Source organism: Streptomyces sp. NPDC002994, assembly GCF_040611155.1.
GTDB lineage: Bacteria > Actinomycetota > Actinomycetes > Streptomycetales > Streptomycetaceae > Streptomyces.
This window is the reverse complement of the sequence record NZ_JBEXNQ010000017.1, coordinates 1-187,492: the sequence shown is the minus strand read 5'-3', so window position 1 is coordinate 187,492 and position 187,492 is coordinate 1. Positions and strand designations below refer to the sequence as shown.

Here is a 187,492-nt window from a genome sequence, read left to right as displayed (position 1 = left end):
GGGGGGGGTGTTTGTTGGGGAGAGACCTCTCCCCTGCTGCCCCGCCCGAGTCACTCGACCGGCACCACGCTCCGTTGACGCTGCGCTCCTTCGCTCAAGGCGCACCCACAAATCCGGACAGCCTCACGGCGTGACGACTGCCCACGGTCGCCGGCATGCGACAACAACGGCTTGGTTCAACTCCGAACTACGTGTGGGCTCTTGTCCGTATAGAGATGGGCGGTAAGCGAGGAAGCCCTGGGAGGCCGCTACTTCTGGGTCGCGGACGGCCTCATCGTCCGCGATGCCGGTATCAGCAACATGAGCCAGGTTCTCGTCGGCTTGGTCGAGAACGATGAGTTCACCCAGGTCCTTCAGCGGCTCGACGGCTGACAGGTTCCGGCGGTCACGAAACCTGATTGTCAACTGCCCGGGAATGAAGCCCCCTGGCTTGCTGCTCGGGTCAACACTGGTGGTGATGGGTCCCGGCTGCGTCCAGCCCTACGCGAGAAGCGTGAGGGCAGGGGCCTGTGACTCGGCCCCGCGGACCCACGTCGAGGGTCGGGCCGCCGGTTCTTCCAGTCGGTGTGAAGTTCGCCCAGGCGTACTCGGATCCGCGGACACCGCGGCGCTGACGTATGTCGAGCAGCAGGCGGACGTCTGCGTGTCGCACTTGTTGCAGGAAGGACTCGCCGCGAGGCCATAGACGCCGATTGCCACCTTTCCGAGCACAGGTAATCACCCATCTGCCTGCGAATAGCAGGTGCGGCGAGGTCGCATTACGCGACGGCGGTCCCCTCAAGCTCAACCATCTGGCCGGGGATCGCCAGTCGCGTCACCCCGAGCATCGTGGAGGTCGGCGCCACCCCGGCGGCACCCAACCGCGCCGCCAGCACGCCGTAGTGCTGGAAAAGCAGATCGACGTCGGTCGTGTAGACGTTGAGCCGGACGAGGTTCGCGAGAGACATGCCGGCCTCGCCGAGCACGGCCTCCAGGTTGTCGATGCTCAGCGCCAACTGCGCCGCCATGTCACCGTCATGCTGGGGCTTGCCGTCGCCGCTCATCGCGGTCTGCCCCGAGATGTACAGGGTCTGTGTGTGCCCGGAAACGACCTCACCCTGGTTGAATCCCATCTCCTCCGACCACGTCACCGGGTTGACCGCCGTTCGTTCCACTGCCACATCAGCTCCATTCGATTCATCGCGAGTACGTACGTCCATCGGCTCGGTAGCCGCCAGCTTTGACGCCGCGTCAACGAGCCTCCCAACAAATCACGACACCCACAGTCATGTATTCCGTTAATGTTTCCGTATGCGTGCCGACCGATTGGTCTCACTGGTGCTACTGCTGCGCCAGCGCGGTCGGCTGACAGCGGACACGCTGGCCCGCGAGCTGGAGGTATCCACCCGCACCGTGCTGCGCGACATCGAGGCGCTGTCCGCGGCCGGCGTCCCGGTCTACGCCGAACGCGGCCGGCACGGCGGTTTCGCGCTGTTGCCCGGTTTCCGGACCGAGCTCACCGGTCTGAACCACGACGAGGCCCTCGCCTTGCTGACCGCCGGATCGGGGCGCGGCGAGCAGGTGTTCGGCCTCGGCTCGGCGCTCGCTTCGGCCATGCGGAAGGTGGTCGACGCGCTGCCCGAAAGCCACCAGGCCTCCGCGAGCGACGCGGCCCAGAGATTTCTCGTCGACCCGGAGACCGACCTGCTCTCACGCCGGCTGGTCATTGAGGAGGTACCCGACACCACAATGATCGAGGTCAGGCGCGCGGTGCTCGCCGGACACAAGCTGCGCATCCACTACGCGGCCACAGGCCGGACACCACAGTGGCGCACGGTGGACCCGATCGGCCTGGTCACCGTACGCGACCGCGGCTACTTGCTGGCCACGAGGTCTGGCGCGGACCGCACCTACCGGCTGTCGCGGGTGTTGGCCGCCCAGGAACTCCCCGAAACGGCACAGCGACCAAACCGGGTTGATCTGGACCGGATCTGGCGGGAACGCTCCGCGCAGTTTCTCTCCGGTGGCGACCACCTCACCGTGCTGGTACGGGTGAACCCGGCGCGGCGGGAGGACCTGCTGGACACCGCGCTGGCTGTCCGCGCAGAAGAACCCGACGCGGACGGCTGGCTGCGGCTGGAGGTGACCTTCCAAGATTCACGACACGCCGAATGGGCGCTGTGGCAGCTCAGCACGGACGCGGAAGCCCTGTCCCCGCAGTCGTTGCGCACCTCCCTACACAACCGCGCCGCCGCGATTGCCACCCGCTACAGAGACTCATCCTGAAAGAGCGTCTTGTCCCGGCGAAGGTGTTTGGTAAGCCCGTCGAGGATGATGGCGAGGTGTTGGTAAAAGTAGAGGCAGTGCAGCCCGCCCTGTCGAGGCCGATGGTGGTCCGAGTGCACTCGGCAGTGGGCACTGCTGTGATGCTGTGGCGGGGGGCTCCTGAGGCAGTGGGGCGAGAACACCATGTCGAGTGGACTGTGGATGAGGACATCGCCTGGGCGGTGAATGCCTGGCCCAGTGCCTCTGGCGCCCCTGAGCTGCGGGAAGACGGCGACCGCATTGTCTTTCGTGGCCGGCTGAGCCTCACTGAAGACGGAGGGGCTGTCCTGGAAGTGGGTGGCGCGCCGATCCTGTTCGATCTTGCCGACCGACCGCTGCCGGAAGCTGTCGATGGGTCGTGGGTCGAGGTCCGTGTGGCACAGGACCACGTCGCTGTCTGGCCTCACCAGGTCTGACTGCTGGCGGATGGTCAGGTGTCGCGCCAGTTCGGAGGGGACTCGCGGGTGAGTCGGCGGCTTATCAAGTCGACCATCGCCAACTTGATCATGGCTTCCGAGCGGTGTGGGTGGGTTTCGCAATCGCCGGCAAGGCGTCGGTGGTGCATGAGCCAGCCGAAGGTTCGCTCGACGACCCAACGCCGCGGGATGACCTTGAACCCCTTCTCGGCGGGATCTCTGCGGACGACTTCGACGTCGATGCCCAGCGTGCTCCGTGGTCGATGGCCTTGATGCGACAGCCGGTATCAGCCCAGGCCGTGGTGACGTGCGAGTGGGCCTTCGATGTCTGCGAGAGCAACTGGATGGCGTCGGCGTCGGAACGACGGCTGCGCCAACGCCTGGAAACTGTGGGAGGAGATCATCCGCTCGGCTACAAGCGCAGCTACCAGCGCGTCCGTGCCTACATGCACCAGAAGCGCACCTCACCACGTCCGGTGACCGCAAGGCCGCCCTCGCCCCGTGCCGCCGCCGGGGGGATCCCCCGCCGCCCGGAAACCCTCGCCGGACCGAACAGCTCCAGCTCAAGACCGTCCGGACCCACTGCCCCGAATTGGACGCGCTCACCCGGCACGTCCGCTCCTTCGCGACCATGCTTACCGAGCGCCAGGGCGAGCGCCTGCCCGAATGGCTCGACGCCGTCCGGCAGGACGACCTCCCGAGCCTCCACCCCCTCGCAGCCGGCCTCACCCTGCCCTGGAACTCGGGCCCGTCGAAGGACACATCAACCGGATCAGGATGCTCAAGCGCCAGATGTTCGGCCGCGCAGGCTTCCAACTCCTTCGAAAGCGCGGTCCATTGGCGTGACGCAGAGTGGCTGCTCCAAAACTCCTGAGCCTCCCGCTTCCATGCGTGGCTCTGATAAGAGTTGATCATGGACACTGAAACTCTTGACCCGATGGAGCGTCTGATCGCCGAGCGGGCCTGTGAGCGGCTGATCGTCGAGTTCGTCCGTCGGCTCGACCTCGGGGACCCGAGCTCTGTGGCGGACCTGTTCACGCCGTACGGGACATGGGAATGGCCAGCTGGCGATCGCCGCATAGCGGGCCGCGATGCTCTTCGTGACTACTTTGGCGCCCGGCCCGCTGACCGGCTGTCGCGTCGTATGTGCACCAACATCCTGGTCACCGTGACCTCTGCGGAGTCGGCCGACGCCACCACCTACTTCGCCACGTACCGGGTCGACGGCTACTCCGAGGGCATGGTGTCGCCCCGGCCGCCGGCCCAAGTGGGGCACTACGAAGACACGTTCCGCAAGGTGGACGGCACCTGGCTGTTCTCCACCCGGACCACGTTCCTACCCTTCGCCGGTCCTACGGAACGCCTCGACAACACAGGCCGGTCGTGACGTTGAAGTAGTCAGCTCCGAGTTCCCAGGACTCATCTGATCGAGGGCCCCAATCCCCAGAGATTCACGGAACCGCGGAAGACTCGATTCCAACGAGTCTCAACAAGGGACAGTGACGGCCCCACAGAACCTGAGCCAGAACCACTACTCGCGAATAAGCCACATAGCAGACTTCGCGCAGCACAGGTACATCAGGGCGGTACACCGGCGGCGGAACTGCCCAGCGCACGAACTAAACACCCCCGGCGGGACAAAAGGCTCTTCGACGAGCCTCACGGCGACGCGAGAGGCACCAGGGCCGGCCGGCCCTCAGTGCAGAACCGCGGCCAGCGGCTTGACCTCATGCCTCGCGCCCGCCGCTTCGCCGTCGCCGCCCTGATTCGAGATCGCCGCGGTGCCGAACTCAGATTGGCCAATACATGACTCAACAGGCTGACTCGTCGTCAGTTAGCGTCTCTGGCGCTGGATACCCCGGCAGACCATGTCAAAGAGGGGGAACTTCACCATGCGTACGCGAGCCAAGGTCTTAACAACGATCGCGGCAGGGATGCTGGCCGCCGCGGGAATGTCTGCGCCGGCTGTCGCGGCGACAGCACCCGTCGACCGGCCGGAGACCCAGAGAACGACGACCGATGTGGGTATCAATCAGGTTGTCACCACCTGGACCTCCGCGAACATCCGCAGCTGTGCGTCCACCAACTGCGGCGTCGTTTACTCGGTGGGCGCCAACACCGGCCTCAACGCCTCGTGCTGGAGCTACGGCCAGTGGGTGAACCAGAATGGCGTCGCTCACGACAAGTGGGTCAGGCTCTACTCCGGCAACTGGATCTGGGGCGGCCTGCTGAAGGGCGACCAGACGGGCGGCGTATCCACGCGCTGCTGAACTCCGCTTGAGCGAGGGGTTCTCGCGCTGCTCGGGAGCCGAACCAGCAGGCGCTGAATAGGCACTTTCCACCCAGAGCACGCGACTCACCGCACCGCAGAGGCCACCAGCTTTGCCCGCACCCGACCGGGGCTCCCGCTGGTGGCCTTCTGCGCGCCCAGCGCGAATTCTCAGCGGCTTGGCGTGCGGGCACTCGCCCTTCCCGACGGGCGACATCACCTCTGCCGCACAGCGGGCCGTCGCCTTCCTCCACCGCGACGCTGACCGGAACCGACTACGGCTCCCCCGTCACCGACCCGGAGTTCATGGCCGGCAGCACCTACTGGGAGCAGTTGCTTCCGTCCGAGAACGCCGAGTTCTACCGGGCGGAGTACCTCGCTGCGCGGCTGCTGGCCGAGCACGGCGCACAGGCCCTTCGCGGAGCCGAATTGCCGGTCCTGGTGCGTCGTGCCGCCGAGGCCGCGTACGACGAGGGGCACGACACCCGCCGAGCAGGACGCCTGGACGCGCGATGCCAGGTCGCTCGTACGGGCACGCAACACGTTCGGGACGGCCCCGGCGCTCGATGCGCTGCGGACTGAACTGAGCGAACACATCGCGCGGTTCACATCCGCTGTCGTCCCCGATTCACGAGCGGCTGATCACGAGCTCGGCGCCGAGCACCTTGTCGAGGAACTGGCCGCCGGCGGCTCCTTCGTAACGAGCCCGGCGGCCCGGACGCTGCTCGAAAAGTTCCACCGGGCGTTGGGTTCCTCGCCGTACGCCGCCGACGTACGCGCTCAACTCGAAGCCGGCCGGCTTGCCGCCGCGCACCGGATCGTCGAAGGCTGGCTGGTCTCGTACGCCGCCGCCTGCGGCGAGGACGTCGACGCCGGAGACCTCGCCGAGGCCGTCGCTATCGAGGTCTGCCCAGACCTCGGGCACTACATTTGGACGCGTCCCTCACCGCCACCGTCGAGGGACTCCTCGGCAGCCACCCGCGCGTCGTCCGAAGGACCTTGACCCTGCGGCTGGACGAGTTCCTGACCAGGACGACCGACTTCGCCGGCCGGCTGGTCCCGGGTTTCCGCTCCTACCAGCAGAAGAGAAGCGTCCTCATCGCCTCCGAGCGGTCCCGCTTGCGCCTGGACGAGTACCGCCCGCGGGTCATGTCCTCGTTCGTACGCAACCGTCTCGTCGACGAGGTCTACCTGCCCCTGATCGGCGACAACCTCGCCAAGCAGCTGGGGACCACCGGTGACGGCAAGCGGACCGACAACAGCGGCCTGCTGCTCCTCGTCTCGCCGCCCGGCTACGGCAGGACGCCCCCCATGGAGTACGTCGCCGACCGTCTCGGTCTGCTGCTGGTGAAGGTCGACGGACCGGCCCTCGGCCATGGCTGGCCGCCGGCAACAACGTCCTTCTCTACCTGGACGACATCCAGCACACGTCACCGGAACTGCTCCAGAAGTTCATCCCGCTCTGCGATGCCACCCGCACTGTGAACGGGCACGACCTGCGCGGCAAGCGCTTCGCCGTCTGCATGGCCGGCAACCCCTATACCGAGTCCGGGCAACGCTTCCGCATCCCCGACATGCTCGCCAACCGCGCCGACGTATGGAACCTCGGTGACGTCCTGACCGGCAAGGAAGACGCCTTCGCGCTCAGCTTCATCGAGAACGCCCTCACTTCCCACCCGGTACTCGCTCCCCTGGCGGGGCGCGAACGTTCCGACGTGGAGCTGCTGATGCGGCTGGCCGCCGACGACCCCCACCGCCCGCCGCGACCGGCTCACGCATCCCTACGCCCCGGCCGAGCTCGACCGTATCCTCGCGGTACTGCGCCACCTGATCACCGCCCGCGCCACGGTCCTCGCGGTCAACGAGGCATACATCGCCTCCGCAGCCCCATCCGACGCCACCCGTACCGAACCGCCGTTCCAGCTCCAGGGCTCGTACCGCAACATGAACAAGATCACCGCCCGCGTCTCTCCAGCCATGAACAAGACGGAGCTGGCCGCCGTGATCGACGACCACTACACCGGTGAAGCCCAGACCCTCACCACCGGAGCCGAAGCCAACCTGCTCAAGCTGGGCACGCTGCGCGGCACCCTCACCACAGCGCAGGCCGACCGGTGGGCCGGCATCACTTCCTCATACGTCCGCGCCCAAGCTCTCGGCGGCTCCGTCGACGATCCGCTCGACCGAGCGGTAGCCGCGCCGTGGACCCGCGCCACCTGCTCAGCCGGCCGGCAGGCCGACACGCAGCTCGCGCCGAAGGTGGCCGGGCCGGATGACGCAAAGGTGAGCGGACCCGTACACACCAAGGCGCGAGGAGGTGTGTACGGGTCCGCTCAGGATCCGGTGCCGCAGGGCGGGTCAGACGGTGGTCTTCACCGGCTCCTGGTCTTCTTCGTCGTCGTCGCTGATCTCGCCGGCCTTACGGGCGCGGACGAACTCCAGGAAGGAGTTCAGTTCGCGCTTGACGACCGGGGCGAGCAGGTACAGGCCGATGATGTTGATGACCGCGAGCATGAACAGCACCGCGTCGGCCATGTCGATCAGGGTCTGCAGCGTCAGCAGGGAACCGGCTACGGCGAACAGGGTGTAGATCACCTTGTAGGTGAGTTCGCTGGCCTTGCTGCGGCCGAAGAGGTACGTCCAGGCCTTGAGGCCGTAGTAGCCCCAGGTGAGCACGGTGGAGATGGCGAAGAGCATCACCGCGACGGTGAGGACGTACGGGAACCAGGGCATCACCGTGCCGAAGGCGTCGGAGGTGATGGTGACGCCTTCGATGGACGCACCCGGCTTGCGGGCCTCGGCCCAGCTGGCCGGGTCGGCGATGACGATCGTCAGCGCGGTCATTGTGCAGATGACGACGGTGTCGATGAACGGCTCCAGCAGGGCGACCAGGCCCTCGCTGGCGGGGTGCTTGGTCTTGACCGCGGAGTGGGCGATCGGCGCGGAGCCGAGACCGGCCTCGTTGGAGAACGCCGCCCGCTTGAAGCCGACGATCAGGGCGCCGAGCACACCACCGGCCACACCCTGAGGGTTGAGGCGCCTTCGATGATGGTGCTGATGGCGGCGGGCAGCGCGGTGACGTTGACCAGGATGACGACCAGGCAGGCGGCGATGTAGAGGCCGGCCATGGCGGGGACGAGCCTGCTGGTGACCGAGGCGATGGATCGGATGCCGCCGAGGAGCACGATGCCGACGAGCGCGGCGACCAGAATGCCGAAGAACAGCGCGCCCGCGGACGAGCCCATGAGGCCCTCATCGCCGCCGGTGACGGAGACGAGCTGCGCGTAGCTCTGGTTGACCTGGAAGAGGTTGCCGCCGAAGAGGCCGAAGAACAGGATCATGAAGGAGGCGAGGACCGCGAGGACCTTGCCGAGGGTCTTGCCGTTCTTGCCGAAGCGCTCGGCGAGGCCCTTGGGCAGGTAGTGCATGGGGCCGCCGGAGACAGTTCCGTCGGCGTGCACCTCGCGGTACTTCACACCGAGGGTGACCTCGACGAACTTGGTGGCCATGCCGAGCAGGCCGCACAGGATCATCCAGAAGGTGGCGCCGGCGCCGCCGATGGACACGGCGACGGCGACACCGGCGATGTTGCCGAGACCGACCGTGCCGGAGACGGCGGCGGTCAGGGCCTGGAAGTGGTTGACCTCACCGGCGGAGCCCTTCTCGTCGTACTTCCCGCGCACCACATCCAAGGCGAGGCGGAACTTGCGCACCTGGACGAACCCGAACCAGCCGGTGAAGACCAGACCGGCGACCACGAGCCAGGCGACGATGAGGGGCAGATCAGTGCCGCCGATCAGGGGCGGCGTAGAAGACGACTTCCACGAGCCAGTTGGCTATGGGCTCGAAAAAGCCGCTGACGGCTTCGTCGACGGACTTGGTGATGGAGTCGAGTGACACAGTGGCTACCTCGATGGCGCAGGGCCGGAGCACGGGAGGAGTGCACCGGTTGGTGCTGGCTTGAGCGAACGCCGTTGTCCGATCGGCGACCCTGGATGAGACGTCCGCGGACCCGGACGGTGATCACCCTGGATCATGCTGCCGGTGCGTGCCGGCACTCCGCAGCGCGGCGAGGGGGTTGCCACCTGCGGAGTTGCGCAGTTTTACCACGCCTTTACAAGAAGTGACTCACATCACATAACGGTGGGTAGTGTTCGAAAGTCCCAGCGAACGAAACAAGACCGTTATCTGGAATGAAGCCTCCGCTGAACGAACAGGACGCTTCCACGCCGACGCGGCAGGTCGATGACGATCGGCCGGTCTGGCCGAAAACCGATGCCTGCGGTTAGGGTGCCGACGACGCGTTCAACATGACGCGGGGTGTGCCGGGAAGTCTGGTCGGCGATTAGGGGCCCTATGCCCAAAAGCCGATGCACCGGAGGCCCCTTTCCCATGGCTGATGCCCCGCGCGACCGTTCCCCCTTCCTCGGCCTGCTCCCCCTGCCGGAGCGCATGGCCGTCACCGCGGCCCTGCGGACAGAGACCGTGGGCGGGCTCGTCCTGCTCGCCGCCGCCCTGGTAGCGCTCGTCTGGGCGAACACGCCGTGGAGCGACGCCTACGAGCACATACGCCATCTCCACTTCGGCATCCCCGCCCTCGGGCTGGACCTGTCCATCCAGCACTGGACCGCTGACGGACTGCTCACCATCTTCTTCCTGGTCGCCGGGATCGAGCTCAAGCGCGAGCTCGTGGTGGGCGAGCTCAAGAAACCGGCGACCGCGATCCTTCCCGTGGTCGCCGCCGCGTGCGGCATGGCAGTACCCGCCGCTTTCTACGCCGTCACCGCCGCCGCCGGCGGCGGCAGCCTCAACGGCTGGGCGGTGCCCATGGCCACCGACATCGCCTTCGCCCTCGCCGTGCTCGCCGTACTCAGCACCCACCTGCCCGCGTCGCTGAGGGCGTTCCTGCTGACCCTGGCCGTCGTCGACGACCTCGGCGCCATCCTGATCATCGCCGTCTTCTTCACCAGCGACCTCAACCTGACCGCACTCGCCGGTGCCTTCGCGGGACTGCTGGTCTTCTACCTGCTCCAGCGCAACCGCATCACGGGCTGGTGGTGGTACGTACCGCTCGGCATCGTCATCTGGGCACTGATGTACAACGGTGGCGTGCACGCCACCGTCGCCGGCGTCGCCATGGGCCTCATCCTGCGAGCCACCCACGACCCCGAGCAGCGGGAGAAGACCTCCCCCGGAGAACGCACCGCCCATCTCCTGCGCCCCGTTTCCGCAGGTGTCGCCGTCCCCCTGTTCGCGCTGTTCGCCGCGGGGGTGGGCCTGTCGGCCGCATCGGTCGGCGAGGTCTTCACTCAGCCGGAACCACTCGGTGTCGTGCTGGGCCTGGTCGTCGGGAAGACCGTCGGCGTCTTCGCCGGTACCTACCTGGCCGCACGCTTCACCAGGGCCCGCCTCAATCCAGACCTTGCCTGGGCGGATGTCTTCGCGGTCGCCGTGCTGGCAGGGATCGGCTTCACCGTCGCCCTGCTCGTCGGCGAACTGGCCTTCCCGAACCCTGCCGAAGCCGAGCACATCAAGGCCGCCGTCCTCATCGGCTCACTGATAGCAGCCGGCCTCGCCGCTGTCCTCGTCATACGCCGCAACACCCTCTACCGGCGCCTGTACGAAGAAGAGAACCGCGACGACGACCACGACGGCATCCCGGACATCTACCAAAAGGCCCATGCAACCACCGAGCAAGGCTGAGGGAGCCCCCTCCATGGGCCCGTCACTGTCAGGTTGCCGCTCCCCGCTGCCGCGCGCGCCACTCAACTCATTCGGCGGTTCCCTCAACAGCCGGACCGAGACCGGCGGGGAGGTGCGCCACAGCCAGGGCAACAGCCTCATCGGCTGTGGCGGCGGCCTCGCCGATGATGTCGGCGTGACGATGCTTCAGCACGCGGTAGCGGCTGCCGTCGTAAGACGGGGCGATGGCCACCTCATGAGCTGTCGCAGCTGCCACGCGGCATGAGCTGCTTCCACGAGTTCACCGAACTCAGGGAATCCGGCGCCTCGGCCGCCTGTTCCCGCATCACGCGCCACTGCAGTTCCACTACTGCGGCTGGCCCATCATCGTGAGCCTTGGGGCGCGCTCACTGGAGTGCAGAAACGGCACCTGTGCCCCCAGCTCACTCAGGCTCCTGCTCTGACCCCACGCCACCCCGGCCGTGACGACATCCGCCAAGTCGGGCGTGGCTCCGGTGATGAGGGTGACCTCTCGACTCCAGCCGGAGACACCGAACCAGCGGCTTGCGCTCAGGGACCGACGAGGCGATACCAGCCGAAACCAGTGAGCCCCAGTCGCCGGGTACCACCGTGAGATCGACACCAAGGTCGGCCGCCAACTGTTCCAGCACGGCGGCCAGGTCGGGACAGAGACCGGAGTTTCACCTCCGTAGTCTGCCGTCGCAACGCCACAAAGAGAACGGTCATCAGGCGCAGCGCCGGCAGGACCGGCGCCGCGTCAACGGGAATGGGAGTCGCATCGACTTCGCGTATCGGCTGTGGGCCTTCGGATACATCGACTGGCAGGCCGCCGACAATCCACATGCACCGCCTCCTCACCAGCTCCCCTGCGATCACAGATGCTCGAACGCTTGATTACAGATAATCACGTTGCGGTCACGTTAGTCGGACGCATCTTGACGCTTCCTCAACCACAGAGTTGGATTTCGGCCACCTTGGCCGCAATTGATGCGGCCTGCCAGGGAGCTTGGATTCAACGAATGAACGCACTTCTGCGTCGTGCCGCCGTCGCAGCCGCCGCCCCCGCGATGGCCATGTCCCTCTTCGGTTGCGGGACGACCGAGGAACCGCCGAGTGTGAGGCTGAGTGACGACATCGTTGTTGGCCTGCTGCTCCCGGAGAACCAGGCCGCTCGCTACGAGCAGTTCGACAAGCCGGTCATCGAGGAGCGCATCGCGCTGCTCACCAACAGCAAGGGCACGGTCCGCTACGCCAACGCGAACAACGACGCCGATCGTCAGACGCAACAGCTCGAGTCCATGATCGAGGAAAAGGTCGACGTGCTGATCGTGGACGCGGTGGACTCCAAGGCCATAGCCGGCGCGATAGAGAAGGCGGACGACGCCAACATCCCGGTCGTCGCCTTCGACCGCCTCGCCGAGGGCCCCATCGACGGATACGTCTCCTTCGACAACGAACAGGTCGGCCACATCCAGGGCAAGTCCCTGCTGGAGGCCCTCAAGGGCGAGGCCGGTTCCGGTACGGGGCCCGGGTCCGCGTCGGGCAAGGTCGTGATGATGAACGGCGCCCTCACCGACCCGAACGCCGCCATGTTCAAGAAGGGCGCCCACACCGAGCTCGACGGCAAGGTCGAGATCGGCCTCGAGTACGACACCAAGGACTGGAAGCCGGAGAACGCCAAGGCGAACATGGAGGCCGCGATCGCCTCCCTCGGCAAGGACGCCATCACCGGTGTCTACTCCGCCAACGACGGCATGGCGGGCGGCATCATCGCCGCGCTGAAGGCCGCCGGTGTCACCGACCTCCCGCCGGTCACCGGCCAGGACGCCGAACTGGCGGCCGTGCAGCGCATCGTTGCCGGTGATCAGTACATGACCGTCTACAAGCAGTACGCACCGGAGGCAGAGGCCGCCGCGGAGATGGCCATCCTGCTGGCCAGGAACATGTCGCTCGGCTCCGCCGCGCACACGGACATCGACACCCCGACCGAGAAATCCGTCCCGACGGTGCGCATCCCGGTCATCGCACTGACGAAGGACAACATCAAAGAGACCCTCGTCACTGACGGCCTCTACACGGTGGAGCAGATCTGCGTCCCCAAGGTCCGGGCCGAGTGCGAGGAGCTCGGCCTCAAGTAGTCCCGCGTGGCCGGCCCCGTAACCCCGTACCCCTTTACTCACCGGGGCCGTACAGCGGCCAACCGCGCCCACACCACCAGCCGGTACTTCGAGCTGAACCCGGGCGTACACGTCCTCATCGTCAGGCCGTGGCCCGCCGCGCGGTACCCGCGGGGGGCCACGGCGTGCGGTGTCGGTGGCGGCGTGAACGCTCACCGCCACCTGGCAGTTCGCCCGCTTGGTCGTGGTTGCCGTGTATCCCGGCTCGCCGTAGAAGCCTTCTAACGATCACGGCGCCGCCGAGGGACGACGCGAGATGCCTGGCGTGGGAACTCCAGCTTGCAGCCAGGGGGCCGATCGGCAGGAGGGAGCGCTCCTTGTCCGGTCAGCCGCCCACCGGGAGACCACCCGGGAGGCCACCCGGCAGACCGCCAGGCACGGCCCCCGTTACGGCGTCCGTGGGCAGCCCACCCTTTGCGGCATCTCCCGCGACAGGCAGCCCGCCCAAGAGGTCGCCTCCCGGAAGAGCCGACCCCGTCCCGGGAAGCTCCGCAAGTGTCCTGTCCGCCGTCGCCGGCAGCGTGGCCGCGCCGGAAACCAGGGCGTTCCGACCCGCGGCCAGAGATTCCGCAGTACCCGCCGGCAGCGTCTTTGCCACCTGGTCCAGGGGGAGGTTCGACACCGCGCCGGTGACGGTACCTGTGGCACTCCCGATGGGTGAGACTGAGTCGGCAGCAGCCGCCTCTGCTGCGGACAGCACAGCGGTTCCGGCCAGCAGCACGGCAGCGGTCATGGTCTTGGAGTGCATCGGCATCTACCCAACTTCGTTGATTCAACGGCGCCTTGATGGAGGCGTGATCGATTCAACGGTTGAATGGGTGAATGGTCACGGGAGTCACACCGAGACACCTCGGCGTCGTGGCCTCTGCCGCCGGAGCAGGAGTGCCCACGAAGCCATGCGACCCTGGCGCAGTACAAGGCGCGTACAGGCTTCCTGCCGGCCGCACCCAACGCCCCCCGCCCCCGGCCTTGTTGGACATGGAACGCGGGCACCGTGGATCATCGAACGGTACGGCACGCACAAGGCACAGTCGAAGGCACAATGGGGCGGGAACGACATGACCGACAAGAGCGCTGAGCGGGCACGGATCGCGGTCGGAGCACTGCGGGCGCTGGCGGCACGGCGGCCGGACGGCATCGCTCTGCTCGACGGCTTCACGGACGCCGAGCTGGACGCGTGGCCGGTCCCGGTGCCGGAAGCGGTACGCGTCGTGCTGCGCGAGGCCGGTGGCCTGGAGGCCGGCGGCTTTCCGTACGTATTCGGGCCCCGCGGCAGCTCCCACGGTCGCCGCCCCTTCGCGGACGGCCACTGGACGCTCGGAGAACTGAACCGGGGCCAGGGTTCGCTCCTCGTGGGCGTGGACGGAGAGCAGCGCTCCGACTGGGGCCCGGTCGTAGCCGTCCAGCCGTACGACGAACCAGAAGTCACCGTCGAAGCCCCGGCCTTCACCGGTTGGCTCCTCGGTCTCGCCGAACGCCTCGCCGACGGCGGCACGGTGGAGGATCGCCCCCTCCCCACGGTCTTCACCGAGGCCGTCCCGTCCGTAGAGATCGCCGAGAGCGCAGATGCGGACGCCGAGCTGGTGGCCCTGGTGGGCCGCGGGGATTCGCTCACCGACCTGGTCGATCTGCGCTCGCTCCCGGCCTATCCATGCGGAGTCAGCTGGGAGCCGTACCACTCGACCGACTACAACACCGCCGACACCGGCAGCAGTGAAGTCGAGTTCCGGCTGGCCGGAGACGGCAAGGTGCTGCTCATCCGCAGCATGGTGAGCGGCGACTTCCTGCGGGGCGGCGTACGCCGCCACCGGGTCCCCGACGATGCCGGCCCGCGGGCCGTCGCCGAGCTGCGCGCGCTGGCCGCCGAACTCCCCGACCTCATATCCCTTCAGGCCGGTTGCGAGGACGAGGAGATGGACACCTGGCCGGTGCCAGTCCCCGCCGACGTCCGCGACGTACTGCGTGACATCGGCGGTGTGCGCATAGCTGGACTGCCCGACCTGAAGCTGCTGCCCGGGGCGCCCGAGCACGTCGTGGACCCCGAGGTGCACCGGATGATGGGCGGTGACGGGACGTACTGGCCCGTCGCCCGGGTCGTGTACGCCCGCCACACCGCCCTCGCACAGATCCGCATCGACCCGGACACCGGTCAGTGGGGTTACGCCGTGTCGGTACCCACCGATCCGAGCAGCCTCCGGGAGTACCCCGAGGTCACCGTGCTGGCCGAGTCGCTTCCTCACCTGCTGCTGACCGTCGCCCGTCTTGCCCGCGACGCCGCCGGCAGCCCCGCCTTCGCGCGCTCTCTCGCCGGGGCCACCACCTGGTTCTTCCCGAACACCGGTGAGCCGTGGACCCGTCCGGCCCCCATCGGGGAGTGGGCGTCTTCCACCGACCCGCTGCGGGCCGCGGCCGCGGGCCTCCCCGCCGGAACCCACGTCGCGGACCTGCGCCAAGCGCCGATCCCCACCGACCTGTGCTTCCACCGGGCGGAGGACTGGCCGTACGGTGACGGCCTCGACCGTCTCCACTTCGGCGCCGGGGGACGCATCGCCGCAGCGGTCCCGCTCGCGGTTGGTCCGACGTAGACACAAGTCCTCACGACGCAACTCCACCCAAGTTCGGTCCGTCCAAGCGGCAGGGCTGCCCGCCGCCTCGTGGTGGCAGCCCCAGGGGCAAGAGTTGGAGCGCATCTCGCGGTGTTCGCCTGCGCTGGGCCAAGCTGTCCCTGTCAGCGAAACAAGCGGTTCCATGGCGACGCCCCGTGGGGGCAAGCCCGCATGCGCCGCCAAGAGTTGGCCCTTCGTGCTTGAGCCATCGAACACCTCGTCCCCCAACGCCACCGCCGCGCACGCTGATCCGGATTGGAACCCCGAAGCCCTGGCCAATGACACTCTCGCTTGAGCCTCGCCAGGCCGAATCGACCGCGGAAGACTGGCGACACCTCCCCACCGGGCCCACCGAGCCCCGCTCGAAGGCCCGGAAGTACGTGGCCTTGCGTTCGTAGCGGCGGTGGCCGCGACGAAACCCGGCCGACCAGGGGTCTTGCCGCAACGCGACCAGTCCAGCTCCCGCGGGCACCGAGTTCGACGACATACGCGTGCCGACCTTCAGCACGCCCAGCACTGACCACTGGGTGGATTGCTGCGAGGTCGTCATCGACGTCCTGCGCAGCCCCCGCTTCACACGGACGAACAAACCCACAGAAGCATGCGGCTGGGGCCGGGCCCCGGGAGTGAGATTCCAGAGTCACTCGGCCGGCGCCTCGCTCCGTAGACGCTGCGCTCCTTCGCTCAAGGCTCACCTACAAATCCGGACAGCCTCCGGGCGTGACGACTGCCACGGTTACCGGCAGGCGACAACAAATCCTTCACACCTTTCCTACATTCTCCGCAAAATCTTCGGATCAACCTCAATGCAACGAGCAGCACAGGAAGATCGACTTGGTTCAACTCCGCACTATGTGTGGGCTCTTGTCCGTATAGCAACCAACGACTGCGCCGCGACTTCGCCCTGCCGGACATAAGGCTGTAGTCATATTCCCGACGGCCCGCCGGGGCCCGGACGGCCTGACCAGCCGCACGTTCTTCGGTGAGGGGTCGTCAATTTGCTGCCCAGCGCCGAAACAGAGGTCCCGGGCGCATCAACTCGCATCGACTCGCACCAACCAGGGGGAACACCCATGTCTCAACTAAGCCGACGCCGCGCCCTGAGCGCCTCCGCCACGGCTCTGGCCGGCCTCGCTCTGACGGGCTTCGCGCGAAGGGCCGAGCCGTCCGACGCTCCGGCCGCCGGTCACCGTAACCGGGAAGCCCACTCCCCGGAAGGCTCTGGGCACATACCCACACAGCCGAAGGCGTTCGACGAGTCCTTCAAAGGGCGTCACATACAAGGCGCGCCGTCACATCACGGAGGACACCACGGCGCCGGTTACTCCGTGCGCATCGACGGCGAGGAACTGCACGTGATGCAGAACGCCGACGGCACGTGGATCAGCGTTGTCAATCACTACGAGACGTTCGCCAGCCCGCGGGCCGTGGCTCGCGCCGCCGTGGTCGAACTTCAGGGATCGCAGCTCGAGCCCCTGCTCTGACGTCACCGCCGTCCAGCAACGCCGTCCAGCAACGCCGTCCGACCCTGAGCCCGAAGGCATTCCCATGACCGTACGCAAGAACCAGGCGAACCTCACCTCCGCCGAGAAGCGCCGCTTCGTCGACGCGCTGCTCGAGCTCAAGCGCAGCGGACGTTACGACACGTTTGTCACTACCCACAACGCGTTCATCATGAGCGACACCGACAACGGAGACCGTGTGGGCCACCGTTCGCCGTCCTTCCTGCCCTGGCACCGCAGGTTCCTCATACAGTTCGAGCAGGCTCTCCAGGCAGTGAACCCGGACGTGGCACTGCCCTACTGGGACTGGACTGTGGACCGCTCCCCCACGTCCTCTCTGTGGGCGGCCGATTTCCTGGGCGGTACTGGCCGAAGCAGGGACGGGCAAGTGAGCGACGGCGCCTTCGCAGTCACCGCCGGCAAGTGGCCGGTGTCCGTACGGGTCGACGGACGTGGTTTTCTCCGCCGGGCCCTCGGCTCCGGCGGACAGCAGCTGCCCACTCGTGCGGAGGTCGACTCCGTGCTCGCGATGCCCACGTACGACACCTCGCCCTGGAACAGCGCGTCCGACGGGTTCCGCAACCACCTGGAAGGCTGGCGCGGCGTCAACCTGCACAACCGCGTACATGTGTGGGTGGGCGGACAGATGGCCACCGGTGTCTCCCCCAACGACCCGGTGTTCTGGCTGCATCATGCGTTCATAGACCGGCTCTGGGCCCAGTGGCAGGCCCGGCATCCGGGATCGACGTACCTGCCTGCCACCGGAACACCCAGCGTAGTGAGCCTCAATGACGTCATGCGTCCCTGGAACGACGTGACGCCCGCCGACATGCTGGATCACACCAGGCATTACACGTACGACACCGCGGCGTAGCCCGAGCCCCGCCCCTCATCAATGAAAGGACTGCGCCTCCTCCGCTGCGCCCAGCGCCGCTTTCCGGGAAGGGGCGCCATCATCTGTTGTCGAAACCTGGCAGGCGATGGTGACGTGCGCAGCGAGGCAGGCCGCGTTTGGGACCGCAACCGGCGACGCCATCGGCCGGCAGTGCGCCCGCGGTGCGACGCGGTTGCGCGGGGGCCGTCCCTCCGATCACCAACGGAGCCAGATGAGGAGTGCGGCGGCGGTGACGGTGCCGAGGTAGACGTATCCGCGCTTGTCATAGCGGGTGGCCACGGCTCTGAATTTGTTCAGCTTGCCGATGGCCCGCTCCACTGTGTTGCGATCTTTGCACCGCCCTTTGTCGAATCCCGAGGTCCGTCCGCCGTGTGAACCCCGGCGCAGGCGGGCGGCCTTGTGGTCCTGCTTCCCAGAATCGCTTGTCAGATGCCGGGTTTGCGTGCGGCGAGGACGGCCGCGTGCCGCGCGTGGGACATGGATCTTGTCCGTGACCGGCTCGAACTGTGTGCAGTCCGCCGTTGTCCCGGCGTGATCAGTAAAGGTGGTCAGTCCGCCGCGGGACCGGCCGAGGGCTTCGCCCGGGGCACCGCCCCCTCCAGGAGGCGGTGCGGCATCACGATGGCCGACAGCCGCCGCGCAGGCCTTCGGCGGCCGTCTTTCGGGCGGAACGAGCCTGGGTGCAGTTGCGGTCAGCTCCGCGCCCAGCTCAGGCTCTATGGGCAGGGCGGCCCGGATTGCTGCCGCACCGGACCGGCGAAGCCCGGACTCTGGGCCCCCCGCCCCTGCCGCTCACTGTCGTCCCACTCCTACTCCGGCCCCTGGGCCAGAAGCGGCGGAAGCGGCGGAAGCATCTGAAGGATCCAGCGGTCCGTCCAGGTCACCGCCCTCGCACGAATGAAGGTGCGGACCGCACGCGCAGTCCGGGACGGGTCCAAGGCAGCCTGATTCCGGGCCGGCCACCAGCGCCGCCCCGGCGCGGTCCACCACCGCGGAATGAGGACTGCCAGACGTAAGAGAGCTGGGCCCGCGGCACCTTCGCACGTACGCGGGCCCGGCAGTCTGCCTCGCATGGCCAGACCTGCTGTCAGCTGCCCCAGTGCTTGCGACGTGCCGTAGGGGCTGGATGAGCGACGTAAGACAGGACAAGGCTGGACAAGGCAAGCAATGCGCCCTGGACGCTGGATCCTCAGGGGCGGCGAATTATCACGCCGTGATGATCCGCTCGCCGTGTCACTGTCGGTGCGACGGCAGCATCGCGAGTCTCCCTCGCCGGAACCGAATTTGGCTCCGCAGACGGCTGGAGCGAATCCGAGGTCGGGAGCACGTGCTCAGCAGCCGGCGCTCATCGGACACCGATCGCGAAGTACGAACTGTTCCTCGCCCGTCAGCCAGCCGGGTGAACAGCTCAGCACCTTCGCTGAGCGGGCGTAGCTGCTGGACCGGCTCAGTCAACGGGACCGCTCGCCCGTCCATCGCCCCCACGTCGCCCGAACAGGTAACCGTCGAACCTCATCGCGCCACGTGAAGCAGCCCGAGCGATTGCGACCCGTCACGTCCGTGACGACCCCGCTCGCCGGCCGCCGGTCATGCGCGGCTTCTGCCACCCTCCCTCGCGGAACGTGCGCTGCCGACGGGGATCACGCCATTGCGTGCTCATCGCCATGATCCGCACCGCCCTGGCCGACCAGTACGCCGGCATGGCCGGCCTCGAGCCCAGCGTCCTCGACCTCGCCGAAAAGCCCCTCACCGCCGGCCACTGCGATGATCCGCCGGCGTTTCGCCCCGGTGCGCGATCCGTCCGGCGCCGGGGCCGTGGGGAGCCCAAGCGTAACTGCCCGCCGGTTCAGGCGTTCAGCAACCGGACGGGCCAGTTCCTGGCCGGGTACAGATGTATGGAGGAGAGCCCATGGATGTCGGCATGGATGCCGCGCAGCACGTCCGGGACGTACTGACCGGGAACTTTGGCATCGATCCACAGTCGGTGCCTGCGGACACTGCTCTGCATGAGCTGCGTCTGGACTCCCTGGCACTCGAGGAGCTGCGGGTGATCCTGGAGGAGCGGATGGCTGTCGACCTGGACGACGTGCATCTGACCTCTCGGCACACCGTCGCGCAGCTTGTCGACCTCGTGAGCATCAAGGCGGCCATGTGAAGGCCGCCCACGGTGCGCCATTCGCGGCTGCGGTGACCGGCATCGGGCTGGTCACGGCGGCCGGTATCGGTGCCGATCGGACTTGGGACGAGATCACGCGGTCCACCACACCATCGGGGGTAGGCCCGCTTCCTGCCCTGGCGGGTATGCCCTGCGACTTCGCGTACACCGTCGGCGGGTTCGACTCCGACGCGCTCCTCGGGGTGGCATCTTCCCGGCTGATGGACCGTTTCTCCCAGATGGCGGTGGTCGCGGCGCGCGAGGCGGTCGCGGCTGCGGGACTGGACCAGAACGTGTGGGACGGCGACCGGGTCGCGGTGGTCATCGGCTCGGGCCATGGAGGTCTGCCCTTCTACGACGAGCAGAGCGCCGTACTCGGCGAGCGGGGGCCGCGGCGGATTTCCCCCAAGGTGGGACTGCTCACGCCCGTCAGTGGCGCTGCCGACAGCGTGTGCCGGGATCTCGGTGCCGGTGGTCCCAGCTTCGCGGTGTCAACAGCCTGCGCCTCGGGCACGCATGCGATCGGGACAGCGCTCCAGCTGCTGCGAGCCGGGGCCTGCGACATCGCGGTCGCAGGCGGGGCGGAGTCCGCCGCCAGCCGGCTGCTGGTAGCCGGCGCCAACCAGTTGAAGGCACTGTCCACGCGCCGGGACGACCCGGCCGCGGCTTGTCGCCCCTTTGACGCCGACCGCGACGGTTTCGTCCTCGGGGAGGGCGCCGGACTGCTGGTGCTCGAACGACTCGAGCACGCCCGTGCGCGCGACGCGACGGTCCTGGCCGAGGTGGCCGGTTACGGTGCGGCCACCGACCCCGACGCGACCGTCGCGCCCGACCCCGACGGAGCGGGGCTGGAACGGGCGTTGCGAGCCGCCCTGGCGGACGCCGGGCTCCAGGGCACCGACGTCGACCACGTCAACGCCCACGGCACCGCGACCATCCTCAACGACCTCGTGGAGAGTGCCGTCATCGCCCGGGTGTGCGGACAGCACCCCCTGGTCACGTCCACCAAGGCGATGACCGGGCACACCCTCGGCGCCTCCGGAGGGATCGAGACCGCACTGACCGTGCTGGCGTTGCACCACCAACTCGTCCCGCCCACCGCCAACCTCACGTGCCTGGATCCCGGTGTCCTGGTCGAGGTCGTCGCCAAGGAGGCCCGGCCGGCCCCCCTGGAGTGTGCGGTGAAGACATCGATGGGGTTCGGCGGGTTCGCCGCCGCCCTGGTGCTCACGCGCGCGTGATCCACCCACAGGCGACGACCCGCCCGGCGGGCACAATGATGCGAGGAAGTCATGACCGAGGAAATCGTCCGTTCCCTGACCGTGGACGGACTGTCCTACTGCTACCGGCTGGTACCCGGTCCGGACGCGCAAGCTGAGCCGGTCCTCGTCCTGGGCGGCGCGTTGCAGGGCATGTACGGGTGGCCCCAGATAGAGGACCAGCTGGGGCGGGTAACGAGCGTGATCACCGCCGACCTCCCCGGCACGGGCGCTGCCGATCCGCTGACCGCGCACGACGCGCTCCCGCTGCTCTGCCGGGCGACCGAGCAGATCATCGACGACCTCGGCCTGGACCGCGTCAATCTGTTCGGCTACTCCTTCGGATCAGTCGTCGCGTTCCTGTGCGCGCAGCGGCAGCCCCGGCGGATCGCGCGGCTGGTCCTTGGCGGCGTGCCGACCACAGTCTCCGACGCGCAGTACGCCCGGCTCCAGGAGCTGGCCCGGGAGCTGGCGGCGGGTCGGCTGCAGGAATTCGCCGCACTGTTCGCCGAGTCCATGCTGTGCATGGACCCCGCCCTGCCAGTGCTCCACCGCCGCCTGGTCTACCGGTATGTGAAACGGGCCGTGTTCCAGACCTACTCCCAAACGCCACACGCCCGGGCCTCGCTGATCCGCGCCCTCAGCTCTGGCATCCCCCGCATGGACGGCGGGCTCACCGGAGTACCCACACTGGTGTTCAGCGGCGAGCACGACAACCTCACCCCCGTGGACGCCCAGCAGTCCTTCGCCACGACGATCGAGGACAGCACATTCGTCACGATGCGCGAATCAGACCACTGGGTCGTACTGGAACGAGCCCATGACGTGGCAGACCTCGCACTGCGACATTTCACCGGGCGGTCGCTGACCGATGCGCAGTACGTCGTTCCTCACAGCGGAGGACCGGCACCCGACACCGCGTCAGAAGTACCGGCGCAGGGCCTGATGAGGCAGGAGCAAAGGGTCAGTGGTGACGTAGTGGGGGCGACGTCACCACGGTAAGGACGAGGCATGTGCGGCGACAGTCCAGATCGGGTTCACACCCGGCGCGGACGCGCCCCAACGCCGCAACGCGGTGCTGCCGAGCGGGCGGGACACGGCAAGGGCTCCGGACAGCCTGTCCGACGGTGGGGGGCGGCCGTCATGCTCGCGTTCGGCTGGGGGGTGCCGACAGTGCGTCGTTGGCGGCGTCGAGAATGCTGCCGAAAGAACGGGTGATCATGGGCCGCACGAGGACCCGGGTGAGGAAAGCACCGAGCAACGGCATGCGCATCTCGGCGCGGGTGGTCCAGCACACCCGAGTGCCGCCGTCGACCTCGCTGAACGTCATGCGGCCGAGTTCGTGCCGGGACGGCGGCAGGCTGCGCTCGACGACGTACTCGGTGGCGTACGGCGCGTCGTAGTGGGTGATGCGTTCCCTGAGCCAACCGATGAGCCAGAGGTGACTGCGGACGGCACCGGCGCCGTAGGGCGCGTCGGTGCCGCGCCGGGTGAGGCGGCAGCGCAGCACCAGCGGCGAAGCCGTGTAGTTGGTGGTCGTGGTGAGCCAGGTGAACACATCGTCGATAGGTGCGTCGATGACGCGTTCGACGGTCATGGTTTCCATGGCAGATGTCCTCCTCGGTCGAGCACGCGTAGCCCTTGACTTCCTGCCGTGCACACCATCGAGACAGCCCACACCAGCGAAGCGTGACAAGCCGCTACTGTGATACGCACCACACCGCGGCGCCATCTCCTGAACCAGCGGCTCGCCCTCATGAAAGATCGGCCCAAACGCGCCAAGCGCCCAACCGCAAACGCTCCCGAGGACTCCCGCACCGCCACCCTCCACACCCCGGGACCGAGAACGCACAGCCTCCGAGCAGGGCATCGAGGCGGACGATCCCCCATAGCCGGGTGCCCGCGGCGCCCAAGCGGCAACCCCCTTCATACTCACCTTGGGTGTCGGAAAGTGATCACCACTCACTGGCCCCTGTGCCGGCCAGACGGGCGCGGAGGGCGATCCGTCAGCCGCTGGAGGACTCAGCGCCTTCTTCGAACAGCGGCAGTCAACCACCGTGACATCCAGGGTCAACCGTACGAAGCGCAGCGAATGACGCCAGGTGACTTCGGCGATCAGCTCGGGGACGACCAGGGTCGGGTCGGTCGTAACGCCCGAGGACGAACAGCTGCGGGCGTCGCAGCATTCCGGCGACGGGCGCCGATCACAGCTTCGGTCGTCTGCCGCCGGCGAACCTTGAACCTTCTCTGCACCAAGCCTTGAGCGAGGTGCCGTGGTGATGGATTGCCGACCCAGCTCAACCCGAAGCTCGATGAGTCTCAGCGGAGTTCGACCATCCCCAGCGGGCCGTTGTCGGGGCTGGTGGCTAGGGTGCGCTGCTATGGACGCTGCTGATCTTGACTACCGGGCCCGGACGTTGTCCGGCTGCATTCCTCCGTTGCTGGTCTCCCGGCTTCCTGAGCTGGGTCACGACAAGGAGGTGGAGTTCCAGGCCGGCCGTGGGGAGTGGTTCTGCGCGCGGGAGTGGGCGCGGCTGCTCGGTGACCAGGGTCGACAGGCACAGGCGTTGGAGGTGCTCGCTCCGTTCATTGCCACGGGCTGGTGGCCGGCTGCCCGGACCCAGGCGGAACTGCTGGAGAGCTGGGGGCGGGCAGAGGAGGCGATCGCGCTGGCCCGGCCGTACGCAGACACCGGAGGGCTCGCTCTGGAGTTCTTCGCGCGCCTGCTGGACCGGTACGGACGCAAGGACGAGGCGGTCATGTTGCTGAGCGCCGGGGTCGAGGACTGGTTCCTTGCCTCCGCTCTTGTCGACGTTGTCGAGGGGGCAGGCCGAGACGAGGACATCGCTGCGCTGCTGGCCGCCCGGATCCCGGCCCAGCACCGGTGCGACGCCCCGTGGTGCTGCCGCGGCCTCGACCCCGACATGGCAATCGGCCTGCTCGCCGCGATCCGTGAACGTCAAGACCGCGTCGACGAAGCGATCGCCCTTCTTAACACCCGGCAAACCACCTCCGTCAACGCCCGCGACCAGCTGGCCGACCTGCTCGCGAGGCACGACCGGATCGAGGAACTGCGCGTGTACGCGGCGTCCGAGTACCACGGGCACGCCGCGCAGCGTCTCGCCGAGGTGCTGGAGGAGCGCGGTGATGTGGAAGGCGCGATCGCCGTGTACCAGCAGCCGGGCGACTCGCCCGCCCGCCAGTGCCACGGTGCGGTGCAACTGGCGCAGCTCCTGGCTCGGCATGGCCGGGGTGACGAGGCGATACGCATGCTCGCGGACTCACCCGGCGGCGCGGAGGACTGGATCGTCGACATGCTGTGCACCCTGTATGCCGACCACGGGCGCGCCAGGGACGGCCTGGCCTACCTCGACGCCCTCAAGGCACGCCGCGACGGCGAGGAGGAATGGGACTTCTTCAGGATGCGGCTTCGGCTCATGGCCGACTGCGGCCTGCTCGATGAACCGATCGAGCAGGCGAGGGCGCACCCCGAGAGCGGCGCCTCGTACGCGGCCTGGACCGTCTCCGACCTGCTCGCCGAGAGGGGCAGAACCGAGGAGGCCGTCGCGGTTCTCGAACCACACGCCCCCGCCAACGCCAGCTCTCTGGCCGGCCATCTCATCGACCTCGGCCGAGTCAAGGACGCTGTGGCACTCCTTCAGCAGCGCCAGTCCGAGCCGGTCACACCTGTCTGGACCGGCACATTTTCCACCGAACCCCCGTTCTAAAACCTCGCACTCCGGGCCGACTCGTACATCCCCGTATGCTTACGAATCACGGCCCCGGGGCGTGAAGCAACCCGATGGTGCAGTTAACAAGCCAGCCACGGGCGCCTCTCATGTACCTCTGGCCCAAGCCCCTTGACCACCAGCCCCTCCACGCCCAGGATTTCCGTCCAGGACTCCAGCCTCTTGGGCGATGGCCGGGTTCGTCGTCATCGGGTACAGCGTCCCCGGCGGCGTCAGACCCTGCTTGGTGAACAGGTCCTCGAGGACGGCGCGTCGTCGTCCGTAGGGCTCGCTCGTTCAGGAACTCCTGACCGTCCTTCCGCAGGACGTCGAAGGCGATGAAGTCCGCGGACATCGCGGCGGCCAGCTGTTGGACGGTGCGGCTGCCGGAGGAGGCGCGCGGCGCTGCAACGCCTCGAACGACAGCCTGTTCCCTCACCACACCACCACTTCGCCATCGAGGACCAAGCCTTCGGCCAGCGACCCACGCCGCGACTGCAACCGCGTCGGCCCGCCCATGGGAGCCGACGTGAACAACAAGCACCGGTAACCGTCGTTCTCCAGACTTCGCCATGTCTCAGGAGACAGGTTGGTTTTGTAAACGAGAAAGGGAGTCTTTCGCAAAGTCCCACCGGGCCGGAGATGCGGCGGCAGGCCGGACCTGGGGCCTGGTCGTCTGTCCCGGGACGCAATCGCCTTTCGCGCTGAGCCGCCGAGGGCTAGGGTGCGGGTGCAGCGAGTGACCCACGAGGAGCTAAGACATGCCCGGTCGTCCGAGCGCGCGTTGACCTTGTAGGCCGTGATCGGCCTGTCATCGCGTGCTGCCCTTGACGTTGCGGCACAGCGAGCCTTCCCCTGCCTGAATCGCAGGCGCACCTGGTGTGCGCCGGGTGATGGTCCTCGTCGTCGGCAATCCAAGGGATCTTCGTGCCGTCCACGTCCTCCGCTGTATCCGATTCCAGTCGATCTGTTCCGCCAAGTCTGTGGCGGGATCGCGACTTCCGCAGACTCTGGGTGGGTCAGACGGCCTCCCAACTCGGCGAACACACCACTCTGATCGTTCTCCCGCTCTTCGCCGTCCTGACGCTCAACGCCGACGCCGGCGAGTTGGGCGTCCTCCGCGCGGTGGGGCAGGCGCCGCTCCTGTTGCTCTCGCTCTTCGTCGGCGCGTGGGTGGACCGGTGGCGGGCCCACACGGTGATGGTGGTGACGGACGCCGGCCGGACCCTGCTACTGGGCGCCGCCGCCGTGGCCGGTCTCCTCGGTTGGCTCAATCTGCCCGCACTGCTCGTGGTCGCCCTCGGCGTTGGGGCGCTGTCCGTGTTCTTCGACGTGGCCTATCAGGCGTCTCTCGTACGACTGGTGAAACGCGATCAGTTGCTACAGGGCAACAGCGCGCTCGAGGGCAGCCGGTCCGCGGCTCAGATCGGCGGGCCCGCCCTCGGCGGCGCATTGGTGTCACTGCTGTCGGCGCCGATCGCTGCTGCCTCCAGCGCGGTGTTTTTCGCGCTGTCGTTCTTGTCGATCCGGCGGATCCGTCGGATCGAATCGATCCCGGAACGCTCGGAACGTCCCCCTCGGGTATGGCGACGGATCTATGAGGGCCTCCGCTTTGTCGTCCGCGATACCTCGCTGCGGACCGCGTGCCTCGCCTCGGCCGCCTTCCAGTTCTCCTTCGCGTCCATGATGACCGTCTATCTGCTCTTCCTGCCGCGGGAACTGCACCTCTCAGGCACCACCGTTGGGCTGGCACTTGCGGCGATGGGGCCGGGCGCGCTGCTGGGCTCGATGCTGGCCTCTCGCCTGCCGCCCCGGTTCGGTTACGGAACGGTGCTCGTGTCCGCGGCGGCACTCGGCGACGGCGTGTTCCTGTGTGTGCCCGCGCTGCACGGCTCCTCTGCGGTGACGGTTTCCGCGCTCCTGGCGATCAACTTCGTGTTCGGGACCGCTGGCCAGTTGGTGAATGTCACGGTCATGGCCGTGCGGCAGGCCGTCACTCCGGACGGGATGCACGGCCGCGCGGCCGCGACGATCACGTTTGTCGGCATGGGGACGGCCCCGCTCGGCTCCCTGCTCGGCGGGTTTCTCGCGATGGAGTGGGGGCTGCTCACCAGCCTCCTGGTGACGGCCGCAGGCATGATGCTGTCCCCTGTGGTGATGGTTTTGTCCCCGCTCGCACGCCTGGGACGGGTGCTTCCGGCCGTGCAGGACGCGCCGCCGACGGTCGCCCGTTCTGAAGCCCACGAGACGGCCGCCCCAGAGACCAGCAGCCGCCCTCCAGGTGACGTCGAACCTCGTTCACATTGATCACGGATACGGCCTTCACGTGACTCCCGTTACGACTGGGGCTGGTGGTACAACATCTGGACCGCCCCCCGGCGTTGATCGGGACAAGCTCGGCGCCCACGGCACCGTAGAAGGGCTGCGTATTCATCGAGACCATCCCGCGGATGGTGTACTCGCGCGCCGCAGACTCCTCCCACAAGGGTGTTGCCGACCACATCTACAAGGCGCAAAACCAGCCCGACTCGACGTACCCGACGAGCGCCGCTTTGGAGAGCATCCCCGGTAAGTACGTAGCCGGCGACTACTATGCGGCCGTCCTGCACCGTCTGCACGAGAACTTCCATCTGACGACGATGAACGCCAACACCTCCCACAAGGACCAGGCGTGCACCTCGACCGGCGAGTACTCCACCACCGGCCTGCCGCTCTCCCTGCGGCTGAAGCAGGCGGCAAGGACTGCGACGAGTACCCGTTCCGTTCCGCGCTCAAGGGCGCTTCAAGCCCGGACTGGGACTTCTCCGTGTGTCCCGTCAACCTCGGCCAGAACCGGTCTAGCCACAGGACTGTCACACCCGGAAATTATGATGAGCAGCGCTCCTCGAACATCGAGGAGCGCCGTTCCCCTTTCTCGCCGGAGGCCTCGTGGACCTGATGCAGACCCTCGACAGCTACTTCGGCGGCTGGTCCTTCACCTTCACCACGCTGCCCCCGCTCGAGGCGCTGCAGGCTATGGAAGCCGTCTCCATCCGCCCCATCGAGAGCCCGCTCGATGCGCTCCGCGAGGAAGAAGACGCAGGCCTTGCTGAAGACGGTGTTCTTCTCGTCGCCGGCCGCGTGCACCCTGGCTGGAGCATCATCATCGAGACCAGCGGCTACAGAGGACTCGTGGGAGCCGAACGGTCCGTTCTCCTCGAGCTGTGCAGCGCCGAGTATCCCGCGATGACCGTCTTCAAGAATCCCAACTGTCTCGAGCTGCTGTACGCGGACCTCGACGACAGGTGGGGCGGCATGGCGATCGACAGCGGGATCCGATGGGGCGAGATGAGCCCGCCCGTCTCGGCTGTACTCACCGCGGCCGGGTTCCTCCCCGATGGCCAAGGCATCTCCACGGAGATCGCCGACCGTGCGTACAACGATCTCGTGCAGCGCGCTGTCGCCGTAGCGACGGGAGTATCCCTGGACGACGTCGGGACTGCCGGCGGCTGGGCCTCGGGGATCGTCCTGGCGGAGACAACAGCGACGCAGGTCTCGCGGAGCAGATCGCTTCGTTGACCGCCGCGTAGCGACACCGGCTGTGCTCCGGCCTCAACGATCTCCAGCGCGGCCTTGGCCTTCTTGATCTTCGTGGCCACCCGCTTGCAGAACATCGTCGCCAGGTCGTCGCGGACCCGCATCCTCGCCTTGTGCAGGATACGGATCCAGCGCGGGCGCGTTGGCTCTCCAGCGCGAAGAAGCGTCGTTCACCGATGTTCATCAGGACGTCATGCACCTGATCCCCGACGTGGCAGAGCCGGATCCTGGACGTCGGAACGGGCACGGGACTGGGGCCGGCTGATCGAGCAACAGTGGGCAGTACGGCAATACTCCCCCAAACTCGGATACGACTGGCCCTGGGCGAGTGGCGGTCGATCAGCCGGAGTGGCCCTTCGGGAGCGGATGCCTCTGGCAAGGGGAAGGTGCGCCCAAGACGTATCGGCACCTACTTGGTGAGCACCGCCTGCATGACCTGCTTGGCGATCGGGGAGCCCAGCTTGCCACCGGAGATGTCGTCGCGCGAGATGTCCATGTCCGTCGGGTCGATGAAGACGGCCACAGCCACCGAGGCGCCGTCGGCGTTCTTGCCGTACGAGACGAACCAGCCGTACGGCACCTCATCGTCGACGTTGACGCCACGCTGCGCCGTTCCGGTCTTTCCGCCGACGGTGATGCCGTCGATCAGCGCTCCCTTGGCGCTGCCTTCGCGGGCAGTGAATTCCATCATCTCGCGCACGCTGCCTGCGGTCTCCTCGGAGATCGCCTGGCTCTTGAGCTTCGGCTCGTGCTCCTCGACCGGCGACAGGTCGGGACCGATCAGCTTCTCGACGATGTACGGCTGCATCAGCTTGCCGCCGTTGGCGATGGCGGCCGTCACCATGGCCATCTGCATCGGCGTGCTCGTGAGGCTTCCCTGGCCCATGCCGGTCAGCGCCGTTCCCGGCTTGTCGAGGCGCTCCGGGTAGAGGCTCTTGCTCGCCAGCAGGTCACCGAAGTCCTCGGAGTAGACGTCCTCGTTGAAGCCGAACTTCTGCGCCGTCTCCCTCATCTTGTCCGGGCCCAGCTTGGACGCGGCATCCAGGAACACGTTGTTGCAGGAGTGCTGCATGGCCGTCTTCAGCGACGCCTTGTCGCATACGCCGTCACCGGCCTCACTGCCGATCCGGTTCGTGGAGAGCGGCAGGGGGTACGGTGACGGAGCGTCAGACGCGGCGTCAATATCCGTGACGACACCGTGTTCCAGGGCGGCGGCCGCCGTAAGGATCTTGAAGGTCGAGCCGGGCGGGAAGGTCTCGCGCAGTGCCCGGTTCGCCAGCGGCTTGCTCTTGTCGGAATCGAGCGCCTTGAACCGGTCGCCCTCCTTGAACGTCATCCCGGCGAACACCGACGGGTCGTACGACGGCGCGGAGGCCAGCGCGAGCACCTTTCCGGTATCCGGTTCGAGTGCGACGACGGCGCCGCGCGCGCCGAGGTCGGTCAGCCCCTTGTACGCGGCCTTCTGCGCCTTGGGGTCGATGGTGGTGACCACGGAGCCGCCGCGCAGCGGCTTCCCGGTGACGACGTCCCTCGCACGCTGGAACGCGAACCTGTCGTCCTGGCCGCTGAGCACCGAGTCGTACGTCTGCTCCAGCAGGGACATCCCCATGGCCTGGGAGGCGTAGCCGGTGACGGGAGCGTACATGGGCCCGTCCGTGAAGGTCCGCTTGAACTTGAAGTCCTGCCCCGGCACTTCCTTCGAGCCCGTCACCGGGCGGCCCCCGACGATGATGTCCCCGCGTGCCTGCGCGAACTGGGAGATCTTCACCCGCCGGTTGTCCTTGTGCTGCGCGAGGTTCTCCCCCTGTACGAACTGCACCCAGTTGACCCGCAGCAGCAGAGCCATGATCAGGATTCCACAGAAAATCGCCACGCGTCTCAGCGGCCTGTTCATTGATGCCCCGCCCCTCCACGCCCGCTCTACCGCACGCGTGTCCGAAAAGATCTTCTAGGGAAAGACGATGAACAGGAAGGTCTGGTTGCGTGCAGAGGCGGCCCAGCAAACGAGGTCCCCCGGCAGACGCCGACTGCTGCTCGCGTGGCTCGGTCTTGGTCGCCAGGTCGTGCGCAAGCACCTCGCCGCCCTGCGCGCCGGCAACGCCGAACCTGCCTCACACCGAACGAACGACGAATCTCCGGCTCAGCGCACTAGGTTGAGCGGATGCCTCATCGCATTCGTGTCGCCGTGTGTTCCGTCGTTACCGTCGCCGCCGTGTTCGGCGCCGGTACGAGCCCGACGCAAGCCCAGCCGCGCACCCCGTATGAGGCGCCCGCCCGGCCGGTACTGGAACCGCTGGTCGGGCTGGCCGCCGAGCGCGTGCTGCTCGCGAACCAGGTCGCTGCGGCCAAGTACGGGACTGACTCGCCGATCGACGATCCCTCCCGGGAACAGCAGGTACTGGACGCCGTGGCCGCGGAGGCACGCGGCCTGGGGCTGGATCCGGCCGAGGCGACGGCGGTCTTCAAGGACCAGATCGAGGCGAACAAGCTGGTCCAGCGGGAGCTCTTCCGGACGTGGGACAGCGGCACCGCCCGTCCGCCCGAGCACCGGCCGACACTCGCCGAGATCCGGCCGTTGATCGACAGCATCAACCACCGGCTGCTCGCCGAGCTGTCCGCCACCGATGCCGTGCGCCACGGAGCCCGCTGCGCGGTCCGGCTCGTCACAGCCGAACGGACGGTGACCGGACGGCTGCGTTTGAGCCCCCTGTACGAGACGGGGTTACTCAGAGCGCTGCCTTCGGTGTGCCGGGCACACTGAACCCATCCCGCCCGCGCCGTGCCGCCCGCCAAGAGGCGCGGGCTACTCTCTGGCGTTTGCCCTCGGGGTGGCGCGCTCCCTGACCGGCTCCTCAAACGCGGAGCGCCTCGCGGTCATCCCGGCTGCTGTCGCGGCGGCGTGCGGTAGGGGGCGTTGCGCCAAGCGCCGGCTGCGCAGTGTCAACTCAGCAGCGCGGCCCGCCTTGCAGGGGGGCGCGGCGGACAGCACGCTCGGCCCGCCCGGCACCGAGCAAGCAGCCTGGGCCAGCGCCCATGGAGCGGCGGCCCGCTGCGGCGCCGCCAGCGTGCCCGAGCATCGGTACACACCACGGCGTTCCGGTGCACGGTGCCGTGAGAGCCCGGCCGGGTCCGTGCAGATCCATCCCAGGCGCGACGTTACCGGCACGAACAGCGGCTGCGATCCCATCAGTTGCCGGGCGGAACGTACCCCGCCACGCGGGGTTCCTGTTCGCCTCCGCCGCGGTGGGCATACCAGCAGGGAACGCCTGATGTCCCTGATCCCGAGCGAGCCGAGGGGCCACGCTTTGGGCGGCGTCGCGCAGCTCACCTCACCCGTGACCACCATGACCGTGATGGCCGCCGCCTCTGTCGCGGGCACCCTCGCCCTCGCACCCGGCCTCCGGCGCCTGGGCCCGGCGGCCACCGGCGTGCCGAACGATGCTGGCGCCGGCCGACGGCTCACCAACACTGGAAAGGACCTCAGACCGACGGACACGGTCTGACATAGCCGTCGATGTCGCGGAAGTAGAACATGCGCTGACCAGTGTGGCAGGGCTGATGTCCTTGACAATTTCGGTGTGCTGGGCGGTGCCGTCGCGGACTCCATGCAAGTCGTCCACGCCCATGTACAACACGGGCCCGGTTGCCCTGTGGGCAAGTCCCGCACCCGGCCGTCACGCTGGTTCTGGAGTTCGGTGAAGGCTGGCTCGTGACGGATGACGCCACCAGACGGCAGCGGACTGAGGATCTGGCACGCGCGGTCGGATGGAGCCGGAAGCGCCTGTGGCCCAGGGATGGCGGTGGACGACATCGCGTGGGCCAGTCACGGACATTCGTACAAGACCAGCGGCCGTAATGCATGTCAGGGTGGGGCAAACGCGGTCACGACCCCATTGCCATCGCCAGGAATCTCTCACCGTTCGATGTACGGGAGCTCGCGCCGTTCGACGGCGCCGCGTTCTGCGAGTTACGACCCCCGCGGATGCATGAGGTCGGTATTCAGGGCAGCCAAGACAGGAGTACATGACATGGATCTGCGCGGCGCGAAGGTGCTGTTGACGGGCGCCACCGGCGGGATCGGGCAGGCACTGGCGGTGGATCTGGCCGCCCGGGGCGGTGAGATGGTGCTCACCGGGCGCCGTACCGACCTGCTTGAGCCGCTGGCCGAGAAACTGGGAGGCCGGGCCATCCCCACCGACCTGGCCGACCGGGACGCGATCGAGGAACTGCTGGCGGCGGCAGGCGAGATCGACGTTCTCGTGGCCAATGCCGCGCTGCCGGCGAACGGTCTGCTGGCCGACTACTCCATCGGCGACATCGACCGCGCGCTCGACGTCAACCTCCGCGCGCCCATCGTGATGGCGAAGCTGGCCGGGCAACACATGGCCGCCCGCCGCCGCGGTCACCTGGTCTTCATCTCCTCGCTCTCCGGCAAGACCGCGTCCGGGCAGTCCTCCCTCTACAACGCCACCAAGTTCGGGATACGCGGCTTCGCCCTCGCCCTGCGCGAGGACATGCGGCCCCACAACGTCGGCGTCTCGACCGTCTTCCCCGGCTTCATCAGCGACGCGGGCATGTTCGCCGACTCCGGCGCAACCCTGCCCCGCGGGATCGGAACCCGTTCGCCGCAGGACGTGGCGCGCGCGACCATACGCGCCATCGAGAAGAACCTCACCGAGGTCGACGTGGCACCGCTGAACCTGCGCCTGATCGCCCTGCTCGGCGGCGCCGCGCCAAGCCTGACCGCCGCCGTCCAACGCAGCATCGGCGCGGACAAGACCACCGAACAACTCGTCAAAGGCCAGCGCCACAAACGCTGACACCACGGCTCACTGTCCGGCACACTCGCCGCCGTGCCACGCCATGCGAGCCGGGAGCGGGCAGGGACCAGTGCGGCGGATGGGCCGCACCGGTCCCTGCGCTGTTGCTCTGTTACTTCGTCTGCTCAGCCACACCCACAGCGCGGATGTTTTACTGCCTGACCGAGCCGCCCCGGTCATCGGCCGCCGAAGCTCGCAGCGAGATGTACTGCAGGTCCTTCGGCACCCGGACCGAACCTTTCCAGGCTGCCGACTTCACACGTACGCCGCCTGGTTCGACGGACCTCCACGTCTTGCCGTCGTCGTACGAGATCTCCAGCATGCCACCGTTGATCTTCCCGGTGCCCGCCACTCCCCCGACGTACTCGGAGAAGATGCCGCGCTCCAGCCGCTTTCCGGCCCGCACATCACCGGTCAGTTCGGTGTGCGCGTCGAAGCCGAGGTTGAGCATCGGCGGGAAGGTCGCCCGGCCCGCCGGGGTCTCCTTGGAGCGGAAGGTCCACTCCGAGTGGCCCTGGGGCCCCGCCGTACAACGCGCCTTCCGATCGGCGGTGATGCACGACGCCAGGACCGAGTTGCGACAACTTCGACGGCTGCCGGCCGGCCCGGAAGACGGAGCCGGCGTCGCTTTCCCCCCACCGTGCCGAGCACATCGGGAGCACGGTTACTGTCCGGGCCCTTGACCGGCCTTCTTCGGCTCATGCTGCAATGTGGCGGCTTCCGTGGCCGGATCTGACAGAGAATGGTCATTGCGGCCGCACGCATATGCCTGAACCATTGGCGGCATGCCCGAAGCACGCAGAGTCGTCATCGTCGCCTTTCCCGGCGTGGAACTCCTGGACGTCACCGGTCCGGCCGAGGTCTTCGCCGTCGCCTCCGGCATTGCCGGGGCAGGCCGTCCCGGCTACCGGGTGGAGATCGCGGCGGCCCGCACCGGCGAACTGCGCACCTCCAGTGGGGTCCGAGTGGTGGCCGACGTCGCCTTGGAGGAGGTGCGCGGGGAGGTGGACACCCTGCTCGTGTCGGGGGCGATCAAGCTGGCCGAAGAGGGCGTCGAGCCGGTGATCGACGCCACTGTCGTCGAGTGGCTGCGTACTGCCGCGCCCCGGGCCCGCAGGACCGCCTCGGTGTGCGCGGGTGCACACCTGCTGGCCGCGGCGGGGATCCTGGACGGAATGGCCGCCACAACCCACTGGCTGACAGCGGACCGGCTCGCCGCCGACCATCCGCGGATCGTCGTCGATCCGGACCCGATTTTCATCCGGTCCGGGCAGGTGTGGACCTGTGCGGGTGTCACCTCCGGAATGGACATGGCCCTGGCTATGGTTGCCGAGGACCATGGCCAGGCGCTGGCGCTCGCCACTGCCCGCATGATGGTCATGTACGTCAAGCGGCCCGGTGGGCAGAGCCAGTTCAGCGTGCCGCTGTCGATCCACTCACCCGCGGACGACCGGATCGATGGGCTGCGCCTGTGGATCGCCGACCATCTCGCGGACGACCTGTCCATCGACGTACTCGCCGAGCGGATGCACCTGAGCGTGCGCCATGCCGCGCGACTGTTCCGGCAGCGTACCGGCAGCACGCCTGCCTCCTACATCGAAGCCGCCCGGGTGGAGGCCGCACGACGCCTCCTGGAAGAGACCGACCGCAGCCTGCCCGAAGTAGCAGCCGCCAGCGGCCTCGGCTCCGTGGAGACCCTGCACCGGGCATTCCGGCGCCGACTCGTCACCACTCCGGCCGAATACCGGCGCCGCTTCCGGTCGCCATCCGCCGCCGAGACCGACGACGCGTTCCCTCTCGGCTCTCCCAGCACGCCCGACGGCATCCCCGCGCACTGACCGCGAAGAGAGTCCCGCCGCTCGCGGCCCCCGGCGAGGACAGAGCCGATGTACGCGCGACGCGCCTGCGGGCTGCGGCGCGCCCCGAAGAGCATGAGCCGCGCTCAAGACGAGGCGGAAACACACACTATGGAGGACCACTCATGTCCGATACGAAGATCATCCCCATGCCCGTCCTGGGAAAGCACGCGATCAACACCTACCTGGTGCTCGGCCGACGCCCGGTGATCGTCGACGCGGGAACGCCCGGCAGCGGCCGCAAGATCTATGACCAGGTCGCCCAGCACGGAGTGGATCCCCAGGACATCGCCCTCATCGTCCTGACGCACGGCCACATCGACCACTTCGGCTCCGCCGCCGAACTGCGCCGGCTCACCGGTGCTCCGGTCGCAGGCCATGCCGCCGACCTGGGCCCGTACCGCACGGGTCGTTCCCGCCAGCCGTACCTGCCGACCGGCGCGACAGGACGACTCATGAAGCGGAGCAAGGCCATGCACGTCACCGTGGAGCGGGTCGAACCCGATGTGCTCCTCACGGGCGAGACGAGCCTGTCGGACTACGGAGTCGACGCTCGCATCATGCCCACCCCGGGGCACACCGCCGGCTCGGTGTCCGTCCTCACCGACACGGGGGATCTCGTCGCCGGCGACCTGGTGGCCAACTCCTTCATGGGCCTCATCACCGGCAGGCCGGCCAATCCTCCCTTCCACGACGACCCACTGCGCAACCTGGCCAGCCTCCGCGAGATGCTGGCGCTGAACCCGGCCAGGCTGCATGTGGGCCACGGCACCGCGCTCGACCCCGAGCGCGTGCGCCGCTGGGCGAACAGGGAAGAACACCGACTGCACACATTGGCAGCGAAGGGCCGATTGCTACAACGAACGGAGCCTGCGAGCTCGTAGACGGCACCCCGCCCGATGCCGCTCTCGGGTCGAGGGTGTCGCGGTTGCCCCAGGTAGCGGTCAACCGTACGCCGGCCCCCATATGGACGCGCTGGAGTGCCCGGGTGGGGTGGTCCGCCTAACGTCGTCGTCGTGCGAAGCCGCGTGTCAGCCGACCGCGCCGCGTACAGGCGATCGAGAGGGATTCCCATGGCTGTCGTGATGACCTTTTCCTGGCCCGAGATCACCCCCGACATCTACGACACGGTGCGCCAGCGGGTGCGATGGGAGGAGGACTCCCCGGACGGGTGCGTGCTGCACGCCGCGTGGTTCGTCTCCGACGGCCTCAACGTGCTCGACATCTGGGAGTCGGAGGACCACTTCAACCGGTTCATCGCCGAAAGGATCGCGCCCGTACTCAAGGGTGAACTGGGCGTGCAGAGCGAACCCCAGCCGAATTTCTTCCCGCTGCACCGGCGCTTCGTCGCCCCAGGGGTCACCGGCGGCGGCGCCTGACGTCGTCCGCGATCCAGGTGCTCAGTGCCCGCATGATCTACACCTGGCGTTCCGTGGGCGGGGGGTGCGGTGAGGGCTCGGTACGTGGTGTTCCCGTCGCGCTGGGCCTGGAACACCAGCCGTCGGGGAAGGTGAGGACGCCCCTGCGAGTCCATGCCACCGAAGGCTGAGCAGCGCCGCCACGTACGTCGTGACATCGTGGTGCCATGACCATCGAAGTTCGCCCGGCTTCGGTCTTCGAGGATGTCCGTGAGGTACTCGGTCCGAAGTCACCGGGAGCCAACGTCTGCTGGTGCCTGAGCTACCGGATCCCGTCCAAGCTCAACAACGAGCTGCGCGGACCGGCCCGCGGTGAGTACGTCGCCGAGCTGTGCCGTACACAACCCCCTCCGGGCGTGCTCGCCTACGACAACGACGAGCCGGTCGGCTGGGCCGCCGTGGCACCGCGCTCGGACACCTCCTTCGCGCGCAACCGTAAAATCCCGCACATCGACGACCTGCCAGTCTGGTCGCTGTGGTGCATCCGCGTACGCCCCGGTCATCGAAAGAGGGGCGTCTCGCACGCCCTCATCGCCGGCGCGGTCGAGTTCGCCCGCGCCCACGGCGCACCGGCGGTCGAGGCGTACCCCCTCGACAACGGTGACGCCAAGGTCGACATGACGATGGCGTACGCCGGGCTCCGGAAGAACTTCGAGCGCGCCGGGTTCACCCACGCAGCCGACACCACCTCGGTACTGGCCGGTCACCCCAGGGTCCTGATGCGGCTCGACCTGCGCTGAAGACCGGCTGGCAACAGCAACTGGTGATCTCGACAGTCCGCGCACGAACAAACGCCGGAAGTGGAACCGCGACATCCCGAGTCCATCCTGACGGGTCCCAGCGAACCGGTGCGTGGAGATGCCACCAGCGCATCCGGGCGGACGGCGTCACACCGATGCTCCGGTCAGCAGGCGTCAGCAGGCGTCAGCCGGTGCGGTGGGAGCGGGCCAGAGCCAGCCCGCCCAGGGCTATGCCGGTCAGCCCCACCACGGCGGCCACGATGGCCCCGGCTCGCCCGTTGCCGGTGCCGAAACCACCGGTGGACGTGGCCAGATGCAGCCCAGCGAGGGCCATGGCGATCAGCCCCACCACCATGGCCACCATGGCCCCGTTTCTCCCTGAGCCGGTGCCGATACGACCGGCGGAGCGGGCCAGAGCCAGCCCACCGATGACCATGCCGATCAGGCCCACCACGGCGGCCACGATGGCCCCGAGCCGCCCAGAGCCGGTGCCGATACCACCGGCGGCGACGGAGACTTGCGCGGCCGCCGGTGCGGCAAGCCCGAACACCCCGAGCAGGGCGGCTCCGGCCACGGCAAGCGCAAGTCGGACTGACGTCAGGACTCCTGATGAGCTCATGTGCCTCTCCTCATATCTTCGTGCGTCTCGTTTCCGAGGTTTGGATGTCGCCTGATCTTGTCTCCGGGCGCACCGCCCGTCGTCCAGCAGACGGAGGCACTTCGCGCTGCCGCCGATGGCGCACCTGGTTGCTGCGGACGCCGCAGGCGCCGCGAAAGTACTGCGTGCGCGGTAGGCCGCCGCTCATCCGCGAGCGGGACTCGCCCTCAGCGACATCCGGCTAGGGTGCGCGCATGAGCAAAGGACGGTTCGGTGTTCGGGCCGATGTCAGAGACTGGGTGATCTCCGTCGGCGTGGCGGCGACCTTGCTGGTCGCCGGGCTGTCCGGGCAGCACACCGCCACGAACCTCGGGCTGCTCGGCTACGCGCTGCTGGCGGGCGGCGGCCTGGCCCTGGCTGCCGGCCGCCGGGCTCCGGTTCCCGTCCTGGCGGTCACCGGGCTGTGCGCGGTGGGTTACCAGGCGGCCGGTTTCGACGTGCCTGCCGTCGCGTTCCTGTTCGCGGTGTACGCCGCCATGCGTGCCGGACACCGCACCATCACGGTGGCGGCGTCCGTGACCATGCTGGCCACTCTCCCGCTCGCGGCCCTGGCCTCCTCCCTGTACGACACGCGCAACACGGGAGACACGGCCGAGGCGTTCGCGCAGGCCCGAGGCGCCCTCGAGCTGGCCTGGTTGATCGCGGCCGGCGCCGCGGGGGAAGCGCTGCGGCAGGCCGAGCAGCGGGCGGACGAGGCCGAGCGTACCCGGGAAGAGACCGCGCGGCGCCGCGCCGACGAGGAGCGGCTGCACATCGCGCGGGAGCTGCACGATTCGCTCACCCACCAGATCTCGGTCATCAAGGTGCAGGCCGAGGCTGCCGTCCACGTGGCCCGCAAGCGGGGCGAACCGGTGCCGGAGGCCCTACTCGCCATCCGGGAGGCAGGTCGTGAGGCAACCCGGGAACTGCGAGCGACCCTGGAGGCGCTGCGCGACGACGAGAGCACCCCGCCCCAAGGGCTCGGCCACCTCCCGGAGCTGGTGGAACGTGCCCGTACGACCGGACTGGACGCGACACTGACGATCGAAGGACAACGACACGACGTGCCGGCCGCGGTGGACCGGACCGCCTACCGGATCGTTCAGGAGTCGCTCACGAACATCGCCCGTCACGCCGCCGCCGCTACCGCGTCGGTCCGCATCGACTACCGTCCGAACGCCCTGACCATACGAATCGATGACGACGGCAAGGCCACCCCGGACACCGCCCCGGTGCCCGGCGTCGGGCTGCTCGGCATGCGGGAACGAGTCACCATCCTCGGCGGTCGCCTGCGCGCGGAACCGCGCAGCGAGGGCGGCTTCACCGTCCAGGCTGAACTGCCCGTGGAGCGCACGCCGTGATCCGTGTCCTGCTGGTCGACGACCAGCCGCTCCTGCGCAGCGGATTCCGCGCACTCCTCGACCTCGAAGACGACATCGAGGTGGTGGCCGAGGCCGCGGACGGGAAGGAAGGCGTGGCTCTGGCCAAGGAGCACCTGCCCGACGTCGCTCTCATCGACATCTCGATGCCGGTCATCGACGGCATCGAGGCGACCCGGCTCATTGCCGCGGACCCGGCTCTCGCCCAGGTGCACGTCGTCATCCTCACCAACTACGGCTTGGACGAGTACGTCTTCAACGCGCTGCGGGCCGGTGCCGCCGGATTCCTCGTCAAGGACATCGTGCCGGAAGACTTCCTGCACGCCGTACGCGTCGCCGCGCGCGGCGACGCCCTGCTCGCACCGTCGATCACCCGCAAGCTGATCAACCGGTACGTCACCCAGCCGCTCCACACGGGCGCCGAAACGGGGCTGAAAGAGCTGACCACCCGCGAACGCGAGGCCGTCGCCCTGGTCGCGCAGGGCCTGTCCAACGACCAGATCGCCGCCCGCATGGTGATCAGTCCCCTGACCGCGAAGACCCACATCAACCGGGCCATGGCCAAGCTCTACGCCCGTGACCGCGCGCAACTCGTGGTCCTCGCCTACGAATCCGGCCTGGTAACCCCACGCAACCGCTGACATCGACGTACCGGTTAGGCAGGCTTTGCGCTGCGAAACGAGCGCCGGTAGCTGTCCGGTGGGACCCCTACGATCCGTTTGAACTGGCGCCGAAGTGTCGTGGCGGTACCCATGCCGGTGGCGAGGGCAACCGCCTCGATGCTCTCGTCGGTGGCCTCCAGCAGCTCCTGCGCGCGACGTACGCGCTGAGTCAGGAGCCACTGAATCGGCGTCTGCCCCATCACTGACCGGAACTGCCGTCCGAGATGGCGCGGGCTCGTGTTCGCCTTCCGCGCCATGTCGGTCACTGTCAGCGGCCGGTCCAGTCGTTCCTGGACCCAGGCGAGCAGGTGGGCAAGCGTGTGGTCGCCCGTGACCTGCAGCGGCGTAGCCACGAACTGGGCCTGACCACCGGGGCGATGTGGCGGCATGACGAGGCGACGGGCGACGGAGTTGGCGATGGTGGCGCCGTGGTCGAGGTGGATCAGATGGAGGCAGAGGTCTACGGCGGCGGCCTTGCCGGCGGCCGTGAGCACACTGCCATTGTCCGTGTACAGCACATCCGGGTCGACCACGGCATGCGGATGGCGTGCACTCAACTCCGCGGCATGAGCCCAGTGGGTGGTGGCCCTGCGACCGTCCAGCAGGCCCGCGGCGCCGAGCACGAACGCTCCGGTACAGAGGGAGGCGACCCGGGCCCCCGACTCATGGGCCGCACGCACGGCTTCGATCAGCTCCGTCGGCGGCGGATCGTCGATGTCGGCGCACGCAGGCACGATCACAGTGTCGGCGTCGACCACGCTCTCCAGCCCGTGGTCAGGCTCAACCATGAACGGGCCGACCTGCACCGGCCCTGGCCCGCAGAGCAGTACGTCGTACCAGCCCTCCGTGGCTTCGCGCGGGGGATTGCCGAAGATCTCGTAGGCCACCGCCAGCTCGAAGTGCAACAGGCGACCGGCGGCCAGCAGCGCGACAGTTGGCATGTCCGAAAGTGTACGTGTGATGTCCTTCCGGACCATCACAGTCGGGTCCCGCCTGCGACGAGACTGGCACTCATCCGCACATCATGATCGGGATCAGGATCGGGGAACGATGAACAAGACGGCCGCAGTGGTGGTTTACGGGGCGACAGGGCACACCGGTCGCTTCATCGTCGCCGAACTACGAAGGCGTGGCTTCGCTACTGTCATCTCCGGTCGTGACGCAGCTCAGCTGGAGGTGCTGGCGGCCGAGTGGCCAGATGTGCTCGTACGGCCGGCCACCGTTGACGACGCGAGCTCACTGGACCGGGCCCTCGCCGGCGCAGCGGCTGTCGTCAACTGCGCAGGTCCGTTCGCGGTGACCGGGGGCCCTGTCGTCGAGGCAGCGTTGCGCGCCGGGATTCCGTACGTCGACGTCGCGGCGGAGATCGAGGCGAATGCCGCGATGTTCGCCGACTATGGGGAGGCGGCCCGTAAGGCAGACACACTCGTGGTGCCGGCGATGGCTTTCTACGGTGGACTGGGCGACCTGTTGGTGACCGCGGCGATGGGAGAGTGGACTGCCGCGGACGTGGCGCACGTCGCGTACGGGTTGAGCAGCTGGCACCCCACAGCGGGCACTCGGGCAGCCGGTCAGGTGTCTCATCAGCGTCGCGCGGGCCGTCGGGTCCGGTTCACGGACGGCGCGCTGCAGTACCACGACGACAAGGCATCACAGCAGGACTGGCTTTTCCCGGAGCCACTGGGCCGACGAGCGGTGATCTCGGAGTTCACCATGGCCGATGTCGTCACCGTTCCCAGCCACTTGGCCGTGCCGGAAGTCCGCACCCACATGGCCGTCGAAGCCGCCAGAGACTTGGCCGAAGAGGACACGCCGGCGCCGGAGCCGGTCGACGCTCTGGGGCGGTCGAACCAGATTTTCGTCGTCGACGTCCTGGTCCGGTCAGGTGGCATCGAGCGGCGCGCCACGGCCCATGGCCAGGACATCTACGCGGTCACCGCACCACTGGTGGTGGAGGCCGTCCATCGAATCCTGGCCGGGCACACGCGGACAACGGGCGTAGCGTCGGCCGGCGCGGTGTTCGACGCGGCGGACTTCCTCCGGGCGCTGAGCCCGCACCTGTCGGTTGAGCTTCCGCACTGACCGGCCACGCGCTCGTGCAGTTGGCCCGGCGCCACGAATGCCATCTGCTCTGGGGATCGATTCGATGCGCGCCTCTTGGGGGTGAACCCAGTACGCGTCGTCGGATTGCTGACCTGCCGGCGGCGCCCGTGAAAGCCTCCAACAGGCGCACCACATCAAGGTCCTGAACGCCGTCGAAGAGGCAATGACGGGATGAGGTTCAGGGAGGTGAAATCCGCGAGCGGGTTACGGGATTACGGGCCAGTCGGGAATTACGTTCGACAGGCGAGCCCGCGATGCACTGCGATGGCCCTGGCTGCCCGCCGCACGGACGGGCCGACACCAGGAGCTGTTCTTGGCAACCGAGGAAACGGCGAACACCCGCCCCGCGATCGATGCCGCACTGGTCAGGCGCCTGGTCGATACGCAGTTCCCTCAGTGGGCCCAGCTGCCCCTGGACTTGCTCGACCCGGCCGGCTCCGACCATGTGATCTACCGGCTGGGCGAGAAGCTGTCCGTCCGGCTGCCCCACCACGCTGGTGCCATCGGGCAGGCCAGGAAGGAGTCCGAGTGGCTGCCCCGGCTCGCCCCACACCTGCCACTGGCCATCCCCATACCAGTGGGATTGGGTGAGCCCGACTTCGACTATCCATGGCCTTGGTCGGTGTCCCGCTGGCTGGACGGCGAGGTGGCGACCGCCGAGGCATTGGCCGACTCGTCCGAGCCGACCGTCAAGCTGGCGGAGTTCCTGACCGCGCTTCAGCAGTTCGCGCCCGAGGACGCCCGCGAGGATCTCACCGGCCGGCCGCTGGCCGACCGGGACGGCGCGACGCGGGCCGCTATCGCGGAGGTCGACGGTGCGTTCGACGCAGTAGCCATGACCGAGCTCTGGGACGCGGCACTGCGCGCCCCGGGTGGGAACGCCCGGCGGTCTGGTTCCACGGTGACTTCCACACCGGCAACCTGCTGACCGTCGACGGCAAACTCAGCGCGGTCATCGACTTCGGGGGGCTCGGCGTCGGTGACCCTGCGTGCGACCTGACCATCGCCTTCACCCTGATGTCGGTCGAAAACCGGGCCGCCTTCCGCTCCGCGCTCGGCGTGGACGACGCCACGTGGGCCCGGGGCCGCGGCTGGGCGCTGGCCACCGGCCTGAACGCCTACACGGCCTACGCCGCCGTCAGCCCCCGGGTCGCCACGCAGACCACCCGCCAGATCACCCAGGCCCTCATCGGTTAGCCGAATGCGGCGAGCCCTGCTCGCAGCTGAGTCGCCGCCCTCGGCCGCTGGTGTCAGTCCCGGGGAACCAGCTCTTGAGCTCGGCCGTCTTCGTCTCGCACGATTTCCATCAGTCCGACCACCGCGTCACGGTTGACGGGCCCCAGGACACGCGGAAACAAGGCTCCGGGCGCCTGAGCCAGAGGCGAGCCCGGAGCAGGGGTCACCCACTTCACGGGGGCATCGAGTCTCGTCTCATCGATGAGCAGGGCGACGAGCGGACCGGCCACCCCGCCGTGGAAGCGGGTGGCGACTGCCAAAACCGCTTCCTCGTTGGGAGAGCAGTGCACGGACCCGTCCTTCACCAAAGAGGCGGGCGCGTAGGGCAGCTGCGCGTCGGCAAGCCAGTCACCGAGAGCGACTACGTGATAGAGCATGGGCCTGTTATAGCGGATTCGGCCGCCATGCTTCCGGTACGCCGACACCGCCTCACCCCGGGGACGACTCGATCGGGGGGATTTTGGTGACGCCGTACGTGCCTGATGCGAGCCCGTGTTGAGCTGATCTCCGCGACTCCGACCGAGTCCACAGTTCTCGAAAGGAACCCTTATGGATGCCATCGCCGCTAAGAGGGACATCTTCACCATGTTGGATGCGGACGGTGACGGTGTCATCTCCCGCCAAGAGTACCTCGCACGCCCCGAACGTGCGGCGGCGGCGACGGGACGTGACAGGGATGACCCTCTTGTCTCCCTCGCTCGCACGGCTCATGAGCGGGTGTACGCGTCGATGGACGCGAACGACGACGGGAAGGTGACCTTCGAGGAGTACGCGGCTTGGGCGGGCGCCGATGCCTTCGACGAGGTTTGCAGGCAGGCACTGGGGTCGCTGTTCGATCTCGCCGACACCGACTCGGACGGAGCTCTGAGCCAGGCGGAGTTCACACGGCTGCGTGAAGCGCTGGGAAACCCGCTCGACCATGCCAATACGGCGTTCGAGGCACTGGACGCCGACGGCGACGGACGCATCGACCGGGCCGCGTATCTGGCCTCGATCCGCGCCTACGTCACTGACGGCGCATCTCCCATGGCCGAAGCCCTTCACAACAGTACGAGCCGCCGCTGAGCGAAACGCCGACGCCCCTGCCCGGCCTTGACCGCGGACCTGCTGACCGCCCGCAACGCATTCCAGTCACAACTCTGTTGTGTGGCTGAAAGCAGTGCAATGCTGTGACGGCGGTGATCCTCTTCCCCCCTAGGCAGAGATCCCTCAACCCGGCCCCGCCTGCGTGCCGCCACGTGGGCGGAGCCACGCCGTCCCTCCCGGCCTCCCCCCGGGAGGGCCGACGTGTGCGCTCGTGGCCGTTCCTGATCGTCGGTGGCCGTCCGAGTGGGCACTTCGGGTTGCGGTGAGCGGCCCCGTCGTGCCGGGTCAGACGATACGTGCGTGCCTACCGGCCAACTCACCTCTCACATGCGGCTGTGCCGCCCGGACAACCACGGCACCGCCAAGGGGCAGCGCGTACAGCCGAAGCCTCTTCGCGGCCCGGCGCGGTCTCCAGCACTCCTCTGATCGCCCGCCGCAGCATGCCGAGCCCCCTTCCGGTCATCGGCACGGCAGCCGTGGTAGCAAGCGCCGGCGCGGACACTGGCACGAACACGGCAATGAGATGCGCGATCCGCAGCGCTCATCCAGCCGCACAAAGCCAGGACCACCACCCACAGCACGCCACAAGCCAGAGCCGCACCACCGGCCACCAGGGCCTGCGCCCGCTCCCCCCCGGCTGCAGCTCCCCCGCGCAGAGCAACGCGACCAGCCACGCCCCCCACCCCTACCAGCCCCACGCCCGCCCTTGGGCCTCACCCCAGGCACGATCCCAACGTCGCGGCTGCTGCCGACAGCTTCGGCGCAGAGCCCAGCAGACTTCGGGCCTCACCACCGTCCGCCAGCGCGTGTCCTCCTCACCGCCATCCGCCCCTTCAGCCGCCAATGTCTCCGATGTCGTCGAAGATCCCGTCAAGAATGTTGTCGAAGTCGAAGTCGAGGTCGTCTTCGTCCTCGTCGGGGGCAGCGATTTGTGTGTGCTGCCCGTCCTTCGGGATGAGGGGCTGGGCTGTGGCCACGTTGGACAGGCTGAGCACCGCAGCCGCTGCCAAAGCCGCAGCTACAGTCGCTCCCACGATGTGCTTGAACATCTGGTTCTCCAGTGCGTGCTGGAACAGGATCTCCCGGCCAGCCGATCACCTGCCCCTGGATGCGGCCACCTCAGCGAAGCAGAAGAGTGAACGGCTTCGTCTGCAGCAGCCAGGTGCCGACCGGCTGACCTCCGCCAGCCCCCACACCCCCCGGCCGCCGCCCACCCGATCCATCGCCCGGTGGTGGGACCAGCTCCCCAACGGCCCGTTCGCAGGCCCGTCCCACCACCACCGGCACGCTGGGAGCAGCGGTGCCCCCGTCCGAAGGTCAGCGCGTCTTCCGGTGGTCGTAGGACATCGTGAGCCAAGGCACCACCAGTCCCGTCCAGAACAGGATCTGCGGCAGGAGCGGTCGGTCCAGGGCACCTGGGTGATCAGCAGGGAGCAGAGCATGGTCCAGGCCGCCTGGCCGAGGACGATACGGGCCCACAGTTCGCGGCGGATCAGCGAACGCACATTCAGCCGCACTCCCGTGCGGAGCCTGCGGTAGCGCAGCCAGGCCCCGAACCCCCAGATTGCCCCCATGACCACCAGCAGCCAGAGCCGATTGCCCCACGGCACGGGCAGCTCCCGCAGGACCGGGTCCTTCGCCGTGGCGACCTGCGGGCGGCGGGCGGCGGGCTTCAGGTCGTCACCGTCACGGCGTCGGCTGCGGCTGCGGCTGCGGCTCCACCTTGAACTCCGCGTGCAGCCGCCGGTGATGGTCCACTTCCCGTACGGGCCCGGTCAGCATGGCCCGTGCCGTCAGCCGCGGATCGGTGCTCGACGCGCTGAAGCGCAGCTCCAACTCCCCCGGCTCCACGAGGCGTCGCCCTTCGCGGCCGGTGAACGACGCCACGTCGGCGGGGATCGTCGCGTGGATCCGTACGGCCTGGCCGGCGGCGAGGTCCAGGCGGACGTAGCCGATGAGCCGCTGGAGGGGCTGCACCACCGAGGCGACGGGGTCGTGCAGATACAGCTGTACGAGCTCGGTGCCCTCGCGCGTACCGGTGTTGCGGACGGTGCAGGAAAACCGGAACTCGCCGTCCGTGGCCGCCACATCGCCGTCCATGCCGAGATCGGTCCACTCGAACGTGGTGTACGTCAGCCCGTGCCCGAAGCCGAAGGCCGGTGTCGGGTCGATGCTGGAGACCTCGCTCGAATGGCCCAGTCGTGCCGCCAGGTACGTGGACGGCTGGGCACCCGGGTGCCGGGGGACGCTGACGGGGAGACGCCCGGCCGGGGCGGTGCGTCCGCTGAGTACGGAGGCGATGGCCGTCGTACCCTCCTCGCCGGGGAAGAAGGACTGGACGACAGCGGCGGATTCCGTCGCCGCCCGCCCCAGCGCGTACGGCCGTCCGGCCAGCAGCGTCACGACAACCGGTGTGCCGGTGTCGAGCAGCGTGTCGAGCAGCTGCTGTTGTACGCCGGGCAGGGCGAGGGACTCGGCGTCGCACCCCTCGCCGCTGGTGCCGCGGCCGAAGAGGCCGGCACGGTCGCCCAGCGCGGCCACCACGAGGTCCGCGCCCCGGGCCAGTTCGGCGGTCTCGGCGAGCCCGCCGGTGTCGGTGCCGTCGACACTCGCACCGGCCGCCACCACGATCTCGCTGCCGGGGAACTCCGCCGCCAGTGCCTCGCGCAGGGTCGGCAGTTCGATCCCCAGGGGAACCTCGGGGTGCTGGCCCCCGACGTGGACGGGGAAGGCGTAGCAGCCCAGGACCGCTGTCGGGGCCTCGGCGTTGGGGCCGATCAGCGCGATCCGGCGCGGGGGCGCGGACCGGTCCAGCGGCAGCGTGCCGTCGTTGTGGAGCAGGACGACAGCCTGTTCGGCGACGCGCCGGGCCAGGGCCCGGTTGTCGTCCGTGTCCAGGTGGATCGTCCCGCGCAGAGCGCCCGAGTCGGCGCTCGTGCCTCCATCAGTCCCGGTCAGTGCCTCCGGCACCGCGCTCCAGTCCGGGTCGAGGAGGCCGAGCTGGGCCTTCTGGACCAGTACCCGCCGTACCGCGCGGTCCACCAGCGCCTCGTCCACCCGGCCTTCGGCGACCGCGTTCAGCAAGGGCTCGCCGAACGTCTTGACCGTGGGCAGTTCCACGTCGACACCCGCGCCGAGCGCGGCGCCCGCCGCCTCCCCGAAGGTCCCGGCCACACCGTGCAGCGTCTTGAGGAAGGCGATCCCGAAGTAGTCCGCGACGACGGTGCCGGTGAAGCCCCAGGTGTCCCTGAGCAGCCCGGTCAGCAGGCGTTCGTCGGCGGCGGACGGGATGCCGTCGGTGTCGGTGTAGGCGTGCATGACCGACCGTACGCCGCTCTCCCGTACGGCCATCTCGAACGGCGGCAGGATGACGTCGGCCCGCTCCCGCGCACCCATGCCGACGGGGGCGAGGTTGCGTCCGGCGCGGGAGGCGGAGTAACCGGCGAAGTGCTTGAGGGTGGCGATGACGCCGGCGGACTCCAGGCCCTGGACATAGGCGGTGGCGATGGTTCCGACGAGGTACGGGTCCTCGCCGATGGTCTCCTCGACGCGGCCCCAGCGTGCGTCACGTACGACGTCGAGGACCGGGGCGAGCCCCTGGTGCACGCCGACCGAGCGCAGGTCCCGGCCGATGGCGGCGGCCATCTCGCGGATCAGAGCGGGGTTGAAGGTGGCGCCCCACGACAGGGGCACGGGGTAGGCGGTGGCGCCCCAGGTGGCGAAGCCCGCGAGGCACTCCTCGTGGGCCAGCGCCGGGATGCCGAAGCGATTCGCCTCGGCGATGCGGCTCTGCGTACGCAGCAGGGAGAGCGCGCCGAGCGCCGGGTCGACCGGGGCCGTACCGAAGGGCCGGGTCAGCTGGCCGAGGCCGTACGGCAGCAGGTCGTCGAGGGCTACCGGTTCTTCCATGTCGTGCTGGAACGGTGCGACTTCGGCGCCCTCGTCGGAGGCCCCCACCCAGACCCCGAAGAGCTGAGCGATCTTCTCCCGGAGGGTCATCGCGGCGATCAGGGCGTCCGCGCGGGTCGCCGCGTCGAGGCCCGGGTCACGCCAGGGGGCTTTGGTCTCTACGGACACGTTGTCGGTCACTTTCCTCCGACTCCCATCAGGCCCTGGACCAGGGCGCGACGGGCGAACAGGTAGACAAGCAGGATGGGGAGCATGGACAGCACGACGGCGGCGAGCAGGCCGGGGATGTCGACGCCGTGTTCCGTCTGGAACTCGTACAGCCCCATGGTGAGCACCTTGGTCTCGGCGGACTGCGTCAGAACCAGCGGGAAGAGGAAGCCGTTCCACGCCTGGAGGGCGGAGAACACGACGATCGTCGACAAGCCGCTCTTGGAGAGCGGGACCACCAGCTGGAAGAAGATCCGGCGCGGCGAGGCGCCGTCCACGGTCATCGCTTCGTACAGCTCCGGAGTGATGTCGCGCATCACCCCGGTGAGGATCAGCGCGCACACCGGCATGGCGAAGGCGGCGGTCGGCAGGATGACGGCGATGAGGTTGTCGTACAGACCGGCCTTGCTGATCACGTAGAACATGGGGACGATCACGGCCTGCGAGGGCACCGCGAGGCCGAGCAGGAACAGCCGGAAGACCGTGGTGGTGGGTCGGCTCCGGCTTCTGACGATGGCGTACGCCAGGGGCGGCACCAGGAGCACGACGATGCCGACCACGGACACGGTGACGATCACGGTGTTGAGGAAGTACTGCCCGAAGCCACTGTTCAGGTCGTTGATGTAGTTGTCGAGGGTGAAGTGCTCGGGAAAGGCGAGCGGGCCGTTCGCCGCGTAGTCGGCGCGGGTCTGGAACGTGGCGATCAGCATGACGTACAGCGGCAGGCCGACCAGGAAGAGCCAGACGAGCGAGCCGAATCCCGCGAGGTAGTTGGGACGGCTCTTCATCGCACACCTCATCACACGCCCTCCATGGTGCTGCGCATCTTGTCGTAGCCCGACAGCCGGACCATGACCAGTGAGACGACCGAGGCGACGAGGACGAGCAGGAGGGCGATGGCGGAACCTGTTCCGAAGTCGAAGCTCTTGAACGCCTTTTGGTACATGTAGTAGGCGCTGATGGTGGTGTCGGTGCCGGGGCCGCCCTGGGTGAGGATCAGCACGGTGTCGAAGGTCGTGAGGCCGCCCACCACCATGAGGATCACCGAGGTGATGATGCTGTTGCGCAGCTGCGGCAGGGTGATGTGGAAGAACTGGCGGACCGTGCCCGCGCCGTCGATCTGGGCCGCCTGGTAGAGGACCTGCGGGATCGCGCGTGCCGCGCCCTGGTAGAGGAGTGTGTGCAGCGGGGTGAACTGCCAGGTGCTGACGAACACGAGGACGCCGATGGCGCCGCTCTGCACGCCGAGCAGATTGCCGTCGCCGAACAGCCACTTGGCCTGCGACGGCACGCCGAAGTTGGGGTCGAGCACGGCGCGCCACAGCACGGATACGGCGGTGATGGAGAGCAGCAGCGGGACGAAGTAGATGGCGGACAGGACCGCCCGGTTGCGCTGGTGGCCCGCGGCCCAGACGCCGAGCAGCATGCTGATCGGTGTCTGGACGACGACACCGAGCACGGTGAGGAGGAGGCTCAGCCAGAGGCTGTTGAGCATGACGGGGTCGTCGAGCAGCTTCTTCCAGTTGTCGAGTCCGGCGAACTGCGGGGAGCCGAGACCGTTCCAGGTGGTGAAGGCCAGCACGAAGACCATGAGGAGCGGGAGTATGGCGAACAGTGTGAAGAACACAGCGGCGGGCGCCGCCCAGGCGAATCCCGGGCGGCCCACCCCTGTGCCGGAGGCATTGGGCATTTTCAGGTGATCCCAGAGGGTCAGGCGACCGGCAGAGCCTGCATGGCCTCGATGAAGCCGTCCGCGTCGATCTGTCCGTTGAAGAACTGCTGGATGGCGGTGTGGAGGGTGGTGGTCGCCGCGGGCGGGAATGCCTGGTCCCACGAGAGCTGGAACGCGGGGGCCTCCTTGACCAGGTCGTACTGGAACTTCGAGTAGTCCGGGTTGGCGGAGTCGTCCAGGAATTCAGGGGTGTTGGACGTCGTGGGCAGGTTGCCGACCTCGAGCTGTGCCTTGACGAACTCGTCCGAGTACATGAGCTTCAAGAAGTCCGCCACGGCTTCCGGGTGCTCGGTGTTCTTCAGCACCGAGTAGAAGTTGTTCGTGTTGCCGGCGAGGTTGTCCGGGTCGCCCTTGCCGCCTTCGACGGTCGGGAAAGTGCCGTAGCCGAGGTCCTTCTTGACGAAGTCCGGGTACGCGTCCTGGAGGGTCGCGTACTCCCAGGAGCCCATCAGCTCGAATGCGGCCTTCCCGGTGGCCACCAGGGCCGGCGAGCCGCCGTCGGTGAACTTCACGGAGTCGTAGTTGGTGCCGAACGCGCCGGCGTCGATCAGCTCCTTGAGCATGCCGAGCGCCTTCTTGCTCTCCGCGCTCTCCCAGGCACTCTTGTCACCGTCCAGGACCTTCTGGAAATGCTCGGGTCCGGCCACGCGGTCGTATGCGTACTGGAACCACATCTGCGTCGGCCACTTGTCGCCGCCGCCGAGCGCGATCGGGGTTTTGCCCTTGGCCTTGACGGTCTTCACAGCGGCGAGCAGGTCGTCCCAGGTCTTCGGCGCGGAGATGCCGGCTTCCTTGAGGACCTTCTGGTTGTTGAACAGCATGACCGGCTGGGTGCCGCGCATGGGTATGCCGTACGGCTTGCCGTCGACCACGGCCGTGTTGAAGACGGACGGCAGGAAGTTGGACTTCAGGCCGGGATCTTTGGCGATGAAGTCGTCCAGGGGCATCAGCAGGCCTGCGTCGACGTACGGCTTGATGCTTCCGCCGCCCCAGTTGAAGAAGACGTCGGGGGCCTGCTTGCTGTTGATGATGGTCTGCAGCTTGGCCTGGTAGTCGGCGCCGGGGATCGTGTCGAGTGCGACCTTCACCTTGGACGTCTTGTTGAAGCTCTCGACGAGCCGCTCCTCCACCTTGTTCGTCGCGTCCCCGTAGACGAGGACGTGGATCTCATCGGACCCTCCGCCGGCCGAGTCACCGGAGCCTTGGCCGCACGCGGACAGAGAGAGCACCATGGTCAGTGCCACGCTGCCGACGGCAGCGGTCCGCAAAAACCGCGCGCGTTGCTTCATCGCCTCACCTCTCGAAACGTTTCGGTACTATTACCGAAACTTCACGAGTCGGGACGCTAGGTTCACCCCGCCAGAGCGGTCAACCCTCGTACCCCGAGTTATCAAAGCGTTACGCTGTCACGGCAGTTGAACGTGCCTTATGCTCCTCACCATGCGCGATGACGAGGAGACAGGTCGAATCACCCTGGCACAGGTGGCCCAGCAGGCGGGCGTATCCATTTCGACAGTTTCGAAGGTCCTCAACGGCCGCCAGGATGTGGCCGCACCCACCCGGATCAAGGTGGAGCGCCTCCTGGAGACCCACGCCTACCGGCGGACGACGCGGTCGAGCAGGGAGGCGCCGCTCATCGAAATCGTCTTCCACGAGCTGGAAAGCATCTGGGCGATGGAGCTGATCCGTGGGGTGGAGAACGTCGCCAAGGCCAACCAGGCCGGCGTGATCCTGACCGAGAGCGGCACCCGCCACTCACCGAGTCCCGACTGGATCGAAGGGGTTCTGCAGCGTCGGCCGATCGGTGTGGTGCTGGTCTTCTCGGCCCTTCCGCAGACAGTCAAAGAGCAGCTCAGGGCCCGTTCCATCCCCTTCGTCATCATCGACCCGGCCGGCGACCCGGACCCGGACGTGCCGTCCGTGGGGTCGGCGAACTGGAACGGCGGGCTGGCGGCGACGCGCCATCTCGTCGAGCTGGGACACCGGCGGATCGGCATCATCACCGGCCCCGAGGACATGCTGTGCTCCCTGGCCCGCCTCGACGGCTACCGGTCGGCGATGAGCATGGCCGGCCTGGAGACCGACCCGGCACTCATTCAGTACGGCGACTTCCATGTCGAGGGCGGGTACGAGCGGGCGATGGAGATGCTGAGCCTGCCACGGCGGCCGACCGCCATCTTCGCGGGCAGCGACCTGCAGGCGCTCGGCGTCCTGGAGGCGGCACGGGTCAACGGGCTGCGCGTGCCGCACGATCTTTCGGTGGTCGGGTACGACGACGTACCGGTCGCGAAATGGTCAAGCCCGGCGCTCACGACGGTGCATCAGCCGCTCCGGCAGATGGCCGAAGAGGCGGCGCAGATGCTGCTGCGGCTGAGGGCGGGTGAAACTTCCGCGACCAGGCTGGAGCTCGGGACGAGCCTGGTGGTCAGGAAGAGCACGGCGGCGCCGCAGGAGGGCACGGATACGGAAGAGGCTGTGCGGCAGACCAGCCGTTGAGGGGGGAGACGGGGCCGACCTGCCGCACGCGCCTCAGGGGGCGGTCAGGAGGCCGTTGCCGTACAGGAGCCTATGGCGGGGGCAGCCGAGCTGCCGTTGGTCATGACCGTGAAGCCGAAGCTTGTTGATGCCCCGGCCGACAGGTTTCCGTTGCCGTTCGGCTTCATCGTCATGACGTTGCCGGTGCTGTCCCAGGTGGGCGAGCCGTTCCAGGTCGACGAGACCTTCTGCGGGGAGGTCAGCGTGACGTTGACGCTCCAGCTGCTGATCGCCGAACTGCCCGCGGTGACCGTCACCCTGCCGTTGTAGCGGTCGCTCCACGTGTCCGTCTTGGCGTAGGACACGCTGCACCTGGCGCCGGTGCCACCGCCACCACCGCTGGTGCCGCCGAGCGCGGAGAGCACCGCGTCGTAAGCCGGCTTCTTGTTGTAGTTGCCGTCGAAGAGCAACGGCGTACCGCTGCTGCGCCAGGAGTACTTGTCGGTGACGCCCCAGACCGTGATGCCCGTGCAGCGGGTGACGGCCAGGCACGCCCGTACGACCTTGCTGTAGTCGGCGGCCTGGGTGCTGCCGGAGCCTTCGATGTCCAGCTCGGTGATCTGCACGTCCACGCCGAGGTCGGCGAAGCGCTGCAGATTCTGCTGGAAGTCGCCGGGAACCGGGGAGGCGCTGTTGAAGTGCGACTGGAAGCCCACGCAGTCGATCGGCACACCGCGCTGCTTGAAGTCCTTCACCATGTTGTACACCGCGTTGCTCTTCGCGTTCACGGCGTCGGTGTTGTAGTCGTTGTAGCAGAGCTTGGCGCCGGAGTCGGCGGCGCGGGCGGTGCGGAACGCCTCCTCGATGAAGCCGTTGCCGAGCTTGTCCTGGAACGGGGAACTGCGCCGGGCACCACTGCTTCCGTCCTGGAACGCCTCGTTGACCACGTCCCAGGAGTGGATCTTGCCCTGGTAGTGCTGCATCACCTTGGTGATGTGGTTGTTCATCGCAGATCGCAGGTCGGTCGCCCCGAGGCTACCGACCCAGCCGGGGAGCTGGGAGTGCCACACCAGGGTGTGGCCGCGGACCTTCATCCCCCGGCCCTGGGCATGACTGACGATCTGGTCGGCGGAGCCGAAGGTGAACGAGTTGCGGGTGCTTTCGAGGGCGTCCCACTTCATCTCGTTCTCGGGCGTCACCGAGTTGAACTCGGTGTTGAGCGTGGAGGCGTACGCCGCCTCCCCGAGGTGGTTGGCCGCGACCGCGGTTCCGAAGTAGCGGCCCTTCTCGGCGGCCGCGCCGCCGAGAGTGGAGGCGGCGTTCGCGGTACCGGCCAGAGCGACGACGCCGGTGCCTGCAAGCACGGTCGCAGCGCCCAGGACCAGGGCATTTCGTGCGTGACCGCGTAGACGCGCACGCACCCCACCGATGTCGGACGAACTTCTGATCACGTCGACCTCCACATGGTTGGACCGAAACTGTTTCGGTCATGTCACTCCATTGTTTCGGCGACGAGTATCACCCAGGATCTGGCTCGCAGCCATCACTCGCGCGACAGAACCGCGTGGAGGAGCGGAAATGACCGGTAACATCCCGATCGATCCGCGCCGGCGAGCCGTGCTCGGCGTGGGAGCGAGTGCACTCGCGCTGACAACTTGCGGAGGAATTCCGGGAATTGAGAGCCGGGCCGAGGCGGTCACAGTGGCCGGACCCGCCGTGCGAGGCGGGGCTCCCCGGGTCACGGACTTCGGCGCGTACATCTCGTTCACGCCCCGCAAGGGCGCGTTCGCGCTGGTGCCGTGGTGGACACCGCCGACCATCCGGGCGTGGTCCGGGTCGCCTCGGACCTGTGCGACGACATCGAGCGCGTCACCGGGGTACGGCCCGCGCTGAGGAAGGCGAGGAAGCGAGAACGCCAGGACTTCGGCCGGGAGTTGGTCCTCATCGGCACCCTCGGGCGCAGCCCGCTGATCGACCGCCTGGTCTCTGAAGGCAAGCTGGACACCGGCGGTGTGGCGGGCCGCTGGGAGACCTCGACCCCCGCGGCACCATTTTCGGTACGTACGACGTCAGTTACGGCATCGGCGTCTCAACGACGAGAACCCGGCGCTCGGCACCTGGGCCCCGCGTTACTTCGGCCCCAGGCAGCACATTCCCGCACAACCCCACACATCGGCACAAAGAAGTTCCCATGATGCCGAGACGCCTGGCCCACGCCCTGGCCGCAGGATCCGCGGCCATGCTCGTCCTCGGAGCCGGCAACCCGGCCCCGGTGCGGGCATATCGGAGGCCGGGTCGCCGGTATGTCCGGTGGGTCGTCAGGCGCGGCAGCGCAGCATTTCCAGCGGCGGGTTGGCGTAGAGGTCCGCCCAGTGGTCCGCGCCGAACTCGCGTACGCCGGCCTCGGACACCTCCACCGGGACCCAGGTCAGCTCACTGAATCCGGCAGCCTTCAGGCAGTCCTCGTAGACCTCGCGGCGCGGACGGTTGGCGACGAACGAGACGGGCGGGTCGAGCAGCGCCGTGGTCCGGACCTGCGGTCCGGTCTCGACCTCCTCGCCGGTGAGCTCGCTGCGGAAGCCGTACTTGGCCGGGGACGGCCCGTCGAAGCGGAAGTCGGGCGACTGGTTGAGCAGGAACAGCTCGGCACCGGGCTTCAGGCTCTGGTGGATGTTGCGGCACATCAGCTCAGTGGTGGCGATGTCCGGTGCGTAGTTGAGCAGCTGGACCGCCAGGCCCACGTCGAAGGGCTGCTCGAAGGTGCGCAGCGCGGACACGTCGCCGACCTCGTAGCGCACGCCCAGCGGGTCGTGCTCCTCCAGCTTCTGCGCCACGGCGACCATCTCGCCGGAGATGTCGATTCCGAGCACGTCCGTGGCGCCGCGACGCTTGAACTCCCGGCTGTAGAAGCCGGTGCCGGAGGCCAGGTCGAGGACCGACTTGCCGCTCACGTCCCCGACCAGGGCCAGAAAACCTGGCACCACCGCGTACTGCTCCAGGGGCAGGGCCTTGAACCCCTCGTACGCCTCACCGATCTCGTCGTACTGCTGCTGCGCACTCATAGCGTCGTCCTCCCCGTGTGTTTCACCATGTCATCGGCCCGGCCGCCCGCGATCGGGACGGGCCGCTGCCTCTGGCTGGCAGTCTCTCCCAACCTGGCAGGCCGTCAGGCTTAGCGGAAACCACAAAAATATGGACATCGTCCCGGGATCCCGCACAGGGGGGCCGGCGAGTTCGAGCGGATGGACACGGCCTAGTTGTCGATGCCGGTCACCGCTGTCGGGCCGAGCGGAGCCTGGTCCTCGCTGATGCCGGCCTGGCGCAGTGCGGCCGCGACCGCCTGCTTCGCTTGCTGTTCCGCGCTGTGGCTGTCGTCAGCTTCTACCTCCAGGCGGATGCTGAACGTGCCGTTGTCATTGACGGTGAGGATGTCCAGGTCTTCCGATCGGCCCAATGCCGTGTGCTGCGGATCGGCGGGACGCAAGTGCTCTACGACAGCGCCCCGTTCGGCCTCGCTCACTTCGTACAGGAACGTGCCTGGGATGGAGATGACGAAGGTGGTCATGCAAACTCCCCTTGTTCTATTGCCAGGCGCCCCGGCTCCTGCAATGCGGCACGTGCCTGACAGGTGTCGAGCCGGAGTGAGAACTCCTCCGCCGCCCAGAGCGAGAAGCCCCTCCCACTCGACATCTCTCAGGTCCGAGCCGGTCAGCGCGAACAGCACCTGACGCCCGGCCGAACCAGCCCGAGGACCAAAACTCATCCCCATATCCTGCCCCACCGCAGCGGATTATTCCGGCGACACCTCGCCATCTGCAGAAGGGGCGGCCCGCCGGATTTTGGCGGGCCGCCCCCTTCTGCGTGTGTCTCAGATCGTCGGGTCGGTCACGGATTCTCGTGGGCCACGACGTTCGTGATCAGGGGTCCACAGCCGCCGCCGCCATTTTGGGAAGCGAACTCCAGAGTTGTCAGGTAGTCACGCGCCTTGAACGTGAATGCTGCACGCGTCCAGTGTCCGGCTGTGGTCGGCCTGCCTGGATTGAACAGTTCGGTGGTGGGGCCGTTGGGGCCTTCTGTCACACCGGCACTGTAGACCTGGCTGTTGTTGCTGGGGCATCCGGACCATGTGTCGGGTGATTGGAGCCACCTGACGGTCACCGTCGATCCGGGTGTGGTTTCCAGGCTTTGAATCACCGTTCCCGAGGTAGTGCCGTTGAGGCTGAGAGCCTGGGTGCCTGTCGGAGCTTTGGCGAAGCCGCGGCCGAAGACGTCCACGTCGCCATGGGTGATCGACCAGCCGGGCAAATCACGGCTGCCGACGGGCAGGTAGCGGTAGGAGGTGCCGTCCTGCTCGACGGCGACCGTGTTGAAGTTCGGGTTCTCCACGCGCAGCCGTGTGTCTGCCTGAGCAGGAATGGCGGCAGTGATGAGGAGGGGCAGGGACAGCGCGAACCCGAGTGCGGAGCGGATCAAACGGTTAACCCTCATGGCGGTCACTCACTTTCACTTGTGTCAACAGCGGCCTCGAAATATGCCGACCGCGTCCTGAACCAGGCAATTGCAGGCGGCACTTCCGCCTGGTGCATGCCCCAGGCCTGACGCGTGACACGAAGACGCACTCGTGTGAGTGATGTAAAGGAATAATCCGTTCATGATCTGATACGAGTGACAAGCGTGCCCCCGGAGTCGCGGCTTCGAGCCGAACCCCCAGAGCGGAAGGTCAGGTGCACGCACTACGCCCTGTAGTTCACCTCTTCACTGCGCACGGCGTCCAGCGCTCCCCCACTGCGGGCTTCTCGTTCCTGACCGGCGCAGTTCCCACTCCTGTTCCGCCAGCTTGTGCGGGGTTGCGGATCCCCGGCGTCACACCGGTCGCAGGACCCAAGGGCCGGCCGAGCGGACCATGAAGAAGCCCGGAACTGGAAGGGGGATACGCCCCCGCAGGTCACCCTCCCGGTCCGACGACAGGCGTAACCGCCGTACGGGTCGTCCCGAGCTGCGTCCACGCCTCAGAACCTCGCCCCGTCCAGGTTGCCGGGCGAGGAGGCGGACAACGCGGAGCATCGCCGAGTGTGGAGCTGTCTAGGACTGACGGCGCGCGAAAAGAACCGCCCCTGGAACGCTCTCGTCGAGGTCGAGCAGCAGTTGGGCCTCGACCGTGAACCCGGCATCACGTAGCCAGGCCGCCACTTGGTCAGGCTGGCGGCGGTGGACGTAGACGTTCATGGGGTGGCCGCCGTAGCCCTGCGTCTTCAGCCTCGACTCGTCGCCAACGTGAAAGCCGAGCAGCAATGGTCCGCCGGGACGCAACACCCGGTGGAAGTGGCCGAAGACCGTGGGGATGGCATCGTCGGGGACGTGAATCAACGACCAAAAGGCGAGCAGGCCGACGACCGAAGCATCGGCGACGTCGAGGTCCGTCATCGAGCCCAGCTCGAACCGCATGTCGGGGTGGTCACGCCGAGCCACGTCGATCATCACGGGTGAAAGATCGATCCCGAAAGCGTCCACACCCAACTCATGCAGGTGAGCGGTGACGTGTCCAGGCCCGCAGCCCACGTCCGCCACCGGACCGCCGCCGGCGGCATGCACCAAGTCGGCGAACAACGCCAGAGCCGCTCGAAGGTACGGTTCCCCGGCCAGAGCCTCGCCTATTTGGTCGGCATAACTGACCGCTACCGTGTCGTACGAGGTCCGGGCGTCTGCCAACCAGCTGTCCGTATCCATGCCTCGCCACACTAGTCCCGTGATCAGGATGTCGTGCACAGCAGACCGGGACCAGATCCTTCGAGATGGGACAGCACAGTTCGGCGAGGCCGGTCAGCCGAGCGCGGAATCGCCGCTGTTCCGGTTCAGGAGCGGAGGGGAGGTTCGCCGTTGCACAGGTGCGAGCCGCGCCAGGCTGCCCTGCCGGGTCCTGGCGGGTTGGCTCGGGCTGGATCGGGTGCGGCGGGACGGTCGGCTGGGTGCACAGGCCCTGGTGGCAAGCCGATCCCAAGGTCGTCGGACGGTGGAGCATGTCACGTCCCGAAGAACGCGCAGCCACCGCCTGTTCCTGTGAACAGCCTGGCCCGGGAGTGTTGGGGTCGCGAAGGGGTTGCTCCGAGCGGCTGCCGCGACGGTGGCGCGGCTGGACCTCCTACGCCTCCCCGCCCTGGCACCCCGGTACGCGACCTCCGCGAAGCCGCGCCCGGGGTGTCTGCTGCTGCCGGACGACACCGGCGGCTACGACCGTCCCGTCAGTGGAACTGGCCTACCTGGTAGTTGCCTGCGGGCTGCTGGACGATGACGTTTCCGCGATTGAAGGCGTTGATGAGGGCAATCGTGCACACCAGGGCAGCGAGCTGCTCCTCGTCGTAGTGCTTGGCGGCATCCGCCCACGCCTCGTCGGTAACGCCACCGGCCGCGTCGGCGATGCGAGTGCCCTGCTCCGCCAGCTCCAGGGCGGCGCGCTCCGCATCGGTGAAGACCGTGGCCTCCCGCCAGGCCGCGACCAGGTTGAGGCGCGTCGAGGTCTCCCCGGCGTGAGCGGCGTCCTTGCTGTGCATGTCGACGCAGAACCCGCAGCCATTGATCTGACTGGCGCGGAGCAGCACCAGTTCCCGCGTCGCGGCCGGCAGCGTCGAGTCCGCGAGCACCTGGCCCGCAGCGACGATGTGCTTCCCGAACTTGGCTGCGACCGGGCTGGCCATGAGGTTCAACCGAGCTTCCATGGTGCACTCCTGTGTCGTGGTTGGGGCTACACCTCTTGGACGGAACAGCTCCCACAACCTGTGACACGAACAGAATGTGACCTGCGTCTCCCCTCTCGCGCCGCAGCAGGGACCCCCACGCCAACGTTCAGGTCCGCTGCCGAGACTTCGCCCCTGACCCCAGGCGCCCCTTCGCTGTCCGGCTGCCGCGGCCCAGCGTTGCGCCGGCCGCCGCGCACGCCCGCGCGGCCGAATGTGGTGGGGCAGCGCCCTCAGGCGGAGACGATGTTCTCCGCGTACAGGCCGCTTGGAGCCTGCATGACATCGAAGTGCACCTTCTGCCCTTCGAGCAGTGAGAAAAGGCTCCGATCAGCGATGTGCGAGAAGTGGGCGAATACTTCAGCGCCGTCCGGCTGCTCGATGAAGCCGAAGCCCTTGGCTGCGTTGAACCACTTCACGGTGCCAGTGGCCATGCCGTACCTCCTCTTGAGCAGCGGCGATCGTTACCAGAAGAAAAAGGCGTCCACCGGGACAGAATGCCGACGAACGCGCTTGAAGTATTCGGGTTGCACCACCGAAACGAATTTCAACAGTATCATGGTGCGAGCGACCGGGTGCATAAAGGCATATACTCCTTCCACCCACTCGCAAAGCCTCGTCCACGCATTGCCAAATTTCTGTTCTGCCGGGAATATATAATTGATTTTCCCGGCCGCCTTCGCCCCGCGCACCGGTTACCCGGAACGCCGGTCTCCTGGCAGCCGAAGACCGGCGTTTCCAGCAGGGGCCGACGGTAGTAAAATCCCGTGGCATGTCGAATGCCGATGATCTGCTTGCCGACGTTGCCGCCACGGTGGAGTCCGAGCACAGCAATCAGATGTCCCTCACCGTAGTTGCCGGTGGCGCCGTCATCACCGGACGGCTGGCTCCCGAGGCTGTGTGGAGGCAACGAGTGGCCGAGGTGCTGAAGGACTCTGATCGGCTGGGTCCGTTTTCTAGCATCTTCATGGCCCCCAGCACCAAGCCCCGCCCGGATCAGGACGCGCCTCCCACGCACCTGCATTTCCATGTCGCGAGGATCCTCCAGGGCAACATCGGGATTCCCGAGACGGGTGGGATGTACCGCATCGCCATCAAGGATGTGAGCGCGTGGACGGTAGGTGACTTCAGCTACTCCGATCAGTGAGCAGCTCACCCGGCCTCTAACAGACCGAGGGCCCCGACCGGTCGGTCGGGGCCCTCAACGCTGTCTGCCTTGATGTGTGTGCCGCCCCGTTACGCGGCTGCCGAGGCGCCGAGCAGTGCAGAAGCCGTCGCGAGCGGGGTGAGCAATGTGGCGGAAGCAAGGCCAGGGGCCGGGCGGCACGTGAAGCCGAGACGGGTCAGGGCCCTGGTCACTTCACTGGCGGTGAAGTCGCGCCGGTCCTGTCGCGTGATGACTTCCCCTACCTGCTTGACGGGGTAGTGACGACGGCCGATGATCACGGACTCACCCACGACGGGTTCGGGCTTGATGCCCTTCATCGACGCCTGCACGTCGGTCTTGACCAGGTCGAAGGGGAAACGGGCGATGACGCAGCGCATTTTGCCTCAGCAGGGTTGAGAGGACGGGCGGGGGGTGCCGACGGGCGGAGACCGGCGAATCGGTGTGCTGGTCCTGGGGTCCTAGGAGTCCTGGGGGCCCCAGCAGTCCTAGCGGTCCTAGGCAGCCGCGCCCAGAAGGGGCTGCGGCCCGGACTTTCCAGCCGCCGCCCGGGAGTTCGAGCCCGTACGCCGCGTCTGAGCGGGCCGGCTGCGTCGGCCCCGGTTCGAGGAATCGCCGCGCTTCGGGCGCTCCACCACCGGTGCGGTAATCGTGACGGGAACACCTGAAGGGGCCTGTGCGCCGGTGATACGGCTGAGTTCCGCCTCGCCCGAACGGACCTGGGCCGTCTGCGGGGTGATGCCCGCGGTTTGCATCAGGCGGGACATCTCACGGCGCTGGTTGGGCAGCACCAGGGTGACGACGCTGCCTGACTCGCCGGCGCGTGCCGTACGGCCCCCGCGGTGCAGGTAGTCCTTGTGGTCGCTGGGCGGGTCGACGTTCACCACGAGGTCGAGGTTGTCGACGTGGATGCCGCGCGCGGCGACATTGGTCGCCACCAGAACCGTCACATGACCGGTCTTGAACTGCGCCAGGGTGCGGGTGCGCTGCGGCTGGGACTTGCCGCCGTGCAGCGCGGCAGCCCGTACACCGCTGTTCAGCAGGTGCTCGGTCAGCCTGTCCACCGCGTGCTTGGTGTCCAGGAACATCAGCACCCGCCCGTCGCGTGCGGCGATCTGCGTGGTCGTGGCGTTCTTGTCAGCACCCTGTACGTGCAGCACATGGTGTTCCATCGTCGTCACCGCGCCCGCCGAGGGGTCCACCGAATGGACCACCGGGTCATGCAGGTAGCGGCGTACGAGAAGGTCGACGTTACGGTCCAGGGTGGCCGAGAACAGCATCCGCTGTCCCTCGGGGCGTACCTGGTCGAGCAGTTCGGTGACCTGGGGCATGAAGCCCATGTCGGCCATCTGGTCGGCCTCGTCGAGCACCGTGATGGCGACCCGGTCCAGGCGGCAGTCGCCGCGCTCGATGAGGTCCTTCAGCCGCCCCGGCGTCGCCACGACCACCTCCGCGCCCCCACGCAGCGCACCGGCCTGACGGCCGATCGACATGCCGCCGACCACGGTGGTCAGCCGCAGTCTCAGCGACCGGGCGTACGGGGTGAGCGCGTCGGTCACCTGCTGGGCCAGCTCACGCGTCGGTACGAGCACGAGAGCCAGCGGCTCACGCGGCTCGGCCCGCTGCCCCGCCGTCCTGGCCAGCAACGCCAGCCCGAAGGCCAGAGTCTTGCCGGAACCTGTGCGCCCGCGGCCCAGGACATCGCGCCCGGCCAGCGAGTTCGGCAGCGTGGCTCCCTGGATCGGGAACGGCACCGTGACCCCCTCGGCACCGAGCGCGGCCAGCAGCGGCGCGGGCATCTCCAGATCCGCGAAGGCCTCGACGGCCGGAAGAGCAGGCGTGATGGTCACCGGAAGGGCGAACTCCCCCTGCACCGCGGTGGGACGACGCCCGTAGCCACCAGAACGGCTCGGAGCGCTGGAGCGGGCCGGGGCACCGAAACGGCCCCCGCGTCCTGAACCGGCGGAGCCGCTGGTGCGGGAAGGAGAATAGCGGTCGTTCGTGCGAGCTGTGCGGTTCACGTAGAACCTTCCTCGATGCGGCACGTATCAAGGAATTCCCGGCACGGATGAACAGCACAGAGAACCGCAAGAACGAACCGAAGTAAATGCGAAGACGAGACCGGGCCGATGGGAAACATCTGAGGCCAGTTACGTCGAAGATGATCCGGCATATGCCGAGACGAAGGCGGGATGCGGGATCAGGGGGGCTCGGACGGACCTGCGTCCGGAGCCAGGGGCGGAGCGTCCGCCGTACGGTGAGACAACCAGAGCACTTCAAGGTGGCGTCGCTCGCGCAACGTACACGACGCGGTCGGCGTGCCCTGGGGAAAGCAACGAGCTGGGGCCCGCACCCCAAGGTGCGGGCCCCAGCTACGCCGTACGCTTCAGCGTCAGGCGGGAACGATGTTCTCCGCCTGCGGGCCCTTCTGGCCCTGCGTGACGTCGAAGCTCACCTTCTGGCCTTCCTGCAGCTCACGGAAGCCCTGGGCGGCGATGTTCGAGTAGTGGGCGAAGACGTCAGCGCCGCCACCGTCCTGCTCGATGAAGCCGAAACCCTTTTCCGCGTTGAACCACTTCACGGTGCCAGTAGCCATGTCATATCTCCTTGGGGGCAGTACCCGGGCCCGCACTGTGCGAGCCCCGAGTCGCCGCGATGATCGCCCCGTCCGGAAAACAACTCCGGCATACAAAAATGCACCCGCCGACACAAGATGCCAGCAAATGCACTTGAAGTTTTTGGGAACCACAACTGCAACTGAGATCAACAGTAGCACGGAGAAATCGCCTGAGGGCGGTGCGTAATATCACTCCCCCGGGCACGCCACAAACCCTCACGGCACATTGCACTAATTTCTGTGCCCGCCGCAGTAGATACTCACATGCGAGGAGCCGCGGAGTGCCGTGTTCCATTCCCGCCGGCCGAACCCACTGTGCAGGACGCAGCCTGCTCCACCTACAACCTGCCGGTTCCAGCGAGCTCGGGACCCGCACATCAGCTTTTCGGGCGGCCAGGGACCGCCCAAGGGGCGGACCGGATGAAGATGCCTGCGATGAGCCATGCCTTCCGGTCGAGGCCGGCCGACCACCGGTTCGTGTATACGACGATCCCTGGGATCGCCCGCCGGTCACGGCCAGGCTCCGCACCGTTCAGCGCGGGCGCCCGCCTGATGCCGGCAGGCGCTCCGGCATCAGGCCGCGGACGGAGGATGAGACGAGTCGCCGGCGCGGCGGTATTCGGCGTTGATGCGCTGGGCTTCCTCGAGTTGGTCTTCGAGGATGACGATGCGGCAGGCGGCGTCGATGGGGGTGCCCTGGTCAACGAGCTCACGGGCTCGGGCGGCGATACGAAGCTGATAGCGGGAGTAGCGGCGGTGGCCGCCCTCGGAGCGCAGCGGGGTGATCAAGCGGGCTTCGCCGACGGCGCGGAGGAAGCCCGGTGTGGTGCCGAGTATTTCGGCGGCCCGGCCCATGGTGTAGGCGGGGTAGTCGTCGTCCTCGAGACGGCCGAGGGAGTTGTCTGCTGTCATTTCACCTCACTGGTTGAGTGCTTGTGACGGGAACGCGTGGAGGGGCCTTGGTGCCGTACGGCACCAAGGCCCCGAAGGAATTTCAACACCATCTGCCGGCCCTATTACTGCGCCGGCCCTCTATGTCCGCATGCCTGCCCAAGAAACTGCTGGGCGGGGGTGCGGGGATCGCGGTGCGTGACCGGAGACCACCTGCCTATCTGAGGTCTTGCGGTACCCAGGCGGCGCTGCCGCCCGGGCGATCCTGATGGCGCTCGAACTCCTCCGTTCTTCCCTCTGGAAGCAACTGCTTACCAAACCGGTACTGCTACACGGGTATTGCTGGGTACTGCTAGGTACTGCTGGTGATGCGAACTGCTCGTGGCCTTGACGGCCACTTCGTCCGGCAGCCAGCCCCGTCGCCCGTCCTGCGTCTGCTCTGGCTTAGAACCCCACTGCCGGACCTCTCAGCACGCGCGCCCGCAGCCGGCGCCTTCACTGAGAGACCACTGAGTACTGCGCTGCTGGGTACCGCACCTACAGAACCTCTTACTGCGTTACTGCTCACGGCGGCCCCTGATCACTGCGGGCTACCCGGTCCGGCCGTCAGTTCCGTCGCCATCCTGCAACAACCCTGGCTTCAGTACTCCACCACCGCACCGTACTGCGCACTACTGCCCGGCAGTTCATCTCTGCCGGGCCCTGCTCGATCTCGGCTACGAGAGAAACCATAACCACGCGACTCCCCAATGTCTACTCCAGCCACCATAGATTTCCGTGCGCAGAAGGCAGAGGAAGCCTGTACTTGCCGACAGCAGTCGGGGATGGCAGCCTCACCGAGCCCGCCTGGCTGCGTAAGGGCCTGGCCAGGACGACGACAACCCCAACTCGGTTGCCACGCGCAGACGTGCTCCAGATGGGCGAGTTGCGCGACCCGGGCGAGGCACAGCGACGCGGCAGGCGTCGTCGACGCCGTCGGCGTACGCCGCACCAGGGAGCGGGTGTGGCTGCCGGTGCGGGTGTGCTGTGCACAGTCGTACCGTCCCCTCGGGACCGCTGCCATTACACCGTGCTGCCCACCCACCAGGCCGTATCCGCCCCAGCACCTCAGCGACGAGACAGGCACGAGCCATCGCCCCCGCCAACCGAACCTCGACGGATACCGGGGAATCGCCAGGTGGTCCTCAAGCACACTCGCCGCCCTCCGCGCCGGCAACGCCGAACCAGTGCGGGCCGACGTTCCCGCCCCCCCAAGATCACAAGCTGCATCATCGCCGGACGCCGCGCATCCTCCGTGCTTCTGACGACTCGGTCCTCACTCAGCAATGCGATGGACGTTCCTGAGCTCCCGAGGGCTTGTCCAGTCGAATCACCCGCCCCATCGAGGCCGGTCAGGTTGTCCGACCCGGGTGCCATGCTGTGCCGTCATGGACATCGAACAGTTCTGGAACCTGATGGACCAAGCGCGCGGCAGAGCCGTCGATTCATCCGATGCCGACGACATCGCTCACCACGCCACCGCACTGCTGGCCACCCACGAACCCCAGCAGATACGCGACGCCCAGCAGACCCTGTGGGATCTCATGGCCGCCTCCTATCAAGCCCCGCTGTGGGCCGCGGCTTACCTCATCAACGGCGGATGCTCCGACGACGGCTTCGACTACTTCCGCGGCTGGCTGATTGCCCAAGGCCGCACAGCCTTCGAACAAGTCATCGCAGACGCCAACCATCTCGCCGACCTTCCCGCCGTCCAAGCGGCAGCGGAAGCGGGAATCGATCTGGAAGGCGAGCAAACCTTGAGCATCGCCTGGGACGCCTACGAGAGGGCAACGGGTACAGAACTTCCCAGCGACGCCTTCACCATCAACTACCCCAACCTCGATCCAGCCTGGAATTTCGACTTCGACGACCACAGCAGAATCGCTGCCCAACTGCCGCGGATCGCAGCGCTCTGCCTGAAGTGATCGGCCAACCAGAAAACGATCCCCGGGGGGGGGGGGAACTCCTCACCGCCATTTCCTCAAAGGCGGTGAGGCCTTCGGGTCGCTCCCGCAACAGCTCGCACCGCTGCCGGCCGAGAAGCGAACCGCCCCCGTGGCCGGCCACGGGGGCGGTTCTTCATGCGCTCGCGCGGTGCGCGGTCACTTGTTCTGCAGCGGCAGGCCCTTCGGGGAGATGAGGCCCTTGGCCGGGTCGGCTCGGAAGGTTGCCGATCGGTCACCAACGCCGACGAGGCCGCCGGACACCAGCCCGATCCCCGCCAGGCCCGCATCAACGAACGGCTCACCAGCAAACTCGCCCGCACCAACACCGAGTTCACCCTGCTCAAGGACGGCGTCGACTACTGCTGTCGGTGCTCGCGGCCGAGGACGACGAGCTGGAACGTCTCCGCCGGGAGCCGAGTACGTTCGCTGGTACGCACGCCGCCCCGGCTCGCAACAACGGGCAGGAGAACAACGCTCAGTTAGGAGTTCTTACTGACGCCGCTGGCCAAGGACACAGAACTCGTTACCTTCGGGGTCTGCCAATACAACCCACGATTGATCACCCTGGCCGATATCAACACGCTGTGCGCCATGAGCCACCAGCCGAGCCACCTCGGCGTCCTGGTCATCAGGCCTGAAGTCGAGATGCAGTCGGCTCTTAGCCTTCTTGCTCTCATCAAGCCGGACGAAGTCCAACCCCGGCAGGCGATCCGGCTCGGGGCGGATCTCGAACTCCTCATCCGAGGAGTGGACCACAACCCAACCAAGAGCCGTAGCCCACCACTGCCCCAAGGCCACCGGATCTGCCGAGTGAACAACTACCTGTTCCCATTCCAAGGTCATCCGCCGAGCTTAGATCAGCCACGGCTTCGAAGACAGGTGCTCAAGGCGTCGTCCCCCTGCGCCGCCGCTGATGTCACACCACGGTGGTGACTGGTTCGGGCCGGGGTCGCTGCGCCCGTCGTGGGACGGGGAATCTGACGAACGACGAGTGGGCCCCCCGGCCGAAGCCACATTTATCCAAGACGTGCCAGCGGGGCGGGCGTTGGAAGAGCCACCGCAGAGTGGTCGACGGGATCCTCTTCCGGGAGCGGACCGGAGTGCCCTGGCGGGATCTGCCGGCATGTTTCGGCAAGTGGAAGACCGTCTATGAACGACACCGACGCTGGTCGGCGAACGGCACATGGGACAAGATCCTGCGGGCCGTCCAAGCCGACGCCGACGCGGCAGGCCGCATCGACTGGTCCCTGGCGAGCGTGGATTCCACCTCCTGTCGCGCCTACCAACACGCCGCCGGAGCACGCAAGAAACCGCCGCGAGTGCCGGGAAAGGCATGGAAGGCATCCGCGCACTCGCTCCGATCACCTCGGCGGCGACAAGGCGTACAGCTCCGCGACGCCATATCAAAGGCGGTCGGCCCGCCGGCTTCGACAAGACGGTCTACAAGCGTAGGAGCGAGGTCGAGCGGACGATCAACAGGCTCAAGAACTTCCGGGCCGCGGGCCTACGTCTTCCATGGCACCGTCACCGTCGCCGCGATCTGCCTCTGGCTCCGTCCATGATCCGCCGGACAGAACCTGGCGGTGAGGCGCTCGAAAACCAGTGGAACAGCGCCGCTGTGCGCGATTACCGTGCTGCCGAAGCAAGTCGTCTAGTCAAGGACATGCCGTTGTACACCCTGTGAGACCTCCCGAGCGCTGAATCGTCGCGCGTCGCGCATGTGCGCCGCGCTCCTTTTTGCTGCGGACTTCTCACTGAAACCGGTGTACTTCTGTGCTCAAAAACTGGGTGGTCATGCCCACCTGCCTGCCACTCGTTCTGCGCCGTTGCCACGCGTACGCGTCCGAGCGCTTCCGGGCAAGCGGTAAATTTCGCGTCAACGCAAACCACAAACTCATCGACGCCTGGCTCCTCGCGCTCTGTACCGCTTGCGGGGAAACTGCAAAGCTCACGGTCCTGGAGCGGATGAATGTGCGCTCCGTACGACCTGAGCTGCTGGACCGGCTGCATGACAACGACCCTGGCCTGACAGCTGAGCTGCTTCAGGATCCGGCCGTGCGGCGCCGTAATCGCATCGCCCTCGACTGGGACAACGCCTGGCGCCTCGACACCGGCGGATCGGATCACCTGGACCGCGAGGTGATCGACGTCTCGGTCCGCTTTGCGGCGCGGATCCCTGTCCGGCCGGTCCGACTGATCGCTGAAGGTTGCGGTCTTTCGCGGGCCGAGGCCGAGAGACTGATCACGGAGGGGAAACTCGTTTCGGCAGTCCGGCTGAGCGGCAAGCTCTCCGGCGACTTCACCTTCACGCTCAAGCGCTGAGCCCTCCTCGGGACCAAGGGCCTGTCCGGCAAGATCCGCCGGACAGGCCCAGTCGACATGTTCCAGGAGCCAGTGGACAGGTCATCGCCGATCAAAGAAAGCGTGGGCCACGGCCGACACGACAAGGCCCGCCACCAGGCCGGACCAAGACATCTGGAGCGGCAGAACGGCCAGACCATCGTCAGGATCACGGCCATCACCAGGTGGTACTGGGCGACGTTCTCTCTGGTTTGTAGGTGCGTCGTGCACTGTCGCATCGCCCAAAGGAGGGCCGCTGTGTACGACGGTTCACGTCGCCGTGTCGGGCACGTCGGGGTTGTCGTTGAAGGCTCGTGGCTCATCAGGTGGCCTCCGGAAGACTCCGTCCCTTCCCTGTACGCATGCCGTCGGGACAGCGGTACTGGACCGTGCTGGATGAGGACCGGCTGGCACCCGTAGCAGCGGCGGACGAGTTGCGACACGTGCGCTTCGGTCGTGATCAGGCCGAGTCGACGACGCGTACATACGCCGGGGCGGTCGCGCTCTACCTGACGTGGTGCGGCTGCACCGGCCGGGACTGGACGACGGCGGCGGGTCGCCTGGGCAGCTTCATGTTCTGGCTGCGGCACTCGCCCGGCGACGGCACTCCGGTGGTGGCCCGGCCCGGGAGCGAACCGGTCCGCGGGCCGCGGGCCGCGCCGGATCAACACCGTGCTGGCCGGCGTCCGCGAGTTCCTCGCGCACGCCACGACGCTGGGAACGGTGCCCACGTTCGTGCTGTCCCAGCTCTACGAGGTCGCCGACGACCGTGACCTGCCGGTGCAGGCCCGCGGCGAGGGCAGCGGACTGCGCTACTACGCCAAGGCCCGGCACCGGGCCGCCGAGCCGGTTGAGCCGGTCGGCCGCGCCAGCGACGAGGACGTCCTTGCCCTACTGCGGGCCTGCCGCTCGGCCCGGGACCGGTTCATCGTCCTGTTGCTGGCCAGGGCGGGACTGCGTCGCAGCGAGGCCGTGGGCCTTCGGCACGAGGACATCCACTTCGTCCTGGATGCCAGCGTGCTGGGCTGTCGGATTCCCGGTTCTCACCTGCACGTGGTGCGCCGGACAACGACAACGGCGCCTGGGCGAAGTCGAAGCGTTCGCGCGCCGTCCCGGTCGACTTCCTGCTGGTCCAGGCTTACGACCAGTACGTCGTCGAACGGGACGCCTGCCGCAAGGCCCGCAACAGCGACTTCGTGCTGGTGAACCTGTTCCGAGCGCCGCTGGGGGCACCCATGCCGCCCGGCGCCCTGAACGACCTGTTCAGCCGGCTCTCGCGCAGGGCCGGGCTGGCCGACGGCGTTCATCCTCACGCCCTGCGGCACGGATTTGCCAGTAACGCCGCCGACGCCGGCGCCGTCCTGGACGAGATCGCCGATCTTCTCGGCCACGCGAACGCCTCCAGCTCCGAGGTCTACCTGCACCCCGACCCGCAACGCCTGCGGTCCGCCGTCGAACGGGTCGGTGCTCTCGCTCCCAGGAGGAACGGATGACTACGGCCCTGCAACTGGTGCCCGCTCCCGCATCGGATCTGCTGCCTGCCCGCGCGAAACGGCTGCGCGCTCTGATCCGGCCGGAGACGCTGGACGTTCTGAACTGGGACGAGAAGTCCCGGATCCTTCGGCCCTCACCGGACCACCCGGAAGACGGACCTGGGGTTGTGCTCGGCCTGCCGCAGCAGCTGGAAGCGGAGCGGCAAAACGCCGGAGGACTTCCTGGCCACCGAGCCAAAACAGATCAGCAACATCTCGGGCGGGTGCGCGGTCCCGAAGTGCAGGCGCCCCTGGACGTCGTCCCGCACGCAGATGTGCATGCGGCACCGCGAGTTGTTCACGAGGCTGGGGCGTCCGCCGCTGGAAGAGTTCTTCGCCGACCCGCGCGTTCGCCCGCTGCCGGGCTTCGGCCTGTGCTCGGTGGACGCCTGCCACCGGCACCAGGCGAACAGCTCCAACGCGTTCTGCCCTCCCCACTGGGTGAGGTGGCAGGAGGCACAGGTCCCCGACGCTGATTTCGAGACGTGGTGCCGCACCGAGCCCGGCACGGCGGAGTCCACCGCGCTGAGCCTGCGTGGGTCTGCCGGTCCTGGTGACCGCCGAGATCCTCTACGTCCTCCAGGCCCGCACGGACGCCGAGGTCAAGACCCCGCCCCTCCTGCTGCGAGGCGTCGTCCGGCACCTGCGCGAGCAATGCGTCGAGCAGTTCGACGACGTCCAGGTGCCCCGCGACACCCATCTCGCCGGCATGGCCAACCGCATGCGCCGCACACTCGCGGCCGCCGTCTCCACGCCGGAGCTGGAACAGATCAAAGACGTCTGGAACATGGGCGCCTTCGGACTGGGCCAGTGGCGCAAGATGGACTTCACACCGTTGCACCAGGAGTGGATGCGCCAGGCCTGCAAGACGTGGGTGCTGGACGAGATCCCCCGTCGTTACGGCAAGAACATCCCCAACAGCCTCTCCGACATGATCCTCTGCCTTCGCTACCTCTCGCAGAGTCTGGTCCGGTCCCGGCAGGACGGCGGAGCGGACATGACCGCGCTCGGCCGAAGCGACATCGAGGCGTTCACGCAGTATGTGACTCATCTGGCGCACACCGGCGAGATCAGCGCCTTCCGCCGCACGACGATCTGCCGTTTCACCGGCCGGTTCCTGCGTGAGATCCGCGACCTGGGTCTGACCAGGCCCGGCGAGATCCTCGCTGAGCTGCCCGACGACTTCGCGCTGCGAAGGCATGACATGCCCCCGGTCATCACCGAGGAAGGACCGGTCAGAGCCCTGCCGAAGGAGATCCTCAGCCAGCTCTGCGAGCGACTGCCCACCCTCGACCAGATCCGCGACGGCAGCGACGACGCTCGCGCCGCCATCGAGGTCCTCGTCGACACTGGTCGGCGCCCCAACGAGATCGGGTGCCTGCCCTGGGACTGCATGGAGACCGACGAACACGGCAAATCCGTGCTCGTCTACACCGACTTCAAGAACAACCGCATCGGCTGCCGCCTGCGGATCCCGGACTCCACCGCAGAGATCATCGTCCGGCAGAAGAAGGCCATCCGCGCCCGCTTCCCGGACACCGAGCTTTCCAAGCTGGTCCTCTTCCCCCAGCCCCGACGGAACTCCGAGGGCACCCAGCCGTTCCGGATGCAGCACATCGGCAACGTCCACCGCCGCTGGGTCAACGCCATGGCCCCATTGCTACTGGCTGACGGCACCGAGTTCCCAAAGCTGGAAGTCGTGCCCTACTCCTACCGCCACTCCTACGCCCAACGGCACGCCGACGCCGGAACCCTGCCCGATGTGCTCCGTGAGCTTATGGGCCACAGATCGTTGCAAACTACACAAACCTACTATCGGGTCACCGAGAAGCGGACCCGGTCCGCGGTCGACAAACTCGTCTCACACCACGCCCGCCTGCGGATCGGCCAGGTGTCCGTCCCCTACGGGATCTGCGTCGAGCCGAGCAACGTCAAGGCCGGCGGCCACGGTTGCCCGTTCCGGTTCCGCTGCGTCGGCTGCGACCACTTCCGCACCGACCCGTCGTACTTGCCGGAGCTGCGGACCTACCTCGACACTCTGCTCCGGGACCGCGAACACCTGGCCGCAGCAACCTACTTGGACGGGCTCACGGACGACGAACGCGAGCAGATCACGGAGGCCACGCGGACCCTGCGCAAGACCCGCACCGTCTCCCTGGGCATGCCCGGCATCCGCCCGCCGGAGCCGGACCTGCGGCTGGAGCGTGACACGTGAGCTCATCACCGGACCACCTGGCCCGAGCACGGGCAGCGGACTCCGACCGGCGGCGGACCCGTGTCCTCAAGGTCCTCGACAAGCCGGCCGCGGACGGCGAGGAGATCACCGTCTCCTCCGTTACCCGCGCCGCCGGCGTCCACCGCAGTCTGATCCACCGGCACGGTGACCTGCACGCGGCCGTTCTCGCCCGAGCGGGCGAGCCGCCTCCCGGCGCGACGGCCGGAACGCAGGTCAGCCGCCAGTCGCTGCTGGCCGACATCGCGAACCTCACGGCCCGCAACGGCCGTCTGTCCGCGCACATCACCCGGCTCGAACGACGTCTGTCTGAAGCGCTTGGACAGGCTGCTTGGGAAGCCTCCGGGCTCGGTGCCCCCGCCGACGTCGAAACACTCACCCGCCGCATCGGCGAGCTGGAGCAGCGGATCCTCGACCTCCGCTCCGAACTCGCCGAGCGCGATGAGGACCTCGCCGCCGCACGCGCCGCGAACCGGGACTTGATGGCGCAGCTGAACCGCTGACGGGGCGGTTCCGGAATACGCCAGAGACCTGCCTTCTGCCAGCAGCAGAACACCGGTCCGACCGGGCCCGGCGATCACTACAGTCCAGGCTCATGACGACGGTTACAACGCGCACGGTCGAATACGCGGCCGACGGCCTGACGATGATCGGGCACCTCGCGCTCCCGGCCGGTGTCGACCGCCGGCCCGCGGTCCTGGTCGGGCCTGAGGGGATGGGGCTCAGCGACGTCGAGCGCCGCCGGGCCGATGTACTCGCCGAGCTGGGATACGTGGCGCTGGCCTTCGACCTCCACGGCGGGCGCTATTTGGGCGACCCTGAGGAGATGCTGGCCCGTTGCATGCCGCTGCTCGCCGACCCCGACCGGATGCGGGGCATCGGCCACGCGGCGCTCGACGTGCTCCGCGTCGAGCCGCGGACCGACCCCGACCGGATCGCCGCCGTCGGCTACGGCACCGGGGGCGCAATCGCGCTGGAACTCGGGCGCGACGGCGTCGACCTGCGCGCGATCGGGACAGTCAACGCACTGACCACGGGCCGACCGGGCGAGACGGCGCGCATCCGCTGCCCAGTGTGGGCCGGGGTCGGGTCGGAAGACCCGATCATGCCGCCCGCGCAACGGGACGCATTCACCACCGAGATGCAGGCCGCGGGCGTCGACTGGCGCCTCGTGGTCTACGGCGGCGCCTTACACGCCTTCCACCACCCACCGGTCGACCACACCGTGGTCCCCGGCGTCGGCTACCACCCACGGCACGCGCAGCGAGCGTGGCGTGACGTCGTCGACCTGCTCGCCGAGTGCCTGCCCATCACGGAGTGATCTGGTCGAGAACCGCGATTCCGGACCGCAAACCAAGCCGGTCGACCGTCACCACGCACCAAGCTCGGCCACCCACCACCGGTGCTTACCAGTCGCCACGGCAGGTTTCTGGCGCATTCCGGTCCTGTCCCCTGACCCAACCCAAGTCGTCGCCATCACCCCCAACACGCCAGGGCGGCGGCGTCAATCGCCAGGTGCACAGTGTTGTCAGCAACGATGACCAGGGCGTTCGCCAGGCCGGACGGCACGGCCACGGGCGAGCCCTGGTTCTTCTGCACGTCGGCCCAAGCGACCCGACGCGAGGCAGGGGCCAGCAGGTTCCGCGCCCAGACCAGGTACTTCGTGCGTCGCCACGATCACCGCAAGTGCGAGGGGGACTGCGTGATCAGCAGGAACGGCAGCCCATACGTGGTGCCATGCACGATCGCGGGCCACCACCGCTTGACCTTCTCCGTCGCCATCCAGTCCGACTGGATGAGGTAGTCGCCAGCCAGATGCGCCAGCCGGCTCTCGAAGAACAACATCAGGAAGCCACCGCCTCGGTCCACGACACCTGTCGCTCACCCAACGACCGCGGACACACGCGCCTGAGCTGCACGATCATCGTGCTTCCCGGACTCGAACTCCGAGCAACCCCGAGAGAAGCGACGTGCCGCAGGCACGTACCCCAGCCCATCCGTGGACTGACACCACCGCCGATCTCGGCCGCCGACGGCGCCGCCTTCCCCGCGGCCTGGCGGTCGGTCTGACCGATCACGTGGTCCGCGAGGCTGTGGCCGACAGAGAGCAGGGCCCACACCGAGCCGAACGTCGCCAGGGTGGCAATCTCGTCGATGGAAGCCATCAGCGACCACCCACCAGAGCGAATCGCGAGGCGAGACAGTGACGCCGGACGACCGCGACACCGAACAGGAGACCTCGGCCAGCGGCTCGGCCGTTCCGCCGGCCGAGCCAGGCGATGTCGGCGGCGGCCGCCTTCGGCCTCTCGACCCCGTCGTGGGCAACGAGCGTGGTGTCGATCGGGGTCCAGCCTCCGCCGGGGGCCTCTTCACGCGGATCGGCCCGGTGATCGTCTCCACGGTGGTCGTGGCAGACCGCCGTCCCGGCAGCTACGCCTGGAGCGCAGCGCGCCGCGAGGCGTATGCGAAGGATCAGGACGGTCCGCTCGCCTTGGTAGTCGGCGGGCAGCCTCAGCTGCGGGCGAGGCCGCCCAAGTCCTGGTGGCCCACACCCGGTGCGCTCAGCGCCAGCCAGCCGTGGCCGCGTATCTGGGTGTCGTCGCCGATCCGGGTGGGGTCCACCGACAGATGGCGGCACGCCGTGGCGGCGTCCGCCGTGCCCTCGTTGGGCTCGGCCGCGTCATACTCCGGATTGAAGTACTCGTCGTCGACGAGCAGGTCTTCCCAGGGCAGTGGCTCACCGACCCACTCGGGATCGTCCTCGCGCGTGTACCGGCGCCGGATGCGTCCTTGATCTGCGACCACCCAGACGTTCGATCCACCCGCTTCGTCCTCGAAGAACATCTGGGCTTCGCCGCAGCGGGCGCTCAGCCGTTCCACCGCGCTCATCCACTCGTCCCAGTCGACGCCGACCACGTCGTCCAGGTTCCCGAAAATGAGCCGCCAGCCGTCGAGTTCCGGCGTGACGAACACCGGAGACGCTCCCGGCCGCTGCGGCAGCCGCCCCACGTCGGCCCCCTCGCTGAGCGTCACAGGGAACCGGTCGTGCAGGTCCAAAGCCGTGAACAGGCCCTCGTACCGCTCGCCCGGAACCGCGAACCACCAGCTTTCGGAAAGAACCGGGTAGGGCTTCTCGTAGCAGGACTTGAGAAGAGCCCGGCGTGCCAGCAGCATCCTCTCGCGCTCGCCCAACCCGTCGGTGAATCCGGCTTCCAGCAAGGCATCAAGCCTGTTCTCGATCATGAGTCAGGAGAATAGGGCGTCCCACTGACAACGTAACTCGTCCCTGCGCTTGCCCCATCGGCCACGGTGGCCACTCGCAGCCCGCTGCGTCCGAACGCCCGACACGGCGGCGTGGCGGTGTATGGCCTCGGTACCCACATCGCCCGAGTCCTCGGCCATCTGGGCATGCGCCAGGACGTCCGCTCGCCATGACCAGCCGGATCCTTGCGGGACTGGCCGGTGCTCACGCGGACCGGACCGGCCCGGACCGGACCGGACCGGACTCGGAACAAGCGCCCCGAGAACCCGCCGACAAGCCCGCCACTCACCAGCCCCCCGTCAATTAGCCGCCCCTCCCCCGTCTCCGTCCAAGTTCCACTCCTGCGGCAGTACTTCATCGCAGAAGACGCAGATGAAGTCCTCCTCCCGCACGATGCTGAGCTGACCGCAGGCGGGGCAACGACGGAACACCACCTCATGAGTGAAGCCGGACGGGTGCTCGATCCCTACCGCGTCCAGAGCGTCCGCGACGGCCGACCACGAGCTGCCGTCCGGGCAGTAACCGGTCGACTGATTGCTGACCACATCGACCACCCATCGCCCGGACTCCTCTCGGAAGCTCATCTCACCGGCAGCCAGGACCGTTCCTCCACCAGCACACACCACGTGCTCGCTACAGCGCGGCGCGAGCCGCAGCACACGAGCGGCGTCGACGACGAAGGTGAAAGGCTCGCCCAGCTCCTCCGTGTCCAGCGCCGAAGCCCAGTCGTCGAAGTCCGCTGCTGACCGAATGTGCCTGCCCTCGACCCCCGGCCGGACAAGTTCCAGGAGGTCAGCCGGCCCCACATACCGATAGTTCCACCCCTGCAGGCTCATGCCGGCAACCTAGCCCGGCGGCAAGTCACTGCCCAGGGAATTACCGAACTCGCCGGGACTCCCGCGATCGACGGCGTACTGATCCGCTCGACGTACTCACGTACTTGGCCGGTGCCACCGGGAGCGGCTCCGGCGCTGCTGAAGAGCTGGCGCCCCTGCACGACGCCAGGGCGCCAGGGCGCCATAGAGTCGGGCATCTCCTACGCCGTGTAGTTGCTCGTGGAAACGTCGTGGTCACAAGGCTTGCCGTGCCGGTATCGTCCGGTCCCCCGACCAGCCAATTCCGGTGGTCTCCGACGTGCGGAGAGCGATTCTCATGACCAGCCAGCGAGCAACAACGACCCTGTGGCGCCCCACTGGCCCCAAGGAGCTGGACCTGGTGCGGGAGCTGAACTGGCGTGCCTGGCCGCCCCGTCTGCCCGAGCAGCCGATCTTCTACCCGGTTCTCAACGAGGACTACGCGATCAAGATCGCGAGGGACTGGAACGTGAAACACGACGGAGCCGGCTTCGTCACCCGTTTCGAGGTCGAGTCGGAGTTTTTGCGTCAGTACCCCGTTCAGCAAGCCGGCGGGCAGACGATCCTCGAACTGTGGGTTCCAGCCGAAGAACTCGACGAGTTCAACGCCCACATCGTCGGGGAGATCCAGCTGGTCCACGAGTTCCACAGAGAAGTAAAGCTCCGGACTCGATGACGTTCGGCACGTTGGGGCCGCCCACTTCTCTCGCTGAAGCCGGGCAACGCTTCACGAAGTTGTTGTCGACGCCGGGCACCCACCTGGTCGTCATGGTCGGACGACGACCGCTGCCTGACAATCGCGCAATAGCCGCAAAGCCGACATGCTCGGGAGACATCCAGTAGACATGGAGCGACAGCTCGTGGCCGTATACCTTGTCCAAGTGCCAACGCTCCTCACCCACTTTGAAGGCCGGCAGCATGTGGCCGCCCGGGACCAGCACCCGATGGAACTCAGCGAATACCGTCGGGAGTACTTCCGGTGGCGTCTGGACGGTTGCGTACCAAGCGCAGATGCCGCCGAGCACGTCGTCTCCCAGGTCCACAGCGGTCATCGATCCTTCTTCGAACCGCAGCCCCGGGTGGGCTCGACGAGCGACCGCGACCGTCTCCGGTGACAGGTCGATGCCGAAAGCGTTTGCTCCGAGGGAGTTCAGGTGGGCCGTGATGCGGCCGGGGGCCGCAGCCGAGGTCGGCAACCGGCCCGGCGTCCGGTGCCTGCACGAGCTCGTTCGGCATAGTCAGCGGCAACGGTGTCGTAGGCCACTCTGGCAGCCGACGCTCGCGGCCAACCAACTCCTCCTGCTCATCGACGGCACACTGGCAGCCGGCGCCACCCGCCCCGAGACGCATCCCGCCTCAGCCGCCCGTCGGCTTGCCGAGCAGATCCTCGACACCCCGCACCGGCACCACAGGGCGACCTGACGCGGCCTGACGCGACCACTGAAGGCAGGAGCTGTTCTTACGCCACGGCGAGGAGGAGCGAAGCGGCGGCCAGCACCAGGAAGCTCCCGGGGAAGACGATGTTGCGGAAGACGCGGGCGCGGATGTGGACCGCGATGGCGCCGATGAAGAACAGGACAAGCCCGATCGCGGCGGCTCTTCCGATGAACTGGACGCCCAGGAGCCCGAGCAGAAGCCCGGCAGCTCCGGCTGCCTTAAGGGTGCCAAGCATCGGCAACCAGGACTGCGGGACGCCTACTTCGGCGGAGTTGGCGAGGACGAACTTGGCTCTCGCGAAGTCAGCGATGGCTATCCAGGCATTGGCCGCGATGGTGATGACGGTGACGACTGCATAAGCAATGAACATGTGAATGCCCTCTGTTCGGCCGAGAATGCGGTAGGGGGTGGGGTGTGCTGCGTGCCGAGGATGTGAGCGGTTGCGGGATTCTCGATGGCCTCGTCAAGCTCCAGCAGGGCAACAGACTCGGCGGTGCCCGCTCGCTGCACGTCAAGCCTCACCAATCCCCGGCATGGCGTCCAATACCCACATCTATAACCTGACGGCATGGACGTCGACACCCGGCTGCTGCGCTACTTCATCGCCGTGGCAGAGGAGGGGAGCCTGAGCCGAGCCGCGGAACGGCTGTTCGTGTCTCAGCCGGCACTGACCAAGCAGATCAAACAGCTGGAAGCTCAGCTCGGCGTACGGTTGTTCACTCGGTCCCGGGCCGGTATGGCCCTCACCGAACCGGGCCAGGTCCTGGCGGAGCGGGTTCCCGCCCTGCTGGCCGACTGGGGCAAGGTGCTGCGGGACACGAAGAGTGCGGCCGGCCAGGCAGCCCGCGTGCTACGCGTCGGTTTCGTGGCCAGTGCCGCCAACGAGGCCACTCAGCGCATCATCGCGGCGTTCGCGCGGCGCCGACCGGGTTGGAGGGTCGAGATGCGGCAAGCCGCGTGGTCCAACCCGAGCGCCGGGCTCACGGCCGGGGACGTTGACGTTGCCTTGCTGCGGCTGCCCTTCCCCGGCCAGGACACTCTGCGGGTGAAGGTGCTCTTCACCGAACCCCGCTGTGTGGTGCTGCCCACGGCCCACCCCTTGGCCGTACGGGAGCGGATCGCGTTCCGCGACCTGTGGGACGAGCCGTTCGTGGCAGCCCCGCCCGAAACAGGATCGTGGCGGGATTACTGGCTGGCCACTGACGCACGCGACGGCCACCCGGTCCGCATCGGCGCCGTCACCGACCAACCGGACGACTGGCTCAGCGCGATCGCCAACGGCTACGGCATCGCCCTCGCCCCCGAATCCGCCACCCGCTTCTACGCGCGCCCAGGCGTCACCTACCGGCCGGTCAGCGGTGTCAGCCCCACCCAGGTCGCCGTTGCCTGGGCATCCACCGCCGACACAAGCCCCGTCGTTCAGGACTTCGTCCGCTGCTGCCTGAGCAGCGGAGGGCGCCGAGGAGACGAGACCACCACCTGACTGCCGTCGCCATCGCGACGAACAGCACGCACCCGCCGGCGAGGCATGCTGTTCGTCGCGATGGCGTGCCGGCTCAGTTGGCGAAGCGCTCGCCGAAGTACGTCAGACCGGAGGGGCCACCCAGGGACGTCGAGCCGAAGCTTGTCGAGCCGGTGGCGGTGATACCGCTCGTAACCGCCTTGAAGAGCCAGACGGAGCCCGCGCCGTTGTTCTCCGCGAAGGCACCGGCGGTCAGTTCGGCGCGGCCGTCGGCGTTGCTGTCCGTGAGGTGTACGGAGCCGCCGAACTGGTCGCCCGATTCAGCGGCGCCGGGAACCCCCGCCGTGTCCTGCGAGAAGCTCTTGGAGCCGGTGCCCGTCAGGCCCGTGGCGGAGCCGCGCAACACGGTGACCGTGCCGGCCGCCGTCTTGCTCCCCAGCGCCTCGGACGATGCGCCGACAGCGACATCGGCGTAGCCGTCGCCGTTGGTGTCACCCGCGGACAGGCTCCAGCCGAAGCGGTCGCCCTTCTCGGCCGCGCCGGGGACTCCGGCGGTGTCCTGGGTGATACGGACCGGGGTGCGGGTGGACAGGCCGGTGGCGCTGCCGTAGGTCACGGTGAGCGCGCCGCCCAGGCCGCCGTTCGGCTCGTCGGTGGACTTCTCCATGAAGTTGCCCGTGACGATGTCGCCGAAGCCGTCCTTGTTGACGTCGGCGATGGCGGCCGCGTAGCCGCCCGCGAGCTTGCCGGACGCCTTGAGACCGGTGGCCCCGCCCTTGTAGAGGACGCTGCGGGTGATGTACCCGTCGCCGCTCTCCTGCTGGCCCATCACCAGCAGGTCGGCGGCGCCGTCGCCGGTGACGTTCCCCGCGACCAGCCGGTCGGTGCCGATACCGGTCTGGTCGTACGTGTCGATGCCGGTCAGAGCCGCTGCCTTGCCGGTGCGTGTGATGGGCCCCTTGAAGACGTTGAGCCCGGGACCGGCGACGTTGATGGCGGCGAGGTCGGTCTTGCCGTCGCCGTCGAAGTCACCGGCGGCGACGTCCAAGCCCAGTTCGTGCCGGTACTCGGGCAGCGGCGAAGAGATGTCGGTCCCGGAGGTGAGGCCGGCCGCACCGCCCCATACGACGGTGAGGACGCCCGAGTCGTCGGTGCTGCCGATCCGCTCGGCGTGCACGCCGACCACGAGGTCGGTGTAGCCGTCGCCGTCGAGGTCACCGGCGGTGATGCGGTCGCCGAAGTTGTCGCCCGTTTCCGGAACGCCGGGGATCCCGGGGGTGGCCTGGCTGATGAGGGTGCGCTTCGACTTGTCGAGGCCGTTGCTGGTGCCGTAGACGACGGCGACGTACCCGGCGTTGGCCTTGCCGTCGACCTTCGCGATGGGCGCGGCTATCGCCAGGTCCCGGTAGCCGTCACCGTTGAAGTCACCCTGCAGCCCGGAGGGCGCGGCGGTGGCGCTGCCGGCTCCGGCGACGAGCAGGCCGCCGGTGAGGGCGGCCGCGGCAGCGGTGGCGAGCGAAATGCGGAGGTGCTTGTGCATGCGGGTCTTCTTCTCCTGCGGCATGCCGGATGCCGGTGTGGCATCCGAAGTTGATGGGTCTGATCGACCGTGTCCGGGGCGCTTGCCCCGTGGACACATGTCGGCCGATGCAGAGATGACCACCGGAGATCCCCGAAGGTTGTACGGGGACCTCCCCGCCTCCGCGGGTCGGTCCCCTCATCGGCGGGTGTTCAGGCGGCGAACCCGAGCGCCAGTGCACCGACCACCGGCGCCGCGTACACCAGGGGGAACGGGATGTGGGCGTACGAGCGCGCGCGGATCACGGTGACGACGGCCCCGGTGAAGTACAGCACCAGGCCGATCCCGGCCAGTACGCCTATGACCGGTACAAACAGACCGGCCAGCAGGCCCGCCGCCCCCGCGGCCTTGGCCGTCCCGAGCCAGGGCCACCACGACTGGGGAACGCCGTAGTCGGCCAGGGGCTCCACGACCCACTTGGCGCGGAAGAAGACCGAAGCGGCCGAGAAGCCGGTCATTGCGGCGGCCAGGACAGTGACGACGACGTAGGTGGTGGACATCAGCAGTGCTCCTCAGCAGGTGAACACCGGTGCGGGGTCGCTCCGCCCGGGTGTGGCGAGTGGTTCACTGCTTTGACGCGTCGCGGTGCGCGAGTGTGACAGGACGGGCCAAGATTTCTTCCGGCGGGCCGACACCGCTACGGCGCGCGCGGTGCGTCATCCGGCCCTCTCGCTCGGTGAGGCGGCCGCTGCCGTGCTCACTTCACGGCGTAGTCGGCCAGCGAACCCTCCAGCAAGCCGAAGACGCGGTGGGCCGAGACGGTCACCGTTTCGGCGATCCGCGCGTTGCTCTGACCGTCGAGGGTCAACGCCAGGATGTGCTGGAACAGGATGCGGTGAGCGCCGCCCAGTTGGGCTGCCGCCGCCCGGGGGGTGATGTCGTCGGGGGCGGCTCCCGTCTCGGCGGCGAAGAGCGTGGCGAGTGCTTCCTCGCGCTGGTCGTGCATGTCGCGCAGGCGGGCGAGCAGCGTGGGACTGTCCGCGATCATGCGGGCGAAGGCCTCTCCGCAGAACCCGATGACGGGGTCGTGCCGTGCGACCCCGTCGAGGAACTCGCGCCGCAGTGCCGTGAGCGCCGACTGTCCCTCCCCCCGGCCTTCGACGGTACGGGCAAGGCCCGCGACGAACTCGTCCTGATGATCGAAGGCCAAGTCCTCCTTGCGGGCGAAGTAGTTGGTGACCGTCTTCTTGGCGACCCGGGCGGCTGCCGCGATCTCAGCGATCGTCGTGGACTCGAAGCCGTTCTCGATGAACAGCCTGGTCGCTTGGTCGGAGATGAGCTGCCGGGTCTCTTGCTTCTTGGACTCGCGAAGCCCCATGGGTTCGATACTCATGGGGCAATCTTATACCCGTCGCAAGTTTATGCTTGACGAACCGAGGAGGTGGGGAATAAGTTTACGTCCGTAGCAAGTTTGGCGGAGTGCCGGCAGCCCGAAAGGCACCCATGACCCCCTCGCTCAAGAGCACCTTCGCAGCGGCCCTCGACCGCAAGAACGCCACGCAGAGCCGCAAGGCCAAGCACCAGGTCCGCGACCTTGCGCCCACCTCCGCCCGCGGAGGCCAGTACCGCCCGACCCACGCACCCCGCAGGCAGGCCTACTGACGCCCGCAACCGCCCCTTCGTCACCCGTACCGCACCCGCCGTTCCCCGGAAGGCTTCACATGACTGTTTTCGACGCCGGCACCGAGTTCGACCGCCAGGTCAAGACACTGGTCGACAGGGGATATCCCGCCCTCGCCGGGATGACCGAGACCGCGTTCCGCGATCTTGTCGGGCCCTTGCGCGAGCCCGTTCTCGCCAGGGCGGCAACACTGCAAGCACCGACCGAAGGCCGGGTTCCGTTCCTGCTGGTGGTCACCAGGGCGCTCGTACCCCTCGAGCAGTCGATCCCGCTGACCACGCTCGCCGGCAAGAGCGGCCCCGGCGTCATCGAGCGCTTCTACGCCCCGGGCGAGCTGGAAAGGTTCGTCTCGCTCAAGGAACTCGCGCTCCCGGAAGGGGAGGTGTACGTCGCCTTCGACATCGACCGGGGCGAGGAGTTCTGCAACGTCGTCCCCCTGGACGCCCTGGCCGCGATCGCGGAGCGAGACCGCACCCCGCTCACCATCGAGGAAGGCGTAGCGTTCATCACCCAATACCCCCGGTCCCTGGCCAAGAACAAGTGCTTCTCCCTCGGCGGCAGCCGCCTCGGAGACCGCCGGGTCCCGGCCTTGTGGATCAGCAAGCACGCCCCGAAGCTGGGGTGGTGCTGGGAGGGCAACCCCCACACCTGGCTGGGCCTCGCCTCGGCCGGCGGCCGCAGCCGCAGCCACTGAGGATCTCGCGTCGAAGCAGCGACACAACCGCTGTGACGCCCTGCCCGTCAGAAGCCCGGCCCCCCAAGCCCCGCGACGGCGGCGGGCTCCAGCCCCCGAGTCCGGTAGCTGTCGGCGTCGAGCGTGATCACCTCCGCGTGATGGGCGAGGCGGTCGACCGCCGCCGAGGCGACCCCGGTATCGCCGAACACCTCCTCCCAGCGGCCGAACGGCCGGTCACTGGTGACGATCAGCGAGGCCCGCTCGTAGCGGTGCGAGACGAGTTGAAAGAGGAGATGGGACGCCTCCCCCTCCAGGGGTACGTAACCGACCTCGTCCACGATCAGCACCGGATAGTCGTCCAACCGCGCCAACTCCTTCGCCAGCCGGCCCGCGGCCTTCGCGTCACCCAGGCGTGCGGCCCACTCGGCCGCCGTGGCGAACAGCACCCGGTGACCGGCCTGGCACGCCCGTACGCCCAACGCGACAGCCAAGTGTGTCTTGCCTGTTCCCGGAGCGCCGAGGAACACCACATTGCCCTTGCGGCCTACGAAGTCGACCTTGCCCAGCCGGGCAAGGGTCTGCGGGTCGGGCGATCGCAGGTGAGCGTCGTCGAACATCTCCAGGACCTTGCGCGCGGGGAACCCGGCCGCCTCGATACGCTCCTGCGCCGCGGAGCCCGGCTCCTCCTCTCCGCTGCCGTCCCGCTGCCGCGGCAGAACCACCGGCGGTGGCCCGTGCGCGGATCCGCCAGTCCTGCTCTCGTGCGAAGCCATGGGGCCGGACATGTACGCGAGGATCGCCGCCGAGGCGATGAACGCCATATGGATCACCGTCCCCCAGAGCAGGTCGTGCTGGGGCGTGTGGTGCACATCCACGAACATCTGGAGCAGGTGCACCGACGAGATCCCGACGATGGCGGTGGCCAACTTCACCTTCAGGACGTTGGAGTTGACGTGCGAGAGCCACTCCGGCTGGTCGCGGTGGCCCTGAAGCCCGATCCGGGAGACGAAGGTCTCGTACCCTCCGACGATCACCATGATCAGCAAGTTGGCGATCATCACGACGTCGACCAGCTTGAGGACGGCGAGCATGACGTGGGTCTCGTCCGCCCGCCCGCTGACGACGTGGTCGATGAGATGCCACAACTCGTTGAAGAACTTGTAGACGTAAACCCCCTGCGCGGCCACCAGGCCGAAGTACAGAGGTGCTTGGAGCCACCGGGTCGCGAACAACGCGCACCCGAGCGTCATCATGGTCGACGGGGACGAGGCGGGACGGGACAACGGCACCTCCAGCAGCGGGAAGAGGTTCATATTCTTGTGGGCCACCACCGAAAATCTGAATTCACACCACCCTTTAGGGTTAATAGAAATCCAGTAGGACAACACCGTGCGGGGAGCCACACCGCTCGGCCGCCAGGCCCCGCACCCGGCGAATCGTTCATCCCCGTACCTCCGCCCCGTTCGGCTTGATCACCCTTCAGGTGGTCGAGGGGGGACACGATGGGCGTTCGGGGGGCCTTGGACCGTTCAAAATCATGTGGAGGTGTGCCGCCCTCGACGGTCATGATGGCGGGCATGAGCAATCGCGCGGTTCCCATAGAGGCCCTGATCGTTGTGGACGTTCAGTCGGCCTTCGTCTCCGGTGACGGGGCAGTACCCGAGGCGGCCCGGCTCGTGGACCGGACGACGGACCTGATCGCACGGGCACGAAGGAGCGGGGCGCTCGTCGTCCACCTTCAGAACGACGGTCCCGTCGGAGCGGACGACGAGCCCCACACGCTGGGCTGGGAACTCCACCACCCTGTCGAGGCCGGCTCCACGGAGTTCGTCATCCGCAAGACCAAGGACGATGGCTTCGAAGGGACTGCTCTGGGGGGCAAGTTGGCCGACCTGGGCGTACAGGCGCTCGCCGTCTGCGGCATGATGTCCGAGATGTGCGTCCAGGCGACGGCCCGCACGGCCCTGGAACAGGGGTATCGGGTTGTCCTGCCGCACGACGCCCACGCGACGTACGACATACCGGCGGCACCTGGAATCAGCGACGGGGTCCCGGCGGCCATGGTCTCTCGGGTCGCCGAATGGGCCCTCGGCAATGAAGTTGAAATCATCGCTCACGCCAAAGACGTCACGTTCACGGCCCTGCCCTCGCGGTCTTGGTGAAGCTCCCGGGTCCTGTCACTCAGTACGGGGCCGGGTCAGGTAATCCGCGATGCGCTCTCCCCACGTGCGGATGTCGGCGCGCGTCCGGGACACGTGCAAGTCACCGTGTGGCAGCGCATCGGCCAGTGCCTCCGCGGTCGACAGCGGGTGGCCCGGGTCGTCCACCCAGGCCAGGATCAAGGCCGGTTGGCGCAGTGCGGAGATTGCCGCGGGGGACGGCAGGTCGGACAGCGCCAGGCCGCGTAGGACGGACGGCAGTACCCGCTCGGCGGGCGTGGGTGGGAACGTGGGAACGTCGGCTACGACCGCGGGGCGTGGCTGCTTCCGCTTGGCGGCGAGCCAGGCGTCCACTCCCTCGCGTTCGATGGTGTCGGCGGACGTCCGGTTGGTCCGCGCATATGCCTTGCGCGTCGTCCAAGCGGTGGGCGGGATGAGCAGGACCAGGCGGGAGAACCGGTCGGGCGCCTGCACAGCGGCGTGCAGCACGCTGCCGCATCCCATCGACGCGCCCATGGCGTCGATGGGCTCCGTGGCGCCCAGGTGGTCGAGCAGGGCCAACAGATCATCTGCGAGCGAGGTGTAGGTGTAGTCGCCGGCCACAGGTTCGCCGGTGGATCGGCCATGTGCCCGGGTGTCATAGCGAACCAGGCGCCGCCCCCGGTCCAGCACCGGCACCCAGTCGAACAGGCCCATTCGGTCCTCAACGGCCTGGCTGGCGAAGCCGCCGTGCGCGTACACGGCGAGAGGACCCTCACCGGCGTCGTCGTAGACCAGCTCGGCCCTGCGATGGCGAAAGCGGCCTTCCATGACCGCGTGCCTGCCCAGTGTCCTCATAGCCGCACGATTCTCCTGCATCGTTGAGCATCCGTACTCAGGACTCCGCAGCCACGGTGCGATGGGGTGGGCTCATGACGACGAACGACGACGTGATCACGAGCGACGCCCCGGCAGCCGTGCCCGCCCCTTCCCACCAGTCCGCGAGCGCCGTCCGCGTCGTGGCGGGCATCGGACTTCTGCTGCTGATGGCCGACCTGGTGGTGTGCATGATGCTCACGCTGATCGACGCCACCCAGGGCAAGGGAATCAGCGGCCCGCTCATCGACGCCGGTTTCGCGGTGCTCTACGCGGCGGCTTTCGCGGGCCTGGCCGCCCTTTTCGTACCGAAGCGCGGACTTGTCATGGCGCAGTACGCTCTGCTCGTCATGGCTCCGCTCCTGGTCCTTCTCGACGGCAATTCCTAGGGCGAGCAGGGCGAGCAGGGTCTGACGCGTCTGCTGGCGCCCTGACGTGAAGTGCTCAGTCAGGGTCCGTCGTGGAGACTTCAGCTGCCACGGCCGGAACCGGTGACCCCTCGGCCGCGGGAAGGGTGACCCGCAGCTTCGACTGGCCGTGCGGGAGTCGCTCCCAGTCGTCCATGAAGCAGGCGACGAGGCCGTGCTTCCCCGCCAGCCGGATCAGCGTCTCCGTACGGTAGTAGAAGTCTTCGCCCAGCACCTGGTGTTCGGCTCCCTCGGTGCGGTCGAAGGTGAAGTCGAAGAAGCCGCCGGGCGCCAGCACCCGTCCGACGTGCGCGAGGCATTCGTCGATGACCTCCGGCGGGGAGTGCGAGAAGACGCTGTGGGCGTGCACCACCGTGAACCAGGCGTCGGGCAGGAAGTCCAGTTTCAGGTCCTCGACGGGGGTGAGATACGGGAGCCTGTCCTGAAGCCCGTACCGGACCAGCGTCTTCTTCGCCTCGATGAGGATGTCGGGCGAGATGTCGATCCCGTAGTAGTGGCCGGGCTCCAGGTGCTCGATGAACCTCCACCCGGCGCGCAGATTGCCGCAGCCGATCTCCAGCATCCGGTCCTGCGGCGTCAGCCCGTGCCGCACCAGGTAGTCGAACTGCATCTGCCCGATGGCGAGCCAGCGATCGTACGAAGGTCCGCCGCCGACCGCCGCCTCCGGGCTGCGCGCCGTGTCGGACGCCATCACCGCCCTGTAGTACGCGACGTGGCTCCCTCGGTGCCGCAGCCGCAGCCAGCGGTCGCGCCCCGCCCGGCGCACGTAGGGCAGCACGCGCCCCGGATGCCGCAGCGCGTATCGCAGCTTGTGGCCGAGTCGTGAACGGTTCGCCGACAGACGCGAAGCGGGTGTCTGCTGCATGACGGCCTCCGTGCCATCGGTGGGCTCTCCCCTTGTCGGATGCTAACCACAGGCGCGCGGACTCGCCCCCTCACTCGTTCGGGACAACCGTTCAGCCGAGTGCCTCCCCCGCCTGGTGGGCCCACCGCGACCACCCGCAGCTTGGAGGGAACAGGCCGGCGAACCGTCACCCGCCGTACCCCCGAGCGAGGCCAGGCCATGCAAGAAACACGCTTCATCGTCGGCACGCCGTACCGTGTGCCGCTCGAGGCGCGCGAGCGCCGCTTCGCTGTCGGGGTGGCCGCGCGGCCCCTGCCCCTGGCGGCGGTCGCCGCCGCCTTCGCCCTCATCCACCTCGCCCTGGTCGCGCCCGGTCTCGGGCTCGGCTGGGACGAGACCGTGTACGTCAGTCAGGTGAGCCCGCAGGCACCGCCGGCCTTCTTCAGCGCGCCCCGGGCCCGTGGCATCACGTACCTCGTCGCTCCCCTCACGGCTCTGACCACCTCGCCCGAGGCCCTGCGCGTGTACTTGGCCGTGCTGGCCGGCTGCGGCCTGTTCCTCGCGCTGTTGGCGTGGCGGCGGCTGCTGCCCACTGCCGTGCTCGCGGTCGCCGGAGGGCTGTTCGCGAGCCTGTGGGTCACGATGTTCTACGCCGGGCAGGTGATGCCGAACCTCTGGGTCGCCTACGGGGCCCTGGCCTCGGTCGGGTGCTTCCTGCGGGCCGCCCGGGACTCCCGGGACCACTGGGCTGTGACCGGTATGGGCGCCGGAGTGGCGTTCGCCGCGCTGATGCGTCCGTCCGACGCGGTGTGGCTGGCGCTGGCACTCGCCGTGGCGGCCCTGGTGATGCCGCGTACGCGCCGCAGGGGGCTACTGGTCGTCGTGGCGGCCTTGGGCGTGGTCCTCGGCTGCGCCGAGTGGGTGATCGAGGCGTACCTACACTACGGCGGTCTCACCGCCCGGCTGCGGCGGGCCAGTGAGATCCAGGGCCACCTGGGCTGGTATTTCGCTGTCGACGACCATGTGCGGGCCCTGGGCGGGCGGGCGCTGTGCCGGCCGTGCGACGTGCCCTGGCGCCACCCCGCCTCCGCCCTCTGGTTCTTCGCCCTGCCGCTGCTCGTGGCGGGCGGAGTGCGGGCCGCCGTCCGAGCCCGCCGCCGCGCCCCGATCGTCCTGGCGACGATGGTGGGCCTGGCGCTGGCGGCGCCGTATCTGTTCACCGTCGGGTACGCGGCGCCGCGTTTCCTGCTGCCGACGTACGCCCTGCTGGCCCTGCCCGTGGCGCAGTGCCTGGTCCAGGTGTGCGGCCCCCGGCCGCGGTGGCGGCGTACCGCGGTCGGGATCGTGTCCGTGGCCCTCGTCGCTCACCTGGCGATCCAGTACGTCCTGGTCGACAGGATGGCGGACCGGGTACGGCGCGACACCGCCGACCTCACCCGGATCGCCGCCGCATTGCGTGCCCAGGGTGTGCGCCCGCCGTGTGTGGTGAGCGGTGACGAGGCCATCCGGGTCGCGTTCCGTACCGGCTGCGCCTCGCGCCAGCCCGGTGGCCACGACGGAAGCATCACGCCGCAGGCCCTCACCGCCATGGCGCTCCAGCAGCCCGTCGCGGTCCTGGTCTCCGAGGGGCGGCGCCCTCCGGCGTACGCCCGCGAGTGGCGTCTCCACCCGCTTCCCGACCTGGGCCGCCGGACCGGCTTCCGGGCCTATCTGGCCGGCGTACGGCCGATGGACGCGCAGCGGTCCCTGCCCGGCGACGGCCGTGGTGACACCAGTGGATGGCCGCGTCCGCGTTGGTGACGGTGCACCGCCCCGCGATGTGTCAGGTCCGCGCAAGGGGGACGGAGCCGGCGCGGAACACATCCAATGACCCCTCCTGGGCGTTGTGCATGAGCAAGCGCATTCTCATGTGACCGCCCCCGAGGGGCGTTTGGAGTACTGATCTTGAAAACCAACCGCGCGGCCGTTCTTCGTGTGGCATCAGTCGCTGTCACCGCAGGGGCCGTCCTGACGGCCGGGCCGTTCTCCGCCCCGGCGCAGGCCGACACGCTCAGGCCGCCCACGATCGCCGCCAGGGGCGGCTTCGTGATGAACAACGGCACGGGGAAGACGCTCTTCGCCAAGGCCGCGGACAAGCGTCTTCCCACCGGCTCCACCGCCAAGATCATGACGGCCCGGGTGGTGCTCGCGCAGAGGAACCTGAATCTGGATTCGAAGGTCACGATCCAGAAGGCGTACAGCGACTACATCGTCGCGAACACCGCGTCGTCGGCCCGTCTGATCGTCGGCGACAAGGTCACCGTCCGCCAGCTCCTGTACGGCCTCATGCTGCCGTCCGGCTGCGACGCGGCGTACGCACTGGCCGACAAGTTCGGCAGCGGTTCCACGCGAGCGAAACGTGTGAAGTCGTTCATCGGCAAGATGAACGCGACCGCCAGGAGCCTCGGTCTGAAGAACACGCACTTCGATTCCTTCGACGGCATCGGAAAGACCTCGAACTACTCGACACCGCGCGACCTGACGAAGCTCGCGAGCAATGCGATGAAGTACCCGATGTTCCGTACGGTCGTGAAGACGAAGTCGACCAAGCAGAAGGTCACGACGAGGAACAACGGTTACCGCTTCATGTCCTGGGCCAACACCAACAACCTGCTCGGCACCTACTCAGGCACGATCGGGGTCAAGACCGGCTCGGGCCCGGAAGCCAGGTACTGCTTGGTCTATGCGGCCACCCGGGGCGGCAGGACAGTCATCGGCACGGTCCTGGCCTCGTCTTCACAGACACATCGCACGAACGATGCGAAGAAGCTGATGAACTACGGCTTCAAGAAGTAGCCCAGCGGCTCGACGGGGGGCGGGTGACGAGCCTGCCCCCACCCACCTGGTCCGCCGGGCCCTGTTACTGTGCCCGAACCCAGTCGAGGAGGAGGCCTTGCGCACACCCGCCGACACCGTGTGGCGGCGTGCCCACACGGTCGAAGTGCGCGGCCTCGGCGCGGACAGTGTCGCGGTTGTCAGCGACGCCGGCGAACTGGCCCAGCTCGCCGGCCTGCTGGAGGTCGACTTCCAAGCCGACGCGTTTGTCTGCATGTGCTGGGGTGACGTGCGATTCCTTGTGAAGGATGTAGCGGGGCAAACCATCGCCGATCTGACACTGCATGCCGAGAGCGGCCTGGACTGGGACGAGTGGGGTGGGCAGTTCCCCCTGCTGCGCGGCAAGGAGCTGACACACTGGCTGACCAAGCGCGGGCTGTGCTCCGGTTGATCAGGTTGCTCCGGGCGTAGTAAATTCCGCCCGGCAGCTCGTGAGGGCCTGCCCCGGACGAGATGTGCGCCGTACCCGGCCTGCAAAGACGACGCTCTGAGGAGACGTCATGAGCGGACATGGGCAGCACATCGACTTCGCCTCCAAGGCGCCCGAACCTCGCGTCCTGGACGTCAACTGGATCCACGGATCGCCGTCGGCGAAGCACGACACCGATCCCGACATCCAGGTCCACGCCTACGATGAACACACCTTCATCCTGCGCCAGAACATGGCGGTCAACTACGAGGCACCGTTCCTCTTCCTGCTCTTCGGCAACACCCGGGCCGTACTCATCGACACCGGAGCCACCGCGTCCGCCGAGTTCTTCCCGCTGCGCCGGGTCGTCGACGACCTGGTCGGGCGCCGGCTGGCCGAGCATCCCCGGGACGGCTGCACGCTGCTCGTCCTGCACACCCACGCTCACGGCGACCACGTCGCCGGCGACTCACAGTTCACCGGCCGCCCCCACACCATGGTCGTGGGGGCGGATCGCGACAGTGCCTGGGAGTACTTCGGATTCTCCGACGACCCCGGCCGGGTGGCCCGGGTCGACCTCGGTGGCCGAGTGCTGGAGTGCCTCGCAACCCCGGCCATCATGAAGCCGCGCTCACGTACTACGACCCGCACACCGGATTCCTGCTCACCGGGGACACGGTGTATCCCGGGCGGCTGTACGTGGAGGACTGGGCCGCCTTCCGCAGTACGATCGACCGCTTGATCGCGTTCGCCGGTACCCGACCGGTCACCCACATTCTCGGCTGCCACATCGAGATGACCGACGTGCCCGGTGTGGACTACCCGATCCGTACCACCTACCAGCCGGACGAGCCGCCGCTGGAGATGACCGTGGGCCAGTTGCGGGACATCAGCAAGGCGATCGACGAGATCGGCGACCGGCCCGGGCGGCATACCTTTCCCAGCTTCGTCATCTGCCGCGAGGACCAGGTGTAGGGCGTAGCCGCTGAACGCCCGGATGAGGGTGGCGGCTGACTGGTTGGGGTACGTAGGACAGCGGGTTGGAGAGCCCGAAGGCCGTGATGGGATGTGTCGCATGAGCCAGCCGTCCCTGCGTGAGCGCATTGAGCAGTACTACGCCGCCGTACCCCTGCTGTTCGCCGAAGCCGAGGAGTTCGACTCCCTGTGCCTTTTCGTACGCAAGGAGACAGGCGCCCCCTTCTACGGCGGTCCGTACCATGCGCGTCCCGCCTCGGCAGGTGCCGTCACTGCCACCGCCGCCGACATCGCCCGAGTGCGCGCCCGGCAGCGTGAGCTCGGTGTGCCGGAGGCCTTCGAGTGGCTCGCCGAGGTGACGCCTTCGCTGCGCGCCCGCATCGAGGCAGCGGGCCTGCCGGTCATGGAACGCCCGCTGATGACCCTCGACCCGCACCGTCCGCTGCCCCCGCAGTCTCTGCCCCCGGGCGTCACGATCCGGGTCCTGGAAGCCGACGACCCGGCCCTGCCCGCCGTACTCGCCATCCCGCAGCTGGCCTTCGCGGCAGAGGGCACAGCGCTGGGGTCGGCGGGCTGCGCGGAGCTGGCAGTGGCGGCGGAAAAGCTCACAGCGGACGGCACGGTGGCGATGACCCGCCCCTTCCTCCGCTCCGGCCACAAAACGCTCGCCGCTGCCTTCGCCCCGGACGGCACTCCGCTTGCCGCCGGTCACTACCACCCGGCGCACGGCATCACCGAGATCGGAGGTATCGGCACCCTCCCCACCGCCCGCCGCCAGGGGCTCGGCGCTGCCGTCATGGCTGCCTTGGCCACCCACGCCCGCGACCACGGCGTCCACACCGTCTTCCTCGCCTACGCGCAGGAGGCTGTCGCCCGTATCTACGCCCGCCTGGGATTCCGCCCGGCCGGCACAACCCTGCTGATCGCCAACCAGCCCGCCCGTGGCCAGTAGGCAGTCGAGGCATCCCGCTCGTGTGGGCCAGGGGTGCGTGACCACATGTGGCCAGGCAGGCACTGCCGGTGCCGGTGCCGGCCGAGGTTTCGGAGGAGGCTGCGTACTCTGGGACCAGGACGTCCCGCACCGTTGGGGGAGGTACGTCATGACCCGCGGTCACCGATTTCACCTCGATCAGGATGGGCACTCCATCAGCGTCCAGGTCGGACGGCCCTCCGACGGCATCGAGGTCCTGGTGGACGGCAAGGTCGTCGCCTACCGGAAGGGCCGGCCCAAAGGCGCCGCGGTCCTGGAGGCGGAGCTGCCCGAGGAGCCGCCCCGGCCCTTCCGCATCCATGTGGACGACATGAGCGGCGAGCCCTTCTGCGTGATGGAGACTTCCGGCTCCCGCTTCCTCATGCCACAGGTGCCCTTGTGGAGCAGCCAGCACGAACCGCCGGCGCACCCCAAGCCGTCGCCCCGTCCCCTGAGGCGCCTGCGGAGGATCCTGCGACGCCTGTGAACCCACACCGGTCCGCGCGGTGGGTGCGGGTGGCCCGGCGCTTGCGAACGCCGCGTCGCCGGACGGCGGGAACCGCCCTCGGCGACGGGGGGACCCAGCTGGCGCTGGCGCAGTACCCGGCGCGGGGGCCCATGCCGAGTCCCTGTCGGCCTGAAGGAGGCCATGCCCTACGGAGTGGGCATGGCGTACAGGACAAGGTTCTTCAGGTAGCGGCCGGCCGTGTGGTCGTACCGTCCGGCACAGGTGATCAGTGCCAGCCTGGGGGGCCCGTCGCGGTTGAACAGATCGGCCGGCAGGGCTTCTTGCCCGTACGTGCGGCGGGCAGTGACGCGGTAGGCACGGGCCCGGCCGTCAGCGCCTGTCAGCACCACGCGCGCGCCGAGTGGGAACTCGTGCAGCAGGGCGAACGTTCCCAGCTCGCCTTCGCGGGTGTCGACGTGCCCCGCGACAAGGACGGTTCCACGGGGAGCCCCGGGAGCCGCGCCCAGCGCCCACCATCCGCCGGTGTCGGGCTCTTCGGGCAGGGCCAGCACCCCATCGGCCGTCGCGGCCACCGGCACGATCCCGGCCTTGAACCGCCCCGGGCCGCGGATGCTCTGGGGTGGTGAGGCCGGCGCACGGCCGCCTGCCGCCGCCGGGGCCTGAACGGCAGGCAGCGTGCCCGCATCCCCCAGGGGGAACTGCGGGCCGCTGACCATCACCCACCCGGCCGCCATGGCGCCGAGGCCGCCCGCCGCCAGTGCGCCGGCGGCGAGCCGGCGTCCCGCCACGGCCTAGCGGCGCTCGGCGGAACGGCGCCGGTTGTGCAGGAACCAGAGCGCCCCGCAGGTGGCGAGAAGCCCACCGCCGGCCAGGCTGGCGACGCCCGCCAGGGCGAGCGAGCTGTCGTCGGCGGCCAGTTGCCCACTGTGGCCGGCCCGGACCTTGCCCGCGTCCTTGCCCGCGTGGCACTCGCCCCCGCGGACCATGTCCAGGTGCATCGCCACCACGGGCCGCGCACTGCGGGCAGCAGCCTTGACCTCGGAGTTCTCGCCCGCTGACAGCTCCTGGTCGATGAGCGCCAAGGTCGCGGTGTGTGCGGCTTCCTGGGACTTCAGCCATGCCGCGTCGTAGGCGGGCGTACCGGCCTTGGCCTGCACAGCGGCCAGCTCCTTTTCCTGCTCGGCGGTCGGAGAGCCAGGGAGCGTTACGTTCAGCTTGCCGGCCAGCAGCTTCACATCCGCGTCCAGCTTGGTGTGGTCACGCACCAGCACCGCGCCGACCTTCTCGACACACTCGGTGGTCGCGTGCTCCTGAGCATCCTCACCTGCGGCTATCTCCGCGAGATTGCCCTGGTGGGCCGCCTTGACGAACATCGTGTCCTGGGCGCTCACCGCAGCGGCGAGCGCGGGGGTCACACATATGCTCGACAGGACCATCACGGCCGTGGCGACAGGCGCCAGTCGTCTGCGCATGGAAACTGCTCCCTTCCCTGCGGCAGGCAGCACGTCACGAGCCGCCGGTCCGCTTCCGTGGAAATGGGCGCTCGATACAGCGCCCGGCAGCATCCCTCCCACCGACACGCCGAACATCCACAGATGCCGCCCGAATATCACGCGCATGGCCGACACGGCGTGGCCATGAGGCGACGTTTCGCGACAGCGCCGCGGTTGACGGTCCCGGTCGGCGCTACTCCCCAGTGGCTCCGTCGATCCGCTCGCGCAGCAGGTCGGCGTGGCCGTTGTGCCGGGCGTACTCCTCGATCATGTGGGTGAGGATGTAGCGCAGCGTGTACGCCTCGTCCCGCCATTCCACCGTGGCGTCGAGGGACTCGGCGGCCTCCACGATCGCGCGGGATCGCGCGCACGCCGCGTGCCAGACCTTGAACGCCTCGTCGGGATCGGCCGAGTCGGTGGCGAATTCGGCGAACGTGCCGTTCACCTTGCCCGGCCAATAGCCCGCGATCTCCTCGCCGTTCCACACGACCTGGAACCACATCCGCTCGACCTCGGCCACGTGCCGGACCAGTCCGAGCAGGGACAGGCCGGACGGCGGTATCACCTTGTCCCTCAACTGACTGGTAGTCAGGCCGGAGCACTTCATGGCCAGAGTCTCGCGCTGATACCGCAGAAAGCCCGTGAGCGAGGCGCGTTCGCCGGCTGTCCGGGAGGGGGCGGTCCGCTGGTGATCATTCATTCGGGCATCATGCCAGTGTGCTGGTACGGCAGTTCTGCCACACCGGGCACTGTGCCGGCAGCCACCCCCGGCAGACGCACTGTCGGTTGCGACAGCTAACTTGTGGTGGGCGCGTCAAGTTGATGTGCCGTGACTCCGCCGTCCCATCGAGGGGAATTAAGCCCACCATGTCCACGCCACCGCCGCAGGGCGGCTACAACCCGTACCCGCAGCAGCAGGGCCAGCCCCCGTACGGCCAGCAGTACGGCCAGCAGCCTTACCAAGGGCAGCCGCAGGCCCCGTACGGTGCGCCCGGCGGGCAGCCCCCGCAGCCGCCCCGGCGCAACCGCGGCCTCACGCCTGTCATTAAGGGCGCCAGCTTTGTCGTCGCCGCGATCGTCGTTCTCATCTACGTCGTCTTCTTCAAGGACAACAGCACCACATCCGTCCCCGACCCCAAGCCCGACAACTCCGCCTACAGCGCGGACGTCGGCGACTGTGTGATGGAGAAGGGGACGGAATCCCGCCCGGACATCGAGATCGTCGACTGCGCCGGCCCGAAGGCGGAGCTCAAGGTCACCGAAGAGGGCATGAGCGTCGACACCCTCGAATGCAAGCCCGGTGAAAGCAAGTTCACGATCACTCAGCGCGGGCGCATCGACGTCGCCCTGTGCCTGGAGCCGCTCAAGAAGTAGAAGCAGCCGTTCCCAGCAGCCCGAGGAGGCCGCGCGCCGCCGGGCTCGTGGACTCCTCGTGGGGCAGCGCGGTCACACTGCTGTACGTCAGCCGCTCCGCGCCGGCCAGCGGGACGGCGCGCAGTCCCGCCGCCTCCGGTTTGCGCGTGAAGTGCTGGGGAACGAGCGCGACACCCAGCGACTCGCGGACCAGCTCCAGCAGGCTGTGGACGTCATTGACCTCCAGCGACACCTGTCGGCCGATCCCGGCGGCGGCGAACGCCGCGTCGCCGACCCTGCGCGGCCCCCAGTCGGAGTGGAAGTCGATGAAGGGCTCGTCGCGCAGCTCGTGCCAGGAGACCTCCCCGGCCGCGGCCAGCGCGTGTTCCGGGTGGCAGAGCAGCAGCATCGGCTCGTCCGTGAGCGGCAGCATCCGTACGGTACGGGGTGTGTCCCCGCAGTCGATGGCGAAGGCGAGGTCGAGCCGCCCGCTGCCGACCTCCTCGATGAGCTGGGCGGAGCCTGCCTGCCGCAGCCGGATCTCCACCTGCGGGTGCCGCTGATGGAAGCGCGCCAGCAGGCCCGGGACATGCACGCCCGCGATGCACTGCTCGGTGCCCACGGTGAGCGTGCCGCGCACGAGTCCCTGGACCGCGGCCACGGCATCCCTGGCGGCGCGTGCCGCCGCTAGGGTACGCCGCGCCTCGGCCAGTAGCGCGCGCCCCGCCTCGGTCAGGCCCACCGACCGGGTGGTACGGGCGAACAGCGCGGTGCCGAGCTCCCGCTCCAGCTCCCGCACGGCCGCCGACAGCCCGGACTGCGACACCATGAGCCGCTGCGCGGCCCGCGTGAAGTGGCACTCTTCGGCCACGGCGACGAAGTACTCCAGGTGTCTCAGTTCCATAATTCAGAAGCGTAGCTTCTCAAAGCATTCGCATTCTTCTGTTGGACGGGATGACGGTCGACGGGCAGTGTGGGTACGCGGCGCACTCCGCGCCGCACTCCCCCGCCGGCCCGCACTCCCCCAGAGGAGACCCACGTGTACTCCGCCCACCCCGGCCGTTACGACACCATGCCGTACCGCCGCGTCGGCAACAGCGGTCTGAAGCTGCCGGCGCTGTCACTCGGCCTGTGGCACAACTTCGGAAGCGACCGCGGCCTCGACACCCAGCGCGAGATCCTGAGGTGCGCCTTCGACCTGGGCGTGACCCACTTCGACCTCGCCAACAACTACGGACCGCCGCCCGGGGAGGCCGAGACCGTCTTCGGCCGTATCTTCGCGGAGGACTTCGCGGCATACCGGGACGAGGTCGTCATCTCCACGAAGGCCGGGTACCTGATGTGGCCGGGCCCGTACGGCGAGTGGGGCTCGCGGAAGTCCCTGCTCGCCTCCCTCGACCAGAGCCTGCGTCGGATGCGGCTCGACCATGTCGACATCTTCTACTCGCACCGTTACGACCCCGACACCCCGCTCGAAGAGACGATGGGGGCGCTGCACACCGCCGTCCAGCAGGGCAAAGCTCTTTACGCGGGTATCTCCAACTACCCGGCCGAGCAGACGCGGCGGGCCGCGACCATCCTGCGCGAGCTCGGTACGCCCCTGCTGATCCACCAGCCCCGGTACTCGATGCTGGACCGGGCTCCGGAGGACGACCTTCTGCCCGCCCTGCGGGAGGTGGGAGCCGGAGCCATCGCGTACTCGCCGCTCGCCCAGGGGCTGCTCACAGACCGGTACCTGGACGGTGTTCCCGAAAGCTCCCGCGCTGCCGGTACGAGCCCGTTCCTGACGGCGGACGCGGTGACGGAGTCCCTGGTGACGCGGCTGCGGTCGCTGAACGAACTGGCACGTGAGCGCGGTCAGTCACTGGCGCAGCTCGCACTCGCCTGGGTGCTGCGCGACGATACTGTGACCTCCGCGGTCGTCGGCGCGAGCAGCGCCCGGCAGCTGCGCGACAGCGTCGAGACCGTCGCCCGGCTGGAGTTCAGCGAGGCCGAACTCCTCAGCATCGAGGCGATCCTCGCCAAGGACTGACGCGAGAACGTATACGCCCCCGGCCCCGGTCCATGGTCAGGACCGGGGCCGGGGGCGTATACGCGTCACCGCGTCACTTGACGGAGCCCGCCATCACCCCTTGCACGAAGTGCCGCTGGAAGGCGAAGAAGACCGCCACCGGCACGATCAGCGAAAGAAAGGCCCCGGGCGCCAGCACGTCCATGTTGCTGCCGAACTGGCGGATCTGCGACTGCAGTTCCACCGTGAGCGGCTGCGCGGAGCTGTCGGCGAACAGCAGCGCCACGAGCATGTCGTTCCACACCCACAGGAACTGGAAGATCGCCAGGCTGGCGATGGCCGGGCGGCCCACCGGCAGGACGAGCCGGGTGAAGATCCGCCACTCGCTGCCGCCGTCCATCCGGGCGGCCTCCAGCATTTCGCGCGGTATCTCGGCGAAGTAGTTGCGCAGCAGGAAGATGGCGAAGGGGAGCCCGTACGCCACATGGAAGAGCACCACGCCCGGGATCGTGCCGAACAGACCCAACTGACCGAAGAGTTTCGCCACCGGCAGCAGCCCCACCTGTACCGGCACCACCAGCAGCGCGACCACCAGCAGGAACAGCCAGTCCCGGCCCGGGAACTCCAGCCAGGCGAAGGCGTATCCGGCGAGTGCGGCGATCACCACGACGAGGGTGGTGGTGGGCACCGAGATCAGCACGGTGTTCCAGAACGCCTGGGTGATGCCCGCGTTGCCGAGCAGAGTGGAGTAGTTGTCGAAGGAGAGCTGTCCCGGGCTGGTCAGGACCGTCCACCAGCCGCTCGCCGAGTTGTCCTGCGTCGTACGCATCGAGGAGAGGAAGAGCCCGGCGAGCGGGGTGACCCAGACGAGGCTGACGACGACGAGGAACGCCTGGACCACGCCGTTGCCCAGCCACCCCCTCAGCCGCCCGGCCGGTCGTCTGCGCGCCGGGGCCGGGGCCGGCCTTTGCTCCTTCGCGGCGACGGTGGCGGTGGCGGCGCTCATGACTGGCTCCTGCGGAAGCGGCGGACGTTGAAGACCATGGCGGGGATCACCAGGAGGAGAAGCAGGACGCCGAGCGCGCTGCCGAGGCCCTGGTTGTTGCCGCCGCCGAAGGAGACCAGCCACATCTGGGTGGCCAGTACGGTGGCGTCCTCCTGCACCGGTCCCGGCGCGATGATGTAGACGAGGTCGAAAACCTTCATCACGTTGATCACCAGGGTCACGAACACCACAGTCAGCACCGGCGCGAGCAGCGGCACGGTGATCTTGCGGAAGACCTGCCACTCATTGGCGCCGTCCATCCGGGCCGCTTCGAGCGTGTCGCGCGGCAGGGTGGAGAGCCCGGCGCCGATGAGCACCATGGCGAAGCCGGTCCAGATCCACAGGTACGCCCCGATGATGGCCGGGGTGACGAGGGCCGGCCCGAGCCACGAAATGCCTTCGTAGGGCTGGGCGAAGTTCGCCGCCGGCAGCCGTACGGCGTACGAACCCGGCGCCAGATCCTGGAACCGGTAGGACCCGTCGGCCGCCGTGGTCGCGGTGGCTGCCGTCTTTCCGTCCCGTACGGCCTCGACCCGCATCTGCGGCAGTCCGCTCTCGGCCTTGTCGACCGCGCCCTGCTTGCCGCCGCCGCCCGGCGCGAAGTCCAGGTAGACGACTCCGCGCAGCTCGTCGCGGCCCGCCTGCCGGCCGGCGGCGGGAAGCGCGTCCTTCGCCCCGGCGGGAAGCTCCTTGGGCTGTACGCCGACGAGCCCGAGGTTGACCGTACTGCCCGGGGATGCCGCTCGATCCGTACCGTACGAACCGTCGGCCGCCCTGGTCAGGCCCTGCCCGTCACGGGCGCGGGCGGTCGGGTAGGTGGAGGCGTCCTGGAAGGCGTCGTGCACGCCGACCACGGTCGCGTTGAGTACGCCCTTGTCGGGGTCCTCCTCGTACGCCAGCCGGAAGATGATGCCCGCGGCGAGGAAGGAAACGGCCATCGGCATGAACAGCAGCAGCTTGAACGCGGTGGCCCAGCGGACCTTCTCCACGAGCACGGCGAGGATGAGTCCGAGCCCGGTGAGCAGGGTCGGAGCGACGACCACCCAGATGGTGCTGTTACGGATGGCCGTGAGTGTGGCCGGGTCGCGGAACATCTCGGAGTAGTTCTCGCCGCCGACGAACCGGGTGCCCGAAGCGTCGAAGAAGCTGCGGCCGACCGAGAAGAGGACGGGGTAGACGACGAGTGCGCCGAGCAGCAGCAGCGCGGGCAGTACGAACGCCACGGCGACGATCCGCATGCGCCGCCGGGCGCGGCGCCGGTGGTCCGTATGCCCGCCGTGCTTGTCGTGCTTGTCGTCGGACCGGGGGCCCTTTGCTCTGCCGGGCCCCGCCGTTGTGCCGGGTGCGGTGACCGTGGTCATGACGGTCCGCCTCAGCCTTCGTACGACTTGGCTGCCGCGTCTTCCAGCCGGCTTGCCGTGGCGCGCGGGTTGGACGGGTCGCGCAGGAAGTCCTGGAGGATCTTCCACTCGCCGGCGCCCTTGGTGCCGCCGAAGGACGCCGGGGCCTGGTCGGACATGTCGAACCGGACCGAATCGCCCGCGTCCGTGAGCGACTTGGCGATCTTCCGGGTGGTGTCGTCACCGTAGGCGGCGGGTTCGACCTTCTTGTTCGGGGACAGGAAGCCACCCGCCCCGGCCCAGACGGCGGCCGACTCGGGGCTCGCCAGGTATTCGAGGAACTTCATGGCGGCCTTCTGGTTCTTGCCGTCCTTCAGGACGACCGCCGCGTCGCCGCCGCTGACCACCGGTGCCTCGCCGCCCTCGACCGCGGGGAAGGGGAAGAAGGAGACGCCCTCACCGGGCTTCTTGCCGAACTGGTCCTTCGCTATGCCCGCGACGAAGTCGCCCTCGTACACCATCCCGGCCTCGGGCTCGGGGCCGAAGACCTTCTCGACCGAGCCGGGGAAGTCGGTGCTCAGGGCGCCCTTCTGGCCTCCGTTGATCAGTTGCTTGTCGGAGAAGAGCCGGCCGAGAGTGGTCAGCGCCTTCACGACGGTGGGGTCGGTCCACTTGATCTTGTGGGCGGCGAGCTGGTCGTACTTCTCGGGGCCCGCCTGGGAGAGGTAGATATTCTCGAACCAGTCGGTGAGCGTCCAGCCGTCCTCACCGGCGACGGAGAAGGCGGACAGGCCCGAATCTGCCACGGTACGACCGGACTTCAGCATCTCGGCGTACGTCGTCGGCGGCTTGACGCCGGCCTGGTCGAGGGCGTCGGGGCTGTACCAGACGGTCGACTTGTGGGCGGCCTTGAAATACAGGCCGTAGAAGTCGTCGCCGACACTGCCGTACTTCTTCCACACACTGGCGTAGTTGGTGTCGACAGACTCCTCGGTCGTACGGGAGAGCGGCTCGAGCCAGTCGTTCTTCGCGAACTGCTGGAGTACGCCGACCTGAGGCACCATCACCACGTCGGGGGCGTTGCCGCCCTCGATCTTGCTGCCGACGACGGTGGAGACGTTGTCCCCGGTGGAGACGAACCGGGTCTTGGCGCCGGTCTTGTCGGTGAAGGCGTCTAGCACCTTCTGGAAGTTCTTCTGCTCGGTGCCCGACCAGACACCGGCGACGGTGATCGTCTGGCCGTTGAGTGCCTTGTCTCCGCCTCCCGCGGTGGTGACGGGGCCGCCGCCGCAGGCGGTCGCGCCGAGCGCGAGGACGAGGGCCGTGCAACAGGCGAGCGTGGTGGTGGTGCGTCGTTGCGTCGTCATCGTGAAAGTCCCATCGTGTCGTCGGTGTTGTGGGAGGTGTTGTCGCTGATCCACCAGGCGGCGGTGGATCCGGGCAGCAGACCGGCCGGGCAGGGCCCGCTGGCCAGCAGAGGGGCTCCGGGGACGGGGGCGGGCACCGGGGCGGTTCCGAAGTTGACGGCGCAGACCAGGCCGTCACCGCGGACGAAGGACAGCACTCCGGGTGCGCTCTCCAGCCAGCGCAGGGTGCCTTCGCCGAGCTGCGGGAGGCTGTGGCGCAGCTGAAGCCCGTCGCGGTAGAGGTGCCAGAAGGAGCTGGTGTCGGCGAGCGCGCGGTCGGTGGCGTGCTCGGCGAACCAGTCCGGCTGCGGCAGCCACGGCTTGACGTCCACGGCGTCCGCGCTGAAGCCGAACGGGGAGGCGTGGCCCGACCACGGGAGCGGCACCCGGCAGCCGTCGCGTATCCGGGCCCGGCTTCCGGTGCGGCGGAAGATCGGGTCGGTGAGCACCTCGTCGGGCAGGTCGAGCACTTCGGCCAGGCCCAGCTCCTCGCCCTGGTAGAGGTACGCCGCGCCGGGCAGCGCGAGCATCAGCAGTGCGGCGGCGCGGGCGCGGGCGGTGCCGAGGCCGCTGCCCTCGGTGCCGTGGTCGCCGTAACGGGTGACGGTGCGGACCTGGTCGTGGTTGTTGAGCACCCAGGTGACGGTGGAGCCGGTGCCCGCGATGTCCTGCATGGCCTCGGAGACGACCTTGCGGAAGTGGTCGGCGTCCCAGGGGGCGCTGAGCAGGTCGAAGAAGAAGGCCTGGTGCAGTTCGTCGGGGCGTACGTACAGGGCGTGTTCGCGGGTCGTCGGTACGGACACCTCGCCGACCAGCAGCCGCTCCCGGCCGTCGCGCGCGGTGTACTGCTCGCACACCGACCGCCAGTGCCGCCACACGTCGTGCACCTCGGGCTGGTTCCAGGCCAGCGGGTTGACCGAGTCGCGGGTGCGGGCGTCGGCCTCGGGGTCCGGCGAGTCGGGCAGTTCGCGGTGCTTGAAGAGTCCGGCGGCCACGTCGATGCGGAAGCCGTCGACGCCACGGTCGAGCCAGAAGCGCACCACGTGGTCGAAGTGGGCCCCGACCTCGGGATTGCGCCAGTTCAGGTCCGGCTGCTCGGGCGTGAACATGTGCAGGTACCACTGGCCGGGGCTGCCGTCCGGCTCGGTGACCCGGCTCCAGGCCGGACCGCCGAACATCGCGTGCCAGTTGTTGGGCGGCTCCTCGCCGGCCGGGCCGCGCCCCTCGGCGAAGTGGAAGCGGGCACGCGCCGCGCTGCCGCGCCCCGCGTCGAGCGCCTCGCGGAACCACGGGTGCTCGCTGGAGCAGTGGTTGGGGACGATGTCGAGCAGCACCTTGATGCCGAGCCGCCGGGCGCCGGTGACCAGCCGGTCGAACTCGCCGAGGTCTCCGAAGACCGGGTCGACGTCGCAGTAGTCGGCGACGTCGTAGCCGTGGTCGTGCTGGGGCGACGGGTAGAAGGGGCTCAGCCAGATGCCGTCGACCCCGAGCTTCTTGAGGTACGGCAGTCCCGCGCGGACGCCGGCGAGGTCGCCGATGCCGTCCCCGGTGCTGTCCAGAAAGCTACGGACGTACACCTGGTACATCACCGCGTCGCGCCACCATTTGAGCATCACCCGTGGACCTGTTTTCTACGTGAAGGGGTGCGCGCGGCCAGAAGACCAGAAGACCAGAAGAGGTGCGGGCCGCGCTGTTATGCATGCATGTTAGGTAGGCGTGACGAGAGGGTGTCAACGACTGAACGGAAAGCTGCGCAAAGTTGGGGGATTATGACCGATTTGACCTGGGCACAGAAGTGCCCGCTGGTCCGCAGCATCTACCTAACAAGTAACTACCCGGGTGAGCTCAGCCCTGGCGACGCGCGATGGCAGCCAGTTCCCCGGCCAGCCTGCGCACAGCCGCCGCCGGCGACTGGTGCTGCGTCATCGCGTCGTGCACGACGGCCTGCACCGCCAGGCTCACCTGGTCGTAGCGCGGGCTCTTGGGACGCGGCGCTGCCGCGAGCACACTCGTACGCAAGGCCGGTAGATAGGGGAATTTCCGTACCAGATCGGCATCCCCGTACAGACCGGCCAGCACAGGCGGCAGCGCGCCTTCGGTGAGCACCTTGCGCTGCACCGGTTCGCTGGTCAGATACGCGATCAGGTCGGCCGCCGACTCCGGGTGGCGGGCATCAGCGTTGACCGCGAGATTCGAGCCGCCGAGCACACTCGTGCCCGGCCCGTCGGCCCCCGGCAGCGGCACCGCGCCGAACTTGCCCGCCACCTCGGAGTCCTTGCCGGAGATTCCCGCGTAGGCGTACGGCCAGTTGCGCAGGAAGAGCAGCCGGCCGTTCTGGAACGCCTCCCGGGACTCCTCTTCCTTGTATGTCAGCGCTTCGCGCGGGATCCACCCGTCGCGCACGCCACGGACCAGGAAGCCGAGCCCGTCCCGCGCCGCGGCCGAGTCCACGGTGACGCGCTCCCCCTCGTCTCCGAGGATGCTGCCGCCCGCCGAGTACACCGCCTCGGCCGCGTTGACGGTCAGCCCCTCGTACGGCAGGAACTGGCCGGCGTACCCTCCGAGCCCGTGCTTCGGGGCGATGGTGCGCGCCTGGCGTTCCAGCTCCTGCCAGGTGCGCGGGGGCCGTTCGCCCTCCCGGTCCAGGATGTCCTTGCGGTAGAAGAGCATCCCCGCGTTCGTGACGTACGGAACGGCATACAGCTTGTCGTCGTACGTCGCCGTACCCACCACCGGCGGCAGGAAGCCCTTCAGCGGGAAGCGGCCTGGGTCGAGCGGGGAGATCCATCCGGCGGCGGCGAACTCCGGGGTCCAGGCGACATCGATGTTGAGGATGTCGAACCGGCCCCGGTCCGAACGCAGTCCGGTGACCATCTGCGCGTGGGTCTCGTCGGCGGAGTCGGGCAGCTCGACGAGCGTGACCTTCTCGTCCGGATGCGTACGGTTCCAGCCGTCCAGCAGCGGGCCGAGGTAGTCCGTGAGGTCCCCGGCCGTGGCGAGGGTCATCGGGCCACGCCCGTCGTCGCGCGCCCCGCCCCCGGGGGCGTCGGGGGTGACGTATCCCGCCACGACGACCGCGGCGACCAGCAGGCCCCTACCGGCGGCACGTATCCACCGCATAGGTTCCTCCCTGTACACCGGCGCCGAGCACCCTCGGCGTGACGGGCCATGTATACCCGTTAGGCATGGGCGATACTAGGGCCTGCGACAGAATGACGAGGCGATCCGGACCACACTGCGAACCACGGCCGGAATCACTGTGCAACAAGCAGGCAGACGAAGCAAAGGAGGAGAGCACGAGTGCGGCTGCCCCTCCTGGCTCTTCTCGCGCGCGGACCCGCCCATGGTTACGAACTCAAACAGGACCTTGAGCAACTGCTGGGTGCCGAGTACCCTCAGCCGAACGTCGGCCAGATCTATGTGACTCTGGGGCGGCTGGAGAAGTCGGGCCTGATCGAGGGCGAAGAGGTCGCCCAGTCGAGCCGGCCCAACAAGAAGGTCTACCGGCTCACGGATGCCGGGCGGGAAGCGCTGCAGGTCTGGTTCGAGGAGACCTCGGACGAGCCCCGGGTGCGGGACGACTTCTTCATGAAGCTCGCCCTGGCTCCCCGGACCGGCCTCGCCGACCAGATCGCGCTGATCAACAAGCAGCGCCGTCAGTATCTGAACACCATGCGCAATCTGTCGAAGCTGGCCGCCGCCGACAACCGGGAAAACCCCATCGCCCATCTGCTCGTCGAGGGCGCCATTCTGCATTTGCAGGCCGACCTCGACTGGCTGGAACGCTGCCAGGAGGAGCTGGAATGAGCGACACCCCCGTTCCCGCTCTGCGCGCCGAGGGCCTGGTCAAGACCCACCACGGCGAGGGCGCCCCCGTCCGTGCCGTGCGCGGTGTGGATCTCTCCGTACGGCGGGGCGAGTTCGTCGCCGTCACCGGACCGTCGGGCGCCGGGAAGTCCACGATGCTGCATCTGCTCGGCGGGCTCCAGCGGCCGGACAGCGGCAGCATCTGGCTGGACGGCGCGTGCACCGACTCCTACAGCGAGGCCCGCTGGGCGGTGGAGCGCCGCCGCCGTATTGGCATCGTCTTCCAGTTCTTCAACCTCGTGTCGAACCTGACCGTCGCCGACAATGTGGAGCTGCCCGCACTGCTCGCCGGTACGTCCCCCAAGCGGGCCCGCGCCGAGCGCGAGAGCCTGCTGGCGGAGCTGGGGCTTGAGGGCAAGGCCCGCAGCATGCCGGGCGAACTGTCCGGCGGTGAGCAGCAGCGCGTCGCTCTGGCGCGGGCGCTGGTCAATCACCCCGGGCTGCTGCTCGCCGACGAGCCGGCGGGCAGCCTCGACAGCAAGGGCACCCGTGAGGTGATGCGGTTGCTGACCCGCTTCCACCAGCGCGGCCAGACGATCGTCCTGGTGACCCACGACGCGCGGCTCGCCAGCGCCGCGGACCGGGTGATCAGCTTCTACGACGGCCGGATCGCCGACGACGCGGAGCTCGACGACGCCGCGGGCTCGCGGGGTACGGGCATATCCTCCGTGCTCGAACTGAAGGACTGAGCCGTGCGAGCCACCCTGCGCTGGGCGCACGCCGATCTGCGTACGCACCGCGGCGAAGCGCTCTTCATCGTCCTGGCCACCGCCGGGATCGTCGCCTCACTGCTGCTCGCCACCGCCCTGTTCGGTTACGCCACCAACCCCTGGCAGCGCGTCTTCACCCGGGCCAACGGCGCTCACCTGTGGATCCACACCGGCCCGTCCGCCGACGCTGCCCGGCTCGCCGCGCTGGACGGCGTCGAATCCGTGTCGGGCCCCTACCGCACCGCGTCCGCCACGGTGGAGTCGCGCGGGACCCGGGCGACCGTCGAACTCCGCGGCGCCGATGACACCCCGCCCACCACCGGGCGTCCGCTGCTGGATTCCGGGCGGTGGCTGGACCCCGGCATGCCAGACGGCGTCGTACTGGAGAGGGATCTCGCCCGCGCCCTGTGGGTGGAAACCGGCGACAGGCTTACGCTCCCGGGGAGCCCGCGCCCCCTGACGGTGCTCGGTGTCGCGGACCATGCCGAGCCCCGCTACAGCCCTGGTGAGCGGTCCGGCACCGTCTGGGCGTTGCCGTCGGTCGTGGAACGGACCGGCAAGCGCACCGGACAGGTCGTGGGGCTGCGGCTGAGCGACCCCGGCGACACGGACTACGCCGTACAGCGATCCGTGACCGAGCTCGGTGCGGGGGCCGTCACTCAGGTCTCCAGCTGGCAGCAGGCGCGCGCCGAGGCGCAGGGCGACACCCGGCTGCTCGGTCAGGTCCTCGGACTCTTCGGGCTGGGCGCGCTTCTCGCCGCGGCGCTGGCCGTGTTCGGCGCGATCAGCACCCGGATCCGGGGTCATCTGCGGGACATTTCCGTACTGAAGGCGATCGGCTTCACGCCCGGCCAGGTGGTACGGGTCTTCCTCGCCCAGCATGTGGCGTTCGCGCTGCTGGGCACCGTGCTGGCGACCGTACTCATCGAGACGCTCGGCAGCGGCATCCCGGGCAGGCTCGGCGACGCGGTCGGGGTGTGGCAGGGGCTGCCCGGCCATGCCGCGGCGCTGCTCGCGGTGCCGGTCGGCGCGGTGCTGTTCATCGGCGCCACCACGTGTCTCGCCGCCTGGCGGGCGGGCCGGGTTTCGCCCGTACCTGTGCTGCGGTCGGCCGGTCCCGCCGGTAGCCGGCTCTCCGGTCCGGCCCGCAGGGCGCTGGGGCTGCGGCTGCCGCCGGCCCTCGTCCTCGGCCTGCACCGGACGTTCACCCGCAGTCCCCGCTCGATGGCCACGATCGCGCGCCTCGCCCTGCCGCTGGTGCTGATCACGGTCGCCCTCAGTGCGTGGACGACCGTCGAGCGCTTCGAGAGCAGGCCCGAACAGCTCGGTCTCGCGGCCGCGCTCACGGCCCGCGCCGACAAGGGACTCGACGACCGTGCGGCGCGCGCCCTGCTCGAAGCCGACGACCGGGTCCAGGCCGCCCACCCGGGTGTGGAGGTGGCGGCGCTGGTACCGGGCCAGACCGGGACGATCGCGCTGCGCGGTCTCGGCACCCGCGAGGAGCCGTATCCGTTCACGCTGGCCGCGGGCCGCCCGGCGCAGGGGCCCGACGAGGCGGTGGCCGGGCAGGGGCTGCTGGACCTGCTGAACGTCCAGGTCGGTGACTGGATACGGATGACGGTCGGCGGGCGCCCGCAGATCCTGCACATCGTCGGGCGCAGCATCGAGCCGGAGAACGCCGGCCGCGTCATCTCCACCTCACTCGACACGCTGCGTGAGAACGACCCCGGGCTCCGGCCGGCGTTCTATCAGCTCCAGTTGCGCCCCGGCGCGGACCCGCACGCCGTCGGCGCTGCACTGACCGGGGCGTCGGACGGCCGGCTGGACATCCGCGAAGTAACCAACCCGGCCGGGGGCCCGGCCCCGCTGCGCGGCGTCGTACTCGGACTGGTCGCCGTACTCGCCCTGATCGGGCTGACCGAACTGTCGACGGTGATCGGCGGCAGCGTACGGGAGGGTGAGCGGGACCTGCTGGCGCTGAAAGCCGTCGGGCTGTCACCGCGCCAGATCACCGCCGTCACGGTGACGGCCGTCGCCGGCACCGCCCTGGCCGCCGCCGTCGCCGGCGCGGCACTGGGGGTGCCGCTCGCCCGCCTGCTGATCGACGCCCAGGGCCGGTCGAGCGGCATCGGCGCGGGTATCGCCCAGACCCCGTCGCCGTGGGTGCTGCTCCTGCTGGGCGCGGCGGCGGTCGTGGGTGCGGCCGCGCTCGCCACCCTGCCGGCCGCCCGCGCCGCGCACCGCCGCCTGGCGGACACACTGAGCGCGGTCGCCTGAGCCGGGTCCGCTCAGGACGATTTTGACCAGACGTACAGGCTGCCACTGACCGAGACATCAAACGACGTACCGCCGGCTTCGTCGATGTGCTCGATCACGGCCATGGCCACGGCACCTTCGTTGGTTACCGAGCACACGGCCGCGCCCTCCACGAAGCCGCGGTCCCTGCGATCGGTGGCCTGGCTCAGCGCAAGGGCGCCGAAGCCTGCCCTGCTCGCGGATTCGCAGGACTCGAAGGACTTCTGCGAATCCGCCCGGAGCAGGCCCACCTGGGTGTTGGGCAGCCCGCGCAACAGGTAGTCGGACCCATAGCACGTGTCGGGCCAGTACAGGAGCTCGGCCCCGCCGGGCTCCTTGACCGCGCCGCCGTCCTCGGGCTCCACTCGGTTCCGGCCGTCATCGAGATCGACAAGCTGCTGCTCATGCTGCGTGCAGGGCACCGGGGCGATGCCCCACATCGTCTTCTTCAGCACGTACCCGTCAGGGGACTTCAGCTCTTGGGAGGACTCGGACGGCGACGGGGACGCAGACACCGAGCGGGAAGGCGAAGGGGCTGCCGTCGCGGCAGCGGGGGGTGTGGCCGGTGAGCTGCTGATGGCCGGAAGCGGTGCGGGGCTTGCCACTACGGGCCGGGAATCCCGGCTGGCGAGCACCGTCACAGCGATGCCGAGCAGCGGGATGGCTATCCCTGCGACCCACCAGGCCCAGCGCGGAGGATCCGAACGCGGCGGCGACGGAGGATACGGCGGTGGTGATGGCGGTGACGGCGGTGGTGGCGGCACACTCGGACCTGGACCTGTACTCATATCCCCCTCCACCACCGGCTGTTGGTGCGAACTGCACGCAGCTTAGCGATCACCGCCCGACGGCCCTAATGAGAACCGCTCCGGGCCGGTGACCGCCGCGAGGTCATGCGTCGACGCCCGCCTGCTCGTGCTCGATGGTGAACGCGCTGCCGGTATGGGACAGCCGCAGGAGCCGGGCCAGCGCGCGCGGGACGGCGCACAGCCGCAGCTCGGTTCCGTTCGTTTTCGCCGTACGGGCCGCGGCCAACAGCGCGTTCAACCCCGAGCAGTCGCAGAAGGTCAGGCCCGCACAGTCCACCAGGACCCGCCGACGAGTGGCCACGGCAGCCTGGAGGGCCTCTCTGAGATCCGGCGCGCCGACGACATCGAGGTCCCCTGCCACGGTGATCCGGCAGCTGTCGGGTCCGGTGGCGTGAACGCCGACCTGGATCGTGTCGTTCACGGCGCCCCCTTGGAAAGGTGGACGGGCTGTGCATCCAGAGAAACCCCTGACCGGCTGTCCTGTCCACCCCGGCCTGACCACAGCGACGAGCCGTCCCCCGTCGCACCGTGAATATCTTGACAATCGCGTCGGCGCGTTCTATCCAGGTTTTGAAGAAAGTTCCTCCATATCCGCAGGTCAGAGCGGTTGAGAGGTGGGTGCAGTGGCCCGCTCTGAGCCATCTGGCCACCGACGTGTGACCATGAAAATGACGCCGCACGCGGCTCCGCCCGGGCATGGCGCGCCGCCGTGGAAGTGGAGCGCAGGGTGAGGAGAAGGCAATGGCACGTGCAGTGGGTATCGACCTCGGTACGACGAACTCTGTGGTCTGCGTGCTGGAGGGCGGCGAGCCCACGGTCATCACCAACACCGAAGGCGCCCGGACCACCCCGTCGGTGGTCGGTTTCGCGAAGAGCGGTGAGGTGCTGGTCGGTGAGATCGCCAAGCGGCAGGCCGTCACCAACATCGAACGCACCGCACGATCGGTGAAGCGCCACGTGGGCGAGGCACAGTGGCGTTTCCCGGACCAAGGGGACATCGACGGCAAGCGCTACACCGCGCAGGAGATCTCCGCGCGGGTGCTGCAGAAACTCAAGCGCGACGCCGAGGCCTATCTCGGCGAGGACGTGACGGACGCGGTCATCACGGTTCCGGCGTACTTCAACGACTCGCAGCGCACAGCGACCAAGGAAGCCGGGGAGATCGCCGGCCTGAAGGTGCTGCGGATCATCAACGAGCCGACGGCCGCGGCGCTCGCCTATGGCCTGGACAAGGAGAACGACCAGACCATCCTCGTGTTCGACCTCGGTGGCGGCACGTTCGACGTATCGCTGCTGGAAATCGGCGAGGGCGTGGTCGAGGTGAAGGCCACCAACGGTGACACGCACCTGGGTGGTGACGACTGGGACCAGCGGGTCGTGGATCACCTGGCCAAGCAGTTCAAGAACGCGTACGGCATCGATCTGTCCAAGGACAAAATGGCCACGCAGCGGCTGCGCGAGGCCGCCGAACGGGCCAAGATCGAGCTGTCGGCCGCGACCGAGACCACGATCAACCTGCCCTACCTGAGTGCGTCGGCCGAGGGCCCGCTGCATCTGGACGAGAAGCTCACGCGCTCGCAGTTCCAGCAGCTGACCGCCGACCTTCTGGAGCGGTGCAAGGCCCCGTTCCACAACGCGGTCAAGGACGCGAAGATCAAGCTCTCCGACATCAACCACGTCATCCTGGTGGGTGGTTCGACCCGTATGCCGGCGGTGACCGAGCTGGTCAAGGAACTCACCGGCAAGGAGCCGCACAAGGGGGTCAACCCCGACGAGGTCGTCGCCATCGGCGCCGCGCTCCAGGCCGGCGTACTGAAGGGTGAGGTCAAGGACGTTCTGCTGCTCGATGTCACGCCGCTGTCGCTCGGTATCGAGACCAAGGGCGGCATCATGACGAAGCTCATCGAGCGCAACACCACGATCCCGACCAAGCGCTCGGAGATTTTCACGACGGCCGAGGACAACCAGCCGTCCGTGCAGATCCAGGTGTTCCAGGGTGAGCGTGAGATCGCGGCGTACAACAAGAAGCTCGGCATGTTCGAGCTGACCGGCCTGCCGCCCGCCCCTCGCGGTGTCCCGCAGATCGAGGTGAGCTTCGACATCGACGCCAACGGCATCATGCATGTGGCCGCCAAGGACCTCGGCACCGGCAGGGAGCAGCGGATGACCGTCACCGGTGGCTCGGCGCTGCCGAAGGACGACATCGAGCGGATGGTCCGTGACGCCGAGCAGTACGCGGAGGAGGACCACAGGCGCCGCGAGGCCGCCGAGACGCGCAACCAGGCCGAGCAGCTCGTCTACCAGACGGAGAAGTTCCTCAAGGACAACGAGGACAAGGTCCCGGGCGACGTGAAGAGTGAGGTAGAGACCGCCGTCACCGAGCTGAAGGAAAAGCTCAAGGGAGAGGACACCGCCGAGATCCGCTCGGCCACGGAAAGGGTCGCCACCGTCTCCCAGAAGCTCGGCCAGGCCATGTACGCCAACGCCCAGGCACAGGGCCAGGCGCAGGGCTCCGGTGCGGCCGCGGGCGGCGCGGGCGAGAGCGGGGCGCGCGCGGAGAGCGGCGCGGAGGAGGACGTCGTCGACGCGGAGATCGTCGACGACGACAAGCAGCAGGGAGGCGCGGGATGAATCGCCCGACCGACGGTCGCGGCCACCCCGGTGTGCCGTCGCTGGAGATCGTCCGGGACGGGCGACGGGGCGGCTCCCAGGATTCTCTTCCGACCCGCGCCGCCGCCCGGCGCGAGGAGCGGGCCGAGCGGGCCGAGGGGGCTGAGCGGGCGTCGGCCGGCCACGGCGGGACCGACCTCGTACCTCAGCCGTCCCGGGAGGAGGCGCTGCGTGCACAACTGCGAGAGCGCACGGCCGACCTGCAGCGGGTGAAAGCCGAGTACGACAACTACCGCAAGCGGGTACGCCGTGATCGCCTGGCGGTCCGCGAGATCGCGGTGGCCAACGTACTCGGCCGGCTCCTGCCCGTGCTCGACGCCCTCGAGGAGGCCGACGAGCAGGGCGAGGTGAAGGGCGGCTTCGAGCGCGTCGCCGAGGTCCTGCGGTCCGAACTGGCCGCACTGGGTCTGGAGCCGTTCGGGACGGCGGGCGAGCCCTTCGATCCGTTCGTGCACGAGGCCGTGTCGTACAGCCATTCCGACACGTTGGAACGCCCCGTCTGCGCCGAGATCCTGCGCCCCGGGCACCGGGTCGGTGACCACCTCCTGCGCCCCGCCCAGGTAGCGGTCGCCGGACCTCCGACCGGCCCGTGAAGCCGGAGGTCGCAGGGCCGGGGCGTACGACCACATCCGCCTGGGTGGTCGAGCGCCCGGGGCCGATCGCGTCCGGACCGCTGCGGCTCGTGGAGCGCGGGCTTCCGGAACCCGGCCCGTACGAACTGTTGATGCGCGTGCGCGCCTGCGGGGTGTGCCGGACCGATCTGCACCTGGCCGAAGGCGACCTGGCCCCTCGCAGGACACACTGCACGCCGGGCCACGAGGTGGTCGGCGAGGTGGTCGCGTGCGGGCCCGCCGACGGACCCGACGGGCATGGGTTCCGCGTCGGTGACCGGGTGGGGGCGGCCTGGCTGGCGGGAACCTGCGGGCAGTGCCGTTACTGCCGGACGGGACGGGAGAACCTCTGCCCCGGCTCTCGCTACACCGGCTGGGACATCGACGGCGGATTCGCCGGCCACCTCATGGTGGACGCCCGGTTCGCCTACCGGCTGCCCGAAGGGTGGAGCGACCAGGAGACCGCTCCCCTGCTGTGTGCGGGGATCATCGGCTACCGGGCTCTTCAGCGGGCCGACCTGCCGCCGGGCGGCCGGCTGGGCATCTACGGATTCGGAGCCTCGGCGCATCTGACGGCCCAGCTCGCCATCGCCCGTGGGGCCGATGTCCACGTCGTCACCCGCTCCCCGACGGCGCAGCGGCTGGCCCTGGAACTCGGAGCGGCGTCCGCCGGATCCGGCGCACCTCCCGAGCCGCTGGACTCCGCGATCCTCTTCGCACCGGCCGGGGACCTGGTACCGGTGGCACTGGCGGCGCTGGACCGGGGCGGCACGCTCGCGATCGCCGGGATCCACCTGAGCTCCATCCCGCCGCTGGAGTACGCCCGCCACCTGTTCCAGGAACGGACCGTACGCAGCGTCACCGCGAACACCCGCGAGGACGGCCGGGCGTACCTCGCCGAAGTGACGAAACTGCGCCCCACCGTGCGAGTGACGAGCTATCCCATGCGGCTGGCCGACCACGCCCTGGAGGACCTGGGGGCCGGACGGATCACCGGGGTGGCAGTGCTCGTCGCGCAGTGAACAACTGGCGCGGTGAACAACTGCGCCACTCGGTGCATCTTGCCGACCGGCTCGGCAGAGCCGCGCCGCGGCGGGGTACCACTTCCGCATGGCTGGTATCGAACTCAAGAGTTCCGCATTCAACGACGGAGCGCTCATCCCGCGCCGCTACGCCATGGAAGGCGAAAACGTCTCCCCCGACCTGTCCTGGTCCGGGGTGCCGGACGGCACGTCGGAGCTGCTGTTGCTCTGTGAGGACCCCGACGCGCCGAGCGGGACCTTCGTGCACTGGCTCGTCACGGGCATCGACCCGGCGAGCACCGGTGTGGGAGCGGGACAGACGCCCGACGGCGGACAGGCCCGGATGAACGGATTCGGCGAGTCCGGCTGGGGAGGTCCGCTCCCTCCCCCCGGCGATAAGGCTCATCGGTACTTCTTCCACCTCTACGCGCTTGCGGAGCCTGTCGATCTGGCCGACGACGCGAGTGCCGCGGACGTGCACGCAGCCGTGGACCAGCAGCAACTGGCAGGCGGCACACTGGTCGGTCTCTACCAGCGCTGAGTCATGGTGCGTCTGCTGACGGCCTCTCGGTGACGGCTCTCGGTACGATGCGGGCGTCGAGGGCGGTGGCGGCTCCGCGCAGTGTGCGCAGGAGGTGTTCCCCGGCGCTCGCGCTGAGTGGGGCGAGCGCACAGTGGGTGTCGGCGAGTACCTCGGTGTGGATGCCGCCGATGCCGATCAGGCAATCGGGCCGAAGCGCGGGTCACGGCGCACGCCCACGATCAGCTCGACGCCGTACGTCGTGTCGGCCGGGGGTGCCAGGCGCGCCGTCAACTCCTCTTAAGCGGCAGTCAGGGCTGCCGGGTCGGGCGGGCCGAGGACGACACCGCCGGCGTCGGACTTGTGGAGCAGGCCGGTGGCCTTGAGTACGTACGGGTGCGGACCAGAGCGGCCCGCGGGAAAAGGACACCCGCGGCGGCGAGCAGCGTGCGCGCCGGCCAGTAGTCCGCATCGGTGATCGGCTCGGCGGGCGAGAGGGGTACTTCGGGCACTCCGGTGCCGGCTGCCCCCCTCGTGGCGGCGCTGATCCCACGGGCGAGGGACTCGATGCTGCCGAACACCGGCACCCCGCCGGCGCGCAGTTCGGCGGCGGCGTCGCTGTCGGCGAACATCGAGTGCACCGCGAGCATCCGGCCGTGCGCCGCCGCCGAGGCGGCCATACGGGCTGCGACTTCACGTTCCCGGGCGGCGATGCCCGGCCCGTAGGCGTGGTAGCCGCCGAAGTAGCCGGTGAGGACGAGGGCGTCGACTTCCCCGGAGGCGAGGACGCGGTCGGCGACTTCCGCGTAGCAGTTGACGTCCTGTTCGCCGCCGCCCGTCACATCAACCGGGTTGCCGGTCGCAACGGTGGGCGGCAGGTGTGCGCGTAACTCTGCGGTGAGCTGCTCGCCGAATGCAGGCACGATGAGCCCGTGCGTGTCCAGGACGTCGCAGGCCACTGCCGCACCGACCCCGTTCCCCCGGCGACGTAACCGCGCCGCACCGGCCCAGCGGGCGAGATTCGCGGCCGACGGACCATGGTCAACCGGCAATTGATCAACGATAGTCCTTGCACACAGGCAGCCGACCGCCCGGCGAGGAGACCACCATGACCGCGTACCCGACCTTGCTGTCCCCCTTCCGGATCGGATCCGTAGAGCTGCGCAACCGTGTGGTCTCCACCTCCCACCAGACCGGCCTGGTCCACGATCACGCTCCCACCGAGGACCTGGTGGCGTACCACCGGGCACGCGCGCGCGGCGGAGTCGGCGCGATCTTCCTCGAGGCTACGGCCGTCCACCCAACCGGCCTGCTGACGCCGCACACCATTGGCGGATACCTGCCGCAGATCGTCCCTGCCTACCGCCGGCTGACCGCTGCCCTGCACGAGCACGACACGCGCTTGTTCGTCCAGCTCTTCCACGGCGGCCGCGAACAGATCGCCTCCTCCCCCAAGGCGCCGGCCATCGCCCCGTCCGCGGTCCCCAGCCCACGCTTCACATCCGAACCGCGGGGTCTGACCCGCGCCGAGATCCGCGAGCTGATCGACGGCTACGCCGCCGCGGCCCGCTACGCGCACCAAGGCGGCGTCGACGGCCTCGAAATCAGCATGGCGCACGGGTACTTGCCCGCCCAGTTCTTCACCCCGGGGACGAATCGGCGCGAGGACGAATACGGCCCGGACGGGGAGAACCGGCTGCGTTTCGCCCTCCAGGTCCTGGAGGCGGTCCGCGAGCGGTCCGCGGGAGCCATGGCGGTCGGTGTCCGCCTGGCGGCCGACGAGATGGCCCCCGGGGCGCTCAACGCCGACGGGTGCGCCGAGATCGCCACCGCCCTGCGGCGAAGCGGGCTGGTCGACTTCGTTTCCTTCGCGATGGGCCGATCGGACTCCTACGCCGCGTCCACCTATATCGCGCCCCCGCCACCGGCCCCACTGAACGCGATCGCCGAGCCTGTACGCCGCATGCGCTCGGCGCTGCCCGGCTGCCCGTTGATCGCGACGACCCGCGTCGTCGACGTAACGGCGGCCGAAGAACTCGTCGCGTCGGGGGCGGCGGACCTGGTCGGCATGACACGCGCTCTGATCGCCGATCCGGAACTCATCGCCAAGAACGCACCAGGTGAGGCGTACGGCGATGGTCCGCGCGGTGGCGGCTCCGGCGTGATCGAGTGCATCGGCTGCAACCAGGGGTGCATCGGCCACTATCACGCGGGTGTTCCCATCGCCTGCACCGTGAACCCGCGCACCGGCCGCGAACGGCACCTCACCCCCCTCACCCTGCTGCCCTCACGGCCGGCCCGCCGCGTGCTCGTCGTCGGCGCCGGTCCAGCCGGTCTGGCCGCGGCGCTGGAGGCGGCCGGCGCCGGCGACGAGGTGGTCGTGGCGGAACGGCAGGACGCCATCGGCGGCCAGTTGCGGATCGCGGGCCACGCTCCGGCCCACCACGAGACGTGGGAGCGGTATCTGCGCTCCACCGGTGACCGCCTGAAGCGGGCGAACGTCGACCTCAGGCTGTCCACGACGGTGACGGCCGCCGACACCGGCCACTACGACCTGGTCGTGGTCGCCACCGGCGCCCGGCCCTTCACCCCCGAGCTGCCGGGCCTGTCCTGCCACGCCATGCAGGCGTGGGACGCGATCCAGCGCCCCGAGGTGGTCCGCGGGCCGGTCCTGGTGGCCGACTGGGGCGGCGGCTGGACCGGCCTCGACGCGGCGGAGACGCTGGCCCGTGCCGGGCTGCCGGTCACCCTGGCCTGTGCGGCCGTCACACCCGGCGAGACCCTGCACCAGTACCAGCGCAACCTCTACCTCGCCCGGCTCGACCGGCTGGGCGTACCAATCCTCCACCACACGGAACTCACCGCCGCCGCCGACGGCGACAACAACATGACTGTCCTTCGGCACGTCTTCTCGGGTCGGACACAGCCTCTTCCGGACATCGAGACGCTGGTCCTGGCACAGGGGCGCGTCCCCGACGACGCTCTCTGGCAGTCGCTGGAAGGACGTCCGCGGTACCTACGGGCCGGCGACGTACTGGGGCCCCGCTCGGCCGAGGAGGCGATTCTGGAAGGGACACTCGCTGCGCGCGGCGAACCGTCGGACACGTGATGCGGGACAGAATGGGACGGTGTACATACACGTCGGCTGGAGGAAGAGGACCAATGACGACAACGGCTCGCGCGAGCGTGCAGCACGAAGACGAGCAAGTGCGCGTCACACGTTGGGACTTCGAGCCCGGAACGCGTACCGGCCACCATGTGCATGAGTACGACTACGTGGTCGTGCCCGTGGTTGACGGCCGGATCAGCGCGGTCGCGCCCGACGGGTCGGTGACCGAGTCGCAGCTGCGGGCCGGGCAGTCGTATGCCCGGCCGGCCGGTGGCGAACACGATGTCGTCAACACCGGTGGCTCATGGCTGGCATTTGTCGAGATCGAACTCAAGCCACTACTTTCCGTGACCGGATGAAGCCGTAAAATTGGGGCATGGGCCAGGCCCTGGTGACGCTCCTGCTGAGCGGCGACGTGATGCCGGGCCGGGGTGTCGACCAGATCCTTCCGCACCCCGGCGATCCGGAGCTGCGCGAGGGGTACATCCGGGACGCCCGCGATTACGTCTCGCTGGCCGAGGCCGCCAACGGCCCGATCCCCGCGCCCGTGGACCACACCTGGCCCTGGGGGGCGGCCCTGGACGTGATGGATGCCGTCGCGCCCGACGTCCGGGTCATCAATCTGGAAACGAGCATCACGACGAGCGACGATTTCGCTCCGGGCAAGGCCGTGAACTACCGGATGCACCCGGCGAACGTACCGTGTCTGACCGCGGCGCGGCCCGATGTGTGCGCGCTCGCGAACAACCACGTCCTCGACTTCGGATACCGCGGCCTGGAGGAGACCCTGGACGTTCTGCACGGTGCGCGGCTCGTGCCCGCCGGGGCGGGGCGGAACGCGGCCGAGGCGCGGCGGCCGGTGGCGGTCGCCACGAAGGGCGGCGGGCGGGTGGTCGTGCTGTCGTGCGGGATGGCGTCCAGCGGGATCCCGTCCCGCTGGACGGCTACGGAGAACCGGCCGGGCGTCGATTTCGTACCCGATCTGTCGGTCCGCAGCGCGGACGCCCTCGTACGGCGGCTGCGGGCGGTGCGCCGGGAGGGCGATCTGACGGTCGTCTCGATCCACTGGGGGTCGAACTGGGGTTACGCGGTGGCCCAGAGCCAGATCGTCTTCGCGCGGCGGCTCGTCGACGGCGGCGTGGACGTCGTGCACGGTCACTCCTCGCACCATCCGCGTCCGATCGAGGTCTACCGGGGCAGACTCATCCTGTACGGCTGCGGGGACCTCATCGACGACTACGAGGGCATCACGGGATACGAGCGGTACAGGGACGACTTGCGGCTGCTGTACTTTCCGTCGCTGGACGCGGGAACGGGCGAACTGACCGGTCTGCGGATCGCCCCGATGCAGGCCCGGCGGATGACACTGCATCACGCGTCGGCGCCGGACGCCGGCTGGCTGTGCGAGGCCCTGACCAGGGCCGGCGAGGCCTTCGGTACGGCGGTGGAGCCGGAGCCCGGCTCCGACGGCTTCCTCCGGCTCGGCTGGTCCGGCCACGCCGTACGACGCCGTACGGCCTCGTAGGCCTTTCGCGGACGAGGCCTGCCCGGCGCACACGCAACGTGGGCGCTGAACCCGGAGCGAGGGTGTGGCGGCTGTCCACCGCAAAACCTGAGCCGCGAGGGCGATGCTCGGTGATCGGTGATCGGTGGTCAGGATCCGAGGTGGTGTGCGAGGTCGAGCAGCTGCGGCAGACGCAGCACCCGTCCGCCGGATCCCGGCAGGGGAACGTGCAGCGGCTCGGTCCAGCGAGTGGGTATCGAGTCCAGTCCGTAGTACGCCCCCGCGAGCCCGCCGGTGACCGCGGCGACGGTGTCCGTGTCACCACCGAGGTCGATCGCGGCGCGTACCGCCTGCTCGTAACTCGCCGTGGTACGCAGGGCCCAGACGGCGGAGCCCAGGCACGGCCAGACGGCACCGTTGAACTCGGTGGCCTGGTCGGGGTGCCAGCCGACGGCGAGGACCGTGGCGTATCGCGGGCGGTGGTCCGGGTGGACGTGGTCCAGGATGCCGGGGAGGGCGGCGAGGGGGTCGGTGCCCTCAAGGGTGACCCTGATGAGTTCGTGGAAGACGGCTGTGCCTTCCCAGGCGGCGCGGTCGCCGTGGGTGAGGGCAGCGATGTGCCGGGCGGCGTCCATGGTGGCCTGCCTGCCGCCGGCCGCGAAGTAGACCGCGGAGGTGGCTGCCCGCATCAAGGAACCGTTGCCCGCGGCGCGCTGGTTGACCTGGAAGTGGATCGCCGCGGCCAGGTCCCACGGCATGCCGTTGGTGAGGACGTCCTCGGTCTGCAGACCGATGTCCTTGGGCGCGGACACCGCCCATCGCTGGAAGCGCGCGAAGATGTCCGGCAGGTCCAGTCCGCCTCGCTCCAGCAGCGACTCCGCCACCAGGACGGCCATCTGTGTGTCGTCCGTGGCCTCGCCGGGGTCCCAGCCACCGCCGCCGCACATCTCGCCGCCGTCGCCGGGTTCCGGGAACCGCCCGGAGAACACTCCCGCCGGCCCGAACTCGAAGGGACCGCCGAGTGCGTCGCCGACCGCGGAGCCGATGACCGCGCCGGCGGTCCGCTGAATTCGTTTCACGGCGTCAGATTATCGGGGCCTGCCGCCTGAAGCCCCGTCCGTTCAGTTCGCCGGCGGCACGCTTGCCGTGACGGGGAGGAGCAGCGCCGTAACGTTGTCGTGCCCGCCTGCCTCCAGGGCGTGCCCGACCAGCGTTCGGGCGTCTTCAAGAAGCGCGCTGCCCGGCGAGGACGCGCGCCGGGAAGGGGAAGTCAGCGCAGCCCGCAGTCCGCCGGCATCGGGCAGATACCGCCACAGACCGTCGGTGCACAGCAGCAGGCGCCCCGGCACCGACGGCCGGTAGCTCCGGATGCGCGGCCTCGGTTCGCCGGCGTCGGCTCCCAACCAAGCGGTGAGGGCCTCGTGCTCGCCCGTGTCGTCCTCGGTCAGCGCCATCCCCGTTCCCGCATCGGGCAGCCAGTAGGCGCGGCTGTCGCCGATCCAAGCGCTCCAGATACCCTCTGGACCGGCGATTCCCGCCACATACGTGCAGGCCGGTGCCGCATCGATCGATGCGGCCAAGGCGGTGACCGCGCGACTTGCCCGGACGGCGGCATCGCCGAGCGCGACCTCCGGCAGAGCGGCCGCCCCCAGCCGTGCCGCGAGGGTTGTCATGCCGACTTCGGTCGCGACCTGGGCGGCTCTTTCCGCCCGGGGCGACATGGAAACGCCGTCGCAGACGACCCCGATGGTCCACCTGCCGGTCGTGGTCAACGCCATGGCGTCCGCGTTGATGCCGCGTCGCTTGCCCCGGTCGCTTACTCCCGCCGCACCGTCGTCCGCCGTAATCTCCACGTGCGAGCGGAAGGCCGGCTGCGCCTCACCGCAGTCCCAGCAATAGCCGTCGGGCGCAATCGTTCCGCCACACAGAACACAGCCTGAAATCTCCGTCATCAATCGCGCATCCTGTCAGATCCGCCCTGGCGCGGCTCCCTTCGGGCTCGTACCGGACCGGCGTAGCGGAAAGTAATGAACTCCCTACATGTCCGGTACGTACTGACCCACGAACACCGCTGATCGGTCACGCGACGAGGGGGCCCCATGCAACCGTTCGTACTCAACTACGCTCGGCACAACGAAGGGACGGGGGACGGCATCCCGGTTCCGTACGGATACAGCTCCGCTCTCCAGCTGAACGTGCTGTCCGACGGGCGTCCCGCCATCAGCGACCGGGCGCTGCTCCTGGCGACCAGCACCACGACGTCCACGGCCGGTTCCCAGACGCACTTCGACGACTGACCGGCCGGCACGCCGATGACGGTGTTGATTCTGACGTGCCATCAGGATGTGACGACCGACCTGGTGGTGGCCAAGCTGCACGAGCGTGGTGTCCCGCTGGTGCGCCTGGATCCCGCCGATCTCCCCGGTGAAGCCGGTATGTCGGCCGAATACGTCCGTGGTGACTTCCACTGCTATCTGTCGGCGGACGGGCGCATGGTCAGCTCCGAAGCCCTGAGCTCCATCTGGGTACGACGGCCCGGCGAACCCGCGGCGCACGCCCCGGAGCCGTCACAGTGGCTCACCGCCGAGACCGCACAAGCTCTGTACGGGGCGCTGTACTCGACCACTGCACGCTGGATGAACCATCCCCGACAGGCGGCGCAGGCCCGCCTCAAGCCCTGGCAGTTGCGCTTCGCCCACCAGAGCGGCTTCGCCGTGCCGCCCACCGTCGTCACGACCTTCCCGCGGGTGGCCCAGCAGTTCGCGGCGCAGTACGGGAAGGTCGTGGTGAAGTGCCTGTCCGGGCCACCGCGCAGCGAGCCCCCGATCTCCCTGCCGACCACACTCGTCGAGCCCGGTACGGATTTCGCCGACGTCGCGGCCGGCCCCACGCTGCTTCAGCGGTACGTCCCCAAACGGGCCGACATCCGGCTGACGAGCGTCGGCAGCCGCACTTTCGCCGCCCGGAAGCTCTCCGCGCACGGGCAGGTCGACGGACGCTACGGCGATACGGGCCACGTGTGGGAGCCCGTCGGCGTACCCGACCGCATCGCCCGGGCGGTTCGCGACTACACGGAGCTGGCAGGCCTCGCGTACGCGGCTTTCGATTTCGCCGAGGACACCGAGAAGGTCTGGTGGTTCCTGGAGTGCAACCAAGGTGGTCAGTTCGGCTTCGTGGAACTGGAGACCGGCCAGCCGATCGCGGAAGCGGTCGCGTCCTGGCTGGCTCCGCAGACGTGAGAGTCGTTCACGGCGCCGCCGCCGGCCCCCTGAACAGGGGGCCGTCACGCCGCGTAGTAGGGAGCGCAGGATGGACCGTACGGAGAAGGGCGAGCGTCTGTGATGCGTCGAATGGGACCGAAAGCGTGGGGGCGGCCGCACCCGCCTTCCGGCAGGAGCCGCCTGCCGCGCATCGATTACCCGCGCCGGGGCCGTCGCGGACTGTTGCGGTTGGTCCCGTCGTGGCGCCAGTTGCTCGGTCTCTCGCTGATGTGTTGCGCGGCGGTCGCCGCGCTGGTCGGCTACGTCTACTCCACTGTGCACATCGCGGACGTGAACGCCACCGCGCGAGCCGAAGCCAATGTCTATTACTGGGCCGACGGCACCCACATGGTGAGTGTCGGGGCGATCAACCGGCAGAACGTCCCGCTGTCCGACATCCCGCCGTCACTGCGGAACGCCGTGATCTCGGCGGAGAACGCCGACTTCTACAGTGACCCGGGGTTTTCCGTCGGCGGCCTGGGCCGGGCCGTGGTGAACATGGCCCGCGGCGGGGACATCCAGGGCGGTTCGACCATCACGCAGCAGTACGTGAAGAACACCTACCTGACGCCGGAGCAGACCGTGGACCGCAAGCTGCGGGAGCTGTGCCTGGCGGTCAAGCTGTCCAGTTCCCTGTCCAAGCAGGAGATCCTCCAGGGGTATCTCAACACCAGCTGGTTCGGCCGCAACGCCTACGGAGTGCAGGCCGCCGCGATGGCCTACTACGGCATGGACGCCCGGGAACTGGATCCCGGGCGCAGCGCGCTGCTGGCCGCGCTGCTGAAGGGAGCAGAGCAGTACGACCCTTCCCTGAGCGAGGCGAACCACCGCCGGGCGGAGGCCCGGTGGGAGTACGTCCTGGACCGGCAGGTGGAGCTCGGCCACATGTCGCGGCAGGAGCGGGCGCAGTACACCGTCTTCCCGGAGCCGCGCCCGCAGTCGGTGTCCACCGGCCTGTCCGGACAGACCGGCTACCTGGTGGACGTGGCGAACAAGTACATCGAGAAACGTACCGGGCTGACCGCCGAGGACCTGGGCCGCGGCGGATACAAGATCCGTACCACCTTCGACCGGACCAAGGTGGAGCAACTGCGGCAGACCGTGGAGAAGGTCACGGCGCAGACGCTGGATCCCGAACGCCGGGTCGCGGACCGGGACGTCCAGTTCGGCGCCGCGTCGATACGCCCGGGCGACGGGGCGGTGCTGGCGCTGTACGGCGGCTCGGACGCGACGAAACACTTCACCAACAACGCCGACACGGCGGGTGTGCCGGTGGGGTCGGCCTTCAAGCCGTTCGTCCTGGCCGCGGCTCTTCAGCACGGTGTCCGTTCGGCCGGTACGGTGCCGCCGCGGCTGGCGGTGACAGCCGACAGCTTCTACGACGGCACCGGCGTCCTGACCAGCGGAACGCCGTGGCTGCTCCCGGAGCGATCGGCCACCGGCGCCATTCCTTTCGCCACCGGCTTTCCCACCACCCTGCGCGAGGCGCTGGTCGCAGGCGGCGACAGCGTCTACAGCCGGCTCGGTGAGGACATCGGCCTGCGGAAGGTACGGGATCTCGCGGTCAGTACGGGCCTGCTTCCGCAGAGCATGGCCCCCTTGGAGCGGACGTTCTCCGTCGGCACCTCCACCCCGAGCGCCATCCGGATGGCCGACGCCTACGCCACCTTCGCCGAGGAGGGCCGGCGGACGGATCCCTACTCGGTCACCGCGGTCACCTACCGGGGCACACAGCTGGAGGGCCTGGAGCTGCCGCCCGGCAGGCAAGTCGTGGAGCCGGAGGTGGCCCGTGAGGTCTCCAGGGCGATGCGGGACGTGGCGGTGGACGCCCTGGCCCCGGACACGCTGCGCGCGCTGGCGACGCCGATCGCCGCGGGCCGCACCGGCGACACCGACCGGCTGCCGGCCGCCTGGTTCATCGGCTACACCGAAGAACTGTCGACCGCCGTGACCGTCTTCCGGGACAAGCCGGGCGAGGGCGGTCTGCTCCCGGTGACTGGAGTGGGCGGATCCGGGGCGGGGCGGGGCGACTTCCTGCCGCTGCGGGTGTGGTCGTCGTACATGACCTCGGCGCTGTCCGGACGGTAGCGACGTACGCGCGAAGAGGCCGACGTCCGAAGAGGACGTCGGCCTCGGCTTGCTCCGCGTCTACCGCCTGCCGGTGAGCCTGGCGAACACCACCACGTAGCCCTGGCTGATCACGCGGCACTCTCGTCGTCCGGCTCTGTTGTGGTGGCGGCGGACCGCTTGCGGCCCATGGCGAGTGCGCCGGCCACCGCGACGAAGGCGACCCCGCCCGCGGCGACCACCGCACTGGAGACCTCGTTGCTCTGGACGGGCGGCCCGCCGTTCCGGTGTCCGTGCCTCGCGAGGGCGGTCACGGTCTTGTACGTCTGTCATTCGCCGGGGCGCGACGCTCATCGCTGCGCGCTGCCTGCCGCTCCCAAGGGCGCCTGCATCTGCGGGGCGGAGTGCGGCGAGATGGACGCGACCGGGGCCGTGTCGCTCAAGTGCCCCACGTGCGTGCGAACCCGGTCGGCGGTCTGAGTACCGGCGATGGCAGCGGTCGCCGGAGCTGATGGGGGTGCCTGACTCTTGCGCTCGTCAGGCGCGTTCGCCACCGAAGACCAGGTGCGCAGCCGGTGGCTGGCGGCCTCGTCGAGAGTTACGGGCGCTCCACGCTGCTCGGCCAGCCGGCTCGCCTCCCGGCCGAGCGCGGCCACGTCGTCCCAGCGCAGGGTCAGCACTACGGCGAGCTCAGCACCGCCACCCGGAAGCCCTTGCATCATCGATTCCATGCGATCAGCCATGTCCGCTCCTGTCGTTGGCACAGAGACGTACGCAACGTGTGGGCGGCATGTTCAAGGAGCGTTCTCAGCCATGGCCGGGAACACCCGTTGACAGTTCGTACGCACACGCAGATCGTAAGCACATGCATACGAATCCTGAGTACGCGGACTTCCACCGCACACGGCGCCTCCACGCACAGACCGTCCGGGACAGCATCACTCTCGTACGCCGGGTGACCCCCGACGACCTGCCCCGGCCTACGCCCTGCGCCCAGTGGGCGCTGAGCGATCTGCTCGCCCATATGACGGCCCAGCACCAGGGTTTCGCGGCGGCCGCGCTCGGTCACGGCCAGGACCTGACGCACTGGACGGTCCGCCCGCTCGGCGATGACGCCGTCGCTCAGTACAGCGAGGCCGCCGAGCGGGTCATCGCCGCCTTCGCGGCCGTGGACGCCCCGGACCGCGCCTTCGCCCTCCCCGAATTCGCCGTCGCCCACACGTTCCCCGCCGTTCAGGCCATCGGCTTCCACCTCGTCGACTACGTGGTGCACAGCTGGGACGTCGCCCGCAGCCTGAGCCTCGCGTACGCCCCCGGTCCCGAACTCCTGCGAGCCGCACTGCCGATAGCCCGTGCCGTCCCGGACGGTGCCTCCCGGTTCGCCCCGGACAGCCACTTCCGTCCGGGGCTGACCCCGGCCCCCGACCCGAGCACCCTGACGCGGATCCTGACGGCCCTGGGCCGGTCGCCGGACTGGCAACGCCCGTCCCCGGATGCGGCAGCCGGCCTGCCCCACGGCGCGGCAGTCCGCGACGCGACATGCTGAGGTCCTCCTGGACGCCTGGCCAGGATCACGGCCGCAGCGGCCCGGTGCTGGTCAGCGTCACCGACTTCAGGCTCGACAGGATCACGGACCTGCCCGGTGTCTACCGCGCGGCCCGCCGGCTCGTGGCGGACTGGCCGGAGCTGGAGGGGGCTCACGGGCTGTGGCTGTGGACCGTCCCCACAGCCCGTCGGTGCGGCGCCGTGGCCGTCTGGCGCGACGCGGCCGCCCTGCACCGCTTCATCGCCTGGCCACCTCATGTCGCGATCATGCGCCAGTACGCGGGACGCGGCACCCTGGTCTCAACCACCTGGCAGGCAGCGGAATTCGACCCGGTAAAGACCTGGTCCCGCGCGCAGGCCGCCCTCCGGTCCGGGCGTACAGGCGCCCTCTGACGGTGCGCGTCCGCTCGTCACGCGGTGGGCGGCGCGGCTGCCTGCTCGGCGAGTTCACGCTCAAGGACGGTCCCGCGCAGGACGGTCCTCCCCATGACGGGCCGGTCGTACGGGCGTTGGAGGAGGCCGGCCCCCGCACCTCCTCCTGCATCGCCGGCAGGAGCTGTACGCGCTGGTCTCCGAATTCGACGACGTACTGGGCAGCGCCCTCACGTCACTGCCGGAGACCCTGGCCGGCGCCGGGCGCCCTTTCCCGCGGGCAGCCCTTTCCAGGGGGGCGAGCCGGGAGGCGGCGTGGGCGCTGGCCCGCGCCGCCGACTCGCCCCAGCCACTCGTGATCTGCGGCACGGACATGACCGACAGCTGGCTGCACGGGGATCCGGTGGCCCTGCGGGGGCTGACCGACGACGTACACCGAGGTGTGGCTCGCCGTGCGGGCGGCGAAAGCCCTCGGTGAACTGACGTGAGTGTGGCTGTGTCACCACCCTCAGGGCGTGTGGCGGTTACGCGCTCGCTGTGCTGGGCGCGGCAGCCGGCTCCTCCGTTGCCCGGTCGTTCTTGACGACGCGGTAGTAGACGGACTTCTGCTGCTTGGTTCGTTCGCTCTGGTTCTTGGCGACCGATGCCTCGAGGGCGTTGCGCACCACCGTGACACTGAGCGTGCGTTCGGGGTGTGCCTGTGCCAGCTCTTGGGTGACTTCGGCGGCCGACCGGGGTTCCTCGTGCTTGGCGAGGACGGCGACGACGAGTTCACGCAGGGGAGGCGAAGTCTTGTTCGCCTTCGCGCCGGTATTCGACTCCGCCGTCTTCCTGGAACGCTTGTCGGTACCGGGGTTCTCCTTTGCGCGGCGCGCCCTGGGAACCGTTACGGCCGGTGCCGCCGCGGCCGCCTTACCCGCCTTGGCGGACTTGGGCGCCTTGGACACCCGGGCTTTCCTGGCGTGCGAAGTGCCCAGTGCGGCCTGCATGCTGACCAGCAGTTCGTGGTCCTTCTGCAGTGCGGCGAGCTGGTCCTGGAGGTCGGCAACCTCGGCCGTGATGCGTTCTTGTTCTTTGGTGTTGCGCTCAAGGTCGGTATCGACCTGCTGTGCGTATTGGGTCTGCAGAGTGGGGTTGCCTTCTGGCATGACAGCTCTCTTTCCTTGTACAACTGTTGGAGCCGGATGCTACTCACTTTTATGGCTCTTGCAGAACCTTCGGTGCGAACTCCCCTGCCACCCCTGAGGACAAACACCCAACCGGCAAGCGCCGAAATACCCAAATCGGCTCCGGTCACGCCTCTTTGAACGGTGACTTCGCTAACGGGCGTCCGGAGCACAGCCAGCTACGATCGCGGGTCGCTGTGAAGATCGATCTCAGGGGTAACCAAGATGGCCAATCGTACAAAGAGCAGGCTGGCGGTCCTCGGGACCGTGAGCATACTGACCGGGGCTCTGGTGGCAGGGGCCGGTCTCATCGACTCGCGTTCCGAGGCGAAGGCGGCGGATGTGTCCGGCCGGGCGACGGCCGAACTGCGGCACTGGCCCAAGCCGGTGGCGGACCGACTCGGCCACGTCATCTCGAAGAACGCCCACAAGGGTGCGTACGCCGTGTTCGATGCGGACAACACGACCTACCGCAACGACCTTGAGGAATCCCTCCTCCCCTTCCTCGAGATGCGCGGGGTCGTCACCCGCGAGTCGATGGACCCGTCGCTGAAGACCATTCCCTTCAAGGACACCGCAGGCCACAAGGAGAGCCTGTACAGCTACTACAACAGGCTGTGCGAGATTGACGACCAGGTCTGCTACCCGTGGGTCGCCCAGATCTTCTCGGGGTTGACGCTGAAGCAGCTCAAGGGGCATGTCGATGACCTGCTGGCGTACGGCAAGCCCATTGGGGCCGAGTACTACGAGGACGGGAAGCTGACCAGGACCGAGGTCAAGGCGCCCGAGTTCCTGACGGGCATGCAGGAGCTGTACAAGACACTGCGGGCCAACGGCATCGAGGTCTACGTCGTCAGCGCGGCCAGCGAGGAACTGGTCCGCATGGTGCTGGCCGACCCCAAGTACGGCTACCACGTCAAGCCGCAGAACGTCATAGGCGTGTCGATGCTCCTGAAGGACCGTGCGACCGGCGATGTCACCACCGCCCGCAAGGAGATAGCGGCCGGCACATACGATCCCGCCGAACTGAGCGACCGCGAACTGACCCCGACGCTGTGGGCGCCACTGACATGGTTCGAGGGAAAGCCCGCGGCGATCAGGACCTACATCGACGAGTGGCGCAAGCCGATTCTGGTGGCGGGTGACACTCCGGTGAGCGACGGCCCCATGCTGTTCCACAGCACAGATTCGAAGAACGCCGGCACGAAGCTCTGGGTCAACCGCAAGGACAAGTACCTGAAGCAGATCCAGGACATGCAGCGGTCCAATGCCGCCCGCCAGCGGGAGCTCGGTGGGCCGGTGACGGCCGACAAGCGGTGGCTGGTGGTCAAGCCCGAAGAGATTCGCTAGTGGCCTGACCGGTCGGCATGTTTGAAAACCTGGCTGCGGCCTACGCGCTTACGAGAAACCCATCGAGCGACACATGGAGGTGCCCCATGGGCATCATTGCCTGGATCCTCATCGGACTTCTCGCCGGTCTCATCGCCAAGGCGCTGCTGCCGGGCAAGGACCCCGGAGGCCTCATCGTCACCATGCTGATCGGGATCGCCGGCGGACTGCTGGGTGGCTGGCTCGGCAAGGTGATCTTCGGCGTCGACTCCATCGACGGCTTCTTCGAACTGTCGACGTGGGTCGCCGCCATCGTCGGATCGCTCATCCTCCTGGTGCTGTACCGCTTGGTGGCAGGAGGTCGCAACCGGTCGCACGCCTGAGCACGCCACTACAAGGCGTCGTTCTCGTTCTCTGCGTCGTTGGCTTCCTTCCCCGCGTCCACGTGCATCGCGGCTTCCTCAGCCGATGCCGCACCGCCGTCGATGCCGACATCCCGTCCCAGTACGCCGATGTTGCGCCGCGGTGCCTCCTCAGGCACCGGGGCGATGCGGCCGGCACGCGTGTCGGCGGCCTGCTCGTCGAGAGGTTCACCCTCACCCTCGGGCAGGTCGCCGACCTCGTCGCCCTCGGGCGGCCGTACGTCGGGCGTCTCCTGCGCCAGGCGCTGGTCGAGGGACTCCCCCTCACGCTGCTCCTCGCCCGTAGTGCCGTACTTGGTCACTCCCAGGGCACGCTCGGGCGGGGAGTAGCCCTCGTCCAGCATCTCGTCCAGGTCCCGCTCACCGACCGCGTTCTCCAGGTCCAGGTCGTCGGTCGGCTTGTTCTGTACGTCGGAGTGTTCGGGCTGGTACACGTCGTCGCCGCGTGCTGCTTCTTCAGACATCGGCTGGTTCCTTCCCGCATCGAGGTGTTCTGCTCCCTGCGCGCTGATGTGAGTACCCGGCCGGGCCCACAGCACACCGCATTACTCGCAATTCCCGCATTTCCTTGGTGGTCACCCCACATACCTCCGCGCGTCCCGTCGTCGTACGCGAACGTTCTCGACTCACGGCGCTCCCGGAAGTGGTTGTTCCGTCCAAATGGTCTTTCCGTGGCGCGTGTACCGGCTGCCCCACCGCTCGGTCAGCTGCGCGATCAGGAAGAGGCCGCGCCCGCCTTCCTCCGTGGCGCGTGCGCGTCGCATCCTGGGCTGCGTACTGCTCGGGTCGGACACCTCGCAGATCAGCGTCGTCGTACGGATGAGCTTGAGCTCGACGGGCCCGCCGCCCGCGTAGCGGATGGCGTTGGTGACCAGCTCGCTCGCCACCAGTTCGGTGGTGAAGGCCAGTTCGTCCAGGTCCCAGCGGGACAGCTGTCCCACCACCAGCGCCCGGGCGTCGGCCACCACCGCCGGATCCGGTTCCAGTACCCACATCACGCTGTCCTGTGCGGGAACCCCACGGGTACGGGCGAGCAGCAGGGTCACGTCGTCCGACAGCGGGCTCGGGGCCAGATCCGCCACCACCTCCCGGCCGACGTCCCGCAGCGGACGGCTCAGGACGTCCGCAGCCGCCAGCCGGCTCTTGAGGGCCGCCATTCCTTCGTCCAGATCGGCCTGGGGCCGCTCGACCAGACCGTCGGTGTAGAGCGCCAGCACGCTGCCCGGTTCGACCTCCATCTCCACAGGCTCGAAGGGCAGTCCGCCGACTCCCAGCGGCGGCCCGGGGCTTACGTCCACGTAACTGACAGTCCCGTCGGGAGCGACCAGCGCCGGCGGGGGGTGCCCCGCGCTGGCCATGGCGCACTGGCGCGACACCGGGTCGTACGTCACGTACAGACAGGTGGCACCGAACGAGTCGTAGGCGCTCCGGCGTTCGGGAGCCTGCGTGCCGTTCTCGTAGCTGCTGTTCTCCACGGTGAGCTGGGAGACGAGGTCGTCGAGATGGGTGAGGAGCTCGTCGGGCTCGAGATCGAGGTCGGCCAGCGTGCGTACGGCGGTGCGCAGCCGTCCCATCATCGCTGTGGCCTCCAGGCCGTGGCCGACCACGTCGCCGACCACGAGGGCGACCCGGGCGGACGACAGCGGGATGACATCGAACCAGTCCCCGCTCACTCCGCCGGCCGTATCCGTGGGGAGGTAGACGCTGAAGCTCTGCACCGCGGCCGTCTCGGTCGTCATCGGGGGCAGGAGGCTGCGCTGCAGACTCACGGAGGCGTGGCGCTCGCGCGCGTACCGGCGCGCGTTGTCCACCACCAGGGCCGCGCGGGAGGCGATCTCCTCCAGCAGGTCCAGGTCGTCCGCGCCGAAGGGTGCGCGGTCACCGTCGCGCCACACCATGACCCGGCCGAGGAGCCTGCCTCTGGCTCGCAGCGGCGCGCTCATGCCGGAGCGGATCTCCGGCCCGGGCAACGAACCGGGCCAAGCGTCGGCGTCGGCGTCCGCGTCGCCCACGACATCGATATGGGTATCGACATCGGCCGATGCCTGCCCGGCGAGTCGCGCCCATACGCGGCCCCTCAGCCCGCCTCCGACATCCACCCGCATGGAACCACCGGTCGGCAGCCGCCCGGCGCCCGTGCCCGCTCCCGCGGCCACCGCCGCCCGCCGCAGGACGTGATGTTGCTGATGCTCGGGTCCGGGTTCCTCGTGGGCGAACACGGCCTCCGCTATGTCCACGGCCGCCAGATCGGCAAGCACGGGAACCAGCACATCGGCCAGGTCCTGCGTGGTTTCCGCGACCGACAGCGAGTTGCCGAGCACGGCGGTGGCACGGTGCAGCAGGTCGAGCCGCTCACGTGCGCCGCGCTGTTCCGTGACGTCGGTGAAGAGGGCGGTGACGCCCATGACACGCCCGTCCGACTCCTGCAGCCGAAACGCCGACAGTGCCACGACCCGGCCCCTCCCCGGGTCGATCCGGGTACGTACGAGCGCGTCCATCGCCACCAGCGGGGTGCCGGTCGTGAGCACCTTCCCCAGCTGCTCGTCGATCACGCGCGCGTCCTCGGGCCACAGGAACTCGGCGAGCCGCAGGCCGGCCAAGTCAGGGGGCACGCCTGTGTACGGAAGAAGCTGGGTGTTCGTCCGCACCAGTCGCAGTTCCCGGTCGAACACCGCGAAGCCGACGCGTTCCTGGAGGAACAGTTCCTGCATGAAGGCGTGATCCTGGCGCCACTTCAACACCAGAGCCCAGGGCGCTCCCAGCAGGAAGAACCGCGACCCGCGACGGTCCGGCTGCCCCGGGTCCAGCGGAAGGACGCGGAACATGACCTCCGCTTCCCCGCCACCGCCCTCACGCACTACAGCCCGGCCCTCCCACACCGGGCCGTCCCGCTGCGCCATGACGTCCCGCCATCGGCCGGGGTCGGCCAACAGGTCCTGGACCCGTCGGCCGCACAGGTCGTCGGCCCGCCGGTGCAGAAGGGTTTCGGCCGCGGGCGTGCAGCCGAGGACCTTCCCGGTGCCGTCCACGAGAAGCCCGGCCGCGTTGCCTGCGTCGAGGGGATCGTCGTTGCTGCGAGCAATGCGCACACGCACCCCCGGGATCAGCGTCTCACCGGTCTTGATCCGGCCGTCGTTCTCTTGAGCTCTTGGCCAGGCTATCCATCACCCCGCAGGTCCGCCCGCCCGGAGGGCGATGGACCGGCCGTGGATCCGCTCAGGCCGCGGATGCCGGCGTGCGGTCGTGGTGGGGCTGTGTGACCCTTGCCGCGAGAAAGGCCGTGCCGACCGAGGGAGACAGTGGTGAATCAGCTCGGAGACAAGCCGGAAGAGGTCCGCAAGCGGCTGGAGGAGGAGAAGCGGCAGGCCCGGGAGCAGGAACCGAAGTCCCCTGAACGGGGTTCCGAGCCGGGTGAGCCGTCCGGGGAGCTTTCCGGGGAGCCGGATGCCGCGACGTACCCGGACGATCGCGATTCGCACTGACGCGAGCCGGTCGTCCGTGCTCTTCCCGGCCGCCCCCTTCACGCCCCCCTTCACGCCGGTCGCGGATGCGGCCACGAATGCGAGACTTGGACTATGGACTGGGCTTCATGGACGACGCTCGGGGTGCTGACGGGCCGCGGCGGGGTGCTCACCGACGAGGTGGGCGTTCTGACCGGTGATCTCACGGTGCACACTACGTGGGCCGATGGAGAGGCACGGATCGCTGTGCAGTACAGCGGGTCGTCCGACTGGTTCACCATGTCGGGCAGTCCCGTGCCTTCTTTTTCGGAGGGTGACAGCCGCGACCTGCACGACGCCGTGGTGGCGGCGATACGTGAGGGTGGCGCCGCCACCGTCCCCTCCCCGCCGCCCAGCCCCTCGGCACAGTAGCGCCGCTCGCTGCCCCGGTCGTAGGGTCGGCGCACTCAGGAGAACGGCCATGCTCGCGCGTCATCTCGCGGAAACCTACCCCTACGTATCGGTCGACGCCGACGCGGTGGAAGCAGCCCGGCTGCTCGCAGGGCACAAGCTGCCCGCACTGCTCGTGGTCGACGCCGATCAGCGGCCGTACGCCATCGTGCCCGGCTCCCAGCTCATCAAGCAGTTGGTGCCGGACTACCTCCTGGAGGAACCGCTGCTCGCCGCCGTGATCGACGACCGGCACCTCGGTGAAGTCCCGGAGAAGATCGCCGGGCTGACGGTCGCCGAATGGCTGCCGAAGCGCACGTACACGCCGCCGGTGGTGGGGCCCGACGCCGGTCTGCTGCAGGTGGCGGCGCTCATGGCCCGAACCCGCAGCCCGCTGGTCGCCGTGATCGAGCGCGAGGGCGACGTGATCAGCCTGCTCGGCGCCATCACGGCCGCCTCCCTGATGACACATCTCATCGGAGAGGCGTGAACGACTGGCAGAGCTGGGCCGCGGTCGTCGTATTCGTGTGTACGTACGCACTGATCATCAGCGAGAAGCTGCACCGCACGGCCGCCGCCCTGGGGGGTGCCGCGCTGATGCTCGCGATCGGGGCGACCGACGACAAGGCGGCGTTCTACTCGGAGCACAGCGGGGTCGACTGGAACGTCATCTTCCTGCTGCTCGGCATGATGATGATCGTCGGCGTGCTGAAGAAGACCGGCATGTTCGAGTACCTCGCCATCTGGTCCGTGAAGAGAGCACGGGCCAGGCCCTTCAGGGTCATGACGTGGCTGGTCGTCATCACGGCCGTCGCCTCCGCCCTCCTCGACAACGTCACCACCGTGCTGCTCATCGCCCCGGTGACGCTGCTGGTCTGTGAGCGGCTCGCGCTGCCGGTCGCCCCATTCCTGATCGCCGAGGTACTGGCGTCCAACATCGGCGGCATGGCCACCCTCGTCGGTGATCCGCCGAACATCATCATCGCCAGCCGCGCCGGTCTGACCTTCAACGACTTCCTGGTGCATCTCGCGCCGCTCTCCGCGGTGCTGATCCTGGTCCTGATCGCGCTGTGCCGCTGGCTCTTCCGGAAATCCTTCGTGTACGACGAGGAGCGCGCCGCCGAGGTGATGTCGCTGGAAGAGCGCGAGGCGATCCACGATCCGCGCCTTCTCGTCCAGGGCCTGGTCGTGCTCGTGCTCGTCGTCGCGGGATTCGTACTGCACCCCGTGCTGCACTACGAACCCAGCGTCGTCGCCCTGCTCGGCGCCGGGCTGCTCATCGCCGTCTCCAGCGTGCGGACCGGTGATGTGCTGGCCGACGTCGAGTGGCCCACGCTCGCCTTCTTCGCGGGGCTTTTCGTGATGATCGGCGGGCTGATCGAGACCGGTGTGATCGGGCAGGTCGCCACGAAACTCTCGGACGCCATCGGAGACAACGAATTCGGCGGGTCCATGCTGCTGCTCGGCTCCTCCGCCGTGCTCTCCGGCATCGTCGACAACATTCCGTACGTCGCCACCATGGCGCCCGTCACCAGCGACGTCGTCGAGGCCATGGGCGGCTCCGGCGACCACGTCATGTGGTGGGCGCTGGCCATCGGCGCGGACCTCGGCGGAAACGCCACCGCGATCGGGGCCAGCGCCAATGTCGTCGTCCTCGGCATCGCCGAACGCAACCGCACACCCATCTCGTTCTGGCAGTTCACCAAGTACGGCCTCGTCGTCACCGCCGTCACCGTGGCGATCTCCGCCGTGTACATCTGGCTGCGCTACTTCGCCGCGGCCTAGCCAGGGTTTTCTCGTACATTCCGCATCAATGGCCTGGCCAGAACGCGGGATGTGAATGAGGCTGGAAACGAGGAGCCTTCCCACAGACGGGAGCCGACCGTGCGCGCGCGAGACCTGGCAGAGGAGTACGAAGCCGTGAGCTTCGACAGCGACGCCCTGGACGCTGCCCGGCTGATGGCCGAGCACCGGCTTCCCGGACTGCTGGTGCTGGACGAGCGTGGCGAGCCGAAGGCGATCCTGCCCGCGTCCCAGATGGTCAAGACCCTGGTTCCCTCGTACGTGATCGACGATCCCGGGCTCGCCTCCGTCATCGACGAGAAGCACGCCGACCGGCTGTGCGAGTCCCTGGCCGGGCGCCGCGTCGGCGACTGTCTGCCCCGCACCACGGCCCCGCCGCCCATTGCCGCGCCCGACGACACCGCGCTGGAGGTGGCCGCGCTGATGGCACGGGTACGCAGCCCGCTGGTCGCGGTGACGGAGAAGACTCGGGGCGGGAGCCGCCTCATCGGCGTGATCACGGCCTCGCACCTGCTGCACGAGCTGCTCCGTTCGGCGAGCGCGCCCGCGGCGGGGACCAGTCCCTAACCTCGATCCAGCCTCGATCCGGCCGCGATCCGGCCTTGGTGCTGCCGGGTGGAGTGTGCGGTGGCAGTGCGCGGCTGTCGTGCCCGCCGGAGGTGTGGCGCGTTGACTGGGGGCGAGATCCACCGAGTCGAGGAGTCACCGCCATGACACTGCAAACACCGCCTATGGTCCAGCCGTCGGACAACGGCTGGGGGATCGTCGCCGCCGGCAGCCATCCCTCTCAGGCGCACGCCTGGACGGCCTGGCTGACAGGATTCGGCCCGCAGGACTCCTTCTTCTTCCAGGCGCACGCTCCCGAGGCGGCCGACGCGCCGGGGCATGCGTCGGGGCGGCAGACCTTGCACGAGTTGAAGGCTTCCGGTTCGGCGCTCGGGAAGGTCGCGGCCCCCATGTCGCGCGCCGCGCGGAACGCCCTTCTGTCGCCCTCGGCCGGTCCCGATGTCTCGGCGGAGCGGGGCACGGCCCACGCCGACAGCCGTCTCGCGAGCGGGGATGTCGCCCTTGCGTACGCCGTGGATCCCGACGGCGGCGCGCCGCTGTCGCCGTTCGGTGTGCACGTTGAGGCGGCGACGGCCGAGGCCGTCACCAAGCCCGGCCAGCCGGTCACCCTCGCCAGCGGTGCCAGGCACGCCTACGTCACGTCGGCCGGGCGGAAGGTGGCTACCGTGCCGGCCGAGTGGCCGGTGAACTTCTCGGTACGTATTCCCGCCGACACCTCCCAGCCCGTCGCCGCACTGGTCGTCTTCAACGAGCAGGTCACCACCGACGCGCAGGGCCGGCCCACTCTCGGCAAGGACGGCCGGTACGCCTACGACCCGAAGTCCACGAGCGGGTACGTCAACGCCGTGCGCCTCACCGTCTACGGTGAGCGCCGGGCGGAGCTGACCATGGGACACGCCGCTGTCCTGCGTGTCTCCCAGTAGCGTCTAGCGCGGAGAGGCCGGCGTCATCGGCTCCCGCGCGCGGTGTTCCCCGACTGCCCGTGTCACGTCCTCGTCCACCAGGTCGTGGTTGATGGCGAACGCGGCCGCCGATCCCATGCCGGCCGCCGTGATCACTGCCGCCCGTGTATCGGCGACATTGCCCACCGCCCACACCCCGGACACACTGGTGCGGCCCGAAGGGTCGGTCGTCACCCAGCCGTGGTCGTCCCGCTCGCAGCCCAGTGCGGTCAGCAGGGCGTCGCGGGGCACCATGCGCGGAAGGACGAACACGGCGCTGCGGGGCACTACCCGGCCGTCGGCCAGTTCGACCCCGCGCAGCCGGTCGTCGCCCACCACCAGCCGCTTGATCACGCCCTCGGTGAGGTGCACTCCGCGGGCGGTCAGCCGCTCGCGGTCGTCGTCCGTGACGTCCAGGGTGTGCGGGAAGAGCACGATGTCACTCGACCACTGCCGCAGCAGCAGCGCGTGCCGCACGGCGCCGGGGTGCGTGCCGAGCACCCCGATGGGCTGGTCACGTACTTCGTAGCCGTGGCAGTACGGACAGTGCAGCAGATCGTTGCCCCACCGCTCACGGACGCCGGGAATCTCGGGCAACTCGTCGCGCAGGCCCGTGGCCACCAGCACACGGCGGGCCCGGAGCACCGGGCCGCCGGCCAGGTGCACGAGGAAGCCGGAGTCGATGTGATCGACCTGCCCCTGCATCAACTCCACGCCATAGCCCGCCACTTCGGCCCGGCCCACTTCCAGCAGGGACGCCGGGGCCATCCCGTCCCGGGACAGGAAGCCCTGCATGTGCCCGGCCGGGGCATTGCGCGGTTGCCCGGCGTCCACCACCGCCACCCGGCGGCGGGACCGGGCCAGTACCAGGGCCGCGTTCAGGCCGCCGGCCCCCGCGCCGACGACCACCACGTCGTACACGGAATCCCTCGTTGCCTTGTTCTTCGTATCGCTCACGGCGATCACCTCCGCCCACAGGGTGCGACCAAGGATCGGAGGCGGCAATCTTTGTTGCTATTTCCGGAACGAGCTTGTGCAATGGGAAGCGTGGAACACTCACCCGCCATCGCCCAAGTCCTCACCGAGGTCGGCCCTCGCCTCAAACGCCTGCGCACCGAGAACGGGGTGACGCTGACGGCGCTGTCCGAGACCACCGGCATCTCCAAGAGCACCCTGTCCCGGCTGGAGTCCGGCCAGCGGCGCCCCAGTCTGGAGCTCCTGCTTCCCATCGCCCAGGCCCACCAGGTTCCGCTGGACGAACTGGTCGGCGCCCCCGAAGTCGGCGACCCGCGCGTCCGCCTCAAGCCCAAGCGCGTCAACGGCAGCACCGTGCTGCCCCTGACCCGGCAGCCGGGGCCACTGCAGACCTTCAAGATGATCCTCCCGGCCACCCGGAGCACACCCGAGCCCTGCACCCACGAGGGCTACGAGTGGCTGTACGTCCTGTCCGGACGCCTGCGTCTGGTCCTGGCCGACCGCGACCTCGTCCTGGGGGCCGGTGAGGCCGCCGAGTTCGAGACCCGGCTACCGCACTGGTTCGGCAGCACCGGCGAGGGCCCTGTCGAGGTCCTCAGCCTGTTCGGCCGCCAGGGCGAGCGCATGCACGTACGCGCGAAACCTCGCCCCCGCGACAAGCCCGGCCCCTGACGGCCGCCGGCCGCCGCCGAGTGGGAAGCGCGACCGTACGTTTCGCGCGACACTGGGCGTGAGAGATGTGTCTTCTGCCCCCGGAGGTGCGGCGTTGCCAGGCGGCCACCTCCCTCAGGGCATTCCCGAGCGCGTCAGGGCTTCGGCGATGCTGCGGCTGCACCGCAGGATGCGCTCCCTGACCGACCGCTTCCCCGCCAGGAACCGGCTGGTGTGGCTCAGCGAGGCGAGCACCCGGATCGGCACCACTCTGGACCTGGATCAGACGGCCCGCGAACTGGCCGACTTCACCGTTCCCCGGCTGGCCGACGCCGCGGCGGTCGACGTACTGGAGTCCGTACTGCTCGGCCAGGAGGGCGAACGCCGCGCCGGGCCGGGCGCCCCGGTCACGCGCGCGCTCGCCGTCGCGGCGGTCGACGGTCTGGCCCAGCGGCTGGAGCCGGACCCGGTCGGTGAGATCTCGTACCATCCGCACGCGGTCGCGTCGGTGCACTGCCTGGTCGCCCGGGAACCCGTGCTCATCGCCCGGATGGAAGACGGCGACTTCGAGCGGGTCGCGGTCACCGCGTCCGGCGCCGTCAAGATGCGTGAGGCCGGCGTGCACAGCTACATGGCGGTGCCGCTCATCGCCCGGGGCGTGCTCCTCGGCGTCGCCGATTTCATGCGCCTGGGCACACGTCCGCCCTTCACCGACGCCGATGTGGCCCTCGTCCTGCAGGTTGCCTCCCGCGCGGCCGTGTTCATCGACAACGCGCGGTTGTACGGCCGCGAGCGCGAGCATGTCGTCAGCCTCCAGCGCAGCCTGCTGCCGCGAGCCACGCCGACCACTCCCGGGCTGCGGGTCGCCGCCCGCTACACGCCGACGGCCGACGTGAGCGGCGTGGGCGGTGACTGGTACGACGTCATGGCGCTGCCGGGCGGACGCTGCGCCCTGGTCGTCGGTGACGTCATGGGGCACGGGCTCCCGGCGGCGGCGACGATGGGACGGCTGCGGACGGTCGCCCGGACCCTCATGGCCCTGGACATCGCGCCCGAACGCGTCCTGGCGCGGGTGGACATGGTCGCCCGCGACCTCGAGGACGACCAGGTGGCGACGTGCCTGTGCGCCGTCTTCGACCCGGCCACCTCCTCCTACACGCTCGCCAGCGCCGGCCATCCCCCGCCACTGCTGGTGGCCGCCGACGGGGAGGCGTCGTACGTGGACGTCCCGCCGGGGGCGCCGCTGGGTGCCGGGGTCATTCCGTACGACTCCGTGCGGCTGCCCGCGCCGGCCGGCAGCCGGCTCGTGCTGTACACGGACGGCCTGATCAAGTCCCGTACGCAGGACCTGGACGCACAGCTGGAAGGGCTGCGGCTGGCGGCGTCGGGCATGGCCCCCGAGCAGCTCGATTCGTGCGATCTGGTGACGAGCGTCCGTGGCCACGAAGTCCGGTTCGACGAGGCGGTGCTGGTGGTCGCCACGAGCCGTCGGCCGCTGCCTGACGCGGACGTGTCGGTCTGGCCTCTGGCGCGGGACGAGATGTCGGCAGCGACCGCCCGCAGACTGGTGAGGGAGCAACTCGGGCGGTGGCAGCTGTCCGAGCACAGCGACGTGATGGAACTCGTCGTCAGCGAGCTGGTCGGCAACGCGCTGCGGTACGGCGGCGGGCCCGGCGAGCTGCGCCTGATACGGCACGAACGGCTCACCGTGGAGGTGTCCGACACCGGCCCCGACCTGCCGCAGATCCAGCACGCGAGCCTCAGTGACGAAGGTGGCCGGGGTTTGCAGCTCATCAACATGCTGTGCCGTCGGTGGGGCGCCATACGCACCCCCGCCGGAAAGATCGTCTGGGCGGAACACGACATCCGCCCGGACCCGGAACCGGCCGTGTGACGACTGCTGGTAGCGACGGCTCCGCTCGGCGTGCGGTGCGGCGCACGCCGCGCGGAGCCGTCACTGTCCGGCGGTGCGGCGGATCAGGTCGCGTCCGTCGCCGGCAGCGTGCCCGTACGTGCCACGTCTGCGTACCAGCGCGCGCTGGCCTTCGGGGTGCGCCGGCCGGTCGGGTAGTCGACGTACACCGCGCCGAAGCGCTTGCTGTACCCGTACCCCCACTCGAAGTTGTCGAGCAGCGACCACAGGAAGTAGCCGCGCACGTCGACCCCTGCCTGGATCGCCCGGTGCACCGCCGTGAGGTGGCCGTGCAGGAATGCGATCCTGTCCGGGTCGACCACTTCACCCTGCGGGTTGACGTAGTCGTCGAACGCCGCGCCGTTCTCCGTAATCATCAGGGGCAGGTCCGGGAAGTCCGCCTTGAGCCTGAGCAGCAGGTCGTACAGGCCGCTGGGGTCCACGGCCCAGCCCATCGCCGTCTTGTCGCCCGGCGGCAGGTGGAAGTGCACGTTGTCGGCGCCCGGCCACGGGCTGTGCGCGCTGTTGCCGTGTCCGTCGGAGCCGTGGCCGGCCTCGTCGGTGGCGGCCGATACGAGAGTCGGCGTGTAGTAGTTGACGCCCAGGAAGTCGAGCGGCTGCCGAATGGCGGCCGTGTCGCCGTCCTGTACGAAGGACCAGTCCGTCAGGTGGGCGGTGTCGCGCAGCAGGTCGGCCGGGTACTCGCCGCCGAGAACGGGGCCGGTGAAGACCCGGTTGGCCAGCGCGTCGATGCGACGGGCGGCGTCCGCGTCCTCGGGGCTCTCGGTGAGCGGGCGTACGTGGTGAACGTTGAGGGTGAGGGAGATCTGCGCGTCGCCGCGCAGGCCGGCTCGCAGTGCCTGTACGGCCTTGCCGTGGGCCAGGTTGAGGTGGTGCGCGGCACGCAGGGCGGCGACGGGGTCGGTCCGGCCGGGTGCGTGGACGCCGGACGCGTAGCCGAGAAAGGCGCTGCACCAGGGCTCGTTGAGGGTCGTCCAGGTACGGACCCGGTCGCCCAGGGCGTCGGCGGCCAGGGCGGCGTACGCGGCGAAGCGCTCGGCGGTGGCCCGCTCCGGCCAGCCGCCCATGCTCTCCAGTTCCTGGGGCAGGTCCCAGTGGTAGAGCGTGGCGACGGGCTGGATGCCCTTCTCCAGCAGCTCGTCGGTCAGTCTGCGGTAGAAGTCCAGTCCCTTCTGCACCGCGGGGCCGCGGCCGGTGGGCTGGATGCGGGGCCAGGCGAGGGAGAAGCGGTAGGCGTCGACGCCGAGGTCGGCCATGATGGCGACGTCCTCGCGCCACCGGTGGTAGTGGTCGGTGGCGATGTCCCCGGTGTCGCCGTTGCGGACCTTGCCGGGGGTGCGGGCGTAGGTGTCCCAGATGGACGGGGTGCGCCCGTCCTCCGCCGCCGCTCCTTCGATCTGGTAGGCGGCGGTAGCCGTTCCCCAGAGGAATTGCGGAGGAAACGCGCGGCTGTTGGGGGTGCGGGGAGCGGGCGCGGTGTGTGGGATTGCGGTGACCACGTACGTAGGTCCTTCCGGGGAGGGTGGCTGGGACATGCGTGAGGGGGTGGGATCAGCCCTTGACCGCGCCCTGCATGATGCCGCCGACGATCTGGCGGCCGAAGACGATGAACATCGCCAGCAGTGGCAGCGTGCCGAGGAGCGCGCCGGCCATGATGACCGACTGGTCCTTGACGTATCCGGCGCTGAGCTGGGTCAGCGCGACGGGCACCGTCGGGTTCTCCATGTTGAGCGCGATGAACGGCCAGAAGAAGTCGTTCCACGCGTGCACGAACGTGATCATGAAGAGGACGGACATCGCCGGGCGGGCGACCGGCAGCACGATGCTCCAGAAGATGCGCAGCGAGTGGGCGCCGTCCACCCGGCCGGCCTCGACGAGCTCGTCGGGCAGCGCCTCACTGAGGTACTGCCGCATGAAGAACACGCCGACCGCGCTGACCAGGGTGGGGAAGATGACGGAGGGCAGCTTCTGGCCCCAGCCCAGGTCGCTCATCATCATGAACAGGGGCACCACGCTGAGCTGCGGCGGGACCATCATCGTGCCGATGACGAGCATCAGCAGGAGGTTGCGGCCCTTGAAGCGCAGTTTGGCGAAGGCGAACCCGGCCAGGGTGGCGAACAGCACCGTGGCGGTCGCGATGCAGCCGGCGACGATCAGGCTGTTGATCAGCGCCTTGCCCATCGCGGCGTCGTTCCACGCCTTGGCCAGGTTGGAGAAGAGATTCGGGCCGGGAAGGAACGGCGGCGGGGTCTGGGCGACACGGGTGTTGTCCGTCGAGGCCGCCACCATCGTGAAGTACAGCGGGAACAGCGAGGTGAGCGCGGCGATCGCGAGCAGGATGTACGCGAGGGGACCCGCGTGGTGCTGGCGCCCGGCCCCGGTGCGCAGCATCCGGCGGCGGCTGCGGCCGCCGGGTGCCGTGGTGGTCGCACGCGGGGAGAGCTCGTCCGGCCGGGCCTGGAGGCTGTCGGTGGTCATGGGCTGGCTCCTGGTCAGGACGAGCGGGACGACGTGAGTCGCTGAATGAGACGCTGCAGCAGGAAGATGAGGATGACGATGAGGAACATCGCCCACGCGACGGTGGCGGCCCGCCCCATCTGGTAGTTCTTCCAGCCCGCCTCGTACAGCAGCAGGCCCAGCGTCTGGTACTGGTTGTCGGTGCCGCCGCTGATGCCGTTGGGTCCCTGGCCGAAGATCAGAGGCTCACCGAAGATCTGGGTGGCCCCGATGGTCGACAGCACGACCGTGAAGACGATGGTGGAGCGGATGCCGGGGACGGTGACCTGACGGAACTGCTGCCAGCGCGAGGCGCCGTCGATCGCCGCGGCCTCGTAGCGGTCGCGCGGGATGGCCTGCATGGCGGCCAGGTACAGCAGCGCGTTGTAGCCGGTCCAGCGCCAGATGACGATCGTCGAAATGGCGAACTGGGCGGGCCACTTGGAGTCCTCCCAGTCGATGGCGTCGACGCCGAACAGCTGGATGAACCAGTTGATCATGCCGAAGTCGCGCTCGAACAGCATGGTGAACACGAGCGCCGCCGCACCCACCGAGGTGGCGTACGGCGTGAGCGCGGCGACCCGGAAGAAGGTCGAGGCGCGCAGCTTGTAGTTGAGCAGGTGCGCCAGGCCCAGCGCCATCATGAGCTGCGGCACCGTGGAGATGACGCCGATGGTGAAGGTGTTGGCGAAGGCGTTCCAGAACTGGTCGTCCCGGACCAGCTCGGTGTAGTTGCCGAACCCCTTCCACTCCATGACGTTCAGCGTGGCCAGCTCCACCTTGTGGAGCGAGATCCAGAACGTGTAGAGCAAGGGGTAAAGGCTGAACGCCGCGAAGATGAGGAAGAACGGCGCCACGAAGGTGTACGGCGCGCCCTTCAGGTCCAGGCGGTGCAGGAGGTTGCGCCGGCCCTGCCGAGGACGACCCCCTTCACCGCTGGCCTTGTTCTTCTTCGTACCACCGGCCGGAGCCGGCCGGGCTCCTTCGGCGTGGGGGGCGGAGGTGGGGGTGGCCACCGAAGGCCTCCTTGCTTGAGGGTGGGCGGAAGCGGTCCCCGGCAACCGGGACGGCCGTTGCGGCACATCCGGCGGTTGCCGGGGACATCGGGGCAGGAGGTCAGCCGACGGCCTTCTTGATGCGCTCGTCGGTGGTGTCCCATGCCTTGTCGGGCTTGGTGCCCTTGTCGACGAGTTGGAGGCCCTGCGAGAAGATGTCCTTGATCGCGCCGTCCTTGCGGCCGAGGACCTGCTCGTCCGGGATCTCCTGCGCGGCGGCGCCGAAGATCTGACCGGTGGGCGCGCCACTGAAGTACTCGTGCTTGGCGCCGGTGACTTCGGGCTTGCTCAGCGCCTCCTTGGAGGAGGGCATGTTGCCGAGCTTCTCGAAGATGTACGCCTGCTGCTCGGGCGCGGTGAGCCAGGCGACCAGCTTCTTGGCCTCCTCCTTCACCGGGCTGTTCTCCATGACGCCGAGGAAGGAGCCGCCCCAGTTGGCGCCCTTCGGAGCCTTGGCGATGTCCCACTTGCCCTTGTTCGCGGGGCCGGCCTTCTCGCTGATGTGGGCGAGCATCCACGCCGGGCACACGGTGGAGGCGAAGGTGCTGTTGGCCAGACCGGGGTCCCAGCCGGGCTGGAACTGCGGCAGCTTGGCGGTCAGACCCGCCTGGCCGGCCTCGACGGCCAGGTCCCAGGCACCCTTGATGACGGGGCTGTCCTGGTAGATCAGCTCGCCGTCCTTGTCGTAGAACTGCTCGCTGTTGCCGTAGATGTTGGCGTTGAAGAGGCCGGAGGAGGCGTCCATGAAGGCCACCTTCTTGTTCTTGTTGCCGGCCTTGAACTGCTTACCGACCTCGACGTACTTGGCCCAGTCGCCGTCCCACAGCTTGGCGACTTCCTCTCGGTCGGTCGGCAGACCGGCCTGCTCGAACAGGTCCTTGCGGTAGCAGATCGCCATCGGGCCGATGTCCGTGCCCAGACCGATGACCTTCTTGTCCGGCGTGGTGACCTGACTGAGCTTCCACGGCAGGAAGTGGTCCACGCCCTCGACCTTGGACATGTCGGCGAACTTGTCGGCCTGGGTGTCGACGAGTTCCTTGGCGCGGGCGATCTCTATGCCCTGAATGTCTTTGAGGCCACTGCCGGCGGCGAGGCGGGTCTGCAGCGCGGTGTAGTACGTCTGCTCGTCACCCGCGACCTCGGCCTTGACCGTGACGTTGGGGTTCTCCTTCATGTAGCGCTCGAGGAGATCGGTCTCCTTGATGCCCATGACGCCGAACAGGCCCATCGAGATGGTGACCTTGCCGTCCTTGACACCACCGTCGGTCGCCCCACTGTCGCTGCCGCTGCAGCCGACGACCAGGCCGAGTGCGGCAACGGCCGAAACACTGGCCACAACCCTTGTACGCAACAGCTTGCGAGCCCTGCTCATTTAGCCCTCCCAGTGGCGGCGCCGACGCACCGGAGTACGAGCCGGTCAGTCCGCTCTGTGGCTTGGAATGGTGGAGTGGGTACGTTCCCACTGGCCGGGTGGGAACGTACCCACCAAGGTTCCCGAAGACTGGCCGCCGCGCGTACCCTCTGTCAAGAACTTGAATCGACTTCGTTGCGCGGAGATGTCGCGGGGCAATCCGCTGACGCCCGCGCCACCCCGGTGACCGTCTGGCACAATGCGCTGGTGAACGGCGTCCGGACGTCGCTCTACGAGGAGGAAGCCATGGGGGGAAGGCAGCGCCCGACCATCAAAACCGTGGCCGCACGAGCCGGAGTCGGGCGTACGACCGTTTCACGTGTCATCAACGGCTCGACGCTCGTCAGCGACGAAGCTCGCGCCGCCGTCCTGGCCGCGATCGCGGAACTCAACTACGTACCCAACTCCGTCGCCCGAGGCCTGGTGACCAGCAGGACCAATTCCGTCGCGCTGGTGATTCCCGAGTCGGAGAGCCGCCTGGGTTCGGAGCCCTACTTCTCCGCGGTCATCCGGGGCGTCAGCACGGCGCTGGCCGACACCAGGACCCAGCTCCAGCTCATGCTCGTACGGGACAAGGGCGAGCAGGACAAGCTGACCGACTCGGTCGCCGAACGGCGCGTGGACGGCGTACTGCTGGTCTCGGTGCACGAGCACGATCCACTGCCCGGCCTGCTGGAGGACATGGGCCTGCCGACCGTACTCGCCGGCCGCCGCTCCCCCACCGAGCCCCTCAGCCACGTCCACTCCGACAACCTCGGGGGCGCCGCCGCCGCGGTCCGCCACCTGGTGGCGCGGGGCCGGACGACGATCGCCACGATCACCGGTCCGCTGGACATGGACGTGGGCCGTACCCGGCTGCAGGGCTGGCGGGACGCACTGGAGGAAGCGGGCCGCGCGGCAGAGCAACGGCTGGTGGCCACCGCCGACTTCACCGAGGCCGGGGGCGAACGCGCCATGCGTTCACTTCTTGAAGCGGCTCCGGAACTCGACGCCGTCTTCGTGGCGTCCGACGTCATGGCCGCGGGCGCGATGATGGAACTGCGCAGGCAGGAACGGCGCGTCCCGGACGACGTGGCCGTGGTCGGCTTCGACGACGCGTTCTTCGCCCGCCACACCGACCCGCCCCTGACGAGCGTGCGCCAGCCCATAGAGGAGATCGGCACCACGATCGCCCGGACTCTGCTCCGCGAGATCGCCGACCCGGGTGCGCCGCGGCAGCACATCGTGCTGCCGACCGAGCTGATCGTCCGCGGCTCCTCGTGAAAGACCACTGACTGACCGGTTCACCCGATCCGATGTGTGAGAAGCCCCTGACGAGGAAGGCGATCGGGACGAGCCGAACGAAGGAGAGTCAGTGAGCGATCGCAAGAACATATTCGTGATCGGCCTGGACGAGGCCAATCTGCCCACCCTGCGAGCCGTGCCCGACCCGCAGCGGTACGACTTCCACCCTCTGCTCACCATCGAGGAGCTCCAGCACGGCGAAGTGTCGGTGGCGGAGCTGTTCGAGAAGGCGCGGGCTGCCCTCGACGCCTTCGAGGGCAGCATCGACGCGATCGTCGGCTACTGGGACTTCCCCGTGAGTACGCTCGTCCCCATGCTCAGCGAGCGCTACGGCACGCGCAGCACCAGCCTGGAGTCCGTGGTCAAGTGCGAGCACAAGTACTGGAGCCGGCTGGAGCAGCAGAAGGTCGTCGACGAGCATCCGCGTTTCGGCCGGGTCGATCTGGAGGCGGACGATCCGCGCCCGCCCGAGGGCGTGCGCTTCCCGATGTGGCTCAAGCCCGCCCTGTCGTACTCCTCGGAACTCGCCTTCGGCGTCAAGGACCAGCAGGAGTTCCGCGAAGCGGTCGACGAGATCCGCAAGGGCGTCGCCCGGGTGGGCCGGCCCTTCGAGTACATCCTCGACCGGCTCGACCTGCCCCCCGAGATGGCCGGTGTCGGAGGTCAGGTGTGTCTGGCCGAGGAGGCGCTCTCGGGTATCCAGGTCGCGGTGGAGGGGTACGTCCACAAGGGCGACGTCACCGTGTACGGCGTCCTGGATTCGATCAACTACCCCGACTCCTCCAGCTTCCTGCGTCACCAGTACCCCTCCGCCCTGCCCGAGCCGGTCGTACGCCGGCTGCATGACGTCTCCGAGCGGGTGATGCGGCAGATCGGTATGGAGGCGGCGACGTTCAGCATCGAGTACTTCTACGATCCGCAGAACGACGCGATCAATCTGCTGGAGATCAACCCCCGGCACTCGCAGTCGCACGCCGAGCTGTTCGAGTACGTCGACGGAGTCCCCAACCACCACTGCATGCTGGCTCTCGCGCTGGGCGAGAACCCGGCCCTTCCGCACCGGGCCGGCCCGTACGAAGTGGCCGCGAAGTGGTACTACCGGTGGTTCGCCGACGGCGCGGCGCACCAGGTGCCCACGCCTGAGGACATCGCGCGCATCGAGCGGGAGATCCCGGGCGTACGGGTCGACGTCGTACCCGACGAGGGGCAGCGCCTGTCCGACACTCCGCAGCAGGACAGCTACAGCTACGAGCTGGCCCACATCTTCACAGGTGGGAACAGTGAGAAGGAGCTGCGGGAGAAGTACGACCGCTGTGTGGCGGCTCTCGGTCTCGCGTTCGACGAGACCACTCCGGGCGGACGCGACCAGAAGAACGCCTGAGGACCTCCGAGGCCCCGAGGGAAAGGAGCGGCCCCGCCGTATGCGTTTCGTGAGCAATCTGCCGCACGCGACGAAGGAAGAAGAACACGTCGTCGTCCCCATGTCCGACGGCACCCGCCTGTCCGCCCGCATCTGGCGTCCGGTCTCCTCCGACGAGGAGCCCGTGCCGGCGGTGCTGGAGTACATCCCGTACCGCAAGCGCGATCTGACCGCGGTGCGCGACTCGATGAACCACCCGTACATCGCAGGTCACGGCTATGCGTGCGTACGTGTGGACCTGCGCGGCACCGGCGAGTCGGAGGGCGTACTGGCCGACGAATACCTGGAGCGGGAGCAGGCCGACGCCGAAGAGGTCCTCGCCTGGCTGGCCGAGCAGCCGTGGTGCGACGGCAGTACCGGCATGATGGGCATCTCCTGGGGCGCCTTCGCCGCCCTCCAGACCGCGGCCCGCCGGCCGCCGAGCCTGCGCGCGGTCGTCATCGCGTCCTTCACGGACGACCGGTACGCCGACGACATGCACTACATGGGCGGCGCGATGCTGTCGGACAACCTGGCCGAGGCGGGCACGATGTTCGCGTACGCAACGTGTCCGCCGGACCCCGCCGTGGTCGGTGACCGCTGGCGCGACATGTGGCACGAGCGGATGGAAAACACCCGCCCGTGGGTCCTGGAGTGGCTGCGCCACCAGCGCCGCGACGACTACTGGCGCCATGCCTCGGTCTGCGAGGACTACGCGGCCGTACGCTGCCCCGTCCTCGCGTCCAGCGGCTGGGCGGACGGCTACTCCAACGCCGTGACGCGGCTGCTCGGCCATCTCGACGTACCGCGCAAGGGGCTGATCGGGCCCTGGTCCCACAAGTTCCCGCATCTGGGCGAGCCCGGTCCGGCCATCGGCTACCTCCAGGAGGTCGTGCGCTGGTGGGACCACTGGCTGAAGGGCGTCGACAACGGCGTCATGGACGGGCCGATGCTCCAGGCGTGGATGCAGGACAGTGTGCCGCCCTCGACGTCGTACGAGGAGCGGCCCGGCCGGTGGGTCGGCGAGCCGGACTGGCCCTCACCGCACATAAAACCGGTCGCCCATCCGCTGCTGCGCCACCGCATCGTGATGCCGCAGGATGTGGAGCCGGAGGATGCGGTGCAGGAGGATGCGGTGCCTGCTGAAGGCGACGGCCGGGGCGACGCGATGACCGTGCAGTCGCCGCTGTCCGTCGGCCAGTTCGCGGGCAAGTGGGCCTCGTACAACGCCCCGCCGGACCTGCCGTATGACCAGCGTGAGGAGGACGGCGGCTCCCTGGTCTTCGACACCGGACCGCTGAGCGAACCGGTCGAGATCCTGGGCTCCCCGACGGTCGAACTCGACCTGTCCGTCAGCGAGCCGGTGGCCACCGTCGCCGCCCGCCTCTCCGACGTGGCACCCGACGGCCGGGCCACCCGCGTCACGTACGGCCTGCTCAACCTGACGCACCGCGACGGCACGGGCGAACCCGAACCCCTGGAGCCCGGCCGGCGCTACCGCGCCACCGTCCAGCTCAACGGCGTCGCCCAGGTCTTCCCGCGCGGCCATCGCATCCGGCTCTCGCTGTCCACGTCCTACTGGCCGCTGGCCTGGCCGCCCCCCAAGCCTGTCCTGCTGAGCGTTCACGAGCGGTCCAGCACGCTGACCCTGCCGGTGCGGCCCACGGACGAACCGGACGACGTGCCGCAGCGCCCCTTCGGCGAACCCGAGGGCGCCCAGCCCATCACCACCACCCGGCTGTCGGCTCCCGAACAGCGCTGGGAGGTCAAGCGCGACCTGATCGGATACGACTCCGCGCTGGAGATCGTGAAGGACCGGGGCACGGTGCGTATCGACGACATCGGGCTCGACGTCGGCTGCCGCGCGTACGAGCGCTACACCGCCACCGCCGACGACTTCACCTCCGTCGCCGGCGAATCGGCCTGGACCATGCGCTTCCGGCGGGACGACTGGGACGTACGCGTGGAGACGCGCACCGAACTGCGGTGCGGCGAGAGGGAGTTCTTCGTCGACGCGACCCTCGACGGCTACGAGGGGGACCGCCGGGTCTTCTCCCGCACCTGGAACGAGACGCTGCCACGGGACTGGCTGTAAACGATCCCCCCTCGGGGCGATACACAGCGACATGCCACGCGGAAAGTAGTTGATCCACTAACGAGGAACGGCCGACTGCCGGCGCGTCCCGGCACCGGCTCGTTCCACGGCGACGCGCGGCTCGGGCCGAAGTGGCTCCCGCCGAAGCACGGGAGGTCAATGGCGAGGTGGACAAGGTGCCCACCCAGCTCCGCAGCGGTCAGCGCCTGGACCGTTTCGGTTCGGAGTACGGAGCCTGTCTCGCGCCCGCCGGTGACGCGTACGCCAAGCGCGCATTGCCCCCGCAGAACCTGACCACCCGAGCGAGGCCGGGGTCTGCGCGCAGCTGCTGCGCCTGCTGACTTGAGATTCCTCATTCCCATTCCACCGTCAGGGTGGCCGACGCGCCCGACTTCAGGAACACGTACGCCGTGGTGGCAGGCTCGGAGGCCAGGCGCAGACGTACCTGCGTGGTCCCCGTGTCGTTCACCGTCGTGAAATCGGTCGACGTCTGCGCGCCAGATGTGAACCGGCCGATTTGCGCCACTTCGGACGCCGACGCGACGGCGCTCCAGTCGTCGGCGCCCGTCGCGCACGCGGCGCCGAAGCAGCCGGACTTGACGTCGAGGACCATACGGTTTCCGGACGCCCAGGGGTCACCGCTGCCGCTGGCGTACGTCACGCTCACGTAAGCGCGCTTCACGGTGGCCCCGTCGGGGACGGACGACGTGTCGAAGGAGAGCAGCGCGCGGTTGTGCTGCCCGTCCGCGCCTCTGCCCACTGCCACTCCGTACGTGCCTTCCAGCGTGCCGACGGCGGGTCCGGCGCCGGTCGCCGAGGCCTTCACGTAGCCGTCGTCCGCGGCCCGGCTCGGCACGACCGCCGTTTTCGCGCCGCCTCCCGGGGGTGGTGCTCCGCCGCCACCGAGGCCCCAGAACTGGCCGATGCGGTACGAGGCGCACAGGTTGACGTCGAGTATGTACGCGCCCGCGGTGCCGCACTGCTCCGCGCCCGTTCCCGGGTCGACCGGCTGGCCGTGGCCCATGCCGGTGATCGAGTACGTCTCCACCACCGGCCGTCCGGCGCCGTCGCGGTACACGGCGTGCGGGTAACCGGCCACGGTGTCCGTGGCGTCGGCCGTGGTGTCCGCCGCGTGGACATTGGTCCACTGTTCGACGGTCTCGGCCATGTTGGCGGGCACGACCGTCGTGTCGCTCGTCCCCTGCCAGACGGAGACGGCCGGCCACGGGCCCGCGTAACCGGGATACGCGGCGCGGACCTTGTCGCCCCATGCGGCGGGCGAGAGGTCGGTTCCTGGGCTCATGCAGGTGTAGGCGGCCGCGACAGTGGTCGCGCAGGCGTACGGCAGGCCGGCCACGGGGGCTCCGGACGCGAAGACGTCGGGGTACGCGGCCAGCATGACGTTGGTCATGGCCGCGCCGGCGGACAGTCCGGTGGCGTGGACGCGGGCGGGGTCGCTGCCCAGGTCGGACTTCATCCGGTCCGTCATCTGCTTGATCGACAGCGCCTCACCGGAACCACGCTTGATGTCCGCCGACTCGAACCAGTTGAAGCAGGAGTTGAGGTTGTTGCCCGACTGCTGCTGCGGCAGCAGGAGCGCGAATCCCCAGCGGTCGGCCCAGGTCGTCCAGCCGGTCTCCGTGTCGAACGCGGCAGCCGACTGCGTGCAGCCGTGCATCGCCACGACGAGGGGTCGACCGGTCGGCAGACCGTCCGGAACGTACCGGAACATCCGCAGATTGCCCGGGTTCGTTCCGAAGCCGGTGACCTCGGTGAGCGAGGCGGCCCGGGCCGCGGGCGCGAACGTGGTCCAGCCGGCGCCGAGCAGCGTGGCGAGCAGTGCCAGCAGCACGGTGACCGCGGAAAGTCCCTTCTTCGTGCGGGGTGGACCTGTGCGCATGGCGGCTCCTCCAAGGGTCTTCCCCGTACGTCCGGGATGACGGACCGTAGCGCCGCTCGTACACGACGCAGGACGGGGCGACGCCACCGTCAATCGCCCCGCGCGGTGTGGTCCGGACACGTTGCCGTCCGCCGGGAAACCCGTCCCGGAGCGATGCTTTCCAGTCGAAGCGGCGTAAGTGAGGAATGAACCACTTACCCATAAGCACAGGTCAGGCGGTTGTTTCGCGTTGTACCACCGAGGCGTGTCCACATGATGGACGCCCCGTCAGGTGACACGCACACCGCCCCCGAGCTGCCCGAACGACCATTCGGTCACCGTCGCCCGATCGCGTAAGGCCGGAATGAGTTGATCAGTGTGCACTCACTGTCCGCGTCGGCAACACTCCTCACCGCAACACCCCCGCAACTTATCCGCAATCAGAGGAGAGTCATTCATGCGTCACCTCCGGAACACGCTCGGCGCCGTCGGCGCGGCCACCGTCCTCGCACTGACGGGCGCTGCCACCACGAGCCCGGCTCACGCACAGCCGGCCGGAACGACGAGCCTCTACGCACCGTCCGCCTTAGTACTCACCGTGGGTACGGGCGAGGAAGCCGGCACGGCGACCGTCGTACGCGCGGTGACCCTGACCTGCGCACCGACGCCCGGCGGCACCCATCCGTCGCCCGTGGCCGCCTGCGCCGAACTGCGCGATGCCGGCGGCGAGTTCTCCGGCGTGATCGATACGGCGCCGCGGCGCAACTGTACGCGCGAGTGGGACCCGGTCGTGATCACCGCCCAGGGCGTGTGGCAGGGCAAGCAGGTCTCCTGGTCGACCACCTTCGGCAACCGCTGCCTGATGGAGGGCGGCCTGGCGGAAGGCGCGTTGTTCGCCTTCTGACCGTGTCGTTCCCCCCATGAGGAAGCCCCGACTGGTCGGGGGAACCAGCCGGGGCGGCAAGGGTGCGAGCGCGGAGGGAGGTGAGGCCCCGGGGGACACTGCCCCCCTCCGTACTCACATGTATGTGAACAGCCAACCACTCCCGGACGTTCCATTCCTCCCCGTTACCGGGCGTGACCTGCACCACCGACCTGCACCACTGACCGGCGCCACGCGGAACCCCCGCGTGGCGCCGGTTTCGCGCCCAGGACGAGGACCCTCGCGGGCGACGACGGCTTCATGCCGCACTGCTGACGCGCTTTGTCCTGTGCGCGGAAGAAGTTGCGAAAGCTGATGCGAAAGGGGTTACGCGGCGGGACCAAGCCCGCTAACTTCCTTGAAATGAACCGGACATGAATGCGTGACCGGTGACCTTTCCGGCGCGACGGCGCGCGCCTGGCTCCCCCGGCAGGACTCCCATCCTGGTCCGCCGGACACCCCCACCCCCTTCGGGAGACTTCTGTGCGCAAAAAACCGTTCAGACCCCGTGTGATACCGGCGTTCCTGCTCACAGCGTTACTCACCGCCGGATTCCTGGCGCCCGCAGGATCCGTCTCCGCCGCTCCCCGGGAGGCGGCCGCGGCCGAAGAGTTCCAGCAGGTCACTCTCGCCAAGGGCGTCGCGGAAACCGGCGAACCGATGACGATGGCGGTCCTCCCCAACCGCTCGGTACTGCACACCTCACGCGACGGCACCCTGCGCCTCACGGACGCGGCGGGAACGACAAAGGTCGCGGGGAAGCTCGACGTCTACAGCCACGACGAGGAGGGCCTCCAGGGCATCGGCGTCGACCCCGGCTTCGCGTCCAACCGCCTCGTGTACCTCTACTACGCCCCCAAGCTCACCACCCCGGGCGGCGACGCCCCCGGCGACGGTACGGCCGCGGACTTCGCCCCCTTCGACGGCGTGAACCGGCTCTCCCGCTTCTCCCTCACCGCCGACGGAACCCTGGATGTCGCCAGCGAGAAGAAGATCCTCGACGTACCGGCATCGCGCGGAATCTGCTGCCACGTGGGCGGCGACATCGACTTCGACGCGCAGGGCAACCTCTACCTCACCACCGGCGACGATTCGAACCCCTTCGCGTCCGACGGCTACACGCCGATCGACGAACGCGCCTCCCGCAACCCGGCGTACGACGCCCAGCGCTCCTCCGGCAACACCAACGACCTGCGCGGCAAGGTGCTGCGCATCAAGGTGAACGCCGACGGCACGTACTCCACACCCTCGGGCAATCTCTTCGCGCCCGGCACCGCGAAGACCCGTCCCGAGATCTACGCCATGGGCTTTCGCAACCCGTTCCGGATGAGCGTCGACAAGGCCACCGGCACGGTGTACCTCGGCGATTACGGGCCCGACGCGGGCACGGCGAGCGCGGCCCGTGGCCCCGCCGGGCAGGTCGAGTTCAACCGCATCACCAAGGCCGGCAACTACGGCTGGCCGTACTGCACCGGCAAGAACGACGAGTACACCGACTACAACTTCGCCACCAGCACATCCGGGGCGAAGTTCGACTGCGCCGCCCCGAAGAACACCTCGCCCCGCAACACCGGACTCACCGACCTGCCCCCGGCGCAGCCCGCCTGGATCCCGTACGACGGCGGCTCGGTCCCCGAGTTCGGCAGCGGCTCGGAGTCCCCGATGGGCGGACCGGTCTACCGCTACGACGCCTCCTCCACCTCCGACGTGAAGTTCCCGCAGAGTTACGACGGGAACTTCTTCGCCGGGGAGTTCGGCCGCAAGTGGATCAAGCGGATCGCGCAGGGCACCGACGGCACCGTCCAGTCCATCAACGCCTTCCCCTGGAGCGGCACCCAGGTGATGGACATGGCCTTCGGCCCCGACGGCGCGCTGTACGTCCTGGACTACGGCACCGGTTACTTCAACGGTGACGCGAACTCCGCGCTGTACCGCATCGAGCACATCACCGGCGGCCACTCCCCCGTCGCCCAGGCCAAGGCCGACCGCACCTCCGGGAAGGCGCCGCTCGCCGTCGCGTTCTCCTCGGCCGGCAGTTCCGACCCGGACGGCGACACCCTCAGCTACGCATGGAAGTTCGGCGACGGCGGCACATCGACCGCCGCGAACCCCTCCCACACGTACACGGCCAACGGCCAGTACACCGCCGAGCTCACCGTCTCCGACGGCACCGGCAAGAGCGCGACCGCGTCCGTGCAGGTGACCGTCGGCAACACGGCGCCGACCGTGAAGCTGGAGCTGCCGGTGGACGGGCGGATCATCGACCCGGGCGCGGCCGTCCCGTACAAGGTGACCGTCACCGACCCGGAGGACGCCTCCATCGACTGCTCCAAGGTGAAGATCACCTTCATCGTCGGGCACGACAGCCACGGCCACCCGCAGACCTCCGCGACCGGCTGTTCCGGCACCGTACAGACCATCGCGGACGGCGAGCACGACCCGAACGCGAACATCTTCGGCGTCTGGGACGCGGAGTACACCGACAAGGGCGCGAACGGCCAGCCCGCCCTGACCACCCACGCCCAGCACATCAGCCAGCCCAGCCACCGGCAGGGCGAGCACTACGGCGGCTCGTCGGGCGTCCAGGTCGTCAGCCACACGCCGGCCCACGGCGGAAAAACGGTCGGCCACATCGACAACGGCGACTGGATCTCCTTCAAGCCGTACGCCCTCGACGACGCCACCCGGTTCACCGCGCGGGTCGCCTCCGCGGGCATCGGCGGCACCATTGAGGTACGGGCCGGCTCCCCCACCGGCACGGTGCTGGGCACGGCCACCGTGCCCCTGACGGGCGGCTGGGAGACGTACCAGGAGGTCAGCACCGCGCTGACGAACCGGCCCGTCGGCACGACCACGCTGTACCTCGTCTTCAAGGGCGGCATCGGCGCGCTCTTCGACGTCGACGACTTCCGCTTCACCACAGCGGGTGCGGGTCCCCGGACGGGTGAGGTGAAGGGCGTGAACGGCAAGTGCCTGGACGTCGCCGACGGTTCGTCCGCCGACGGGACGCAGGTCCAGCTGTGGACCTGCAACGGCAGCGGAGCCCAGCAGTGGACACGGCCCGGCGACGGCACACTGCGGGCACTGAACAAGTGCCTGGACATCAGCGGCGGCGGCACCGCCGACGGAACCAAGATCCAGCTGTGGACGTGCAACGGCACCGGCGCGCAGCAGTGGGCGCCCCAGGCCGACGGAACCGTACGCAACCCGCAGTCCGGCAAGTGCCTCGATGCCGAAGGCGGCACCTGGAACGACGGCACCCGCGCCCATCTGTGGACCTGCCACACCGGAGCCAACCAGAAATGGACCCTGCCGTAGCAGGAGAGGAGGCGTAACCGATATGCGTACCACTCTCACCAAGGCCGGCTGCTGGCTCGCCGGAGCACTGCTCTGCGTGGCCGCCGCGCCCACTGTGGCCGCGAGCGCCGCACAGGCACCGGACGAGCCGGCTCGTACGACCACCATCGCGGCCGATCCGGCGTACAAGGTCCTCGCGTTCTCCAAGACGGCGGGCTTCCGTCACTCGTCCATCGCCGCCGGCCATGCCGCCCTGCGCGCTCTCGGCGGCGCGAACAACTTCACCGTGGACGCCACGGAGGACTCCGCAGCCTTCACCACCGCCAACCTCGCGCAGTACAAAGCCGTCGTCTTCCTGTCGACGACCGGAGACGTGCTGAACGGCACGCAGCAGACGGCGTTCGAGCAGTACATCAAGGGCGGAGGCGGCTACGTCGGCATCCACGCGGCCGCCGACACGGAGTACGACTGGCCCTTCTACTCCGGTCTCGCCGGAGCCCTGTTCCACTCCCATCCCCACAACCAGACGGCGACGGTCAAGGTGGAGGACCGCGCCCACGACGCCACGGCCCATCTCGGCGCCACCTGGCAGCGCTTCGACGAGTGGTACAACTACCGCACCAACCCCCGTACGACGGCCCACGTCCTGGCCTCGCTCGACGAGTCCAGCTACTCGGGCGGCAACATGTCCGGCGACCACCCGATCTCCTGGTGCAAGGGCTACGAGGGCGGCCGGGCGTTCTACACCGGTGGCGGGCACACCGACGAGTCGTACACCGAACCGGCCTTCCGCAGGCACCTGCTGGGTGGCATCCGGTGGGCGGCGGGCATGACGGAGGCCGACTGCCGCCCGGAGACGGGATACACACCGCTGTTCGACGGTACGGGCACGACCGGCTGGAAGCAGGCCGGACCCGGTTCGTTCACGCTGGCCAACGGCACGCTCACGTCACAGGGCGGGCTCGGGATGCTGTGGTACTCCGCCAAGGAGTTCACCGGCGACTACTCCCTCAAGCTCGACTGGCGCATGGACGGTGACGACAACTCCGGGATCCTGGTGGGCTTCCCGGCGTCCGACGACCCCTGGTCGGCGGTCGACAACGGATACGAGATCCAGATCGACGCCACGGACACCGCCGACCGGACGACGGGATCCGTGTACGGGTTCAAGTCCGCCGATGTCGCCGCCCGCGACGCCGCGCTCAACCCGCCCGGCGAGTGGAACACGTACGAGATCCGCGTGACGGGCGAACGACTGGAGGTCTTCCTGGGCGGCATCAAGGTGAACGACTTCACCAACGCCGACCCCGCCCGCAGCCTGCGCCAAGGGCACATCGGTATCCAGAACCACGGCGCCGACGACCAGGTGTCCTTCCGTAACGTCCGCGTCAAGACATCCGGCGGTACGCCGCCCGGTCCCCAGCCGGGGGAGGTCAGGGGCGTCAACAGCAAGTGCATGGATGTCGCCGGCGGCGCGAGTGCCGACGGCACCCAGATCCAGCTGTGGACCTGCAGCGGTGCGAACGCACAGAAATGGACCCGTCCCGGCGACGGCACCTTCCGGGCGCTGAACAAGTGCCTCGACGTGAGCGGCGGCGGGAGCGCCGACGGAACGAAGATCCAGCTGTGGACGTGCAACGGCACCGGTGCGCAGCAGTGGGCGCCCCAGGCCGACGGGACCGTCCGAAATCCGCAGTCGGGCAAGTGCCTCGACGCCGAAGGCGCCACCTGGAACGACGGCACCCGCATCCATCTGTGGAGCTGTCACACCGGACCCAACCAGAAGTGGGTCCTTCCCTGAGTGGTGGTCAGGACTGAGCACCCTGCGCGGACATGACCGTCGCCCGGGCGATGAGCAGCGCCACGTCGTCGTGGTCTCCCGGTTGGCGCAGGGCGTGCAGCAGCAGGTCGCACGTCTCTTCCAGTGACCTCGGAGGGTCGGTGAGGTGGCTGAGGAGCGTGTCCAGACGTACATCGATGGCCCGGTCACGCGTCTCGACCAGGCCGTCGGTGTACAGGACCAGCCGGTCGCCGGGACGCAGGGCGAGCGTGGTGGTGTGGAAGGTGACTTCGCCGACGCCGAGCGGGGCGCCGGTGGGCAGGTCCAGCAGTTCGGGGGGCCGCCCGGGGCGTAGCAGGACGGGCGGCAGGTGCCCGGCGTTGGAGATGAGGCACTGGGCCTGGTGCGGATCGTAGACGGCGTAGATGCAGGTGGTGATGGGCTGCCCCATGCGGTCGGTGATGCGGTCGAGGTGGTGCAGCACCTGGGCCGGGTCGAGGTCGAGTTCGGCCAGGGTGCGGGTGGCGGTGCGCAGTTGGCCCATCGTGGCGGCGGCGCTGATGCCGCTGCCCATCACATCGCCGACGACGAGGGCGCTCTTGTCGCCCGTGAGCGGGATGACGTCGAACCAGTCGCCGCCCACCTCGTCGGCCGCCTGGGCGGGCTGGTAGCGGCTGGCGATCTCCAGGCCCGGCTGGTCCGGTGGCTGCTGGGGCAGGAGGCTGCGCTGGAGGGTGAGGGCGGTGTTGCGTGCCTGCCGGTACCAGCGGGCGTTGTCGATGCACACCGCCGCCCGCGCCGCGAGTTCGCCGGCCAGGACTTCGTCGTCGACGCTGAAGGGTTCCGGGTTACGGGTGCGCTTGAGGTCGAGGGCGCCGAGGACTTTGCCGCGCGCGATCAGCGGCACGGCCAGATAGGAGTGCAGTCCGGCGGCCGCCAGGAGCGCCGCGGCTTCGGGGCTGCGGGCGATGGACGGCAGGTCGTCGTCGCTCACGTGGGACACGCGGACGGGGCGGCCGGTGTTCACGCACTGGGTGACGAGCCGGTCGGCCTCGTACCGGGCGACGTCACCGGGCGGGTCGGCCGCTCGTACCGCCTCATTGGGGTACGAGCTGGCCACGGCGAGAGCGCGGAACACGGCGGGCCCCGAGGTCGCGGCGGAGCGGCCGTTCAGGACGCTGTCGAGCACGTCCACGGCTGCTACGTCCGCCAGTTGCGGCACCGACACGTCCGCCAGCTCACGAGCGGTCACGTCGAGGTCGAGCGTGGTGCCGATTCGGATGGAGGCATCGGCCACGAGCGCGAGGCGCTGGCGGGCCTGGGCGGCCTCGATGGTGGCGCGCCGCCGCTCGGTGACGTCCACGACGGAGGTGGCCACGCCGAGCACGTTCCCGTTGGACGCCTCCAGCCGGTAGAAGGACACCGACCAGACGGCTTCCCGGTCCGGGGCGGCCGGGGTACGCCCGACGGACTCCTGGTCGAGGATCGGCATACCAGTGGCCAGCACCTCACGCATCGAGGCCTCGATGGACTCGGCGTCCAGGAAGGGCAGGGCCTCGTGGACTTTACGGCCGACATGTTCGGCGGCGGACAGCCCGTTGATGCGCTCGAGTGCCGGATTGACAGTGACGTACCGCAGGTCGGTGTCCACGACAGCCAGGCCTATCGGGGACTGGGACACCAGCCGGGTGGACAGGGCGAGGTCGCGCTCCACCTTTCGCAACGTGGCCTGGTCGGTGGCCAGGCCAAGGGCGTAGAGATCTTTCCGGTCGTCCTCCAGCCGCATGTTGCGGAACTCCACCAGCCGCGTGCTGCCGTCCCTGTGGCGCATGGGAAAGACACCCGCCCAGCCGGACGCTCCTTCTCCTCCTGCGCCCGCTCCTCCCGCCTTGCCGGCCATGACCTGCTGGAACAGCCCGTTCACCAGCTTCAGGTGCTGCTCCTGGACCAGCAGCCGGCCCGCGTACCGGCCGAGCGCCTCGTCGGCGGTGTAACCGAACAATTCCTCGGCCTGCGGGCTCCACAGCACGATCCGCCCCTCCGCGTCCAGCACCACGGCAGCGACGCTCAGCAGATCCAGCAGGCCCCCCGACGCGGACGAAGCACCCTCCGGCTGGTCAGGGTGGGCAGGGACGGGTTCGGTTGCGCGCATCCCGGGCTCCTTCCGCCCGCCGCCGTTATCTCCCATCGTCTCTCTACCCACGATGCGCCCGCATCCCCTGCCCTGCGCGAAGTACGTGCCTGCGGCTGCGACCTTCCGCACCAGTGCGTTACAGGAACATGACAGACCAGTGGCGATACGGCGTGATGATTGATAGGGGACGACTCGGAAGGGTGGCAGCCATGCACGCAGCCGGCGCGAAGAGATCAGCCGCAACGTCACTCGCCACGCTGGCACTGCTTATCGTGACGGCGTGCTCAGGCGGGGGAGGAAGCGGAGGCGGCGCGCAGGAGACCACTCCCCCGCCCGACAACCGGGTCTCGTCCAGTGCCCACGTCCTCGCGGTGAAGATCGACAACGTCGCGCCGGCCCGCCCGCCGACGGGGCTGGACAAGGCGGACATCGTCTACGTGGAGCAGGTGGAGGCCGGCCTCAGCCGCATACTCGCCATTTATTCGTCTGCTGTACCGCCCGTCGTCGGCCCCGTGCGCAGCGCCCGCGAGACGGACCTGGAGCTGCTGCGCCAGTTCGACCGGCCTACGCTCGCCTACTCCGGCGCGCAGAGCAGACTCACGCCGCGCATCGAGGCAGCGCCGCTGAACCCGCTGCCGCCCTCCAAGGATCCGGACGCGTACTTCCGCAGCAATGACCGGCCGGCGCCGCACAACCTGTATCTGCGGCCCGGGAACATACCTCACCCCGGCTCCGGCTCGAACGCCGCCGAGGACATCGGGCTGCGCTTCGGACCTGCGCCGGCCGGCGGCAAGCCCGTCAGCGAGCAGACGGTTCGCTATCCGGCGGCGCGCTTCGCCTTCACGTGGTCCACGGACCAGAAGCGGTGGCTGGTGGAGATGGACGGCGCGCCTGCCCGTACGGCCGACGGGGGGCGGCTGGCCGCGGCCACGGTCGTCCTGCAGGAGGTCACCGTGCGCCCGTCGCTCTTCCGTGACCGGTCCGGCAACACGTCACCGTTCACCGAGACCGTCGGCTCGGGATCCGCGACCGTCCTGCGCGAAGGCAAGGCGTACGACGCCGAATGGGCAAGGGACACCGCCGAGTCGCGGACCGCGTTCACTACCCCGGACGGCAGGCGCATGACGTTCGCCGCCGGCCAGATGTGGATCGTGTACGTCGCGCGCTGAGCCCTCTTCGCTGGTCCGGCCTCAGACGTGTTCCGGCGCTCCGAGCAGCGCCGACGCGGTCTCGAGCGGGGTCAGGACGGGGGGTACGGCCGGCGTGGGCACGGCGCGGCAGGTGAAGCCGAGGCGGGTCAGCGCCCTGGTCACCTCACTGGCACTGAAGTCGCGGCGGTCCTGTCCGGTGATCACTTCGCCCACCTGCTTGACGGGGTAGTGACGACGGCCGATGATCACGGACTCGCCGGTGACGGGTTCGGGCTTGATGCCCTTCATCGACTCCTGCACGTCGCTCTTGATCAGGTCGAAGGGGAAACGGGCGATGACGCAGCGCATAATGCCTCAGCAAGGTTGAAGTTAGCCGGAAATGGTTGACGTCCTCACGGACGGCATGAAGGACGAGAAACTGAGGCTTGTGCGGCACGGCGAGCCAAGAAAATACAAAATGAAGCAGGACCGCCGGTAATCGGCCACGGCAATACGTCCTCAAAAATGCAACGAGCTGGGGCCCGCACCCCAAGGTGCGGGCCCCAGCTACGCCGTACGCTTCAGCGTCAGGCGGGAACGATGTTCTCGGCCTGCGGGCCCTTCTGGCCCTGCGTGACGTCGAAGTTCACCTTCTGGCCCTCCTGCAGCTCGCGGAAGCCCTGGGCGGCGATGTTCGAGTAGTGGGCGAAGACGTCAGCGCCGCCGCCCTCCTGCTCGATGAAGCCGAAACCCTTTTCCGCGTTGAACCACTTCACGGTGCCAGTAGCCATGTCATATCTCCTTCGGGGCAGTGCCCGGTTCCGCACTGTGCGGAACCGGTGTCGCGCGATGATCGCCCCTCCGGAAAAAGCACCGGAAATATAAAAGTGCACCCGTCGACGCGAACGCCGACAAGAGCACTTGAAGTCTTTGGGAACCACAACTGCAACTGATATTCACCGTAGCACGACTTGGGGACGGGAGGGCGGCAAGTAATATCATTTCGCCCGGAATCCCTTAAACCCTCGTTGCATATCGCACTATTTTCTGTGCCGGCGGCCACAGATAGTCGCTCGGGCACATGGAGGGGCCCCGGTGCGTCCGGCACCGGGGCCTTAGGGGTTCAACACCATCTATCGGCGCTTGGCGCCGACTGTTGTTCTTCCGCATGTCCGCCGGGGAGGCCGGAGATGCGGGGTTCTTGGATGCCTAACCGGGGACCACCTTCCAATCCGGGGTCTGCGGTACCTGAGCGTCCTGGTTCCTCACTCAGGTGATCCTGATGGCGTCTGCTCCTCCCTTGCTGATCAATTCCGGTTTCACTGCCCTTCACGCGGTGCCGTTGCACCGCTGCGCGGTCGTCTCTGCCGCACTGTGCTGACTTCGTTGGCTACGTCAGAAACTCTAATCACCGAGAACCCGGATGTCTACCATCACCACGACAGATATTCGTGTGGCGAGCCCGGCGCCCTGCTCAGGGCAAGGAGGACAGCTCCTCGTCGCGGCCGGAGGCGTACGCCCAGATCATGTGGCGTACGAACGGCTTGGAGCCGGGACGGGTCAGCGCCATGGCCCGGGCCTCCAGCTGCTGGTCCCACTTGTTCCCGCGCTCCATGATCAGGCGCAGATGCTCCCGCTCCGAACCGACGGTGAACGTCTCCAGGAAGAGCGTCGGATCCGCCATGTCCTCGAAGAGCCACCACATTGACGCGCCCGTACGCCGACGCGACCTGCCCACATCGCGCATCGCCTCGATGAACGCCTCGGCGTTCTCCGGGTCCACCCGCCACTCGACGGTGACCAGAACCGGGCCCGCGTCCCGTCCCGGCATCGCGACATCGGGCACATCCGCCCAGACCTGGGCCGGGCCCACGTCGACCGGGCCGGACGGCATCGGAAGCGGCCGCATGCTCACCAACGTGGTCACCAGCAGGCCGATGCCCGACACCACGAACGCGGTGCCCACGCCCAGCCAGTCGGCGGCCATGCCCCATCCCACACCGCCGATCGCCTGGCCGCCCATGAAGACCAGCTGGTAGTAGGCGAGACCGCGGGTCCGCGCCCACGCGGGCAACAGCACCTGGGCGGAGGCGGAGAGCGTCGACAGGACCGCCACCCAGGCGAGGCCCGACACGATCAGGGCGGCGGCGACTCCGATCGGCGACGGCACCAGACCGATCACCGGCATCGTCGCCGCGTAGACCAGCATGGCGCCCGTCACCAGTGTGTTCGTCTTCAGGTGCGACCGGATCGACGGCAGCACGATCGCCCCCAGGACCGCCCCCAGACCCACACTGGCGAGCAGCAGACCGTAACCCCCGGCGTTGAGACCGAGCGGCCCCCTGGCGATCGTCGGCAGCAGTGCCCACAGACCTCCGGCGAAGATCATGAAGAGGCCCGAGCGGCCGATGACCGCCCCGAACAGCGGCGCGCTGCGGACGTAGCGGGCACCCGCCCGGATGGCATCGCGGATGTGCTCCGAGCCGAGCGGCCGGTGGGTCGCCGGACGCTTCCAGGCGTACAGCACCACCAGAACGCCGAGGAACGACAGCGCGTTGAGGGCGAACGTGGCCTCGGGTCCCACCGCGGCGATCATCGCGCCGCCGAGAGCGGGCCCCGCGGCCCGCGCGACATTGCCGTTCGCACTGTTGAGGAGGGCGGCCTGCGGGATCTCCTCACGGCTGACCAGCTCGGGCTGGATGGCCTGGAAGGAGGAGATGCAGAACGCCTCGCCCACTCCCATCAGCGCGGTCAGCCCGAGGAGCAGCCCCTGAGTCGCCTCACCGGCCGCCGTCACGCCGGCCAGCCCTGCCGCGCCGAGGAACATCAGAAACTGCCCGCCGAGCAGCAGTCTTCGTTGGTCGAGGATGTCCCCCAGCGCCCCGGCGGGAACCACCAGCAGGAAGACCGGCAATGTGGTGGCCGTCTGCACCAGGGCGACCTCGAACGCGCCGCCGCCGAGGTCGCCCATCAGCCACTGGGCTCCGACGGTCTGCATCCAGGTGCCCATGTTGGCCGCCAGTTGGGCGAGCCACAGGGCCCGGAACACCGGTCGGCGCATGGGTGCCCACGCCGAGGGTTCCGGGCCCCAGTCCTGGGCAGGTGACTGCTTCACCTGAACGCTCTCCTCATCGTCGGAGTCATGGAGCTGTCCACGCCCTATTCGATAAGGGATGTTATTGCCCGAAACGTCTCAGTTCGGTGCAGTTACGTCCGCGCCGTCGCCTCACGCCTCCAGTTGCGGCTCGGCGGTCGCGGTCGTGGCCGGGGTGGGGATCCTGGTGCCGATGCTCCGGTACCGGATGGGAAGGCCGGCCATCCGGTCGGGAGGCAGGCAGTTCTTGCCGTCGATGAGCAGGCGCGGCTCGGCGAGTCGCGAGGACAGCTGCTGCCAGTCCGCCTCGATGGCCTGCGGCCATTCGGTCAGCAGCACCACGGCGTGTGCGCCGCTGAGCGCGTCGGACAGGTCGGCGACGGTGTCCGCGGCCGGAAAGAGCCCGGTGACGGCCGCCGCGTCGGTGGCCGGATCCCAGACCCGTACATGCGCCGCCTCACCGAGAATCGCCGGGACGACGCTGCGGCTGGGAGCGGCCCGCAGATCGTCGCTCCAGGGCTCGTAGCGCACGCCGAGCACGGCGATCGTCGCGTCACGCAGGGCAACGCCGAGTTCGGCGCGCAGAATCTGCAGGGCCAGGCCCGCCTGCGCGTCGTTGACGGCGATCGTCGCTTGCAGCAGGGGAGCCGGTATACCCACACTGCTCGCCCAGTGGGCCAGGGCGGCCGTGTCCTTCGGCAGGCAGGAGTCGCCGTAGCCCAGGCCGGGCTGGAGGAAGGCGTGTCCGATGCGGGGGTCGTAGCCGACGCCCTGCAGGACGCGGTCGACGTCGACGTCGGGCCCGCAGCACATCCGGGCGATCTCGTTCGAGAAGCTGATCTTCATGGCGAGGAAGGTGTTGCTCGCGTATTTGATCATCTCGGCGCTGGTGGGGGTCGTGGCCACCCATGGACTGGCCACACCGGCGTACAGCTCCCGCAACGCCCGTAGGCTGTCGTCACTCCAGGTGCCGACGACGACCCGGGCAGGGACGGCCCAGTCCTCCAGGGCGCTGCCCTGATTGAGGAACTCGGGGTTGTACGCGTAACGCTCGCGCAGCCAGGGGTGCGCGTCGGCCAGTCTGCTGCTGGTGCCGGGCGGCACGGTGGACTTGAGCACCACCCGGGGCACGGGCAGCAGATTCCCGATCTCGTTCAGTACGGCGCTCACCTGGGACAGGTCCGCGGCCCCGTCGGGTCCGGGCGGCGTACCCACGGTGATCAGCACGATGTCGAAGGGCGTCCGCCGGTGGCTCTCCGCCAGCCCGCCGACGAACCGCAGCCTCCCGGTGGCCAGCGCGGCAGCCAGTTGCTGCGGCAGGCCGGGCTCGAATACCGGCGCCTGGCCGGCGTTCAGCATGCGCAGCCGGCCCGGGTCCTGCTCGACGCCGGTGACGCTGTGCCCCTGCAGGGCCAGCGCGACGGCACCCGTCAGTCCGACGTAACCCTGTCCGACGACTGCTACTCGCATCACCAACCACCTCCTCTTCGCGGCAGTGCACCGACAACCCTGACCGCCGCCCGGCGGCGCTGGTCAGGTAGAGGGCTGGGAAAACGCCTCGAAGCCCTGTGGAATTCGCCCGCGTCTCGCGTGGCAGGAAGCAACTCGGCAGACAAGTGCTGACGTCTGCTTCCCTCATAGCACCCCACCAGAGCCGTGATCGCATCCGGTGCGCGTCGCCCGCTGTTGCGCCGCCAAGCAGGCGGGATGCGGTACGGGCCGTCGGCGATCAGAGCCTCGCGGCGCGGCGGTGTCCAGGCGGATCTGGAGGATCCGTCCTCGACCGCCTGCCCCCTCCCGGGGGCAAGATAGGGACATGGGTGAGAGCGTGGTCTCCGCCGAGGCGGAGCGGCACCTTCGGCTGCTGGTGCTGCGGGCCGCCTGGCTGAACCAGGCGTTCGTGCACTGGCGCTACCGGCCCGCCGACGTTCAGGCGCTGCTTCCCGGCGGGCTGACGGCAGACACCTACGACGGTTCGGCCTGGGTCACCCTGTCGCCGTTCGTGATGGCTGATGTGCGCCCCGCTGGTGTGCCCCCTCCCGCTCCCGCCGTCGGCAGCTTCCTGGAGACGAATCTGCGGACGTACGTCCGAGGGCCCGGCGGGCGTCAGGCGCTGTGGTTCCTGACGATCGAGGTGTCCACCGCGGCCATGCTCGCCGCGAGGGCCATGGGGGCGCCGTACCACTCGGGCTCGCTGACGCTGCGGCAGGGCGACAGGACGTACTTCTACGCCGGTATGCGTCACGGCGGCGGAGCCTCGTACCGCCTGGCTGTACGACGCGGTGAACCGGTCACGGCGCCTTCGGAGCGCGACGTGTGGCTCACTACCCGGTGGCACGCCTTCACGCGCCGCGCCGGTCTGATCTGGGACACGCCCGTCGAGCACCAGCCGTGGCCCCTGCACACCGCAACGGTGGAGAACCTGGCGCAGTCGCTGACCACGGCAGTCGGTCTGCCCGCACCCACCGGCGAGCCCTTGGTGCACTTCTCGCCAGGCGTGACGCCGGTACGCATCGGGGTTTCCCGGCCGCGCCGGCGCGCAGCCCGTATCGCCCGCGACGTTACTGCGGTGCCCCCTGCATCGTGACCAGATCGGTGAGCGCCCGCACGCCGCCCTCGGCCAGGGCGCGGCGCTGCAGGTCCGCGGGGGTGCCCTGCTGCAGGAGCCGATGGACCAGGGAGGTCACCTCCCGTGCGTCTCCGGATTCCTCCAGAGCGGGTGCGATGTGATCCATGAGCCGGCAGAGCACATCGCCCGCGCTGCGCAGCTTGCCGTCGGGGTCCACCAGTGAACCGCTGATGCCGTCACGCGCCGCGTACCAGTTCGCGCCGTGCAGGAGTTCCGGCGCGCACACGGTCAGCGGCACGCCGGCCTTTTCGTCGCTGACGGCTGTCGCGACCAGAGCGCGGACGATTCCCGCGAACATGACGGCGTCATCGGCCCTCAGCTGCACGTCCATGCACCGCACCTCGACGGTGGGGTACTTGTCCGAGAGACGGGCCTGCCAGTAGATCTGACCGGGGTCGCTGATGATCCCGGCCGCCAGCAGCCCCTGGACCCGCCGCTCGTGGTCGGCCAGATCGGCGAAATGCGGCGGCGGCCCGCTGACCGGCCAGCGGCCGAAGATCACGGTGCGCCAGCTGGAGAACCCGGTGTCGTGGCCGTCCCACAGCGGCGAGTTCGCCGACATGGCCACCAGCACGGGCAACCACACCCTGATCCGGTTCAGGACAGCGACGCCCATCTCCGGATCGGACACGGCAGCGTGTACGTGCATGCCGTTGACCAGCTGCTCCGCGACCAGTTGCGGAGCCTGGGCCTGTATGGCGAGGTAGCGCGGGTGCCGGGTCACCGGGACCGGAGCCGACTCGCGGAACGGCGCCGTCGCACAGGTGGCGAGCCGGCATCCGAACTCTTCGGCCGCGGCGCCGAGCGCGTGGCGCAGGCGCAGCAGATGACCGCCGACCTCCTCAAGCTCGCCGCAGATCGGCGTGGCGATCTCGACCTGGGCCTGCAGCAGCTCACTCTGGATCTCCCGCCGGTCCACCACCGGCTCCAGGGCGGACGATCCCCGCACCTCTTCGGCCAGCGGCACCGGCAGGCACGTATCCGGGTCGAGAAGGAAGTACTCCTCCTCGACTCCCACAGTGATCACGCCGACCCCGGCTACCGGGCCGCGCCGGCGCGGGGGCTGCGGGTGAGCAGGACGCCGAGGGCGATCATGGCCAGGCCCAGCGCGAAGTGCAGCCAGTTGTCGGCCGTGTTGAGCGGTACGAAGTTGGCCGAGCTGTCGTGGTCGATGAACAGTCCGTACAGCCACAGCGCCAGGTAGATGACACCACCACCGATGAGGAAGTTACGGGCGGTGAGCGGGGCGCGGGCCATGGCCACGCCGACGATGCCGAACAGGAGGTGCACGATGTTGTGCAGTACTGACACCTGGAACAGGCCGAGCAGCTTGGCCTCTGAGTCGTGCTCGGCGAACTTCATCGTGTCGTAGTCGGTGGTGATCCCGGGGATGAAGCCGAGGACGCCGACCAGCAGGAAAACCACGCCGACCAGCAGCGCTGCCTGTTGCACAGGGGTCCGGGCGATTGACGCCGTACGGTGCTGAGCGCTCATTACCGCACTTCTTTCTCCTGAGGGCAGCCCACCGGGCCGCCCGATCGGTCCCAGTACTGAGCAGCATGTACCCAGCACTTTCGCGGTTAGCCGGTCCGCTCGATCGGGCGCTCTTCTGCCGGTGCCGGGCCGCTCACCAGCGGGCGCGGGCATGCCTGACACCATCACGATGACCGTGAGTGTCGGGGAAGTATCCGCACCGACGGGCCAACGGCTACCGCGACTTCGACGAGTTGAGCATAATCCGCCCGGCCACGGTCCGCTATCCGGCGAAAATGAGCCGCTCCCGACAGTCAGCCGACCAGACACTCAGCCTCGGTCGTCTATTTCTGCCCCCCCTGCGGGACGCCCTGGGCCACGTCCGGCTGCCCGGCGTCCGGCAGGCCCGGGCCCTGCCCCGAGGCCGACGCCTCAGGGGCAGGGCAACGAGTCGTGCCTCAGGTGCGGTTGACCCGCTCCGCCTGCGGCCCCTTGGGCCCCTGGGTAATGTCGAACTGGACCTTGTCGCCCTCCTGGAGCTCCTTGAAGCCGGAGCCCTCGATCGCGGAGTAGTGGACGAACACGTCCGGGCCGCCGCCGTCCTGCTCGATGAAGCCGAAGCCCTTGTCGGCGTTGAACCACTTCACAGTGCCTGTTGCCATCAGTTCAATCCCTATCCCATGCCGCGGCGCGGCCCACGCCGCGCCGGCCGCAGCCCCGTCGTGACTCCGGTTCCTGAACCATGCCATCCGCAGTCGGCTCCGTCGGTGAACTCACCGCTCACCGCAGCGGCGCGTCGTCAGGTGTGGACGATGCTGTTGTGCCCGTCCTGGTCGTCGGCGTGGCCGTCGTTGAACCAGTAGTCGCCGTGCGCGAGGTAGCGGAAGCCGTAGCGCTGTTCCTTGGGGAGCGTGACGGTGACGGAACGCGTGCCGTCGGGCCGTTCGGTGAAGGGGTGGGCTCCCGGCTGCCAGTCGTTGAAGTCGCCGACTACGCTGACCTGCCCGCAGGCTTGGCCTGCCGGGATGACGAAGGTGATCTCGGTGTGCTTCTTACGTCGGCTGCGCTCCAGCATCGCTGAACCTTTCCTCGGGGGAGTGACTCAGGATCCCCACCCCATAGCCCTTCGAGCACGTCTTGTTGCGCCGACGGCGCCGCCCGTCGCCCGTATGGACGCACGCGGGCGCCGCGTCAGGTGACGGCCGCGCCCTGCCGGAGCAGCATCGCGACACCGACCGCCGCGACGATGATCGCCGCGAGGAACGGCAGCCTCGGGCGCCGGCGGCCCAGCAGTGCGCCGCCGACCGCCAGGAGGAGAGCCACGGACACAGCGGCCGCCTCGGCGCTCCCGGCAGGCCCCGGTCGGGCGAACGCCGGCAGCGCGGTGGCCGTAACGAGCGGCACCGGCAGCACCAGGCGCGCCCGGGCGGGGCCCAGTCGCTGGGGCCAGCCGAGCACGCCGGTGGCCAGGTCGTCGCCGATGTCCGGGAGCACGTTCGCCAGGTGCGCGCCGACGCCGAGCAGTGCCGCCGAGACGACGATCCACCAGGGCGGCCAAGGGCGCCCCTCCAGCCCCAGCGAGACGAAGGAGGGAAGCGCCGCGAACCCGACGGCGTACGGCAGCCAGGACAGTGCGGTCGCCTTCAGGCCGAAGTTGTACGCCCAGGCCGCGGCGACCCCGACGAGGTGGACCGTACCGGCGAGTGGTCCGTACGCGAGGGACAGCGGTACGCACAGGGCCACGGCGGTGAACGCCGCCCCGCGTACGGCGGTGACGCCGACCGAGCCGGCGACCACGGGTTTGGTACGCCGCCCGACGGCGCGGTCACGCGCGGCGTCGACGGCGTCGTTGCTCCAGCCGACGGACAGCTGTCCCGTGAGCACCGCGGCGGCCACCAGCAGGCACCCGGCCGCATCCTGCCCGCAGGCCACCGCCAGCGCGGTCATCAGGAGAGTGACCGCGACGGTGGGGACCGGGTGGCATGCCCTCAGAAGCCCGCTCGCCGAGAGCGGGCGACGCCTCACTGCGACAACGTCAGCGTCCACGCGCCCATGCTAGGCAGCCGCGCGCAACCGCCGCCGGACGAGCGACATGGCGTGTGGCGTCGGTGAGCGCGGGAACTCATTGCAAGGTCCCCCGCAGGTCCTCCACACTTCCCCCACCCCCGACTCGGACCCCAGATGACCCGGATCGCAGCTGTTCACGGAGCTCTCGCTCCGCACCGGCACGCCCAACGCGAGATCACGGACATGGTCGCCGGGGTGTGTCTGCCCGAGGGAAGTGACCGCCGGGTTCTTGACCGGCTCCATGACAGCGCGAAGGTGCGCACCCGCCATACGGCTCTGCCCCTCGACGCGTACGCGGGGCTCCGCGATTTCGGCGCGGTCAACGACGCTTTCATCGAGGGGGCGGTGAGCCTCGGCGCCGAGACCCTGGGCGCGGCGCTCGACACCGCGGGGCTCTCTCCGCGCGACGTCGACCTCCTGATGTTCACGTCGGTGACCGGCATCGCCGCGCCTTCGGTGGACGCGCGTCTCGTGGGGCCGCTCGGGCTGCGCCGGGACATCAAGCGCGTCCCCGTCTTCGGCCTGGGCTGCGTCGCGGGCGCGTCCGGCATCGCGCGCCTGCACGACTACCTGCTGGGCCGTCCCGACGACGTGGCCGTCCTGCTGTCCGTGGAGCTGTGCTCGCTCACGTTCCAGCGCAGCGACGCCTCACAGGCCAATCTCATCGCCACCGCGCTGTTCGGGGACGGCGCCGCGGCCGTGGTCGCGTGCGGGGCCCGCCGGTCGGCGGGCGCGGAGGGACCGGCTGTGGTGGCCACGCGCAGTCATCTCTACCCGGACAGCGAGCATGTGCTGGGGTGGGACATCACCGGCTCGGGCTTCCGCGTCGTACTCGACGCCAGTGTCTCTGACGTCGTACGCAAGAACCTCGCAGCGGAGGTCGACGATTTCCTGATCGATCATGGTCTTCGCCGGGAGGACATCACCGCCTGGGTGTGTCATCCCGGCGGGCCGAAGGTGCTCGAAGCGGTCGAGGACGCGCTCGAACTGCCCCCCGGCGCACTGGACGTCACCTGGAGGTCCCTGGCGGCCGTGGGCAACCTCTCGTCGGCCTCGGTGCTCCACGTCCTGCGCGACACCCTCGCGGAGCGCCGCCCGCCCGCGGGCACCGCCGGACTGCTGCTCGCCATGGGGCCGGGATTCTGCTCCGAACTCGTCCTGCTCCGCTGGTAGTCGGGAGGGAGAGGAATTCATGCTCTGGTACGCCTTGCTGGTCCTGGCGGTCGGTGTGGAACGCGTCGCCGAACTCGTCGTGGCCCGCCGCAACGGACGGTGGAGCCTGGCCCGCGGCGCCGTCGAGGCCGGGCAGCGGCACTATCCGGTGATGGTCGTCCTGCACACCGGGCTGCTGGTCGGCTGCGTGACGGAAGTCCGGTGGGCGGGGCGGCCGTTCGAGCCGGTGCTGGGCTGGTCCATGGTCGCTGTCGTGGTCGCCGCGCAGGCACTGCGCTGGTGGTGCGTCCGCACGCTGGGGCCGCGGTGGAACACCCGGGTACTGGTCGTGCCGGGCCTGCCCCTGGTGGCGGGCGGACCGTACCGGTGGCTGAGTCACCCCAACTACGTCGCGGTGGTCGCCGAAGGGCTGGCCCTGCCCCTGGTGCACGGCGCCTGGCTGACCGCCCTGCTCTTCACCACCCTCAACGCGGCGCTACTCACCGTCCGCATCCGCTGCGAGAACGAGGCGCTCGGACTCGCTCCGGGGCGCACGGCCGGCAGCGGCGCGGGGGCGGGACTGTGATCGACCTGCTGGTGGCGGGCGGCGGGCCGGCCGGGCTGGCCACCGCCATCCACGCGGCGTCGGCCGGTATGGAGGCCGTGGTGATCGAACCGCGCGGCACGCCGGTGGACAAGGCGTGTGGTGAGGGGATCATGCCCGGTGGCGTGCGGGCCCTGGAGGGGCTGGGCGTACGGGTCGGCGGTCACGCATTGCGCGGTATCCGCTACGTCGACGGGCTGCACCGGGCGCAGGCACTCTTCAGCGACGGCTCGGGCCTCGGTGTACGGCGTACGGAGCTGCACGCGGCGCTGGCCCGGCGGGCCGCCGAAGTCGGCGTCGTCGTCCTCAGCGGCCGAGTCGGTGAGGTGCGGCAGAGCGCGGACGCGGTGAGCGCCGGGGGGCTGCGAGCGCGCTGGCTGGCGGCCGCGGACGGCCTGCACTCGCCGCTGCGCCGCTCGCTCGGCCTGGATCTGCCCAGCCGCCGGCCTCGGCGGTTCGGGCTGCGGCAGCATTTCCGGGTCAGTCCGTGGACGGACTTCGTCGAGGTGCACTGGTCCGTCTTCGGCGAGGCGTACGTGACACCGGTCGGCGACGGCCTGGTCGGCGTCGCCGTGCTGAGTACGGCGAGGTGCGGCTTCGGCGCGCACCTGGCCCACTTCCCGCGGCTGTGCCGGCTCCTGGACGGGCCCGCCGCCGGCCCGGTGCGGGGCGCGGGCCCGTTGCGCCAGCGGGCTCGCCGTCGTACCGCCGGCCGGGTGGTGCTCGTGGGCGACGCGGCGGGCTACACCGACGCGCTCACCGGTGAGGGCGTCGCGCTCGCGCTGGCATCGGCCGAAGCGGCTGTGCGGTGCCTGAGGGCCGGACGGCCGCAGGCGTACGAGCGGTATTGGCGGCGGCTGTCCCTGCGGCACCGCCTGCTGACCGAAGGTCTCGTACGGCTGAGCGGTCACGCGGCCGTCGCCCGCCTGGTCGTGCCGGCGGCGGCCAGGATGCCTTCGGTCTTCTCAGCGGCCGTCCGCGCGCTCCAGTGACGCCGGTGGCGGACGCGCCGTAAAGCAGCCGGCTGACCGCGCTGGGCGGGCCGTTCATCCCAGGGTCAGCAGGATGACGGCGGCAGCCGCGCTCACCAGGCCCGCCACCTGTGCACGGGTGACCTTCTCGCGCAGAACCGCGAGTCCGAGCGAGAGCCGCCCCTGCCCCCACCAGGCCAGCCTGGGCCGCCGGCTTCGGGGACTGCCGGAACTCGGATGCGTGCCGCCGGGCACTCGGCAGCAGGAGCACCACCGCGGCGAGGCGGCCGGCGGCCACCGGCCACAGCCCGCTCACCGGGTCCGCCTGGGCGAGCCCGATGTACTGCACGGCCACCCCCAAGCTGGCGATCAGGCCGTCCAGCGACGCCTGCCCGGCCTGTGTCCGGCCGCCTTCGTCGCGGCGAGTGCCGATCCCGCCGCCGGAGACGAGCCACAGGGCCGGCACGGTGACGCAGACACTCCGGTGACCGCGCTCACCGGGATCACGATGCTCATGGCGCCGCGGCTCAGACCGCGGTTGAGGAACTGCATGGCCAGGCCGCTTCCGGCGCCGGACAGCGCGCCCCACATCACATCCGTGGACCGGACCGCTTCCGCAAGAGCGGCCGCGAGCGCGAGGAGAGCACCCATCCGGTCAAGGTGCCCCGGTGCGGGTGGACCGATGCCATTGGCCCGGGATGCGGATCGGGGCGGGCGGGGGTGCCATGGATGCAGAAGGAGGTGGCGGCTGCCATGGCGCGTCCGGTGTGGAGTGGTGCTCTGACGTTCGGTTTGGTGTCCCTGCCCGTACAGATGTTCACCGCGACGGACAGCCACACTGTCCACTTCCATCAGCTGCAGCGCGGAACGTCGGACCGCGTCCGCAACAAGCGGGTCAACGAACGCACGGGCGACGAGGTCCCGCTGGACGAGATCGTCAAGGGCTACGACGCGGGGGACGAGTACGTACTCATCGAGCCGGGCGAGCTGGAGGACATCGCTCCGGGCCGCTCCCAGGCGGTGGAGATCAGCGGGTTCGTGGACCTCGAGCAGGTCAAGCCGATCTTCTTCGACAAGACGTACTACCTGGCTCCGAAGGGCAAGGAGTACGCCAAGATCTACGCCCTGCTGGAGAGGGCTCTGGCCCAGGCGGACAAGGCCGGGATCGCCACGTTCGTCATGCGAAATCGTCAGTACCTGGTCGCCGTGAAGGCCGAGGGCGGCCTGTTGACGCTGCACACCCTGCACTGGGCCGATGAGATCCGCAATCCGCGCGAGGAGATCGGCAGCCTGCCCGAGAACGCCGACGTCACGAGCCGCGAGCTGAAGATGGCCGAGCAGCTCATCGAGACGCTCAGCATGGAGTGGAAGCCCGAGGAGTTCCACGACACCTTCCAGGAGCAGGTGACGAAGCTGATCGAGGCCAAGCGCACCGGCGAGTCGGTCGAGAAGGCGGAGCCCCCGGCGCAGGCCACGAACGTGGTTGACCTCATGGAGGCGCTGCGGGCCAGCGTCGACCAGGCCAGGGGCCCCGAGGACCGGGGCAAGGGCAAGGGCAAGTCGGCCGCCGGCGACGCTGCCGTCGCCCAGATCAAGGACGCCGCCGACAAACGCCGGGCCGACGGTGCGGCGAAGCCCAAGCCCAAGCCCAAGGCCGAGAAGAAGGCCTCGTCGCTCGATTCTCTGACCAAGGCGGAGCTCTACCAGCGCGCCACGGATGCCGATGTGCCCGGCCGTTCCTCCATGACGCGCGAAGAGCTCATCAAGGCCCTCAGCGGCAAACGAGGGCGGCGCAAGGCCCAGGCCTCCTAGTCAGCGGCATCCGTCGGGCGGTACCTCTCGCGGGCCTCTGCGTTCGCGGCATTAAGACCCTGGCGCGGGGCAGAGGGTAAGAAACCGCAACGCGGAGAGGCAGTCGTCGTGCGTAGTGTCGGAGTGGAGGAGGAGCTCCTCCTGGTGGATGCGCGGACCGGCGAGCCGCGGGCGCTGTCGACAGCGGTACTGGCAGCCGTGTCCCGGGAGGGCGGCGGTGAGCCCCCGGTCTTCGAGGCGGAGCTGCAACGGCAGATGCTGGAGCTCGCCACCCGGCCGAAAACCGCGATGGGAGATCTCGCGGAGGAGATCGTCCGCTGGCGGGCCGAGGCCGCGCGCCACGCGCACGACCTGGGCGCGGCCGTTGCCGCGCTGGCGACGTCTCCGCTGCCGGTCAGTCCGGCCGTCGGAAACGGCGAGCGCTACCGGTGGCTGGAGGAGCAGTTCGGACTGACCACCCAGGAGCAGCTGACGTGCGGGTGCCATGTCCATGTGTCGGTGGACTCCGACGACGAGGGTGTCGCCGTCCTGGACCGGATCCGGCCGTGGCTGTCCGTGCTGCTCGCGATGAGCGCGAACTCCCCCTTCTGGCAGGGCAAGGACACCGGGTACAGCAGTTATCGCAGCCGGGTCTGGGGCCGGTGGCCGTCGTCAGGCCCGGTGGAGATCTTCGGCAGCGCCGACCGGTACCACGAGCAGGTCAGTGCCATGCTGGCCACGGGGGCGCTGCGGGACGAGGGAATGGTGTACTTCGACGCCCGGCTCTCGCGCCACTACCCCACCGTCGAGGTACGGGTCGCCGACGTCTGTCTGGATCCCTCCACGACCGTGCTCCTGGCCACGCTGGTCCGCGGCCTGGTCGAGACGGCGGCCCGCCAATGGCGGGCCGGCGAGCCGCCCGCACGGCATGCCCTGGTGCTGCTGCGGCTGGCCGCGTGGCGAGCCGGGCGGTCGGGACTGGAGGCGGAGCTGATCCATCCGGTCACGATGCGTCCCGCACCGGCCGAAGCGGTGGTGCGGGCGCTGTTCGGTCATGTCCGGGACGCGCTGGAGGACAGCGGTGACGTCGGTCCCGCTCAGGAACGTCTCGCGGCGCTTCTGAAAGGCGGGAACGGCGCGCTGGTCCAGCGCGATCTGCTGCACCGCAACGGTGGCCTGCGGGATGTGGTCACCGAGTGCGTACGCAGGACCCAGGGCTAGCCCCGGGCACGGAGCGGATGGTCAGCCCGGTCACGGGTGGTCGGCGCGCTGGTCCGGCGGCGTCCCGCCGCCCTCTCCGCCACCCTTGTTTCCCTTGTCGGTCCCGTGGGCCTGCTTGCTGCCGCGCTTCCCCGCCTGGTCGGCCTGCGACGCCTTGAGTTCGGCGCTGTCCTGCGAGGTGGCGCCGCCCTTGTCGCTGCGCCGCTGTTCAGGCTGCTGCGGATTCGACATTCCGATCCCTGCTCTCTGATCGAGGCGTACCTTCCCACTGCGCGTTCCCACGCAAAACGGAGGCAATGCATCCGAACGGGGCCGAATGTGAGAGCGCCGGCCGACGAGTGGCGTCGGCCGGCGCGCTCAGGGTCACAGGCTCAGGGAGCAGGAGGCGATCAGAGGACGCCGGACTCGGAGATGGTGACCTTGGCCTTCGGCGTGCCGCTGGACGTGCCGAAGCTCTCGATCTTCTTGACGAGGTCCATGCTGGCCTGGTCGGCCACCTCGCCGAACACGACGTGCTTGCCGTCCAGCCACGGCGTCACCACGGTGGTGACGAAGAACTGGGAGCCGTTGGTGTTCTTGCCGGCGTTGGCCATCGACAGCAGGCCCGGCTTGTTGTGCGTGAGCTTGAAGTTCTCGTCCGCGAACTTCTCGCCGTAGATGCTCTTGCCGCCCGTGCCGTCGCCCCTGGTGAAGTCGCCGCCCTGGAGCATGAAGGCCGGAATGATGCGGTGGAAGGAGGAGCCGGCGTAGCCGAAGCCCTTCTCGCCCGTGGCCAGCGCGCGGAAGTTCTCCACCGTCTTGGGAACCACGTCGTCGTACAGGTTGAAGGTGATGCGCCCCTCGGGCTTGTCGTTGATGGTGATGTCGAAGTAAGCCTTGATCGTCATGGTTCTATCCTGACATCCCGGACGACATCTCGTGCATCCGGCATCCCGTGGAGCGTTTCCGGCCACCCCAGCGAGGCTTCTGACATATGCCAGAAGCACCACCGTATCGAGTGTTGCCAAATCCCTTACGGGCCTTTCCCGGCTGTGCCACAGTCGTATCTGGTCCATCCATCAGACCTGGCCTGGCCGCGCCTGTATCGGAGTACGACATGCCGTCCCATCTGTTCGCGGACCGTCCTGCGCCACAGCCTCCCGAGCGGGGCTCCGGCGGCGAGGTCGTCGACGCACTGATTTCGCAGACCCGTCGGCTGCGTGTCGATGTGGCCGCGGTGCGCCGGGACGCGGTCGCGGTGGACGACGAGGACCCGCACGGGCGCTGGCAGCGAGCTCTCTGCGACCTGGCGGTCCATCAACTCGACGATCTGGGCGCCCACTTGGGGCAGCTCAAGGCCGGGTTGCCCGCCGAACCCGAGCAGGCCCCCGCCGGCCCGCCCCCGGCCCCCGCGAGCGGCACGTCGTTACTCAGCCGGGTCGGCAGCGCCGAGTGGAACCTGCTGACCGACGAGGCGAACTGGTCCGACGAGCTGTACGAGATCTTCGGCCGTCCGCCCGAGAGCGGGCCGCTGACCCTGGACGAGCTGCCGTCCATGCTGTTCGCCGAGGACCAGGGCTTCCTTGCCTCGATGGTCACGGACTGCCTGGTCGACGGGAAGCCGATCGACGGCGAGTTCCGCATCGTGCGCACCGACGGCGTCGTACGGACCCTTCACATGATGGGCGAGCCGGTGCTCGACTCCGACGGCTGCACCGCCTCGATGTGGGCGGTACTGCGCGACGTCAGCGAGCTGCGCCGCAGCCAGCGTGTCGTACGCGAGACCCGTGACTCGCTCCAGCAGCAACAGCACATCGCGCGGACCGAGCACCGGATCGCCGTCGAACTGCAGGAATCCGTGCTGCCGCCGCGGCGCGGTGCCCTGCGGCTCCCGCACGGCGGGCCCGCCGCGCTCGATCTCGCCGCCCACTACCTGCCGTCCGCGTCGAGCGCGATGATCGGCGGGGACTGGTACGACGCCCTGGAACTGCCGGACGGCCAGACGCTGCTGACCGTCGGCGACCTGACCGGCCACGGGGTCGCCGCCACCTCCGGCATGGCCATGCTGGTCGGCGCGCTGCGCGGGATGGCCGTGGCCGGCATCGCACCCGGAGCGCTCATGGGGCATCTCAACCAGCTGCTGGAAGCCTCGACCCAGCCCGCGCTCGGCAGCGCGATGTGCTGCCGTTACGACCCGGTCGGCCGGCTTCTCACCTGGGCGCAGGCGGGTCACCCCGCCCCGCTGCTGTTCCGCGACGGGACGGGGCGCTCGCTGACGCCGCCCCAGGGCGTGCTGCTCGGGGCGACGTCCGGTGCCGTGTACGAGCAGGCCGAAGTGCAGCTTCGCCCCGGCGACCTGCTGGTCCTGCACACCGACGGGATCTCGCGCCGCAGCGCCACCGACGATGCGGGCCCCTCCAGGCTGCTGGACCTCGCGCCGCGCTTCGCCGAGGCCCGCAGCGCGCAGGAGTGCGTGCGGCTGACCGTGGAGGAGTTCGGCGAGGCGGAGCGTCGACACGACGCGTGCCTGCTGATCGCCCGGATCGCCGCATAGGCGTGGTGGTAGTAGTTGGGCGTAGTTGGCGGTGTTGGCCGTAGTTGTCGTACGGGGCTGCCGGTCTAGATGCTGGTGCTCCTGTTCGTCTTCTTCACCGGCAGTGCCAGCTGGATCTCCTCGCGGAGGTCCTCGATCTTCGGGTAGCCCGCGTACTCACCGGTGAGCCGGTACATCTGGCGCAGCCGGTCCCACGTGCGGTGCGAGGAGGTCTCCCCCATCGACACCAGCGCGAGGCGTGCGTACCGGTCGGCCTGTTCCGGGTCGTCCGCGATGAAGCACGCGGAGGCCAGCGAGAGGTAGTCGAAGATCTTCGACCGCTGCCTGCCGCCCGCCCGCAGATCGAGCGCCTGCTTGGCGTGCCGCTGTGCCGTGATCGCCGCCGAGGGATCGTGCTCGGCGAGCGTACGGAAGGCGAGGGCCTGCATCCCGTGCATGTCCGCCTCGTCGAACATCTGCATCCAGCTCGGCGGCGGGACATCGCCCTTGTCCGATACGAACAGTTCCTCCGCCTCCCCCAGCGTGCGCCGCATGGCCTGGCCGCGGCCCAGGGCTGCCTGAGCCCAGGCTTCGATGGTGTGCAGCATGGCGCGGGTGCGCGGCAGCATCTGGTCGCCGGATCCGGACTTGGCGAGCTTCATCAGGTCGAGGGCGTCGTCGGGCTTTCCGAGGTGCACCATCTGGCGGGCCGCCCGGGAGAGGGCCTCGCCCGCGCGGGGGCGGTCGCCGCCCTCACGGGCCGCGTGGGCGGCGATGACGAAGTACTTCTGGGCGGTGGGTTCGAGGCCGACGTCGTGCGACATCCAGCCGGCGAGAACCGCCAGGTTGGCGGCGACTCCCCACAGCCGCCGCTGGAGGTGGTCGGGGTGATGGTAGGCGAGCATGCCGCCCACTTCGTTGAGCTGGCCCACTACCGCCTTGCGCTGGAGCCCGCCGCCACGGGCGGCGTCCCAGGCGCGGAACACTTCGACGGAACGCTCGAGCTCTTCGATCTCCTGCGACCCGATGGGGGCGGCCTCATAGCGGTCGTACCCAGCGGGGTCGGCGTGCAGGGGATCGTCGAGGCGTGGAGCGTCGGCCGTCAGAGCGGGGTCGGTGTGCATCCAGTCGTGCATGGCGCTGCTGAGTACGGAGCCTGTGGCGAGCGCGGCGCCCGCGCCCACCAAGCCGCGTCGGTTGAGCATGAGGTCCATTCCCGTGAATTCGGTGAGGACCGCTGCCGTCCGTTCGGGCGCCCACGGAAGACCGTCGGGATTCTCTGCGTTCCTGACGTCTCGCCGTTTTCCCGTGCGCCCGTGCCGGTCGAACCCGAGGTCCTCGATGGTCACGACACGGCCGAGTCGCTCGGTGAACAGAGCTGCCAGCACTTTGGGCACGGGATCGCGTGGGGCTTCCCCCATGTCGATCCAGCGTCGTACGCGCGAGGTGTCGGTCGCCAGCTGCGGATGGCCCATGGCCGCCGCCTGCCGGTTCACCAGTCTCGCGAGTTCGCCCTTGGACCAGCCGGCGAGGCCGAACAGGTCTGCCAGGCGGGTGTTGGGTTCTCCGGTCACGTCAAGCCCCCAGGTTCTCGGCTGATTTCGACAGTAGCCCCGTGTCAGATGCGTCGGGGATATTCGCCAGGCTTCGCCAGGGTCCGCCACATGGTGTGCCACCCGCAGGCGGGTGTCAGGTAAGAAAGCGCCACCCCGTTCCGGCGACCGGCCGGTACTCCCCAGGGTGTTGCCCGGTTGCCGGGGCGGGTGGCGCACGTAACTCGTCGGCGCGCGAAGGGATCTGTCCCATGTACACAGCATCGTCCTCCGTGTCCGCCCCGCCTCGGCCGTACCGTCCAGTGGCGACGGGCAGCGGACCGTATCTCGACCCCAACCACGCCGGCGGAGCGTCACTCGGCGCGGGCCGGGCCCGGCGCGCGGCGGCGGGGCTGGGCACTCAACCGCTCAGCGGGAGACTCGACTTGTCCGGCCCTCAGGGCGCGCAGCTGAGGATGGCGATCGCCTCGGTGCACCGGATCTGCCCGGAGTTCAATCCGGTTCAGGTACTGCGCCGCAGCGGACGATCCGTACTGCTCGTCGGCACCACAGGCCGCACGACCGCGGTCGCGAAGTGCTTACTGGACCACTCCCCCGCGTGGGCGGAGCGGTTCCGGCACGAAATAGCTGCCTACCGCGCGTTCGTCCGGCACCGTCCACCGGTGCGCGCGCCACGGCTGATCGCCGCGGATCCGGACAACTGCACTCTGGTGATCGAGCGGATGCCGGGCCGGGTCGCGGCTCTCACGCGGCATCCGGCCGAGGCTCCGCCGCGTGCCGATCTGCGAGCGGTCCTCGGTGCGATCACGCGGGTCAACTCGTGGCGGCCGCCACCCGGAACGTTCGACGCGCCGCTCGACTACGCGTCGCGGATCTCCCGGTACCACGCACTGGGTCTGCTCACGGACCGGGATCTGGGTGATCTGCAGAAGCTGCTGCACGGGGTCGCGCACGCGGCCGGCGGGCGGCAGAGCATGGGGCAGTTCTGTCACGGTGACGCGCTGCTCTCCAACATCCTGCTGTCGCCGGCCGGGCCCGTCCTGGTCGACTGGGAGCACGCGGGCTGGTACCTGCCGGGGTACGACCTGGCGACGCTGTGGGCGGTGCTGGGCGATGCTCCCGTGGCGCGGCGGCAGATCAGCCAGCTGGCGCAAGCGCCGGGCACCGCGGCGCGGGACGCGTTCCTGGTGAATCTGATGCTCGTACTGACGCGGGAGATCCGTACGTACGAGACCGCTGTCCAGCGCACCATGCGCGAGGCCGCTCCGGTGAGCGGAGCGGCGGGGCAGGCGCCGGCGGGTGCGATTCCGACCGGCGAGGAGCAGCGGTTGTTGCTGCGGCGGCTGCACGACGACTGTGCGATGGCCCGGCGGGCCGTGCGCGCGGCGGTCGGCACTCGCTGAACGCAGAGGGGGACCGTACTGGCCCACCCGGTGATCTCAGCCGGGTGGGCCAGTGGATTTGTGTGTGCGGCGCTTCACCAGAGGCTCAGGGGCTCTGGAATTCGACAGCGTCCCGGCCGAGGTGGACCGGGCGCCGGCACGGGCGGCGTCCTGAGCGCGGGGGCGGCGTGACGCGGTGGTGGGGCGGCCGGCGGCACAATGGCGGCGTGTCACCCGTCTGCGGTGCCGGAGCGCGGGTATCGGGCCTGAGGGGGGAAGGCTCGCACTGCCCGACCGGGAAGGAAAGTCACGATGAGCACGGACGGCAACGCCGCGTACGGGAAGAGGACCTTCACGCGGTCGAAGAGCCACTTCGCGGACCGCGTCACCGCCGACGGCAGGGACGGCTGGCCCGTCGAGGCCGGCCGCTACCGGCTCGTGGTGAGCCGCGCCTGTCCCTGGGCGAGCCGCGCGGTGATCTCACGGCGGCTGCTGGGCCTGGAGGACGCCATCTCGATGGCCGTCGCCGATCCGATCCAGGACGACCGCAGCTGGCGGTTCACTCTCGACCCCGGGGACCGCGACCCCGTACTCGGCATCCGGTACCTGAGTGAGGCCTACGACGCCCGGGAGACGGACTATCCGGGTGGGGTCAGCGTGCCGGCGATCGTGGACGTACCCAGCGGGAAGCTGGTCACCAACGACTACCAGCGGATCACTCTTGATTTCGCGACCGAGTGGAAGGCGCTGCACCGGCCCGATGCGCCCGATCTCTATCCGGAGCCGCTGCGCGGGGAGATCGACGAGGTCATGGAAGGCGTCTACCGGGACGTCAACAACGGGGTGTACCGGGCGGGCTTCGCGACGAAGCAGGAGGAGTACGAGCATGCCTGCCGGGACGTGTTCCGGCGGCTCGAACTGGTGTCGCGGCGGCTCGCGGACCGCCGGTATCTCGTCGGGGACAGCATCACGGAGGCGGACATCCGGCTCTTCACGACGCTGGTGCGCTTCGACGCGGTCTACCACGGCCACTTCAAGTGCAATCAGTGGAAGCTGGCCGAGGAGCCTGTGCTGTGGGCGTACGCGCGGGATCTTTTCCAGACGCCCGGGTTCGGGGACACGGTCGACTTCGACCACATCAAGCAGCACTACTACCGGGTGCACACGGGCATCAATCCGACCGGGATCGTGCCGCTGGGGCCGAAGCTCCCGGGATGGCTGAGCCCGCACCACCGGGAGGCGCTGGGCGGTCGGCCGTTCGGGGACGGTACGCCGCCGGGGCCGGTGCGGGTGGCCGAGCGGGTGCCGGGGGTGGGGCGGCCGTAGCCGCACTGGGACTCCGCTCCTCAAACGCCGCTCCTCAAACGCCGGAGGGGCTGGACAGTGCGGCCGAATCCAGCCCGTCCGCCGTACCCGGACGTGCGCGCCGGTGAGCGCCGGGTGAAGCTGGACACCCCTGCTGCCCGGGTATGTACGAGAGGTGCCGATGGATCCCGTCGAGGCTCTGGAACGGATAGCGTTCCTGCTGGAACGGTCCCAGGCACCCACCTACCGCGTACGCGCGTTCCGCACCGCCGCCGCCACCGTCGCCGCCCTCCCCGAGGGGGAGGCGGAAAGCCGAGCGGCCGCGGGATCGCTCGAAACCCTCAAAGGCCTCGGGCCCAAGACCGGGCAGGTGGTGCGCGAGGCGCTGGCCGGCGGGATGCCCGCCTACCTGAAGCGGCTGGAGGAGGAGAGCGCGGGGCCGCGGACCGAGGGCGGCGAGCACCTGCGCGCGCTGCTGCGCGGCGACTGCCATCTGCACTCCGACTGGTCGGACGGCGGAAGCCCCATCGAGGAGATGGGACGTACCGCAGCGGCGCTGGGGCACGAGTGGGCGGTCCTCACCGACCACTCCCCCACCCTGACGGTCGCAAGCGGGCTGTCTCCCGCGCGGCTGCGCGAGCAGCTGGAAGTAGTGGCCGGGCTCAATGAGCGCTGGGCGCCGTTCCGGCTGCTCACCGGCATCGAGTGCGACATCCTCCTCGACGGCTCGCTCGACCAGGAACCGGAGCTGCTGGACCAGCTCGACATCGTGGTCGTGTCCGTGCACTCCAAACTGCGGATGGACGCCGCCGCCATGACCCGCCGTATGGTCGCCGCCGTCAGCAACCCGCACGCGGACATCCTCGGTCACTGCACCGGCCGGCTGCTCACCGGCCGCGGGCGGCCCGAGTCGCAGTTCGACGCGGACGAGGTCTTCGCCGCCTGCGCCGCGTCCGGGACGGCGGTGGAGATCAACAGCCGGCCCGAGCGGCTGGATCCGCCCCGGCGGCTGCTGCGCCAAGCGGTCGACGCGGGTGTGCTGTTCTCCGTCGACACCGACGCGCACGCGCCCGGACAGCTCGACTGGCAGATCTACGGGTGCGCCAGGGCCGAGGAGTGCGGGGTGCCTCCCGAGCGTGTGGTGAACACGTGGGCCATGGACGACCTGCTGACATGGGCCCGTACGCGCGACGTGCCGTCGTCCGGTGCCTGAACCGCCCCGCGCGCGGGCAGACGGTGAGCGTGCGAGAGAGTGTGCCCTACGCGAGCCGCCCGGAGGTCTGATGAGTACCGAAGCCTGGATCCTGCTCGCCGTCGCCGTGTTCCTGGTGGTGGCGACGCTCGCCGTGGCGGTATTCGTGCTCGTACGGCTGGTCCGGGCCCGCCGTGGTCTGCGAGCGGCGGGAGTTGTGGAAGATCGCCCCTGGGTCTTCTGGGCCGCTGTCGCCTACCTCGTCCTGCCGACGGATCTCCTGCCCGATCCGATGTACCTCGACGACATCGGCGTGCTGCTGCTCGCTCTGAAGTCGGTGCGCGCCGGCCGCGACGCGGGGGCCTGAACGCGGTTATTGGTTCACACCACTGACGCGCCGCAGGCCCGTACGCCGTCGCTGCGAAACTCCGCCGCACCAGGCTGACGTGCGAAATCGGCTGCTGCCCAGGCTCATTGACGGATCGTCCGGGACCCGATACCCCTGTAGTCGAGTCCCAGCCCGCAGGCCCTTCGCGTACCACTCGTCCCTGGAGGCCGCATTGCAAGGATCCGTCACGTCACGGTCCACGCGCGTCGCACGTAGACGTGCCTGGCGGGCGGGGGGCTTCGTGGCGTCCGCCGCGCTCGTTCTGCCGCTCCTGTCGGCCGGCCCTTCCGCCACCGCGGAGCAGCCCGCGTCCGGCGCGTTGCAGCGGGACTTCGCCGCTGCCGCCGCGCAGTACGGGGTGCCGCAGAGCGTGTTGCTCGGCGTGTCGTACTTACAGTCCCGCTGGGACGCGCACGCCGGCGCGCCGAGTGTGACCGGCGGCTACGGCCCGATGCACCTCACCGACGCCGGGGCCGCGCTCCGAGCCGCACGCGAAGAAGCGCCGCACCACACGGACTCCGGGGAGGACCCGCGCGGTGACGACGCGCGCGCGGTGCGCACGGGTGGTGAGGTCGAGCTGCCGGAGGCGTCCGAACTCCCCGCCCGGCTCAAGACCTTGGAGCGGGCCGCCGCCCTCACCGGGCTGCCGGACGCGGAGCTGCGGCAGAGCCCCGCCGCTAACATCCGGGGCGGGGCGGCGCTGCTGGCCGCCGCGCAGAAGCAGCTCGGGCAGCCGCTCAGCGCGGATCCGGCCGACTGGTACGGGGCGGTCGCCCGCTTCTCGGGGGCCGACGACACGGCGACCGCGACGACGTACGCCAATGATGTGTACGACGTGATCGGAGCGGGCGAGCGGCGTACGACCGACAGCGGTCAGCAGGTCGCGCTGGTCGGCGACCCGGGGCTCGTACCCGACCGTACACAGGTCGCGGTTCTTGGACTGCGGACCGCCGACACCGGGCTCAGCGAGTGTCCGAAGACGGTGGCGTGCGAGTGGATTCCCGCGCCGTACGAGGAGTTCGGGGACGGCGACTACGGCAACCACGACAAGAGCGACCGGCCCAGGAGCCAGGGCATCGACTACATCGTCGTCCACGACACCGAGGCCACCTGGGACACGACGCTGGGGCTGGTCCAGAACCCGCAGTACGTGTCCTGGCAGTACTCGCTGCGTTCGTCGGACGGGCACATCGCGCAGCACGTGCCGCTCAAGGACGTGGCCTGGCACGCGGGCAACTGGTACGTCAACGCCAAGTCCGTGGGCCTGGAGCACGAGGGTTTTCTGACCTCGCCGGACGCCTGGTACACCGAGGCGATGTACCGCACGTCGGCGCGGCTGGTGAAGTACCTGGCGAAGCGGTACGGCATCCCGCTCGACCGGCAGCACATCCTGGGCCACGACAACGTCCCGGGAACGACCACCGCGAACATCCGCGGGATGCACACCGACCCCGGTCCGTACTGGGACTGGGCGCACTACTTCAAGCTGCTCGGCCGGCCCTTCACACCGTCGGCGGGTCCGAACAGCGGTGTGGTGACCATCCGGCCTCAGTACGCCAGGCACCAGCCCCTCTACACCGGTTGTGTGAAGGCCGGCCAGCCGTGTGCCCCGCACGGCTCGGGCGCCGTCCGGCTGCACACCGCGCCCGCCGCCGACGCTCCGCTGGTGAAGGACATCGGCCTGCGGCCCGGCGGCCAGGACTCGACGACCGGCGTCAATGACACCGGCGCCCGCGCGTCGACCGGTCAGCAGTACGCCGTCGCCGAGCGCAGGGGTGACTGGACCGCGATCTGGTATCTGGGGCAGCGGGCGTGGTTCCACAATCCGGGCACGCAGCCGACCGCCGTGAATTCCCGCGGTCTGCTGCTGACGCCGAAGGACGGGGCCGCCGACGTGCCCGTGTACGGGCGGGCCTACCCGGAGGCGGCGGCGTACGCGGGGACGTCCGTACCGGTGCAGGCGGTGTCGCCACTGCCGTACAAGCTGCTCGCGGGCCAGCGCTATGTGGTGGGCGACCGCGCACCGGGCGAGTACTTCTTCGCTCCGACGTTCGAAACCGCGGGGCATCGGGTGATACGCGGCAGGGAGGCGTACTACGAGATCCAGTTCGGGCACCGGGTGGCCTATGTGAAGGCATCTGACGTGCGCGTACTCGCCTCGTAGCGGGTCGCGGAAGGAACAGGGGCGCCATCGGCCACGAGGGGCGGTGGCGCCCCTTTGTGTGACTAATTGGCGTGGCGAGTGGGGGACAGGGGCGATGGGTAGGGCTGGGCGGAATTGACCGGTCCGCGCCCACGGTGGGCTCGCGGACGTCCTGGAAAGGCCGGACGTACATGGCACAGCAGCCCTTCACCCTGCCGGACTTCTACGTTCCGTATCCGGCGCGGCTCAATCCCCATGTCGACGAGGCCCGTCGGCACACGAGGGAGTGGGCACGCCGGATGGAGATGCTGGAGGGCTCCGGCATCTGGGAGGAGCGCGACCTGGAAGCCCATGACTACGCGCTGCTCTGTGCGTACACCCATCCCGACTGCTCGTCCGAAGTGCTGGCGCTGGTCACCGACTGGTACGTGTGGGTCTTCTTCTTCGACGACCACTTCCTGGAGACCTTCAAGCGGACCCTGGACCGAGAGGGCGGGAAGCGCTACCTCGACCGGCTGCCGGCCTTCATGCCGATGGATCTGGCGGACGGTACGCCGGAGCCGGAGAATCCGGTCGAGGCGGGGCTCGCGGACCTGTGGGCGCGGACCGTGCCCAGCATGACGGGCGCGTGGCGGGAACGGTTCGCCGAGTCGACCAGGAATCTGCTCAACGAATCCCTGTGGGAACTCTCCAACATGGACGAGGGGCGGATCGCCAACCCCGTCGAGTACATCGAGATGCGCCGGAAGGTCGGCGGCGCTCCCTGGTCGGCGGGGATCGTCGAGTTCGCGTCAAACGCCGAGGTCCCCGCCCCGGTGGCCCACTCGCGGGCACTCGGCGTGCTGCGCGACGCCTTCTCGGACGCCGTACACCTGCGCAACGACCTCTTCTCGTACCAGCGCGAGGTCGAGGACGAGCGCGAGAACAGCAATGGTGTGCTGGTGCTTGAGCATTTTCTGGGCTGTACGACGCAGGAGGCGGCCGAGGCCGTCAACGATCTGCTGACGTCGCGGCTCCAGCAGTTCGAGAACACCGCGCTCACCGAAGTCGGGCCGCTCTGCGCCGAGAAGGGCCTGAGCCCCGCCGAGACCGCCGCCGTACTGGCGTACGCGAAGGGGCTGCAGGACTGGCAGTCGGGCGGGCATCCCCGAAGTATTCCAACTGCCTGTACTACGACGTGTCCTCAATTGACGAGGGCGAGCCGTGGAGCGGAGTGCACTGCAAGTTCG

170 protein-coding genes, 10 pseudogenes and 1 riboswitch are annotated in these 187,492 nt (G+C 69.0%); of the genes and pseudogenes, 100 read left to right on the top strand and 80 right to left on the bottom strand.

Annotated features, from left to right (window positions below):
* Positions 1-758 precede the first annotated feature (758 nt).
* Positions 759-1,154, bottom strand: coding sequence for a RidA family protein (locus ABZX79_RS23605; protein ID WP_355261022.1), 396 nt, complete (start codon positions 1,152-1,154; stop codon positions 759-761).
* A gap of 136 nt (positions 1,155-1,290) precedes the next feature.
* Here ABZX79_RS23605 and ABZX79_RS23600 point away from each other — a divergent pair, with 136 nt between their 5' ends.
* Together ABZX79_RS23600 and ABZX79_RS23595 are read left to right on the top strand one after the other, a co-directional pair.
* Positions 1,291-2,265, top strand: coding sequence for a WYL domain-containing protein (locus ABZX79_RS23600; RefSeq protein WP_355260992.1), 975 nt, complete (start codon positions 1,291-1,293; stop codon positions 2,263-2,265).
* A 197-nt stretch (positions 2,266-2,462) separates the two neighbouring features.
* Positions 2,463-2,720, top strand: a complete 258-nt coding sequence (locus ABZX79_RS23595) for a hypothetical protein (RefSeq protein ID WP_355260989.1) — start codon at positions 2,463-2,465, stop codon at positions 2,718-2,720.
* Positions 2,721-2,734: 14 nt separating this feature from the next.
* Here the strand turns inward: ABZX79_RS23595 and ABZX79_RS23590 are convergent.
* Positions 2,735-2,985: pseudogene (locus ABZX79_RS23590) on the bottom strand (transposase); the annotation flags it as partial.
* A 648-nt stretch (positions 2,986-3,633) separates the two neighbouring features.
* Between ABZX79_RS23590 and ABZX79_RS23585 the strand changes: the two are divergent.
* From ABZX79_RS23585 to ABZX79_RS23575, 3 genes and pseudogenes are all read left to right on the top strand, one after another.
* Positions 3,634-4,107: a nuclear transport factor 2 family protein gene (locus tag ABZX79_RS23585; RefSeq protein WP_355260986.1), complete on the top strand. Its 474-nt coding sequence runs from the start codon at positions 3,634-3,636 to the stop codon at positions 4,105-4,107.
* Between the two features lie 505 nt (positions 4,108-4,612).
* Entirely contained in the window at positions 4,613-4,990 is a 378-nt protein-coding gene (locus ABZX79_RS23580) for a hypothetical protein (RefSeq protein WP_355260983.1), read from the top strand.
* A gap of 260 nt (positions 4,991-5,250) precedes the next feature.
* Positions 5,251-7,188: pseudogene (locus ABZX79_RS23575) on the top strand (DNA repair ATPase); the annotation flags it as partial.
* Positions 7,189-7,347: 159 nt separating this feature from the next.
* On the opposite strand, the pseudogene ABZX79_RS23570 reads toward ABZX79_RS23575, so the two are convergent.
* A pseudogene (locus ABZX79_RS23570) lies at positions 7,348-8,889 on the bottom strand (alanine/glycine:cation symporter family protein).
* Between the two features lie 492 nt (positions 8,890-9,381).
* Here ABZX79_RS23570 and nhaA point away from each other — a divergent pair.
* Positions 9,382-10,692 carry a Na+/H+ antiporter NhaA gene (gene nhaA, locus ABZX79_RS23565; protein WP_355260980.1) on the top strand — a complete coding sequence of 437 codons (1,311 nt, stop codon included), beginning with the start codon at positions 9,382-9,384 and terminating at the stop codon, positions 10,690-10,692.
* 67 nt (positions 10,693-10,759) lie between these two features.
* Here nhaA and ABZX79_RS23560 read toward each other — a convergent pair whose 3' ends face one another.
* Positions 10,760-10,948 carry a DUF6193 family natural product biosynthesis protein gene (locus ABZX79_RS23560; RefSeq protein WP_355260977.1) on the bottom strand — a complete coding sequence of 63 codons (189 nt, stop codon included), beginning with the start codon at positions 10,946-10,948 and terminating at the stop codon, positions 10,760-10,762.
* A gap of 763 nt (positions 10,949-11,711) precedes the next feature.
* Here ABZX79_RS23560 and ABZX79_RS23555 point away from each other — a divergent pair.
* The 4 genes from ABZX79_RS23555 (at position 11,712) to ABZX79_RS23540 (ending at position 17,851) form a co-directional block, all read left to right on the top strand.
* Positions 11,712-12,830 carry a substrate-binding domain-containing protein gene (locus ABZX79_RS23555; protein WP_355260974.1) on the top strand — a complete coding sequence of 373 codons (1,119 nt, stop codon included), beginning with the start codon at positions 11,712-11,714 and terminating at the stop codon, positions 12,828-12,830.
* 1,097 nt (positions 12,831-13,927) lie between these two features.
* Positions 13,928-15,454, top strand: a complete 1,527-nt coding sequence (locus ABZX79_RS23550; protein ID WP_355260971.1) for a hypothetical protein — start codon at positions 13,928-13,930, stop codon at positions 15,452-15,454.
* A 1,094-nt stretch (positions 15,455-16,548) separates the two neighbouring features.
* Complete coding sequence (locus tag ABZX79_RS23545) at positions 16,549-16,959, top strand: tyrosinase cofactor (RefSeq protein ID WP_355260968.1); 411 nt, start codon at positions 16,549-16,551, stop codon at positions 16,957-16,959.
* Between the two features lie 64 nt (positions 16,960-17,023).
* Complete coding sequence (locus ABZX79_RS23540) at positions 17,024-17,851, top strand: tyrosinase family protein (protein ID WP_355260965.1); 828 nt, start codon at positions 17,024-17,026, stop codon at positions 17,849-17,851.
* 216 nt (positions 17,852-18,067) lie between these two features.
* Here ABZX79_RS23540 and ABZX79_RS23535 read toward each other — a convergent pair whose 3' ends face one another.
* Positions 18,068-18,190: a hypothetical protein gene (locus ABZX79_RS23535; RefSeq protein ID WP_355260962.1), complete on the bottom strand. Its 123-nt coding sequence runs from the start codon at positions 18,188-18,190 to the stop codon at positions 18,068-18,070.
* 1,603 nt (positions 18,191-19,793) lie between these two features.
* Here ABZX79_RS23535 and ABZX79_RS23530 point away from each other — a divergent pair.
* Genes ABZX79_RS23530 through ABZX79_RS23520 form a run of 3 tightly spaced genes read left to right on the top strand, consistent with a single transcriptional unit; the run spans position 19,794 to position 22,288 of the window.
* Entirely contained in the window at positions 19,794-20,027 is a 234-nt protein-coding gene (locus ABZX79_RS23530; RefSeq protein ID WP_355261019.1) for an acyl carrier protein, read from the top strand.
* Positions 20,024-21,268, top strand: coding sequence for a beta-ketoacyl-[acyl-carrier-protein] synthase family protein (locus ABZX79_RS23525; protein WP_355260959.1), 1,245 nt, complete (start codon positions 20,024-20,026; stop codon positions 21,266-21,268). The genes ABZX79_RS23530 and ABZX79_RS23525 overlap by 4 nt, the downstream gene beginning before the upstream one ends.
* Before the next feature lie 51 nt (positions 21,269-21,319).
* On the top strand, positions 21,320-22,288 hold the full coding sequence (locus ABZX79_RS23520; protein WP_355260956.1) for an alpha/beta hydrolase: 969 nt from the start codon (positions 21,320-21,322) through the stop codon (positions 22,286-22,288).
* 139 nt (positions 22,289-22,427) lie between these two features.
* On the opposite strand, the gene ABZX79_RS23515 is transcribed toward ABZX79_RS23520, so the two are convergent.
* The gene (locus tag ABZX79_RS23515) at positions 22,428-22,892 is read right to left on the bottom strand and encodes an SRPBCC family protein (RefSeq protein ID WP_355260953.1); all 465 of its coding nucleotides are present in this window, start codon (positions 22,890-22,892) and stop codon (positions 22,428-22,430) included.
* 775 nt (positions 22,893-23,667) lie between these two features.
* Between ABZX79_RS23515 and ABZX79_RS23510 the strand changes: the two genes are divergently transcribed.
* From ABZX79_RS23510 to ABZX79_RS23500, 3 genes are all read left to right on the top strand, one after another.
* Positions 23,668-25,014 (top strand): hypothetical protein, encoded by a 1,347-nt coding sequence (locus tag ABZX79_RS23510; RefSeq protein ID WP_355260950.1) that lies wholly within the window; start codon positions 23,668-23,670, stop codon positions 25,012-25,014.
* A gap of 927 nt (positions 25,015-25,941) precedes the next feature.
* Positions 25,942-27,321, top strand: a complete 1,380-nt coding sequence (locus ABZX79_RS23505) for an MFS transporter (protein WP_355260947.1) — start codon at positions 25,942-25,944, stop codon at positions 27,319-27,321.
* Positions 27,322-27,942: 621 nt separating this feature from the next.
* Positions 27,943-28,572, top strand: coding sequence for a hypothetical protein (locus ABZX79_RS23500; RefSeq protein ID WP_355260944.1), 630 nt, complete (start codon positions 27,943-27,945; stop codon positions 28,570-28,572).
* A 427-nt stretch (positions 28,573-28,999) separates the two neighbouring features.
* On the opposite strand, the gene ABZX79_RS23495 is transcribed toward ABZX79_RS23500, so the two are convergent.
* Positions 29,000-30,484, bottom strand: coding sequence for a penicillin-binding protein 2 (locus ABZX79_RS23495; protein WP_355260941.1), 1,485 nt, complete (start codon positions 30,482-30,484; stop codon positions 29,000-29,002).
* Positions 30,485-30,751: 267 nt separating this feature from the next.
* Between ABZX79_RS23495 and ABZX79_RS23490 the strand changes: the two genes are divergently transcribed.
* The 3 genes and pseudogenes from ABZX79_RS23490 to ABZX79_RS23480 all read left to right on the top strand — a co-directional run bounded on the left by ABZX79_RS23490 (position 30,752) and on the right by ABZX79_RS23480 (position 33,410).
* The gene (locus tag ABZX79_RS23490) at positions 30,752-31,351 is read left to right on the top strand and encodes a chorismate mutase (protein ID WP_355260938.1); all 600 of its coding nucleotides are present in this window, start codon (positions 30,752-30,754) and stop codon (positions 31,349-31,351) included.
* Between the two features lie 496 nt (positions 31,352-31,847).
* A pseudogene (locus ABZX79_RS23485) lies at positions 31,848-32,093 on the top strand (hypothetical protein); the annotation flags it as partial.
* A 525-nt stretch (positions 32,094-32,618) separates the two neighbouring features.
* Entirely contained in the window at positions 32,619-33,410 is a 792-nt protein-coding gene (locus ABZX79_RS23480) for an SDR family NAD(P)-dependent oxidoreductase (protein WP_355260935.1), read from the top strand.
* A gap of 151 nt (positions 33,411-33,561) precedes the next feature.
* On the opposite strand, the gene ABZX79_RS23475 is transcribed toward ABZX79_RS23480, so the two are convergent.
* On the bottom strand, positions 33,562-33,861 hold the full coding sequence (locus ABZX79_RS23475; protein WP_355260932.1) for a hypothetical protein: 300 nt from the start codon (positions 33,859-33,861) through the stop codon (positions 33,562-33,564).
* Between the two features lie 334 nt (positions 33,862-34,195).
* Between ABZX79_RS23475 and ABZX79_RS23470 the strand changes: the two genes are divergently transcribed.
* The 4 genes from ABZX79_RS23470 to ABZX79_RS23455 all read left to right on the top strand — a co-directional run bounded on the left by ABZX79_RS23470 (position 34,196) and on the right by ABZX79_RS23455 (position 37,424).
* On the top strand, positions 34,196-35,248 hold the full coding sequence (locus tag ABZX79_RS23470) for a DJ-1/PfpI family protein (protein ID WP_355260929.1): 1,053 nt from the start codon (positions 34,196-34,198) through the stop codon (positions 35,246-35,248).
* Between the two features lie 143 nt (positions 35,249-35,391).
* The gene (locus ABZX79_RS23465) at positions 35,392-36,150 is read left to right on the top strand and encodes an MBL fold metallo-hydrolase (RefSeq protein WP_355260926.1); all 759 of its coding nucleotides are present in this window, start codon (positions 35,392-35,394) and stop codon (positions 36,148-36,150) included.
* A gap of 189 nt (positions 36,151-36,339) precedes the next feature.
* The gene (locus ABZX79_RS23460; protein WP_355260923.1) at positions 36,340-36,645 is read left to right on the top strand and encodes a hypothetical protein; all 306 of its coding nucleotides are present in this window, start codon (positions 36,340-36,342) and stop codon (positions 36,643-36,645) included.
* Between the two features lie 206 nt (positions 36,646-36,851).
* On the top strand, positions 36,852-37,424 hold the full coding sequence (locus ABZX79_RS23455) for a GNAT family N-acetyltransferase (protein WP_355260920.1): 573 nt from the start codon (positions 36,852-36,854) through the stop codon (positions 37,422-37,424).
* Between the two features lie 184 nt (positions 37,425-37,608).
* Here the strand turns inward: ABZX79_RS23455 and ABZX79_RS23450 are convergent, their stop codons facing one another.
* Complete coding sequence (locus ABZX79_RS23450; RefSeq protein WP_355260917.1) at positions 37,609-38,043, bottom strand: DUF6223 family protein; 435 nt, start codon at positions 38,041-38,043, stop codon at positions 37,609-37,611.
* A 233-nt stretch (positions 38,044-38,276) separates the two neighbouring features.
* Here ABZX79_RS23450 and ABZX79_RS23445 point away from each other — a divergent pair, with 233 nt between their 5' ends.
* Entirely contained in the window at positions 38,277-39,422 is a 1,146-nt protein-coding gene (locus ABZX79_RS23445) for a histidine kinase (protein ID WP_355260914.1), read from the top strand.
* Positions 39,419-40,081: a response regulator transcription factor gene (locus ABZX79_RS23440; protein ID WP_355260911.1), complete on the top strand. Its 663-nt coding sequence runs from the start codon at positions 39,419-39,421 to the stop codon at positions 40,079-40,081. Before ABZX79_RS23445 ends, ABZX79_RS23440 begins: the two co-directional genes overlap by 4 nt.
* 14 nt (positions 40,082-40,095) lie before the next feature.
* On the opposite strand, the gene ABZX79_RS23435 is transcribed toward ABZX79_RS23440, so the two are convergent.
* Positions 40,096-41,043, bottom strand: a complete 948-nt coding sequence (locus tag ABZX79_RS23435; protein ID WP_355260908.1) for a helix-turn-helix domain-containing protein — start codon at positions 41,041-41,043, stop codon at positions 40,096-40,098.
* Between the two features lie 109 nt (positions 41,044-41,152).
* Between ABZX79_RS23435 and ABZX79_RS23430 the strand changes: the two genes are divergently transcribed.
* Positions 41,153-42,184 (top strand): saccharopine dehydrogenase NADP-binding domain-containing protein, encoded by a 1,032-nt coding sequence (locus tag ABZX79_RS23430; RefSeq protein ID WP_355260905.1) that lies wholly within the window; start codon positions 41,153-41,155, stop codon positions 42,182-42,184.
* A 334-nt stretch (positions 42,185-42,518) separates the two neighbouring features.
* A pseudogene (locus ABZX79_RS23425) lies at positions 42,519-43,402 on the top strand (aminoglycoside phosphotransferase family protein).
* Between the two features lie 53 nt (positions 43,403-43,455).
* Here the strand turns inward: ABZX79_RS23425 and ABZX79_RS23420 are convergent.
* Entirely contained in the window at positions 43,456-43,818 is a 363-nt protein-coding gene (locus ABZX79_RS23420; protein WP_355260902.1) for a DUF952 domain-containing protein, read from the bottom strand.
* Positions 43,819-43,990: 172 nt separating this feature from the next.
* On the opposite strand from ABZX79_RS23420, the gene ABZX79_RS23415 reads away from it, so the two are divergent.
* On the top strand, positions 43,991-44,506 hold the full coding sequence (locus tag ABZX79_RS23415; protein ID WP_355260899.1) for an EF-hand domain-containing protein: 516 nt from the start codon (positions 43,991-43,993) through the stop codon (positions 44,504-44,506).
* Positions 44,507-45,360: 854 nt separating this feature from the next.
* Here the strand turns inward: ABZX79_RS23415 and ABZX79_RS23410 are convergent.
* The 5 genes from ABZX79_RS23410 to ABZX79_RS23390 all read right to left on the bottom strand — a co-directional run bounded on the left by ABZX79_RS23410 (position 45,361) and on the right by ABZX79_RS23390 (position 51,664).
* Positions 45,361-45,576 (bottom strand): hypothetical protein, encoded by a 216-nt coding sequence (locus tag ABZX79_RS23410; protein WP_355260896.1) that lies wholly within the window; start codon positions 45,574-45,576, stop codon positions 45,361-45,363.
* A 637-nt stretch (positions 45,577-46,213) separates the two neighbouring features.
* Positions 46,214-48,526 carry a glycoside hydrolase family 3 N-terminal domain-containing protein gene (locus ABZX79_RS23405; protein WP_355261016.1) on the bottom strand — a complete coding sequence of 771 codons (2,313 nt, stop codon included), beginning with the start codon at positions 48,524-48,526 and terminating at the stop codon, positions 46,214-46,216.
* 86 nt (positions 48,527-48,612) lie between these two features.
* Positions 48,613-49,431, bottom strand: a complete 819-nt coding sequence (locus tag ABZX79_RS23400) for a carbohydrate ABC transporter permease (protein WP_355260893.1) — start codon at positions 49,429-49,431, stop codon at positions 48,613-48,615.
* An 11-nt stretch (positions 49,432-49,442) separates the two neighbouring features.
* Positions 49,443-50,333, bottom strand: coding sequence for a sugar ABC transporter permease (locus tag ABZX79_RS23395; RefSeq protein WP_355260890.1), 891 nt, complete (start codon positions 50,331-50,333; stop codon positions 49,443-49,445).
* Between the two features lie 20 nt (positions 50,334-50,353).
* Positions 50,354-51,664 carry an extracellular solute-binding protein gene (locus ABZX79_RS23390; protein ID WP_355260887.1) on the bottom strand — a complete coding sequence of 437 codons (1,311 nt, stop codon included), beginning with the start codon at positions 51,662-51,664 and terminating at the stop codon, positions 50,354-50,356.
* Between the two features lie 139 nt (positions 51,665-51,803).
* On the opposite strand from ABZX79_RS23390, the gene ABZX79_RS23385 reads away from it, so the two are divergent.
* A complete protein-coding gene (locus ABZX79_RS23385; protein ID WP_355260884.1) occupies positions 51,804-52,871 on the top strand; it encodes a LacI family DNA-binding transcriptional regulator in 1,068 nt (355 codons plus the stop codon).
* A gap of 44 nt (positions 52,872-52,915) precedes the next feature.
* Here ABZX79_RS23385 and ABZX79_RS23380 read toward each other — a convergent pair whose 3' ends face one another.
* A complete protein-coding gene (locus ABZX79_RS23380) occupies positions 52,916-54,229 on the bottom strand; it encodes an endo-1,4-beta-xylanase (protein WP_355261013.1) in 1,314 nt (437 codons plus the stop codon).
* 199 nt (positions 54,230-54,428) lie between these two features.
* Here ABZX79_RS23380 and ABZX79_RS23375 point away from each other — a divergent pair.
* Positions 54,429-54,992 (top strand): annotated as a pseudogene (locus ABZX79_RS23375) (glycosyl hydrolase); the annotation flags it as partial.
* Between the two features lie 176 nt (positions 54,993-55,168).
* On the opposite strand, the gene ABZX79_RS23370 reads toward ABZX79_RS23375, so the two are convergent.
* The 6 genes from ABZX79_RS23370 to ABZX79_RS23345 all read right to left on the bottom strand — a co-directional run bounded on the left by ABZX79_RS23370 (position 55,169) and on the right by ABZX79_RS23345 (position 60,015).
* Positions 55,169-55,912, bottom strand: a complete 744-nt coding sequence (locus ABZX79_RS23370; RefSeq protein WP_355260881.1) for a class I SAM-dependent methyltransferase — start codon at positions 55,910-55,912, stop codon at positions 55,169-55,171.
* Positions 55,913-56,103: 191 nt separating this feature from the next.
* Positions 56,104-56,415 (bottom strand): hypothetical protein, encoded by a 312-nt coding sequence (locus tag ABZX79_RS23365; protein WP_355260878.1) that lies wholly within the window; start codon positions 56,413-56,415, stop codon positions 56,104-56,106.
* A gap of 320 nt (positions 56,416-56,735) precedes the next feature.
* On the bottom strand, positions 56,736-57,323 hold the full coding sequence (locus ABZX79_RS23360) for a DUF642 domain-containing protein (RefSeq protein ID WP_355260875.1): 588 nt from the start codon (positions 57,321-57,323) through the stop codon (positions 56,736-56,738).
* A 609-nt stretch (positions 57,324-57,932) separates the two neighbouring features.
* Complete coding sequence (locus ABZX79_RS23355; protein ID WP_355260872.1) at positions 57,933-58,577, bottom strand: class I SAM-dependent methyltransferase; 645 nt, start codon at positions 58,575-58,577, stop codon at positions 57,933-57,935.
* Between the two features lie 512 nt (positions 58,578-59,089).
* Positions 59,090-59,563, bottom strand: coding sequence for a carboxymuconolactone decarboxylase family protein (locus ABZX79_RS23350; protein ID WP_355260869.1), 474 nt, complete (start codon positions 59,561-59,563; stop codon positions 59,090-59,092).
* Between the two features lie 251 nt (positions 59,564-59,814).
* On the bottom strand, positions 59,815-60,015 hold the full coding sequence (locus tag ABZX79_RS23345; RefSeq protein ID WP_355260866.1) for a cold-shock protein: 201 nt from the start codon (positions 60,013-60,015) through the stop codon (positions 59,815-59,817).
* Between the two features lie 338 nt (positions 60,016-60,353).
* Here ABZX79_RS23345 and ABZX79_RS23340 point away from each other — a divergent pair, with 338 nt between their 5' ends.
* On the top strand, positions 60,354-60,728 hold the full coding sequence (locus ABZX79_RS23340; RefSeq protein WP_214980354.1) for a hypothetical protein: 375 nt from the start codon (positions 60,354-60,356) through the stop codon (positions 60,726-60,728).
* 89 nt (positions 60,729-60,817) lie between these two features.
* Here ABZX79_RS23340 and ABZX79_RS23335 read toward each other — a convergent pair whose 3' ends face one another.
* From ABZX79_RS23335 to ABZX79_RS23320, 4 genes are all read right to left on the bottom strand, one after another.
* Positions 60,818-61,126 carry an SCO5918 family protein gene (locus ABZX79_RS23335; RefSeq protein WP_355260862.1) on the bottom strand — a complete coding sequence of 103 codons (309 nt, stop codon included), beginning with the start codon at positions 61,124-61,126 and terminating at the stop codon, positions 60,818-60,820.
* 117 nt (positions 61,127-61,243) lie between these two features.
* A complete protein-coding gene (locus ABZX79_RS23330; protein WP_355260859.1) occupies positions 61,244-62,767 on the bottom strand; it encodes a DEAD/DEAH box helicase in 1,524 nt (507 codons plus the stop codon).
* Positions 62,768-63,138: 371 nt separating this feature from the next.
* Positions 63,139-63,342 carry a cold-shock protein gene (locus ABZX79_RS23325; RefSeq protein ID WP_034275260.1) on the bottom strand — a complete coding sequence of 68 codons (204 nt, stop codon included), beginning with the start codon at positions 63,340-63,342 and terminating at the stop codon, positions 63,139-63,141.
* Between the two features lie 594 nt (positions 63,343-63,936).
* Positions 63,937-64,275 carry a MerR family transcriptional regulator gene (locus tag ABZX79_RS23320; protein ID WP_355260854.1) on the bottom strand — a complete coding sequence of 113 codons (339 nt, stop codon included), beginning with the start codon at positions 64,273-64,275 and terminating at the stop codon, positions 63,937-63,939.
* Between the two features lie 1,406 nt (positions 64,276-65,681).
* Here ABZX79_RS23320 and ABZX79_RS23315 point away from each other — a divergent pair.
* Entirely contained in the window at positions 65,682-66,218 is a 537-nt protein-coding gene (locus tag ABZX79_RS23315; protein WP_355260852.1) for a DUF4240 domain-containing protein, read from the top strand.
* 510 nt (positions 66,219-66,728) lie between these two features.
* Here the strand turns inward: ABZX79_RS23315 and ABZX79_RS23310 are convergent.
* Positions 66,729-67,082: a VOC family protein gene (locus ABZX79_RS23310; protein WP_355260849.1), complete on the bottom strand. Its 354-nt coding sequence runs from the start codon at positions 67,080-67,082 to the stop codon at positions 66,729-66,731.
* Between the two features lie 86 nt (positions 67,083-67,168).
* Here ABZX79_RS23310 and ABZX79_RS23305 point away from each other — a divergent pair.
* The 4 genes and pseudogenes from ABZX79_RS23305 to ABZX79_RS23290 all read left to right on the top strand — a co-directional run bounded on the left by ABZX79_RS23305 (position 67,169) and on the right by ABZX79_RS23290 (position 70,072).
* Positions 67,169-67,801 (top strand): annotated as a pseudogene (locus tag ABZX79_RS23305) (IS5 family transposase).
* 211 nt (positions 67,802-68,012) lie between these two features.
* Positions 68,013-68,561, top strand: a complete 549-nt coding sequence (locus ABZX79_RS23300; RefSeq protein ID WP_355260846.1) for a DUF1062 domain-containing protein — start codon at positions 68,013-68,015, stop codon at positions 68,559-68,561.
* A gap of 690 nt (positions 68,562-69,251) precedes the next feature.
* The gene (locus ABZX79_RS23295) at positions 69,252-69,785 is read left to right on the top strand and encodes a hypothetical protein (protein ID WP_355260843.1); all 534 of its coding nucleotides are present in this window, start codon (positions 69,252-69,254) and stop codon (positions 69,783-69,785) included.
* Positions 69,704-70,072, top strand: coding sequence for a site-specific integrase (locus tag ABZX79_RS23290; protein WP_355261010.1), 369 nt, complete (start codon positions 69,704-69,706; stop codon positions 70,070-70,072). Before ABZX79_RS23295 ends, ABZX79_RS23290 begins: the two co-directional genes overlap by 82 nt.
* 134 nt (positions 70,073-70,206) lie before the next feature.
* Here the strand turns inward: ABZX79_RS23290 and ABZX79_RS23285 are convergent, their stop codons facing one another.
* Positions 70,207-70,632: a hypothetical protein gene (locus ABZX79_RS23285; RefSeq protein WP_355260840.1), complete on the bottom strand. Its 426-nt coding sequence runs from the start codon at positions 70,630-70,632 to the stop codon at positions 70,207-70,209.
* A gap of 14 nt (positions 70,633-70,646) precedes the next feature.
* Here ABZX79_RS23285 and ABZX79_RS23280 point away from each other — a divergent pair, with 14 nt between their 5' ends.
* From ABZX79_RS23280 to ABZX79_RS23270, 3 genes are all read left to right on the top strand, one after another.
* The gene (locus ABZX79_RS23280) at positions 70,647-72,326 is read left to right on the top strand and encodes a site-specific integrase (RefSeq protein ID WP_355260837.1); all 1,680 of its coding nucleotides are present in this window, start codon (positions 70,647-70,649) and stop codon (positions 72,324-72,326) included.
* A complete protein-coding gene (locus tag ABZX79_RS23275; protein WP_355260834.1) occupies positions 72,323-72,847 on the top strand; it encodes a hypothetical protein in 525 nt (174 codons plus the stop codon). The genes ABZX79_RS23280 and ABZX79_RS23275 overlap by 4 nt, the downstream gene beginning before the upstream one ends.
* 92 nt (positions 72,848-72,939) lie before the next feature.
* Positions 72,940-73,665, top strand: a complete 726-nt coding sequence (locus ABZX79_RS23270) for a dienelactone hydrolase family protein (protein ID WP_355260831.1) — start codon at positions 72,940-72,942, stop codon at positions 73,663-73,665.
* A 356-nt stretch (positions 73,666-74,021) separates the two neighbouring features.
* On the opposite strand, the gene ABZX79_RS23265 is transcribed toward ABZX79_RS23270, so the two are convergent.
* From ABZX79_RS23265 to ABZX79_RS23250, 4 genes are all read right to left on the bottom strand, one after another.
* A complete protein-coding gene (locus ABZX79_RS23265) occupies positions 74,022-74,189 on the bottom strand; it encodes a DUF3307 domain-containing protein (protein ID WP_355260828.1) in 168 nt (55 codons plus the stop codon).
* Positions 74,189-74,509, bottom strand: coding sequence for a hypothetical protein (locus ABZX79_RS23260; RefSeq protein WP_355260825.1), 321 nt, complete (start codon positions 74,507-74,509; stop codon positions 74,189-74,191). Before ABZX79_RS23260 ends, ABZX79_RS23265 begins: the two co-directional genes overlap by 1 nt.
* Positions 74,510-74,855: 346 nt before the next feature.
* The gene (locus ABZX79_RS23255; RefSeq protein WP_355260822.1) at positions 74,856-75,587 is read right to left on the bottom strand and encodes a hypothetical protein; all 732 of its coding nucleotides are present in this window, start codon (positions 75,585-75,587) and stop codon (positions 74,856-74,858) included.
* A 318-nt stretch (positions 75,588-75,905) separates the two neighbouring features.
* On the bottom strand, positions 75,906-76,442 hold the full coding sequence (locus tag ABZX79_RS23250) for a hypothetical protein (RefSeq protein ID WP_355260819.1): 537 nt from the start codon (positions 76,440-76,442) through the stop codon (positions 75,906-75,908).
* A 316-nt stretch (positions 76,443-76,758) separates the two neighbouring features.
* Between ABZX79_RS23250 and ABZX79_RS23245 the strand changes: the two genes are divergently transcribed.
* Complete coding sequence (locus ABZX79_RS23245) at positions 76,759-77,136, top strand: hypothetical protein (RefSeq protein WP_355260816.1); 378 nt, start codon at positions 76,759-76,761, stop codon at positions 77,134-77,136.
* A gap of 151 nt (positions 77,137-77,287) precedes the next feature.
* Here the strand turns inward: ABZX79_RS23245 and ABZX79_RS23240 are convergent.
* Positions 77,288-77,724, bottom strand: a pseudogene (locus ABZX79_RS23240) (class I SAM-dependent methyltransferase); the annotation flags it as partial.
* Positions 77,725-77,919: 195 nt separating this feature from the next.
* A complete protein-coding gene (locus ABZX79_RS23235) occupies positions 77,920-78,267 on the bottom strand; it encodes a DoxX family protein (protein ID WP_355260813.1) in 348 nt (115 codons plus the stop codon).
* A 198-nt stretch (positions 78,268-78,465) separates the two neighbouring features.
* Here ABZX79_RS23235 and ABZX79_RS23230 point away from each other — a divergent pair, with 198 nt between their 5' ends.
* Entirely contained in the window at positions 78,466-79,380 is a 915-nt protein-coding gene (locus ABZX79_RS23230) for a LysR family transcriptional regulator (protein ID WP_355260810.1), read from the top strand.
* Positions 79,381-79,453: 73 nt separating this feature from the next.
* Here the strand turns inward: ABZX79_RS23230 and ABZX79_RS23225 are convergent, their stop codons facing one another.
* The 3 genes from ABZX79_RS23225 to ABZX79_RS23215 form a co-directional block, all read right to left on the bottom strand.
* Positions 79,454-80,899, bottom strand: coding sequence for an FG-GAP and VCBS repeat-containing protein (locus tag ABZX79_RS23225; protein ID WP_355260807.1), 1,446 nt, complete (start codon positions 80,897-80,899; stop codon positions 79,454-79,456).
* A gap of 191 nt (positions 80,900-81,090) precedes the next feature.
* Positions 81,091-81,438, bottom strand: coding sequence for a DoxX family protein (locus ABZX79_RS23220; RefSeq protein ID WP_355260804.1), 348 nt, complete (start codon positions 81,436-81,438; stop codon positions 81,091-81,093).
* Between the two features lie 197 nt (positions 81,439-81,635).
* Entirely contained in the window at positions 81,636-82,271 is a 636-nt protein-coding gene (locus ABZX79_RS23215; RefSeq protein WP_355260801.1) for a TetR/AcrR family transcriptional regulator, read from the bottom strand.
* 110 nt (positions 82,272-82,381) lie between these two features.
* Here ABZX79_RS23215 and ABZX79_RS23210 point away from each other — a divergent pair, with 110 nt between their 5' ends.
* Positions 82,382-82,540 (top strand): hypothetical protein, encoded by a 159-nt coding sequence (locus ABZX79_RS23210; protein ID WP_355260798.1) that lies wholly within the window; start codon positions 82,382-82,384, stop codon positions 82,538-82,540.
* A gap of 59 nt (positions 82,541-82,599) precedes the next feature.
* Positions 82,600-83,253 (top strand): DUF5701 family protein, encoded by a 654-nt coding sequence (locus ABZX79_RS23205; RefSeq protein WP_355260795.1) that lies wholly within the window; start codon positions 82,600-82,602, stop codon positions 83,251-83,253.
* Between the two features lie 47 nt (positions 83,254-83,300).
* Here the strand turns inward: ABZX79_RS23205 and istB are convergent, their stop codons facing one another.
* Positions 83,301-84,563, bottom strand: coding sequence for an IS21-like element helper ATPase IstB (istB, locus tag ABZX79_RS23200; RefSeq protein WP_355260792.1), 1,263 nt, complete (start codon positions 84,561-84,563; stop codon positions 83,301-83,303).
* Positions 84,564-84,812: 249 nt separating this feature from the next.
* On the opposite strand from istB, the gene ABZX79_RS23195 reads away from it, so the two are divergent.
* The gene (locus tag ABZX79_RS23195; RefSeq protein ID WP_355260789.1) at positions 84,813-85,397 is read left to right on the top strand and encodes an isochorismatase family protein; all 585 of its coding nucleotides are present in this window, start codon (positions 84,813-84,815) and stop codon (positions 85,395-85,397) included.
* Positions 85,398-85,412: 15 nt separating this feature from the next.
* Here the strand turns inward: ABZX79_RS23195 and ABZX79_RS23190 are convergent, their stop codons facing one another.
* On the bottom strand, positions 85,413-86,231 hold the full coding sequence (locus ABZX79_RS23190) for an alpha/beta fold hydrolase (protein ID WP_355260786.1): 819 nt from the start codon (positions 86,229-86,231) through the stop codon (positions 85,413-85,415).
* A gap of 74 nt (positions 86,232-86,305) precedes the next feature.
* Between ABZX79_RS23190 and ABZX79_RS23185 the strand changes: the two genes are divergently transcribed.
* The gene (locus tag ABZX79_RS23185) at positions 86,306-86,638 is read left to right on the top strand and encodes a hypothetical protein (RefSeq protein WP_355260783.1); all 333 of its coding nucleotides are present in this window, start codon (positions 86,306-86,308) and stop codon (positions 86,636-86,638) included.
* A gap of 55 nt (positions 86,639-86,693) precedes the next feature.
* Here ABZX79_RS23185 and ABZX79_RS23180 read toward each other — a convergent pair whose 3' ends face one another.
* The gene (locus ABZX79_RS23180) at positions 86,694-87,542 is read right to left on the bottom strand and encodes a class I SAM-dependent methyltransferase (RefSeq protein ID WP_355260780.1); all 849 of its coding nucleotides are present in this window, start codon (positions 87,540-87,542) and stop codon (positions 86,694-86,696) included.
* Positions 87,543-87,740: 198 nt separating this feature from the next.
* Here ABZX79_RS23180 and ABZX79_RS23175 point away from each other — a divergent pair, with 198 nt between their 5' ends.
* From ABZX79_RS23175 to ABZX79_RS23145, 7 genes are all read left to right on the top strand, one after another.
* Entirely contained in the window at positions 87,741-89,321 is a 1,581-nt protein-coding gene (locus tag ABZX79_RS23175) for a hypothetical protein (protein ID WP_355260777.1), read from the top strand.
* A 174-nt stretch (positions 89,322-89,495) separates the two neighbouring features.
* Entirely contained in the window at positions 89,496-90,356 is an 861-nt protein-coding gene (locus ABZX79_RS23170; protein WP_355260774.1) for a serine hydrolase, read from the top strand.
* A 97-nt stretch (positions 90,357-90,453) separates the two neighbouring features.
* Positions 90,454-90,786, top strand: a complete 333-nt coding sequence (locus tag ABZX79_RS23165; protein ID WP_355260771.1) for a hypothetical protein — start codon at positions 90,454-90,456, stop codon at positions 90,784-90,786.
* A gap of 30 nt (positions 90,787-90,816) precedes the next feature.
* Positions 90,817-90,884: riboswitch (guanidine-III (ykkC-III) riboswitch) on the top strand.
* 11 nt (positions 90,885-90,895) lie between these two features.
* Positions 90,896-91,546: an MBL fold metallo-hydrolase gene (locus ABZX79_RS23160; protein WP_355260768.1), complete on the top strand. Its 651-nt coding sequence runs from the start codon at positions 90,896-90,898 to the stop codon at positions 91,544-91,546.
* Entirely contained in the window at positions 91,543-91,779 is a 237-nt protein-coding gene (locus tag ABZX79_RS23155; protein ID WP_355260765.1) for a hypothetical protein, read from the top strand. Before ABZX79_RS23160 ends, ABZX79_RS23155 begins: the two co-directional genes overlap by 4 nt.
* Before the next feature lie 100 nt (positions 91,780-91,879).
* The gene (locus tag ABZX79_RS23150; RefSeq protein ID WP_355260762.1) at positions 91,880-92,731 is read left to right on the top strand and encodes a GNAT family N-acetyltransferase; all 852 of its coding nucleotides are present in this window, start codon (positions 91,880-91,882) and stop codon (positions 92,729-92,731) included.
* A 148-nt stretch (positions 92,732-92,879) separates the two neighbouring features.
* A complete protein-coding gene (locus ABZX79_RS23145; RefSeq protein ID WP_355260759.1) occupies positions 92,880-93,236 on the top strand; it encodes a hypothetical protein in 357 nt (118 codons plus the stop codon).
* A gap of 167 nt (positions 93,237-93,403) precedes the next feature.
* On the opposite strand, the gene ABZX79_RS23140 is transcribed toward ABZX79_RS23145, so the two are convergent.
* From ABZX79_RS23140 to ABZX79_RS23130, 3 genes are all read right to left on the bottom strand, one after another.
* A complete protein-coding gene (locus ABZX79_RS23140; RefSeq protein ID WP_355260756.1) occupies positions 93,404-94,006 on the bottom strand; it encodes a class F sortase in 603 nt (200 codons plus the stop codon).
* Between the two features lie 3 nt (positions 94,007-94,009).
* Positions 94,010-94,690 carry a DUF4142 domain-containing protein gene (locus tag ABZX79_RS23135; RefSeq protein WP_355260753.1) on the bottom strand — a complete coding sequence of 227 codons (681 nt, stop codon included), beginning with the start codon at positions 94,688-94,690 and terminating at the stop codon, positions 94,010-94,012.
* Between the two features lie 214 nt (positions 94,691-94,904).
* Complete coding sequence (locus tag ABZX79_RS23130; RefSeq protein WP_355260750.1) at positions 94,905-95,411, bottom strand: DinB family protein; 507 nt, start codon at positions 95,409-95,411, stop codon at positions 94,905-94,907.
* A 167-nt stretch (positions 95,412-95,578) separates the two neighbouring features.
* Between ABZX79_RS23130 and ABZX79_RS23125 the strand changes: the two genes are divergently transcribed.
* Complete coding sequence (locus ABZX79_RS23125; protein ID WP_355260747.1) at positions 95,579-96,085, top strand: hypothetical protein; 507 nt, start codon at positions 95,579-95,581, stop codon at positions 96,083-96,085.
* Here the strand turns inward: ABZX79_RS23125 and ABZX79_RS23120 are convergent.
* Positions 96,075-96,968 carry a LysR family transcriptional regulator gene (locus tag ABZX79_RS23120; protein WP_355260744.1) on the bottom strand — a complete coding sequence of 298 codons (894 nt, stop codon included), beginning with the start codon at positions 96,966-96,968 and terminating at the stop codon, positions 96,075-96,077. The genes ABZX79_RS23125 and ABZX79_RS23120 overlap by 11 nt on opposite strands.
* A 135-nt stretch (positions 96,969-97,103) precedes the next feature.
* On the opposite strand from ABZX79_RS23120, the gene ABZX79_RS23115 reads away from it, so the two are divergent.
* Complete coding sequence (locus ABZX79_RS23115; RefSeq protein WP_355260741.1) at positions 97,104-98,096, top strand: aldo/keto reductase; 993 nt, start codon at positions 97,104-97,106, stop codon at positions 98,094-98,096.
* 73 nt (positions 98,097-98,169) lie between these two features.
* Here ABZX79_RS23115 and ABZX79_RS23110 read toward each other — a convergent pair whose 3' ends face one another.
* The 5 genes from ABZX79_RS23110 to ABZX79_RS23090 form a co-directional block, all read right to left on the bottom strand.
* Positions 98,170-99,081, bottom strand: coding sequence for a carbohydrate ABC transporter permease (locus ABZX79_RS23110; protein ID WP_355260738.1), 912 nt, complete (start codon positions 99,079-99,081; stop codon positions 98,170-98,172).
* A complete protein-coding gene (locus tag ABZX79_RS23105) occupies positions 99,078-100,358 on the bottom strand; it encodes a sugar ABC transporter permease (protein WP_355261007.1) in 1,281 nt (426 codons plus the stop codon). Before ABZX79_RS23105 ends, ABZX79_RS23110 begins: the two co-directional genes overlap by 4 nt.
* 134 nt (positions 100,359-100,492) lie before the next feature.
* A complete protein-coding gene (locus tag ABZX79_RS23100; protein WP_355260735.1) occupies positions 100,493-101,827 on the bottom strand; it encodes an ABC transporter substrate-binding protein in 1,335 nt (444 codons plus the stop codon).
* Entirely contained in the window at positions 101,824-103,479 is a 1,656-nt protein-coding gene (locus ABZX79_RS23095; RefSeq protein WP_355260732.1) for a glycoside hydrolase family 13 protein, read from the bottom strand. The genes ABZX79_RS23100 and ABZX79_RS23095 overlap by 4 nt, the downstream gene beginning before the upstream one ends.
* A 232-nt stretch (positions 103,480-103,711) precedes the next feature.
* Positions 103,712-104,986 carry an ABC transporter substrate-binding protein gene (locus ABZX79_RS23090; RefSeq protein ID WP_355260729.1) on the bottom strand — a complete coding sequence of 425 codons (1,275 nt, stop codon included), beginning with the start codon at positions 104,984-104,986 and terminating at the stop codon, positions 103,712-103,714.
* Between the two features lie 180 nt (positions 104,987-105,166).
* Here ABZX79_RS23090 and ABZX79_RS23085 point away from each other — a divergent pair, with 180 nt between their 5' ends.
* From ABZX79_RS23085 to ABZX79_RS23075, 3 genes are read left to right on the top strand one after another with little or no spacing between them, the layout of a single operon-like run.
* Positions 105,167-105,673, top strand: coding sequence for a PadR family transcriptional regulator (locus ABZX79_RS23085; protein ID WP_214972534.1), 507 nt, complete (start codon positions 105,167-105,169; stop codon positions 105,671-105,673).
* The gene (locus tag ABZX79_RS23080) at positions 105,670-106,422 is read left to right on the top strand and encodes an ABC transporter ATP-binding protein (RefSeq protein ID WP_355260726.1); all 753 of its coding nucleotides are present in this window, start codon (positions 105,670-105,672) and stop codon (positions 106,420-106,422) included. Before ABZX79_RS23085 ends, ABZX79_RS23080 begins: the two co-directional genes overlap by 4 nt.
* Positions 106,423-106,425: 3 nt before the next feature.
* Positions 106,426-108,720, top strand: coding sequence for an FtsX-like permease family protein (locus ABZX79_RS23075; RefSeq protein ID WP_355260723.1), 2,295 nt, complete (start codon positions 106,426-106,428; stop codon positions 108,718-108,720).
* 11 nt (positions 108,721-108,731) lie between these two features.
* On the opposite strand, the gene ABZX79_RS23070 is transcribed toward ABZX79_RS23075, so the two are convergent.
* Positions 108,732-109,193 carry a hypothetical protein gene (locus ABZX79_RS23070; RefSeq protein WP_355260720.1) on the bottom strand — a complete coding sequence of 154 codons (462 nt, stop codon included), beginning with the start codon at positions 109,191-109,193 and terminating at the stop codon, positions 108,732-108,734.
* Positions 109,194-109,629: 436 nt separating this feature from the next.
* Positions 109,630-109,968 carry an STAS domain-containing protein gene (locus ABZX79_RS23065; protein WP_355260717.1) on the bottom strand — a complete coding sequence of 113 codons (339 nt, stop codon included), beginning with the start codon at positions 109,966-109,968 and terminating at the stop codon, positions 109,630-109,632.
* 320 nt (positions 109,969-110,288) lie between these two features.
* On the opposite strand from ABZX79_RS23065, the gene dnaK reads away from it, so the two are divergent.
* The 4 genes from dnaK to ABZX79_RS23045 all read left to right on the top strand — a co-directional run bounded on the left by dnaK (position 110,289) and on the right by ABZX79_RS23045 (position 114,391).
* A complete protein-coding gene (gene dnaK / locus ABZX79_RS23060; protein WP_355260714.1) occupies positions 110,289-112,178 on the top strand; it encodes a molecular chaperone DnaK in 1,890 nt (629 codons plus the stop codon).
* A complete protein-coding gene (gene grpE, locus ABZX79_RS23055) occupies positions 112,175-112,810 on the top strand; it encodes a nucleotide exchange factor GrpE (protein ID WP_355260711.1) in 636 nt (211 codons plus the stop codon). The genes dnaK and grpE overlap by 4 nt, the downstream gene beginning before the upstream one ends.
* Entirely contained in the window at positions 112,807-113,850 is a 1,044-nt protein-coding gene (locus ABZX79_RS23050; RefSeq protein WP_355260708.1) for a zinc-dependent alcohol dehydrogenase family protein, read from the top strand. The genes grpE and ABZX79_RS23050 overlap by 4 nt, the downstream gene beginning before the upstream one ends.
* A gap of 88 nt (positions 113,851-113,938) precedes the next feature.
* Positions 113,939-114,391 (top strand): YbhB/YbcL family Raf kinase inhibitor-like protein, encoded by a 453-nt coding sequence (locus ABZX79_RS23045; RefSeq protein ID WP_355260705.1) that lies wholly within the window; start codon positions 113,939-113,941, stop codon positions 114,389-114,391.
* 290 nt (positions 114,392-114,681) lie between these two features.
* Here the strand turns inward: ABZX79_RS23045 and ABZX79_RS23040 are convergent, their stop codons facing one another.
* Complete coding sequence (locus ABZX79_RS23040; protein ID WP_355260702.1) at positions 114,682-115,422, bottom strand: hypothetical protein; 741 nt, start codon at positions 115,420-115,422, stop codon at positions 114,682-114,684.
* A gap of 56 nt (positions 115,423-115,478) precedes the next feature.
* Here ABZX79_RS23040 and ABZX79_RS23035 point away from each other — a divergent pair, with 56 nt between their 5' ends.
* Genes ABZX79_RS23035 through ABZX79_RS23025 form a run of 3 tightly spaced genes read left to right on the top strand, consistent with a single transcriptional unit; the run spans position 115,479 to position 119,004 of the window.
* A complete protein-coding gene (locus ABZX79_RS23035; RefSeq protein ID WP_355260699.1) occupies positions 115,479-117,479 on the top strand; it encodes an FAD-dependent oxidoreductase in 2,001 nt (666 codons plus the stop codon).
* Positions 117,480-117,532: 53 nt separating this feature from the next.
* Entirely contained in the window at positions 117,533-117,838 is a 306-nt protein-coding gene (locus ABZX79_RS23030; RefSeq protein WP_355260696.1) for a cupin domain-containing protein, read from the top strand.
* Positions 117,839-117,855: 17 nt separating this feature from the next.
* Positions 117,856-119,004 carry a CapA family protein gene (locus tag ABZX79_RS23025; protein ID WP_355260693.1) on the top strand — a complete coding sequence of 383 codons (1,149 nt, stop codon included), beginning with the start codon at positions 117,856-117,858 and terminating at the stop codon, positions 119,002-119,004.
* Between the two features lie 128 nt (positions 119,005-119,132).
* On the opposite strand, the gene ABZX79_RS23020 is transcribed toward ABZX79_RS23025, so the two are convergent.
* Positions 119,133-120,062, bottom strand: coding sequence for an ADP-ribosylglycohydrolase family protein (locus tag ABZX79_RS23020; protein ID WP_355260690.1), 930 nt, complete (start codon positions 120,060-120,062; stop codon positions 119,133-119,135).
* 42 nt (positions 120,063-120,104) lie between these two features.
* A complete protein-coding gene (locus ABZX79_RS23015) occupies positions 120,105-120,935 on the bottom strand; it encodes a protein phosphatase 2C domain-containing protein (RefSeq protein ID WP_355261004.1) in 831 nt (276 codons plus the stop codon).
* Positions 120,936-121,082: 147 nt separating this feature from the next.
* On the opposite strand from ABZX79_RS23015, the gene tgmA reads away from it, so the two are divergent.
* The 3 genes from tgmA (at position 121,083) to ABZX79_RS23000 (ending at position 124,331) form a co-directional block, all read left to right on the top strand.
* Positions 121,083-121,280, top strand: coding sequence for a putative ATP-grasp-modified RiPP (tgmA, locus tag ABZX79_RS23010; protein WP_355260687.1), 198 nt, complete (start codon positions 121,083-121,085; stop codon positions 121,278-121,280).
* 15 nt (positions 121,281-121,295) lie between these two features.
* The gene (gene tgmB / locus ABZX79_RS23005; RefSeq protein ID WP_355260684.1) at positions 121,296-122,222 is read left to right on the top strand and encodes an ATP-grasp ribosomal peptide maturase; all 927 of its coding nucleotides are present in this window, start codon (positions 121,296-121,298) and stop codon (positions 122,220-122,222) included.
* Between the two features lie 111 nt (positions 122,223-122,333).
* On the top strand, positions 122,334-124,331 hold the full coding sequence (locus ABZX79_RS23000; RefSeq protein WP_355260681.1) for a transglycosylase domain-containing protein: 1,998 nt from the start codon (positions 122,334-122,336) through the stop codon (positions 124,329-124,331).
* Between the two features lie 110 nt (positions 124,332-124,441).
* On the opposite strand, the gene ABZX79_RS22995 is transcribed toward ABZX79_RS23000, so the two are convergent.
* Entirely contained in the window at positions 124,442-124,624 is a 183-nt protein-coding gene (locus ABZX79_RS22995; RefSeq protein ID WP_355260678.1) for a hypothetical protein, read from the bottom strand.
* Between the two features lie 36 nt (positions 124,625-124,660).
* Positions 124,661-125,053 carry a hypothetical protein gene (locus ABZX79_RS22990; RefSeq protein WP_355260675.1) on the bottom strand — a complete coding sequence of 131 codons (393 nt, stop codon included), beginning with the start codon at positions 125,051-125,053 and terminating at the stop codon, positions 124,661-124,663.
* A 122-nt stretch (positions 125,054-125,175) separates the two neighbouring features.
* On the opposite strand from ABZX79_RS22990, the gene ABZX79_RS22985 reads away from it, so the two are divergent.
* Together ABZX79_RS22985 and ABZX79_RS22980 are read left to right on the top strand one after the other, a co-directional pair.
* A complete protein-coding gene (locus ABZX79_RS22985) occupies positions 125,176-125,856 on the top strand; it encodes a TIGR03086 family metal-binding protein (protein ID WP_355260672.1) in 681 nt (226 codons plus the stop codon).
* Entirely contained in the window at positions 125,850-126,248 is a 399-nt protein-coding gene (locus ABZX79_RS22980) for a hypothetical protein (protein ID WP_355260669.1), read from the top strand. The genes ABZX79_RS22985 and ABZX79_RS22980 overlap by 7 nt, the downstream gene beginning before the upstream one ends.
* 503 nt (positions 126,249-126,751) lie before the next feature.
* Here ABZX79_RS22980 and ABZX79_RS22975 read toward each other — a convergent pair.
* Positions 126,752-127,375, bottom strand: a complete 624-nt coding sequence (locus ABZX79_RS22975) for a hypothetical protein (RefSeq protein ID WP_355260666.1) — start codon at positions 127,373-127,375, stop codon at positions 126,752-126,754.
* A gap of 243 nt (positions 127,376-127,618) precedes the next feature.
* Here ABZX79_RS22975 and ABZX79_RS22970 point away from each other — a divergent pair, with 243 nt between their 5' ends.
* Positions 127,619-128,743 (top strand): haloacid dehalogenase-like hydrolase, encoded by a 1,125-nt coding sequence (locus ABZX79_RS22970; RefSeq protein WP_355260663.1) that lies wholly within the window; start codon positions 127,619-127,621, stop codon positions 128,741-128,743.
* 86 nt (positions 128,744-128,829) lie between these two features.
* The gene (locus ABZX79_RS22965; protein WP_355260660.1) at positions 128,830-129,105 is read left to right on the top strand and encodes a GlsB/YeaQ/YmgE family stress response membrane protein; all 276 of its coding nucleotides are present in this window, start codon (positions 128,830-128,832) and stop codon (positions 129,103-129,105) included.
* 8 nt (positions 129,106-129,113) lie between these two features.
* Here ABZX79_RS22965 and ABZX79_RS22960 read toward each other — a convergent pair whose 3' ends face one another.
* Positions 129,114-129,608 (bottom strand): DUF5709 domain-containing protein, encoded by a 495-nt coding sequence (locus tag ABZX79_RS22960; RefSeq protein WP_355260657.1) that lies wholly within the window; start codon positions 129,606-129,608, stop codon positions 129,114-129,116.
* A gap of 162 nt (positions 129,609-129,770) precedes the next feature.
* Positions 129,771-132,233 (bottom strand): SpoIIE family protein phosphatase, encoded by a 2,463-nt coding sequence (locus tag ABZX79_RS22955; protein ID WP_355260655.1) that lies wholly within the window; start codon positions 132,231-132,233, stop codon positions 129,771-129,773.
* Between the two features lie 213 nt (positions 132,234-132,446).
* Between ABZX79_RS22955 and ABZX79_RS22950 the strand changes: the two genes are divergently transcribed.
* From ABZX79_RS22950 to ABZX79_RS22925, 6 genes are all read left to right on the top strand, one after another.
* The gene (locus tag ABZX79_RS22950) at positions 132,447-132,626 is read left to right on the top strand and encodes a hypothetical protein (protein ID WP_355260652.1); all 180 of its coding nucleotides are present in this window, start codon (positions 132,447-132,449) and stop codon (positions 132,624-132,626) included.
* Between the two features lie 93 nt (positions 132,627-132,719).
* Complete coding sequence (locus tag ABZX79_RS22945) at positions 132,720-133,016, top strand: hypothetical protein (RefSeq protein ID WP_355260649.1); 297 nt, start codon at positions 132,720-132,722, stop codon at positions 133,014-133,016.
* Between the two features lie 49 nt (positions 133,017-133,065).
* On the top strand, positions 133,066-133,524 hold the full coding sequence (locus ABZX79_RS22940; protein ID WP_355260646.1) for a CBS domain-containing protein: 459 nt from the start codon (positions 133,066-133,068) through the stop codon (positions 133,522-133,524).
* Entirely contained in the window at positions 133,521-134,819 is a 1,299-nt protein-coding gene (locus tag ABZX79_RS22935; RefSeq protein ID WP_355260643.1) for an ArsB/NhaD family transporter, read from the top strand. Before ABZX79_RS22940 ends, ABZX79_RS22935 begins: the two co-directional genes overlap by 4 nt.
* A gap of 99 nt (positions 134,820-134,918) precedes the next feature.
* Entirely contained in the window at positions 134,919-135,404 is a 486-nt protein-coding gene (locus ABZX79_RS22930; protein ID WP_355260640.1) for a CBS domain-containing protein, read from the top strand.
* Between the two features lie 143 nt (positions 135,405-135,547).
* Positions 135,548-136,327 carry a hypothetical protein gene (locus tag ABZX79_RS22925; protein WP_355260637.1) on the top strand — a complete coding sequence of 260 codons (780 nt, stop codon included), beginning with the start codon at positions 135,548-135,550 and terminating at the stop codon, positions 136,325-136,327.
* A gap of 3 nt (positions 136,328-136,330) precedes the next feature.
* Here ABZX79_RS22925 and ABZX79_RS22920 read toward each other — a convergent pair whose 3' ends face one another.
* Complete coding sequence (locus ABZX79_RS22920; protein WP_355260634.1) at positions 136,331-137,302, bottom strand: NAD(P)/FAD-dependent oxidoreductase; 972 nt, start codon at positions 137,300-137,302, stop codon at positions 136,331-136,333.
* Positions 137,303-137,383: 81 nt separating this feature from the next.
* On the opposite strand from ABZX79_RS22920, the gene ABZX79_RS22915 reads away from it, so the two are divergent.
* Both ABZX79_RS22915 and ABZX79_RS22910 read left to right on the top strand, forming a co-directional pair.
* Positions 137,384-137,992, top strand: a complete 609-nt coding sequence (locus tag ABZX79_RS22915) for an XRE family transcriptional regulator (protein ID WP_355260631.1) — start codon at positions 137,384-137,386, stop codon at positions 137,990-137,992.
* A 169-nt stretch (positions 137,993-138,161) separates the two neighbouring features.
* Entirely contained in the window at positions 138,162-139,865 is a 1,704-nt protein-coding gene (locus ABZX79_RS22910; RefSeq protein WP_355261001.1) for a SpoIIE family protein phosphatase, read from the top strand.
* 83 nt (positions 139,866-139,948) lie between these two features.
* Here the strand turns inward: ABZX79_RS22910 and ABZX79_RS22905 are convergent, their stop codons facing one another.
* The 4 genes from ABZX79_RS22905 to ABZX79_RS22890 all read right to left on the bottom strand — a co-directional run bounded on the left by ABZX79_RS22905 (position 139,949) and on the right by ABZX79_RS22890 (position 144,827).
* Positions 139,949-141,403 carry a GH1 family beta-glucosidase gene (locus ABZX79_RS22905; RefSeq protein ID WP_355260628.1) on the bottom strand — a complete coding sequence of 485 codons (1,455 nt, stop codon included), beginning with the start codon at positions 141,401-141,403 and terminating at the stop codon, positions 139,949-139,951.
* Between the two features lie 52 nt (positions 141,404-141,455).
* A complete protein-coding gene (locus tag ABZX79_RS22900) occupies positions 141,456-142,382 on the bottom strand; it encodes a carbohydrate ABC transporter permease (RefSeq protein ID WP_355260625.1) in 927 nt (308 codons plus the stop codon).
* Between the two features lie 14 nt (positions 142,383-142,396).
* On the bottom strand, positions 142,397-143,416 hold the full coding sequence (locus ABZX79_RS22895; protein ID WP_355260622.1) for a sugar ABC transporter permease: 1,020 nt from the start codon (positions 143,414-143,416) through the stop codon (positions 142,397-142,399).
* A 100-nt stretch (positions 143,417-143,516) separates the two neighbouring features.
* On the bottom strand, positions 143,517-144,827 hold the full coding sequence (locus ABZX79_RS22890) for an extracellular solute-binding protein (protein WP_355260619.1): 1,311 nt from the start codon (positions 144,825-144,827) through the stop codon (positions 143,517-143,519).
* Between the two features lie 285 nt (positions 144,828-145,112).
* Here ABZX79_RS22890 and ABZX79_RS22885 point away from each other — a divergent pair, with 285 nt between their 5' ends.
* From ABZX79_RS22885 to ABZX79_RS22870, 4 genes and pseudogenes are all read left to right on the top strand, one after another.
* Entirely contained in the window at positions 145,113-146,129 is a 1,017-nt protein-coding gene (locus tag ABZX79_RS22885; RefSeq protein ID WP_355260998.1) for a LacI family DNA-binding transcriptional regulator, read from the top strand.
* 91 nt (positions 146,130-146,220) lie between these two features.
* On the top strand, positions 146,221-147,531 hold the full coding sequence (locus ABZX79_RS22880; RefSeq protein WP_355260616.1) for an ATP-grasp domain-containing protein: 1,311 nt from the start codon (positions 146,221-146,223) through the stop codon (positions 147,529-147,531).
* Between the two features lie 40 nt (positions 147,532-147,571).
* A complete protein-coding gene (locus ABZX79_RS22875) occupies positions 147,572-149,644 on the top strand; it encodes a CocE/NonD family hydrolase (protein ID WP_355260613.1) in 2,073 nt (690 codons plus the stop codon).
* 93 nt (positions 149,645-149,737) lie between these two features.
* Positions 149,738-149,946: pseudogene (locus tag ABZX79_RS22870) on the top strand (glycohydrolase toxin TNT-related protein); the annotation flags it as partial.
* Positions 149,947-149,996: 50 nt separating this feature from the next.
* Here the strand turns inward: ABZX79_RS22870 and ABZX79_RS22865 are convergent.
* A complete protein-coding gene (locus ABZX79_RS22865; RefSeq protein WP_355260610.1) occupies positions 149,997-151,544 on the bottom strand; it encodes a PHB depolymerase family esterase in 1,548 nt (515 codons plus the stop codon).
* Between the two features lie 436 nt (positions 151,545-151,980).
* On the opposite strand from ABZX79_RS22865, the gene ABZX79_RS22860 reads away from it, so the two are divergent.
* The 3 genes from ABZX79_RS22860 (at position 151,981) to ABZX79_RS22850 (ending at position 157,543) form a co-directional block, all read left to right on the top strand.
* The gene (locus ABZX79_RS22860; protein WP_355260607.1) at positions 151,981-152,427 is read left to right on the top strand and encodes a subtilase-type protease inhibitor; all 447 of its coding nucleotides are present in this window, start codon (positions 151,981-151,983) and stop codon (positions 152,425-152,427) included.
* Between the two features lie 573 nt (positions 152,428-153,000).
* Positions 153,001-155,763 carry a PQQ-dependent sugar dehydrogenase gene (locus ABZX79_RS22855; protein ID WP_355260995.1) on the top strand — a complete coding sequence of 921 codons (2,763 nt, stop codon included), beginning with the start codon at positions 153,001-153,003 and terminating at the stop codon, positions 155,761-155,763.
* Positions 155,764-155,785: 22 nt separating this feature from the next.
* Positions 155,786-157,543 carry a ThuA domain-containing protein gene (locus ABZX79_RS22850; protein ID WP_355260604.1) on the top strand — a complete coding sequence of 586 codons (1,758 nt, stop codon included), beginning with the start codon at positions 155,786-155,788 and terminating at the stop codon, positions 157,541-157,543.
* Between the two features lie 7 nt (positions 157,544-157,550).
* Here ABZX79_RS22850 and ABZX79_RS22845 read toward each other — a convergent pair whose 3' ends face one another.
* Positions 157,551-159,674 (bottom strand): SpoIIE family protein phosphatase, encoded by a 2,124-nt coding sequence (locus ABZX79_RS22845; protein ID WP_355260601.1) that lies wholly within the window; start codon positions 159,672-159,674, stop codon positions 157,551-157,553.
* Between the two features lie 191 nt (positions 159,675-159,865).
* Between ABZX79_RS22845 and ABZX79_RS22840 the strand changes: the two genes are divergently transcribed.
* A complete protein-coding gene (locus ABZX79_RS22840; RefSeq protein ID WP_355260599.1) occupies positions 159,866-160,825 on the top strand; it encodes a DUF3048 domain-containing protein in 960 nt (319 codons plus the stop codon).
* A 21-nt stretch (positions 160,826-160,846) separates the two neighbouring features.
* Here ABZX79_RS22840 and ABZX79_RS22835 read toward each other — a convergent pair whose 3' ends face one another.
* The 4 genes from ABZX79_RS22835 to ABZX79_RS22820 all read right to left on the bottom strand — a co-directional run bounded on the left by ABZX79_RS22835 (position 160,847) and on the right by ABZX79_RS22820 (position 165,350).
* A complete protein-coding gene (locus ABZX79_RS22835) occupies positions 160,847-161,155 on the bottom strand; it encodes an SCO5918 family protein (protein ID WP_355260596.1) in 309 nt (102 codons plus the stop codon).
* A gap of 218 nt (positions 161,156-161,373) precedes the next feature.
* Positions 161,374-161,577, bottom strand: coding sequence for a cold-shock protein (locus ABZX79_RS22830; protein WP_006604711.1), 204 nt, complete (start codon positions 161,575-161,577; stop codon positions 161,374-161,376).
* A 683-nt stretch (positions 161,578-162,260) separates the two neighbouring features.
* The gene (locus tag ABZX79_RS22825; RefSeq protein WP_355260591.1) at positions 162,261-163,901 is read right to left on the bottom strand and encodes an MFS transporter; all 1,641 of its coding nucleotides are present in this window, start codon (positions 163,899-163,901) and stop codon (positions 162,261-162,263) included.
* 111 nt (positions 163,902-164,012) lie between these two features.
* The gene (locus ABZX79_RS22820) at positions 164,013-165,350 is read right to left on the bottom strand and encodes a UDP-glucose/GDP-mannose dehydrogenase family protein (RefSeq protein ID WP_355260588.1); all 1,338 of its coding nucleotides are present in this window, start codon (positions 165,348-165,350) and stop codon (positions 164,013-164,015) included.
* 346 nt (positions 165,351-165,696) lie between these two features.
* Between ABZX79_RS22820 and ABZX79_RS22815 the strand changes: the two genes are divergently transcribed.
* Entirely contained in the window at positions 165,697-166,467 is a 771-nt protein-coding gene (locus ABZX79_RS22815) for a DUF2071 domain-containing protein (RefSeq protein WP_355260585.1), read from the top strand.
* Here ABZX79_RS22815 and ABZX79_RS22810 read toward each other — a convergent pair.
* The 5 genes from ABZX79_RS22810 to ABZX79_RS22790 form a co-directional block, all read right to left on the bottom strand.
* Positions 166,442-167,536 (bottom strand): glutamate--cysteine ligase, encoded by a 1,095-nt coding sequence (locus ABZX79_RS22810; RefSeq protein WP_355260583.1) that lies wholly within the window; start codon positions 167,534-167,536, stop codon positions 166,442-166,444. The two genes, ABZX79_RS22815 and ABZX79_RS22810, sit on opposite strands and share 26 nt — an antisense overlap.
* An 11-nt stretch (positions 167,537-167,547) precedes the next feature.
* The gene (locus ABZX79_RS22805; RefSeq protein ID WP_355260581.1) at positions 167,548-168,003 is read right to left on the bottom strand and encodes a DUF4383 domain-containing protein; all 456 of its coding nucleotides are present in this window, start codon (positions 168,001-168,003) and stop codon (positions 167,548-167,550) included.
* Between the two features lie 437 nt (positions 168,004-168,440).
* Positions 168,441-168,644 (bottom strand): cold-shock protein, encoded by a 204-nt coding sequence (locus ABZX79_RS22800; RefSeq protein ID WP_355260578.1) that lies wholly within the window; start codon positions 168,642-168,644, stop codon positions 168,441-168,443.
* Between the two features lie 137 nt (positions 168,645-168,781).
* Positions 168,782-169,057 (bottom strand): isoamylase early set domain-containing protein, encoded by a 276-nt coding sequence (locus ABZX79_RS22795; protein ID WP_215133213.1) that lies wholly within the window; start codon positions 169,055-169,057, stop codon positions 168,782-168,784.
* A gap of 116 nt (positions 169,058-169,173) precedes the next feature.
* On the bottom strand, positions 169,174-170,028 hold the full coding sequence (locus tag ABZX79_RS22790; protein WP_355260575.1) for a UbiA family prenyltransferase: 855 nt from the start codon (positions 170,026-170,028) through the stop codon (positions 169,174-169,176).
* Between the two features lie 135 nt (positions 170,029-170,163).
* Between ABZX79_RS22790 and ABZX79_RS22785 the strand changes: the two genes are divergently transcribed.
* The 3 genes from ABZX79_RS22785 to ABZX79_RS22775 are packed head-to-tail and all read left to right on the top strand — an operon-like array spanning position 170,164 to position 172,797.
* The gene (locus ABZX79_RS22785; protein WP_355260572.1) at positions 170,164-171,222 is read left to right on the top strand and encodes a 3-oxoacyl-[acyl-carrier-protein] synthase III C-terminal domain-containing protein; all 1,059 of its coding nucleotides are present in this window, start codon (positions 170,164-170,166) and stop codon (positions 171,220-171,222) included.
* Between the two features lie 19 nt (positions 171,223-171,241).
* Complete coding sequence (locus ABZX79_RS22780; protein ID WP_355260569.1) at positions 171,242-171,787, top strand: isoprenylcysteine carboxyl methyltransferase family protein; 546 nt, start codon at positions 171,242-171,244, stop codon at positions 171,785-171,787.
* Positions 171,784-172,797 carry an NAD(P)/FAD-dependent oxidoreductase gene (locus ABZX79_RS22775; protein WP_355260566.1) on the top strand — a complete coding sequence of 338 codons (1,014 nt, stop codon included), beginning with the start codon at positions 171,784-171,786 and terminating at the stop codon, positions 172,795-172,797. Before ABZX79_RS22780 ends, ABZX79_RS22775 begins: the two co-directional genes overlap by 4 nt.
* A 348-nt stretch (positions 172,798-173,145) precedes the next feature.
* On the opposite strand, the gene ABZX79_RS22770 is transcribed toward ABZX79_RS22775, so the two are convergent.
* Positions 173,146-173,427 carry a hypothetical protein gene (locus ABZX79_RS22770; protein ID WP_355260563.1) on the bottom strand — a complete coding sequence of 94 codons (282 nt, stop codon included), beginning with the start codon at positions 173,425-173,427 and terminating at the stop codon, positions 173,146-173,148.
* 78 nt (positions 173,428-173,505) lie between these two features.
* Between ABZX79_RS22770 and ABZX79_RS22765 the strand changes: the two genes are divergently transcribed.
* Together ABZX79_RS22765 and ABZX79_RS22760 are read left to right on the top strand one after the other, a co-directional pair.
* The gene (locus ABZX79_RS22765; protein WP_355260560.1) at positions 173,506-174,588 is read left to right on the top strand and encodes a Ku protein; all 1,083 of its coding nucleotides are present in this window, start codon (positions 173,506-173,508) and stop codon (positions 174,586-174,588) included.
* Between the two features lie 108 nt (positions 174,589-174,696).
* A complete protein-coding gene (locus tag ABZX79_RS22760; RefSeq protein ID WP_355260557.1) occupies positions 174,697-175,788 on the top strand; it encodes a glutamate--cysteine ligase in 1,092 nt (363 codons plus the stop codon).
* Between the two features lie 30 nt (positions 175,789-175,818).
* Here ABZX79_RS22760 and ABZX79_RS22755 read toward each other — a convergent pair whose 3' ends face one another.
* The gene (locus tag ABZX79_RS22755; RefSeq protein ID WP_215133207.1) at positions 175,819-176,019 is read right to left on the bottom strand and encodes a hypothetical protein; all 201 of its coding nucleotides are present in this window, start codon (positions 176,017-176,019) and stop codon (positions 175,819-175,821) included.
* Between the two features lie 158 nt (positions 176,020-176,177).
* Positions 176,178-176,675, bottom strand: a complete 498-nt coding sequence (locus ABZX79_RS22750) for a peptidylprolyl isomerase (protein ID WP_355260554.1) — start codon at positions 176,673-176,675, stop codon at positions 176,178-176,180.
* A 209-nt stretch (positions 176,676-176,884) separates the two neighbouring features.
* On the opposite strand from ABZX79_RS22750, the gene ABZX79_RS22745 reads away from it, so the two are divergent.
* Positions 176,885-178,321 (top strand): SpoIIE family protein phosphatase, encoded by a 1,437-nt coding sequence (locus tag ABZX79_RS22745; protein ID WP_355260551.1) that lies wholly within the window; start codon positions 176,885-176,887, stop codon positions 178,319-178,321.
* Positions 178,322-178,386: 65 nt separating this feature from the next.
* Here the strand turns inward: ABZX79_RS22745 and ABZX79_RS22740 are convergent, their stop codons facing one another.
* Entirely contained in the window at positions 178,387-179,874 is a 1,488-nt protein-coding gene (locus ABZX79_RS22740; RefSeq protein WP_355260548.1) for a hypothetical protein, read from the bottom strand.
* Positions 179,875-180,104: 230 nt separating this feature from the next.
* On the opposite strand from ABZX79_RS22740, the gene ABZX79_RS22735 reads away from it, so the two are divergent.
* From ABZX79_RS22735 to cyc2, 6 genes and pseudogenes are all read left to right on the top strand, one after another.
* A complete protein-coding gene (locus tag ABZX79_RS22735) occupies positions 180,105-181,256 on the top strand; it encodes an aminoglycoside phosphotransferase family protein (RefSeq protein WP_355260545.1) in 1,152 nt (383 codons plus the stop codon).
* 291 nt (positions 181,257-181,547) lie between these two features.
* Positions 181,548-182,561, top strand: a complete 1,014-nt coding sequence (locus ABZX79_RS22730) for a glutathione S-transferase C-terminal domain-containing protein (RefSeq protein ID WP_355260543.1) — start codon at positions 181,548-181,550, stop codon at positions 182,559-182,561.
* Positions 182,562-182,721: 160 nt separating this feature from the next.
* Complete coding sequence (locus tag ABZX79_RS22725; protein ID WP_355260540.1) at positions 182,722-183,753, top strand: PHP domain-containing protein; 1,032 nt, start codon at positions 182,722-182,724, stop codon at positions 183,751-183,753.
* A gap of 70 nt (positions 183,754-183,823) precedes the next feature.
* Positions 183,824-184,099: a hypothetical protein gene (locus ABZX79_RS22720; protein WP_355260537.1), complete on the top strand. Its 276-nt coding sequence runs from the start codon at positions 183,824-183,826 to the stop codon at positions 184,097-184,099.
* A gap of 262 nt (positions 184,100-184,361) precedes the next feature.
* A complete protein-coding gene (locus ABZX79_RS22715) occupies positions 184,362-186,284 on the top strand; it encodes an N-acetylmuramoyl-L-alanine amidase (RefSeq protein WP_355260534.1) in 1,923 nt (640 codons plus the stop codon).
* 170 nt (positions 186,285-186,454) lie between these two features.
* A pseudogene (gene cyc2 / locus ABZX79_RS22710) lies at positions 186,455-187,492 on the top strand (germacradienol/geosmin synthase Cyc2); the annotation flags it as partial.

Excerpts from the sequence above, each read along its gene's own strand:
- ABZX79_RS23520 (WP_355260956.1), top strand. The coding sequence starts at position 21,320 with ATGACCGAGGAAATCGTCCGTTCCCTGACCGTGGACGGACTGTCCTAC.
- ABZX79_RS23340 (WP_214980354.1), top strand. The coding sequence starts at position 60,354 with ATGTCGAATGCCGATGATCTGCTTGCCGACGTTGCCGCCACGGTGGAG.
- ABZX79_RS22785 (WP_355260572.1), top strand. The coding sequence starts at position 170,164 with ATGACCCGGATCGCAGCTGTTCACGGAGCTCTCGCTCCGCACCGGCAC.
- ABZX79_RS23430 (WP_355260905.1), top strand. The coding sequence starts at position 41,153 with ATGAACAAGACGGCCGCAGTGGTGGTTTACGGGGCGACAGGGCACACC.
- ABZX79_RS22765 (WP_355260560.1), top strand. The coding sequence starts at position 173,506 with ATGCAGAAGGAGGTGGCGGCTGCCATGGCGCGTCCGGTGTGGAGTGGT.
- ABZX79_RS23450 (WP_355260917.1), bottom strand. The coding sequence starts at position 38,043 with ATGAGCTCATCAGGAGTCCTGACGTCAGTCCGACTTGCGCTTGCCGTG.
- ABZX79_RS22770 (WP_355260563.1), bottom strand. The coding sequence starts at position 173,427 with ATGGGTGCTCTCCTCGCGCTCGCGGCCGCTCTTGCGGAAGCGGTCCGG.
- ABZX79_RS23105 (WP_355261007.1), bottom strand. The coding sequence starts at position 100,358 with ATGCGGATCGTCGCCGTGGCGTTCGTACTGCCCGCGCTGCTGCTGCTC.
- ABZX79_RS23465 (WP_355260926.1), top strand. The coding sequence starts at position 35,392 with ATGTCCGATACGAAGATCATCCCCATGCCCGTCCTGGGAAAGCACGCG.
- ABZX79_RS22835 (WP_355260596.1), bottom strand. The coding sequence starts at position 161,155 with ATGCGCTGCGTCATCGCCCGTTTCCCCTTCGACCTGATCAAGAGCGAC.
- ABZX79_RS22795 (WP_215133213.1), bottom strand. The coding sequence starts at position 169,057 with ATGCTGGAGCGCAGCCGACGTAAGAAGCACACCGAGATCACCTTCGTC.
- ABZX79_RS22745 (WP_355260551.1), top strand. The coding sequence starts at position 176,885 with ATGCCGTCCCATCTGTTCGCGGACCGTCCTGCGCCACAGCCTCCCGAG.
- ABZX79_RS22945 (WP_355260649.1), top strand. The coding sequence starts at position 132,720 with ATGGACTGGGCTTCATGGACGACGCTCGGGGTGCTGACGGGCCGCGGC.
- ABZX79_RS23510 (WP_355260950.1), top strand. The coding sequence starts at position 23,668 with ATGGACGCTGCTGATCTTGACTACCGGGCCCGGACGTTGTCCGGCTGC.
- ABZX79_RS23320 (WP_355260854.1), bottom strand. The coding sequence starts at position 64,275 with ATGACAGCAGACAACTCCCTCGGCCGTCTCGAGGACGACGACTACCCC.
- ABZX79_RS23130 (WP_355260750.1), bottom strand. The coding sequence starts at position 95,411 with ATGAATGATCACCAGCGGACCGCCCCCTCCCGGACAGCCGGCGAACGC.
- ABZX79_RS22960 (WP_355260657.1), bottom strand. The coding sequence starts at position 129,608 with ATGTCTGAAGAAGCAGCACGCGGCGACGACGTGTACCAGCCCGAACAC.
- ABZX79_RS23400 (WP_355260893.1), bottom strand. The coding sequence starts at position 49,431 with ATGAAGAGCCGTCCCAACTACCTCGCGGGATTCGGCTCGCTCGTCTGG.
- nhaA (WP_355260980.1), top strand. The coding sequence starts at position 9,382 with ATGGCTGATGCCCCGCGCGACCGTTCCCCCTTCCTCGGCCTGCTCCCC.
- ABZX79_RS22910 (WP_355261001.1), top strand. The coding sequence starts at position 138,162 with ATGCGCTCCCTGACCGACCGCTTCCCCGCCAGGAACCGGCTGGTGTGG.
- tgmA (WP_355260687.1), top strand. The coding sequence starts at position 121,083 with ATGCAACCGTTCGTACTCAACTACGCTCGGCACAACGAAGGGACGGGG.
- ABZX79_RS22965 (WP_355260660.1), top strand. The coding sequence starts at position 128,830 with ATGGGCATCATTGCCTGGATCCTCATCGGACTTCTCGCCGGTCTCATC.
- ABZX79_RS23190 (WP_355260786.1), bottom strand. The coding sequence starts at position 86,231 with ATGAGGACACTGGGCAGGCACGCGGTCATGGAAGGCCGCTTTCGCCAT.
- ABZX79_RS23410 (WP_355260896.1), bottom strand. The coding sequence starts at position 45,576 with ATGTTCAAGCACATCGTGGGAGCGACTGTAGCTGCGGCTTTGGCAGCG.
- ABZX79_RS23460 (WP_355260923.1), top strand. The coding sequence starts at position 36,340 with ATGGCTGTCGTGATGACCTTTTCCTGGCCCGAGATCACCCCCGACATC.
- ABZX79_RS23390 (WP_355260887.1), bottom strand. The coding sequence starts at position 51,664 with ATGAAGCAACGCGCGCGGTTTTTGCGGACCGCTGCCGTCGGCAGCGTG.
- ABZX79_RS22985 (WP_355260672.1), top strand. The coding sequence starts at position 125,176 with ATGCATACGAATCCTGAGTACGCGGACTTCCACCGCACACGGCGCCTC.
- ABZX79_RS22845 (WP_355260601.1), bottom strand. The coding sequence starts at position 159,674 with ATGCGCGCAACCGAACCCGTCCCTGCCCACCCTGACCAGCCGGAGGGT.
- ABZX79_RS23470 (WP_355260929.1), top strand. The coding sequence starts at position 34,196 with ATGCCCGAAGCACGCAGAGTCGTCATCGTCGCCTTTCCCGGCGTGGAA.
- ABZX79_RS23270 (WP_355260831.1), top strand. The coding sequence starts at position 72,940 with ATGACGACGGTTACAACGCGCACGGTCGAATACGCGGCCGACGGCCTG.
- ABZX79_RS23490 (WP_355260938.1), top strand. The coding sequence starts at position 30,752 with ATGCCTCATCGCATTCGTGTCGCCGTGTGTTCCGTCGTTACCGTCGCC.
- tgmB (WP_355260684.1), top strand. The coding sequence starts at position 121,296 with ATGACGGTGTTGATTCTGACGTGCCATCAGGATGTGACGACCGACCTG.
- ABZX79_RS22800 (WP_355260578.1), bottom strand. The coding sequence starts at position 168,644 with ATGGCAACAGGCACTGTGAAGTGGTTCAACGCCGACAAGGGCTTCGGC.
- ABZX79_RS22980 (WP_355260669.1), top strand. The coding sequence starts at position 125,850 with ATGCTGAGGTCCTCCTGGACGCCTGGCCAGGATCACGGCCGCAGCGGC.
- ABZX79_RS23205 (WP_355260795.1), top strand. The coding sequence starts at position 82,600 with ATGACTGTTTTCGACGCCGGCACCGAGTTCGACCGCCAGGTCAAGACA.
- ABZX79_RS23585 (WP_355260986.1), top strand. The coding sequence starts at position 3,634 with ATGGACACTGAAACTCTTGACCCGATGGAGCGTCTGATCGCCGAGCGG.
- ABZX79_RS23235 (WP_355260813.1), bottom strand. The coding sequence starts at position 78,267 with ATGTTCATTGCTTATGCAGTCGTCACCGTCATCACCATCGCGGCCAAT.
- ABZX79_RS23225 (WP_355260807.1), bottom strand. The coding sequence starts at position 80,899 with ATGCACAAGCACCTCCGCATTTCGCTCGCCACCGCTGCCGCGGCCGCC.
- ABZX79_RS23230 (WP_355260810.1), top strand. The coding sequence starts at position 78,466 with ATGGACGTCGACACCCGGCTGCTGCGCTACTTCATCGCCGTGGCAGAG.
- ABZX79_RS23475 (WP_355260932.1), bottom strand. The coding sequence starts at position 33,861 with ATGCTCAACCTCGGCTTCGACGCGCACACCGAACTGACCGGTGATGTG.
- ABZX79_RS23515 (WP_355260953.1), bottom strand. The coding sequence starts at position 22,892 with ATGGAAACCATGACCGTCGAACGCGTCATCGACGCACCTATCGACGAT.
- ABZX79_RS23545 (WP_355260968.1), top strand. The coding sequence starts at position 16,549 with ATGTCTCAACTAAGCCGACGCCGCGCCCTGAGCGCCTCCGCCACGGCT.
- ABZX79_RS23495 (WP_355260941.1), bottom strand. The coding sequence starts at position 30,484 with ATGAACAGGCCGCTGAGACGCGTGGCGATTTTCTGTGGAATCCTGATC.
- ABZX79_RS22735 (WP_355260545.1), top strand. The coding sequence starts at position 180,105 with ATGTACACAGCATCGTCCTCCGTGTCCGCCCCGCCTCGGCCGTACCGT.
- ABZX79_RS23195 (WP_355260789.1), top strand. The coding sequence starts at position 84,813 with ATGAGCAATCGCGCGGTTCCCATAGAGGCCCTGATCGTTGTGGACGTT.
- ABZX79_RS23125 (WP_355260747.1), top strand. The coding sequence starts at position 95,579 with ATGTCCACGCCACCGCCGCAGGGCGGCTACAACCCGTACCCGCAGCAG.
- ABZX79_RS23245 (WP_355260816.1), top strand. The coding sequence starts at position 76,759 with ATGACCAGCCAGCGAGCAACAACGACCCTGTGGCGCCCCACTGGCCCC.
- ABZX79_RS22725 (WP_355260540.1), top strand. The coding sequence starts at position 182,722 with ATGGATCCCGTCGAGGCTCTGGAACGGATAGCGTTCCTGCTGGAACGG.
- ABZX79_RS22850 (WP_355260604.1), top strand. The coding sequence starts at position 155,786 with ATGCGTACCACTCTCACCAAGGCCGGCTGCTGGCTCGCCGGAGCACTG.
- ABZX79_RS23035 (WP_355260699.1), top strand. The coding sequence starts at position 115,479 with ATGACCGCGTACCCGACCTTGCTGTCCCCCTTCCGGATCGGATCCGTA.
- ABZX79_RS22975 (WP_355260666.1), bottom strand. The coding sequence starts at position 127,375 with ATGCCAGAAGGCAACCCCACTCTGCAGACCCAATACGCACAGCAGGTC.
- ABZX79_RS23095 (WP_355260732.1), bottom strand. The coding sequence starts at position 103,479 with ATGCTCAAATGGTGGCGCGACGCGGTGATGTACCAGGTGTACGTCCGT.
- ABZX79_RS23045 (WP_355260705.1), top strand. The coding sequence starts at position 113,939 with ATGGCTGGTATCGAACTCAAGAGTTCCGCATTCAACGACGGAGCGCTC.
- grpE (WP_355260711.1), top strand. The coding sequence starts at position 112,175 with ATGAATCGCCCGACCGACGGTCGCGGCCACCCCGGTGTGCCGTCGCTG.
- ABZX79_RS22780 (WP_355260569.1), top strand. The coding sequence starts at position 171,242 with ATGCTCTGGTACGCCTTGCTGGTCCTGGCGGTCGGTGTGGAACGCGTC.
- ABZX79_RS23080 (WP_355260726.1), top strand. The coding sequence starts at position 105,670 with ATGAGCGACACCCCCGTTCCCGCTCTGCGCGCCGAGGGCCTGGTCAAG.
- ABZX79_RS23480 (WP_355260935.1), top strand. The coding sequence starts at position 32,619 with ATGGATCTGCGCGGCGCGAAGGTGCTGTTGACGGGCGCCACCGGCGGG.
- ABZX79_RS23145 (WP_355260759.1), top strand. The coding sequence starts at position 92,880 with ATGACCCGCGGTCACCGATTTCACCTCGATCAGGATGGGCACTCCATC.
- ABZX79_RS23255 (WP_355260822.1), bottom strand. The coding sequence starts at position 75,587 with ATGATCGAGAACAGGCTTGATGCCTTGCTGGAAGCCGGATTCACCGAC.
- ABZX79_RS23580 (WP_355260983.1), top strand. The coding sequence starts at position 4,613 with ATGCGTACGCGAGCCAAGGTCTTAACAACGATCGCGGCAGGGATGCTG.
- ABZX79_RS23530 (WP_355261019.1), top strand. The coding sequence starts at position 19,794 with ATGGATGCCGCGCAGCACGTCCGGGACGTACTGACCGGGAACTTTGGC.
- ABZX79_RS22730 (WP_355260543.1), top strand. The coding sequence starts at position 181,548 with ATGAGCACGGACGGCAACGCCGCGTACGGGAAGAGGACCTTCACGCGG.
- ABZX79_RS22990 (WP_355260675.1), bottom strand. The coding sequence starts at position 125,053 with ATGGCTGATCGCATGGAATCGATGATGCAAGGGCTTCCGGGTGGCGGT.
- ABZX79_RS22900 (WP_355260625.1), bottom strand. The coding sequence starts at position 142,382 with ATGACCACCGACAGCCTCCAGGCCCGGCCGGACGAGCTCTCCCCGCGT.
- ABZX79_RS23315 (WP_355260852.1), top strand. The coding sequence starts at position 65,682 with ATGGACATCGAACAGTTCTGGAACCTGATGGACCAAGCGCGCGGCAGA.
- ABZX79_RS23345 (WP_355260866.1), bottom strand. The coding sequence starts at position 60,015 with ATGGCCACTGGCACCGTGAAGTGGTTCAACGCAGCCAAGGGCTTCGGC.
- ABZX79_RS23435 (WP_355260908.1), bottom strand. The coding sequence starts at position 41,043 with ATGCCAACTGTCGCGCTGCTGGCCGCCGGTCGCCTGTTGCACTTCGAG.
- ABZX79_RS22885 (WP_355260998.1), top strand. The coding sequence starts at position 145,113 with ATGGGGGGAAGGCAGCGCCCGACCATCAAAACCGTGGCCGCACGAGCC.
- ABZX79_RS22940 (WP_355260646.1), top strand. The coding sequence starts at position 133,066 with ATGCTCGCGCGTCATCTCGCGGAAACCTACCCCTACGTATCGGTCGAC.
- ABZX79_RS23355 (WP_355260872.1), bottom strand. The coding sequence starts at position 58,577 with ATGGATACGGACAGCTGGTTGGCAGACGCCCGGACCTCGTACGACACG.
- ABZX79_RS23310 (WP_355260849.1), bottom strand. The coding sequence starts at position 67,082 with ATGACCTTGGAATGGGAACAGGTAGTTGTTCACTCGGCAGATCCGGTG.
- ABZX79_RS22970 (WP_355260663.1), top strand. The coding sequence starts at position 127,619 with ATGGCCAATCGTACAAAGAGCAGGCTGGCGGTCCTCGGGACCGTGAGC.
- ABZX79_RS23250 (WP_355260819.1), bottom strand. The coding sequence starts at position 76,442 with ATGAGCCTGCAGGGGTGGAACTATCGGTATGTGGGGCCGGCTGACCTC.
- ABZX79_RS23385 (WP_355260884.1), top strand. The coding sequence starts at position 51,804 with ATGCTCCTCACCATGCGCGATGACGAGGAGACAGGTCGAATCACCCTG.
- ABZX79_RS23335 (WP_355260862.1), bottom strand. The coding sequence starts at position 61,126 with ATGCGCTGCGTCATCGCCCGTTTCCCCTTCGACCTGGTCAAGACCGAC.
- ABZX79_RS23215 (WP_355260801.1), bottom strand. The coding sequence starts at position 82,271 with ATGAGTATCGAACCCATGGGGCTTCGCGAGTCCAAGAAGCAAGAGACC.
- ABZX79_RS23090 (WP_355260729.1), bottom strand. The coding sequence starts at position 104,986 with ATGCGGTGGATACGTGCCGCCGGTAGGGGCCTGCTGGTCGCCGCGGTC.
- ABZX79_RS23365 (WP_355260878.1), bottom strand. The coding sequence starts at position 56,415 with ATGACCACCTTCGTCATCTCCATCCCAGGCACGTTCCTGTACGAAGTG.
- ABZX79_RS22860 (WP_355260607.1), top strand. The coding sequence starts at position 151,981 with ATGCGTCACCTCCGGAACACGCTCGGCGCCGTCGGCGCGGCCACCGTC.
- ABZX79_RS23150 (WP_355260762.1), top strand. The coding sequence starts at position 91,880 with ATGAGCCAGCCGTCCCTGCGTGAGCGCATTGAGCAGTACTACGCCGCC.
- ABZX79_RS23015 (WP_355261004.1), bottom strand. The coding sequence starts at position 120,935 with ATGACGGAGATTTCAGGCTGTGTTCTGTGTGGCGGAACGATTGCGCCC.
- ABZX79_RS23260 (WP_355260825.1), bottom strand. The coding sequence starts at position 74,509 with ATGGCTTCCATCGACGAGATTGCCACCCTGGCGACGTTCGGCTCGGTG.
- ABZX79_RS23350 (WP_355260869.1), bottom strand. The coding sequence starts at position 59,563 with ATGGAAGCTCGGTTGAACCTCATGGCCAGCCCGGTCGCAGCCAAGTTC.
- ABZX79_RS23540 (WP_355260965.1), top strand. The coding sequence starts at position 17,024 with ATGACCGTACGCAAGAACCAGGCGAACCTCACCTCCGCCGAGAAGCGC.
- ABZX79_RS23175 (WP_355260777.1), top strand. The coding sequence starts at position 87,741 with ATGCAAGAAACACGCTTCATCGTCGGCACGCCGTACCGTGTGCCGCTC.
- ABZX79_RS23210 (WP_355260798.1), top strand. The coding sequence starts at position 82,382 with ATGACCCCCTCGCTCAAGAGCACCTTCGCAGCGGCCCTCGACCGCAAG.
- ABZX79_RS22805 (WP_355260581.1), bottom strand. The coding sequence starts at position 168,003 with ATGAGCGCTCAGCACCGTACGGCGTCAATCGCCCGGACCCCTGTGCAA.
- ABZX79_RS22875 (WP_355260613.1), top strand. The coding sequence starts at position 147,572 with ATGCGTTTCGTGAGCAATCTGCCGCACGCGACGAAGGAAGAAGAACAC.
- ABZX79_RS22720 (WP_355260537.1), top strand. The coding sequence starts at position 183,824 with ATGAGTACCGAAGCCTGGATCCTGCTCGCCGTCGCCGTGTTCCTGGTG.
- ABZX79_RS22865 (WP_355260610.1), bottom strand. The coding sequence starts at position 151,544 with ATGCGCACAGGTCCACCCCGCACGAAGAAGGGACTTTCCGCGGTCACC.
- ABZX79_RS22750 (WP_355260554.1), bottom strand. The coding sequence starts at position 176,675 with ATGACGATCAAGGCTTACTTCGACATCACCATCAACGACAAGCCCGAG.
- ABZX79_RS22755 (WP_215133207.1), bottom strand. The coding sequence starts at position 176,019 with ATGTCGAATCCGCAGCAGCCTGAACAGCGGCGCAGCGACAAGGGCGGC.
- ABZX79_RS23370 (WP_355260881.1), bottom strand. The coding sequence starts at position 55,912 with ATGAGTGCGCAGCAGCAGTACGACGAGATCGGTGAGGCGTACGAGGGG.
- ABZX79_RS22915 (WP_355260631.1), top strand. The coding sequence starts at position 137,384 with ATGGGAAGCGTGGAACACTCACCCGCCATCGCCCAAGTCCTCACCGAG.
- ABZX79_RS23025 (WP_355260693.1), top strand. The coding sequence starts at position 117,856 with ATGGGCCAGGCCCTGGTGACGCTCCTGCTGAGCGGCGACGTGATGCCG.
- ABZX79_RS23220 (WP_355260804.1), bottom strand. The coding sequence starts at position 81,438 with ATGTCCACCACCTACGTCGTCGTCACTGTCCTGGCCGCCGCAATGACC.
- ABZX79_RS23405 (WP_355261016.1), bottom strand. The coding sequence starts at position 48,526 with ATGACCCTCCGGGAGAAGATCGCTCAGCTCTTCGGGGTCTGGGTGGGG.
- ABZX79_RS23185 (WP_355260783.1), top strand. The coding sequence starts at position 86,306 with ATGACGACGAACGACGACGTGATCACGAGCGACGCCCCGGCAGCCGTG.
- ABZX79_RS23120 (WP_355260744.1), bottom strand. The coding sequence starts at position 96,968 with ATGGAACTGAGACACCTGGAGTACTTCGTCGCCGTGGCCGAAGAGTGC.
- ABZX79_RS23600 (WP_355260992.1), top strand. The coding sequence starts at position 1,291 with ATGCGTGCCGACCGATTGGTCTCACTGGTGCTACTGCTGCGCCAGCGC.
- ABZX79_RS23395 (WP_355260890.1), bottom strand. The coding sequence starts at position 50,333 with ATGCCCAATGCCTCCGGCACAGGGGTGGGCCGCCCGGGATTCGCCTGG.
- ABZX79_RS22890 (WP_355260619.1), bottom strand. The coding sequence starts at position 144,827 with ATGAGCAGGGCTCGCAAGCTGTTGCGTACAAGGGTTGTGGCCAGTGTT.
- ABZX79_RS23265 (WP_355260828.1), bottom strand. The coding sequence starts at position 74,189 with ATGTTGTTCTTCGAGAGCCGGCTGGCGCATCTGGCTGGCGACTACCTC.
- ABZX79_RS22815 (WP_355260585.1), top strand. The coding sequence starts at position 165,697 with ATGGGTGAGAGCGTGGTCTCCGCCGAGGCGGAGCGGCACCTTCGGCTG.
- ABZX79_RS23110 (WP_355260738.1), bottom strand. The coding sequence starts at position 99,081 with ATGAGCGCCGCCACCGCCACCGTCGCCGCGAAGGAGCAAAGGCCGGCC.
- ABZX79_RS23000 (WP_355260681.1), top strand. The coding sequence starts at position 122,334 with ATGGGACCGAAAGCGTGGGGGCGGCCGCACCCGCCTTCCGGCAGGAGC.
- ABZX79_RS22830 (WP_006604711.1), bottom strand. The coding sequence starts at position 161,577 with ATGGCTACTGGCACCGTGAAGTGGTTCAACGCGGAAAAGGGTTTCGGC.
- ABZX79_RS23415 (WP_355260899.1), top strand. The coding sequence starts at position 43,991 with ATGGATGCCATCGCCGCTAAGAGGGACATCTTCACCATGTTGGATGCG.
- ABZX79_RS23555 (WP_355260974.1), top strand. The coding sequence starts at position 11,712 with ATGAACGCACTTCTGCGTCGTGCCGCCGTCGCAGCCGCCGCCCCCGCG.
- ABZX79_RS22840 (WP_355260599.1), top strand. The coding sequence starts at position 159,866 with ATGCACGCAGCCGGCGCGAAGAGATCAGCCGCAACGTCACTCGCCACG.
- ABZX79_RS23420 (WP_355260902.1), bottom strand. The coding sequence starts at position 43,818 with ATGCTCTATCACGTAGTCGCTCTCGGTGACTGGCTTGCCGACGCGCAG.
- ABZX79_RS23180 (WP_355260780.1), bottom strand. The coding sequence starts at position 87,542 with ATGCAGCAGACACCCGCTTCGCGTCTGTCGGCGAACCGTTCACGACTC.
- ABZX79_RS22820 (WP_355260588.1), bottom strand. The coding sequence starts at position 165,350 with ATGCGAGTAGCAGTCGTCGGACAGGGTTACGTCGGACTGACGGGTGCC.
- ABZX79_RS23100 (WP_355260735.1), bottom strand. The coding sequence starts at position 101,827 with ATGACGACGCAACGACGCACCACCACCACGCTCGCCTGTTGCACGGCC.
- ABZX79_RS23550 (WP_355260971.1), top strand. The coding sequence starts at position 13,928 with ATGACCGACAAGAGCGCTGAGCGGGCACGGATCGCGGTCGGAGCACTG.
- dnaK (WP_355260714.1), top strand. The coding sequence starts at position 110,289 with ATGGCACGTGCAGTGGGTATCGACCTCGGTACGACGAACTCTGTGGTC.
- ABZX79_RS23325 (WP_034275260.1), bottom strand. The coding sequence starts at position 63,342 with ATGGCTACTGGCACCGTGAAGTGGTTCAACGCGGAAAAGGGTTTCGGC.
- ABZX79_RS22925 (WP_355260637.1), top strand. The coding sequence starts at position 135,548 with ATGACACTGCAAACACCGCCTATGGTCCAGCCGTCGGACAACGGCTGG.
- ABZX79_RS23030 (WP_355260696.1), top strand. The coding sequence starts at position 117,533 with ATGACGACAACGGCTCGCGCGAGCGTGCAGCACGAAGACGAGCAAGTG.
- ABZX79_RS23445 (WP_355260914.1), top strand. The coding sequence starts at position 38,277 with ATGAGCAAAGGACGGTTCGGTGTTCGGGCCGATGTCAGAGACTGGGTG.
- ABZX79_RS23455 (WP_355260920.1), top strand. The coding sequence starts at position 36,852 with ATGACCATCGAAGTTCGCCCGGCTTCGGTCTTCGAGGATGTCCGTGAG.
- ABZX79_RS23160 (WP_355260768.1), top strand. The coding sequence starts at position 90,896 with ATGAGCGGACATGGGCAGCACATCGACTTCGCCTCCAAGGCGCCCGAA.
- ABZX79_RS23135 (WP_355260753.1), bottom strand. The coding sequence starts at position 94,690 with ATGCGCAGACGACTGGCGCCTGTCGCCACGGCCGTGATGGTCCTGTCG.